General features: G+C 71.0%; 202 protein-coding genes, 3 tRNA genes, 2 pseudogenes and 1 riboswitch (1 of these 208 cut by a window edge). Of the genes and pseudogenes, 93 read left to right on the forward strand and 114 right to left on the reverse strand.

Features of this window, described 5'->3' with window-relative positions; genetic code table 11:
• Nucleotides 1-114 precede the first annotated feature (114 nt).
• From AB1046_RS13400 to AB1046_RS13420, 5 genes are read left to right on the forward strand one after another with little or no spacing between them, the layout of a single operon-like run.
• A complete protein-coding gene (locus tag AB1046_RS13400) occupies nt 115-1287 on the forward strand; it encodes an ABC transporter substrate-binding protein (RefSeq protein ID WP_369369803.1) in 1173 nt (390 codons plus the stop codon).
• A 4-nt stretch (nt 1288-1291) separates the two neighbouring features.
• A complete protein-coding gene (locus AB1046_RS13405) occupies nt 1292-1681 on the forward strand; it encodes a hypothetical protein (RefSeq protein WP_369369804.1) in 390 nt (129 codons plus the stop codon).
• A complete protein-coding gene (locus AB1046_RS13410; protein ID WP_369369805.1) occupies nt 1678-2163 on the forward strand; it encodes a branched-chain amino acid ABC transporter permease in 486 nt (161 codons plus the stop codon). Before AB1046_RS13405 ends, AB1046_RS13410 begins: the two co-directional genes overlap by 4 nt.
• Nucleotides 2163-4097, forward strand: a complete 1935-nt coding sequence (locus tag AB1046_RS13415; protein WP_369369806.1) for an ATP-binding cassette domain-containing protein — start codon at nt 2163-2165, stop codon at nt 4095-4097. The genes AB1046_RS13410 and AB1046_RS13415 overlap by 1 nt, the downstream gene beginning before the upstream one ends.
• Nucleotides 4094-4810, forward strand: a complete 717-nt coding sequence (locus tag AB1046_RS13420; RefSeq protein ID WP_369369807.1) for an ABC transporter ATP-binding protein — start codon at nt 4094-4096, stop codon at nt 4808-4810. The genes AB1046_RS13415 and AB1046_RS13420 overlap by 4 nt, the downstream gene beginning before the upstream one ends.
• 203 nt (nt 4811-5013) lie before the next feature.
• Here AB1046_RS13420 and paaK read toward each other — a convergent pair whose 3' ends face one another.
• From paaK to AB1046_RS13435, 3 genes are all read right to left on the reverse strand, one after another.
• Complete coding sequence (paaK, locus tag AB1046_RS13425) at nt 5014-6315, reverse strand: phenylacetate--CoA ligase PaaK (protein ID WP_369369808.1); 1302 nt, start codon at nt 6313-6315, stop codon at nt 5014-5016.
• Nucleotides 6316-6439: 124 nt separating this feature from the next.
• A complete protein-coding gene (locus AB1046_RS13430; RefSeq protein ID WP_369369809.1) occupies nt 6440-7573 on the reverse strand; it encodes a carboxylesterase family protein in 1134 nt (377 codons plus the stop codon).
• Between the two features lie 4 nt (nt 7574-7577).
• Entirely contained in the window at nt 7578-9074 is a 1497-nt protein-coding gene (locus AB1046_RS13435) for an MFS transporter (RefSeq protein WP_369369810.1), read from the reverse strand.
• 89 nt (nt 9075-9163) lie between these two features.
• On the opposite strand from AB1046_RS13435, the gene AB1046_RS13440 reads away from it, so the two are divergent.
• The 5 genes from AB1046_RS13440 (at nt 9164) to paaZ (ending at nt 14769) form a co-directional block, all read left to right on the forward strand.
• Entirely contained in the window at nt 9164-9754 is a 591-nt protein-coding gene (locus tag AB1046_RS13440; protein WP_369369811.1) for a TetR/AcrR family transcriptional regulator, read from the forward strand.
• A gap of 93 nt (nt 9755-9847) precedes the next feature.
• Nucleotides 9848-11032, forward strand: a complete 1185-nt coding sequence (locus AB1046_RS13445) for an acetyl-CoA C-acyltransferase (RefSeq protein ID WP_369369812.1) — start codon at nt 9848-9850, stop codon at nt 11030-11032.
• Complete coding sequence (locus AB1046_RS13450) at nt 11029-11769, forward strand: enoyl-CoA hydratase/isomerase family protein (protein ID WP_369369813.1); 741 nt, start codon at nt 11029-11031, stop codon at nt 11767-11769. The genes AB1046_RS13445 and AB1046_RS13450 overlap by 4 nt, the downstream gene beginning before the upstream one ends.
• The gene (locus AB1046_RS13455; RefSeq protein ID WP_369369814.1) at nt 11766-12620 is read left to right on the forward strand and encodes a 3-hydroxyacyl-CoA dehydrogenase family protein; all 855 of its coding nucleotides are present in this window, start codon (nt 11766-11768) and stop codon (nt 12618-12620) included. The genes AB1046_RS13450 and AB1046_RS13455 overlap by 4 nt, the downstream gene beginning before the upstream one ends.
• A 79-nt stretch (nt 12621-12699) precedes the next feature.
• The gene (gene paaZ, locus AB1046_RS13460) at nt 12700-14769 is read left to right on the forward strand and encodes a phenylacetic acid degradation bifunctional protein PaaZ (RefSeq protein ID WP_369369815.1); all 2070 of its coding nucleotides are present in this window, start codon (nt 12700-12702) and stop codon (nt 14767-14769) included.
• 35 nt (nt 14770-14804) lie between these two features.
• On the opposite strand, the gene AB1046_RS13465 is transcribed toward paaZ, so the two are convergent.
• Together AB1046_RS13465 and paaI are read right to left on the reverse strand one after the other, a co-directional pair.
• A complete protein-coding gene (locus AB1046_RS13465; RefSeq protein ID WP_369369816.1) occupies nt 14805-15419 on the reverse strand; it encodes a TetR/AcrR family transcriptional regulator in 615 nt (204 codons plus the stop codon).
• 35 nt (nt 15420-15454) lie between these two features.
• Nucleotides 15455-15868 (reverse strand): hydroxyphenylacetyl-CoA thioesterase PaaI, encoded by a 414-nt coding sequence (paaI, locus tag AB1046_RS13470; protein WP_369369817.1) that lies wholly within the window; start codon nt 15866-15868, stop codon nt 15455-15457.
• Between the two features lie 48 nt (nt 15869-15916).
• Between paaI and paaA the strand changes: the two genes are divergently transcribed.
• The 5 genes from paaA (at nt 15917) to paaE (ending at nt 19683) form a co-directional block, all read left to right on the forward strand.
• Nucleotides 15917-16900 (forward strand): 1,2-phenylacetyl-CoA epoxidase subunit PaaA, encoded by a 984-nt coding sequence (gene paaA, locus AB1046_RS13475; RefSeq protein WP_369369818.1) that lies wholly within the window; start codon nt 15917-15919, stop codon nt 16898-16900.
• Nucleotides 16897-17205, forward strand: a complete 309-nt coding sequence (gene paaB / locus AB1046_RS13480) for a 1,2-phenylacetyl-CoA epoxidase subunit PaaB (protein ID WP_369369819.1) — start codon at nt 16897-16899, stop codon at nt 17203-17205. The genes paaA and paaB overlap by 4 nt, the downstream gene beginning before the upstream one ends.
• 110 nt (nt 17206-17315) lie before the next feature.
• Nucleotides 17316-18080 (forward strand): 1,2-phenylacetyl-CoA epoxidase subunit PaaC, encoded by a 765-nt coding sequence (gene paaC, locus AB1046_RS13485; protein ID WP_369375701.1) that lies wholly within the window; start codon nt 17316-17318, stop codon nt 18078-18080.
• A 5-nt stretch (nt 18081-18085) separates the two neighbouring features.
• Nucleotides 18086-18571 carry a 1,2-phenylacetyl-CoA epoxidase subunit PaaD gene (gene paaD, locus AB1046_RS13490; RefSeq protein WP_369369820.1) on the forward strand — a complete coding sequence of 162 codons (486 nt, stop codon included), beginning with the start codon at nt 18086-18088 and terminating at the stop codon, nt 18569-18571.
• Nucleotides 18571-19683, forward strand: coding sequence for a 1,2-phenylacetyl-CoA epoxidase subunit PaaE (paaE, locus tag AB1046_RS13495; RefSeq protein WP_369369821.1), 1113 nt, complete (start codon nt 18571-18573; stop codon nt 19681-19683). The genes paaD and paaE overlap by 1 nt, the downstream gene beginning before the upstream one ends.
• Before the next feature lie 51 nt (nt 19684-19734).
• Here paaE and AB1046_RS13500 read toward each other — a convergent pair whose 3' ends face one another.
• Nucleotides 19735-20820: a lipocalin-like domain-containing protein gene (locus AB1046_RS13500; RefSeq protein ID WP_369369822.1), complete on the reverse strand. Its 1086-nt coding sequence runs from the start codon at nt 20818-20820 to the stop codon at nt 19735-19737.
• 78 nt (nt 20821-20898) lie between these two features.
• Between AB1046_RS13500 and AB1046_RS13505 the strand changes: the two genes are divergently transcribed.
• The 5 genes and pseudogenes from AB1046_RS13505 (at nt 20899) to AB1046_RS13525 (ending at nt 25858) form a co-directional block, all read left to right on the forward strand.
• Nucleotides 20899-21642, forward strand: a complete 744-nt coding sequence (locus tag AB1046_RS13505; RefSeq protein ID WP_369369823.1) for a TetR/AcrR family transcriptional regulator — start codon at nt 20899-20901, stop codon at nt 21640-21642.
• Nucleotides 21643-21681: 39 nt separating this feature from the next.
• A pseudogene (locus tag AB1046_RS13510) lies at nt 21682-23181 on the forward strand (FAD-dependent monooxygenase); the annotation flags it as partial.
• Between the two features lie 3 nt (nt 23182-23184).
• Nucleotides 23185-24093 carry a carotenoid biosynthesis protein gene (locus tag AB1046_RS13515; protein WP_369369824.1) on the forward strand — a complete coding sequence of 303 codons (909 nt, stop codon included), beginning with the start codon at nt 23185-23187 and terminating at the stop codon, nt 24091-24093.
• Between the two features lie 192 nt (nt 24094-24285).
• Nucleotides 24286-24993 carry a TetR/AcrR family transcriptional regulator gene (locus tag AB1046_RS13520; RefSeq protein WP_369369825.1) on the forward strand — a complete coding sequence of 236 codons (708 nt, stop codon included), beginning with the start codon at nt 24286-24288 and terminating at the stop codon, nt 24991-24993.
• A gap of 4 nt (nt 24994-24997) precedes the next feature.
• Nucleotides 24998-25858: a carotenoid biosynthesis protein gene (locus AB1046_RS13525; RefSeq protein ID WP_369369826.1), complete on the forward strand. Its 861-nt coding sequence runs from the start codon at nt 24998-25000 to the stop codon at nt 25856-25858.
• Here AB1046_RS13525 and AB1046_RS13530 read toward each other — a convergent pair.
• A complete protein-coding gene (locus tag AB1046_RS13530) occupies nt 25855-27777 on the reverse strand; it encodes a potassium transporter Kup (RefSeq protein WP_369369827.1) in 1923 nt (640 codons plus the stop codon). The two genes, AB1046_RS13525 and AB1046_RS13530, sit on opposite strands and share 4 nt — an antisense overlap.
• Nucleotides 27778-27877: 100 nt before the next feature.
• Nucleotides 27878-28429 (reverse strand): small multidrug efflux protein, encoded by a 552-nt coding sequence (locus tag AB1046_RS13535; protein ID WP_369369828.1) that lies wholly within the window; start codon nt 28427-28429, stop codon nt 27878-27880.
• Between the two features lie 155 nt (nt 28430-28584).
• Between AB1046_RS13535 and AB1046_RS13540 the strand changes: the two genes are divergently transcribed.
• From AB1046_RS13540 to AB1046_RS13550, 3 genes are all read left to right on the forward strand, one after another.
• Nucleotides 28585-29814 (forward strand): sensor histidine kinase, encoded by a 1230-nt coding sequence (locus AB1046_RS13540; RefSeq protein ID WP_369369829.1) that lies wholly within the window; start codon nt 28585-28587, stop codon nt 29812-29814.
• Nucleotides 29811-30413 carry a response regulator gene (locus AB1046_RS13545; RefSeq protein WP_369369830.1) on the forward strand — a complete coding sequence of 201 codons (603 nt, stop codon included), beginning with the start codon at nt 29811-29813 and terminating at the stop codon, nt 30411-30413. The genes AB1046_RS13540 and AB1046_RS13545 overlap by 4 nt, the downstream gene beginning before the upstream one ends.
• A gap of 105 nt (nt 30414-30518) precedes the next feature.
• Nucleotides 30519-30773 carry a zf-HC2 domain-containing protein gene (locus AB1046_RS13550; protein ID WP_369369831.1) on the forward strand — a complete coding sequence of 85 codons (255 nt, stop codon included), beginning with the start codon at nt 30519-30521 and terminating at the stop codon, nt 30771-30773.
• A 54-nt stretch (nt 30774-30827) separates the two neighbouring features.
• Here the strand turns inward: AB1046_RS13550 and AB1046_RS13555 are convergent, their stop codons facing one another.
• The 3 genes from AB1046_RS13555 to AB1046_RS13565 form a co-directional block, all read right to left on the reverse strand.
• Entirely contained in the window at nt 30828-31511 is a 684-nt protein-coding gene (locus AB1046_RS13555; RefSeq protein ID WP_369369832.1) for a DUF6766 family protein, read from the reverse strand.
• Between the two features lie 185 nt (nt 31512-31696).
• Nucleotides 31697-32395: a PAS and ANTAR domain-containing protein gene (locus tag AB1046_RS13560; protein WP_369369833.1), complete on the reverse strand. Its 699-nt coding sequence runs from the start codon at nt 32393-32395 to the stop codon at nt 31697-31699.
• A 114-nt stretch (nt 32396-32509) separates the two neighbouring features.
• On the reverse strand, nt 32510-33280 hold the full coding sequence (locus AB1046_RS13565; protein ID WP_369369834.1) for a PAS and ANTAR domain-containing protein: 771 nt from the start codon (nt 33278-33280) through the stop codon (nt 32510-32512).
• 206 nt (nt 33281-33486) lie between these two features.
• Between AB1046_RS13565 and AB1046_RS13570 the strand changes: the two genes are divergently transcribed.
• The 7 genes from AB1046_RS13570 (at nt 33487) to AB1046_RS13600 (ending at nt 38868) form a co-directional block, all read left to right on the forward strand.
• Nucleotides 33487-33756, forward strand: a complete 270-nt coding sequence (locus AB1046_RS13570; protein WP_369375703.1) for a Rho termination factor N-terminal domain-containing protein — start codon at nt 33487-33489, stop codon at nt 33754-33756.
• Between the two features lie 48 nt (nt 33757-33804).
• Nucleotides 33805-35454, forward strand: a complete 1650-nt coding sequence (locus tag AB1046_RS13575; protein ID WP_369369835.1) for an NAD-dependent epimerase/dehydratase family protein — start codon at nt 33805-33807, stop codon at nt 35452-35454.
• Nucleotides 35455-35548: 94 nt separating this feature from the next.
• A complete protein-coding gene (locus tag AB1046_RS13580; protein WP_369369836.1) occupies nt 35549-35698 on the forward strand; it encodes a hypothetical protein in 150 nt (49 codons plus the stop codon).
• A gap of 135 nt (nt 35699-35833) precedes the next feature.
• Complete coding sequence (locus AB1046_RS13585) at nt 35834-36238, forward strand: molybdopterin-binding protein (RefSeq protein ID WP_369369837.1); 405 nt, start codon at nt 35834-35836, stop codon at nt 36236-36238.
• The gene (gene modA / locus AB1046_RS13590) at nt 36235-37023 is read left to right on the forward strand and encodes a molybdate ABC transporter substrate-binding protein (protein WP_369369838.1); all 789 of its coding nucleotides are present in this window, start codon (nt 36235-36237) and stop codon (nt 37021-37023) included. The genes AB1046_RS13585 and modA overlap by 4 nt, the downstream gene beginning before the upstream one ends.
• A gap of 1 nt (nt 37024) precedes the next feature.
• Complete coding sequence (locus AB1046_RS13595; protein WP_369369839.1) at nt 37025-37816, forward strand: ABC transporter permease; 792 nt, start codon at nt 37025-37027, stop codon at nt 37814-37816.
• Nucleotides 37813-38868, forward strand: a complete 1056-nt coding sequence (locus AB1046_RS13600) for a sulfate/molybdate ABC transporter ATP-binding protein (RefSeq protein WP_369369840.1) — start codon at nt 37813-37815, stop codon at nt 38866-38868. Before AB1046_RS13595 ends, AB1046_RS13600 begins: the two co-directional genes overlap by 4 nt.
• Before the next feature lie 191 nt (nt 38869-39059).
• Here AB1046_RS13600 and AB1046_RS13605 read toward each other — a convergent pair whose 3' ends face one another.
• The 7 genes from AB1046_RS13605 to AB1046_RS13635 form a co-directional block, all read right to left on the reverse strand.
• A complete protein-coding gene (locus AB1046_RS13605; protein ID WP_369369841.1) occupies nt 39060-39716 on the reverse strand; it encodes a hypothetical protein in 657 nt (218 codons plus the stop codon).
• A gap of 111 nt (nt 39717-39827) precedes the next feature.
• Nucleotides 39828-40370, reverse strand: a complete 543-nt coding sequence (locus AB1046_RS13610; protein WP_369369842.1) for a hypothetical protein — start codon at nt 40368-40370, stop codon at nt 39828-39830.
• Nucleotides 40371-40386: 16 nt separating this feature from the next.
• The gene (locus AB1046_RS13615; protein WP_369369843.1) at nt 40387-47058 is read right to left on the reverse strand and encodes a DNRLRE domain-containing protein; all 6672 of its coding nucleotides are present in this window, start codon (nt 47056-47058) and stop codon (nt 40387-40389) included.
• A 390-nt stretch (nt 47059-47448) separates the two neighbouring features.
• A complete protein-coding gene (locus AB1046_RS13620) occupies nt 47449-48066 on the reverse strand; it encodes a hypothetical protein (protein ID WP_369369844.1) in 618 nt (205 codons plus the stop codon).
• 260 nt (nt 48067-48326) lie between these two features.
• The gene (locus AB1046_RS13625) at nt 48327-49817 is read right to left on the reverse strand and encodes a copper resistance CopC/CopD family protein (protein WP_369369845.1); all 1491 of its coding nucleotides are present in this window, start codon (nt 49815-49817) and stop codon (nt 48327-48329) included.
• Nucleotides 49818-49877: 60 nt separating this feature from the next.
• The gene (locus AB1046_RS13630) at nt 49878-50414 is read right to left on the reverse strand and encodes a DUF305 domain-containing protein (protein WP_369369846.1); all 537 of its coding nucleotides are present in this window, start codon (nt 50412-50414) and stop codon (nt 49878-49880) included.
• Between the two features lie 105 nt (nt 50415-50519).
• The gene (locus tag AB1046_RS13635) at nt 50520-51113 is read right to left on the reverse strand and encodes a hypothetical protein (RefSeq protein ID WP_369369847.1); all 594 of its coding nucleotides are present in this window, start codon (nt 51111-51113) and stop codon (nt 50520-50522) included.
• Nucleotides 51114-51584: 471 nt separating this feature from the next.
• On the opposite strand from AB1046_RS13635, the gene AB1046_RS13640 reads away from it, so the two are divergent.
• A complete protein-coding gene (locus AB1046_RS13640; protein ID WP_369369848.1) occupies nt 51585-51971 on the forward strand; it encodes a hypothetical protein in 387 nt (128 codons plus the stop codon).
• On the opposite strand, the gene AB1046_RS13645 is transcribed toward AB1046_RS13640, so the two are convergent.
• The 5 genes from AB1046_RS13645 to AB1046_RS13665 form a co-directional block, all read right to left on the reverse strand.
• Nucleotides 51890-52711 (reverse strand): helix-turn-helix domain-containing protein, encoded by an 822-nt coding sequence (locus AB1046_RS13645; protein ID WP_369369849.1) that lies wholly within the window; start codon nt 52709-52711, stop codon nt 51890-51892. The two genes, AB1046_RS13640 and AB1046_RS13645, sit on opposite strands and share 82 nt — an antisense overlap.
• A 204-nt stretch (nt 52712-52915) precedes the next feature.
• Complete coding sequence (locus AB1046_RS13650) at nt 52916-53302, reverse strand: hypothetical protein (protein ID WP_369369850.1); 387 nt, start codon at nt 53300-53302, stop codon at nt 52916-52918.
• A gap of 328 nt (nt 53303-53630) precedes the next feature.
• Entirely contained in the window at nt 53631-54467 is an 837-nt protein-coding gene (locus AB1046_RS13655) for a C40 family peptidase (protein WP_369369851.1), read from the reverse strand.
• 108 nt (nt 54468-54575) lie between these two features.
• Nucleotides 54576-55007: a hypothetical protein gene (locus tag AB1046_RS13660; protein ID WP_369369852.1), complete on the reverse strand. Its 432-nt coding sequence runs from the start codon at nt 55005-55007 to the stop codon at nt 54576-54578.
• 67 nt (nt 55008-55074) lie between these two features.
• Nucleotides 55075-55602, reverse strand: coding sequence for a flavodoxin family protein (locus AB1046_RS13665; RefSeq protein ID WP_369369853.1), 528 nt, complete (start codon nt 55600-55602; stop codon nt 55075-55077).
• Between the two features lie 270 nt (nt 55603-55872).
• Here AB1046_RS13665 and AB1046_RS13670 point away from each other — a divergent pair, with 270 nt between their 5' ends.
• The 4 genes from AB1046_RS13670 to AB1046_RS13685 all read left to right on the forward strand — a co-directional run bounded on the left by AB1046_RS13670 (nt 55873) and on the right by AB1046_RS13685 (nt 60988).
• Complete coding sequence (locus AB1046_RS13670) at nt 55873-56814, forward strand: universal stress protein (protein WP_369369854.1); 942 nt, start codon at nt 55873-55875, stop codon at nt 56812-56814.
• A gap of 9 nt (nt 56815-56823) precedes the next feature.
• Nucleotides 56824-57282: an ArsR/SmtB family transcription factor gene (locus AB1046_RS13675; protein ID WP_369369855.1), complete on the forward strand. Its 459-nt coding sequence runs from the start codon at nt 56824-56826 to the stop codon at nt 57280-57282.
• A complete protein-coding gene (locus AB1046_RS13680; RefSeq protein ID WP_369369856.1) occupies nt 57279-58997 on the forward strand; it encodes a SulP family inorganic anion transporter in 1719 nt (572 codons plus the stop codon). The genes AB1046_RS13675 and AB1046_RS13680 overlap by 4 nt, the downstream gene beginning before the upstream one ends.
• A gap of 173 nt (nt 58998-59170) precedes the next feature.
• Complete coding sequence (locus AB1046_RS13685; protein WP_369369857.1) at nt 59171-60988, forward strand: discoidin domain-containing protein; 1818 nt, start codon at nt 59171-59173, stop codon at nt 60986-60988.
• A gap of 103 nt (nt 60989-61091) precedes the next feature.
• On the opposite strand, the gene AB1046_RS13690 is transcribed toward AB1046_RS13685, so the two are convergent.
• From AB1046_RS13690 to AB1046_RS13700, 3 genes are read right to left on the reverse strand one after another with little or no spacing between them, the layout of a single operon-like run.
• Nucleotides 61092-61883: an ABC transporter permease gene (locus AB1046_RS13690; RefSeq protein WP_369369858.1), complete on the reverse strand. Its 792-nt coding sequence runs from the start codon at nt 61881-61883 to the stop codon at nt 61092-61094.
• 50 nt (nt 61884-61933) lie between these two features.
• Entirely contained in the window at nt 61934-62608 is a 675-nt protein-coding gene (locus tag AB1046_RS13695) for an ABC transporter ATP-binding protein (RefSeq protein WP_369369859.1), read from the reverse strand.
• Complete coding sequence (locus tag AB1046_RS13700) at nt 62605-63171, reverse strand: TetR/AcrR family transcriptional regulator (RefSeq protein WP_369369860.1); 567 nt, start codon at nt 63169-63171, stop codon at nt 62605-62607. The genes AB1046_RS13695 and AB1046_RS13700 overlap by 4 nt, the downstream gene beginning before the upstream one ends.
• Nucleotides 63172-63403: 232 nt before the next feature.
• On the opposite strand from AB1046_RS13700, the gene nhaA reads away from it, so the two are divergent.
• Nucleotides 63404-64696 carry a Na+/H+ antiporter NhaA gene (gene nhaA / locus AB1046_RS13705; protein ID WP_369369861.1) on the forward strand — a complete coding sequence of 431 codons (1293 nt, stop codon included), beginning with the start codon at nt 63404-63406 and terminating at the stop codon, nt 64694-64696.
• Nucleotides 64697-64773: 77 nt separating this feature from the next.
• Here the strand turns inward: nhaA and pflA are convergent, their stop codons facing one another.
• The 3 genes from pflA to adhP are packed head-to-tail and all read right to left on the reverse strand — an operon-like array spanning nt 64774 to nt 68926.
• The gene (pflA, locus tag AB1046_RS13710; protein ID WP_369369862.1) at nt 64774-65610 is read right to left on the reverse strand and encodes a pyruvate formate-lyase-activating protein; all 837 of its coding nucleotides are present in this window, start codon (nt 65608-65610) and stop codon (nt 64774-64776) included.
• Nucleotides 65610-67889 (reverse strand): formate C-acetyltransferase, encoded by a 2280-nt coding sequence (pflB, locus tag AB1046_RS13715; protein ID WP_369369863.1) that lies wholly within the window; start codon nt 67887-67889, stop codon nt 65610-65612. Before pflB ends, pflA begins: the two co-directional genes overlap by 1 nt.
• Nucleotides 67890-67915: 26 nt before the next feature.
• Entirely contained in the window at nt 67916-68926 is a 1011-nt protein-coding gene (gene adhP / locus AB1046_RS13720; protein WP_369369864.1) for an alcohol dehydrogenase AdhP, read from the reverse strand.
• Nucleotides 68927-69229: 303 nt separating this feature from the next.
• On the opposite strand from adhP, the gene AB1046_RS13725 reads away from it, so the two are divergent.
• Entirely contained in the window at nt 69230-70114 is an 885-nt protein-coding gene (locus AB1046_RS13725) for a universal stress protein (protein WP_369369865.1), read from the forward strand.
• Nucleotides 70115-70364: 250 nt separating this feature from the next.
• Here AB1046_RS13725 and AB1046_RS13730 read toward each other — a convergent pair whose 3' ends face one another.
• Nucleotides 70365-72305, reverse strand: a complete 1941-nt coding sequence (locus tag AB1046_RS13730; protein WP_369375705.1) for a heavy metal translocating P-type ATPase — start codon at nt 72303-72305, stop codon at nt 70365-70367.
• A 307-nt stretch (nt 72306-72612) separates the two neighbouring features.
• On the opposite strand from AB1046_RS13730, the gene AB1046_RS13735 reads away from it, so the two are divergent.
• Nucleotides 72613-73563 carry a hypothetical protein gene (locus AB1046_RS13735; protein ID WP_369369866.1) on the forward strand — a complete coding sequence of 317 codons (951 nt, stop codon included), beginning with the start codon at nt 72613-72615 and terminating at the stop codon, nt 73561-73563.
• Nucleotides 73564-73569: 6 nt separating this feature from the next.
• Here AB1046_RS13735 and AB1046_RS13740 read toward each other — a convergent pair whose 3' ends face one another.
• Complete coding sequence (locus AB1046_RS13740; protein ID WP_369375707.1) at nt 73570-76353, reverse strand: cation-translocating P-type ATPase; 2784 nt, start codon at nt 76351-76353, stop codon at nt 73570-73572.
• Between the two features lie 343 nt (nt 76354-76696).
• Between AB1046_RS13740 and AB1046_RS13745 the strand changes: the two genes are divergently transcribed.
• The 3 genes from AB1046_RS13745 to AB1046_RS13755 all read left to right on the forward strand — a co-directional run bounded on the left by AB1046_RS13745 (nt 76697) and on the right by AB1046_RS13755 (nt 78913).
• On the forward strand, nt 76697-77467 hold the full coding sequence (locus AB1046_RS13745; RefSeq protein ID WP_369369867.1) for an SDR family oxidoreductase: 771 nt from the start codon (nt 76697-76699) through the stop codon (nt 77465-77467).
• A 154-nt stretch (nt 77468-77621) separates the two neighbouring features.
• Nucleotides 77622-78194 carry a hypothetical protein gene (locus AB1046_RS13750; RefSeq protein WP_369369868.1) on the forward strand — a complete coding sequence of 191 codons (573 nt, stop codon included), beginning with the start codon at nt 77622-77624 and terminating at the stop codon, nt 78192-78194.
• 65 nt (nt 78195-78259) lie between these two features.
• Entirely contained in the window at nt 78260-78913 is a 654-nt protein-coding gene (locus AB1046_RS13755; protein ID WP_369375709.1) for a response regulator, read from the forward strand.
• Between the two features lie 15 nt (nt 78914-78928).
• Here the strand turns inward: AB1046_RS13755 and AB1046_RS13760 are convergent, their stop codons facing one another.
• A complete protein-coding gene (locus AB1046_RS13760) occupies nt 78929-80599 on the reverse strand; it encodes a GAF domain-containing protein (protein WP_369369869.1) in 1671 nt (556 codons plus the stop codon).
• A 131-nt stretch (nt 80600-80730) separates the two neighbouring features.
• On the opposite strand from AB1046_RS13760, the gene AB1046_RS13765 reads away from it, so the two are divergent.
• Genes AB1046_RS13765 through AB1046_RS13775 form a run of 3 tightly spaced genes read left to right on the forward strand, consistent with a single transcriptional unit; the run spans nt 80731 to nt 82083 of the window.
• Nucleotides 80731-80934: a universal stress protein gene (locus AB1046_RS13765; RefSeq protein ID WP_369369870.1), complete on the forward strand. Its 204-nt coding sequence runs from the start codon at nt 80731-80733 to the stop codon at nt 80932-80934.
• Entirely contained in the window at nt 80882-81181 is a 300-nt protein-coding gene (locus AB1046_RS13770) for a universal stress protein (protein ID WP_369369871.1), read from the forward strand. Before AB1046_RS13765 ends, AB1046_RS13770 begins: the two co-directional genes overlap by 53 nt.
• 14 nt (nt 81182-81195) lie before the next feature.
• The gene (locus tag AB1046_RS13775; RefSeq protein ID WP_369369872.1) at nt 81196-82083 is read left to right on the forward strand and encodes a universal stress protein; all 888 of its coding nucleotides are present in this window, start codon (nt 81196-81198) and stop codon (nt 82081-82083) included.
• Nucleotides 82084-82214: 131 nt separating this feature from the next.
• Here AB1046_RS13775 and AB1046_RS13780 read toward each other — a convergent pair.
• From AB1046_RS13780 to AB1046_RS13790, 3 genes are all read right to left on the reverse strand, one after another.
• Nucleotides 82215-82287, reverse strand: a tRNA-Ala gene (locus AB1046_RS13780).
• Between the two features lie 101 nt (nt 82288-82388).
• A complete protein-coding gene (locus AB1046_RS13785) occupies nt 82389-83264 on the reverse strand; it encodes a hypothetical protein (protein ID WP_369369873.1) in 876 nt (291 codons plus the stop codon).
• Between the two features lie 234 nt (nt 83265-83498).
• Nucleotides 83499-84056: a GNAT family N-acetyltransferase gene (locus AB1046_RS13790; RefSeq protein WP_369375711.1), complete on the reverse strand. Its 558-nt coding sequence runs from the start codon at nt 84054-84056 to the stop codon at nt 83499-83501.
• 280 nt (nt 84057-84336) lie between these two features.
• Between AB1046_RS13790 and AB1046_RS13795 the strand changes: the two genes are divergently transcribed.
• Complete coding sequence (locus tag AB1046_RS13795; RefSeq protein ID WP_369369874.1) at nt 84337-84981, forward strand: 5-formyltetrahydrofolate cyclo-ligase; 645 nt, start codon at nt 84337-84339, stop codon at nt 84979-84981.
• A 55-nt stretch (nt 84982-85036) separates the two neighbouring features.
• On the opposite strand, the gene AB1046_RS13800 is transcribed toward AB1046_RS13795, so the two are convergent.
• The gene (locus AB1046_RS13800; RefSeq protein ID WP_369369875.1) at nt 85037-87712 is read right to left on the reverse strand and encodes a penicillin acylase family protein; all 2676 of its coding nucleotides are present in this window, start codon (nt 87710-87712) and stop codon (nt 85037-85039) included.
• Between the two features lie 185 nt (nt 87713-87897).
• Between AB1046_RS13800 and AB1046_RS13805 the strand changes: the two genes are divergently transcribed.
• The 3 genes from AB1046_RS13805 (at nt 87898) to mscL (ending at nt 90066) form a co-directional block, all read left to right on the forward strand.
• Complete coding sequence (locus tag AB1046_RS13805) at nt 87898-88269, forward strand: FmdB family zinc ribbon protein (protein ID WP_369369876.1); 372 nt, start codon at nt 87898-87900, stop codon at nt 88267-88269.
• 595 nt (nt 88270-88864) lie between these two features.
• The gene (locus AB1046_RS13810; RefSeq protein WP_369369877.1) at nt 88865-89494 is read left to right on the forward strand and encodes a Flp pilus assembly protein CpaB; all 630 of its coding nucleotides are present in this window, start codon (nt 88865-88867) and stop codon (nt 89492-89494) included.
• Nucleotides 89495-89652: 158 nt separating this feature from the next.
• Nucleotides 89653-90066 (forward strand): large conductance mechanosensitive channel protein MscL, encoded by a 414-nt coding sequence (mscL, locus tag AB1046_RS13815; RefSeq protein WP_369369878.1) that lies wholly within the window; start codon nt 89653-89655, stop codon nt 90064-90066.
• 171 nt (nt 90067-90237) lie between these two features.
• Here mscL and AB1046_RS13820 read toward each other — a convergent pair whose 3' ends face one another.
• Nucleotides 90238-90495: a hypothetical protein gene (locus tag AB1046_RS13820; RefSeq protein ID WP_369369879.1), complete on the reverse strand. Its 258-nt coding sequence runs from the start codon at nt 90493-90495 to the stop codon at nt 90238-90240.
• A gap of 37 nt (nt 90496-90532) precedes the next feature.
• Nucleotides 90533-94579, reverse strand: coding sequence for a hypothetical protein (locus tag AB1046_RS13825; protein WP_369369880.1), 4047 nt, complete (start codon nt 94577-94579; stop codon nt 90533-90535).
• 497 nt (nt 94580-95076) lie between these two features.
• Between AB1046_RS13825 and AB1046_RS13830 the strand changes: the two are divergent.
• Nucleotides 95077-96317 (forward strand): annotated as a pseudogene (locus AB1046_RS13830) (MFS transporter).
• A 35-nt stretch (nt 96318-96352) separates the two neighbouring features.
• On the opposite strand, the gene AB1046_RS13835 reads toward AB1046_RS13830, so the two are convergent.
• The gene (locus tag AB1046_RS13835; RefSeq protein ID WP_369369881.1) at nt 96353-97693 is read right to left on the reverse strand and encodes a winged helix-turn-helix domain-containing protein; all 1341 of its coding nucleotides are present in this window, start codon (nt 97691-97693) and stop codon (nt 96353-96355) included.
• 121 nt (nt 97694-97814) lie between these two features.
• On the opposite strand from AB1046_RS13835, the gene AB1046_RS13840 reads away from it, so the two are divergent.
• Nucleotides 97815-98699 (forward strand): L,D-transpeptidase, encoded by an 885-nt coding sequence (locus AB1046_RS13840; RefSeq protein WP_369369882.1) that lies wholly within the window; start codon nt 97815-97817, stop codon nt 98697-98699.
• Here the strand turns inward: AB1046_RS13840 and AB1046_RS13845 are convergent.
• The 5 genes from AB1046_RS13845 to AB1046_RS13865 are packed head-to-tail and all read right to left on the reverse strand — an operon-like array spanning nt 98696 to nt 104368.
• A complete protein-coding gene (locus AB1046_RS13845; protein ID WP_369369883.1) occupies nt 98696-99703 on the reverse strand; it encodes an ABC transporter ATP-binding protein in 1008 nt (335 codons plus the stop codon). The genes AB1046_RS13840 and AB1046_RS13845 overlap by 4 nt on opposite strands.
• The gene (locus tag AB1046_RS13850) at nt 99703-100653 is read right to left on the reverse strand and encodes an ABC transporter ATP-binding protein (protein WP_369369884.1); all 951 of its coding nucleotides are present in this window, start codon (nt 100651-100653) and stop codon (nt 99703-99705) included. Before AB1046_RS13850 ends, AB1046_RS13845 begins: the two co-directional genes overlap by 1 nt.
• Complete coding sequence (locus AB1046_RS13855; RefSeq protein ID WP_369369885.1) at nt 100653-101606, reverse strand: ABC transporter permease; 954 nt, start codon at nt 101604-101606, stop codon at nt 100653-100655. Before AB1046_RS13855 ends, AB1046_RS13850 begins: the two co-directional genes overlap by 1 nt.
• Complete coding sequence (locus tag AB1046_RS13860) at nt 101603-102598, reverse strand: ABC transporter permease (RefSeq protein ID WP_369369886.1); 996 nt, start codon at nt 102596-102598, stop codon at nt 101603-101605. The genes AB1046_RS13855 and AB1046_RS13860 overlap by 4 nt, the downstream gene beginning before the upstream one ends.
• Nucleotides 102599-102601: 3 nt before the next feature.
• Nucleotides 102602-104368 (reverse strand): ABC transporter substrate-binding protein, encoded by a 1767-nt coding sequence (locus AB1046_RS13865; protein WP_369369887.1) that lies wholly within the window; start codon nt 104366-104368, stop codon nt 102602-102604.
• Nucleotides 104369-104609: 241 nt separating this feature from the next.
• Here AB1046_RS13865 and AB1046_RS13870 point away from each other — a divergent pair.
• A tRNA-Arg gene (locus AB1046_RS13870) sits at nt 104610-104682 on the forward strand.
• Nucleotide 104683: 1 nt separating this feature from the next.
• On the opposite strand, the gene AB1046_RS13875 is transcribed toward AB1046_RS13870, so the two are convergent.
• Nucleotides 104684-105904: an MFS transporter gene (locus AB1046_RS13875; RefSeq protein ID WP_369369888.1), complete on the reverse strand. Its 1221-nt coding sequence runs from the start codon at nt 105902-105904 to the stop codon at nt 104684-104686.
• Nucleotides 105905-105973: 69 nt separating this feature from the next.
• Nucleotides 105974-106759 (reverse strand): aldo/keto reductase, encoded by a 786-nt coding sequence (locus AB1046_RS13880; protein WP_369375713.1) that lies wholly within the window; start codon nt 106757-106759, stop codon nt 105974-105976.
• Between the two features lie 243 nt (nt 106760-107002).
• Between AB1046_RS13880 and AB1046_RS13885 the strand changes: the two genes are divergently transcribed.
• A complete protein-coding gene (locus tag AB1046_RS13885; protein ID WP_369369889.1) occupies nt 107003-107452 on the forward strand; it encodes a MarR family winged helix-turn-helix transcriptional regulator in 450 nt (149 codons plus the stop codon).
• Between the two features lie 210 nt (nt 107453-107662).
• Here AB1046_RS13885 and AB1046_RS13890 read toward each other — a convergent pair whose 3' ends face one another.
• A complete protein-coding gene (locus AB1046_RS13890; protein ID WP_369369890.1) occupies nt 107663-108883 on the reverse strand; it encodes an ROK family protein in 1221 nt (406 codons plus the stop codon).
• Between the two features lie 90 nt (nt 108884-108973).
• On the opposite strand from AB1046_RS13890, the gene xylA reads away from it, so the two are divergent.
• Together xylA and xylB are read left to right on the forward strand one after the other, a co-directional pair.
• Nucleotides 108974-110128: a xylose isomerase gene (gene xylA, locus AB1046_RS13895; protein ID WP_369369891.1), complete on the forward strand. Its 1155-nt coding sequence runs from the start codon at nt 108974-108976 to the stop codon at nt 110126-110128.
• Nucleotides 110129-110295: 167 nt separating this feature from the next.
• The gene (gene xylB, locus AB1046_RS13900) at nt 110296-111795 is read left to right on the forward strand and encodes a xylulokinase (RefSeq protein ID WP_369369892.1); all 1500 of its coding nucleotides are present in this window, start codon (nt 110296-110298) and stop codon (nt 111793-111795) included.
• 10 nt (nt 111796-111805) lie between these two features.
• Here xylB and AB1046_RS13905 read toward each other — a convergent pair whose 3' ends face one another.
• From AB1046_RS13905 to AB1046_RS13915, 3 genes are read right to left on the reverse strand one after another with little or no spacing between them, the layout of a single operon-like run.
• The gene (locus AB1046_RS13905; RefSeq protein ID WP_369369893.1) at nt 111806-112318 is read right to left on the reverse strand and encodes a dihydrofolate reductase; all 513 of its coding nucleotides are present in this window, start codon (nt 112316-112318) and stop codon (nt 111806-111808) included.
• On the reverse strand, nt 112318-113121 hold the full coding sequence (locus AB1046_RS13910; protein WP_369369894.1) for a thymidylate synthase: 804 nt from the start codon (nt 113119-113121) through the stop codon (nt 112318-112320). The genes AB1046_RS13905 and AB1046_RS13910 overlap by 1 nt, the downstream gene beginning before the upstream one ends.
• Before the next feature lie 45 nt (nt 113122-113166).
• Nucleotides 113167-113757 carry a hypothetical protein gene (locus tag AB1046_RS13915; RefSeq protein WP_369369895.1) on the reverse strand — a complete coding sequence of 197 codons (591 nt, stop codon included), beginning with the start codon at nt 113755-113757 and terminating at the stop codon, nt 113167-113169.
• A gap of 178 nt (nt 113758-113935) precedes the next feature.
• On the opposite strand from AB1046_RS13915, the gene AB1046_RS13920 reads away from it, so the two are divergent.
• From AB1046_RS13920 to AB1046_RS13935, 4 genes are all read left to right on the forward strand, one after another.
• Nucleotides 113936-114418, forward strand: coding sequence for an OsmC family protein (locus tag AB1046_RS13920; RefSeq protein WP_369369896.1), 483 nt, complete (start codon nt 113936-113938; stop codon nt 114416-114418).
• Nucleotide 114419: 1 nt separating this feature from the next.
• Nucleotides 114420-115205, forward strand: coding sequence for a hypothetical protein (locus AB1046_RS13925; RefSeq protein ID WP_369369897.1), 786 nt, complete (start codon nt 114420-114422; stop codon nt 115203-115205).
• A 115-nt stretch (nt 115206-115320) separates the two neighbouring features.
• Nucleotides 115321-116922, forward strand: a complete 1602-nt coding sequence (gene rocD / locus AB1046_RS13930) for an ornithine--oxo-acid transaminase (protein ID WP_369369898.1) — start codon at nt 115321-115323, stop codon at nt 116920-116922.
• A 16-nt stretch (nt 116923-116938) separates the two neighbouring features.
• Entirely contained in the window at nt 116939-118216 is a 1278-nt protein-coding gene (locus AB1046_RS13935) for an aminotransferase class I/II-fold pyridoxal phosphate-dependent enzyme (protein WP_369369899.1), read from the forward strand.
• A 78-nt stretch (nt 118217-118294) separates the two neighbouring features.
• On the opposite strand, the gene AB1046_RS13940 is transcribed toward AB1046_RS13935, so the two are convergent.
• The 3 genes from AB1046_RS13940 to AB1046_RS13950 form a co-directional block, all read right to left on the reverse strand.
• A complete protein-coding gene (locus AB1046_RS13940) occupies nt 118295-119290 on the reverse strand; it encodes a universal stress protein (protein WP_369369901.1) in 996 nt (331 codons plus the stop codon).
• 198 nt (nt 119291-119488) lie between these two features.
• A complete protein-coding gene (locus AB1046_RS13945) occupies nt 119489-120223 on the reverse strand; it encodes a C40 family peptidase (RefSeq protein WP_369369902.1) in 735 nt (244 codons plus the stop codon).
• A 50-nt stretch (nt 120224-120273) separates the two neighbouring features.
• A riboswitch (cyclic di-AMP (ydaO/yuaA leader) is annotated at nt 120274-120467 on the reverse strand.
• Between the two features lie 166 nt (nt 120468-120633).
• Nucleotides 120634-121350, reverse strand: a complete 717-nt coding sequence (locus AB1046_RS13950) for an iron dependent repressor, metal binding and dimerization domain protein (protein ID WP_369369903.1) — start codon at nt 121348-121350, stop codon at nt 120634-120636.
• Between the two features lie 83 nt (nt 121351-121433).
• Here AB1046_RS13950 and serC point away from each other — a divergent pair, with 83 nt between their 5' ends.
• The 4 genes from serC (at nt 121434) to AB1046_RS13970 (ending at nt 125393) form a co-directional block, all read left to right on the forward strand.
• Nucleotides 121434-122543, forward strand: coding sequence for a phosphoserine transaminase (gene serC, locus AB1046_RS13955; protein ID WP_369369905.1), 1110 nt, complete (start codon nt 121434-121436; stop codon nt 122541-122543).
• Nucleotides 122544-122695: 152 nt separating this feature from the next.
• Complete coding sequence (locus AB1046_RS13960; protein ID WP_369369906.1) at nt 122696-123526, forward strand: MHYT domain-containing protein; 831 nt, start codon at nt 122696-122698, stop codon at nt 123524-123526.
• 119 nt (nt 123527-123645) lie between these two features.
• A complete protein-coding gene (locus AB1046_RS13965) occupies nt 123646-124092 on the forward strand; it encodes a MarR family winged helix-turn-helix transcriptional regulator (RefSeq protein ID WP_369369908.1) in 447 nt (148 codons plus the stop codon).
• Nucleotides 124089-125393, forward strand: coding sequence for an MFS transporter (locus AB1046_RS13970; protein WP_369369909.1), 1305 nt, complete (start codon nt 124089-124091; stop codon nt 125391-125393). Before AB1046_RS13965 ends, AB1046_RS13970 begins: the two co-directional genes overlap by 4 nt.
• Nucleotides 125394-125517: 124 nt before the next feature.
• Here AB1046_RS13970 and AB1046_RS13975 read toward each other — a convergent pair whose 3' ends face one another.
• The 3 genes from AB1046_RS13975 to AB1046_RS13985 form a co-directional block, all read right to left on the reverse strand.
• Nucleotides 125518-126981 carry an NCS2 family permease gene (locus tag AB1046_RS13975; RefSeq protein WP_369369910.1) on the reverse strand — a complete coding sequence of 488 codons (1464 nt, stop codon included), beginning with the start codon at nt 126979-126981 and terminating at the stop codon, nt 125518-125520.
• Nucleotides 126982-127000: 19 nt separating this feature from the next.
• Entirely contained in the window at nt 127001-129091 is a 2091-nt protein-coding gene (locus AB1046_RS13980) for an acyltransferase family protein (RefSeq protein WP_369369911.1), read from the reverse strand.
• A 125-nt stretch (nt 129092-129216) separates the two neighbouring features.
• Nucleotides 129217-130029: a CAP domain-containing protein gene (locus tag AB1046_RS13985; RefSeq protein WP_369369912.1), complete on the reverse strand. Its 813-nt coding sequence runs from the start codon at nt 130027-130029 to the stop codon at nt 129217-129219.
• A gap of 447 nt (nt 130030-130476) precedes the next feature.
• Between AB1046_RS13985 and AB1046_RS13990 the strand changes: the two genes are divergently transcribed.
• A complete protein-coding gene (locus AB1046_RS13990) occupies nt 130477-131514 on the forward strand; it encodes a hypothetical protein (protein ID WP_369369913.1) in 1038 nt (345 codons plus the stop codon).
• A gap of 18 nt (nt 131515-131532) precedes the next feature.
• Nucleotides 131533-131769 (forward strand): DUF2530 domain-containing protein, encoded by a 237-nt coding sequence (locus tag AB1046_RS13995; RefSeq protein ID WP_369369915.1) that lies wholly within the window; start codon nt 131533-131535, stop codon nt 131767-131769.
• 36 nt (nt 131770-131805) lie between these two features.
• On the opposite strand, the gene AB1046_RS14000 is transcribed toward AB1046_RS13995, so the two are convergent.
• The 4 genes from AB1046_RS14000 to AB1046_RS14015 form a co-directional block, all read right to left on the reverse strand.
• Nucleotides 131806-135198, reverse strand: coding sequence for a sacsin N-terminal ATP-binding-like domain-containing protein (locus tag AB1046_RS14000; RefSeq protein ID WP_369369916.1), 3393 nt, complete (start codon nt 135196-135198; stop codon nt 131806-131808).
• The gene (locus AB1046_RS14005; RefSeq protein ID WP_369369917.1) at nt 135195-136064 is read right to left on the reverse strand and encodes a DUF3027 domain-containing protein; all 870 of its coding nucleotides are present in this window, start codon (nt 136062-136064) and stop codon (nt 135195-135197) included. Before AB1046_RS14005 ends, AB1046_RS14000 begins: the two co-directional genes overlap by 4 nt.
• 25 nt (nt 136065-136089) lie before the next feature.
• A complete protein-coding gene (locus AB1046_RS14010; protein ID WP_369369918.1) occupies nt 136090-136464 on the reverse strand; it encodes a cold-shock protein in 375 nt (124 codons plus the stop codon).
• 203 nt (nt 136465-136667) lie between these two features.
• Complete coding sequence (locus AB1046_RS14015; protein ID WP_369369919.1) at nt 136668-137405, reverse strand: TetR/AcrR family transcriptional regulator; 738 nt, start codon at nt 137403-137405, stop codon at nt 136668-136670.
• Between the two features lie 124 nt (nt 137406-137529).
• Between AB1046_RS14015 and AB1046_RS14020 the strand changes: the two genes are divergently transcribed.
• The 5 genes from AB1046_RS14020 (at nt 137530) to AB1046_RS14040 (ending at nt 146171) form a co-directional block, all read left to right on the forward strand.
• Nucleotides 137530-138450 (forward strand): NAD-dependent epimerase/dehydratase family protein, encoded by a 921-nt coding sequence (locus AB1046_RS14020; protein WP_369369920.1) that lies wholly within the window; start codon nt 137530-137532, stop codon nt 138448-138450.
• 61 nt (nt 138451-138511) lie between these two features.
• Nucleotides 138512-141190, forward strand: a complete 2679-nt coding sequence (locus AB1046_RS14025) for a helicase-associated domain-containing protein (RefSeq protein ID WP_369369922.1) — start codon at nt 138512-138514, stop codon at nt 141188-141190.
• 42 nt (nt 141191-141232) lie between these two features.
• Nucleotides 141233-142930: a DNA repair helicase XPB gene (locus tag AB1046_RS14030; protein WP_369369923.1), complete on the forward strand. Its 1698-nt coding sequence runs from the start codon at nt 141233-141235 to the stop codon at nt 142928-142930.
• Between the two features lie 196 nt (nt 142931-143126).
• Nucleotides 143127-145241, forward strand: a complete 2115-nt coding sequence (locus tag AB1046_RS14035; RefSeq protein ID WP_369369925.1) for a TPM domain-containing protein — start codon at nt 143127-143129, stop codon at nt 145239-145241.
• A gap of 117 nt (nt 145242-145358) precedes the next feature.
• Nucleotides 145359-146171: a carbonic anhydrase gene (locus AB1046_RS14040; protein ID WP_369369926.1), complete on the forward strand. Its 813-nt coding sequence runs from the start codon at nt 145359-145361 to the stop codon at nt 146169-146171.
• Between the two features lie 95 nt (nt 146172-146266).
• On the opposite strand, the gene AB1046_RS14045 is transcribed toward AB1046_RS14040, so the two are convergent.
• Nucleotides 146267-146860 (reverse strand): NYN domain-containing protein, encoded by a 594-nt coding sequence (locus AB1046_RS14045; RefSeq protein WP_369369928.1) that lies wholly within the window; start codon nt 146858-146860, stop codon nt 146267-146269.
• Between the two features lie 118 nt (nt 146861-146978).
• Between AB1046_RS14045 and AB1046_RS14050 the strand changes: the two genes are divergently transcribed.
• Genes AB1046_RS14050 through AB1046_RS14060 form a run of 3 tightly spaced genes read left to right on the forward strand, consistent with a single transcriptional unit; the run spans nt 146979 to nt 149984 of the window.
• Nucleotides 146979-147704, forward strand: a complete 726-nt coding sequence (locus AB1046_RS14050; RefSeq protein WP_108493300.1) for a response regulator transcription factor — start codon at nt 146979-146981, stop codon at nt 147702-147704.
• Complete coding sequence (locus AB1046_RS14055) at nt 147697-149220, forward strand: sensor histidine kinase (protein ID WP_369369929.1); 1524 nt, start codon at nt 147697-147699, stop codon at nt 149218-149220. Before AB1046_RS14050 ends, AB1046_RS14055 begins: the two co-directional genes overlap by 8 nt.
• A gap of 59 nt (nt 149221-149279) precedes the next feature.
• Nucleotides 149280-149984: a hypothetical protein gene (locus tag AB1046_RS14060; protein ID WP_369369930.1), complete on the forward strand. Its 705-nt coding sequence runs from the start codon at nt 149280-149282 to the stop codon at nt 149982-149984.
• Between the two features lie 127 nt (nt 149985-150111).
• Here the strand turns inward: AB1046_RS14060 and AB1046_RS14065 are convergent, their stop codons facing one another.
• Nucleotides 150112-150258: a hypothetical protein gene (locus tag AB1046_RS14065; protein ID WP_369375841.1), complete on the reverse strand. Its 147-nt coding sequence runs from the start codon at nt 150256-150258 to the stop codon at nt 150112-150114.
• Here AB1046_RS14065 and AB1046_RS14070 point away from each other — a divergent pair.
• Nucleotides 150224-150448: a WXG100 family type VII secretion target gene (locus tag AB1046_RS14070; protein ID WP_369375715.1), complete on the forward strand. Its 225-nt coding sequence runs from the start codon at nt 150224-150226 to the stop codon at nt 150446-150448. The two genes, AB1046_RS14065 and AB1046_RS14070, sit on opposite strands and share 35 nt — an antisense overlap.
• 100 nt (nt 150449-150548) lie before the next feature.
• Here AB1046_RS14070 and groL read toward each other — a convergent pair whose 3' ends face one another.
• The 6 genes from groL to AB1046_RS14100 all read right to left on the reverse strand — a co-directional run bounded on the left by groL (nt 150549) and on the right by AB1046_RS14100 (nt 156586).
• The gene (gene groL / locus AB1046_RS14075) at nt 150549-152177 is read right to left on the reverse strand and encodes a chaperonin GroEL (protein WP_369369931.1); all 1629 of its coding nucleotides are present in this window, start codon (nt 152175-152177) and stop codon (nt 150549-150551) included.
• A gap of 270 nt (nt 152178-152447) precedes the next feature.
• A complete protein-coding gene (locus AB1046_RS14080; RefSeq protein ID WP_369369932.1) occupies nt 152448-153977 on the reverse strand; it encodes a phytoene desaturase family protein in 1530 nt (509 codons plus the stop codon).
• 262 nt (nt 153978-154239) lie between these two features.
• Complete coding sequence (locus AB1046_RS14085; protein ID WP_108493306.1) at nt 154240-154443, reverse strand: cold-shock protein; 204 nt, start codon at nt 154441-154443, stop codon at nt 154240-154242.
• Nucleotides 154444-154854: 411 nt separating this feature from the next.
• Nucleotides 154855-155466, reverse strand: coding sequence for a LytR C-terminal domain-containing protein (locus AB1046_RS14090; RefSeq protein ID WP_369369933.1), 612 nt, complete (start codon nt 155464-155466; stop codon nt 154855-154857).
• Nucleotides 155467-155508: 42 nt separating this feature from the next.
• Nucleotides 155509-155817: a DUF3263 domain-containing protein gene (locus tag AB1046_RS14095; protein WP_369369934.1), complete on the reverse strand. Its 309-nt coding sequence runs from the start codon at nt 155815-155817 to the stop codon at nt 155509-155511.
• Nucleotides 155818-155869: 52 nt separating this feature from the next.
• Nucleotides 155870-156586, reverse strand: coding sequence for a uracil-DNA glycosylase (locus tag AB1046_RS14100; protein WP_369375717.1), 717 nt, complete (start codon nt 156584-156586; stop codon nt 155870-155872).
• Between the two features lie 119 nt (nt 156587-156705).
• Here AB1046_RS14100 and AB1046_RS14105 point away from each other — a divergent pair, with 119 nt between their 5' ends.
• The 3 genes from AB1046_RS14105 to AB1046_RS14115 all read left to right on the forward strand — a co-directional run bounded on the left by AB1046_RS14105 (nt 156706) and on the right by AB1046_RS14115 (nt 159720).
• Complete coding sequence (locus tag AB1046_RS14105; RefSeq protein ID WP_369369935.1) at nt 156706-157557, forward strand: SGNH/GDSL hydrolase family protein; 852 nt, start codon at nt 156706-156708, stop codon at nt 157555-157557.
• Between the two features lie 78 nt (nt 157558-157635).
• On the forward strand, nt 157636-159162 hold the full coding sequence (locus tag AB1046_RS14110) for an MFS transporter (RefSeq protein WP_369375719.1): 1527 nt from the start codon (nt 157636-157638) through the stop codon (nt 159160-159162).
• Nucleotides 159163-159177: 15 nt separating this feature from the next.
• Nucleotides 159178-159720 carry a TetR/AcrR family transcriptional regulator gene (locus AB1046_RS14115; RefSeq protein ID WP_369369936.1) on the forward strand — a complete coding sequence of 181 codons (543 nt, stop codon included), beginning with the start codon at nt 159178-159180 and terminating at the stop codon, nt 159718-159720.
• A gap of 33 nt (nt 159721-159753) precedes the next feature.
• Here the strand turns inward: AB1046_RS14115 and AB1046_RS14120 are convergent.
• The 3 genes from AB1046_RS14120 to AB1046_RS14130 form a co-directional block, all read right to left on the reverse strand.
• Nucleotides 159754-159829, reverse strand: a tRNA-Thr gene (locus tag AB1046_RS14120).
• A gap of 108 nt (nt 159830-159937) precedes the next feature.
• Entirely contained in the window at nt 159938-160792 is an 855-nt protein-coding gene (locus tag AB1046_RS14125) for a DsbA family protein (protein WP_369369937.1), read from the reverse strand.
• A gap of 121 nt (nt 160793-160913) precedes the next feature.
• On the reverse strand, nt 160914-162713 hold the full coding sequence (locus AB1046_RS14130) for a serine/threonine-protein kinase (protein WP_369369938.1): 1800 nt from the start codon (nt 162711-162713) through the stop codon (nt 160914-160916).
• A gap of 187 nt (nt 162714-162900) precedes the next feature.
• Between AB1046_RS14130 and otsB the strand changes: the two genes are divergently transcribed.
• The 3 genes from otsB to AB1046_RS14145 all read left to right on the forward strand — a co-directional run bounded on the left by otsB (nt 162901) and on the right by AB1046_RS14145 (nt 167954).
• The gene (gene otsB / locus AB1046_RS14135; RefSeq protein WP_369369939.1) at nt 162901-165231 is read left to right on the forward strand and encodes a trehalose-phosphatase; all 2331 of its coding nucleotides are present in this window, start codon (nt 162901-162903) and stop codon (nt 165229-165231) included.
• Between the two features lie 161 nt (nt 165232-165392).
• Nucleotides 165393-166511: an ABC transporter ATP-binding protein gene (locus tag AB1046_RS14140; protein WP_369369940.1), complete on the forward strand. Its 1119-nt coding sequence runs from the start codon at nt 165393-165395 to the stop codon at nt 166509-166511.
• A gap of 174 nt (nt 166512-166685) precedes the next feature.
• Complete coding sequence (locus AB1046_RS14145; protein WP_369369941.1) at nt 166686-167954, forward strand: DUF4032 domain-containing protein; 1269 nt, start codon at nt 166686-166688, stop codon at nt 167952-167954.
• Nucleotides 167955-167964: 10 nt separating this feature from the next.
• Here the strand turns inward: AB1046_RS14145 and rlmB are convergent, their stop codons facing one another.
• The 5 genes from rlmB to AB1046_RS14170 all read right to left on the reverse strand — a co-directional run bounded on the left by rlmB (nt 167965) and on the right by AB1046_RS14170 (nt 173509).
• A complete protein-coding gene (gene rlmB, locus AB1046_RS14150; protein WP_369369942.1) occupies nt 167965-168960 on the reverse strand; it encodes a 23S rRNA (guanosine(2251)-2'-O)-methyltransferase RlmB in 996 nt (331 codons plus the stop codon).
• Between the two features lie 93 nt (nt 168961-169053).
• Nucleotides 169054-170481 (reverse strand): cysteine--tRNA ligase, encoded by a 1428-nt coding sequence (gene cysS / locus AB1046_RS14155; RefSeq protein WP_369369944.1) that lies wholly within the window; start codon nt 170479-170481, stop codon nt 169054-169056.
• A gap of 20 nt (nt 170482-170501) precedes the next feature.
• Complete coding sequence (locus AB1046_RS14160) at nt 170502-170960, reverse strand: SRPBCC family protein (protein WP_369369945.1); 459 nt, start codon at nt 170958-170960, stop codon at nt 170502-170504.
• Nucleotides 170961-170998: 38 nt separating this feature from the next.
• Complete coding sequence (locus AB1046_RS14165; protein WP_369369946.1) at nt 170999-172267, reverse strand: low temperature requirement protein A; 1269 nt, start codon at nt 172265-172267, stop codon at nt 170999-171001.
• 33 nt (nt 172268-172300) lie between these two features.
• Entirely contained in the window at nt 172301-173509 is a 1209-nt protein-coding gene (locus tag AB1046_RS14170; protein WP_369369947.1) for an amino acid deaminase/aldolase, read from the reverse strand.
• Between the two features lie 167 nt (nt 173510-173676).
• Here AB1046_RS14170 and AB1046_RS14175 point away from each other — a divergent pair, with 167 nt between their 5' ends.
• Complete coding sequence (locus tag AB1046_RS14175; protein ID WP_369369948.1) at nt 173677-175017, forward strand: D-arabinono-1,4-lactone oxidase; 1341 nt, start codon at nt 173677-173679, stop codon at nt 175015-175017.
• Between the two features lie 24 nt (nt 175018-175041).
• Here AB1046_RS14175 and AB1046_RS14180 read toward each other — a convergent pair whose 3' ends face one another.
• From AB1046_RS14180 to AB1046_RS14195, 4 genes are all read right to left on the reverse strand, one after another.
• A complete protein-coding gene (locus AB1046_RS14180; RefSeq protein ID WP_369369949.1) occupies nt 175042-175641 on the reverse strand; it encodes a TetR/AcrR family transcriptional regulator in 600 nt (199 codons plus the stop codon).
• On the reverse strand, nt 175638-176186 hold the full coding sequence (gene ispF / locus AB1046_RS14185; RefSeq protein WP_369369950.1) for a 2-C-methyl-D-erythritol 2,4-cyclodiphosphate synthase: 549 nt from the start codon (nt 176184-176186) through the stop codon (nt 175638-175640). Before ispF ends, AB1046_RS14180 begins: the two co-directional genes overlap by 4 nt.
• Entirely contained in the window at nt 176183-176899 is a 717-nt protein-coding gene (gene ispD / locus AB1046_RS14190; protein WP_369369952.1) for a 2-C-methyl-D-erythritol 4-phosphate cytidylyltransferase, read from the reverse strand. Before ispD ends, ispF begins: the two co-directional genes overlap by 4 nt.
• 108 nt (nt 176900-177007) lie before the next feature.
• Complete coding sequence (locus tag AB1046_RS14195; RefSeq protein ID WP_116677014.1) at nt 177008-177490, reverse strand: CarD family transcriptional regulator; 483 nt, start codon at nt 177488-177490, stop codon at nt 177008-177010.
• 304 nt (nt 177491-177794) lie between these two features.
• Here AB1046_RS14195 and AB1046_RS14200 point away from each other — a divergent pair, with 304 nt between their 5' ends.
• Nucleotides 177795-178370 (forward strand): hypothetical protein, encoded by a 576-nt coding sequence (locus tag AB1046_RS14200; RefSeq protein ID WP_369369953.1) that lies wholly within the window; start codon nt 177795-177797, stop codon nt 178368-178370.
• Between the two features lie 88 nt (nt 178371-178458).
• On the opposite strand, the gene pstB is transcribed toward AB1046_RS14200, so the two are convergent.
• The 7 genes from pstB to AB1046_RS14235 all read right to left on the reverse strand — a co-directional run bounded on the left by pstB (nt 178459) and on the right by AB1046_RS14235 (nt 185871).
• On the reverse strand, nt 178459-179238 hold the full coding sequence (pstB, locus tag AB1046_RS14205; RefSeq protein ID WP_369369954.1) for a phosphate ABC transporter ATP-binding protein PstB: 780 nt from the start codon (nt 179236-179238) through the stop codon (nt 178459-178461).
• A gap of 45 nt (nt 179239-179283) precedes the next feature.
• Nucleotides 179284-180231 carry a phosphate ABC transporter permease PstA gene (gene pstA / locus AB1046_RS14210; protein ID WP_369369956.1) on the reverse strand — a complete coding sequence of 316 codons (948 nt, stop codon included), beginning with the start codon at nt 180229-180231 and terminating at the stop codon, nt 179284-179286.
• Nucleotides 180231-181235 carry a phosphate ABC transporter permease subunit PstC gene (gene pstC / locus AB1046_RS14215; protein ID WP_369369957.1) on the reverse strand — a complete coding sequence of 335 codons (1005 nt, stop codon included), beginning with the start codon at nt 181233-181235 and terminating at the stop codon, nt 180231-180233. Before pstC ends, pstA begins: the two co-directional genes overlap by 1 nt.
• Before the next feature lie 124 nt (nt 181236-181359).
• Entirely contained in the window at nt 181360-182478 is a 1119-nt protein-coding gene (gene pstS, locus AB1046_RS14220) for a phosphate ABC transporter substrate-binding protein PstS (protein ID WP_369369958.1), read from the reverse strand.
• A gap of 182 nt (nt 182479-182660) precedes the next feature.
• On the reverse strand, nt 182661-183806 hold the full coding sequence (gene pstS, locus AB1046_RS14225; protein ID WP_369369959.1) for a phosphate ABC transporter substrate-binding protein PstS: 1146 nt from the start codon (nt 183804-183806) through the stop codon (nt 182661-182663).
• A gap of 116 nt (nt 183807-183922) precedes the next feature.
• On the reverse strand, nt 183923-184621 hold the full coding sequence (locus AB1046_RS14230) for a response regulator (RefSeq protein WP_369369961.1): 699 nt from the start codon (nt 184619-184621) through the stop codon (nt 183923-183925).
• A complete protein-coding gene (locus AB1046_RS14235) occupies nt 184618-185871 on the reverse strand; it encodes a sensor histidine kinase (RefSeq protein ID WP_369369962.1) in 1254 nt (417 codons plus the stop codon). The genes AB1046_RS14230 and AB1046_RS14235 overlap by 4 nt, the downstream gene beginning before the upstream one ends.
• Nucleotides 185872-186144: 273 nt before the next feature.
• Here AB1046_RS14235 and phoU point away from each other — a divergent pair, with 273 nt between their 5' ends.
• Nucleotides 186145-186792, forward strand: coding sequence for a phosphate signaling complex protein PhoU (phoU, locus tag AB1046_RS14240; protein WP_369369963.1), 648 nt, complete (start codon nt 186145-186147; stop codon nt 186790-186792).
• Between the two features lie 73 nt (nt 186793-186865).
• Here the strand turns inward: phoU and AB1046_RS14245 are convergent, their stop codons facing one another.
• The 9 genes from AB1046_RS14245 to AB1046_RS14285 all read right to left on the reverse strand — a co-directional run bounded on the left by AB1046_RS14245 (nt 186866) and on the right by AB1046_RS14285 (nt 195687).
• A complete protein-coding gene (locus tag AB1046_RS14245; RefSeq protein ID WP_369369964.1) occupies nt 186866-187606 on the reverse strand; it encodes a phosphoglyceromutase in 741 nt (246 codons plus the stop codon).
• Complete coding sequence (gene mshA, locus AB1046_RS14250) at nt 187603-188928, reverse strand: D-inositol-3-phosphate glycosyltransferase (RefSeq protein WP_369369965.1); 1326 nt, start codon at nt 188926-188928, stop codon at nt 187603-187605. The genes AB1046_RS14245 and mshA overlap by 4 nt, the downstream gene beginning before the upstream one ends.
• Nucleotides 188928-190016: a lactonase family protein gene (locus tag AB1046_RS14255; protein WP_369369967.1), complete on the reverse strand. Its 1089-nt coding sequence runs from the start codon at nt 190014-190016 to the stop codon at nt 188928-188930. The genes mshA and AB1046_RS14255 overlap by 1 nt, the downstream gene beginning before the upstream one ends.
• Before the next feature lie 114 nt (nt 190017-190130).
• On the reverse strand, nt 190131-190463 hold the full coding sequence (locus AB1046_RS14260) for an Lsr2 family protein (protein WP_369369968.1): 333 nt from the start codon (nt 190461-190463) through the stop codon (nt 190131-190133).
• A gap of 176 nt (nt 190464-190639) precedes the next feature.
• Nucleotides 190640-190822 (reverse strand): hypothetical protein, encoded by a 183-nt coding sequence (locus AB1046_RS14265; protein ID WP_369369969.1) that lies wholly within the window; start codon nt 190820-190822, stop codon nt 190640-190642.
• Between the two features lie 39 nt (nt 190823-190861).
• The gene (gene lysS / locus AB1046_RS14270) at nt 190862-192391 is read right to left on the reverse strand and encodes a lysine--tRNA ligase (protein WP_369369970.1); all 1530 of its coding nucleotides are present in this window, start codon (nt 192389-192391) and stop codon (nt 190862-190864) included.
• A 31-nt stretch (nt 192392-192422) separates the two neighbouring features.
• Nucleotides 192423-193352 (reverse strand): carboxylating nicotinate-nucleotide diphosphorylase, encoded by a 930-nt coding sequence (gene nadC, locus AB1046_RS14275; protein WP_369369971.1) that lies wholly within the window; start codon nt 193350-193352, stop codon nt 192423-192425.
• A complete protein-coding gene (locus AB1046_RS14280) occupies nt 193349-194065 on the reverse strand; it encodes a GntR family transcriptional regulator (RefSeq protein WP_369369972.1) in 717 nt (238 codons plus the stop codon). Before AB1046_RS14280 ends, nadC begins: the two co-directional genes overlap by 4 nt.
• Before the next feature lie 98 nt (nt 194066-194163).
• On the reverse strand, nt 194164-195687 hold the full coding sequence (locus AB1046_RS14285; protein WP_369369973.1) for a hypothetical protein: 1524 nt from the start codon (nt 195685-195687) through the stop codon (nt 194164-194166).
• 219 nt (nt 195688-195906) lie between these two features.
• Between AB1046_RS14285 and AB1046_RS14290 the strand changes: the two genes are divergently transcribed.
• The 4 genes from AB1046_RS14290 to AB1046_RS14305 are packed head-to-tail and all read left to right on the forward strand — an operon-like array spanning nt 195907 to nt 201600.
• Nucleotides 195907-197184 carry an NRAMP family divalent metal transporter gene (locus AB1046_RS14290; RefSeq protein ID WP_369369974.1) on the forward strand — a complete coding sequence of 426 codons (1278 nt, stop codon included), beginning with the start codon at nt 195907-195909 and terminating at the stop codon, nt 197182-197184.
• Nucleotides 197185-197228: 44 nt separating this feature from the next.
• Entirely contained in the window at nt 197229-198068 is an 840-nt protein-coding gene (locus AB1046_RS14295) for a LamB/YcsF family protein (RefSeq protein ID WP_369369975.1), read from the forward strand.
• Nucleotides 198068-199759 (forward strand): carboxyltransferase domain-containing protein, encoded by a 1692-nt coding sequence (locus AB1046_RS14300; protein WP_369369976.1) that lies wholly within the window; start codon nt 198068-198070, stop codon nt 199757-199759. Before AB1046_RS14295 ends, AB1046_RS14300 begins: the two co-directional genes overlap by 1 nt.
• The gene (locus tag AB1046_RS14305; RefSeq protein WP_369369977.1) at nt 199756-201600 is read left to right on the forward strand and encodes a biotin carboxylase N-terminal domain-containing protein; all 1845 of its coding nucleotides are present in this window, start codon (nt 199756-199758) and stop codon (nt 201598-201600) included. The genes AB1046_RS14300 and AB1046_RS14305 overlap by 4 nt, the downstream gene beginning before the upstream one ends.
• Before the next feature lie 230 nt (nt 201601-201830).
• On the opposite strand, the gene AB1046_RS14310 is transcribed toward AB1046_RS14305, so the two are convergent.
• The 15 genes from AB1046_RS14310 to dacB form a co-directional block, all read right to left on the reverse strand.
• Nucleotides 201831-203519, reverse strand: a complete 1689-nt coding sequence (locus AB1046_RS14310) for an L-aspartate oxidase (RefSeq protein WP_369369978.1) — start codon at nt 203517-203519, stop codon at nt 201831-201833.
• Nucleotides 203516-204019, reverse strand: a complete 504-nt coding sequence (gene panD, locus AB1046_RS14315) for an aspartate 1-decarboxylase (RefSeq protein WP_369369979.1) — start codon at nt 204017-204019, stop codon at nt 203516-203518. Before panD ends, AB1046_RS14310 begins: the two co-directional genes overlap by 4 nt.
• Before the next feature lie 5 nt (nt 204020-204024).
• Complete coding sequence (gene panC / locus AB1046_RS14320; RefSeq protein ID WP_369369980.1) at nt 204025-204978, reverse strand: pantoate--beta-alanine ligase; 954 nt, start codon at nt 204976-204978, stop codon at nt 204025-204027.
• Nucleotides 204975-205949: a Rossmann-like and DUF2520 domain-containing protein gene (locus AB1046_RS14325; protein ID WP_369369981.1), complete on the reverse strand. Its 975-nt coding sequence runs from the start codon at nt 205947-205949 to the stop codon at nt 204975-204977. The genes panC and AB1046_RS14325 overlap by 4 nt, the downstream gene beginning before the upstream one ends.
• 6 nt (nt 205950-205955) lie before the next feature.
• Nucleotides 205956-207602, reverse strand: coding sequence for a PH domain-containing protein (locus AB1046_RS14330; RefSeq protein WP_369369982.1), 1647 nt, complete (start codon nt 207600-207602; stop codon nt 205956-205958).
• Entirely contained in the window at nt 207599-208090 is a 492-nt protein-coding gene (locus AB1046_RS14335; protein WP_369369983.1) for a PH domain-containing protein, read from the reverse strand. Before AB1046_RS14335 ends, AB1046_RS14330 begins: the two co-directional genes overlap by 4 nt.
• A gap of 35 nt (nt 208091-208125) precedes the next feature.
• Complete coding sequence (locus AB1046_RS14340) at nt 208126-208611, reverse strand: DUF3180 domain-containing protein (protein ID WP_369369984.1); 486 nt, start codon at nt 208609-208611, stop codon at nt 208126-208128.
• Nucleotide 208612: 1 nt separating this feature from the next.
• Nucleotides 208613-211252, reverse strand: a complete 2640-nt coding sequence (folK, locus tag AB1046_RS14345; protein ID WP_369369985.1) for a 2-amino-4-hydroxy-6-hydroxymethyldihydropteridine diphosphokinase — start codon at nt 211250-211252, stop codon at nt 208613-208615.
• Complete coding sequence (folP, locus tag AB1046_RS14350) at nt 211249-212208, reverse strand: dihydropteroate synthase (RefSeq protein ID WP_369375721.1); 960 nt, start codon at nt 212206-212208, stop codon at nt 211249-211251. The genes folK and folP overlap by 4 nt, the downstream gene beginning before the upstream one ends.
• A gap of 86 nt (nt 212209-212294) precedes the next feature.
• Complete coding sequence (gene folE / locus AB1046_RS14355) at nt 212295-212918, reverse strand: GTP cyclohydrolase I FolE (RefSeq protein ID WP_369369986.1); 624 nt, start codon at nt 212916-212918, stop codon at nt 212295-212297.
• 26 nt (nt 212919-212944) lie between these two features.
• Entirely contained in the window at nt 212945-214984 is a 2040-nt protein-coding gene (gene ftsH / locus AB1046_RS14360) for an ATP-dependent zinc metalloprotease FtsH (protein WP_369369987.1), read from the reverse strand.
• Between the two features lie 207 nt (nt 214985-215191).
• Nucleotides 215192-215746, reverse strand: coding sequence for a hypoxanthine phosphoribosyltransferase (gene hpt / locus AB1046_RS14365; protein ID WP_369369988.1), 555 nt, complete (start codon nt 215744-215746; stop codon nt 215192-215194).
• Nucleotides 215747-215749: 3 nt separating this feature from the next.
• A complete protein-coding gene (gene tilS / locus AB1046_RS14370) occupies nt 215750-216871 on the reverse strand; it encodes a tRNA lysidine(34) synthetase TilS (RefSeq protein ID WP_369369989.1) in 1122 nt (373 codons plus the stop codon).
• A 34-nt stretch (nt 216872-216905) separates the two neighbouring features.
• Nucleotides 216906-218003, reverse strand: a complete 1098-nt coding sequence (locus AB1046_RS14375) for a zinc-dependent metalloprotease (RefSeq protein WP_369369990.1) — start codon at nt 218001-218003, stop codon at nt 216906-216908.
• Nucleotides 218004-218036: 33 nt separating this feature from the next.
• Nucleotides 218037-219482 (reverse strand): D-alanyl-D-alanine carboxypeptidase/D-alanyl-D-alanine-endopeptidase, encoded by a 1446-nt coding sequence (gene dacB, locus AB1046_RS14380; protein WP_369369991.1) that lies wholly within the window; start codon nt 219480-219482, stop codon nt 218037-218039.
• A gap of 258 nt (nt 219483-219740) precedes the next feature.
• Between dacB and AB1046_RS14385 the strand changes: the two genes are divergently transcribed.
• Complete coding sequence (locus tag AB1046_RS14385; protein WP_253870651.1) at nt 219741-220241, forward strand: inorganic diphosphatase; 501 nt, start codon at nt 219741-219743, stop codon at nt 220239-220241.
• A 15-nt stretch (nt 220242-220256) separates the two neighbouring features.
• Here the strand turns inward: AB1046_RS14385 and AB1046_RS14390 are convergent, their stop codons facing one another.
• Both AB1046_RS14390 and AB1046_RS14395 read right to left on the reverse strand, forming a co-directional pair.
• On the reverse strand, nt 220257-220520 hold the full coding sequence (locus tag AB1046_RS14390; RefSeq protein ID WP_369369992.1) for a C40 family peptidase: 264 nt from the start codon (nt 220518-220520) through the stop codon (nt 220257-220259).
• 2 nt (nt 220521-220522) lie between these two features.
• Complete coding sequence (locus AB1046_RS14395; RefSeq protein WP_369369993.1) at nt 220523-221611, reverse strand: hypothetical protein; 1089 nt, start codon at nt 221609-221611, stop codon at nt 220523-220525.
• Nucleotides 221612-222031: 420 nt separating this feature from the next.
• Here AB1046_RS14395 and AB1046_RS14400 point away from each other — a divergent pair, with 420 nt between their 5' ends.
• The 6 genes from AB1046_RS14400 to AB1046_RS14425 all read left to right on the forward strand — a co-directional run bounded on the left by AB1046_RS14400 (nt 222032) and on the right by AB1046_RS14425 (nt 229233).
• On the forward strand, nt 222032-223369 hold the full coding sequence (locus AB1046_RS14400) for a bifunctional o-acetylhomoserine/o-acetylserine sulfhydrylase (protein ID WP_369369994.1): 1338 nt from the start codon (nt 222032-222034) through the stop codon (nt 223367-223369).
• Nucleotides 223370-223544: 175 nt separating this feature from the next.
• The gene (locus AB1046_RS14405) at nt 223545-224750 is read left to right on the forward strand and encodes a homoserine O-acetyltransferase (RefSeq protein ID WP_369369995.1); all 1206 of its coding nucleotides are present in this window, start codon (nt 223545-223547) and stop codon (nt 224748-224750) included.
• 73 nt (nt 224751-224823) lie between these two features.
• Nucleotides 224824-225291, forward strand: a complete 468-nt coding sequence (locus tag AB1046_RS14410; RefSeq protein ID WP_369369996.1) for a VOC family protein — start codon at nt 224824-224826, stop codon at nt 225289-225291.
• A 9-nt stretch (nt 225292-225300) separates the two neighbouring features.
• The gene (locus AB1046_RS14415) at nt 225301-226260 is read left to right on the forward strand and encodes a zinc-binding dehydrogenase (protein ID WP_369369997.1); all 960 of its coding nucleotides are present in this window, start codon (nt 225301-225303) and stop codon (nt 226258-226260) included.
• A 140-nt stretch (nt 226261-226400) separates the two neighbouring features.
• Nucleotides 226401-228083, forward strand: a complete 1683-nt coding sequence (locus AB1046_RS14420; protein ID WP_369369998.1) for a discoidin domain-containing protein — start codon at nt 226401-226403, stop codon at nt 228081-228083.
• Between the two features lie 151 nt (nt 228084-228234).
• The gene (locus tag AB1046_RS14425; protein WP_369369999.1) at nt 228235-229233 is read left to right on the forward strand and encodes a LacI family DNA-binding transcriptional regulator; all 999 of its coding nucleotides are present in this window, start codon (nt 228235-228237) and stop codon (nt 229231-229233) included.
• Between the two features lie 19 nt (nt 229234-229252).
• Here AB1046_RS14425 and AB1046_RS14430 read toward each other — a convergent pair whose 3' ends face one another.
• On the reverse strand, nt 229253-230078 hold the 3' portion of the coding sequence (locus AB1046_RS14430; protein ID WP_369370000.1) for a hypothetical protein. 1202 nt of this gene lie beyond the right edge of the window; 826 of the gene's 2028 nt are visible here — the last part of the coding sequence; its start codon lies off the right edge, out of view — the gene reads right to left on this strand; its stop codon occupies nt 229253-229255.

Raw genomic sequence — 230078 nt, forward strand, 5'->3', positions numbered from 1 at the left:
CGGGCATTCGGAACAGGTATTCCGGGATACCTTGCGCCGGGACCGGTCCCCGCGCTAGCGTCGTCGAATTAGTGACCGACTGTTCGGTCACTAATTCGAACCCAGGAGATTTCGATGAAGAAACTTCACATCCCCCTTGCGGCCGCAGCGGCCGCCACCCTCGTGCTCGCCGGGTGCTCGTCCCAGAACTTCGGCGGCGAAGACACGCCCAGCGAGACCGGACCCATCGCCATCGGCGCGGTCCTCGACGTCACCGGGCCCGGCGCCAGTCTCGGTGTCCCGCAGCAGAACACCCTCCAGATGCTCGCCGACCAGCTGAACGAGGCCGGCGGCATCGACGGCCGCGAGGTCGAGCTGACCATCGTGGACAACCAGTCCACCGAGGACGCCGCCGCCCGCGCGGTGAGCGACCTCGTCGAGCAGGACGACGTCGACATCATCCTCGGCGCGTCACGGACCGGCCCGAGCCTCGCGATGCGACCGGTCGCGGAGCAGAACGAGATCCCGATGATCTCGCTCGCCGCCAACGCCGCGATCGTCGCCGACTCCGAGTGGGTCTTCAAGACCACGCAGGACGACCGCGTGGTGCTCGAGAAGATCCTCGGCCACGCCAGCGACGCCGGGTACACCCGGGTCGCGCTGCTCCGTGACGCCTCCGGATTCGGCGAGGGCGTCGCCGAGACGATCACCGAGCTCGGCGCCGAGCGCGACATCGAACTCGTGACGACGGAGTCGTTCGAGCCGACCGCTACCGACTTCACCGCGCAGCTCACCAACATCCGGTCGTCGGACGCCGACGCGGCGATCATCTGGGGCATCAACCCGGCGGCGGCCCTCGCCCAGCAGCAGTACGTCCAGCTCGGCGTCGACCTGCCCGTCTACCAGTCGCACGGCGTCGCCAACCAGACGTTCTTCGACCAGGCGGGCGACGCGGCCAACGGCGCGATCGTGCCGATGGGACGCATGCTGGTGGCCGACCAGCTCGCCGACGACGACCCCCAGAAGCCCGTCATCGAGGACTACGTCGCGCAGTACGAGGCGGAGTTCGGCGAGGCACCCAACGCGTTCGGCGGTTACGCCTTCGACGCGTGGAACATCGCGATCGAGGCCATCACGGCGGCCGGGACCGAACCCGAGGCACTCCGCGACGCCATCGCGGCCACCACCGACCACGTCGGCGTCTCGGGTGTCTTCAACTACTCGGACACCCAGCGCTCGGGCCTGACCGCCGACTCCGTGATCATCGCCGAGGCGGAAGACAACGCCTGGGTCCTGATCGGGGAATGATCCTTTGCTCACCGAATTCTTTCAGCTGACGGCGGCAGGGCTGTCACAGGGCTCTGTGTACGCCCTGCTCGCCGTCGGCCTGATCGCGATCTACAGCGTGCGACACATCGTGAACCTCGCCCAGGGCGAGTTCGCGTCGTTCGCCGGCCTCGGCGCCGCGTGGCTCATCGCCGTCGGGGTCCCGGTGGTCCTCGCCATCGTGGCCGCCGTGGTCACCGTGACCGTCACGGCGGTCCTGATCGACCGGCTCGTCATCGCCCGGGTCAAGAAGATGACCACGCTGACGTCGATCATCCTGACGCTCGGCATCGCGACGCTCATGCAGGCGCTCATGCTCCTGGCCTGGGGGCCGACGGCGCGCCGGCTGCCCCCTTCCCCGGCTCCGACGTCATGATCGGCGGGGTCAGCATCCGCTCCCAGGAGTTCTGGATGCTCGGCGCCATCCTGGTGGTCGGCGTCGGGATCATCCTGTTCTCGGAGCGCACGCGGCTCGGCAAGGCTATGCGCGCCGTCGCCGAGCAGCCGATCGCCGCGCGCATCGTGGGGATATCGCCCGCGCTCGCCTCCGCGGTCGCCTTCGGTATCGCGGGCTTCTCCGGCGCCATCGCCGGCGTCGTCTCCTCCCCGCTCTACCTGTCGGCCTGGTCGGTGGGGCTGCTGCTGGCGCTCAAGGGATTTGTGGCCGCCGTGCTCGGCGGGCTCACGTCCTATCGGGCCGCGATCGTCGGGGGCCTGCTCCTCGGCATCCTCGAGTCCTACGTCGCGGGCTACATCGCCTCCGGCTATCGCGACGCGGTCGCCTTCCTGATCCTCATCATCGTCCTCATCGCCCGGCCCGCGGGCCTGGTGCTCCGACCGAACAGGGCCCGAGTCTGATGGCTGCTCAGAAAAACCCGATCCCGCTGCTCGGTCCGGCCAAACGCAGGAACGAGATCGTGGGCCTGGTCGTGCTCGCCCTGGCCATCGTGGTCCTCCCGTTCGTCGCCAGCCCCTCGATGCTCGGCATCGTGGTGTTCGCCATGATCTTCGCCCTGCCCGCGATCGGGCTCAACCTGCTCATGGGGCTCGCGGGCCAGGTGAGCCTCGGTCAGGCCGCCTTCTTCGCGGCGGGCGCGTACACCCACGCGATCCTGCTCACCCGCTACGACGTCCCCGGCCCCCTGGCCGCCGTGGCGGGCGTAGCGGTGGCGATGCTGCTCGCGCTCCTCGTCGGGGTACCGCTCCTGCGGCTGCACGGTCACTACCTCGCGCTCGCGACGCTCGGCCTGGGCTTCATCGTGATGATCCTGGTGCGCGAGAACGACTTCACCGGCCGCAACACCGGTATCCACGGGTTCTCCCGGCCCGAGGTGTTCGGGGTGTCGATCGACAACAACGCGTTCTTCCTGTGGTTCGTCGCGCCGGCCGTCCTGGTCGCGCTGGCGCTGGCGATGAACCTCACGCGCAGCCGCACCGGACGGGCCCTCTCGGCCCTGAACGACTCCGGGATCGCCGCCGAGTCGCTCGGCGTCCCGACGTTCCGGCTCCGGCTGGGCGTCTTCGTCCTCTCCGGAGGGCTGGCCGGGCTCGGCGGCGTCTACTACGCCTACCACGTCTCGCTGGTCAGCCCCGCGGTCGCGGAGCTCCATCTCTCGGTCGAGTTCCTGCTCATGGCGGTGCTCGGCGGGCTGGGCTCCGTCTGGGGTGCGCTCATCGGTGCGGTCATCGTGGAGTGGCTGGGCGAGGGACTGCGGGACCTGATCCCGATCCTGATCCCGGGGGCCAGCGGCGAGGTGCAGCTCGTGGGCTACGGCCTCGCGCTCGTGCTCGTCATCCTCGCGATGCCCGGGGGTGTCCACCAGTTCCTCGACTCCCTCTGGAAGCGCGTGCGGTCCACGGCGAGTCGCGGCAGACCCGCAACGGCTCAGGCTGCACCCGCGGACGACGACCTGGCAGATGTGGAGCTCTCCGTGTCGACGCCGGTCGCCCCCGGCGAGATCGTTCTTGAGGTCCGCGGGCTCACCAAACGCTACGGCGGGGTCGTGGCCGTCGACGACGTCAGCTTCGACGTCCGCGCCGGCCGGATCATCGGGCTCATCGGCCCGAACGGGGCCGGCAAGACGACCTGCTTCAACATGATCAGCGGGGCCCTGACCCCGACGGCAGGTGAGGTCCGGCTCTTCGGGCAGTCGATAGCAGGCAAGCACCCCCACATCGCCGCCCGGCTCGGGCTCACGCGGACCTTCCAGAACCTCCAGGTCTTCACCTCGACCGACGTGCGCGGCAACGTCTACATGGGGCGCTACCTGCGCGGCCGCGCCGGGTTCGTGCGCGGCATCCTGGGCCTCCAGGGCCACGAGCAGCGGCGTCAGCTGGCGGACGCCGACGAGCTCCTGCGTGCCTTCGGCCTCGACGACGTCCCCCAGATGGCCGCGGGCGACCTCCCGTTTGGCCGCCAGCGGATCATGGAGGTTGCCCGGGCGCTGGCGTCCGAACCCGCGGTCCTGCTGCTCGACGAGCCAATGGCCGGGCTCACCGGGGCCGAGCGCGACCGGCTCGCCCGGCTGCTGCGCTCGCTCCGTACCGCCGGCCTGACGACGATCCTCGTGGAGCACGACGTCGGCCAGGTGCTCTCGCTCGCCGACGAGGTCATCGTGCTCGACGACGGGGTGGTCGTCAGCCACGGGACCCCGGAGCACGTACGGCACGATCCGGCCGTGATCGCCGCATACCTCGGCGACACCGCGACCACCGAACCGGCCAGCACCGACACGGTCGCCCCCGAGGCGGCCGCCCCCGAGAAGGTCACCATCAAGAAGGAGGCCCGATGAGCCTCGAGATCACCGACCTGACGGCGGGCTACGGCCAGCTCCGGGTCCTGGAAAAGCTGTCGTGCAACGTCCCGACCGGCTCGATCCTCGCCGTTGTCGGCGCCAACGGTGCCGGGAAGACGACGCTCCTGCGCGCCGTCGACGGGCTCATCCCGGCGTCGTCGGGCAGCGTGACCCTGGACGGCGAGCAGATCCTCGGCCTGGCCACCGAGAAGCTGGCCCGCCGCGGGCTCGCGCACGTGCCCGAGAACCGGCTCGTCTTCCCCGGTCTCTCGGTCCAGGACAACCTCGTCCTCGGCGCGTGGAGCAAGCCCCGCAACGCGCCGTTCGACGAGACCCTCGCACTGTTCCCGCGGCTGGTCCCGCGGCTCGCGCAGGCCGCCGGGTCGCTCTCGGGGGGCGAGCAGCAGATGCTCGCGATCGGCCGGGCGCTCATGTCCCGGCCGAAGGCCCTGCTGCTCGACGAGCCGAGCATCGGGCTTGCGCCCAAGGCCGTCGTCGAGATCATGGACGTCCTCGCCCGGCTCCGGGACTCGGGCGACATGTCGATCCTGCTCGTCGAGCAGAACCTCTCGGCGGCGTTCCGCGTGGCGGACCGCGCGATAGTCGTCGCGCACGGAAGGGTCGCGCTCGAGGGTTCGCCCGACGAGCTGATGAACTCCCCCGAAGTGCGCGACGCATACTTCGGCGGCCTGGACGCCAAGGCGTCATAGACCACCCAACTGACTCGCCCGCCCCAATACGGCGAGTCAGTGGGTTGGTCGGACCACCCAACTGACTCGCCGCACTGGTGCGCCGAGTCAGTTGGGTGGTCCGACCGCGTTGCGCCAAGCCAGTCAGCCAATGCCGTTGGTGTGCCGGCGGGTGTGCGCGCGGCGGGTGGGACAGGTCACCACCCGCCGCGCGGTCCTGGGGTTCAGCGCAGGTCGTACAGCCGCTTCAGCTTGCCCTCGCTGCGCGGGAGCGAACCGGCGGGCTCGACGACGACGCCCACGCTCGACCCGACCCGCTCCTTGACCTGCTTGGCGAGCACCTTGGCGAACGGGCTCGCGGACTCGACCGACTGGCCGGGTGCGTGCTCTACGCGGACGCAGAGGGAGTCCATCCGGCCCTCCCGGGTCAGCTCCAGGATGAAGTGGGGCGACAGCTCGGGAATGCCGAGGACAACCTCCTCGATCTGCGTCGGGAAGAGGTTGACGCCGCGCAGGATGATCATGTCGTCGTTGCGGCCGGTGATCTTCTCGATGCGCCGCATACCAGGCCGCGCGGTGCCGGGCAGCAGCCGGGTCAGGTCCCTGGTCCGGTAGCGCAGGACCGGGAAGGCCTCCTTGGTCAGCGTGGTGAACACCAGCTCGCCGTGCTCGCCGTCGGGCAGCGGCTCCCCCGACTCGGCGTCGATGATCTCGGGGAGGAAGTGGTCCTCCCAGATGTGCGGGCCGTCCTTCGTCTCGACGCACTCGTTGCCGACACCGGGACCCATGACCTCGCTCAGCCCGTAGATGTCGACGGCGTCGATGTCCAGGCGCTCCTCGAGCTCGTGCCGCATCTCGTTGGTCCAGGGCTCGGCGCCCAGCACCGCGACGCGCAGGCTCGTCGACCGCGGGTCGACGCCTGCGGCCTCCATGGCATCAACGATCGTCAGGAGGTACGACGGCGTGCAGAGGATGACCTCGGGCTCGAAGTCGGTGATCAGCTGCACCTGGCGGGTGGTCTGACCGCCCGAGACGGGGATCACCGTGGCGCCGAGCCGCTCGATGCCGGCATGGGCGCCGAGGCCGCCGGTGAAGAGCCCGTAGCCGTACGCGTTGTGCACGCGCATCCCCTGCCGCACCCCGGCGGCCCGGAGGCTGCGAGCCACGAGGTCCGCCCACGTGTCGAGGTCCTTGTGGGTGTACCCGACGACTGTCGGGCGGCCCGTGGTGCCCGAGGACGCGTGCACGCGCGCGACCTGGTCCATGGGCACCGCGAACATGCCGAACGGGTAGTTCTGGCGGAGGTCTTCCTTGGTCGTGAAGGGCAGCAGCCGGACGTCTTCGAGGCTGCGGATGTCCTCCGGGGTCACCCCTGCATAGCCCAGCTTCGCGCGGTAGAACGGCACGTTCTCGTAGGCATGCCGAACGGCCGACTGCAGGCGCACCAGCTGCAGGTCTCTGATCTGTTCGCGCGAGAGCCGTTCGGCCTCGTCGAGCACGGGCTCGTACTGCATGGAGATCGTCATTGGTACTCCTCGAGGATGGTCGCCGGCCCGGACGGGCGGCCCGGACAAATACTAACCGATCGTCCGGTTGGTTAATAGTCGATGATGGGGCCGGGAACGTAAGCTCCCGGCCCCACCTGTTCGGTCAGAGATTCTCGACGAAGAAGTCGACGATCGGGTCCAGCACGGCCTCGGTCGACCAGACCCTGCCGCCCTCGGGGTCGCCGAGGAAGGAGAGGTCCCCGTGACCCGCGCCCTGGACCAGGTACCGCGTGCTCGGCACGCCGGCAGCCAGGAGCGCGTCGTGCGTGAGCAGGGTCTGCGACGGCGAGATGAGGGTGTCGTTCGTGCCGTGGTAGTTGAGGAACGGGGGCTCGGTGCCGTCGATGTACGTGACCGGGTCCGCCGCGGCGGCAGCTACCGGATCGTCGAAGAGCGTCTCGCCGGTACCCGCACCCAGGACGTAGGTGGTGACGAAGTTGTCCGGGGTCTCGCGGTAGTAGTCCTGCGTCTCCTGGTCGAAGTCGGCAGCGATGCGGGTGAGGTCGGACGCGCCGAACTCCTCCACCACCGCGCTCACGTCGCTGGAGACGTCGAGGTTCTCGCCGACGTCGAACGACTCGTCACCCTGCGTGACCCCGGCCATGGAGGCCAGGTACGCCCCGGCGGACTCGCCCCAGAGACCGATCGAGTCGCCGTCCAGGCCGTAGTCGGCAGCGTTGGCCCGCAGGAAGCGCACGGCGGACTTCACGTCGGCCACGCCGTCGCGGTAGGTCCCGCCGTCGCCGATCGTCCGGTACTCGATCGCCGCCACGGCGATCCCGTGCTCCATGAGGTACGAACGGTTCCCGATCGAGCCGCCGCGGTCGGAGACGATGAACCCTCCGCCGGGGATGTACACGACGACGGGAACCGGGCCCGACACGTCCTGCGGCACCGTGATGTCCATCCGGATGAGGTAGGTCGACCCGTCGTCGAGCACGGGCTCCGAGAAGACCACGTTCGAGTACTCCGTGAGCTCCACACCGGTGCACTGGGCCTGCGGGCTGTCGTCGGCGTCGAGCACGATGCTTGTGCTCTGGTCGCTCTCCGCGACCGTGGTCGAGAGCGGGAGCCCGCCTCCGCCTCCGCCGCCCATTGCGGGGGCGGCCGCTGCGGGAACGGTGCAGTCGGCGGACGGGGTTGTCGTGTCCACCGGGACGGCGCACCCGGCGAGGAGCAAGCCGACCGCCACGACCGATGCTGCGATGCCCGCGCTGCGGGCCGATATCTTGCGCACTCTTCTACTCCTCGTTCTCTGGGACGGCGGAAACCTGCTGGGCGGACGTGGCCGGATAGCGAACGAACGCGACGATCGCCACCGCGACGAACGCGGCGGCGGCCAGCCAGAAGACGCCCTGGTACCCGGCGATCACCCCGAGGGCGAGCGTGTGCGTGCTCGGAACGCCGCCGAGGCCGCCGACCTCGACGAGGTGGGTGCCGATGAAGATTCCGTTGGCGATCCCGGACAGGGTGGTCAGCAGCGCCACGCCGACCGAGGTACCGATCTGCTGCGCGGCGTTGAGGACCGCCGAGGCCACGCCCGAGTCCTCCGCCCGGACGCCGAACGTCGCCGCGGACAGCGTGCTGGCAAAGATGACGCCGAGGCCGACCCCCGTCAGCAGCAGCCCGGGCAGGATGCCGGTGGTGTACTCCACGCCGTCGTGGACGAGGGCGAGCAGCACCATGCCGAGCGCGCTGACCAGCGCCGCGACGGGCACCTTGACGCGCAGGGGAACGTTGACCGCCAGGCCCGCCGAGATGCCCTGGGCCCCGATGGCGATCGCAGCGACCATCGGGAGGAACGCGAGCCCGGCGTAGAACGCGGGCATCCCGATGATCTCCTGGAGGTAGCTGGTCGCGAACACGAAGACGGCGACGATCCCGACCGAAGCGATCAGCATGACGAGCGAGGACGTCGAGCGCCGGCGATCCGCCAGGATCGACGGCGGCAGCAACGGGTTGGCCGTGCTGCGCTGCGTGCGCGCAAAGACGACGAGCAGCACGATGCCGACCACCAGCGTGATCCCCGCGACGACCGGCTGCAGCGACGCGGTGGCGACGGCGTACACAACGCCGACCACGCCCACCGAGGCGAGGATCGACCCGCGCACGTCGAACGGCTTGGGCTCGGTCGGCTGCGGACGCGGCAGGGCGAGCAGCGCCCCGACGACGGCGACGACCGCGAACGCCACGTTGATGTACAGGGTCCAGCGCCACGAGAAGTACTCGGTCAGCCAACCACCGAGGATGAGGCCGACGCCGGCGCCCGCCCCGGACACGGCGCCGAAGACGGCGAAGGCCTTCTCACGGCTGGCCGAACCGGCGAACGCGACGGTGAGCAGGCCCAGGGCGGCCGGCGCGAGCAGCGCCGCGAAGACACCCTGCGCGGCCCGGGCGGTGATCAGTACCGCGAGGCTCGGCGCCCAGCCCCCGACCGCCGAGGCCAGCGCGAAGCCGATCGCGCCGATGACAAACGCGCGGTGCTGGCCGATACGGTCACCGATGCGCCCTCCCACGAGCAGGAGGCCACCGAAGGCCAGCGAGTAGGCAGCGACGATCCACTGCCGGCCGCTCGCGTCGAAGCCGAGCTCCGCCGCGGCCGCCGGCAGGGCGATGTTGACGATCGTCGCGTCGAGCACCACGAGGAGCTGCGCGAGCGAGACCACGACGAGTGCGAACCAGCGCCGGGGTGGCGCCGACGAGCCGATCGATGTCGTGGACGGTGTTTGGGTTGACATGCGTCCCCTGCTCTACTGAGTGCGGAATAGCTATTCCGATCACGGTAACACAGAACGGAACAGTTGTTCCGGCGGGCTAGTATCGAGGGGTGTCAGACGAGAACCCAGTAGAGGCGGACGACGCGACCGAGCGCATCCTGAGTGCCGCGCGCGAGGTCTTCGCGACGGACGGTCTCGACGCTAGCCTCGGCGACGTCGCCCGGCACGCCGGGGTCGGCGTCGGCAGCATCTACCGGCGGTTCGGCAACAAGGACGACCTTATCCAGGAGCTCGCCGCCCGACGCTTCGAGGTGATCATCGACCGCGTGTCCTCGGAGCTCGACGCCGACGACGCCTGGGAGGCGTTCGCCACCGAGTTCCGGCAGTCCGTCGCGGAGTACGCGACGGACCGCGGGTTCCGGGAGCTCGTGATCGGCAGCGTGAGCGGAACGCTCGGCTGGGCGCGCGGGAGCGAACCGGACCGCCTGCGGGCAGCGATGGGGCGGTGGGGTGCTCAGATGGAGGCCGCCATCAACAGCCTCATCGAGCGCGCCCAGGAAGAGGGCACGCTCCGGCCGGACGTGAGCGGGTCCGTGATCCTCGAGCTCAGCATCGCGCTGCAGTCGATCGCCGGCCTGGGCAACGACCACAACCACGAGAAGGCGATCCAGATCATCCTGGACGGGCTGCGCGTGACCTGAGCCGGGGCCGCCGCCGTCGGGCCGATTGCGACTCCGCCGCCCCGCCCGATATGCTGACCGAACGTTTGGTCAGTAATAGGAGAGCGAGGCATCATGGGCGATGCGTTTCTGATCGGCGGCGTCCGTACGCCGGTAGGGCGATATGCGGGTGCCTTGGCCGGCGTCCGGCCGGACGATCTCGCCGCACTGGTCGTGGGCGAAGCGGTGCGCCGCGCCGGGATCGATCCAGGCGCCATCGACGAGGTGATCCTCGGGGCCGCCAACCAGGCCGGCGAGGACAACCGCAACGTGGCCCGGATGAGCGTGCTGCTCGCCGGCCTGCCCGACGAGATCCCCGGCATCACGGTCAACCGGCTGTGCGCGTCCGGGATGAGCGCGATCGCACAGGCGTCGCTCGCGATCCGCGCCGGCGACGCAGACCTCGTCGTCGCCGGCGGGGTGGAGTCCATGACCCGCGCACCCTGGGTCCAGGCGAAGCCCGAGAAGGCCTGGAAGGGACCGGGCGCGGCCCACGACACCTCTATCGGCTGGCGGTTCACCAACCCCCGCCTGGCCGCGCGCGACAAGGCCACCTTCTCGATGCCGGAGACCGCCGAGGAGGTCGCGCGTGTCGACGGGATCAGCCGCGAGGACGCCGACACCTTCGCCCTCCGCTCGCACGAGCTCGCCCTCGCGGCGATCAAGGCGGGGCGCTTCGAGGACGAGATCATCCCCGTGCCCACCGCCCGCGGTGACGTGACCATCGACGAAGGTCCGCGCCCGGACAGCAGCCCCGAGGCGCTCGCCAGGCTGCGGCCCGTCGTCAAGGGCGGTTCGGTGGTCACGGCCGGAAACTCCAGCTCGCTCAACGATGGCTCCTCGGCGATCGTCGTCGCGAGCGGCGCCGCCGTCGAGCGCTACGGGCTCACGCCGCGCGCACGCATCGTCTCCTCGGCGGCGGTGGGCCTGGCTCCCGAGATCATGGGCCTCGGCCCCGTCCCCGCTACCCGCAAGGCCCTCGACAAGGCCGGGCTGAGCATCGGGGATCTCGGTGCGGTCGAGCTGAACGAGGCCTTCGCCACTCAGTCCCTCGCGTGCATCCGCCGCCTGGAGCTGGACCCGGCCATCGTCAACGCCGACGGCGGGGCGATCGCGCTCGGGCACCCGCTGGGCTCCAGTGGCTCCCGCCTGCTCGTCACGCTGCTGGGCCGCCTGGAACGCGAGAAGGCCCGGTACGGCCTGGCGACCATGTGCATCGGCGTCGGGCAGGGCCAGGCCATGATCGTGGAGCGCGTATGAGCGAGCTGAGCGTCGACCGGCGCCCCGATCGTCTCGAGGTGACGCTCGACCACCCGTCGACCCGCAACGCCATATCGCGTGCGATGGTCGACGAGCTGCACGCCGTCTGCGCGGAGCTTGAGGCCGAGCCGCGGATCCTCGTGCTCGCCGGCTCCCCCGAGGTCTTCGCGTCGGGGGCCGACATCGCCGAGCTGCGCGAACGCACTGCTGCGGACGCCCTCGCCGGGATCAACTCCCGGATCTTCGACCGGATCGCCCGGCTCCCGATGCCCGTCATCGCGGCGATCGACGGCTGGGCGCTCGGCGGCGGCGCCGAGCTCGCCTACGCCGCCGACATCCGGATCGCCGGCGAGGGCCTGCGGATCGGCAACCCCGAGACCGGCCTCGGCATCATCGCGGCGGCCGGGGCGACCTGGCGGCTGCCCGAGATCGTCGGCGACGCCCTGGCCCGCGAGCTGCTGTTCACCGGACGGACCCTCGACGCCGGCGAGGCGCTGGCGGCGGGACTCGTCTCCCGGGTCGTGCCGTCGACCGAGCTGCTCAAGGCCGCGCACGAGATCGCGGACCGGATCGCGCGCAACGACCCGCTGGCCACACGGTTGACCAAGGCCGTGCTCGCGGCGCCGCGGTCCGCACACCCAGCGATCGACGAGCAGACGCAGGCCCTGCTGTTCGAGTCGCCCGAGAAGCGGCGGCGGATGACTGAGTTCCTGACACGGAAGAAGAAGCCAACATGACCGCAGTCCCCGAACGCGTCGGTGTGCTGGGCGGCGGCCGCATGGGTGGCGGGATCGCCCACGCCTTCCTGCTGGCCGGCGCCGACGTCGTCGTTGTCGACCAGCCGGACGCGCTCGCGCGTGCCGAGGCTGGGATCCGTACCGCCATCGACCGCAGCGTCACCAAGGGGACGACGGCGATCGCGCGCGACGAGCTGATCGCCGCCCTCACCGTCTCCGCCGACCGCCGGGACTTCGCCGACCGCAATCTGGTTGTCGAGGCCGTGCCCGAGGTGCCGGAGCTGAAGCGCGCGGCCCTCTCGGCCGTCGAGGACGTTCTCTCCGCCGGTGCGGTCCTCGCGAGCAACACGTCGTCGCTGTCGATCGACGAGCTCGCGGCCGGCCTCGCCCGGCCCGCGGACTTCATCGGCCTGCACTTCTTCAACCCCGTGCCGGCCTCGGCGCTCGTCGAGGTAGTGACCGGAAAGCTCACCGCGGACGCGGTGGTCGGGCAGGCACAGGGCTGGGTGCGGGCGCTCGGCAAGACCGCGGTGACGGTCAGCGACTCCCCCGGGTTCGCGTCGTCGCGGCTCGGCGTCGCTATCGCGCTGGAGGCGATCCGCATGCTGGAGGAGGGCGTGGCGACCGCTGAGGACATCGACGCCGCGATGGTGCTGGGCTACCGGCACGCGACCGGCCCGCTGCGCACCACCGACGTCGTCGGCCTCGATGTGCGGCTCGGCATCGCCGAGCATCTCCACGAGACCCTGGGCGACCGGTTCGCCCCACCCGCGCTGCTGCGCCGGATGGTGGCCGAGGGGCGGCTCGGCCGGAAGACCGGCTCGGGCTTCTTCGACTGGCCCGAGCAGTGAGCGCCGGTCCTCTGAATGCTGAGCCAATGAACGCCGAACGACAGATCGTCCGCCAGATCAACTTCGAAGGAGCAGCCCGATGACGACCATCCTGCCAAGCTTTGTCCGCGACGAGTGGTGGACGCCGGCGGACGAGTCCGGTGCGACCGAGGTCCGCGATGCGTCGACCGGCGAGCCGGTGGCCCACGTGAGCACGGCGGGGATCGACCTCGCCGGCGCGCTGGACCACGCCCGGACCACCGGGCAGCGATCGCTCGGGGCGCTGACTTTCCACCAGCGCGCCCTCCTCCTCAAGCAGCTCGCCCTGGCGCTCACCGAGCGCAAGGAGGAGCTGTACACCCTGTCCGCACGGACGGGCGCCACCAAGACCGACTCGTGGATCGATATCGACGGCGGCATCGGCGTGCTGTTCAGCTACGGCTCGAAGGGACGCCGGGAGCTGCCCAACTCGTCCGTGTACGTGGACGGGCCGGTGGAGATCCTGTCCAAGGACGGCAGCTTCCTGGGCCGGCACGTCTTCACCCGCCTGCCCGGTGTCGCGGTGGAGATCAATGCCTTCAACTTCCCGGTGTGGGGCTGGCTGGAGAAGTTCGCTCCTGCCTTCCTCGCCGGTATGCCGACGGTGGTCAAGCCCGCGACCCCGACCGGATACCTCGCCGAGGCGGCCGTGCGCATCCTCGTCGAGACGGGCCTCCTGCCCGCCGGGTCGCTCTCGCTCGTCTCCGGGAGCGTCCCGGGACTCATGGACCACCTGCGGCTCGGGGACCTCGTGGGCTTCACGGGATCGGCGTCGACCGCTGACCGGCTGCGGTCGCACGCAGCGGTACAGACCGGCGGGGTCCGGTTCACGAGCGAGACCGACTCGATCAACGCCTCCGTGCTAGGCCCGGACGCCACCGCCGACACTCCGGAGTTCCAGGCCTTCGTGCGTCAGCTCGTCACCGAGATGACTACCAAGGCCGGGCAGAAGTGCACGGCGATCCGGCGCGCGGTAGTGCCGACCACGCTCGCCGACGACGTCGTTGCCGCCGTCGCGGCGCGCATCGCGGACAAGACAGTGCTGGGCGACCCGCGCGCGGACGGCGTCACGATGGGGCCGCTGGCCTCGCTCGACCAGCGCGACGAGGTGCTGCGCCAGGTCGCCCGCCTGGAGGCGGCCGGCGGCAAGATCGTGTACGGGTCGACGGACGCCCCCGAGGTGCTGCGCGCCGACGGATCCCGCGGAGTCGCCGCCGAAGGCGCCTATGTCGCGCCCGTGCTGCTGCGGTTCCCGGCGGACGCGCCCGACGCGGTCCACAACATCGAGGCGTTCGGCCCCGTCTCCTCCCTCATCACGTACGACACGGTCGAGGAGGCCGGCGACCTGGTGGCGCGCGGCGGCGGTTCGCTCGTCACGAGCGTCGCGACGCACGACCCGGGGTTCGCCGTCGAGCTGATCCAGCGGGCCGCTGCCTACAACGGCCGGATCCTCGTGCTGGACCGCGACGACGCGCGCAGCTCGACGGGGCACGGCTCGCCCCTGCCGGGCCTGGTCCACGGCGGCCCGGGGCGCGCCGGCGGCGGCGAGGAGCTGGGCGGGATCCGGGCGGTGCTGCACCACATGCAGCGCACCGCGGTGCAGGGCTCGCCGGACATGCTCACCGCGCTCACCGGCATCTGGCACACGGGCGCGCGCACCGTGGCGGACGACGTACATCCGTTTCGCAAGAGCCTTGCGGAGCTGCGGATCGGCGACCAGGTCGTCTCCGGCAGTCGAGAGGTGACGCTCGACGACATCGAGACGTTCGCGCGGTTCACCGGGGACACGTTCTACGCCCACATGGACGAGGCGGCCGCCGCGGCCAACCCGTTCTTCCCAGGCCGGGTGGCGCACGGCTACCTGTTGGTCTCGTGGGCCGCCGGCCTCTTCGTGGACCCCGCCCCCGGACCCGTCCTGGCGAACTCCGGGCTCGAGAACCTCCGGTTCCTGACCCCGGTCTCGCCGGGCGACAAGATCCGCGTCGAGCTCACCGCCAAGCAGATCACGCCGCGCGAGACCGACGAGTACGGCGAGGTGCGCTGGGACGCGGTGCTCAAGAACCAGGACGACGAGGTCACCGCAACCTACGACGTGCTCACGCTGGTCGCTAAGGAGCTCGCGGCAGCCTGAGCCTGAGCCTGAGGTAGCCGTCTAAAGCGGCTACCTCAGGTAGAGGGCGTCTCGGGGGCGGCCCGGAGGCCGTCGAACGCGACGGTGAGCAGGTCGGTGGCGAGCCGGTCGGCGGCCTCCGCCCCCTCGGGGCTGTACCACTCGGCGATGGAGTTCACCATGCCAAACAGCAGGCGTTCGGCCACACCTGGGGCGATGTCGCTCCGGATCGACCCGTCGCGCTGCGCCTCGACGACCATCTGGGTCACCGCCTTGTCGAACGTACGACGCCGGGCCAGAGCGGCGCGCTCGACCTCGGAGTTTCCCCTCAGCCGCAGCAGGAGGGTCACCGACGGCAGCTCGCGCACCAGCACGTGGACCGCGCCCCTGAGCAGGAACGAGAGCCGCGCGACGGCGTCGCCCTGGTCCCGGGAGTCGTCGAGGACGCTTTCCAGGCTGTCGAGCGCGTGGTCGAGCGCCAGGGCGAGCAGCTGTTCCTTGGAGGAGATGTGGTGGTAGATCGCGGCCTTGGACAGCCCCAGGCGTTCGGCGAGCATCCCCATCGACGTCGCCTCGTAGCCGTGCTCGTTGAAGACCGCGACCGCGACCTCAAGGATTGCCTGCTGGTCGTAGCCCGGTCGACCGCGCCGGGTCTCGGTCTTTTCTGGCATCGGCCTCAGTCTCGCACGGCCGGCGCCCTGACCCGTCAAAGCGGTGACGGCCGGCTGGTCGAGAAGCTCCGCCCGCGGACCTCCGCCACCACGGCTCCCTCGCCGTCCAGGACCTGGATGTCGTACAGGCCGGTCTTCCCGCTGCGGACCCGGCGCACGGCGGTGGCAGTCAGCCGGTCGCCTGGACCGGTCGAGCGGAGGAAGGTCACGTCGGCGCCGGCGGCAACGGTCACCTTCTCGTCCTCGTTGCAGGCGATCGCGAAGGCCGTGTCGGCGAGCGCGAAGACGAGTCCGCCGTGGGTGATGCCGAAGCCGTTGAGCATGTCCTCGCGGACGACCATCTCCACTACGGCTCGTCCGGGTTCATCAGCGAGTACGCGCATCCCCAGGGCGGCCGAGGCGTGGTCCGACTTCAGCATCGGACGCAGGGGTATCGGGCTGTCTTCCATTCAGATATACTAACCGAACGATCGGTAAGTCACACAAGGAGGACGCTGATGCCCACCACCGTTGAGCCGAGCCTTGTCGAGAGTTCCCCCGAGGACGTCGCGGGTCGCGGACGCTTCGACGAGCTGATCGCTGCCGACTCCCGGATCGAGCCGCGGGACTGGATGCCCGCACCGTACCGCAAGACCCTGGTGCGGCAGATCTCGCAGCACGCGCACTCCGAGATCATCGGGATGCAGCCCGAGGCGAACTGGATCTCGCGCGCCCCCAGCCTGAAGCGCAAGGCGATCCTGATGGCCAAGGTCCAGGACGAGGCGGGGCACGGCCTCTACCTCTACTCCGCGGCGCAGACGCTCGGTACCCCCCGCGACGACATGTTCCAGGCGTTGGTCGACGGCAAGGCGAAGTACTCGTCGATCTTCAACTACCCCACGCTCACCTGGGCCGACATGGGTGCGGTCGGCTGGCTCGTCGACGGCGCCGCGATCTGCAACCAGGTGCCGCTGTGCCGCGCGTCGTACGGCCCGTACGGCCGCGCGATGGTGCGGATCTGCAAGGAGGAGTCGTTCCACCAGCGCCAGGGCTTCGAGATCCTCCTGGAGCTCATGAACGGCACCGAGGCACAGCGCGCGATGGCGCAGGACGCGGTGGACCGCTGGTACGCGCCGAGCCTGATGATGTTCGGCCCGCCGGACGCCGACAGCCCCAACTCCCAGCAGTCGATGGCGTGGAACATCAAGCGGTCCAGCAACGACGACCTGCGCCAGCGCTTCGTCGACATGCTCGTGCCCCAGGCCGAGTTCCTGGGCGTGACGCTGCCCGACGCGGACCTGCGGTGGAACGAGGAGCGCGGGCACTACGACTACGGCGAGCTCGACTGGGCAGAGTTCCACGCGGTGGTGGCCGGCCGCGGCCCCTGCAACACCCAGCGCCTGACCCACCGCCGGCAGGCGCACGAGGACGGCGCCTGGGTGCGCGAGGCCGCCGCGGCCTACGCGCGCCGTCAGACGACGCAGCAGGAGGAGGTCGCATGAGCGCGCCCGGCGCCGCCGACGACCGCGAGACCTGGCCGCTGTGGGAGGTGTTCGTCCGCTCGAAGCGCGGCCTCTCCCACGTCCATGCCGGTTCGCTGCACGCACCTGACGCCACGATGGCGATCAAGAACGCGCGCGACCTGTACACCCGCCGCAACGAGGGTGTGTCCATCTGGGTGGTGCCGGCCGAGTTCATCACGACGTCCGACCCGGACGCCAAGGGGATGTACTTCGAGTCGCCCGCCGGAAAGAACTACCGGCACGCCGTCTACTACAAGAAGTCCGAGGGAGTGAAGCACCTGTGAGCGGACCGGCCGACGCGATCGGCGGGGACGGCCACGGGGTCACGCTCGGCATCGGCGAGGACGACCCGCACGGTGACGTCTCCGTCGACCAGACGAGCCTCGCGGACGAGATAGTCATGCGCGAGGGTGCCGTCGCGACCGACGACATCGCGGAGTACGCCCTGTGGCTCGGAGACGATGCCCTGATCCTCGCCCAGCAGCTGGGGTGGTGGGTCTCGCGCGCGCCGGAGCTCGAGGAGGACGTCGCGCTGGCCAACATCGCGCTCGACCTGCTCGGGCACTCCCGGTCGCTCCTGTCCTACGCGGGCACGGCGACCGGCCGCACCGAGGACGACCTCGCGTACTGGCGGGGCGAGCGCGAGTTCCGCTCGAACCAGCTGGTGGAGCAGCCCAACGGCGACTACGCCCACACGCTCGTGCGTCAGCTGGCCGCCGCCGTCTACATGCTCGAGCTCTACACGCGGCTCCAGGCGTCCGGCGACGAGACCCTGGCCGCCATCGCGGCCAAGGCCGTCAAGGAGGTCGAGTACCACCAGGAGCACACGGTCGAGTGGTTCAGGCGCCTCGCGCTCGGCACTACGGAGTCGCGCAGCCGGCTGGAGGCCGCACTGGAGCACGTGTGGCCGTACGTCGGCGAGCTGTTCCGCGACGAACCGCTCATCGACCGGCTCGACGGCATCGCCGTGCGCCCGTCAGAGCTGCGGCCCGCGTTCGACGAGGTAATGGCCGGGCTCACCGCGGAGACCGGCGTGGAGTTCCCGCCGGACGACGTCGCGCGCGGCGGCGGGCGGCGGGGCTGGCACACCGAGCACCTCGCGCTCCTGCTCGCCGAGATGCAGGTGCTCGCCCGCGAGCACCCCGGGGCCACCTGGTGACCGCGATGACCGAGGCCCCGCGCAGGAGTGCCCGAGAGGTCGCCGCCACCGTCGTCGACCCGGAGATCCCCGTGCTCACCATCGAGGACCTCGGCATCCTGCGCGACGTCGCCCAGCGCGGCGACCGGGTCGAGGTGACCATCACGCCGACGTACTCGGGCTGCCCGGCCATGGACGCGATCCGGGACGACGTCGTCCGCGAGCTGCGGCAGGAGGGCTACGACGACGTCGTCGTTCGAATGGTGCTCGCCCCCGCGTGGACCACCGACTGGATGACCGAGGACGGCAAGCGCAAGCTGACGGAGTACGGCATCGCACCGCCGACGGGCAAGCGCGCCGCCGGACCGGTCCGGCTTACGCTCGCGGCACGCTGCCCGCGGTGCGGGTCCGCAGACACCCGCGAGATCTCCCGGTTCGGCTCCACCTCGTGCAAGGCGCTCTACGAGTGCCGCACGTGCGCCGAACCCTTCGACTACTTCAAGGTCCTGTGATGACGACGACGACGGCCCGCAAGAGGGCACGCTTCCACACGCTCACGGTGAGCGCCGTGCGGCGCCTGACGGCCGACAGCATCGAGGTCACCCTCGCCGTGCCCGAGGACCTGCGGGACGACTACGACTACGCGCCGGGCCAGTACGTGGCCCTGCGGACCGACCGCGCCACGCCCGGCTCGGAGCTGCGGCGCAGCTACTCGATCTGCCAGGCTCCGCTGCCCGGCGAGCTGCGTGTCGCGATCAAGCGGGACGTGGGCGGGGTGTTCTCGACCTGGGCGAACGAGCACCTCGAGCCGGGGATGCAGCTCGACGTGATGAGCCCGCAGGGCACCTTCACGACGGACCTCGCCACGGCTGAGGGCAAGCACTTCGCCACGATCGCCGCCGGCTCGGGCATCACCCCGGTGATGGCGCTCGTGCGGACGATCCTCGGCGGCACGAGCCGCGCGACGTTCAGCCTTGTGTACTCGAACCGCACGTCGCTCGACGTGATGTTCCTCGAGGAGCTCGCCGACCTGAAGGACAAGTATCGGCACCGGTTCGCGCTGCACCACGTGCTCTCGCGCGAGGAACGGACCTCGAAGCTGCTCTCGGGCCGGCTCGACGATGACAAGCTGGAGGGCATCCTGACCGACCTCGTGCCGCCGGAGACGGTGGACGAGTGGTTCCTCTGCGGCCCGTTCGACCTCGTGGAGACCTGCCGCAAGCGGCTCGACGTCGCCGGTGTGGACCCGCGTACGGTGCACTTCGAGCTGTTCACGACCGGGCGCCCGGACCTGCCCGCCGGCTCCGCGGCCAGGCCGGTCGAGCGGACCGTGAACGCCAACGCCGCGACCATCGCGTTCACGCTGGACGGCCGGACCTCGAACGTCGTCATGCCCGAACCCGGCGTCGAGTCGATCCTCAACGCCGCGCTCCGGGTGCGGCCCGACGTCCCGTTCGCGTGCGCGGGCGGGGTGTGCGGCACCTGCCGGGCCAAGGTCACGACGGGTTCGGTACGGATGACGGAGAACTACGCCCTGGAGCCCGAGGAGCTCGATGCGGGTTACGTGCTGACCTGCCAGTCGCACCCGACAAGCACCGAAGTTACCGTCGACTACGACACCTGATCCTCGTCGGTCTACCGCCCGCCCGGGCGGGCGGTAGACCCCCTGCGCAGCTCAGGGGCGCGCCTTGCCGAAGTACATGAGCTCCCACAGTGCGTCGTCGGTGTAGCTCTCGGCCAGCTCCCCGTCCTGGTACCGCTCCACGCGCAGCTCGCCGGTGAACCTTAGGTAGGCGCCGTCGAACCCGACGAGCCTGGCAGCCGCCTTCTTGGGCCCCTTGAGGTCGTCGATGAACTTGACCGCCGTGAGGTCCTGGTGCCGCGTGAAGGTGACGACGTAGCGCTCGTCGCCGTCGGTGTAGGTGTAGCGGGTCACGTTGCCCACGGGCTTGCCGGTGCTCTGGTCGGTGTACCGGCCCAGCTCCTCGAAGGTGACCTTGTCACCGTCGTCGCCGATGAGCTCCCCCTCGCGGGCCAGCATGAACACCGGCAGCGTCTCGTATCCGAAGTCCTTCTGCGCGGTGATGTAGGAGGCGATCACCGAGTACGGGCCGGCCGCACCGCGCGCCCAGTACCAGTGGTGGATGAGGTCGAGCATCGAGGCGTTGCCCCAGTTGTGGTCGTGGTAGCCGACGCCGGTGGTGGTGACCGTCTGGCCGCCCGAGCTGTAGGTCACCTCGACGGCGCCCTGCGGCACCGACGGCAGCCAGGCGAACTCCGCGTCGTCCCCGAAGAACCAGTACCCGGTCTCGGGGCGCCAGGCCGGCACCTGCCCGGTCAGGGTGATGTCGACCTCGACGTCGTCCAGCTTGGCGCGGATGGTGTAGCGGTGCAGGTCGCCTGAGAACACGTTGTCGCCGATGCGGACGTCGCAGGTCTCGGTGGACGCGTAGAAGGCATCGGCGTCGAACTCGACGAACTTCTCGATCGTGGTGCCGTCGGGAAGGGTCAGGTCGATGCGGACCACCGGGGTGAGCGGCTTCTTGAGGTCGGTGAACTGCTTGCTGAAGAAGACCACGACGAGCTTGGCGCCGTCGGCCAGGTGGGCGTCGAAGTACCACCACTCGAAGGTGCCAGGGCTGCCGTCGGTGCGCATCCCATCCTCCCTGGGCTCGATGTGGCGGTGCGCGATGCCGAGCCGGGCGTAGTCCTCGGGCGTGCTGCCGAGACGGGCCGGGACAACGGTGCTGGTGACAGACATGTTCGTGCCTCCATGGTGTAGTACTTCGTGGTTAAATATCCATGTGTCTATTATTAGCCTACCGCCAGCATGGCCCACATGACAGATCCAGACAACCGGAGTGACGGGGTGACCCCGAAGACGACGAGGCGCGGACGAGGGCGGCCCAGGGCCGGGCAGGAACCCGACCTGGACCGGCTGCTGCAGGGCGCCCTGGACGCGTTCGCCGAGCAGGGCTATGACGGGACGTCCGTCCGCGGCCTGAGCCGCAGCCTCGGCGTCAGCCACGCCCTGCTGACCGCGCGCTTCGGCTCCAAGGAGGGACTGTGGTTCGCCGCGATGGAACATGCCCTGGCCCAGTCCGCGCAGACCTGGCGGGACATCGACGTCTCGCCCGCGCTCGACGATCTCGAAGCGCTGCGCCAGGCGCTCGTGCAACAGGTGATCATCTCGGCGGCGCACCCTCAGGTGACACGGATCATGAGCCGCGAGGGCGGGATCGACAGCCCGCGTATCCGTTTTGTGGTCGAGCGATTCATCAACCCGCTGCGCCCCGGCGTCGAGCACCTGCTCGCCCGGCTCATCGCGGCCGGACGCATCCGCCCCGTCCCGTACGCAACGCTGCACTATCTGGGCGTCGTGGGTGGCGGCGCGATCTTCGCCAACCCCGTCGAGGCGGCAATGCTCGGCGCCCCGTCGCCGCCCAGCGCCGCCGACGTCCGCGCGCACGCCCACGCCGTGGCGGACATCTGCATCGCCGGGATCACCATCGCACCGTCTGACACAAAGGCAGCAACAATGAAATCACCAGAGGGGGTCAGCGATGATGACCGGGAGAGCTGAGATCGACGTACTCGTTGTCGGGGGCGGCCCGTCGGTTCCGCGCTGGCGGCCGACCTGCTGCGGCGCGGTCTTCGTGTCCGCGTGATCGACAAGGCGCCGCGCGCGTTCGAAGGGTCCCGCGCCAAGGGAGTACAGCCGCGTACCCAGGAGGTCTTCGAGGACCTCGGCGTCCTGGACGACGCGCTGGCGGAGGGCGGCACGTACCCGCCCATGGGGATCCACCTCGGCCCGATCACGGTGCCGTGGCGGATGCAGCGCAGCCGCCGGGCCACCCCGGACGTGCCGTACCCGAACATCCTGCTGCTGCCGCAGGTCCGCACCGACGCCGTCCTGCACCGCCTGATCGGCCGCCTCGGCGGCCGGGTCGAGGGTGGCGTCGCGTTGGACGGGTTCGAACAGGACGACGACGGCGTGACGGCCACGCTCTCATCGGGTGAACGGGTGCGCAGCCGGTACCTGGTCGGGGCCGACGGCGGTGCGAGCGTCGTCCGCAAGGCCGCCGGCCTCCGGTTCGCCGGGAAGACCGACGAGTCCGACCGGATGCTCATCGTCGACGCCGAGATCGACGGGCTGTCCCGCAAGTACTGGCACGTGTGGCCCCGCGCGGGGGGCAGGTTCGTCGGAGCGTGCCCGCTGCCGCACTCCGACCAGTTCCAGCTCATGTTCCGGCTACGACCGGACGAGACGCCGGACCTCGGCGAGGCCGCGCTGGCCGCCCGGTTCCGCGCGCAGACCGGCCTGCGGCTGCACGGCATCACCTGGACGTCGGTGTTCCGGCCAAACATCCGCATCGTCGAGCGCTACCGGGCCGGGCGGGTCTTCGTGGCGGGCGACGCCGCACACGTGCACACCCCGGCGGGCGGACAGGGTCTCAACACGGGCGTGCAGGACGCCTACAACCTCGGCTGGAAGCTCGGCCAGGTCCTCGCCGGCGCACCGGACAGCCTGCTCGACACGTACGACGCCGAACGACGGCCGATCGCCGCGCGGGTCCTCGGGCGGTCCACCGAGCTGTACTCCGGGATGGACCAGAACAGGCTGGCCAGCCTCAAGCGCGGCGACGAGGAACGGCAGATCGGGCTCTCGTATCACGGCGGCCCGCTCGCGCCCTCGGATGCCGCGGCGACCAGGACGCTGCGGGTCGGCGACCGTGCACCGGACGCGCCGTGCGCGGGGACCGGGGTCAAGCGGCTGTTCGACGTCTGCCAGGGACCGCACTTCACCCTGCTGGCGTTCGGTGCCGAAGCCATCGCGTCGCTGCCGGACCTGACCTGGCCCAGCGGCGGAGCCGCGCTACACCACTACGCGATCCGCACCGAGCACGGCGGGGACGACCATCGCCCCGCCGATCTCATCGACCTCACCGGTCAGCTGTCGAGCATCTACGGCATCACCGGCGACACCCTGATCCTCGTCCGACCCGACGGTTATCTCGCCGGCGTCATCACCGCCGACTGGGCAGCTGGTTTCAAAGCAGTGACCAGAGAACTCGCACCCGACGGTCGGGTCAGGCAACTGGCCGACCAGAAACCGGAGTAGGCCATGTCCCTCAACACCCGCCCCTGGCGGACCACCCTGTGGGTGATCACCGTCGTCGTCGCTCTTGGCCTGGTCGTCTCGAGCTTCGCGCACCAGCTCACGATCCCGTTCATCCTGGTGCAGATCGTCTTCCTGCTCCTGCACGGCGCCCGGCGCTACGGCTGGAGCGGCATCGCCGCCTTCGTCGTCGCGGGCCTGCTCATCAGCAACATCCTGGAGAATCTCTCCATCGCCACCGGGTTCCCGTTCGGCAACTACTACTACACCGGCGACGGCAAGATCTTCGAGGTGCCGTGGTTCATCGGGCCGGCCTATCTCGCGACCGGCTACCTCGCCTGGGTCGTGGCCACCGTGCTGCTGGGCGACGTCCGCCGCGGCTCGTCGTGGCTGACCACGATCGGCACCCCCGTCATCGCGGCCTTCACGATGACCCTCTGGGACCTCTCCATGGACCCGACCCTCGCGACGATCGGCCACAACTGGATCTGGGAGGACGGCGGCGGCTACTTCGGCGTACCCCTCGGAAACTTCCTGGGCTGGACCTTCACCGTCTACCTGTTCATGCAGGTCTTCGCGCTCTACGTGCGCAGCCGCGGGCCGCAGCCCGCGGCCGGGCCGGACCTCGCCGGTAGCCGGACCCGTGACCTGGCCAGTGACCTGCAGGGCGTGGTGCTCTACGGGCTGACGGGCGTGGGCTTTGTCGTCGCCTACTTCATCGAAGAGCACACCACGGTCACCGATGCCACCGGCGCCGTCTGGAACACCGCCGACATCTACGAGACCTCGGCCCTGGTCACCGTCTACGGCATGTTCTTCTTTGCCCTGGTGGCGCTGCTGCGAATCGCGCAGCAGCACCTCACCCCGGCGCCGTCCGCGACATCCGACGAACGGACGACCGTGTCCGCGTCATAGGCGCATCTCCGAACGAGGACTGCGGCCCTGACTCGGCGTACCACGTACGCCGAGTCAGGGCCGCAGGCTTGCCCACCTCTTCCGCAGCGCCCCTCCTTCCGGTGACAGATATGGATCCCATCTCCCGGATGTGAAGGAGTCGTGATTAACTAGCCAAGTGTCCAATAATTGCCCACCCACCGCGCGGCTCACATGACAGATCCAGACGATCGCCGTGCTCAGGTAGCTCGTCCGACGACGACGCGCGGACCTGGCCGGCCCCGAGCCGGGGCCGAACCCGACTCGGACCGACTGCTGCAGGGCGCCCTCGACACGTTCGCCGAGAAGGGCTACGACGGGACGTCGGTCCGCGAGCTGAGCCGCCGCCTCGGCATCAGCCACGCCCTGCTGACCGGCCGCTACGGGTCGAAGGAGGGCCTCTGGTTCGCCGCCATGGAGCACGCTCTGGGCCAGGCTGAGCGGACCTGGCGGAGCATCGACCTCAAGCCCGGGCTGGACGACCTCGAAGCACTCCGGCAGGCGCTCGTGCTGCAGGTGGTCCTCTCCGCGGCGCACCCCCAGGTGGTGCGGATCATGAGCCGCGAGGGCTCGATCGACAGCCCGCGCGTGCGTTTTGTGATGGAGCGATTCATCAACCCGCTGCGTCCCGGCGTCGAGCACCTGCTCGCCCGGCTGGTCGCGGCCGGGCGTATCCGTCCCGTTCCCTACGCGACGCTGCACTTCCTGGTGGTCGTCGGCGGCGGCGCGATCTTCGCCAACCCCGTCGAGGCCGCGCTGCTCGGCGCCCCGTCGCCGCCCAGCGCCGCCGACATCCGCGCCCATGCCGAAACCGTGGCGGGCATCTATATCGCCGGGATCGCGACCGCGTCCCCCGACGTCCCCGAGGAGAAACCGGAGTAGCAAAATGTCCCTCAACACCCGACCCTGGCGGACCACCCTGTGGGTGATCACCGCCGTCAGCGCCCTCGGCCTGATCGCATCGGCCTTCGATCCTGACCTCAGGGTCCCGTTCACAGTGGCGCAGATCGCCTTTGTGCTCCTGCACGGGGCCCGTCGTTACGGCTGGAACGGCATCGCCGTCTTCGTCGTGGCGGGCCTGATCATCAGCAACATCATGGAGAACCTCAGCATCGGCACGGGGTTCCCGTTCGGCAACTACCACTACACCGGCGGCGGCAAGATCTTCGAGGTCCCCTGGTTCATCGGGCCCTTCTACCTCGCCACCGGCTACCTCGCCTGGATCGTGGCCACCAGGCTGCTGGGCGACGTCCACCGCGGCTCACCGTGGCTGACCACCATCGGCACCCCGGTCATCGCGGCCTTCACGATGACCGCCTGGGACCTCGCGGTCGATCCGACCGCCGCGACGATCCAGCAGCGCTGGATCTGGGAGGACGGCGGCGGCTACTTCGGCGTGCCCCTGGTCAACTTCCTGGGCTGGACCTTGACCGTCTACCTGTTCGTGCAGGTCTTTGCCCTCTACCTGCGCAGCCGCGGTCCGGAGCCCGTCGCCGGGTCGGGCCTCGCGGGTGACCCGGCCGGCGACCGGACGGGCGACCTGCAGGCCATTGGGCTCTACGGGCTCACGTCGCTCGCATTCTTCGTCGGGTACTTCACCAACGAGCACACCACTGTCACCGATGCCACCGGCGCCGTCTGGAACACGGCCGACATCTACGAGACCTCAGCCCTGGTCGCCGTCTACGGCATGGTCCTCTTCACCCTGCTCGCCCTGCTCCGCATCGCACAGCGGGCCCGTGTCTAGACGTCGACGTGGGACCCGAGCAGCACGGTCCGGTCGCGCGGCAGGTTGAAGTGCTCGGCGGCGTCCGCGGTGATGAACGATGTCGCGATGAACAGGCGCCTGCGCCAGGTCGGCATCCTCGTCTCTGGTTCGTCGCCGAGCCGCAGCTCGATCCGGGACAGGAAGTACGTGGCGTTCTCGAGGTCGAGGTCCCCCTCGGTGTCGTCGGGCCCGAGCTGCGCGAGGGCCGCGGGGACGTCCGGCCGCTCGCCGTACCCGAACCGCACGGTCAGGTGGGTGATGCCGTCCTCGCCCTCTCCGAGGTGCTCGACGGTCACGCGTTCGTCGTCGGCGATGCGCGGGACGACGGCGATCTCCACGGCCACCACCGCCACGTGCTCGTGGCGCACATGGTTGTGCTCGACGTTGGAGCGCAGCGCCAGCGGCGCGGTCTCGCTCCCGCGGTTCAGGAAGATGGCCGTACCGCCGACCACCTGCACGGGCGCGGGCCGGTCCGTGAGGCCGTCCACGAACTCGCGCAGCGAGCCCTCCATGGCCTCTCGCCGAGCCGTGACCACCTGGCGTCCGCGCTGCCACGTCGACATGACCGTGAAGGCGGTGACCGCGATGACCAGCGGGAGCCAGGCACCGTGCACGATCTTGGTCAGGTTGGCGGCGAGGAACAGGCCGTCGACCGCCAGCAGCACCACGGCCAAGGTCGCCAAGAACCACTTGGGCGTGCGCCAGGTGCGCCACGCGACGTAGAAGAACAGGATCGTCGCGATCGTGATGGTGCCTGTGACCGCCATGCCGAAGGCGTAGGCAAGGGAGGCCGAGTTGCGGAACGCGAAGACGAGGGTGAGCACCGAGACCATCAGCAGCCAGTTGATCCACGGGACGTAGATCTGGCCGTGCGAGGAGCGCGACGTGTGCAGGATCCGCAGCCGGGGCAGGTAGCCGAGCTGCGCGGCCTGGGCCGTCACGGAGAACGCGCCGGTGATGACGGCCTGCGATGCGATCACGGTCGCGGCGGTGGCGAGCACGACCATCGGGATCAGTGCCCAGTCCGGCGTCAGCAGGAAGAACGGCGCCGAGATGTTCGACTGGTCCTGGAGGATCAGCGCGCCCTGGCCCAGGTAGCTCAGCGTGCAGGCCGGGAACACGAGGAAGATCCACCCGACGGAGATGGGCCTGCGGCCGAAGTGCCCCATGTCGGCGTACAGGGCCTCCGCGCCGGTGACCGACAGCACGATCGCGGCCAGCGCGAAGAAGGCCAGGTCGAAGTGCCCGGCCAGGAACCCGAGCGCGTACGTGGGCGAGAGCGCCCGCAGGATCCCGGGCTCGCTCGTGATGCCCCACACGCCGAGGGCGGCGATCGCGACGAACCACGTGATCATGACCGGCCCGAACAGGCGCCCGACCGCCGCCGTCCCGAACTTCTGCGCGGCGAACAGGATGACGATGATCACCGCGGTGACCGGGACGATCCAGCCCTCGAACGAGGGGTCGATGATCCGTAGGCCCTCCACCGCGGAGAGCACCGAGATGGCCGGCGTGATCATGCTGTCGCCGAGGAACAGCGCGGCGCCGAACAGCCCGAGGCCCGCCAGCGTCATGGTCACCCGCGTCTTGCCCTTGGCGGCCCACCGGCGCAGCAGGGTGATCAGGGCCATGATCCCGCCCTCGCCGTCGTTGTCCACGCGCATCGCGAGGAGCACGTAGGTGACGGTGACGATGAGCATCACCGACCAGAAGATCAGCGAGACGACGCCGTAGACGTTCTCGGTGGTGGCAGGCACCGGGTGCGGGTCTGCCGGGTTGAAGACCGTCTGGATGGTGTAGATCGGGCTGGTGCCGATGTCGCCGAACACAACACCGAGGGCGCCGACGACGACGGCGAGGCGCAGGACATCCGCCGGCCGGGATACGGGGTTGGTCACCGGGGCACTTTATGGCGGAGGCCGTGCGACTCCGTGGACCTTAACGGTTTCTTAACGCCGCGTCGTCGGGCACCGATCCCGGCCGGACTACCCGTCCACGTCAGCCGACGGCGTTGAAGACGCCGCCGACGATGACCGCCGTGATCGTCGTCCAGCCGACGATCGCGATCAGCTGCCAGAACAGGATGCGGGCCTTGCCGATGCCGGAGGCAGCGAGCATCGTGGCCGTGAAGTGCGTGGGCAGCAGCAGGGGGCCGAGCAGGCTCACGCCCGGCACGCCGTAACGCTCGTACGCGTGCTGGAACTTCGCCCGGCGCGCGGAGCCCCGGGTCTCGGCGGGGGCCTCGACCGGGGCCGCCTCCACGGCAGACCCGCTGCCGACGCCGTCCCGGGCGTATACCTTCGCGCGGTGCCGGGTCACGACGGCGTTGCGCGCACCGGAGCTGAGCAGCACGAGCACGGCCACGCAGAGGAAGTTGCCGGCAATGGCGGCAATGGCGGCGACGACCGGGGGTACGCCGCCGACAATGCCGATCAGCACGCCTCCCTCACCCTCGATGAAGGGGACCGCGCCCGCAGCCGCGACGATGAGCGGCTGGACAAGCTCGGGCACCTGGGCAACGAAGTCCTGGAAGTTGTCGACGAGTGTCATGGTGTGCTCCTGTCTGTGCGGGTCTCGGAGTGGTCCCGCTGTCTGACTCCAGTCCACCGGCTGGGCGCGCGACGCAGAAGTGCCGGGATGTCACTGCCTTCCGGGTGCTTCGCACACCCCATCCATGACATGTGTCATGCCCGTAGCCTGGGCGGATGAGCAGCCAGCCCGGTCCAGCCACCGTGTCCGCGGCGGCGCAGGCGCGCAGCACGCTGCTGCTCACCCGGAGCATCAGCGCGACCTGGTGGTACGTGGCTTCGGCGGTCGTGTTCTTCGAGCTGGCGATCCTCCTGCTCCTGGTGAACACCCTCGGCGAGTCCGGCTCCGGCGGCCTCACCGTCGCCGCCGTCGGCGTCGGCGGGCTGCTGTGGTTCGCGGCGACGCTGGTCCCGCTGTTCGACTACCGGCACCGGACGGACACGACGCCGCTGGTGGTCTGGCGGCGCCACCTCGCGCCGCTGCTGATCGGCGTGGTCTATGGGCTCACGGCCGGGATCACCACCGGGGCCTGGGTGCTGGGCGTGCTGCCCGCGGTCCAGCTGGTCATGCTGCTGAACTGGCCGCCGGGCGTGCGCCTCCGGGTGGTGCTGGCCGCGACCGCGCTGCTCGTCGCGCTGTCGGTGGTCGACCTCCGGCTCACTCTCGGCGAGAGCAGCGCGAGCTGGTATCAGCTCCTCTTCCTCGCCGCTGCCCTTCCGGTCGTCACCGTCAGCTCGCTGTGGTGGTGGGACGTGCTCGTCACGCTCGACCGGGCGCGCGCCTCGGAGGCCAGGCTCGCGGCGACCCAGGAGCGGCTGCGGGTCGCGACGGACGTGCACGACCTGCAGGGGCACCACCTCCAGGTCATCGCCCTCCAGCTGGAGCTCGCCGAACGCGTCATGCCCCAGGATCCGGAGGCCGGCATGGAACAGCTGCGCGCGGCGCGGGCCAGCGTGGACGACGCGCGGCAGGGCACCCGCGACCTGGCCACCCGCTTCCGCTCCGTACCGCTGCGCGACGAGCTCGCCAACGCGGTGGACCTGCTCCGCGCCGGCGGCACGAAGGCCGAGGCGACGGTGGATCCGGACGCGTCGCGGGCGCCGGCGTCGGCCCTCGGCCCGGTCATCCGAGAGACGACGACGAACGTGCTGCGCCACGGCGGCGGCGCGTGGGCACGCCTGTCCCTCACGCACTCGGGCGGGTCGTGGCGCTACGAGATCTCCAACGATGTCGCCGACGACGGCGCCGACGACGCGGGCGCGAGCGCCGGCGGCGCGGGCCTGGAGGGGCTAGCGCGACGGGCGGAAGAGGCAGGCGGGAACCTCGAGGTGCGGCGCGGGGGCGAGACGTTCACCGTGGTCGTCACGGTTCCGGCCGCAGGAGCCACAGGGGAGGACGCCGGATGATCCGGGTGCTGCTCGCCGATGACGAGGGGATGATCCGGTCGGCGCTGGCCGCGCTGCTGCGCCTGGAGCCGGATATCGAGGTGGTGGCGGAGTGCGCCGACGGCGCGGAGGCGGTGGCCGAGGCCGAGCGGCTGAAGCCGGACGTCTGCCTGCTGGACCTCGAGATGCCGCAGCTTGACGGTGTCGAGGTCACCGCACGGCTGAACCGCACGATCGCCACCCGGTGTGTGATCGTCACGCGCCATGCCCGACCGGGTGTCCTGCGGCGAGCGCTGGTCTCGGGGGCCGCCGGGTTCCTGCCCAAGTCCCGCGGCGCCGACGAGGTAGCGGCAGTCATCCGTCGCGTGGCCGCGGGCCGGCGCTACATCGATCCGGAGGTCGCCGCCGACGCGCTGAGCGACGAACGCTCACCGCTGACCGACCGTGAGCTCGACGTGCTGCGCGCCGGCCGACGCGGCGAGACGAACCAGCAGATCGCGCGCACCCTGTCCCTCGCCCCGGGCACGGTGCGCAACCACGTCTCCACGGTGCTGGGCAAGCTCGCGGTAGACACCCGTCAGCAGGCCGTGCTCCTCGCGGAGGAGCGCGGCTGGATCTGACGGAAGATGGGCGTATCACACCCAAATTTCGATGAATCCTCATTCACAGCGAAACTGGTGCACAGCCGGTCAAGACCGGACAGTGTTTGCACAGGGGGCAGGTTCGTGTCGATCACCAGTGACGTGCGATTAGACGACTTGGACGCCGAGCTGAGCGTCCTCGACGTCAGCAAGCCGGAGTGCCGCTCCACCCGCGCCGCGATGCACGCCTATCTCGACAGGCGCCTCCACGATCGCCGCCAGCACCTCCTCGAGGTCCACCTGGACAGCTGCCCCGGGTGCATCCGCGCCTTCATCGACATCCGCCAGGTCTCCTGGACGCGGCGCGCCGTGGCCGGCGTCGTCGGCGTCGCCGAATAGCCGGCGTCGAACCACCGGCGTCGAACAATGAAGTGCGGCGGCCGGCAGGCCGCGTCAGTCAGCCTCGACGCTGGTCGTGTGGTGCGGCGTACCCACCGGCTTGGACTCGCTCGACCCCCGCTGGCGCAGGAAGATCGCGAACGTCACCATCGCGCCGACAGCCAGGAACTCGGACTGCCAGTTCTGCAGTGTGCGGTTCCAGAACTCCGGTGAGACCACGTACTGGGCCCAGGCCTGGGCGGGAGCGCCGTGGAGGGCGGCCTCCTCGTTGGCGACGACGTGCCCGGCGAGCGACTGAGCCAGCCACGACAGCAGAAAAATCCCGCCCATGACGAGCAGGAGAGAGTTGGAGTAGAGCCAGAGCCGGACGCCCCGGACACGTGCCCACGACGGGGAGTCGGGGCGCGCGAACTCCCCGACGAGCTGCTCCGCATCCGAGCCGACGCCCTCGTCCCCCGGTTTCTTCGACTCCGGAGAACCGCGCTGGACCAGCCAGATCGTCGCGAAGATGAACATGAAGAACTGCAGGAACTCCGACTGCCAGTTCTCGGCGACGTCGACGAGGAAGCTGGACGAGCTGATGTAGTCGAGATAACCGACCGGTGCCGCACCGTGCTGTGCGAGCTGCTCGGTCTCGTACGCGTGGCCGGCGATCGACTGCCCGACCAGGGTCAGGAGGAAGAGCCCGAGGAACGCGAGGCTGAGTCCGTTGTCGCGAAGGAAGGTGCGCGCGCTCATCATCCCGTCACCGCCCCGCCAGCGGCAGGACGATCATGACGGCGAGACCGGCGGCGATGATCAGGACCAGGGTCCAGAACATCGCTCGCCCACCGGGCACCGGACCAGTACTCATCCCAGCTCCTTCCGCGCAGCTTCCGGACCTCGACCTTAAACATTGTCAGTGACCGGGGCGGCAGGGAGATCTAGCCGGCCCCCTCGACAGCGTCGCCTCGGACGTCGCTGGGCGGGACCGGTTCGGCCAGGAACGCATCGATCGCCTCAGGCGTCGGGAACGTCGTGACGTCCGGCCCCGCGAACAGGTGCACCAGCGAGTACGCGATGTCGCGAACCGCGATGTTCGCCGCGTTCGAGGCCTGGCGCAGCAGGTCGAACGCAGCCTTCTCCTCGACGCCGTGCACCACCATGAGCACGCCCTTGGCCTGCTCGATCACCGCACTCCGCTCGGCCGACGCACGGATGGAGGCCGTCGCCTCCCGGGCTGCCGCCTCCCGGTGCGATTCCGTGACGTCGATGAAGTAGCCGAACAGCTCGGTGACCCGGCCCGTGCCAGGATCGCGCCGACCCTGCCCGGTGACGGCGAGCGTCCGGATGTTGCCCTTGGCGTCGAGAATGCGGTGCACCGAGCTGAACGTCTGTCCGGTCGCGGCCGCATGCCGCAGCACGCCGTCGACCCGCCCCCGGTCGTCGGGGTGCTTGTGGGACAGCATGAGGGGAGTCGTGGGCACGATCTCGCCGGGCTCGAAGCCGTGCATCACGTACACCTCGTCCGACCACGCCCACTCGCCCGTCGCGAGGTCCAGTCGGTACCGGCCGACCGGCGGGCGACCTCCCCCTTCGAGCAATTGCTCGACCATTCGGTCCAGCGGCGGCCCATCAGGCATCTGCGCAGAGTTCACGGAACACCTTCCAGGGCGAGTTCGGCCAACCAGCGCTGCGAACACTACCGACATTCGCGCTAGATCAGTGCACGGCGCCCGCGACGGGCGGACCCGGTTTCACACCGGGTCGGTGCGCCGCCGCCGGGTAAGCATCGCGTCGTGTGCGCGCGGCCGGCCCATCGGCCGGACGGCGTCGAGCGCTCGGCTCAGCGCAGCCTTCGTGACGCCGGGCCGCTCCTCGGCCCGCAGCGCAGCCATCACCTGGTCGGCCACCGAGCGCAGCGGCACACCGACCGTGCCCGCGACGTCGCGCAGGATCTGCTCGGCGGCGCCTTCGTCCACACCGCGCACCGCGGAAATGACGCCCTTGGCCTGCTCGATTACGGCCTGGCTCACGAACGCCCGGTCCACCAGCCCCTTCGACCGGCGATTCATCGCCTCCTTCTGGGCCGGAGTCACGTCCACCACGTAGCCGGCCACCTCCGGAGACCCGTCGGACACTCCTCGTTGGCCCTGGCCGATGACGACGACCGAACGCGAGCGCCCGGCCTTGTCCACTATGCGGTGCGCGCAGGCAAACGGCCGGCCGGTCCGGAGGGCCTCGCCGGCGGCTCGCAGCACGCGGGCCCGGTCGTCGGGGTGCTTGCGGGAGCGCAGCGCATCCAGGCTCGGCTCCACCTCGTGCCGCTTCCAGCCGTGCATCGTGTAGACCTCGTCGGACCACCACCAGTCTCCCGAGGCGAGGCCGACTCGGTAGCGACCGATCAGCAGACTGGTCCCGAGGCCGAGAGCTGCGGCCAGCTCGATCGCCGAGATCATCGGCTGCGAGGCGGTGTCACCCGCGGACTGCTCGACGAGGGCAAGGTTGGTCTGGTTGTAGGGGGACATGTGGACCTCCCAGATCCGTCCTGGACCTGGAGCCGCTTCATGACCCCGGACCTTGAGTGTAGGGCGGTTCGGAGAAATCGGACAGTCGAGCGGCGGTCGGGAGGCATCCCGACCTGCAGTTCCGCGGGATGCGAGCCGTCCAGGATCGCGCCATGGTGGAGGTGAACGGTCAGCCCGAGCGAACCCCGAGGGGACGGAGCGAAGCCATGCCGAAGCGTCAACCTGGCCCGAGCGTGAAGGACAAGGAGCTCTACGAGAAGCTGCGTGACGAGGGCAGCTCGAAGGAGAAGGCGGCACGCATCGCGAATGCCGCAGCGGCCACGTCGCGCAAGAGCGTGGGCCGCAAGGGCGGCAAGGCCGGGGATTACGACGACTGGTCAGTCGAAAAGCTGCGCAAGCGTGCGGCCGAGATCGGCATCCCCGGGCGCTCCAAGATGCGCAAGGGCGAACTCATCGAGGCGCTGCGGTCCCACTGAGGGAGAACGCCAGATGCGAGTGCCCCGCACCGGTGCAAGCGTGACGTCATGCGCATCGTCATCGTCGGGGCCACGGGAAACGTCGGGACCGCGCTCCTGCGCGCGCTGCACGGGGAGCCAAAGGTCACCTCGGTGCTCGGGATGGCCAGGCGGCTGCCGGACCGATCCGCCGAGCCCTACCGGCATGCCGAGTGGGCGCCGGTCGACATCGCGGCGGAGAACACCGACGAGGCAGTCATCGCGCAGCTCGCGGAGCGGTTCCAAGGTGCCGACGCCGTAGTCCACCTGGCGTGGCTCGTCCAGCCGAACCGCGAGCGCGAGCTGCTGCGCCGAGCCAACGTGGAGGGCACCCGCCGGGTGGCCGAGGCCGTGGTGCGCGCCGGTGTGCCGCACCTGGTCGTCGCCTCGTCGGTGGGTGCGTACTCCCCCGTCGTCGACGACGTGCCCCGGCGTGAGGACTGGACGTGCGAGGGCATCCCGACGTCGCACTACAGCGTGGACAAGGCCGCGCAGGAGCGGGTGCTCGACGAGCTAGAGGCCGCACACCCCGAGGTAGCGGTGGCGCGGGTCCGCCCGGCGCTGATCTTCCAGGCCGACGCCGCGCAGTCCGTCGTGCGGTACTTCCTCGGCCCGCTGGTGCCGGCGCAGCTGCTCAGGACCGGCCGGCTGCCCGCGCTGCCGCTGCCTGAGGGCCTGCGGCTGCAGGCGGTGCACGCCGACGACGTCGCTGACGCCTACCGGCGCGTCGTCGTGGAGCGGGCCGTCGGGGCGTTCAACGTCGCGGCGGACGACGTGCTCCGCGGGTCGGACCTGGCCCGGATCGTCGGCCACGGCCGGCTGATCGAGGTACCGCCGGCCGCGGCCCGTGTCGCGCTCTCTGCCGCTTACGACAGCCGTGTGGTCCGTGCCGATCCCGGCTGGCTCGACATGGCGATGGGCGCTCCCGTGCTCGATACCACCCGGGTCAGGTCCGAGCTCGGGTGGGCGCCGCGCCGTACGGCCGCCGAGGCGATCGAGGAGCTGCTCGCGGGCATCGCCGTCGGGCAGGGCCTGGGGTCCGCTCCCCTGCGACCCGCGTCGCCGCGGCCGGCGGGCAGGTCCGTGCTGCCGCTGCGGCACCACGGGAAGGTGCGGATCCCGGCCTCGATGGACAGCTACCTCTTTGGTCTCTACCTCTCCGACCACTTCACCGGCGCGACCGCCGGCCTGGAGCGGATGGAGCTCATGACCCGCAGCTACCGGGACACGCCCTTCCACGCCGAGCTGGCCGAGAGCACCGAGCAGCTCCGCGGCGAGCGGGAGCTCTACCGCGACCTGCTGGACGCGCTCGGGGTGCCGCGGCGCCGTCATCGGCAGGTGGCGGCATGGGTCGGCGAGAAGGTCGGGCGGCTGAAGCTCAACGGCCGGATCACCCAGCGGTCGCCGATGACGGCGGTCCTCGAGGCGGAGCTCATGCGGTCGGCGGTGCTGGGCAAGATCGGCGGCTGGCAGACGCTGCGCGACCACGCCGCCGAGATCGGCCTGGACCCGACGCAGCTCGACGAGCTCATCAGCCGGGCGCACCAGCAGATCGAGATGCTGGACCGGTTCCACGCCTACGCGCGTCATCGGGCCTTCGAGACGGACCGTGCGCTCGGGTGGGACGACGTGCTTGACGTCCCGGCCGGGGGCCAGCGTAAGACCCAGCCGGGGTTATGACCGCGTTGTCGTTTTCGGGATGCGAGTGAACGCGTCCAGGGGGAATGTCGATGTAGCGCGGCGCACCTCGCGTCGCAAAGAGGAAGGAGATCACGTGCCTAGTTGGCTCATTCTCGTCCTGATCGGTGTGGTCCTCGTCATCCTGGGGGTCGCCACCGAGATCGGTCAGTTCCTCATCTGGATCGGTGTGATCGTCCTCGTGGCCAGCCTCATCATCGGCCTCGTCCGCCGGACCCGGACCTAACGAAGCCCGGTGTCGCCGGCCCTGCGAACGCTTGCAGGGCCGGCGATGCTGTGTTTGGCGGGCGCGGACTGATGTTCCGCAGATCGTAAGATTCTGAGTTCCAGCGACCGATTCCTCGCGGCTAGGATCCGTTGTGTGCCGCAGATGAGGATTCGAGATGCCGCCACCTATCTGGGGGTGAGCGACGACACCGTGCGCCGGTGGATCAGCCGAGGGCTGCTCACCGAGCGCGCCGACGAGTCGGGCCGCAAGGTCGTCGACGGGTACGAGGTCGCTCAGGTCGCGCGGCAGCAGGCCACGTTGCCTGCGCCGCCCAAGGGTGTGGCGAGCTCGGCGCGGAACAGGTTCGTCGGTCTGGTGACGGACATCCAGGTCGATGCGGTGATGGCCCAGGTGGAGCTGCAGTGCGGGCCGTTCCGGGTCGTGTCCCTCATGAGCAGCGAAGCGGTGCGTGACCTGGGCCTGGAGCTGGGTTCGGTCGCCGTGGCCGTCATCAAGTCCACGACGGTGATCGTGGAAACAGCCAAAGGAGAATCATGAGGCGAGAGCTCACGATCACGACGGCGGCGCTGGTCGCCGTGGTCCTTGCCGGCTGCGGGTCGGGAGGTACCGACGGCGCCGACGGCACGCAGGGCAGCGGCACCGAGGAGACCACCCTGACCGTGTACGCGGCCGCGTCGCTGACCGCGACGTTCGAGCAGATCGGGGCTGAGTTCGAGGCGAGCCACGACGGGGTCGAGGTCGAGTTCAACTTCGCCGGCTCTTCGGACCTGGCCGCCCAGATCCAGGAGGGCGCGCCCGCCGACGCCTTCGCCTCGGCCGACGAGGCCAACATGGCGAAGCTGACCGCCGAAAGCCTCGAAGGCGCTGACCCGGTGGCCTTCGCGTCCAACACCCTGGAGATCGCGGTGCCCCCGGGCAACCCGGCCGGCGTGCAGGACTTCGCCGACCTGGCCGGCGAGGGCCTCAACCTGGTGATCTGCGCCCCGGAGGTGCCGTGCGGTGCCGCTACGCAGCGGGTCGCCGAGTCCGCCGACGTGGAGCTCTCGCCGGTGAGCGAGGAGCAGTCGGTCACCGACGTGCTGGCCAAGGTCACCACGGGCGAGGCCGACGCCGGCCTGGTGTACGTGACCGACGTGATCGGCGCAGGTGAGGACGTCGAAGGGATCGAGTTCCCCGAGTCGTCGTCGGCCGTGAACGTCTATCCCATCGCCCCGATCGCGGACAGCCAGAATGCGGACCTGGCTCAGGAGTTCGTCGACCTCGTCCTTGCCGAGGGCGGGCAGTCGATCCTGCAGGACGCCGGATTCCAGCCAGCGTCCTGACATGACCGGTCCGCCCGTCCGGGTCGGTGTGCCGACCTGGATCTTCTTCCCCGCCGTAGTGGGAGCCGCCTTCGTGCTGCTCCCACTGCTGGCGATCGTGCTGCGCACGCCCTGGAGCCGGTTCTTCGACCTGCTCGTATCGCAGGCCTCGCAAGAAGCACTCCTGCTGAGCCTGCGGACTTCCGGCACCAGCACCCTGCTGTGCATCGTGTTCGGAATCCCGATGGCCCTGGTCCTGGCCCGGACGAGCTTCAGGGGCCAGGGGATCCTGCGATCGCTGGTGCTCCTTCCGCTGGTGCTGCCGCCCGTCGTCGGCGGCATCGCTCTGCTGTACACGTTCGGGCGGCGCGGTCTGCTCGGCGAGACGTTCGAGGTGCTCGGCGTCCAGGTCGCGTTCTCCACCACGGCGGTCGTGCTGGCCCAGACCTTCGTGGCCATGCCGTTCCTCGTGGTCAGCCTTGAGGGCGCCCTACGCACCGCCGGCCAGAAGTACGAGGTCGCCGCCGCCACCCTGGGCGCGGGACCCACCACGGTCTTCCGGCGCGTGACGCTGCCGCTCGTGCTGCCCGGCCTGGCCTCGGGCGCCGTGCTCGCCTTCGCCCGGTCGCTGGGCGAGTTCGGCGCCACCATCACCTTCGCGGGCAGCCTCCAGGGCGTGACCCGCACCCTCCCGCTGGAGATCTACCTGCGCCGCGAGACCGACGCCGAGGCGGCCGTGGCCCTCTCCCTGGTCCTCGTGGTGGTGGCCGTCCTGGTGATCGGGTTCGCCCGCCAAGGCAAGGGCAGCCTGTGACGTTCGAGTACCAGGCCACCGTCGTCGACCGGGGAGTCGACCTCGCCTTCGACGTCGCCCCCGGGGAGACCGTCGCGCTGCTGGGCCCGAACGGCGCGGGAAAATCCACGGTCCTGGCAGTCACGGCCGGCCTGCTCCGGCCCGACGCCGGGCGGGTCACCCTGGACGGACGGGCCTTGACCCTCCGGGGTCGCGGAGGCCGCGACGTCCATGTGGCCCCGCACGACCGGCAGGTCGCCCTGCTGGCTCAGGAACCGCTGCTCTTTCCGCACCTGAGTGTGCTGGACAACGTTGCGTTCGGGCCGCGGAGCCGGGGGGTTGGCCGTTCTGCTTCCCGGACTGCGGCCGGGCACTGGCTGAGCGAGGTCGGGATCGAGTCGCTCGCCGGTCGCCGGCCGGGCCAGCTCTCCGGTGGACAGGCCCAACGGGCCGCCGTCGCCCGGGCCCTGGCCGCCGACCCCAAGCTGCTGCTCCTCGACGAACCCATGGCCGCCCTCGACGTCGCCGTGACACCCGCCCTGCGCCAGACCCTGCGCCGGGTACTGGCCGACCGCACGGTTGTGCTCGTCACCCACGACGCCCTCGACGCCCTGCTCCTCGCCGACCGAGTCATCGTGATCGACGACGGAAGGATCGTCGACCAGGGCGACAGCTCAGAGGTGCTGGCCCGGCCCCGCAGCCGTTTCACCGCCCAGATCGCGGGCCTGAACATGGTCACCGGAACGTGGCGTGACCACGCCGTGCTCACGACGACCGGTATGCGGGTCTCGGGACAACCCAGCGACCCGCTGCCGAACGAGGGCGACCCGGTTGTGGCGGTGTTCCCGCCGAGCGCCGTGTCCGTCTTCCTCGACGACCCCGGTGGCAGCCCGCGCAACGCGCTGGAGGTGACGATCACCCACCTCGAACCGTACGGCGGGCAGATCAGGGTCCGGACGGAAGAGCTCAGTGCCGACATCACGGCGCAGGCGGCCGCGGAGCTGAACCTTGCGCCGGGGTCACGGGCGTTCTTCGTGATCAAGGCTGCTGAGATCGCTGTTTACGGGACCTGATCGGGGTCACGCTCCACGCGGGCTGGAATTCCGAACTCGACCAACTCGGCGAGAATCTTCTGCGCCTCGCCCTCTTCCATGCGGATAAATACCGGCGACCCGTCCCCCAAGGCAGCCTCTTCGATGGTTTGACGAGAGGCACCCTTTGTCATGAGGAAGATCTCGGTGGGCGCTTGCAGCTCCCCGGTCGGTTAGGCCTCGAGGTAGATCGCAAACCCTTTGTCCGATCCGCGGTCGATCGGGACGGGCAGATCTTGGTCATCCTCCGGGTAGACGATGGCTGCGGTAAGCCACGCAAGCGATGGAACAACCATGGTGAAGACCACTGTGCTCACCAAGAACGGCCAGTCGGGATCTATTATCAGGTACGCGATAAAGGCGGTTGAGACGAGTGCGAACTTAAGGCCCTTTCGGACGTTGTCGCGTGCCGTTCTCGCATCCACCCCGGCCGCCTGCACGATTGGTTCTGGCGGGTCCTCAGCGAAATAGGGCGGGCGCAGGTCTTGTTCTGTTGTGACCCCATCCCAGGTTTCGAACATCGAAAACAGCTGCCGCGTACCGCTCCTCACGACCGCCCACTCCGGGTTCATCCGGTAGAGCGCCGCCGCCGTGCCCGGCTTCCAGTCCGCACGCCACCGCCACCTGTCAACCCGCCTGAAGCCGCCGGCGCTGGCCATCTCGAAGTCCAACGTCGTGAGTTCCACCATGATGACGGTGGCTCCTTCGTGAGACAACCAGGACACAAGGTCCTGCCACCAGCGATCCCACAGCTGCTCTTGCGCCTCCTCGCTCAGCGCCGTGAACCACGGAGGTTCCTGCGACACTTCCAGCGGCAGTGGCCCCAGCATCTTGGCGAAGTCGACGACTCCCCATGCCGGATGCGAGTACCGCGAGCAATTGTCCGGCCCTCACTTGCCGCGATCTAAGGGACAATAAAGCCTCGCCGAGAAATATCACCTTCAGTCGTCCGACTCGTCGCTGGTCGCGTCAATAACAGCCATGACAGAGGCAGAGAGACCTTCGACCGAATTGTCAGCCAGACCGTAATCGCGGCCCTCATGCCGAACCAGCGCCACCCCCTGCGAGTCGAGCACCTCGAACGTACGGTGCGTCAGATCTTCAACGCGAACCATCGAGTCTTCGATACCAAGTACCTTGACACCTCTCGAACCCAAGGCCATACATGCAGCCATCATGATTTCGATGCTGGGCGCACTAACATGCGGCGCGGTGAACTCAATATCATCACATGCACCCAACCACGAGACAATATACGCAATAGTAGAATCTCGACCGACCGCCTTGATATGGTCGCCATATCCCCCAGGCGGCACAATAGTTCCGGCTACGTCATTCCACTCGCTAGAACCAAAACTCATCACTACCGCGACCGGGTAGGGATGCGTGCCGATTTCATACGTCACAACACCGCCCCGCTCAGGACCACCCTTAACGCCAAGCCCCAGCACTTGCTGCAGGCTCTCGGCAAACTCCGCGTACATTGCACGCTCCATTAGCTCACAGCCTCCTGCCGCGGTAAATGTCGTAGTGCCTTCCCGAGCGTGACTTATATCGGAACTGCTTATAGGCTGGCTTTCCCTTGCCGTATGACTTTACCGACCAACCAAGCGCGGATCTTCCTGAACCCTTTGGTGAATTGTTGAATCTTCCGGGCCTCGGCGCCCCCAACGAGCGGTTGCCAAATGCCCATCCTCGCGAACTAACGCTGCCATAGTATCGCGTCGTCCTTGCAGCGCTAACTGCATAGCGCGCTACGTACCGAGTTGCTACCCGAGCGCCGATTCCCACGGCCGCTCCACATGCTGCAGTGGCAAAGATACACACTGCAGCAATGGCTAGCACCGCTGCACCTAGCAGCACCCACTTTCCGTTTTTCTTCCACCAGCGCTTGGCGCTCTTGCCGTCCAGGTCGCTGCTATTCACGGGATCCTGGGGGTACGTGTAGGCGGTGGTGTTGCCACCTTCGACGGGGTCGACGCTGGTGAAGAGGCCCGTGACCTTGTTGTAGAGGCGAGCCCCCATAAGGGTGAGGCCAGTGCTGTCCTGCGCGCGTTCCTTGGCGCCGAGCCAGCCGTAGCTGATCGCGCCTGTCGTGCCGCCGGTCGTAGTGCCACCAGTGGCGATGGTGTTGCCGTACTCGTCCCAGGTGCCGACCGCGCCGATCTGAAGCGGCTCGGTAACGGCGGGCAGCTCGATGGTTGTTGCGACGGAGCCAATGGGATCGGCCAGGGTCAGGGTGGAGGTTGCCTGGCCGGTGTCGCCGGCCGTGGTGGTCGTGGTGGTCTCGAGCCCGAGGTCACCGCCGATCGATGCCCCGTACCAGGTCGACGTCGAAACGTTGCCGGTGTTCTTGACCGCGTAGCCAGGGTTGTCGCTGCTGTCGGTGTAGTGCCGGGTCAGCGTCGTGCTCTGGTCGCCCGCCGCTGTAGTAGCGACCCCACGACGGCCCGCGGGATCAAGGGAATACGTCGTGGTCGTGCCGTCTTGGGTCAGGGCCCTGACAGCGTCGGTGTCGTAGTACCCGATCTGTATGTCGCCAGCAGACTGGCCCGCAGGGGTGTCTGCAGCCGGCAGGAGAGTCTGCCGACCGAGTGGGTCGTAGACGTATGCCCCGCCTGACGTGCCGTTGAAAGTAGCGGCGTCGCGAACGCGGTCTGTGGTGTCGTACGCCCACGCCTTGTTCACGCTGTCGACGGGCGTGGTGGTGCAGGCGATCTCGCCAGTCTCTGGGTCGGGGATATGAACAGCAGTCGCCTGGGAGAGGCGGTTGCCACGCTGGTCGAACCCGTAGTCGCGAGTGGTGCAGGTTTCGCCGATGGTGTCGGCGACGTCGATCAGACGTTCGGCCTGGTCGTAGGTGTAGTGCTGGGTCCGGGCGATCCCGTCAGCTCCGGTGCCCGCGAGGGAGGTGAGGGTGGTAGTGCGGCCCTGGATGTCAGACTCGATGCTCCAGGCCAGCAGGTCCTGTTCCTCCCCGCCGGGCAGGGGCGCACCGGTGTAGGTCAGACCTGTGAGCTCGCCCGCTCGGTCGTAGGCCAGGTGCTGGGTGACGCGCCCGCCCAGGAGGGACTGGGTGGTCATGGCACCAGTGGCGTCGTAAGTGGCGGTGAATTGCCCCACCCCGGGAATACGGGTCACGGTGGGTAGGCCGCGGTGCTCAGTGGAGGTGTCGTACTCGTACTCGACTGTGCGCTGCGGGTCGGTCACCGAAGCGAGGTTGCCCGCGGCATCGTAGGCACTGGTGGTCACTGCGTCGTCGGTGTCGGTGTAGGTGGTCTCGCGCCCCCACAGGTCGTAGCCGGTGGAGATCCGACCGGTCTCCGCCCCGGAGCTGTTCAGAGCGACGGTGGCGGTCACCACACCGGACGTGGGCGAGTAGACGGTCCGGGTGGCGTCCACTGGAGTTGACCCGGTCAGGCCGCTCACCACGGTCCTGTCCAGGACAGCCCGTCCGGCCAGGTCGTAATCGGTTGTAGTGGTTCGGGTGACACCGCCGAGCGTCTCAGTCTGGGTACGTGCTCCCAGGTAGAGGGAGTAGGTAGTGGTCGAGACGGGCAGCGTCTGAGTCGCCTCGCCTGTGCGTGTCTGGCAGGCCAGGCCCGCCCAGCCCGGCCTGCTGCCGCAGCCGGAGAAGACCCCGGTCTGCGCCGCGGCGGTGTAGTAGCCGGTCAAGGTGGTGGCCGCGTCGGTGCCCGTGCTGCCGGGCTTGCGGGACTCCAGGACGCGTCCGTCAGCGTCGTACCGGGTCCGGGTGACGATGTTCTCCTGCCCTGCTTCCATGACCTGCGTCGTGGTCGTCGCTGCACCCAGCGTCCATCCCGAGGTCGTTCCTGTAGCTGAAGTGCCGTCGATCGGGTCGTACCCGGAAAGTTCCTGGCTCACTACCAACTCGTCCGTAGCGACCGGCACCTCGGCTGCGGCAGAGCCGGTCAACGCGTCCGCCTCGGTCACGGCGACGGTCGTGGCCAGCCGGTAAGGCAGGCCGGTGACAGGGTTCACCCCCGAGTTGGGCGCCCCCTGGTCGTAGTCGGTATGCGTGTGCTCACGCACCAGACCGTGGTCGGTCTCCCGGGCCGGGGCCCAGGTGTCGGTAACCAGGGTGCCAGCTGGGGTCAGGACGGTGCCCGCCGCGATGGTGCCGCCGTTCCAGGTGATGGCCGCAGGCGCCATGATGTCGCTGTTGTACCGGGTGATCGTGGCGTAGGAGTCGACCACGTCCGCCGAGAGCGCACCCTGCTCGGAGTACAGGGCCCGCACCTGAGCGGTCGCCCTCTGGTCCCACTCGTGCGTGACCAATCCACCAGCGTCGTACCTGGTGGCGGTGACCTGCCAGTCCCCTGCCCCGTAGGCGGCCGTGTTTACCACCCGTCCATCGGCATCGGTGTACTGCAGGTCCGCGTACGGCCACTGCTCCGCGGTCACGTTGCCCACCCCGGACCCCGTCACCTGTCCGGCCCTGTCCTGGGAGAACACCGCCGCCCCATACGTCGGAGCAGTCTCCTGGCCCCACGCGGTCGTGGCTGCGGCGGCCATCCCGGGAAGGCCGGACGCGCTCGTAGCAGGGTCGATGCCGTAGACAAATCGCGCGATCGTCACCGGCGACCCGCCAGAGGTCGCGGCACCACGGGAAACCGCCAGCAGGGACATGGAATCCTGCGACCCAGCTCCATAGGTCAAGGTGTCCCCGGCCAGCCCCGGCGGGACGATCTCGGTCAGCAACGGCTGACCCGAGGTCGAGGTCCCGCTGTACGCGTAGGTGGTTGACAGGCCCGACCGAGGGTCGGTCACCTTCGTCAGCTGCCTTGCGCTGTTGTACTCGTACCGGGCCACGACCACGGTGGTCATCCCGGCGCCGCCGGATCGGTCCGGGTCATAAGCGGTGTAGGAGATCTCCCTGACCTGCCCCGCGACGTCCGTCCCCGACGTCGTGGTGCCGTAGGCGACGCTCACGGCCCGACAGCCCGGGTTCAACGCACCGCTGGCCGGGCACGTGACTCCAGGAGGGACCGGAGCCAGGATCCTTGTAACCCTGTTCGAGCTGTCACGAGTGAACGTGGTCGACCCGGCGCTACCGGGTTCAGTGACCGAGACCGGCGCCCAAACCCTGTCTCCGTAGGAGTCGGCAGTCCCGGTGTAAGCGAACTGGGTGACAGTGCCGTCCTCTTCGGTGAACGTCAACCGCGCAGCGGTACCCGACCCGGTCAGGGTCAGCCTCGCCCCGGCTTCGGCGGTGTCATCGTCCACAGCGGTGTACGTGCCAGTCTTCATCAAGGACTTGGTGTTGCCTGGCTGCCGGTAGACCAGCGCCCCACCCTCGTCGTCCACCAGGGCGAACGTGCCGTCGATGTCCGTGCTGTCCACGACCTCGAATCCGGCGATCCCGGTGTCCGTCCCGTCGAAACCGGCCTGCCAACCCGGCCCGAATACCGAATCATCGCCCGGGCCCGCCTGCGAGGAGTACGACCGGGTGACTGACAGGTCTCCCACGTAGCCCGGCACCGAGACGTCAGTGGCCGAGGTGTTGAACTCACCGGTCCACAGCGCGACCTGCCCCGGGCCCGCCTCAGCGGTCGGGTAGTCGTCGCCAAATGCGTGCGGGACCCGCACCACGGTCGAACGCAACGTCTGGTCCTGGTTCCACGTGCACCGCGTCACCGCAGGAGACGAGTACTGGAAGCAGACCTGGACGTCCAGCAGTACTGGCACCCGCGCCTTGCCGAGCGCCTCCGCGGCGGCCGCCGCGGACCACTGCCTGTTCACCGACACCGCGGTGCCCGCTCCGACCGCCGTGAGCGCAGCGCCCTCGGTCCATCCGGTCGTCGACCCGTTCGACGCGTTGTAGTCCGCAGGCTCTGCGGTGCCTGCGGCCCGCCAGAAGATGCGCGGTGTAACCGTGCCCGACGAAGCCGTCGGCGCAGTGGCCTTGACTGTGAACACGTCCGTGGACTTCAGCCCGGACTTCGGTGCGGAGATCGCCGCACCGCCTGCGCCGAAGGTGAACGACCTGTCGGCCGAGGACCGCGCGGCCCTGTCGACGGCGTGAACCCGCAGCGTGTGTGCGCCGTTGGCGGGGTTCCAGGCCAGCGTCGCGGTCTTCGGGCTGGTCCCCGAGGCCGTCACGCTGGTCCAGGCTCCGCCGTCGAGCGAGTACTCGAACTTGACCACGTCCGTGCTGGTGTCGGTGAAGGTGAACGTGTTCGAGCTGGGCCTGGTGTCCCTCCACTGCCCGTCTGTGTATCCAGAAGCCGTCACGGAGGGCGTGGCGGGGTTCGCGGTGTCGACAGTGAACGTCCACAGGTTCTTGCGGGCCGAGGCCAGCAGCCCGTCGAATGCCCGCACGTTCGACGAGTACGTGTGCCCGTTGACCAGGAGTCCCGCCGCGGTCGTGTACTTCGAGGTGCCGCCCGAGGCGACATAGCCGCCGACGCCGTCAGCCAGGACCGTCGTGGCCCCTTCGACCACGGTGATCGAGGACCGAACCCGGTCACCGTCCGGGTCTGATGCCACCGTGCTGAACACCGGCTGGGTCGTCTTGACGTACAGCTCGCGGTTGGTCGCCGTGCTGGACGGGTACCAGTTGTAGCTTCCCGATGCCAACGACGTCGAGCCCGGCGTGGCCGGCGCCGTGTTGACCGTAACCGTGATGGTCGGCTTGCCCGTGGCCGCGTTCGTGCTGTTGAACCGCTTCCACCCGTAGGAGTCCGTCTCGGAGGCCGCTCGCAGCAGCATGCCCCGCTCGGTCGCGGTGTCACTCGCCCACGCACGTGCCAGTGAGGTCATGTCCATCGTGACCCACCCGTCCGCGCACGGAGCCGAGTGCCCCTTGGTCTGGGTGCTGGACCCGTGCTGGCTACCGATCGTGGGCTGCGTTGCCCACGTGATCGGGCCAGGGACGCGGGACGCGTTCCACACCTGCCACTCCGAAGGGGTGCAGGAGTAGGAGTGGTGCTCCCACAGGCTCAGCGTCGCCGACCGGATCGACTTGCCGATGATCTGCGAGGCGTTCACGTTCATGAACGTGCGCGCCCTGGTCGTCCCGCCGTCGAACGTGCCCAACCGCAGCTCGGTCTCCATCGACTGGTCCACCGACGAGTCCGTCTGCACATAGGTGTCCCACGGCAGCGCCAGGGACACACTCGGGTCCACCACCACCGCCCCAGCAGTGGCCGCCTCGGCGAAGTCGTCGCTCAGTCCGAGCGTGATGTCAGCACTCTCGCCGCCGGTAGCGACCTCGACCTGCGTGGTCGCTTCGGCTACCTCGCCCAGGTCCAGCGGTTCCGGCTCACCGTTGACGGCGTCAGCGACCGCCGCACCGACCTGGTCCAGCAGCCCGGGCTCCTCGGCCTCAGGCTCCACATCCGCCGCCTCCAGGTCGCCGAGCGCCCCGGCCCACAACGGAGCCTCGTCCGCCGGGTCATAGTCCGCCAGCACAGGGTGCGCGAGCTGACCGTCGTAGGTCGCGTCCCACACCAGCGGCACACCCACGCGGGCCACTGTCTCGTCACCGTCGGCAGTGACCAGGTCTGCCAGGCCGGCCGCCTCGGTGTCGTCGCTGGTGTCGACGACGGTCGCGCCCTGAGACTGCACACCCACCGGCAGTTCCACCTGGCTCGCATCAGCGGGCACGTCGTGGAGCACGAAGTACTGCTCGATCCCGCCGCCGGTCATGTCGACGACCATGTCGACACCCGGCTCCACGCCCAGGTACCGGACTCGCGGGCCCGTGACCTCGGGTTCTGGCAGGTCACCGGGCCACGTCACCTCGGACGTCACGTCGGTGCTCGGGTCGGTCAGCGACGCCACGACGGACACGCCGTCGCGACCCGCGGCCTGTGCGCCGGAGATCCAGACGCCCGCGGGATGCGCGGCCGGGGCGAAGCCATCGTCGTCCGCTGTGCGGAGGTCGGTGTCCAACGCTGCCCAGTCCTCGACGGCGGTGCCGTCACCGCCGGTGCGGACCCATACCGGCGACATCGCGTAGGTGATGTCCCAGTCGCCGTCCGGCCGCGCGAAGGTGCTGGACGTCTCCGTGCGCTGCGACAGGTCCTCGATGCGGCAACCCGACAACCGCGCGTTCAACGCCGCAGATGCCGTGTCCGACGCCGTGCGCTCCACGGAGCACGAGACCGGCTCCGACTCATCTGCCGAAGCAGCCGGTGCGGTAACCACCCCGACACCCGTCACCCCGACCGCAAGCGCCGCGATAACACCGATACCGGCCGCAGTGCGCTTCCACGATCCAGGCACACCGAACACAGGCACAAGAACAGCCATAAGGCGCGACTCCCACGAGCAGCCCGGCACCAGCCCGAGCGACCAACCTCACCACCGTTGTGGCAAGCCCCAGGCGGGAGCCCGTGAAACACGGATCGCACTGGCAAGGGGGAACCTAATGAAAACGGCAAAACCAGCACAAGCAGCACCCGGGTGAGAAAACGGGTGAGAAAGCGCTCTTTCGGTCGGATACTGGCGCGCTCGTACACAGGGACCGTCTCGACGGGGACCCCGCGGGGGCGCCAGGTGACAGCGCAACTCTCCTGAGAGGCGAGGCCTTGTCTCCTACTCGGTGAGCGACGCCACCTCGACGCTGGTGAACTCCGGGGCGGGCGCGGTCTCGGGGGCAGCAGCAGCGAACACGCCCTCACCCGAGGTGATGTAGGTGCCCGCAGAGCCACCGAGTATGGCGAAGGCGCCGTCAAAGCTGTCGGTGCCGAACAGCAGGTAGTCATCACCGGCGGCAAGCATCACATCGCCCACGACCTGGTAGGTCACTCCATCGACGACTCCACCGGTCTGGACGATGGTGACCTCTTGTCCAGGCTCCACGGCTCCGCGGTGGACCACGTCCACACGAAACGTGACCGCTGTCGCAGGCACGGCGTCGTCGTCCTGCATCGCGGCTTCGACCTCTTCCTCCGACAGCCCCAGCAGCGGGTTCTCCTCGGGGGTGTCGCCCTCGTGTCGCGGGGTGAGGACCGTCGGTTCTGTGGCTACGGCCGTTCCCTCCACGACGAGCACCGATTCAGCGATCAAGCCTGGTGTGTCGTAGGAGGGGTAGTCCGCCTGTAGTTGCACGGTCGACCCCGCGGTGGGTTCGCCCGCGGACGACGAGCACGCACTCAGCGCGAGCACAACGGCTCCCACCAGGAGCGCCAAGGTGCCGAGATGTCCGCGCACGATACTGCTCCGATCAGTAGGACCTGTCCGCTCCGACTATGTCTTGGTGGCGCCATGGCTTGCATCAGCGAGTTCGGTCGGTTGCCGCGTGAGTTTCTTGAGATCGGTCGGTTGCCTCGAGATCGGTCCATTAATGGACCGATCTCGAGGCAACCGACCGAAGTCAAGGATGGGCTGGTGCAATGGACCGAACTCGGCCATCGACCGGCTCGCCGATCGACGCAGCTGGGCGTTCCAGTTCGGCGAGGATGGCTGTCGGCTCAGTCCTGGACCGAAGCCGCGACCAGCCAGGCCGTGAGCAGCACGATCACTACCATCAGCGTGGTCTCGCGGCCCGCGCTGCGCCGCAGCAAACCGGCCGCCCTGTCGGATCGCCCGGCATGCCGCACCACCTCGTGGCGTCGTGCTGTGAGTCTCGGCACGACCAGGAAGTGGTTGTACGCACCAATCACGGCGACCAGCACAACGACGCCGATCTTGGCCAGCAGAAGCAGTCCCCAGGTGCTCTCCCAGAGCTGGGCCGGGCGGTCGAGGATGCCGACCGCCAGCACCACCCCGGCCACACCCACCACCGTCACGGACACGGCGGCGACCACGGAGAAGCGGGCTCCCATCAGCGCGGCGTCGAGGTCACGCCCGTCCCGGCGTCGGGCGCGGAGCAGGAGCCCCATCGCGACGACACCACCCACCCAGGTGGCGGCGGCCGCGAGGTGGGCCACGTCGGCGGTCACGACGAGCCAGCGTGGCTCGACCGTGTTGCTGTGGCCGCCGGCGACCTGCCCGGCGCCCACGAGCACGACGCCGACGATCGCGAGCCACGAGCCCGGCAGAGTGCGCCGGGCGCCGAACGCGAGTGCGACAGCGCCGGCGGCCTGGAGGCCGACGTCCCAGAGTGCCGTGCCGGTGAGCGAGTCGCTGATGGCGGACGGCGAGACGGCCCCCGCGAGATCGCCGTGCGCCACGAGCACCGATCCGGCCAGGACTCGGACGACGACCCCGCCAAGGATCACCACCCCCGCCCACCGGGCGAGGCGCAGCACGACCGGTGCGTCGGCCTCGTCGCGCCCGCGCAGCACGAGGGCTACGAACGCCAGCCCGCCGGCGGCGACCAGAGCGCCCCAGAGCGCGGCTGCGCTGCCCAGCCGCGCGACCGCCCCCGCGGTCCTGGTCGCCGGGGTGTCCATCGAGGAGGCGTCGTGGCCCATGTTGTGGTCCATGCCGCTCATGTCGTGATCCGTGCCGGAGCCCGACCCGGTATCGCCGTCGGTATCGCCGGTGTCAGTCGCTCCCGGGGTCGACGTCGCTCCAGCCGACGGCGTTCCAGCACCCGCGGCGGGCTCGCTCGGAGCCGTGGCGGTCACGATGAAGCCGAAGGTTCCCTCCAGCGGGTGGCCGTCCTGAGCCGCGGCGGTCCAGGTCACCGTGTAGTCGCCGGCACTCAGCGCGTCGGACGGCGTCGCGACCAGGACGAGGCCGTCCTCGTCCGCGGCGACGTCGGCCGCGACTGTGCCGCCCGGTCCGTCGATCACGATCCCGTCGCCGAGCAGGCTCACCGGCAGCGTGAACTGCAGCGTGACCTCGGTGACCGGGGTGTTCGTCGTCGACCCGGCCGCTGGTGCCGACGATTCGAGACGGGTGTGTGCCGCGGCGGACGGCGCGCACCACAGCGCGAGCACGAGCGCCGCGAGCACCCCGACGACCGCGCGGGTCACCACGGCACCCGAGCGCACGCCAGCATGGGTTCGGCGCATGTGCACACTCCTTCCCGCAGGGGTGGTGCGCCGGCCACGGGCCGGCGCACCACCTGTGGATCACATCGAGGTGAGGAGGTCTTCCATCGTCTCGATCTCGGCCTGCTGCGTGTCGACGATCGTCTGCGCCATCTCGACCGCGCCCGCGTCCTGGCCGGACTCGATCTCGGTCTGCGCCATCTCGACCGCGCCCTCGTGGTGCGCGATCATCTGCTCCAGGAACAGCCGGTTCGCCTCGGGGGCGGCAGCGACGGTGAGCGTCTGCATGTCCTCGTCGGACATCATGCCCTCCATCCCGGCGTGACCCGAGTGCTCTGCGGAGGGCTCAGCGCCCCACGCGTCCAGCCACTGGCTGAGCTCCTCGATCTCGGGAGCCTGAGCCGCCTTGACCTCGTTGGCGAGGTTGATGATCTCGGGGTCGACGTCGGGCTTGGCCAGGACGACGTCCGCCATCTCGATCGCCTGCTCGTGGTGCGGGATCATCATCTGCGCGAACATGACGTCCGCGTCGTTGTGCCCCGCCTGCTCGGAACCTGAGCAGCCCGCGAGGGCAAGTGCGCTGGTCAGGGCGATGACAGACATAAGGGTGCGCTTCATGGGGTCTTCTTCCTCTAGCTCGTCTCGGGGTAGCACTCACTGGCGCGACGGCGCTGGGGCACGGTCGCGCGCATAGGTCGGCGCGGGCGCGCGCCGGACCGGGGTCTACGTCCGGGAGATGCAGAGCTCGTGCAAGGAAGGAGCGGCGAGGGCGCCGACGGCGGCCAGCGCTGGCGCCAGGGAGATCGCCAGCTTGAGCGGGGCCCGCCACAGCAGTCGGCCTGCGGGCACGACCAGGGCCAGGATCCCGACGAGGATCATGAGGCACATCGCCGTGGCCAGATCCTGCCCACAACACCCCTCGCAGGCGCCCTCTTCGTCGGCCGAGTGGCCGTCGGGTGTCTCCGCCACGGGCATGACGGCGGGGGCGGCGAACTGGTCCGCCGTCGCAGCGGTGGCGAACTGGTCTGTCGCGACAGACCATGCGGTGACCCGCTCAGTCGCGACCTGCTCGGTGGCAGCCTGTTCGGTGGCAGCCTGTTCGGTGGCAGCCTGTTCGGTGGCAGCCTGTTCGGTGGCAGCCTGCTCGGTGGCGACCGCAGGGGCCTCGTGGGGCACCGCGTGCAGATGCGACGTCGGCGACCCGCTCATCGAGTGCATCGTGACCACACCGAAGATCACCGTCAGGATCGCCAGCGCGCCGATCGGACGTTGCCGGGGACCGGCGACGGCCGAACGAAGGAGCGAGATCACGCGCACGGCACGGAGGCTATCCCACTGCTGGTGTGCATGAAACCGGCGGCGGTCCACAGAACGCGTCAGCCGCGCACCCGTTACGGTGTCTCGGCGAGCGTGCGCTCCAGCAGTGTGCGCAGCGCGCTGCGATCCACCCCGGGTCCACGATGTCGGACGGCGAGAGCGGGCGCCCGTGGTGGGTCGCGGTGGTCCCCAGGAACGCGAGGGCCTGGTCCACGATCCGTCCGGCCATGATCAGGTCGTGGTCGTGCTCCTCGGCGACCCGCTGAACGAGCCGGTGGAACAGGTCAGGATCGACAAGTTCCCTGCCCTCTCGCAGGTCTGGTCGCTGATGCTCGACGGGTCAGCGCGCTGTGTCGCCTGGACCAGAACACGAAAGTCATCGAGCTCCTGCCTTCGCTGCTTCCGGAGGCGCTCGTTGCATTTCACGAGAGCACCGACAGCCAGGAACGCGCTGCTCTCGCTGACGTGCTCATGACGCTGCTGCACGCGGGACGAACCGGTGTCTACAAGTTTGGCTACCTCGATCTGACCGACATCGTCGGGGAACGCATCAACTGGGTCGCGGCCCAGACCGAGGACCCGCTCATGAAGATCCTGCTGCAGCGCAGCGACCAGGCCAAGTTCGCCCAGGGCATGTGGGACCTACCCGTTGGCCAGAGCGAACCCGGCGAACCCGAGAACCGCGAACCACGCAAGCACTCCCAAGTCCGCTGGGTCGACACCGACGCCATCCCTGGCGAGTGCGTCGTGGCGGTCCGGCAGAAAGGCAGCGCCGCTCACAGCGCGGCGTACTCCGCTCTGATCCGCTGCAGATGCGGTCGCGCGTTCTCGCCCCACACGACGTACCGCTCCAGGTGATCCCACTCCCGCGTGACCTGTTGGACGTTCTCGGCGTCGGTCACTAGCGACGTGCCCGGAACCGTTGACACCAGTGCGGCCGCGTCGTCATAGATGGTGAATTGATGCAGAGCGGGCGAGTTGACCTGCGAGGTCCACGGGATGATGCCCAGCCGCAGGTGCGGGCGGTCCAGCTCGACCAGCAGCCGGTCGAGCTGCTCGACCATCACCTTCGGACCGCCCAGGTTCCAGCGCAGCGCACCCTCGGTGTGCACGGCGGCAATCTCACGCTTATCGCTACCGAGGATCAGTTGGCGGCGCATCCGGGACTCGACGAACTTGTCCACCTGCTCGGCCGGCACCTCGTCGCTCCACATCGCTCGGACGTAGGCCGGTGTCTGCATCAGTCCGATCACTCCGGACGGGCAGAAGTACCGGATGGAACTGGCAGAGTCTTCCTGCCGCCCGATGCGGTCCTGCAGCAACCAGCCGCCGCGCTGCAGCACGACCTTCGCCGACCACGCCTGAGCTTTCGCCTGGCGGGACTGCTCGACGAGCTGGGTGCGGACCTTGGCCGGCACGCCGTAGACCTCGGCGAGCCGTTCGGCGTCCTCCGGCGTCGGTGGGGTCTTACCGCGCTCGATGTTGGAGAGCTTGGCCTGACTGATCCCAGCAGCCTTGGCAGCATTGACACCGGTGATCCCGGCGCCGGTGCGAAGTTCGCGCAGCGCCGCGGCGAGTGGGGGCAGGTCGGTGGTCATGAGCGCAGGATCTCAGGCATCTTCGGGTCCCCCTCTGACCGACGACTGATACACGACAACGCTACATCGATCACGTCTCAGATAGAATATTTGCGCCGGGATCGACAGTATCGTCACGCTCCCCGGATACCACAGTTCTGTGGCACTCACGCCTAGAACGCCTGCCTTGCTTGCGATTTACCGGCGGCGCAAGGTGCCAGGCGATCAAGCGTCGGCCGTCCCCATCCGGTTAATGACCAGAGGCTTCAGGTCCGCGGGGATCTCCTCGATTCCCGGGCCGCCGCGCTCGAGCCACCGGCAAAGCCGCGCGCTTGGCTCGTCGCCGGCCAGGCGTTCGAACCACACCGGTTTGCCCACGGCGCTCCGCCCAGCGCTGCTCGGGCGCGCAACCACGACGTCTCCCCGCTCGCACTCGTCCAGGCACTCCGAGAGGGTCAGGTTGGCAATGCCGTCAGCCTCCAGCCGACGCAATCTGGCAAGCTGCCCGCCCGGCTCGGCGTCATTCTTACCCAGCGTCTCCCCCACGCAGAGGCTGCAGGCCGTGACTCCGGGGATCGACGCGGCCGAGCGGTTCGGTGAAGTCTCGAGCACCCCGGGATACTACCCCCTATGGGTATGCGGTCAGTCCGTCGACGGTGGCTGACGGCTCATTCCTAAACCGACGCGACGACCACCACGGACTCTGGCATCCCTCTCGTCACGGTGCCGTGTGAGGGCCGTGACCACGAAGAGGATCACGAGCACCAGGACGACCGCGCCTACGGATACGGCGAGCGGTGTCGGGATCCCGATCACCGTGGTCGCGTGGGTGTGCATGGGGTCTCATCTCAAGAGGTACCAAGGTGTCCGATCGGCAGCAGGGAGCCGACCGGTGGGAGCGTGAGGGGCGGGCGGGCGCCCGCCCCTCACGCGAGCCAGATCAGCCGACGCGGATGAACGTCGGGTTGGACTGCCAGATCTGCGTGTACCGGACCGTCTTGCCCGGGACCGGGGCCTCGATCTGCATGCCGTCGCCGGCGTAGATCGCGATGTGCCCGGGCGACCAGATCAGGTCGCCCGGCTTCGCGTCGGACCAGGCCACTTCCGGTCCGGCGTACCGCTGCTCGGACGAGGTCCGCGGCAGGTTGATGCCGACCTGGGCGTACACGTAGGACGTGAACCCGGAGCAGTCCATCCCTGCGGGAGTAGACCCGCCCCACAGATAGGGCACCCCGAGGTACCGCATCCCGATCGACACCACCGCGGAACCAGCCGCCGAGGCGGGGAGGTCCACGGCGGCAGCGGCCTCGGCCGCCTCCGCGGCGGCTGCTTCGGCCTCCGCCGCCGCTTCGGCCTCTGCCTCGGCGGCGAGCTGCGCCTGGTACTCCTCGTTCTCTGCGGCGGAGACGACCGAGACGGCCACCCTCTCGACCTTGAGCTCGGCGTCGGTGGCGACGGTCACCACGGGTGCGGCGGCGACTGATTCCTTGGCCTGGGTGGTCAGGGCGTTGAGGTCGGCCGAGTTGAGCGCGCCGTTGACCGGCTTGCCGGCCAGCGATGTGCTGGCCAGCTCGCTGGCCGGTGCGGCCTGAGCGGGTGCGGCCACCAGGGAAAGCAGCACGCCGGAACCGGCTGCGGCTACCACAGCGGTACGGCTGGCGAACGTGGTGGCCTGCTCGGTGGCGGCTCGGGCGGCGTCGGCCAGGAAGGGGCGGCGTGCCGCCCGATGACGACCACGACCGCGCACGGTCGGGTTGGGGTTGAAGCTGGGCTCCATGAGAGCTGGGACCTTTCGGATCGGAGTAGAACCACACGCGCGGCCCGGTTCGGGCGCGCGAAAACCGGCCGACACCCATGTGGGGTTGTGTCGACAGGATGTGGTGGTCTACGTCCGGGAGATGCCTAGCGCATGCAGCGACGGCGCGGCCGCAGCGGCCACGCCCGACGGCACCCGCAGGACGTGATGCGCCGTGTCGGGGACCAGCCATTGCAGCGCGAGGCCCGGTGCCTCGGCCAGGTCCGTGGAAGGCGACAGCGTCCGGTCATACCGGGCCGTCAGCGTGCGATCTTCCGAGCAGTCGAACGGGTCCTCGCCGTCGTGGTGACCAGGTGCCACCTCAGCGACCCGGTCTGGTGCGCCCACCGCGGCTACCATCGCGGGCTGCTCGACGTCGCTGTGACCTGCCTCGTCCAGGTGGACGCTGCACAGGACCTGCACGCCGAGGACGGTCAGCACGAGGAACATGACCGTCAGCACACCCGCGAATCCTCGCCGAGGATCGGCGAGCAGGGAACTGATGCGGCGGGTCAGGTTCATGGCGAGCCCAAGAGTAACGGTATGGACACGGTGCCCGGCAAACCTGCGCGGTAATCGCTGCGGAGAATCAGGAGGTCGTGCTGCTGAGCACTCGCGCCGCGACCTCAGCACCGATGGCCATCCCCCATGCCCGGGCGCGGTCGAGCTCGCCGCCGACCAGAGGACCAGTGACACCGGCCACCCGGAAGCTCGTGGGACCGGAGACGAGGGGGTAACCCAAGCGGTCCAGCCGACGGCTCACCGCACGCGCCGCAGAACCGCTGGCCCGCGAGATCGCCCTGGTGTCGAACGCTGCCGCCTCGGTGGTGGTCATCAGGCCAGGTAGGGCCCCGAGCCACTCACGGATACCTCGCTCACGCGAGATGATCGCTGAGGATCGCCCTGCGGCATCACGCCGGGTCGAGGGCCAGGACATGCTGAAGGCGTGGGTCGGCCCACCGACGACCAGCAGGCCGACATCCCGGGGCACCGCGTCCGGCGCCACACCCACCTCGAGGATGTCGGTGTGCATCGCCGTCTTGATCCCCTCCCCGATCGCCTGGGCGATCGCCTGGGTGCTGCCGAACATGGACTCATAGACCACGAGTGCACGCATCGCTGTTACCTCCAGAGGTTTGGTACTCCCACAGTCCTCCTCGGGCGCGCTCTGGCGTCAGGGCCGTGCGCCCCCGGCCTACGGGACCTTCGTCCCCCGCCCGCTGGAGGGGCCACGGTGAGCCGGACGTCCGCCCTGGACGCGGACGCCTGCCGGGCCACAGCGGCATGCGGGACGTTGGTCCCGGCACCCAGGGCCGCCGGACTCTGCCCCACCCACCAGGCGGCTGGTGTTCTGGTGGTACGGGCACGACCACCACAGGGGGATGACATGAACAGCACGTGGTACCGCGGCATCGCCGTCGGGGTCGACGGATCGGAGGAGAGCCTGGCCGCGCTGGACTGGGCGGCACACGCCACCGACCTGCACGGGGCCCGCCTCACGGTCGTGGCAACCTACCCCGTACCAGCCACGCTCGCCCCCTGGGACGGCGACCTCGCCAGCAGTGCGCAAGAAGGAGCGCGTTGCGCCGCCCAGGCGGCGCGTGCCCGGCTCGGCCAGCAACGTCCCGGCGACCGGGACGTCGAGATGATCGTTCAGCCCGGGTCAGCCGCCCACGCGCTCAGCCAGCGGTCCACGACCTGCGACCTGGTAGTGGTCGGACGACGCGGCCTGAGCACGCTCGATCGCGCACTGCTCGGCTCCACCTCGTCCGCGCTGGCCGCGTCCGCCCCTGGGGCGGTAGCCGTGGTCCCAGCCGGCGCGACCACCGGGAACCCCAGCCGGATCCGGGTAAGGGTAGGACGCGATGACGGACCAGACCCGCTGGGTGCCGCGTTCGCCGAGGCGGCAGTACGCGGCTGTCCGCTAGAAGTGCTGCACGTGACGAGCAGCGGCCCGACTTCCTCGGTACTACCCCACATGGACCCGGTCGGGGGCACTTGGCGTGCGGTAGCCGCTGCGGACCTGGCCGACCAGGTGGCCAGGTGGGCGGAACAGTACCCGCAGGTCACCTACACCATGGCCATCCGGCACGGAGACCCTGTCTCCATGGTGCTCCACGAGCTGACCCCGGACGACCTCGTCATCGTCGGCGGACGCCGACACCCGCCGACCCTGGGCCGCGTGCTGCACAGCGTTCCCGACGCGGTCCTCCGGGCCGCACCGTGCCCCGTCGTGATGGTGCACGCACCGGCATCCGGTCACCTGATGACCAGCCGCCGGGCGAGTTTGGCAACTTGGAAGGTCCTCGATGGATTTAGCAAATGCTAAAATCATCTGGTGGACACACAGCCCCTCTATGCGATCAAGGCGAAGCTCTTCAAGAGCCTGGCCCATCCCGTACGGATCCAGGTGCTTGAGGTTCTCGCGGCGGACCCCGGCCTGGCAGCGCCGGTCTCGCGCCTGCTGGAGGTGACCGGCACCGAACCGTCCGCGCTCTCCCAGCATCTCGGGGTCCTCAAGCGTGTGGGAGTCGTCGAGTCCACCCGCTCGGGCAACGCCGTGCAGTACCAGCTGGCTGAGCCACTCGTCGCGGAGCTGCTCGTGGTCGCGCGCGCATTCTTGTTGGGGCACCTGGCCGGCCTCGACGCCGACGACAGCCGGCTCGTGGCCGCACGCCATCTGCCCGCCCTGCCCGGGGCGAGCGCCCGGGCCGTCCTTGAAGCGGCCCTCGCCGAGACGGCGCGGAACGAGACGGCGCCGATCGAGGCCGCTCCGATCGAGCTGGCGGAGCGGTGACCGTCCGCGGCGCGCTTGCCCGGCTGGACGTGCGTGACCTGCTCCCCCGGCGCGATGACTACGATCTGCGGCCTCGAACGATCGGGGCCGACCTGCTCGCAGGGCTGACCGTGGGCGTCGTCGCGCTACCGCTCGCGCTGGCGTTCGGCGTGAGCTCCGGCGTGGGCCCGGCCGCGGGCCTGGTCACCGCTGTCATCGCCGGGGTTGTCGCGGCGGTGTTCGGCGGCTCCCGGTTCCAGGTCTCCGGCCCGACCGGCGCGATGGCCGTCATCCTCGCCCCGATCGTCGCCGACCACGGACTCGCCTCCGTCGCCCTGGTCACCGGGCTCGGCGGGCTGATCGTGCTGATAGCCGGGCTGCTGCGGCTGGGGCGGACGGTCGCGTTCATCCCATGGCCGGTGGTCGAGGGGTTCACCCTCGGGATCGCTGCGATCATCTTCCTCCAGCAGGTCCCTGCCGCCGTCGGCCAGGACGCCGCCGCCGGCGGCAACACACTGCTGACCGCGGTACGCGCGATCGCGGACGCGGCCAGCGCCCTCGACACTCTTGCCCTGGACGCGACCACCCTCTGGTCGCTCGCGATCGTCGCGCTGGTCGCCGCGATCATGCTCGTCCTGCCCCGCCTGCACGCCGCGATACCCGTCTCCCTGGTGGCTGTCGTGGTCGCCACCGCGCTCGCCGAGACCACCGGCGCGCCGGTCACCCGCATCGGGACCCTGCCCGATACCCTCCCCGCCCCGGTCCTGCCCGGCGTCAGTGGCACCGGGCTGGGCGACCTGCTGGGCGCGGCCGTCGCGATCGCGGCCCTGGCCGCGATCGAGTCGCTGCTGTCCGCGCGCGTCGCCGCGTCGATGGCACCAGGGGGCTCGATCTACGAACCCGACCGTGAGCTGGTCGGACAAGGACTCGCCTCGATCGCGTCCGGCCTGTTCGGCGGCATGCCCGCCACCGGAGCGATCGCCCGCACCGCGGTCAACGTACGCTCCGGAGCCCGCACCCGCCTGGCCGCCGTCATACACGCGGTGGTGATCCTCGCCGTGATCTACCTGGCCACCGGACCCGTGGGGCACATCCCGCTGGCCGCACTGGCCGGCGTGCTCATAGTGACCTCGTTCCGCATGATCAGCGCCGGCACCATCCGGTCCGTGCTGCGCTCGACCCGGTCCGATGCCGCCACGTTCCTCGTCACAGCCGTCATCACCGTGGCGTTCGACCTGATCGAAGCCGTGCAGATCGGGCTCGTCGTCGCGGCGTTCTTCGCGCTGCGACGTCTGGCCCGCGCCTCGTCCGTGCACCGCGAGCCGCTGCCCGGCGTAGCGCACCGGGGCGACGAGCACATCGCGCTCTTCCGGCTGGACGGCGCAATGTTCTTCGGAGCCTCCGACCGGATCCTGGGCGAGGTCACCGACGCCTCGGTACGCGAGAACGTCCTGGTCGTCATCCTGCGCCTGTCCCAGCTAGGCATGGTCGACGCCACCGGAGCACGAGCCCTCGCCGAGCTCGTCACCACGCTCGAACAGCGCGGCATCACGGTGCTGGTCAAGGGCGTACAACCTCGGCACCGCAAACTCATGACCACCGTCGGCGTGCTCGACGAGCTACGGCACGAGAACCACCTGTTCAACACTCTCGAGGACGCCGTCACACACGCCCGCTCCCACGTGCAGCGCGCCGCCCAAGGCATCGACATCCCACAGCTCGACGGACGACGCTGACGGGGTGTTGGCGGCAAGGCCACCAACAGCGTCCTCCTGCTGCAGCGCAGCGACCGGGATTAGCTCCGCCCTTGACACGCCATCGGTCGACCAGCATCCTACTTTTGCATGCATAGCGGCAAAAGTCGGATGGTTGTCGCTATAAATCGACAGAGTCGTCAATCGGAGCATCCATGCAGATCTCGCTAAGTTCGGCTCTTGCGCGGCGCCTCGGCGCGGCGTTGACGGGCGGCGCGCTCCTCGCGGGCACGCTCGCCGGAGCCCCGGCCGTCGCCGCTCCTTCCACCCTCGCAGCCCCCACCCTCGCAGCCCCCACACCGACCACCACAGCAGCCGGAGAATGTGGAGAGGACGACGGGCTCCCCGACTCCAAGATCTCCATCCAGCTCTTCACACACGTCGGTGAGCTCGGGTGGGGAACACCGGCCCCCGAGACGATCGACCGCGTGCTCGGCGAGGTGGCCAACGCCGGCTTCACCAACGTCGAGCCGTTCAGCCAGCCCTACTCGATGCCGGTAGACGAGTACAAGGAGATCCTCGACAGGCACGGCCTGGAGGTGTCCTCGAGCCACGGCAGCACGGACTGGGACACGTGGCCCGAGACGGTCGCCTACGCCGTCGCGCTGGGCCAGGACTACATCGGGACCGGCGGCATGGCGGGCAACTACGGCACCTACGAGGAAGCGCTCGCGACCGCGGCGTACGTCAACCAGCTCGGCCAGTACGCGCACGAGAACGGCGCGAACAAGATCGTGCTGCACAACCACCAGAGCGAGTTCACCACGCGGTACCCCCACCCGGAGACGGGTGAGATGGTCAGCGCCTGGCAGGTCATCGAGGCGAACACCGACCCGCGCTACGTCACGTTCCAGCTCGACGTCGGCTGGGCCGCGGACGCCGGCATCGACGTCCCGGCGTGGATCGAGGAGTACGGGGACCGCATCGAACTCCTCCACGTCAAGGACGCCGTGAACGTCAACGCCGAAGGCGACCCGAGGCAGGTCGCCCTCGGCAACGGCGACATCGACCTTCCGGCGATCATCGCCGCAGCCGAGCCGTACGTGGAGTACTACACCTACGAGTGGGACTACGCGCCGTCGTTCGAGTCCTCTGCGGAGTCCTACCAGTACCTGCGCTGCTACTTGTCCGACGGCGGGGGCGGCGACCAGTGCGAGGACGAGGACGAGGAGTCGCTCGCGCTGGGCCGACCGGTGACGACGTCCAGCATCGACGACCCCTCTCGCAGCGGCGACATGGCGGTGGACGGCAACGCCGGCACCCGCTGGGGCAGCCAGTGGAACGAGCCGGAGTGGATCGCGGTGGACCTCGGCGCGAGCTACGACCTCAGCCGCGTCGTCATCGACTGGGAGACCGCGTTCGCGTCGGGGTACGAGATCCAGACCTCGCCGGACGGCGAGACCTGGACCACGGTGCATACCGTCGCCGACGGTGACGGCTTCTTCGACAACATCGCCCTCTCAGGCACGGGCCAGCACGTGCGCCTCTACGCGACCGAGCGTGGGACGCAGTGGGGCTTCTCCATCTATGAGCTGGAGATCTACGGCACGCCGAGCGGCGAGCAGCCCGAGCCGGAGCCCGTGGCTCGCGGCGCCGGGTATTGGACGTCGGAGTACCGGCAGGTCAAGAACCCGGACTACACGACCGACGAGCTGCTGTGCTTCCTCACCATCACGCGCGCGCAGAGCGACGTGTTCGACGAGGAGGTCGACCTGACCACGCTGGACGACGCCCTGCAGGTGCTGTGGGCGCGCAACCACGACGAGTGGGTCGACGTCTTCGACCGGCAGCTGCTCACCTTGTGGCTCAACGTCGCGACGGGCTCGGTCTCCCTGGAGGACCCGCTCGGCGGGGGCCGCACGGTCGGCGACCTGCTGCACGCCATCGAGGCCGCGCGCCTCGACGAGGGCGCGACGCGGACGGACCTCAAGGAGTACCAGAACGCACTGGAGGCAGCGAGCACCCAGCACTGAACGGCGCCTAGCAACGAAGAGACCCCGCTTGACCGGAGCATCTGCCCTGGTCAAGCGGAGTCTCTGCCTGTGGAGCCAGGGAACGGGCTGAAGCAGCGGCACCTCAGACATTGGTGAGCCGCCGCCAGGCCTGCACGACTGCGGCGATGGCCAGCGGGGCGACCGCCGCGGCGAGCAGCAGGTTGGGCAGGCCGACGGCAGCCGCGGCGTCGGCCCCGCCCATGCCTGCCCACAGGGAGGGTGCGGCGTAGGGGAACCACGAGCCGCCGCCGAGCAGCACCACGATCTGGGTGAGCGCGACCACACCGACCAGGGCGCCGACGGTGCCGAGCTGGCTGCGCGTCACCGTCGCGACCCAGGCGAACGGCAGGGCTAGGCCCCCGCCGAGGAGCCCTGCGACGACCGCGTTCCGCGCCCCGGCCCAGGCCGCCAAGGGCTCGCCCGAACCCGCGGCGACGACTGCCGAGGCGGCCGTGGTCACGGCGACGGCCAGCACCACGCATCCCGAGATCCAGGCCAGCGCGATCAGGCACTTGGCCAGGGCGATCGTGCCGCGCGCCACGGCGAGGCCGAACAGTGCGCCCGCCGTCCCGCTCTCCAGCTCGCGCCCGAACGACCACGCGACGAAGAACCCGCCGGCGGCCAGCGCGGCGACGGACAGGACCTGGGCGCACACCAGCAGGTGCGTGGTGGCAAGGTCGCCGGTGGCGTAGTCCGCCAGCTTGGCTGCCGTCGGGCCCACAGCGCGTGGTGACCGGGCCAGCGCCACCATGCCCACGCTACCGAGCGGTACCAGCACGACGAGCAGCAGGGTCGCCAGGCGTGCGACGACCGAGCGGCGCAGCTTGAGCGCCTCGACAGCGAGCGCGGCTCGGAGGGCAGCGACGGCGGTCATGAGCCCGCCGCCGAGCGAATGTCGGCATCAAGCACCATGGCGAAGAACCGCTACTCCAGATCAGTCCCACCGGGTTCCAGACGCCCGACGTCGCGTCCGGCGTGCAGCACGACGATCTCGTCGGAGATGCGCGCGACCTCGTCGAGGTGATGGCTCGAGACGAGGACCGCCGCGCCGTCGTCGGCCAGACCGCGGACCAGCTCACGCACCAGGACGACGCCCTGCGGATCGAGGGCGCCGGTTGGCTCATCGAGGATCAGCGCGGTCGGCCGATGGAGGGTCGCGCAGGCGATCCCCAGGCGCTGACGGTTGCCCATCGAGAGCGTCCTGGCCTGCGCCTCCCGCCACGGGTCCAGGCCCAGGCGCCCGACGGCGGCGGCGACCCCCGGCCTAGCGGCTCGCCCGGGCAGCCCGTGCAGCAGGGCGGCGCAGAACAGATTCTCGGTGACGGTCAGCTCCGGGTAGACCAGCGGGGTCTCCACCGCCTGGCCGAACCGCATCGCGGCATCGGCCGGCAGATCAGCCGGATCGTGGCCAAGGACGCGGGCCGCGCCATGGGTGGGGCGAAGGCGGCCGGCCAGCGCGCGCAGCGCAGTCGTCTTGCCCGCGCCGTTGAGGCCGATCAGGGCCGTGACCCGGCCGGCCCGGACCGTCAGCGAGAGGTGGTCCAGGGCAACCCGGCCACCGAAGGCATGCGAGACGTCGTCGAGCACGAGGGCGGTCACGGGGTGGCTCCTGCCGGAGCGAGCAGCGCCAGGGCACGGCGGACCAGGTCTGCGAGCGTGACGTCGACGGGCGCGGAACCCCAGGCCAGGAGGGCTGCGGTAGTGGCCGCAAGACAGGCGGAGACGGCAATGGCGGCGTCAAGCGGATCGACCCCGTCGGCGACGAGCCGCTCCACGATCGCGTCCTGCGTGGCCCCGGTGCCGACCGATACCGCGGCGCGAAGCGAGGGGTACTGCGCGACCAGGGCCACGCGACGTCTCGCCGTCGCGTCCTCGGTGGGCGTGATGTCGCCGAGCGCGGCCAGCAGGCCGCGGCGGGTGCGCTCCAGCGGGGAGAGGGCGGTCGGCTGAGCGCCGACGGCCTCGGCGATCAGGGGGTCGTAGGGGTCGGTCACGAGTACGGCGTCCTTGGTGGCGAAGTGCCGGAAGAACGTCATGGAGGTGACGCCCGCGGTGTCGGCGATCTGGTTCACCGTGGTGGCGTCGTAGCCCTGGCGCTCGAAGAGGTCGAGCGCCGCATCGAGGATGCGAGCCCGGGTGCGGAGGGTGCGGAGTGTGACCACCCCATAATGTTAGTCACTAACATTATAGTTGGGCAAGGAACGCCCGCCGACTGCCCCGGACCAGCGGGCGGGCGCTGGAAGACGCCTCCGGGTTGGCCTGCACTACCTCCGGGTTGGCCTGGACTACTGGGTGGGCAGGTAAGGTGGACGCAGGTGTGCCGGGAAGTCTGGTCGGCGTGGACCGGCCGTGGGCCGGTCCAGTTGAGACGACCCCACTTCCGAGAGGCCCTTCGTGCCCCGCACCACCTCTGCCCTCCCCTTCACCCAGCGTCTGCGCACCTGGGCGTCCCGCGAGACCACCGGGGGTGCGCTCCTGATCGGAGCGGCGATCCTGGCGCTGCTGTGGGCCAACTCCCCCTGGCGCGAGGCATACGCGGCGCTGTCGGCCACCGTCGCCGGCCCCGCCATGCTCGGCCCGCTGCCCGTCCATCTCGACCTTTCGCTGAGCACCTGGGCCGCTGACGGCCTGCTCGCGATCTTCTTCTTCGTGGTCGGCGTCGAGCTCAAGCACGAGTTCGTGGCCGGGAGCCTGCGCAACCCCAAAGAGGCCGGCGTCCCGATGGTCGCCGCGGTGGGCGGCATGGCCGTACCTGCCCTGGTCTATGTGGGCGTGCTGGTAGCGCTCGGCGACCCGGGCGCCCTGCACGGGTGGGCCATCCCGACGGCTACCGACATCGCGTTCGCCGTCGGTGTCCTGGCGATCTTCGGGCGTGGCCTGCCCATCGCGATCCGCACGTTCCTGCTCACGCTCGCCGTGGTGGACGACCTGCTGGCGATCGTCGTGATCGCGATCTTCTACACCGAGTCCATCCACTGGTGGCCGCTGGCCGGCGCTCTCGTCTGTGTGGCCTTGTTCGCCTGGCACGTCCGGGCGCGCACACCCCGGTGGTTCGTCCTGCTCCCGCTCGCCCTGGTCGCGTGGACGCTGATGCACTCCTCGGGCGTGCACGCCACCATCGCCGGCGTTCTGCTCGGCTTCACCGTCCCCGCGATCGCCCGGCACGGCGAGGCCGACTCCCGCACCCACACGTTCGAGCACGCCATCCGGCCGTTCTCCCAGGGCCTCGCGCTGCCCATTTTCGCGTTCTTCGCCGCCGGCGTCTCCCTGGTCGACGGCGACGGGCCCGGCGCCCTGATCGGCCAGCCGGTGGTGCTCGCAATCACCCTCGCCCTCGTGCTCGGCAAGCTCGTCGGCGTGCTCGGCGCCACCGCCCTGATCACGCGCCTCACCCCGCTGCGCCTGCCCGACGGCATCGGCGTACGCGACCTGCTGCCCGTGGGTTTCCTGGCTGGTATCGGGTTCACCGTGTCGCTGCTGATCAGCGAGCTGTCGTTCGGCGACTCCGAGCACGCCGACGGCGCCAAGATCGCGATCCTCGGCGCCTCGGTGCTCGCCGCGATCCTCGGCGCGATCTCGCTGCGCTGGGACGCGCGCCGCGCACGCACCGCGGACATGAACCTCGACGGCCGACCCGACGAGGTCGCCGGCTACATCGGCGACGCCAAGGACCGAGAGACCCACTGATCTGCTCTCGCCTGCCATCTCGCGCTCGTAGCCAGACGATGCAGCCGAGCCGTCCGATGAAGCGGCATGGCCGGCCGTCAGTACGTCTTCAGACCGTGCGCCCGGAACTGGTCCCGCACGCGCTCGGTCAGCTCGGCCGACGGCGGCTGGGTCGCGTCGAGCGCGTAGGTGCGCCCGAGCGCGGCCCACTTGTAGCGCCCCATCTGGTGAAAGGGCAGCACCTCGACCCGGGTGACGGTGCCAGGCCTGATCTCGTTCAGCTCGGCCACGTAGGCGGCGACCCGTTCGACGTTCTTGACGTCGTCGGTCAGGCCGGGGACCAGGACGAAACGGACCCAGACCTCGGGGGCGCGCCCTCCGGCGTCCCGCAGGCCGGCCCGGGCGAGACGCCGCCCGAACGCCAGCGTCGGCGCCAGCTCACCGCCCGTGACCCGGCGATAGGTGTCGGGGTCACCGGACTTTACGTCGAGCAGGACCAGGTCGGTGTCGGCGAGCATTCGGTCGGTGAGATTCGCGCCGAGGAAGCCGGAGGTGTCCAGCGTGGTGTGCACGCCCATCTCCTTGGCGCCCCGCAGCACCCGCGCCGCGAAGGCCGGCTGCATCAGCACCTCACCGCCGGACAAGGTCAGTCCGCCGCTCGTCGCCCGGAACACCGGAAGGTAGCGGCGCACACGCGCGAGGATCTGCTCGGCCGTGACCGGCTCCCCGTCCTTCATCTCGAGCATGTCCGGGTTGTGGCAGTACAGGCAGCGCAGCGGACAACCCGAAAGGAACACCGTGAGCCGGGTGCCCGGCCCGTCCACGGCGGTCACCAGCTCCCACGAGTGCACCGAGCCCAGCTCGCCGGCCCGCATCGCGGCCAGCCGCTGCGACCGCAGGGAGGGAGTGACGGGAGCCGGCGCCTGGAGGGTCATCACAGCGACCCGTGGAAGGTCCTGCTCAGCACGTCGAGCTGCTGCTCGCGTGTCAGCCGGACGAAGTTCACGGCGTACCCGGAGACCCTGATCGTCAGCTGCGGGTAGTTCTCGGGGTGCTCCATGGCGTCCACGAGGGTCTCCCGGTTCAGCACGTTGACGTTCATGTGGTACCCGTCCAGGCCCACCGACGCGTCCAGCAGGCCCGCCAGGTTGACGACCTGCTCCTCGCGGGTCCGGCCCAGACCGGACGGCACCACCGTGTTGGTCAGCGAGATGCCGTCCTGCGCCTGGTCGTACGGCAGCTTGGCCACCGACAGCGCCGAGGCGAGCATCCCGTGCGTGTCGCGCCCGTTCATCGGGTTGGCACCCGGGGAGAACGGCTCGCCTGCCCGCCGCCCGTCGGGGGTGTTGCCGGTGGCCTTGCCGTAGACGACGTTCGACGTGATGGTCAGGACGGACTGGGTGGGCAGCGCGTCCCGGTACGTCTTGTGGCGGCGGATCTTGTCCATGAAGGACTCGACGAGCTCGACGGCGATGGAGTCGGCCCGGTCGTCGTCGTTCCCGTAGGTCGGGAACGATCCATCGACCTCGTAGTCGACCGCGACGCCGCGCTCGTCGAACACCGGCGTGACGCGGGCGTACCGGATCGCGCTCAGGGAGTCCGCCGTCACCGACAGCCCGGCGATGCCGCAGGCCATCGTGCGCAGCACGTCGCGGTCGTGCAGCGCCATCTCCAGCCGCTCGTACGCGTACTTGTCGTGCATGTAGTGGATGACGTTCAGCGCCTCCACATAGGTCGCCGCGAGCCAGCTCATGGTCGTGTCGAGGCGGCCGCGGACGTCGTCGTACTCAAGAGGGCGGCCTGCAGGGACGGGAGGAAAGGCCGGCGAGACCTGTTCGCCGCTGATCTCGTCGCGTCCGCCGTTGATCGCGTACAGCAGGGCCTTGGCCAGGTTCACGCGCGCGCCGAAGAACTGCATCTGCTTGCCGACCGCCATGGGAGAGACGCAGCAGGCGATCGCGGCGTCGTCGCCCCACGCGGTGCGGATCTGTCGGTCCGACTCGTACTGCAGGGCACTGGTGTCGATGGACACCCGGGCGCAGAAGTCCTTGAACCCGCGCGGCAGGTCCTGGCTCCAGAACACCGTGAGGTTCGGCTCGGGAGCCGGGCCGAGGTTGTACAGGGTCTGCAGGTAGCGGAACGAGGTCCTCGTGACCAGGGTGCGGGCGTCGTCCCCCATACCGCCCACGGTCTCGGTGACCCAGGTCGGGTCGCCCGAGAAAAGCGAGTCGTACTCGGGTGTGCGCAGGAAGCGCACGATCCGCAGCTTGATGACGAAGTCGTCGACGAGCTCTTGCGCCTGCTCCTCCGTGATCAGGCCCGCTGCCAGGTCCCGCTGGAAGTACACGTCCAGGAACGTCGAGGTGCGGCCCAGTGACATCGCGGCGCCGTTCTGCTCCTTGACCGCGCCCAGATACGCGAAGTAGAGCCACTGCACGGCTTCCCGAGCCGTCCTGGCCGGTCCGGAGATGTCACAGCCGTACGAGGCGGCCATCTCCTTGAGCTCGCCCAGCGCTCGGATCTGCTCGGCGTGCTCCTCCCGCTCGCGGACGACGTTCTCGCTGAACGGCTGCGCGTCGAGGCCGAGCTTGTCCGCACTCTTGGCCTCGATCAGGGCGTCGACGCCGTACAGGGCCACCCGGCGGTAGTCGCCGATGATCCGCCCCCGGCCGTAGGCGTCCGGCAGGCCCGTGATGATGTGGCTGCGCCGGCCGGCGCGGACATCGGGCGAGTATGCGTCGAAGACGCCCTCGTTGTGAGTCTTGCGGTACTTGGTAAAGGTCTCCTTGACGGACTCGTCCACGTCATAGCCGTAGGTCTTCAGCGATGTCTCGACCAGGCGCCAGCCACCGTTCGGCATGATCGCGCGCTTCAGGGGCGCGTCGGTCTGCAGACCGACGATCAGCTCGGCGGAGCGGTCGATGTAGCCGGGCGAGTGCGATGTGATGCCCGCCGGGGTGTGCGGGTCGACGTCGTACACACCCTTGGCCCGCTCCTCCGGGAACATGGCGCTCACGGTGTCCCACACGTGCGTGGTGCGGGCGGTCGGCCCGGCGAGGAAGCTCGCGTCGCCTTCGTACGGTGTGTAGTTGCGCTGGATGAAGTCGCGCACGTCCACCTGGTCCTGCCAGGGTCCGCCGGCGAACCCCGCCCATGCGGAGTTCGGTTCGGTACCCGGCACGGGGAGGGCCGGTGCGCCATGGACGGTGGTCATGGTTCGCTCCTGCGTGGTAGTCGGGCTCAGAAGCCGAAGACGATGCGGGCGGGCACCCGGCCGGCCAGCACGTCCGCGAAGGACTCGTTGACCTCGTCGAGCTTGCGCTCCACGGCCACGACCTCGGTGCGGCCGGCCGCGTGCAGCGCGAACACGTCAGCGAGGTCGTTCCGCGTACCGACGATCGACCCGATCACCGAGATGCCCTTGAGCACCGTGTCGAAGATCGGCAGCTGGATCCTGCCCTCGGCGGGCAGCGCCACGCAGACGAGCCGGCCACCCCGGCGCAGCGAGTGGAAGGCCTGGTCGAACGAGGCCGACGACGCGGCCAGCGCCACCGCGACGTCCGCGCCACCGAGCCGCTGGATGGCCTCGACCGGGTCCTCCCGGGCGGCGTTGACCACGTGGTCCGCGCCGAGGCGGGTGGCCAGCTCCAGCTTGTGGTCCTCGACGTCGACCGCGATCACGAACGCGCCGGCGATCCGCGCGTACTGCAGCGCGAGGTGGCCCAGCCCGCCGATACCGAACACGACGACGGTCTCCGCGGGGGCCACGTTCGCCACCTTGATGGCCTTGTAGGTGGTCACTCCCGCGCAGCTCAGCGGAGCGGCGTCGACCGACGACACGCCGTCGGGCACGGGTGTCGCGAACGCTGCGGCCACGACTGCGTACTCGGCGAAGGCCCCGTTGACGGAGTAGCCGGAGTTGGCCTGCTGCTCGCACAGGGTCTCCCAGCCGCTGATGCAGTAGCGGCACTCGCCGCAGGCGCTGCCGAGCCACGCGATGGCGACCCGCTGGCCGAGGGCGCGGGCGGTCACGTCGGGGCCGAGCTTCTCGATGCGGCCGACACCCTCGTGCCCCGGGACGAACGGCGGGGACGGCTTGACCGGCCAGTCGCCGTGGGCGGCGTGGATGTCGGTGTGGCACAGCCCGCTCGCCTCGATCCGGACCAGCACCTCGCCCGGTCCAGGCTCCGGGACGGGGATCTCCTGGATCTCCAGCGGGGCGGTGAAGTCGGTGACGACTGCGGCTCTCATGACGGCTCCGTTCAGACGGTGGTGCTGGACTTGGCAACCGCCGGAGGGGCGGTAGCTCCAACATCTCTCCGCACGGCCTGCGCGTGGCAGGGACGAAGGTCCCCCGTGCGGGAGAGAAGGTCCTGAGGGGCATGTCAGCCCTGCGGCCGCCGGGTGCACGGACGGTCCTGCAAGCTCCGTCCCCTCTCGTCGCGCGGTCAAGCTCACCATCAGGGGACGTTGGTCCCGCTCGCGGGGGCCGCTCGTCTCTGCCGCCAGGAGCGACCAGTTTGGTGCCCTGGTAGTGAGCAAAGGAGGACGATCATGAACAACAACACCTGGTACCGGAGCGTCATCGTCGGAGTCGACGGCTCGGACGAGAGCCTTGCGGCACTGAACTGGGCGACCCTCGCAGCCGATCTGCACGGGGCTCGTCTGGTGGTGGTAGCCGCTCACCCCGTGCCGCCCGAGGCGGGCCCCGAGATGAGCAGTCTCGTCGAGGAAGCGCACGAGGAGGCACGCCACGCGGCCCGTGCCGCGCGGGACCGGCTCGGTGGATGGCGCCCTGGAGGTAGGGACGTCGAGGCACACGTCCTGCCTGGCAACGCCGCCCGTGTCCTTGCCGGGCAGTCGACCAACGACGACCTCGTCGTGGTGGGGCGCCGCGGGCTCGGTGCGTTCGACCGCGCACTGCTCGGGTCCACGTCCTCAGCACTGGCGGCGGCCGCACGGGGCACGGTAGCCGTCATACCGTCTGGCGCTGCAGCCGACGAGCCTCGAAGGATCCGGGTCGGAGTAGGCCCCGTCGACGAGCCCGACGTGCTGGGCACGGCGTTCGCCGAGGCAGACGCGCGGGGGCGCCCGCTCGAGGTGCTGCACGTGACGGGGACCGACCCGATCTCGTCGGCCCTGCTCGACATGGATCCCGTGGCCGCGTCGTGGCACGAGGCCGCCGGCGTCGACCTGGCTGATCGGCTGGCACGGTGGTCGGACAAGTACCCGACGGTCACATACACGGTGGTGATCCGCCGTGGGGACCCGGTTGCCACCCTGCTCCACGGACTGGCCCGGAACGACATCCTGGTCGTCGGCGGACGCAGCCACTCGGCGGTCGCCGGGCGCCTGTTGCGCAGCGTGCCCGACTCCGTGGTCCGTGGCGCGCCGTGCCCGGTCCTGGTCGTGCACGCACACCGGCACCCGGTCGGCTGACCGGAACCGGTTCGAGCGGAAGAACGAGTACGTCCAGCGATTGCACGTCCTGGACACGACGGGGCCCCGGCGGCACGCAGGCTGACTGCCCGGCCGTACCCGGCCGTACCCGGCTGTAGCCGGGCACGGCCGGGTCCTGCAGGTCGGCGACGTCGTGCCCCTCCGAGGGCCAGAGACCACCTGTGCCCCTTGCAGGGTTGACGGTCACGGGTTCACGGGACCGTCGCTCGTGCGGCGGCGCAGTCCGCAGTCAGCTCCTTGGCACTGCGGCAGCACCTCGCCGGCGGAGCGACCGGCCGAGACGGCTACCCGCACGAGACTCGCGACCGTGCCCGGCGGCGGCGAGCCCGCTGGGCGGGCCACCCAGCGCACGGAGCGCGTACAGGATCGTCGCCAGGTCGACGAGCTCCTGCACCAGGGCACCCGCGACCGCGGGGATCGCTCCGGTCATGGCCACGAGCATGAGACCGACGCTCAGCCCGATGCCGATCCAGATCGCGGTGAGCGCGACACGCAGCGTGTGCCGACCGATCGAGACGGCGTCGACGACCTTGGCGAGCGAGTCGACGAGGAGCACCACACCGGCGGCGTCCCCGGCCGCGGTCGCGCCTTTCGCACCCATGGCGACTCCGACGTCGGAGGCCGCCAGCACCGGGGCGTCGTTCACACCGTCGCCGACCATCATCACGGGCCGTGGGCGCAGCTCTGCGGCAAGCCGCACCTTCTCCGGCGGGAGGAGTTCCGCGTGGACGTCGTTGATCCCGACCTGCCGGGCGATCGACTCCGCCGTCGGCCGAGCATCCCCCGTGAGCATCGTGATGTGTTCGATGCCGTTCGCCCGCAACCAGGCGACGACCGCCGGCGACTCGGGGCGCGGGTCGTCCGCGAGGACGATGGCCCCCGCGAACCGCCCGTCGACCGCCACGTAGGCCGCGGCCTCGCCCGGGCCGAGGGCTGCGCGGGTCGTGTCCGGCGCGATGGACGCGACGTAGGCAGGCTTGCCGACGACGACGGTCCGGCCCCCGACGACGGCGGTCACGCCGTTCGTCGCGACCTCGGCGGCGTCGGTGGCGGTCAGCAGGTCGAGGCCGCGCTCCGTGGCGGCACGGCGGATGCTCTCGGCGAACACGTGCGAGGAGTACTGCTCGGCCGAGGCCGCGAGCCGCAGCAGCTCGTGGGCGGCGAACCCGTCAGCCGGCCGGAGGGCGACGAGGTCGGGGCGGCCCCCCGTCAGGGTTCCCGTCTTGTCGAAGGCGGCGGACCGCAGGCGTGCGAGCTGCTCGATGACCGTGCCGCTCTTGATGATCACCCCGCTCTTGGCCGCACGCGAGAGCCCACCGAGAAAGGCGACCGGTGCCGCGATGAGGAGCGGGCACGGGGTCGCCAGCACGAGCACCTCGGCAAATCGGGTCGGGTCCCCGGAGATCGTCCACGCCGCCCCCGCCAGGGCGAGCGAGACGGCAGTGAACGGGACCGCGAAACGATCGGCGAGCCGGACGACCGGCGCACGCGAGTCCTCGGCGGCATGGACGAGCGCGACGATCTGCTGGTACTGGCTGTCCGCGCTGCGGCGTACGGCCCGGATCCGCACCGCTCGTGCCCCGTTCACGGCGCCCGACAGCGCCTCCTCGCCGGCCCCGCGAGTGACGGGCAGGCTCTCCCCGGTCAGTGAGGACTCGTCGAACGTCCCGCTGTCGGTGAGCAGGACGCCGTCGACCGGCACGATCTCCCCGGGGCGCACGAGCAGTACGTCCCCGATGCCCACGTCGTCGACGGCAACGTCCTGCAGCTCTTCGTTCCGGGGCATGTCCGCGTGCCGCAGCACGTGCGCGACCCGGGGCGAGCGGTCGAGCAGGGCCGTCAGATCGCGCTTCGCGCGTCGTGCGGCGAAGTCCTCGAGCGCTCTGCCGCCCGAAAGCATCAGCACGATGATCAGCGCTGCGACGTACTCCCCGACCGCCAGGGTCGCGACCATCGCCACCACCGCGAGGACGTCGAGGCCGACATGTCCGCGAAGCACGTCGCGCACCATCCCGACGAGCGTCCACACGATGAACACGCCGACGTATGCGGTGGCGACCCAGCGCGCGACGCTGCCCTCGCCCGCGGCGTGGAGAAGGAGCACCGCCGCCAGGAGCACGACTGCGACCGTGATCTCTGGATACCGACGCAAGGCCCGCAGGATCTGCATGGTCATGTCCTCTCCGTTCGGTCGCGCGCGTCCGGGACGCTCCAGCGGACCATCCAGGTCTCCCCCGGCGCCAGCACACGCTGAAGGCATGGGTCGGCCCGACGACGACCAACTGTTTGACGTCGGCCGGCATGGCGTTGTTGGGCGCCGCGCCCACCCGTGCAGTCCACCTTCCTCGCCCAGGACCCGGGGCATCAGGGCCGTCCGGCCCGGGCTGGCGGGACGTTCGGCCCTGCCTCGTGCGTACCGCGGGACGAAGACTGGGGACCTGTCCGGACCCGGACGGTCATCTGAAGGGAGAGACACCATGGACGTCGTCGACTCGCGGGTCGAGCGGATCTTGAGGGCTGCGGAAAGTGCCCCGAGTGTCTACAACACCCAGCCGTGGCAGGTGGATGTCACGGGCAGCACCGTGACCCTGCGCGCGGACGCCGCGCGGCAGCTGCGGCACTCCGACCCGCACGGCCGGGAGATGCTGATCAGCTGCGGAGCGTTCCTGTTCAATGCCAGGACGGCCGCTCGGCGGGACTCGCTGACCGCCGTCGTCAAGGTCCTGCCGGACCCGGACGACGAGCTCCTGGTGGCCGAGATCGAGCTCGAACCGGGCCCTGTTCCGAACACGGACGAGCTCGAGCTGTCCGTGGCGATCGCGCGGCGCACGACGTCACGGGTTCCGTTCGATGACCAGCCGCTGTTCACGGACGTGCTGATGTCCATCCAGCAGGCCGCGCAGGACGAGGGCGCGGAACTGCGGCTGATCCAGCCATCGGAGCCCGTACGCGCGGACGTGATCGGGCTGGTCCGCAGGGCAGAGGCGATCGCCGGCGAGGATCCCGCGGCTCGTGCCGAGGAGGCGGCATGGACCGCCACAGATCCTGGACGTGCCGACGGCATCCCGCAGGACCTGCTCGGTCCTGGCGCCAGCGACGACCAGGCTCCGGTGCGACAGTTCCACGCCAGCACCGGCGAGGCTCAGTTCGAGCACCGGACGACGTTGGCCGTCCTCTCGACCGCGGGCGACTCGGCCCGGGACTGGGTGGCGGCGGGCCAGGCGTTGCAGCACGTGCTGCTGGTCGCCACCACCTACTTCGTCCACGCGTCGTTCGCAACCACCGTCCTGGAGAACCCGACGACCCGTCATGGCCTGCGCCGGGTCCTGTCTCTCGACGGGGCACCACAGATGCTCATGCGGCTGGGGTACAGCTCGATGCAGAAGCACACGCCTCGCCGGTCTGTCCCCCTCACGACCTCACCCTGAGTACACCTAGGCATCCGCATCACGGTGCCGCGACCGCCACAGCAGCTTGCGGAGCTCGTCGAACCAGAGCACCGAGGACGCCATGGCGACCGCAACACCCCAGTGCGCGAGGTCAAGGCTCGCGGTGCCGAAGGCGACCTGGAGGAACGGCACCTGCACGACGGCGACCTGAAGGACCACACCCAGGCCGATCGCACCCCAGAGCCACCGGTTGACGAACATCCGGTGGAACGCGCTCCTGGTCTCCGACCGGGAGTTGAGCACGTTGAACAGCTGAGCCAGGACCAGCGTGGTGAACCCGGCCGTGCGAGCCACCGTCAGCGAGTCAGATCCCTCGACCAGGCCGTCCGGCAGGAAGATGTCGATGGTCAGCAGGGTCGCTATGCCCATGACGAGTCCGATGGTCAGCACGCCCGTCCACATGCGCGCGTCGATGATCCGCTCGTTCGGACCCCGCGGGGGCCTGGCCATGACGTCGTCGGTCTCGGGGTCCACACCCATCGCGAGGGCAGGCCCCGAGTCGGTCACGAGGTTGATCCACAGGATCTGCGTGGCCAGCAGCGGCACGACGACCGCCTCGCCGCCCGCCGCTCCCTCCAGACCGATGACGCCGGCCAGCACCACGCCGAGGAGCACGGTGAAGACCTCGCCCATGTTCGAGGAGAGCAGGTAGCGCAGAAACTTCTTGATGTTGTCGAAGATGATCCGGCCCTGGCGCACGGCGGCGACGATGGTGGCGAAGTTGTCGTCGCCCAGGATCATCTTGGCCGACTCCTTGGTCACCTCCGTGCCGGTGATGCCCATGGCCACGCCGATGTCGGCGGTCTTCAGGGCGGGGGCGTCATTCACGCCGTCGCCGGTCATGGCGACGACGTGCCCGTCTGCCTGGAGCGCGTCCACGATCTGCAGCTTGTTCTGCGGGGCGACGCGGGCGTAGACCGACACGGTTCGTGTGGTCTCGCGCAGGTCTGCGGGGTCGAGGCCGTCGAGCTCGGTGCCGCTGACGGCGCGGGCACCCGGCTCCACGATGCCCAAGTCGCTCGCGATCCGCGTGGCTGTGGTCGGGTGGTCGCCGGTGATCATCATGACCCGGATCCCGGCCCGGTGGGCCTCGGCGACCGCCGCCGTCACCTCGGGCCGTGGCGGGTCGATGATGCCGACCACGCCCAGGTAGACCAGGTCCGACTCCTGCTCCTCCAGCCCCTGCGAACCGGTCCCCTCCGCGACCCTCCGGTAGGCGACGCCGAGTGTGCGGTACGCCTGGCTCGACAGGCGCTCGACGGCGTCGAGCGCCGCCGCCCGGCGGTCTTCGTCCAGCGGGACGGTCCGGTCGCCGACCTGCACGTCGGTGCAGCGTCCCAGCAGCACGTCGGGCGCGCCCTTGGTGACCAGCGCCCAGGGACCGTCGCCCGGCGGGTCCACGAGCGCGGACATCAGCTTGCGCTCGGAGGTGAACGGGACCTCTCCACGGCGTTCGAAGGTGGCCACGCGGGCTACCGTGCCGGTGAGCTTGTGCGCCGCCACGAGGAACGCCGCTTCGGTGGGGTCGCCCTGCACGGTCCACTCACCGTCGCGTTCGATGAGCTGGGCATCGTTGGCCAGCGAGCCGCCGCCCAGCAGCATCGCCGCCTCTCGGACGAGCTGCTCGTCGGTCAGCGGCAGCCCGGCATCGTCCGGTCCCGTTCGTGCCTCGCCGTCGGGCCGATATCCCACCCCGGTGAGGGAGACTTCTCCGGAGGCGGTGACGATCCTCTGGATTGTCATCTCGTTCTTGGTCAGCGTCCCGGTCTTGTCCGAGGCGATCACCGAGGCCGAGCCGAGCGTCTCGGCGGAGTGCAGCTTCTTGACCACGGCGTTACGGCGGGCCATGGTCTGCACCCCGACGGCCAGGACCACCGACAGGATGGCGGGCAGCCCTTCGGGCACGGCGGCCACGGCGAGCGAGACGCCGAGCAGCAGGATGGTGACGACGTCGGCCGCGGAACGGACGTCGTTGACCAGTGCCGCCGCGACCATCACGACGACGGCGATACCGACCACCGTCAAGCCGAGCACCTTGCTGATGTGCGAGATCTCCCGCTGCAGCGGGCTGGGTTCCTCCTCGGTGGAATCGAGGAGCTCCGCGATGGCACCCATCGTGGTGTCCATACCGGTGGCTACCACGACGGCTCGGCCCACGCCCTGGGCGACGGCAGTGCCCTTGTAGACCATGTCGAACCGGTCACCCAGCGGTGCCTCGTCCGCCAGGACTGCCGCGTCCTTGAGGACCGCCTCGGACTCTCCGGTCAGCGAGGACTCCTGGACGCGCAGGGCGGTCGCGCTCAGCAGGCGTGCGTCCGCGCCGACGGCGTCGCCCTCCGCGAGCACGAGGACGTCCCCGCGCACGAGGGCGGCCGAGCGCACAGCGACCCGGCGGCCGTCGCGCAGCACGGTGGACGTCGCCTCCGTCATGGACCGCAGTGCCGCGACGGCGTTGGCCGCCTTGCTCTCCTGGACCAGCCCGAGCACCGCGTTGAGCACGACGATGGCGGCGATCACCACCGCGTCCACGGGCACACCCTCGGCGCCCTCGACCCACCAGACGGTCACCGAGATGACCACGGCGACCAGCAGCAAGGCCACCAGCGGGTCACGGAACTGGTCCAGGATCGTGCGCCACAGGGGCACGGGCGGCCTGGACCGCAGCTCGTTCGGTCCGTCCGCCGCCAGACGGCGCGCGGCCTCCGCGTCGCTCAGCCCCGTGGTGGGGTCGACGCCGAGATCGTGCGCGACGTCGCCCGCGGCCCGCACCGATGGATCGGGGGACGCGTCTGCGAACGGCTGGGCGGAGGACGACTGGGCGGAGGACGGCCCGCTGGGCCGGCGCGAATCTGCCACACCACGATCATCCTCCCCCCGGCGGATCTGGCAGCGGCCAAAGGTCCCGTCGATCCGTGACCCTCGCCCCTGCCGTTCTCGCTGTGTCGTTCCCAGCGTGCTTCCAGCGTTCCTCTGGTGCCACCAGCGGCACCAGGGACCAACGACCCGGAGCACGAGGACCGACGGCACAAGGCACGAGTGAACCCGCTGCCTAGCGTGAAGCTGTCCTGGCGCTGTGCCGGGCTCCGCCCACCAAGTTCATGGAGGACCCATCATGCGCACCATCGTCGTCACCGGTTCCGCCTCGGGAATCGGCCTTGCCACCCTGCGGCTCCTCGAACAACGCGGCGATCGCGTCATCGGAGTAGACCTCCACGACGCGGAGATCGTCGCCGACCTCATGACCCCGGCGGGCCGCGCCGAGATGGTCGACGCCGTGCAGGCACGAAGAGAGCACATCGACGGCATCGTGGCCAACGCCGGCCTGGCGCACCAGAACCCTGCGGATGTTGCAGTGAATTTCTTCGGCACGGTGGCCACGCTCGACGGGCTGCGGCCGCTGCTGTCCGGCTCGCGGTCTCCGCGCGCGGTCGCCACAGCGTCCATGGCCAGCCTCATGCCCTCCGACGGCGAGCTCGTAGATCTGTGCCTTGCTGGTGATGAACCGGGTGCGCTGGAACGCGCGGCCAAGCTCGTCGATGCAGAGCAGCGCGGGCTGATCTATGCCAGCACCAAGGTGGCGCTGTGCCGGTGGCTGCGCCATGCCGCGTCGGGGCGCGACTGGGCCGGTGCGGGTATCCCGCTGAACGCCATCGCGCCAGGAGTCGTCGAGACCCCGATGGTCGAGGGCATGATCGGGACGGAGATACAGCGCGCAGCTATGTCCGCGATGGTTCCGATGCCCTTGAACGGCTTCATGCGGCCCGAGGTCCCTGCACACCTTCTTACCTGGCTGGTCGGCGAGAAGAACTCCCATCTGTGCGGTCAGGTCATCTTCATCGACGGCGGATCCGACGCCGTCATCCGGGGCGACTCCACCTGGTGAGCGTGCCGCAACCGTCGGGTGACTGCTCGGTCCGCGCTCAGGGACCAAGGTCCCGACGACAGGAGTCAGGTGGCCCTGCCGCGAGCAGCGCGGTCCGCGGGACCGTGGAGTCAGGCGCAGGAAAAGATCCGGCGCATCACCCAGGAGGAAGACCATGAGCTCTATCAGCCACCACTCCGCACCGTTGGCGCACGGGCCGGTCGCGCGTGAGCGTGCCGCCTCGGCCGCCACGACCGTCACGAGCACCTCCGTCGCCCGGTACAGCCTCGCGGGCGTCCGGCTGCTCCTCGCCGTCGAGTTCCTCTGGGCGTTCGGCGACAAGCTCTTCGGCTGGGGCCTCGCCACGCCCGCCGAGCGCGCCTGGATCAACGGCGGCTCTCCCACCGAGGGCTTCCTCAGCGGCGTCGAGGGTCCGTTCGCCGGATTCTTCGGGGCGCTGGCCGGTAACGCAGTCATCGACTGGCTGTTCATGCTCGGACTGCTCGGCATCGGCCTGGCGCTCGCCCTGGGCATCGGCCTGCGGCTCGCCGCGGGAACCGGCGCACTGCTCATGCTGCTCATGTGGCTCGCGGTGCTGCCGCTCGACAACAATCCCTTCGTCGACTACCACCTGGTCGACGCAGTGCTGCTCGTCGGGCTGGCCGCGTTCCTGGCCGGCGACACGATCGGCTTCGGCAAGTGGTGGGCTGAGCTCCCGCTGGTCAAGCGGTTCCCCGTGCTCCGATGACAGATCACCCTGTGGTGCCCGTCCCGGTCGTGACCGGGACGGGCACCACGGCTACGGTAGGGCGTATGGACGTGCGTGTGTTCCTTGTGGATGACCACGAGGTCGTGCGCCGCGGCGTCGCCGACCTCCTGGAGACTGAGCCTGGGCTGCAGATCGTGGGCGAGGCAAGCACCGCCCGCGAGGCCCTGGCCCGGGTACCCGCGCTCGCTCCCGACGTGGTGGTGCTGGACGTGCGACTGCCCGACGGCGACGGCGTCACCGTCTGCCGCGAGCTACGCTCCCGCTTGCCCGATCTCGCCGTCCTCATGCTCACTTCGTTCTCGGACGACGAGGCGCTCTACGACGCGATCCTCGCCGGCGCCGCCGGCTACGTGCTCAAACAGGTACGCGGGACCGACCTGGTGGAAGCCGTGCGCACCGTGGCATCGGGCGGCTCGATGCTCGACCCCCGGGCCGCGGCCCGCGTGATGGAGCGGATCCGCACCGACGCCCATCACGAACCCGACCCGCTGGCCGACCTGACCGACCAGGAGCGCCGCATCCTGGCGCTCATCGGACACGGCCTGACCAACCGACAGATCGGCGCCGAGCTGTTCCTGGCAGAGAAGACCGTCAAGAACTACGTCTCCCGGATCTTCGCCAAGCTCGGGCTCGAACGGCGGGCCCAGGCTGCCGTCCTAGCCGCCCGCCTCGAGCAGGAAGAACATCCTCGTTCCTGAGTGGCAGCCCCAGGATCAGCCTGACAGGACGGCGTCCGTCGGCAACGGCACCCGCCACACCAGGCGGGTGCCGGTCCGGTCTGCGTCCGGGTCGGCGGGCCCGATCTCTAGGCTGCCGCCCAGCTCGTCCGCCCGCCGGGCAAGATTGCGCAGGCCGCTGTGGATCGCGACCGACGGTATCCCCACGCCGTCGTCTGCAACGGTGAGCACCACATCGTCAGCAACCGCCAGGAGGACTCCCGCGCGAGATGCGGACGCGTGCCGTGCGACGTTGGAGAGCGCCTCGCGCAGCACGGCAACAAGGTGGTCGGCGATCTCCGGCGTGACCAGGGTGTCGATGGGGCCCTCGAACCGGAGCCGAGGGGCGAAGCCGAGGGACACCACCGTGGCGTCGACCTCCGTGATCACCCGCGAACGCAGGCCCACTCTCCGTGGCCCCGTGCCGCCGGCCCGATCGCCCGGCTGCAGCCGGTAGATCGTGGTCCGCACCAGGGAGATCGTCTCGTCCAGGTCGTCGACCGCCGTGGTGAGCTGCTCGGCGACCTGTGGTGGTGCGGTGCGTGCCACACGCTGGAGCGAGAGCCCGGTGGCGTACAGCCGCTGGATGGCCAGGTCGTGCAGGTCGCGTGCGATGCGTTCCCGGTCGCGGAGCAGCGCGACGCGCTCGGCGTTGGCCCGTCCTTCGGCCAGCTCCAGGGCGACGGCGCCCTGGGCGGCGAACGCGCCCAGGGCCTCCACCACGACCGAGGGGAACGGCTGGCGGCCCTGGACGCGCGCCGCAGCCAGGACACCACGGGCACTGCCCGGCTTGCCGAGCGGCCAGACGGCCAACGGGCCGAGCTTGACCGGCAGGTCCAGCGAGAACCCGGCACGCTGGTCGGCCGTCGCGTCGTCAGTGGTCATCGGTATACCGGTGCGGAAGGTGAGTGCGGCGAACGTTCCGTCGGCGGAGAACACCGTTCCGACCTGTTCGTCGGCGCCGAGCCCCGATGCGGTCTGCAGTACCAGGCGCCCAGTGGCCGGGTCGGGCACGGAGATTGCCGTCAGGTCGGCGTCGGCCACCTCTCGTGCCTGGCTACCGATCAATGCCAGTACGTCGTCCGGAGACGAGCCCGCCAGGACCTGGCGGGAGATCTGGTCGTTGGCGCGGGCCCAGCGTTCACGCAGCCTCGTGTCGTCGTACAAGCGGGCGTTCTCCACTGCCACGCTCGCGGCTGCTGCAAGGGCCTCCAGAACCCGCTGGTCGTCGTCGGTGAAGTCGCCACCGCCGCGCTTGTCGGTGAGGTAGAGGTTGCCGAACGGTGAGCCGTGCACGCGCAGAGGCATCCCGACGAAGGTGTGCATCGGCGGGTGGTGTGCGGGGAAGCCCACCGAGGCGTGATGGGCGGACAGATCGTGCAGCCGTAGCGGCACTGGGTGACGGATCAGCTCGCCCAGCACGCCGTGGCCGGTCGGGTACGGGCCGATCGCGGCGATCTGACCGTCGGTCAGGCCGACCGTGAGAAACCGGGCGATCCGGCCGTCGTCACCGAGCACACCGAGCGCGCCGTAGCGGGCGTCGACGAGCTCGATCGCGGTCTCGACGATGTGGTGAAGCACCGTCTCCAGCTCCAGGCCGCGGCTGACCGTGACGACTGCTTCGAGCAGCAGGTCAGTGCGGTCGCGCGGGGTACCCGTCGGATCCATCGACACCTCCCGTGGCCACCGTAGCGCGGTGCCCGGCCACACGGGGACCTTGGTCCTGGCGCCTCGGGCCGCTCGCCCCTGCCTCGGCGCCCCAACCCCTGGTGTCCTGGTGGAGAGCAGAGGAGACGAGCATGAGCATCAACTGGTACCAGGGAGTTGTCGTCGGGGTCGACGGCTCGCACGAGAGCCTCGCGGCGCTGGATTGGGCGACTCACACCGCCGACCTGCATGACGCCCGCTTGACGGTGGTAGCGGCCTATGCCGTGCCTATTCTCCTCAGCGTTGCTCGAGCTCGACCCCGTGGCCGCCTCGTGGTACCAGGACGCGAGGACTGACCTGGCTGACCGGGTCGGTCGATGGTTGGAGAAGTACCCCGGAGTGACCTGCTCGATCGTGCTCCGGCACGGGGACTGCGCCTCCTTGCTGCTGCAGGGCCTGGCTCCTGATGACCTGGTGGTGGTCGGCGGTCGCCGCCACCAGCCGGTCATGGGTCGCCTGCTGCACAGCGTCCCGGACACCGTGCTCCGTTCGGCACCGTGCCCGGTCATGGTGGTACACGCACACCGTCATGCGATCGCCTGAAGTAGGGGATTCAGATGTCAGATACCGCGAAGAGCCCGGTGCTGGTCGGCGTGGACGGGTCCGTCTCGGCCACGCAGGCCGTGCAGTGGGCCGCGCTCGAAGCCAGTCGGCGTGGCACGTCGCTGTCGCTCGTCCACGTGTGGACCCCGGTCCCCGCGGGCGTGCCGCACGCGGCGACGCTCGGCCCCTACGAGGACGGGCTGATCGAGCAGGGCCGCCAGTGGCTCGCAGAAGCCGCGACGGTGGCCCAGGAAGCAGCACCCGGCATCATCACGAGCACCAAGCTGATCAATGGATCGGTGGCCGGACGCCTGATCGGGAGGTCCGCCTCGGCCGACCTGATGGTGCTCGGCTCCCGCGGGCTGGGCGGGTTCACCGGGTTGGTAGTGGGGTCGATCGCAATAGCTGTCGCCACCCACGGGCACTGCCCAGTCGTAGTCGTACGAGGAGCAGATCCACAGAGCGCGCCCCGTCAGGAGGGTCCGGTGGTGGTCGGCGTCGACGGGTCACCGACCAGTCGAGCGGCGATCGAGTTCGCTTTCCAGGCCGCGTCCCTCCGGAAGGCGCCCCTGGTAGCAGTACATGCTTGGAGCGACCTGCCTGTCACGACCGTCTGGGAGATGACGACGAGCTGGCAGTCGATCCAGCAACGCGAGTCGGAGCTGCTGAGCCAGTGGCTGGCCGAGTCCCAGGCACGGTATCCGGGCGTACACGTCGAGCAGGTCGTGGTCCGGGACGGTCCGGCCCATATCCTGCTCGACCACTCCAAGAGCGCACAGCTGGTCGTCGTCGGGTCGCGTGGACGCGGTGGATTCCGTGGACTGCTGCTGGGATCCACCAGCCAAGCTCTGATCCAACACGCTGCTTGCTCAGTGGCCGTTGTCCCGCCATCCGGTCCGTGACCGGACGCGACGACGAACCGGTACAACCCGCGGCGCGCAGGGGTGCGCGAGATGGCCGCAACCACGCCTGAGACGCAAGAAACCCCGCCTGACTCGGAGCGTTTGCCCTGGTCAGACGAGGTTTCTACCGGTGGAGCTAGGGGGATTCGAACCCCCGACCTCTTCATTGCGAACGAAGCGCGCTACCAACTGCGCCATAGCCCCTCGGACTGCAGAAGACTAGCACTTCACCGCAGGTGATCCGCAACTTGATGCGGTGTCGCGCGGGTCACTGACCATGACCCGCGCGACCCCGACCAGCGACGTCATCCGGCCGCCCGGCGTCGCGCCAGGATCTCCTCCAGCGGCTTGGCCAGCGTCTCGGACTTCGTCCGCGGAGGCTCTCCCTGCAGCGACTCGTCGGCAACGGGTTCGCTCCCAGACGGCGCAGAAACCGCCCCGGAACCGCCCGCCGTCGTCGGCCCCTTGATGGACGGCGGAATCGACGGCGGCAGAGCCGCCGGCTGACGCTGCGGAGCAGCGGCCTTGGTCACGTAGGTGGGCAGCGGAACGGGAACCGGGTCCCAGGCGCGCCCGTTCGGGAACTCGTCCTGCTTCGCCGCTTCCTCCTGCTCGACCTGGGGAGCCTCCGCCGGGACCTCGATGACCTTGGGCTTCGACGGCCCGTCGAGAATCTCGTCGAGCACGTCCCTGCCACCGACCCGCGGGATCGCCTGCGTCTGAGTGTTCGAGCCGCGAGTCGCCAGGCCGGTGACCTGCGCCCGGTTGCGCGGCGCGTACGGGCCGCCGTTCGAGAGGGCGCGGGCCTGCGTCGCGCGCTGCCGCGCCGCCCGCACGGTCGCCTGCCACCGGGCATCCGCACGCCGCGCGGCACGGGCCGCGCGCTGCCCCAGGAACAGCACGAACAGCAGCATGCCCGACGACGTAGCGGCGAACCCCCAGTGCAGCTGGCCGAACCCGGCGAACGCCCAGGCGACAACGCTGCCCACCAGCAGCACTATCGACACGATGAACCGACGTCGCGCCCGCGCAGCCCGCCGCGCACGCCGCTCGACGCGGCGGATGCGCTCCGCAGTCAGCGGCCGGCCGCGGACCATGATCTGGAGCGGGTGCCCCTTCGGGGTCGGGTGGGCGACGCGCGGCACACCTTGGCCGGCACCCCGCAGCTTGCGGTCAGTCATCGCCCCTCCCTTCCTACCCGAGCCGCTCATCGCGACGATGCGCAGTCCTGCCGAGAACCGGTCGGTCACTCGCGCGTCGGCAAGCTCTGTCCGACGACGCACCAGGCTCGGCAGCCAGTAGAGCAACCACAGGACAAACAGCGCTACGGCTGTGAGTCCTGCAGTCGATTCCACAACATGACGTTAGGCGAGCATCGCCACGGGCCGCCGCAGGGTGCGCGGCGTGTCCCGCCGTCAGCCCGCTTCCCGGATGCGCTGCCAGCGCGCCAGCAGCCCCCCGGGGACCTCTTCGCGGGTGACAGCAAACGTCCGGTGGTCCCGCCACTGGCCCTGGATGTGCAGGAATCGCTCGCGCACGCCCTCGTCCCGCAGGCCGAGCTTCTCGACGACCCGCAGGCTCGGCTTGTTCTCCGGCCGGATGTTGATCTCGATGCGGTGCAGTCCCAGGAAGAACGCGTAGTCGACGGCCATCGCCACCCCCGTGGGGATCACGCCCCGGCCGGCCACGCTCTGGCTGACCCAGTAGCCGATGCTCGCGGAGCACAGCGATCCCCAGGTGATGGAGGAGACCGTCAGCTGCCCGACGAGCGCGCCGTCGAGCTCCACGCCGAACGGGAGCGACGTCCCGGCGCGTGCCTGTGCGGACAGCGAGCGCACGTACTCGCCGAACGTCGAGGCGATGTACCGGTTCGCACCAGGCGCCGTCGCCTCCCAGCGCTCCAGCCAGGCCGCGTTCTCGGCCCGGAGGCGGGACCAGTCTCCCGCGTCCCGGCGTCGGAGCGGGCGCAGCACTACCGCACCGGCCGACGTGTCGTCACGCAGCGTCACGGGCCATGGCTTGGCCACCGTCCACCCCTTACCAAATCTTCCGGTCGCGCCTTCCGGCGCGTCTGACTTGCTCGACGGCATCATCGTTCGCCCCTTGCCCCGCCCCATGACGAATCCCGGCACTGGAGAGGGTCTACCACGCTCGGTGGTCTCAGACCCGTCGAGCAGCCGCTCGGCCATGTTCCCGCCTTCTTCGTACGCTGTTCGTAACAATCTTGTCTCGGAGTCTTGGCACAATAGCGTCATGAGCGGCATCTCCGTCCCGACGCCACAGCCGTACCCCGTCCATCCCGGGATGGAGACAGGCGACGCCAAGGAAGAGCTCCGCCGTGCGATCCGCGCTCTGCGTGGCCAACGATCGGCCCGCCAGCGGGCCCACGCCGCCGAGGCGCTCGCCGACATCATCGAGTCGATTCCTGAGGTGCGCGACGCCGGGTGCGTCGCAGCGTACGCGGGGCGCAACGCTGAACCGGGCATGCTGCCGCTCCTGGAGCGCCTCTCGGGCCGCGGTGTGCGGGCCCTGCTCCCCGTGCTCGGGGCCGGTCTGGCCCGCGACTGGGCCGACTACACCGGCCCGGACGACCTCCTGGAACGCGCGCCCGGCCGCCCGCCCGAGCCCGGCGGCGCCACGCTGGGTACCGATGCCATCAAGCTGGCCGACGTCGTCCTGGCGCCGGCTCTCGCCGTCGACACCCGTGGGGTGCGGCTCGGCCAGGGCGGAGGCTGGTACGACCGCGCGCTCACCCACCTGCGCCCGGGTGCGAAGGTCGTCGCCGTCGTCTTCCCCGAAGAGGTGTACGACGCCGCAGACCACCCGCTGCCCCGCGAGGAGCACGACATCCTGGTGCACGCCGTCGCGACCACCGCCGAGTGGCGCTGGCTCGGTTAGCGGGTATCGCGCTAGCGGGTATCGCGAACCGAGCCTGCGCCTACCTGGCGAGCGCCTACGGCGTGAGGATGAGCTCGTCCACCTGCGCGGCGTCGACCGCCTCGGGGCTGGACGGCCACGCGAAGGTCTCCCCCGTCGCCCAGGCCTCGAGCTGGTCGTCGTAGTGCTCGGAGGCCGGGTGTCCGGACGCACCGGTCACGACCACCCAGGTGGAGGCGTCGAGGTCAGCGAGGTCGACGACCATGCGCATGGACGGGCCGCCGGTCACGTCGAAGCTGCCGCTGGCCGCGTCCCACGCCGTGGCGTTCACGATCGAGGAGCCACCCCCGACCCTGACCGGCGCCGGGTTCATGTACGCGGCGATCGGGACGGGGATGCCCTGCCCGCCGAGCACCAGGTGCTTCAGCCTGAGCTGGTGCAGCGTGCCCCACTCCCAGTCGCTGGTGTCCTTGCCGAGCTCGACCGTGAGGTCCTGGCGCGCGCTGACCATGGCCTCGGTGAGCACCTGGTCACGGCTCTCCACCACGGCGACCGTGGACGCGTCGTCCCAGTACGGGTCGTTGGGGTTGTCGAGCATGCCCTGGATCACGGCGAGCCAGCGGCTGCTGCCGTCGGGCCACATGGACTCCGGCAGCTCGTCGTTGAAGGTGATCTCCAGCAGGTTGCGCCACACGGCCGCGAAGTAGGCGGCCGCCGCGGAGTCCTCGTCCATGACGTTGTCCCAGTCGTCCAGGAGGACCTGGCCGTCCGAGTCGTAGCCGGCTGGGAGCTCGACCTCGCGTAGCACCGGCACCAGGGTGTCGGCGTACTGGCTCCACTGGTCAAGCTGGATCTCTGACATGTCGTCGGCCGTGAGCACGCGGCCCTCGGCGACGATCTCGGTGAGCAGCGTGCGGATGCGCTCCGACCGGTACCCGTAGTCCCAGTCGCGCGTGAGATAGGGCCCGGTACCCCCGGGCAGCACCGCCTGGTTGGCCGCGACGATGAACCCCTCCTCGGGGTCCACGACGCCCGGCATCTGCTCCGGGGCAACGTAGCCGGTCCAGTCGTAGCGGGCGTCCCAGCCCGGGCGCGGCCACGAGCCGTCGGACTCCACCGCACCGGGCACGATGGCGCGCACCGGCACCTTGCCCGGAGCCTGGTAGCCGATGTGCCCGTCGGTGGTGGCGAACACGATGTTCTGCGCCGGGACCTCGAACCTCGTGGCCGCCGCCTGCATGTCCTCCGGCGTGCTGGCGACGTTCATGTCGAACACGGCGTCGGCGGTGTGGCCGGGCTCGAGCGCGGTCCACTGCAGCGAGATCTCGTACTGGCCCAGCTCGGTGCCGGTCTCCGTGGGCGAGCCGCGCACCGCATCCATCTCGGTCTCGCCCATGACGGACGAGATGATCGGGCCGTGCACGGTTCGCCGCACCTCGAGGTCGACCGGGCTGCCGCCGTCGACCCGGATCACCTCGGTCTCCGTCTCCATGTCGACCCACTCGTCCGCGCCGCGCAGGTAGGTGTCGTTGCGGACGCGCTCGATGAAGAAGTCGGTGACGTCGGCGCCCATGTTGGTCAGGCCCCACGCGATGTCGGCGTTGTGCCCGATGATCACGCCGGGGAACCCGGAGAAGGAGAACCCGGACACGTCGAAGGGGCACTCCGGACCCACCGTGTTGCAGTGCAGGCCCACCTGGGCCCAGATGCCAGGCGCGGCGAGCGAGAGGTGCGGGTCGTTGGCCAGCAGCGGCATACCGGACTCCGTGTACTCGCCCGATACCGCCCACGAGTTCGAGCCCGTGCTCGCGCCGCGCGCGATCTGCACGGGCACGGCGTCGAGCGCCCGCTGCGCGGCCTCGAGGGCCGCCGCGAGGTCCGGGCTCTCGTACACGTCCCCGGTGCCCGACGACGTCTGGGTCGCCGGGCTCTCCGGCGTCACCGGCGGGACGCCGGCCTCGGCGGGATCGAGGATCGTCGCGTTGCCCGTGCCCGAGTACGCGGGGAACAGCTCGGCGACGCGCGACGCGTCGTCGAGGGTGCTGTAGGCCAGGGCGCGGTCGAGCTCTTCGTTGTAGTTGCCGCGCAGGTCCCAGGCCATGGCCTTGAGCCAGGCGAGTGAGTCGATCGGGTCCCACGGCTCCGGCTCGTTCACCTCGACGCTGATGTCGAGCACCGTGTACTCCACGGCCGTCTCGGCGGGGCTGCGGTTCGCGAGGTAGGCGTTCACGCCGTCCGCGTAGGCCTGCAGGTACTGCCGGGTGTCGTCGTCGAGGATGTTGAACTCCTCCTCCGCGACGTGCCGCCAGCCGAACGTGCGGGTGACCATGTCGGCCTGGATCGCCTCGGCGTTGTTGCCCACGAGCTCGGCCAGGCGGCCTGCCGTGACGTGCCGGCGGTAGTCCATCTCGAAGAAGCGGTCCTGCGCGTGCACGTAGCCCTGCGCGCGGAACAGGTCTTCGGCCGAGTCGGCGTAGATCTGCGGCACGCCCTGGGCGTCGCGGCTGACGCGCACGTCCGAGCTGAGTCCCTCGACCTGCACCTCCCCGGAGACCTCCGGGAGCGGACGGCGACCGGTGAACCAGCCGAAGGTCGTCAGCGCTACCAGCGCGAGCACCAGGATGACCGTGGTACCGACGATGAACTGGCGAACGCGGGTGGTTCGAGTGCGACGGCGCTTGGTGGGTCGCGCACCGTCGGAGGTGGCAGTTTCGGCGGGCTCTACGGGCTCGGCGGGAGTGGTCGCGGACACGCAGTGGAGACTACCGCCCGCCCCTGGACATGAGTGAACCCACCTGGGTGAACACACTCAGGAGAAGCTGGGACTATCCCCCGTCGCTCGACCGTTACTATTGGCACTCGGAAACCCCGACTGCCAGAGCCGGTCCCGGTGAGCGCGCGACGCCCCGGCCGACCTGACGTCCAAGAGGAGTGCACGTGCCCACCTACGCGTACCGGTGTGCCGACTGCGGCCACGCATTCGACATCCACCAGGAGTTCAGCGACTCTTCGCTGACCGTCTGCCCCGAGTGCCAGGGCAAGCTGCGGAAGGTCTTCAGTTCCGTCGGCGTCACCTTCAAGGGCTCCGGCTTCTACCGCACGGACTCGCGCAGCACGTCGACGACCAGCACGCTCAAGCCCGGCAAGACTGAGTCCTCGTCGGACTCGTCCTCTTCTTCCTCGGGATCCTCTGGGACTTCGGGCGGGTCGTCCTCGGGCGACTCGGGGTCGTCGTCCTCCGGTTCGACGTCGAGCTCCTCCGGCTCCTCGTCGAGCACGTCGAGCACGTCAAAGGCCGCCTCGGCCTGATCGCCGTCGGGCCGCGTGCCCGGGTCAGCGGTCCCCTTTTCGGTCTGTTGCTGCCGACCGGCGCTGACTTCGGTCCCTTGCTACCGACCAGATCCTCACTTCGGTCGGTTGCTCTGAGATCGGTCCGTTAATTGACCGATCTCAGAGCAACCGACCGAAGTCGCGAACGCGATGAGGCAAGTGACCGAAGTCGCCGATCGCCGGCATCGTCGCGGCGCGTCGGACCGAACTCAACTTCATGGCCGCAGATGCACTGCCCCTGCCGGCCCACCACCCCGCGTCGATCCGAGATTCCCTGGCCGGGTTCAGCGACCCGCTCGACGGGTTCCAGCGGCGCGAGCTTGACCACAGGTGGCGTCTTCCCGTCGTCGTGCACAGGTTGTTCGACGACGGCGCGGCGACCCCACTCCGGCGGCCTAGCGTCGCGGGCATGGGACTTCTCGACACGATCACCAAGCCGGCCGCACCGGGACGGCGGCTCCATCCGGGATTTCCAGGGCCCCTCGATCCAGGAGGACCAGGTCCTGAAGGGTCCAGTCCGGGAGGGCCCGGTCCTGGAGGGCTCCGTTCGCCTCGGCTCCGGCGCGCGCGGCGCATGCTGTGGCGCTGGCGCTTCGCCCTCGCGGCCGCCATGTTCGGGCTCGCGGTCGCCCTGACCTTGCACGTCCTGCGCCCGCCGCCACCCCCGACCGTCGACGTGGCGGTCACGGCCCGCCCCGTCGCGGCGGGCACGGAGCTGACCCGGGACGACGTGCGAGTGCGCGCGATCGCGGCCGACGTCGCACCACCCGGCGCGGTACGCACCGTTCATGAGCTGCTGGGGCGCGCGGCGGTCGTCGGACTCCCGGCGGGTGCGCCGCTGCACGCCTCGCTCGTGTCCGACGACGGCGTATCCGCCGCCGCCCCGCGCGGCACCGTGGTGGTCCCGGTCCGGCTGTCCGACGGCGCGGTCGCCGCCCTCCTGCGCCCCGGCGACCGGGTGGATCTACTGGCAGGGGCGACGCCAGGGATCGAATCGGCCGGGGAGCCCCAGTACCTCGCCAGGAACGCGCTCGTGCTGCCGATCCCGGCCGAGCGCGAGCCGGAAAGTGCGGGCGGACTGCTGGGTCCGGCGTCGGACGGAGACGAGCCGGTCACGCTCGTCGCGGTAACCCCGAGGGACGCGCCGGAGCTGTCGGCAATATCGGGCTGGGGCTCGGTGACCGCGGTGCTGGTACCCCACTAATACAATGGGCAGGACTCGGGCGTATTTGCGGCGCAATGCCGCCAATTTGGCTGAATGTCGCGTCGACGTGCGCTGAACCGGATTTTCCGCCACAATCCCCTTCGAGGTCTCGGCTGACGCCGAACCACACCAAACGTCAAAGAGATCCAGGGGGATCCATGCGCGACCTGCTCACCGGCTTCAAAGACTTCATCGCTCGCGGCAACGTGATCGACCTCGCCGTCGGTATCGCGATCGGCACCGCCTTCACGGCCGTCGTCGCGGGGCTGCTCAACGGCATCATCAACCCGTTGATCGCCGCGATCTTCGGGCAGCCGAACATCTCCGGTGTCGGCCAGTTCACGCTCAACAATGCCGACTTCAGCATCGGCCTGTTCCTCCAGGCGTTGCTCAACTTCCTCATCGTCGCGGCAGCGATCTACTTCCTTGTTGTCATTCCGATCAACAAGCTGCAGTCCCTGCGCAAGCCCGCGGAGGAGGAAGCCGTCGAGGAGGCCCTCGACGAGCAGGTTGTGCTCCTCACCGAGATCCGCGACCTGCTCCGTAGCCAGGCCGGCTCGCAGCCCCGCTGAGCCCAGCCGCCCGGTTCTGCGCGCGACCTCGGAATGTGGGCGCGCCGCGAACTTCAGGAGATCGGTAAAAAGGTCAGGTGACCGGCAACCCGCCGATCACCTGACCTTTTGCCGATCACCCGGTGCCTCACCCAACCGGCCTCACCCAGCCGGGCCTCACCCAGCCGGGCCTCAGCCCCAGTGCGGCGGGACGTCGCGGCGGAGCTGGTCATCGTTGGAGCCGTGACCGGAGTCGGCCGAGGCTCCGCCGTCGGAACCCTCGGTCCAGCCGGCCGGGCGCTCGTCGGCGCTGACGCCCAGCACGGCCTCGCGCTCGGTCCCGCGCCGCACGACACGCCGGGGCCCCCGGCGCCGCGGGGCGGCTGCGCTCAGTGTCGGGGCGTCGTCGCCCGGCGCCGGGTCGGCCGGCTTGTTCTCGGACTCGCTCACCCCACCATTGTGACCCCCACGCGAGCCAGCGCCGGACTCAGCCGTCCAGGACCTCCGGGACGATGAGCTCAGCCGCCGGTGCCACTCCGCCGGCCAGCCCCACCCGGGCGTCCCGCACGGACAGCACCACACGCCGCACCCGCTCGGCCTCGGCGTCCGGGTCCAGGAACGCGGCAGCGGACCACACCTGCGCCACCACCCAGCCGAGGCGTTCGAGCCGCTCGGCGAGCTGCCGGTCGCGCACGCGGATGGAGGGCTCGGCCACGTAGGCGGCGTCGTCGGTCAGGACGGCCACGAGCAGCTCGCCTGGCAGGTCGGGGTGGCCCACCGCGAGCGGGATCCGGTCGCTGCCGGGGAGCCCGTAGTCGGTCTCGACCACGAGGCCCGAACGCCACAGCCGCTCCCCCAGGTCCACGACGAGCCGGTCGACGGACCGCGCCACGTCAACGCCGTTGCCGATCTCCACCTGGTCCGCGAGGCCCGAGCGCTCCTCGGCGAAGGCCAGCACCCGCGCCAGCATCTGGGGCCCTGGCCCGCGCAACCGCTCCGGGTCGAGATCGGCGGCCGGGAAGCAGGACACCACGTGCAGCCGCTTGCGCGCTGCCCCCAGCGAGCCGAGCAGCATCGCGTCGCCGCCGCCCTCGCCGAGCACGCCGAACCGGTGCAGCACGCGGCCGTGCGGCGTCCGCCCGAACCCGAGGGTCAGCACTATCGTGTCGCGCGCCAGCCCGGCCACGCCCGTGACGTCGGCGACCACCACCGGCTCGGGCCGCGACCCCGCGAAGAACGGCGCCAGCGCCGGGTTGCCCCGCACCTCCGCGAGCAGCCGCTCGCGGATGCGGTCGGCGTGCGCGGCGGTGACGGTGACGATGCCGAAGGTCTCCTCCGGCCGGGTCATCGCGTGCTCGATCGCGAGGTCGACAACCCGTTCCACCTCGGCGTTCGTCGACTCGACGGTGCCTGAGACGGGGTCGGGCATGCCGGTCCCGTCCACCAGCGAGAAGTGCACGAGCGCCTCGGTGCGCGGCACCGGCGCCGGCCGCATGATGCCCTCGTAACCGTGCTCGGCCAGCAGTCCGGTCAGCCGCGGGTCGCGCTGCGCGGGCTCCGGCCGCAGCGTGACGTGCGGCAGCAGCCGCGCAAGGTCTCGTACCGCGGTGCCTGACGCCGATCGCGGGTCGCCCACCACCACGATCTGCCGGCCACGGGCCAGCGCGGGCACAACCACCTCGACCGGCACGTGCTGCACGGCGTCGAGGATCACCAGGTCCGCGCTGCGCTCGGCGGGCAGCAGGTGCGGCACCATCGTCGGCGTGGAGACCCAGGTGGGCCGCAGCCGCCGCACGGTCGAGCCGCGCCCGGACACGAGGTCGCGCATCGAGGTCAGCCCGCCCTCCACGAGCGTGGCGTAGAGCGCCTCGGCGTCCTCCCGCTCGTCGCGCATCGCGGCACCGAGGTGCGCGCGCACCGCCGCCCGCACGGGCGCGGACAGCGAGTCGATGTGCCTGCGGTCGAGCTCACGGAACCGCCTGGCGAGAGCGTCCAGCCCGGCGCCGTCCTGCCCGGCAAGGTATGGCTCGGTGGCCAGGATCTGCTCGAACACCGACGACCACCACGACAGCTCCAGCTCGGGCCCCACGAGGTCGGCCTCCACGCGGCGCTCAGCGACGTCGTCGACCAGCTCGTCGAGCCCGGCCGCGCGCAGCCGCCGCAGCACCGCGGTCCGCTCGGGCAGCTGGGCCAGCGCCTCTTCCGTCTCCGCGAGGGAGGCGAGCCGCTGGAGCAGGGCGAACAGGTCAAGGTCGAGCAGCCCGCCGCCCGCTTGCGAGGAGCGCAGCACGGGTTCGAGCGCTTCCAGGTCGATGCGCACGGCCTCGTAGGTCTCCTCGACGCCGGCCAGGCCCTCGGGGAGCGTGGGCCAGCCGCCGCGCGGGCACTGCGTCTGCCACACCTCACGCTGCCGCTGCACCTCGACGAGGGCCGCGTGCATGTCCGGCACGCGGACTCCCGGCCGCACCATCTCGCGGGCGCGCCGCTTGAGCCGACGCCGCTCCAGCCAGCCCATCTCGATGCCCTGGTCGGCGCGCGTCCGGTTCGACGCGGTGGCCTGCACCAGGTCGGCGGCGGTGCGCTCGAAGACCATCGGCTGGAACACGTCGAGCGTGCCCCGCATGCCGCCGAGCATCGCCAGCTGGTCGCCCCACTGGTGCGCCGTCGACGCCTCGACCAGGCCCGTCACCTTCGAGACGTACTCGATCTGCTTGCGCAGCTCCGGCAGGGTCTGCTCGACCAGCCGGGTGACCCGCACGAGGGCGGCGCGCGCGTCGTCGTCGGTCAGGATGTGCGCACCGAACCAGGGGCTCGCCGCCGACCTCAGGGTGAACGCCCCCAGCTCGGCCGCCCGCACGAGGTCGGCGGCGAGCTCAGCGCGCCGCTCGGTGCCCATGGCGAGGACCGCCTCTGGCCCGAGCCGCACCCGGGTCGCCGGGGCCGGCCGCTCGGACGTGAGCCGGGCGAGCGCCTGCAGGGCGTCGTAGGCGGAGACCCGCCACGGGTCGCGCACCCGGTGCAGCGCCTCGATATAACCCGCGAGCTGGGCCCGGGACCCGATCAGGGCGTCCCGGACGCGCGCCACGTCGTCGGCGTTGATCCGCTCCTGCGCGGGCGCCATCGCCTCCAGGAGGCGGCGCGAGGTCGAGGTGCGCCAGGTCGGCACGGGCGCGATGTCGAGCAGCAGCCCGCCCAGGCCGAGCGAGTCCAGCCGCGCGGCGAGCGCGTCGGTGGCCCGGCGGTGCCCCGGCACGTACAGCACGGACCGGCCGCTCGCGTTCGCCTCCGCGACGACGGCGGCCAGCGTGCCCGCGACGTCGGACCCCACCGGGGCGTCAACGAAGAGGTGGCTGCCCGTCGCGAGGGCGTCCACGACGTGCCGCTGGTGCGGGTCCAGGTCGCCGACACCGCGCTCGTGCACCGGGTCGGCGTCACCCACGCGGGGCTGGGGCAGCTCCACCTTCCCCAACCGCGTCACTGACCTCTCCACGCCGCCGAGTGCCGAGACGACCTCGTGCTGGCGCAGGGCAGGGCCGAGCTCGTCGAGGTCGTCGACGAGCACCTGCCCCGGGTGCACAAACGTGCCCACCAGCACGCGCCGGTCCAGGTCGAAGTCGCCCAGCACCGCCGAGCCGAGGCTCGCCACCCGGTCCAGCACGTCCGTCGGGTTGAAACCGGCCAGCGTGAACGTCGCCTTGGCGAGCGCGACGGGGTCGATCAGGGCGCCGTGGGCGCGCAGCGTGCGCGCCACCACCGGGTTGATCTCGGCGGTGGACTCGAGCGTGATGTCGTAGTCGCCCTCGCCGTCGCTGCGCGGCGTGAGCATGACGGGCCGCAGGATGACCGGGGCGCGCACCACCCGCGGCTCGTTGGCATCCTCGTCGTCCGACGACGGCACGGGGCGCCCGGCCGGCATGGCCAGCGTCACGATCGGCACCGAACCGGTGAGGGCGGGGGCGTCGCCGTCGGCCCAGTCCTGCCCGGACACGGGTGCGGGCGCGGCGGGCGCGCTCGCCGGGCCGAGCACCCGGGTGATGGCCTCCATGTCGTTCGCATCGCCGCCGGTGGCCGGCCGCTCGGTCCAGGTCGCGACGCCGATCGCCAGGTAGGTGGGCGACACCCCGTAGCGCTGCGCATGCTCGGCGGAGCGCGCGGCGACCGCCCGGGCCCGACGTCGGGCGGCCGGCAGCGCGCCGGCCTCGCGCACGAGGTTGGACAGGCGGGTGGGCCGGCCGGCGAAGAGCTGGGCGACGCCCGAGGGGTGAGCCGCCGACAGGTCGATGACGGCCTCGCCGAGCAGTCCGACGTCGGCCAGGGACGATCCCCCGGCGAGCTGGACCAGCCCGGCGCGCCAGCGCGCGACCGACTCGGTCATGAGGTCCCGGGTGGTGTCCGGTGTGGACTCCGGTGCCTCCGACGCGGCCAGCTCGTCAGCCGGGTCCTCTGTCTCGTCCTTCAGCGCGGCCGAGAGCTCCTCGGACAGGTTGGCCGAGATCTCGGGGGCGGCTGCGGTCTGGCGGCGTGCAGCGTTCACACCCAGCACGCTAACCGGGCGGTGTCCGCAAGGGCCGGACGCCACGCCGCGCGACACGCCGGGCCCCCAGATCTCCCGGGCGTGTCGGGGTATGCAAAAGCCCCTTCGGCAGGGGGTCCGAAGGGGCTCAGCAGACGGACCTAAGTCCGACGGGGTATGACAGTGCGCACCGCGCAGGGGGCGGGCGATGCGCACCGTCTCGTGAGATTCTGCACCTGTTACCGGCCGACGTCAACACCGAGTCGGACGATTGTCCAAGAGTTGTGCCATCGATCACAAAAACGTTTTCTAGCCTCCGCCCGCACCGGCCCGGGAGCCACTCGATCCCCGAGATTCCGCCGTTCGCGCGGCGCGCGGCCGCCATCTCGCCGACGGCGGACAAATCGCCCTACCAGGCCCCGCGGAGCCCTCGTCGGGCGCCCGCAAGATCACCCTCCCCGGGGCCCGATCCGGTCCTGGAAAAAAGCCTTGGCCGCGCCTCCTAGACTCGATCGTTTGTGAGCACACTCGTTGAGGCCCTCCTCCCCCGACGGCTCGGGCGGCCGTTCCGCTGGCTCGTCTCGGCGTCCTGGACGAGCAACATCGGCGACGGCATCGCGCTGGCCGCCGGCCCCTGCTCGTCGCCTCGCAGACCGACAGCGCGTTCCTCGTCGCGCTCGCCGCGATGCTCCAGCGGCTGCCGTGGCTCCTGTTCGGGCTCTGGTCCGGCGCGCTCGCCGACCGCCTGGACCGCCGTCGGGTAGTCATCCTCGCCAATACGATCCGGGCCCTGGTCATCAGCGTCCTGTGCGTCTTCATCGCGACCGGGACCGTGAGCATCTCCATGGTGCTCACCGCGATGTTCCTCTACGGCGTCGCCGAGGTCTTCGCGGACACCGCGCAGCAGACGTTCCTGCCGACGGTCGTCGCGCCCGCCGACCTGGGCGCCGGCAACCAGCGCATGCAGGCCGGGTTCCTCGCCGCCAACCAGCTTGTGGGCCCGCCGCTGGGTGCCTTCTTCTTCGGCGTGGGCATGGTCTGGCCGTTCGCGGTGCAGGTGCTCTGCGTGGCGCTGGCGATCTTGCTGATCTCCCGCCTCACGGCCCCGCCCGGCACGTCGTTCACCGCGGAGCGCAACGCGGACTCCTACGTCCGCAAGGACATCGCCGAGGGCCTGCGCTGGGTGTGGCGCCACGCCCCCGTGCGGACCCTGTGCATAGTCATCCTGGTCTTCAACATCACGTGGGCCGCGCCGTGGGGCGTGCTGGTCAAGTACTCGCTGGACCACCTGCACATGAGCGAGATCGGCTTCGGCCTGCTCACCACGTCGAGCGCGCTGGGCGGGATCGTCGGCATAGTCGCGTACGGCTGGCTGGAGCGGCACGTGAACCTGGCGACGCTGATGCGCATCTGCCTCTCGCTGGAGGTGCTCACGCACGCCGCGTTCGCGCTGACCACCACGGGCTGGGTGGCGATCGCCATCATGTTCGAGTTCGGCGTCTACGCGTTCGTCTGGGGCACGCTGTCCACCACCATCCGGCAGCGCGCGGTGCCCAAGGCGTTCCAGGGCCGCGTGGCGTCGATCAACATGCTCTGCGTGTTCGGCGGGCTGATCGTCGGCCAGGGCATCGGCGGTGTCATCGCGGAGAACTGGGGCCTGGTGGCCCCGTGGTGGTTCGCCTGCGCGGGAGCCGCCGTCACGCTCCTGCTGGTCTGGAAGTCGCTGGGCAACGTGGCCCACGCCCAGGCGACGGACTAGACCCGCAGGGACCGGCGGCTGAAGGGTAAGCTTCTTCAGCGCGCCCTGACGATCGGGATCGAGCCCGTTTCGGTGAACTCGCGCATGCGCTTGCTCACCGTCGACTGGCTGACGCCGACCTCCTCGGCGATCTCCCGATACGTACGGCCCTTGGTGCGCAGGTCGATCATGCGCTCGGCGTCCTGCGTGCCGAGCTGAGTGTTCCGGCGCGGCGAGCGGCGCGGGGGGATCGCGTCCCGGACGTTCGCCGTGGCGCGGGCCGCCGCCTCGGCCGGGTCCGCGGCCGGCAGATCCGCGTCGGACGCCTGGTCAAAAACCTGCTCCGCCGGATCGGTCTCCGGACCCGGGGCGCGCTCGCTCACTGACTGCCGCGGCATGTCGAGCGCGACGCTGCGCCGCACGGCCCGGCGGTCCGACTCCTCCTTGAGCGCGTTCGCGGCGTCGAGCATGCTCGCGGCGGCGCGGACATCCTCCGCGTCGCGCACGCTCGCAGCGTCGAACTCACCTGCGAACTGAGCGGCGACGACGTCGGCGGCGCGCCTCTCGTACTCCGGCACCCCGACCTCGGGCGCCTCGACCGCACCCCACGCGCCCGACGCCCGCAGGTCTGAAGCCCGCGAGTCCGACGCCCGTGGGTCCAGGAACTCGTCGGTCAGGATCCCGGTCAGCCGCTGCCGGTCGGCGAGGTGCAGACGAGCGACGTCGGCGGTGCCGTCCCCGACGGCCGCGAGCGCCTCGCACCAGGCGGCGACCTGGGCGCGCATGTCAGTGGGCGGCACGGTGCGCAGGGCCACGGAGCGCGCCCGTCGTCGTCCGGCCTCTGCCTTGGCGAGCCGACGGCGGGCGGTGCGTGATCCGTCGTTCAGGCTCTGCGCCCGGAACAGGTCTTCGGTGGTGAGGAAGAGCGCGTGCATGCGCGCGGACTGCCGCATGGCCGACCAGGACGTCCCGGTGGCCAGGTGCCGGTCGCCGATGAGCGCCAGGTGCCACATGAGTGCGGCGAGCAGGGGCACGATGAACCGGAACAGGACGGCGCCGATCGGGTGGCCGATGTACGCCTCGTGCCATGCGGCGAACACGCCGGAGGCCGACGAGAGCACCCAGGTCAGGGCGAGCAGCGTGCCGCCGGGCCGGTTGTCCCGGGCGGCCTCGCGCGCCAGGAGGGCGACTGTGACCAGGGACAGCTCGAAGACGCCGGCTGTCGCGTAGGCCGTGCCCTGGTTCATGGCGAGGACGTCGATGCCGAACTGGACCATCGCCAGGTATGCGGACCCGGTCGAGATGAGGGCGACGGATATCGCGCCGGTGAGGACCAGGTTGCGGGATCGGCGCGTCGGGACGGTCGTGACGGGGAACGTCCGGTCGGCGGGTGCCACGGTGATCTCTCCTTGGTCGAGGACTGTCGGGCGAGAGAATATCGAACAACAGTTCGGATGCCCAGAGGGTGGGCGAAACCGAAGATATCGGACATGTGTGTCGGCCCGGTATCGTCGATGTATGTCGCGCACGCTCTGGGCCTGGGTTGCGGGCGGTGTAGCGGTAGCGCTCCTGGTGACGGCGGGCTGGCTGGTCCTGCGGCCCGACGGCGATACGGCCCCCGGCGTAGCGGCTTCCCCGTCGGCGCGCCCGTCGCCGTCGGACAGCCCAAGTGCCAGTCCCAGCCCGACCGGGCCGGTGCCCGCCACCTACTCCCTGACCACCCTGACCCGGCCGCGTATCGACCAGGTGCTCCCCGGCGCGCTCCCGCTGGCCAAGATCGACACGCTCCGCGGCCTGCCCGGGGTGGTCGCCGTGCCGCGGTCGCCCCGGATCCCCGCCTACGCCGAACCCGACGTGACCGAGGCGCCGGTGCTCGCCCTGGAGTCCGAGTACTACGAGGCCGACGCGCGCTGGCTGGTGGTGGAGCGCCGGCCCGGGTGGGTCCGGGTGCTCGTCCCGTACGGGCGTGGCGCACTGCCGTCCGACGATCCCGGCAGGGTGAACGGCGCTTCCGCCTGGCTCCGGGAGCGCCACGTCCACCTGGAGCACGAGAGCCGGTCGGTGGTGGTCGACCTGTCGGACCGCACGGTAACCCTGACGCGGGCCGACGGCGGCACCGAGCGGCTCGCCGTCGCGATCGGCGCTCCCGAGACGCCGACGCCGCTGGGCCTGACCCAGGTGTTCACCGTCACGGAGGCGGTGAACACCGGGCTGTCCGTGTTCCTGTCGATGCAGAGCGAGTCGCTCGACGGGTTCTACGGCACCGACTACGCAGCCACCGCTCTGCACGTGGGTGTGGGCCAGGGCCAGGCGGTGAGCAACGGCTGCCTCCGGCTCTCGAGCACAGACTTCGAGCACCTCACCGACCTGGACCCGGGCGTCCCGGTACTGATCAAGCCCTAGTGGGCGGTCGGGCAGGGGTCCTCGGCCGCCATGCGGAAGCAGCCCACGAAGTGGCCGGGCGCGTGCTCGACCAGGCCGAGGCCGTTCGGCACCTCGCCCGAGCCTGAGCCCTCCTCCGACGCCGCCTCCCCGCCCAGCGACCGGCCCTGCGCCACCTGCGCCTCGTGGTACAGGCACCGCCCCGCCAGGCGCGCGGTGCGCGACGCCTCCGCCGCCTCGACCTCTTCCCACGTCCGGTCCAGGTGCGGCACCGACGCCAGCAGGTCCCGCGTGTAGGGGTGCAGCGGGTCGTCGAAGACGGCGGTCGTGTCACCCCGCTCCACCACGCGGCCCTTGTAGAGGATGACCACCCGGTCGGAGACGTAGTTGCCGAGCGAGAGGTCGTGCGTGACGAACAGGATGCCCAGGCCGCGCGCCTTGAGCTCGCCCAGCAGGTTGAGCACGTCGATGCGGGTCGAGGCGTCGAGCATGGAGATGATCTCGTCGGCGACCAGCAGCTCGATGTCGAGCAGCAGGGCGCGCGCGATGAGCAGGCGCTGCAGCTGCCCGCCGGAGAGCTGGTGCGGGAACTTGCCCAGGATGTCGTCCGGTTCGAGCGTCACCGCTGCGAGCGCGTCGTCGAGCTTCGACCGCCAGCTCGCGGACGAGACCCGCGGAAAGTAGGAGCGCCGCAGGGTCTCGAACGCCCGGTCCACCTTGTAGATGGGGTTGAACGAGCTGAACGGGTCCTGGAACACACCCTGGACCCTGCGGTAGTAGTTGCGCCGCGCCTTGAACCCGAGCTTGGTGACGTCGCGCCCGTCGAACGTGATGGTGCCGCCCGAGGAGTCGAGCAGGTGGAGCACCATCTTGCCGATGGTCGACTTGCCGCTGCCCGACTCCCCGATGAGCGAAACCACCTCGCCGCGCTGCACGTCGAGGCTGACCTGCCGCACCGCGTGCAGGTCGGAGGTGCCGAAGGTGCCGGTCTTGTAGACCTTGTCGAGCTTGGTGAGCGTCAGCATCAGCTCACCGCCCAGCACGCGACGTGGTGTCCCTCGGCAACTTCCCGGAACGGCGGGGCCTCGGCGCACTTGTCGTGCGCCAGGGGGCAGCGGTCGCGGAACCGGCAGCCTGCTGGCGGGTCCAGGAGTGACGGCGGCCGCCCCTCGATGCCTTCGAGCCGCTGCACCTCGTACCGGTCGCCGACCTTGGGCAGCGCCCCGATGAGCATCTTCGTGTACGGGTGCAGCGGCTCCTCGATGATGGTGTGCGCCGGCGCCTTCTCCGCGAGGTGCCCGGCGTACATGACGAGGATCGTGTCGGCGACCTGGAACAGCACCGAGATGTCGTGCGTGATGACGATCATCGACTTCACGAACCCGTGGTCGCGGAACTCGACCAGCGCCCGAGCGACGGCCTTCTGGGAGGACACGTCGAGGGCGGACGTGACCTCGTCGCCGATCAGCAGCGAGGGGTTCAGGAGCGTCGAGAGCACCAGCACCACCCGCTGCTTCATACCGCCGGACAGCTCGATCGGGTAGCGCCCCAGCACGTCGGCGTCGAGCCCCACGAGCTTGAGGCGCCGTTCGAGCTCGGGCAGCACCTCCGAGTACCGCACGTTGTGCGCCTTCAGGAGGTCGCGGATCATCCGGCCGATCTTGCGGGTCGGGTTCATCGCGGACATCGCGTACTGCGGGATGAGGGACACCTCGCGGTAGCGGTGCCGGCGCATGGCGCCGTCGTCGGACAAAGGCAGCTCGTTCTCGTCCAGGACCACCGTGCCGCCCACGTGCTGCATACGGGTGTCGAGGCGGATCAGGGCCTTGCCGAGCGTTGTCTTGCCGCAGCCGGACTCACCGGCGATGCCCATGATCTCGCCGTCCGCCACCTCGAAGGTGACCCCGTCGAGGGCCTTCACGTCGCCGCGCAGGGTGCGGTACCAGACCCGCAGGTCGGTCACGGAAAGTGCCATCACATCTCCCGCAGCTTGGGGTTGAAGACCTCGTCGAGACCCACGTTCATGATGTACAGCGAGCCCACGATGAGCGTGATCCCCAGCCCCGGCGGGATGAACCACCACCACAGCCCCAGATGGAGCGCGCTCCACTGCACTGCCTGGTTCATCATCAGGCCGAGCGACATCGCGTTGGTGGGCCCGAGCCCGATGAAGTCGAGCGACGCCGCCGTGAGGATCGACCCACCGAACAGCAGCACGAACGTCATGAAGAGGTACGAGTACATGTTGGGCGCGACCTCGCGCCGCAGGATCGTGCCAGTCCCCACCCCCGACAGCCGGGCCAGGTCGATGAAGTCGCGCGAGCGCAGCGACAGGGTCTGCGAGCGCACCGCGCGCGCCACCCACGGCCAGCTGAACACGCCGATGTACAGCGCCTGCATCGGGACGCTCCGCACACCCAGGTAGGCGTTGATGATGATGAGCACCACAAAGCCGGGGATCACGAGCACCACGTTGGTGAGCATGTTCAGCAGCTCGTCGATCAGGCCGCCGCGGTAGCCCGCGACGAACCCGATGGTCATGCCGATCACCGCGGACACGGCGCTACCCAGCACGCCCACCAGGAACGTGGACCGCAGGCCCGCTACGAACTGCGCGAACACGTCCTGGCCGAACGTCGTAGTACCGAACAGGAAGTCCGCCGACGGCGGCGCCATGGGCGGCCCCGCGTAGTCCATCGGCGCGTACCGCAGGAACGCCGGGCCGATCAGACCCAGCAGCAGGAACCCGAGAACGACTACCCCGCCGATCAGGACCTTGGGGTTGCGCAGCGCGAAGTACAGCGTCTCGCGTGCGTCTCCCTGTGGTTTGCGGCCGCCTGCCATCCCGCTGCCCGACGTCGCGCCGGTCACGCCGGGTTGTTCGCTCGCCTCGGTCCCGGGTCCCGCGGTCGGTTGTGTCGCCGTCATGCTGTCGCCCCCGTCAGTCCGGTCCGTGTGCGGGGGTCGACCAGCACGTAGACGATGTCGATCACGAAGTTGGCGACCAGCACGCCGATCACCACGAACAGCAGGGTGCCCTGCAGCAGGAAGAAGTCCTGGTTCTGGATGGCGGACAGCACGAGCCGGCCCAGGCCCGGGTAGGCGAACACGATCTCGGTCACCAGGGCGCCACCCAGGATCGTGCCGAGCTGGAGCGCGAGCCCGGTGATCTGCGGCAGCATCGCGTTGCGGAACGCGTACTTCCGGATGAGCCGCTTCGGGGCGCCGAGCGCGGAGAGGTAGTTCGCGTAGTCCGACTCGAGCTCGTAGATGATCAGGTTCCGCATGCCGATCGCCCAGCCGCCGAGCGAGACGAGGAACAGCGACAGGAACGGCAGCACCCAGTGCTGCAGCAGGTCGCCCACGAACGTCCACGACCACCGCGGCACCATGCCGAAGTCGTAGCCGCCGGCCACCGGGAACCAGCCGAGAACAACGCCGAGGCCCCACGCGAGCAGGATCGCCAGCCACATGTACGGCATGGCCGTGACCAGGTACCCGACCGGCAGGGCGACGTTGTCGAGCCAGCGGCTGCGCGCCGCCATCGCCCCCACGCTGTTGCCGACCACCCAGCTGAGCAGGATGGCCGGGATCATGATGCCCAGCGTGTAGGGCACGGCGTCGAGCACCACCTGGCTCACGGGCGCGGGGAACAACCACACGCTCGTGCCCAGGTCACCGCGGAACAGCGCCGCCCAGTAGTTCAGGTACTGCTGCCAGATCGGCAGGTCGAGGCCGAACGTCCGCTCGTAGTACTCGGTCATGGCCGCGATCGTCTCGGGGTGCTGCACGGCGGCGCGGGCCACCATCCGCTGAACCGGATCCCCCGGCATGAGCCGGGGGATCAGCCAGTTCAGCGTGACCGCGACGACGAAGGTCAGGCCGTAGACCAGGGTCTTGCGGGCGAGGTAACCGCGCATCCGTCAGGAGGCCGGCTCGAGGCCGAGCAGCGTGTTGATGCCGCCCATCTGCGTGTACCCGTTCCACATGATCGGGAAGTACGCGTCCTCACGGCCCTCCTTGGGCCAGTTGGTCCACTGCGACTCGTTGTACTGGGCCCACGCGCCGTTGTACCAGAGCGGGATCGCCGGCAGGTCGGTCAGGAACTTCTCCTGGACCTGGGACAGCGTCTCGGAGAACTCAGGCGTGCCGGTCTCGGTGCGGGACAGCGTCTGCACCAGGTCCCACGCGCCCTCGTCCTCGTAGCGACCGAAGTTGCCCACCAGCATCTGCTCGTGGATGGGCTGGTAGAACGCGTAGTTGTAGTAGGTCCACGGGGTGTTGCTCACGCCCGCGTTGCCGTTGATGACGAGGTCGAAGTCGCCGGTGGCCCGCGCGTCGTCGACGGCGCCCTGGTCGGGGAAGTCGGCGGTGACCCGGATGCCGGCCGCGGAGGCGTCCTCCGCGATGACACGCGCCGCTTCCATCCAGTCGGTCCAGCCGGCCGGGACGATCAGCGTCAGGTCGATCTGTTCGCCGTCCGGCGTCTCGACGAACCCGTCGCCGTCGGTGTCCTCGTAGCCGGCGTCGGCCAGGATCGACCGGGCCTCGTCCGCGTCGAAGGTGAAGCCGTGCTCGGCGACGACGTCCTCGTCGTAGTACTCCTCGAACGCCGGCACCAGGCCCGACGGGTGCGCCTTGGCGACCAGGCCGCCGTACGCGTTCGCAACGATCTTGTCGACGTCGATCGACCGGGCCAGCGCCTGCCGGAAGTCGACGTCGTCCATCGGCGGCCGCGTCTGGTTCGGGATCAGGTTCGCCGACGCCGCCGCCAGCATGTACGGCTCACCCGCGTAGTAGGTGCTGACCTGGCCGGAGTCCACAAGCGTGTTGACGCCGGGCAGGAAGTTGTTGCTCAGGTCGAGGCTGCCGGACAGCATGAGCCCGAGCGCCACCTCGTTGGAGGTGTTCACGACGTCGACGATGTACCTCATCGGCATCTCGTAGCCGAGCTCGCTCCGGGCCCACCAGTCGTCGTTGCGCTCCCAGACCATGCGGTCCTGCCCGACGGCGGAGAACCGGAAGGCGCCCGAGCCGATCGGGTCCTCGTTCGGGTTGGAGAGCAGGTCGTCCTCGGACCAGTCCCCCATGATGTGCTCCGGGACCACCATCGTGGTGTAGAGCCAGTTGTCCCACTCCTGGTAGCGCGGGTCGGAGAACGTGAACTCGACTGTCGTGTCGCCAGTGGCCTCGACGCTGTCCAGCCAGGTCCACAGGTTGGAGTAGGGCACGGCGTCGATCTGGCCGAGCTCGGTGGTGAAGACGACGTCGTCCGCGTTGAGCGTCTCGCCGTCCTGCCAGGTCAGGCCCTCGCGGAGGGTCAGCTCGTAGGTGTCGTCGTCAATCCACTCACCACCCTCGGCGAGCCAGGGCGTCAGCTCGAGCGTGATCGGGTCGAACTGGAACAGCGGCTCATACAGCAGGCCGCGCGTGGCTGTCGCCTCGCCCGAGCTGGGGATCGGGTTCCAGGACGACGGCGGGCCCCACTGTGTACCGCTCGTGAAGAGCGTCTCCTCGCGGGGGTACTCACCCACCAGCTCGTTCGCGGAGTCCATGCCTTCGGCGGACGCATACGGGTTGGAGATCGGCTCGTTGCCGCCGCCGCCGGAGCAGCCGGCGAGCAGCAGGCCCGCCGCCGCAGCCGTCGCCAGGGCCGACGCGCCCCGTGACCTGGTCTGTCGAAGGGACATCAGCGATCCTCTCGTCCACCCGCACGGCCGTCGCGCGGACCGGACGCATCGTCGCGCCGGGTTGTTGAGCATCGTTCTGTGCCGGGGTCGATCGAGTCAAGGTTTGTGACCGATGTTGCTAAATTGACACCTGTGCCGATATCGGCACTTCGCGCACCTGCCCGGACGGACGATAGGCTGTGCGCACTGGCCCGGGCCCTGCCCGACGCCGGGCTCGCCCCTCCCGTCTCGAGAGGGGCGAGCGCCTGTAGCTCAGTGGATAGAGCACCGCTCTCCTAAAGCGGGTGTCGGCAGTTCGAGTCTGCCCAGGCGCACCTAACGCGCGGCGAGCACCGCGGCGGGCCGTTCGGTCCGCGCGGCACGCTCGCCGCCCCGGACCCGCGTGGCCACCACCATGACCACCAGCCCGGCCAGGGTCACGGCGGCGCCCGCCCACAGCGGCGACGTGTAGCCGAGGCCGGCGGCCAGGGTCAGGCCACCCACCCAGGCGCCGAACGCGTTGCCGATGTTGAACGCGGCAATGTTCGCGCCGGAGGCGAGCGTCGGGGCCACGGCGGCGTGCCGCATGACCCGCATCTGCAGACCCGGCCCCACCGCGAACCCGACCGCGCCCATCAGGAACAGGCCGGCCAGCGTCGCGACCTGGCTGTTGGCCGTCAGCGCGAAGCCCGCCAGGACCACGGTGAGCAGCGCCAGCAGGGTGAGCAATGTGGTGCCGAGGTTCCGGTCGGCCGCCTTGCCGCCCACCAGGTTCCCCACAAAGAGGCCCGCGCCGAACAGCATCAGCAGCCACGGCACCGTCGAGCTCGCGAACCCGCTCACCTCGGTGAGGGTGAAGGCGATGTAGGTGAACGCGCCGAACATGCCGCCGAACCCGAACACCGTCACCGCGAGCGAGAGCCAGACCTGCGGCGCCCGGAACACGGCCAGCTCGCCCCGCAGGCCCGGTCCGGCCTGCCCGCTGGCGCCCGCGGCGTCGTCGGGCACACCGATCCGGGCGGGGACCAGGAGCGCGATGCCGACGAACGCGAGCACGCCGATGGCGGTGATCGCCCAGAACGTGGAGCGCCAGCCGGCGGCCTGCCCGAGCAGCGTGCCGAACGGCACCCCGAGCACGTTGGCGACCGTCAGCCCGGTGAACATGATCGAGATGGCGGCAGCACGACGCTCCTTGGCCACCAGGTCAGCGGCGACGACTGCCCCGATGCCGAAGAAGGCACCGTGGCACAGCGCCGCGACGACCCGGCCCAGCATCATCAGCTCGTAGCTCGGGGCGATGGCGGACACCAGGTTGCCCGCGATGAACAGGACCATCAGCCCGAGCAGGGCCTTCCTCCGGTCCATCCGGTTCAGGGCGGCGGTGAGGCCCACCGCGCCCACCGCGACGGACAGGGCATAACCCGAGATGAGGTATCCGGCGACCGTCTCGGTGACACCGAAGTCCGTGGCCACCGCGGGCAGCAGGCCCATGATGACGAACTCGGTGAGGCCGATGCCGAAGCCCCCGATGGCGAGGGCCCACAGGGCAGCAGGCATGGCAGTTCTCCTTGGTCAGGCGGGGGCGTTGGTCAGGCGGGGACGTTGGTCAGGCGGGGACGAGCAGGGTCAGCCGTTGAAGGTGTCGGGGTGCAGACCGGTGCGGCCGTCGCGGTCGAGCGCATCGATCGCGACGACCTCCGCCACGGTCAGCTCGAAGCCGAACAGGTCGAGGTTCGACGCGATGCGCGACGGCGTGACCGACTTGGGGATCACTACGTTCCCGTGCTGCAGGTGCCAGCGCAGCACCACCTGAGCCGGTGTTACGCCGTGCGCCTCGGCGGCGGCGGTCACCGGCGCCGCGCCGAGCACCGCGCCCTGCGCGAGCGGGCTCCACGCCTCGGTGACGATCCCGAGGCCCGCGTGGTGGGCGCGCAGCTCGCGCTGCTGCAGCGCGGGGTGCAGCTCCACCTGGTTGACGACCGGCCGCACCCCGGTCGCCGCGATGATCGCGTCGAGGTGCGCGGGCTGGAAGTTGGAGACGCCGATCTCGCGGACCAGGCCGGCCTCGCGGGCCTCGATGAGCCCCTCCCAGGCCGCGACGTACAGACCGAGGCCCGGCGCAGGCCAGTGGATCAGGTACAGGTCGAGGGCGTCGAGGCCGAGCAGCTCAAGGGTGCGCTCCAGCGCGGGCCGCACGGCGTCACGCGCCATCGAGTCGACCCACAGCTTGCTGGTCACGAACACCTCGTCGCGAGCCAGGCCGGACTCCGCGAGGGCGCGGCCCACGCCTGCCTCGTTGCCGTAGACCGCCGCGGTGTCGACGCTCCGGTAGCCGGCTTCGAGCGCGTGGCTGACGGCGCGGGTCGTCTCGGCGTCGGGCACCTGGAAGACGCCGAACCCGGCCTGCGGCATGGTCGCGCCGGGACGGATGGCGTTCGGGAGGGCGACGGCGGGGGTCGAGACGGCGGGGACGAGGGATGACATGGGGCTCCTTGGCTGTTCTCCGAGCGACGCAGCTCATGCGTGCGCGGCATCCTGGCGTACGCGGTTATTTGCACACGCCTCCTAGATACTTGCACGCGCGCACTAGTTGCACAAGCGCTATAGTTTGGAGACGGACATCACGCCCGACATCACGCCCGACAAGGAGGGCCCATGGGAATCGCCGACGACGCCGTCGAGATCCGCGCCCAGGGCTGGCGAACGCTCGCCGCACTGCACGGTCTGATCGACACCGCGCTCGAACGCGCGCTGCAGGCCGAGCACGGCCTCACCGTCGTGGAGTACACCGTGCTGGACGCCCTGTCCCGGCAGGACGGCTGGCACATGCGCATGCAGCAGCTCGGCCGCGCCACCGCGCTCTCGCCGAGCGCCACGACGCGCCTGGTCAACCGCCTGGAGGACCGCGCGCTGCTGACGCGAGTGCTGTGCCAGGACGACCGCCGCGGGATCTACACCGAGCTCACGAAGGCCGGCGAGAAGCTCCTCCTCGCGGCGCGCCCCACGCACGACCGGGCCCTGCAGGAGGCGCTGCAGGAGGCGGAAGAGGTTCCGGAGCTCGCTTCGCTGGTGGGCGCGCTGGGCACTGTCGGCGCCGCGGTCTGACCGCTCCCCGCGAGTGGGACCGGCCAGCAGCGACGTGCTGACCGGACTGCGCCCCGGAATCGGCGCACCGGGTACGCCGAGTCCGGGGCGCAGTCCGAACCAAGCCACTGACTCGCCATGCCAGCTAAGGCGAGTCAGTGGCTTGGTCCGACCAGCATGCTGACTCGCCGTATCGGGTATGGCGAGTCAGTGGCGGAGGCTGGCTGCGGGTCAGACCCAGGCTGCCGGGTGCGCCAGCACCGCCTGCAGCACCTCGCGTGCGCCACCCGTTAGCGCCGCCTGGGGGCCGGCCTGGGCGGCCCTGACCTGCAGGTCCACGAACGGCGCGGCGAGCACACGGTCGGCGAGCACGGCCTCGACGTCGGCCCGCAGCCAGGGCAGCAGCTCGGTGTACGCGCCGCCCAGCACGATCGTGCCGATGTCGAGCAGGTTCACGAAGTCCGCGAGAGCCGAGCCAAGGGCGCGGCCGGCGGGCAACCCTGCGCCGTCGGCCAGCCCGGAGCCGCCGTCGGACAAAAGGGCGACGAGCGAGCTCAAGGGGGCGGACGGCGGGAGGCCCGCCGCGCGCATCATCGCGTCCTTGCCCGCGTACTGCTCCAGGCAGCCGAACGCGCCGCACGAGCAGCGCGGCCCAGCCGGGTCGACCACCACGTGCCCGATCTCGCCGTTCCACCCGCGCTCACCCAGGAAGAGCTTGCGGTCGACGACTATCGCCCCGCCGATGCCGACGTCGCCCGAGACGAAGATGAAGGAGTCGGGGGCGGCGACGTCCGACCCGCCGGCCAGCTCCGCGAGCGCCGCGAGCTTGGCCTCGTTGGCGATGCGCACCTCGGTGTCGCCGAGCGCGAGCAGCGGGACCGGCGCCAGCGACGACCAGCCCAGGTTGGGCGCCACCTCGAGGAGCCCGGTGCGGGGGTCGACGAGGCCGGGCAGGGCCAGCCGCGCGCCGGCGACCCGCATGCCTGACACCGCGACGTCGTCGGACACCTCACGGGCGAGCTTGCCGAGCCGGCGCAGCACCACTGCGGGGTCGCCGTCGTGGAACTCGCCCGGGACCACGTTGTTCGTCACGACGTCGCCCGTGAGATCGAGTACCCGCACGCCCAGGTAGTCCACGTTCACCTCGAGCCCGAGGCCGACGACGGACCGTGGCGCGGGGACCAGCGGGACGGCTGGCCGCCCGGCGCGCCCGCCGTACACGGCCGGCAGCTCGCGGACGAGCCGGGCGGCCACGAGCTGGTCGACGAGCGTGGAGACCGTGGCGCGGGTGAGGCCGGTCGCGGCGGCCACGCCGGCGCGCGAGAGTGGTTCCGGCACCTCGAACACCGCGCGCGCGACCAGCTCCAGGTTGCGTTCGCGCAGGGTGTGCTGGCGGGCGGCCCCGGGGCCGGTCCGTGCGGTGGTCTCGCGTGCGGTCCCTGCGGTGGTCACGCCTTGACTGTAGCTGAGGCACGGGCAATAGTTCAGTCGTACAACAAATGCGGCGCCGCGCACCGGGGCCGCCTCGATGAGGAGACCCGCGTGAGCGACATCAAGTACTCGTTCGGCCTGTGGACCATCGGCTGGCCCGCCGCCGACCCGTTCGGCACGGCGACCCGCCCCGACCTGGACCCCGCCGAATCCGTCCGCAAGCTCGCCGACCTCGGCGCCTGGGGCTTCACGTTCCACGACAACGACGTCTACCCCTTCGGCTCCGACGAGTCCGAGCGCACCAAGCACATCGACTCCGTCAAGCGGGCCGCCGCGGAGACCGGCATGGTCTGCGAGATGGTGACCACGAACACCTTCACGCACCCCGTGTTCAAGGACGGCGCGTTCACCTCCAACAACCGCGAGGTGCGCCGCTTCGGCCTGCGCAAGGTGCTGCGCAACGTGGACCTGGCCGCCGACATGGGCGCCTCCACGTTTGTCATGTGGGGCGGCCGTGAGGGCACCGAGTACGACAACTCGAAGGACCTCAACGCCGCGCACGCTCGCTACGCCGAGGGCATCGACACCGTCGCCTCCTACATCAAGGAGAAGGGCTACGGCCTGCGCATCGCGCTGGAGCCCAAGCCGAACGAGCCGCGCGGCGACATCTTCCTGCCGACCATCGGCCACGCCATCGCGCTGATCGACTCGCTCGACAACGCCGACATCGTGGGCCTCAACCCGGAGACGGGCCACGAGCAGATGGCCGGCCTCAACTACACGCACGGCCTGGCCCTGGCCCTGCACCTCGGCAAGCTGTTCCACATCGACCTGAACGGCCAGCACGGCCCGCGGTACGACCAGGACCTCGTGTTCGGTCACGGCGACCTGCTGTCCGCGTTCTTCACGGTCGACCTGCTGGAGAACGGCTTCCCGAACGGCGGACCCCGCTACGAGGGACCGCGCCACTTCGACTACAAGCCGTCGCGCACCGAGTACCTCGACGGCGTGTGGGAGTCGGCCAAGGCCAACATGGCGACCTACGACATGCTGGCGGCCAAGGCCGCTCAGTACCGGGCCGACCCCGAGGTCCAGGCCGCGTTCGAGCACGCCGGGATCTTCGAGCTGGGCCAGCCGACCCTGGCCGACGGCGAGTCGTTCGACTCGTTCCTGGCAGAGTCCGACCCGGACATCGAGGCCCTGGCGGAACGTGACTACGGCCTGGTCCGCCTCCACCAGCTCGCCCTGACCCACCTGATCGGCTGACGCGCCGGTCCTCGACCGGCCATCCCCTTCGAGACCTAGGTTTCTCCGCTTTCGACGCGCTCAAAGCGAAGAAACCTAGGTCTCGAAGGGGATTAGGCCGAACTGTGGCGCGGGTAGCGTGGTCAGCCGCGTCCCCCTTCCCTCCTCATCCCGTTTCTGGAGCATCGATGCCCCTCGTCGCCGGCGTGGACACCTCCACGCAGTCCTGCAAGATCGTCGTGCGCGACGCCGAGACCGGCGCGCTCGTCCGGACCGGTTCCGCCAAGCACCCGGACGGCACCGAGGTGGATCCGCGGCACTGGTGGGACGCCTTCCAGGAGGCGGCCGCCGCGGCAGGCGGCTTGGCCGACGTCGCCGCGCTCGCCGTGGGCGGTCAGCAGCACGGTCTGGTGACGCTCGACGCCGAGGGCAACGTGATCCGGCCCGCGCTGCTCTGGAACGACAATCGCTCCGCGCCGTCGGCCGAGGCGCTGATCACCGAGCTGGGCGACGGCGACCGCGCGGCGGGCGCCCAGGCCTGGGCAGACGCCGTCGGCTCGGTGCTCGTGGCCTCCCTCACCGTCACCAAGCTGCGCTGGCTGCACGACAACGAGCCGGAGAACGCGGCGCGCGTCGCCGCGGTGGCGCTCCCCCACGACTGGCTGTCGTGGCGCATCGCGGGCTATGGCCCCGCGGGCGACCCGGCCGCTCCCCTGGGGCCGCAGCTCGACAAGCTGTTCACGGACCGCTCGGATGCCTCCGGCACCGGGTACTACGACGCCGCCACCGGCCAGTACCGGCCTGACCTGCTGGAACGCGCCCTGGGGCGGACCGACGTCGTGCTGCCGCGGGTGGTCGGTGTGACCGAGGCGCGCGGTGTCGCGCACCCGACCGTCGCGGGGTCGACGGTAGAGGGCGGGGCCCTGATCGGTCCCGGCGCCGGCGACAACGCCGGGGCGTCCCTGGGGCTCGGCATGACGCCGGGCGACATCGCCATCTCGATCGGCACGTCGGGCGTGGTCTCCGCCGTCGCGCCCGAGCGCACCGCGGACGGGTCCGGCGCGATCAACGGCTTCGCGGACGCGACCGGCAACGCGCTCATGCTGGCCGTCACGCTCAACGCCGCGCGCGTCCTGGACGCGGCGCGCGAGGTGCTCGACGTCAACTTCGACGAGCTCGCCGAGCTCGCCCTCCAGGCCCCGCCCGGCTCCGACGGCCTGGTGCTCGTGCCCTACCTGGAGGGAGAGCGCACGCCCAACCGGCCCGACGCGACCGGCACCCTGCACGGCATCCGCCTCGTCACCTCGACGCGCGCCCACCTGGCCCGCGCCTACATCGAAGGCATGCTGTGCGGTCTCGCCGACGGCCTCGACGCGCTGCGCGCGCAGGGTGTCGCGGTGGAACGCGTGATGCTGATCGGCGGCGCGGCGCAGTCCCCGGCCGTGCAGCGGATCGCCCCGCAGGTCTTCGGCCTGCCCATCGGCATCCCTGAGCCCGGGGAGTACGTGGCCGACGGCGCAGCACGGCAGGCCGCTTGGGTCCTCGCGTCGGCCGCGTCCGCGTCGAACGGGGGCGGTGCGGCCGGCGTCGTCGCGCCCGCGTGGTCCACGACTATCGCGACCACCCTGGCCGCCGACCCACAGCCGGTGATCCGTGAGCAGTACGCGGCGGTCCGCGACCTGGTCTGAGCCGGCCGGGTCAGGCGCGCGTGTAGCGCAGGTGGCGGTAGCGGAGGCCCGACGTCGACGTCGCCCACTCGGTGGACGAGGTGACCGTCCACTCCGGGCCGATCTCGGGGGCGAACACGTCGCCGTCGAGCTCCGTGTTGATCTCGGAGACCTCGAGCACGTCGGCGATCGGCAGCGCCTCGTTGTAGATCTGGGACCCGCCCATCACCCAGATCTCGTCCCCGCCTGGTGCGTTCGCCGCGATCTCGAGCGCCTCGCCGATCGAGCCGACCGCTACGACGTCGCCCCCCGCGTCCGGTACACCCTCCCGGCCGCGCGACGAGACCACCACGTTGGTCCGGCCGGGCAGGGGCCGCTTCGGCAGCGACTCCCAGGTGAGCCGCCCCATGACGACCGGGTGGCCCGAGGTGGTCCGCTTGAAGTGGGCGAAGTCCTCGGGCACGCGCCACGGGATGTCCCCGCCGGCGCCGATCACCGGCCGGCCACCGGCGTCACGAGCCTGCCCCCAGATGAGTCCGATCATCAGACTGCGATCGGGGCCTTGATGGTCGGGTGGGAGACGTACCCGAGCACCTCGATGTCCTCGAACTGATAGTCGAAGATCGACTCCCGCGGCGCGAGGCGCAACGAGGGGTACGGGTACGGGTCGCGCTCCAGCTGGGTGCGCACCTGCTCCACGTGGTTCTCGTAGATGTGCACGTCACCGCCGGTCCACACGAACTCGCCGACCTCCAGCCCGGTCTGCGCCGCGACCATGTGCGTCAGCAGCGCGTACGAGGCGATGTTGAACGGGACACCGAGGAACAGGTCGGCCGAGCGCTGGTAGAGCTGGCAGCTGAGCTTGCCGTCCGCGACATAGAACTGGAACAGGGCGTGGCACGGCGGCAGCGCCATGTCGTCGACCTCGGCCGGGTTCCACGCACTCACGATGTGCCGGCGCGAGTCCGGGTTGGTCCGGATCTGCTCGACCACCTTCGCGATCTGGTCCACGTGCCCGCCGTCGGGCGTGGGCCAGGAGCGCCACTGGACCCCGTACACGGGGCCGAGCTCGCCCGACTCGTCGGCCCAGTCGTCCCAGATCTTCACGCCGCGCTCCTGCAGCCAGCGCACGTTGGAGTCGCCGCGCAGGAACCACAGCAGCTCGTAGACGACCGACTTGAGGTGCACCCGCTTGGTCGTGATCAGGGGGAACCCCTCGGCGAGGTCGTACCGGATCTGTCGCCCGAAGACACTGCGTGTTCCCGTGCCGGTGCGGTCACCCTTGGGGGTGCCGGCGGCCAGCACGTCGCGGAGCAGGTCCTCGTACGGAGTATCGATCTCGGTCATGCGGCAAGCGTAAGCCTGACCACTGACAGGACGCCGGAGCACGACTCAGCCCTGCTGCGCCCGCAGCTCCTTGAGCCGCGCCCCACGACGGCGGTACAGCACACCCATCACCACGATCACGAGCGCCACCACACCGCCGAGCGCCGCGCCCCACGCGGAACCGCCGCGGAAGGCGGGCCCGTCGACGTCGAGGATCCGCTCGCCCGCGTGCGCCGCCGCCGAGGTCCCCAGCACGATCCCGAGCGTCAGCAGGTTCGGCACCGCGAACAGGACGGCCAGCGCCAGGTATCCGCCGCGCACGCCCCAGGACCGGCGGGTGAGGACTGCCTGCGCCACGAAGAACACGGGGACCATCGTGAACAGCGCGCCGACGACCAGCCCCCACCAGGCCCCGGCCGTGAACGACCCGTCCACGGCGTTGCCGATCACCTGGGCCCACCAGCGCGGCAGGAACGCGGTCAGGAACAGGTACACGAGCCATACGGCCACGATCACGGCGACGACGCCGAGCAGCCGCTGCACGATGTCCCGCCAGTTCGGCCGCCAGCTCGCGCCGCCCGTGGTCGGGCCGGTCGCTGTCGAACCACCCGCCGTCGGGCCGGTCGCCTGGGGCTCGCCGCTCGCGTTCTGCGCCATGACACGATCGTCGCAGCGCCCGGGCCGCCGTGCGCGCCGAACGGGGCCGCTGTGCGCGGAACGGCGGCGAACGGGAACGTCGCGCGCACGTTCCGCGTTGACAACTACGCCGACCGACCGGGACGCGCAGGACCTCAGGCTCGCGACCGTGTCGGTGACCAGTGGAAGGATCATCCTCATGACGGAGCAGACCACCACCTCAGGCGCCGCGAGCAGCGAGGACGCCGTGACCCCATCGCCCACCGACCCGCTGTGGGTGGAGCGCAACGGCACACGCACGTACACGGGCTTCTCGGCCCGGGGCGCGCGCGTCGAGATCGGGCCGGCGGAGGCCGGCGCGGTGTTCACGCCGGGCGAGCTGCTGAAGATCGCGCTCGCAGCGTGCGCCGGGATGAGCAGCGACAAGGCGTTCGCGCGGCGGCTGGGTGACGACTACAAGACCACCATCCGGGTCGAGGACCCGAAGCTCGTCGCCGAGGACCGGTACCCGGTGCTCACGGAGAAGTTCGAGATCGACCTGTCCGCCCTCGACGAGGAGGACAAGGCGAAGCTCATCATCATCGCGCAGCGATCTATCGACAAGGCCTGCACGGTGGGCCGTACGCTCAAGGTGGGCGCCCAGATCCCAGACGCGCAGTTCTACCAGCCGACGGAGGGCTGATATGTCTGACGACAGCAAGCAGAACCTGACCGCACCGGAGGCCAACGGCCGCGCGAGCACTGGAGACGCAGTCGTCAAGGCGGACAGCTCCGTCGAGGTCACACCCGCGGACTGGGTCAACTACAAGCCCGAGGGCCCGCTGGACTACCTGGTCGACCGGGCGGTGACCATCCCGTCGGCGACTATCCACAAGCATGTGAACAAGGTGCGCGCGCGTAACCCCGACGCGAGCCCCGCGGAGATCATCAAGCTCCTGGAGAAGGAGTACCTGCGGGTCATCCAGACCACGGGTGGCGCCGTCGGCGCGGCCGCCGCGATCCCCGCGGTGGGCACGGCGGTCAGCGTGGCGCTGTCCACCAGCGACGTGGCGACGTTCTTCGCCTCCTCGGCCGCGTTCTCCCTCGCTGTGGCGGACGTGCACGGGATCGACGTCCAGGACATCCCGCGGCGTCGGGCGCTGCTGCTCGCTACGGTCCTCGGCGACCAGGGCGCGCAGGACGTCGAGAACGCCATCGGCGGGTCCGGGGTCGCATGGGGCAAGGTGCTGCTCACGACGATGCCGCGCACCACGCTGCACCGCGTGAACAAGGCGCTGACGCACCGGTTCATCCAGAAGCAGATCGCCAAGCAGGGCAGCCTGCTGCTCGGGCGCATCCTGCCGTTCGGTGTCGGCGCCGTCGTGGGCTGGATCGGAGCACGCGCGCTGGGGCACACGGTGATCGCGCAGTCTCGGGTTGCGTTCGGCGCTCCGCCGGAGCGCTTTCCTCGCGTCATCGAGCAGAAGTAGGCCCGATCGGCACGCCGTCCCGAGCCTGGCGAGGGATGCCCTGCTGAGCACGTCACAAGGCAAATATTGTCGACGTGCTCGGCAAGATGCTTGGTCCCGCTCTAGGCTGCTGGGCATGGCGGACACGACGCACAGCGCTCTCGCCCCTACGTACGACCCACTGCCGATCACAATCGCGCGGGCTCACGGTACGCATGTGTGGGACACGGACGGCAACGAGTTCCTCGACTTCCTGTCGGGGTACTCGGCACTGAATTTTGGGCACCTGCACCAAGGCCTGATCGCCGCTGCGATGACGCAGCTGCGCCAGGTCACGCTCACGTCCCGTGCGTTCGACCATGACCGGCTCGAAGAGTTCGCGCAGCGGCTCGTCGATGTAGTGGGGCCGCTGACCACCGGCGGCGAGGACAGCCTCGTCGTGCCCATGAACACCGGCGCGGAAGCCGTGGAGACCGCGATCAAGGCGGTCCGCAAGTGGGGTTATGACGTGCGCGGCGTGCCCGAGGACACGGCGACGATCGTGGTCGCCGAGGGCAACTTCCACGGTCGCACCACCACGCTTGCCGGCCTCTCGGACGACCCGGCGACCCGCGACGGGTTCGGGCCGTTCGCACCCGGCTTCCGGCGCGTCCCGTTCGGTGACCTCGAAGCCGTGGCCGACGCCGTGGACGAGACCACCGTGGCTGTGCTGATGGAGCCGGTGCAGGGCGAGGCCGGCGTGCTGCTGCCGCCCGACGAGTTCTGGCCGGGCCTGCGCGAGCTCACCGCGGAGAAGAACATCGCCCTGGTCGCGGACGAGATCCAGTCCGGGCTGGGCCGCACCGGCAGCACGCTCGCCTGCGAGCTCTGGGACGTGCAGCCGGATCTCGTCTGTCTGGGCAAGGCGCTGGGCGGCGGGATCGTCCCGGTCTCGGCAGTGGTCGGCAAGCCGGAGATCCTCGGCATCCTGACCCCGGGCACACACGGTTCGACGTTCGGCGGCAACCCGCTGGCCTGCGCAGTCGGCATCGCGGCGCTCGACCTGCTCTCGACCGGCCAGTACCAGGCGCGGGCGGCGGAGTCGGGCAAGCTGCTGAGGGCCCGGCTCGACGAGCTGGTGGAGCGGGGCCTGCTGACCAGTGCGCGCACCGTGGGGCTGTGGGCCGGCATCGACATGGACCCGGCGCTCGGCACCGGGCGCGACCTGTGTTTGGCGCTCCTGGAGCGCGGGGTGCTCGCGAAGGACTCGCACGGGGCGACGATCCGGCTGTCCCCGCCCCTGTCGATAGTGCAGCCCGAGCTCGAGATGGCGCTCGACATCGTCGAGGAGTCCCTGGTGGCGCTGCGCGACGGCGACGGCGCGGACGCGGGCGACACAGCCGCGGAGGACGTCGCGGAGGACGTCGCGGACGATGAAGGCAACGCAGCCGCGGAGGACGTCGCGAACGACGACGCCAGCACTGCCGCCGCAGACGACGAGGCGGAACCTGCCGACTCCGAGGAACCAGCGGAGCCCGCGGACCAGACCGCCGACGCAGCCGACGAGGACGCCGCACCGGAGACCCCTGCCGCAGACGAGGCATCGGACGACGCCCCCGCCGTCGACCCCGAGGAAGCACCCGCTGCCGATAAAGCAGACAAGGCCGACGCCACCAGCGACGTCGACGATGACGACAAGAAAGACGACGCCGCCAAGGGCACCGACGACCGCTCAGAACTGTCACCGACGGCCGGCTGAGCGTAGGCTCCCGGGGGTGACCACTACGACGTCGTCCCCCGCTACCACAGCGCTCCCGGCCATCTCCGAGCTCCAGCAGGCCTACGCCGATCTTCAGGCCAAGGGCCTGAAGCTGGACCTCACGCGCGGCAAGCCCTCGGCCGAGCAGCTTGACCTCGCCGAGCCCATGCTGGCCCTGCCCGGAGCAGGCGTGCACGCCGATGACACGGGCACGGATACGCGCAACTACGGCGGGCTGGACGGCGGGCTCGCGATCCGGCGCATCTTCGCCGAGCTTCTCGACCTGCCGGTGGAGCAGCTCCTCGCGGGCGGGAACGCCTCGCTCACGACCATGCACGACGTCGTCGCGTACGCCGAGCTGTTCGGCTTCCCCGAGTCCCCGAAGCCGTGGGCGCGCGAGGACAAGGTGCGCTGGATCTGCCCGGTGCCGGGCTACGACCGCCACTTCACGATCTGCGAGGTCTTCGGCATCGAGATGGTCCCGGTCCCGATGACGCCGGACGGGCCGGACGCCGAGGCCGTGGCCGCACTCGTCGCGGCGGACCCCACCATCAAGGGCATGTGGGTGGTCCCCACCTACTCGAACCCGGACGGCGCGGTCATCACCGAGGACGTCGCCCGCGCGCTGGTCTCGATGCCCACCGCCGCGCCGGACTTCCGGATCCTGTGGGACAACGCGTACGCGGTGCACCACCTGACCGACGACGAGGTGACCAGCCCCAACGCCGTCGCCCTGGCCGCGGAGGCCGGCCACCCGGACCGGGTGATCCTGTTCGCGTCCACGTCCAAGGTCACGTTCGCGGGCTCGGGCGTGGCGTTCCTGGGTAGCTCGGCAGCCAACATCGCCTGGTACAAGAAGCACCTGTCGGCCGCATCCATCGGCCCGGACAAGATCAACCACCTGCGGCACTCGATGTTCTTCGGCTCGGCCGACGGGGTGCGCGAGCACATGCGCAAGCACCGCGAGATCCTGGCGCCCAAGTTCCAGGCGGTGGTGCAGATCCTGGCCGAACGCCTGGGCAGGTACGGCGTCGCCTCCTGGACCGAGCCGAAGGGTGGCTACTTCGTGTCGCTCGATGTCGCTCCCGGCACGGCGTCCCGGGTGGTGCAGCTGGCCAAGGAGGCCGGGATCGCCCTCACGCCGGCGGGCGCCACCTACCCGTACGGCAAGGACCCGGAGAACAAGAACGTGCGCCTCGCGCCGTCGATGCCGCCGCTGGACGAGGTCCGCACGGCGATGGACGGCGTGGCAACCTGCGTCCTCCTAGCCGCGGCCGAAGCCGCCACCGACTAGCCACCCCACTGTTGTGGGCGGGATCGCTGCGCCTGAACCGGACAGATAGTCGCAATGATCCAGCCCACAACAAACGGGCTAGTCCTGGCAGTGCTTGTTGACCACCAGGACCGGGCACGCCGAGTGGTGCAGCACCGCCTGGCTCGTGGAACCCAGCAGCAGCCCGCGGAACCCGCCGCGGCCACGTGAGCCCACCACCACGAGGTCCGACGCCGTGGAGAACTCCGTGAGCAGCTCGGCGCCGGTCCCGTCGAGCACGATCCGCCGGATCCGCAGCCCAGGGTTCTCCGCCTCGTACCGGTCGATCAGGACGTCCATGCCGGCCCCGATGTCGGCAAGCACCTGCTCGCGGTCGATGGTCGACGGCAGCCACGCCAGCATCCCCGAGTTGCCCACGGGCACCCCGGTGACGGCGGTCAGCTCCGCACCCCACGCGTTGGCCTGGAAGATTGCCTGCTGCAGGGCCCGCTCGGCCTGCGGGGACCCGTCCACACCGACGACGATCCGGCGCACCTCCCGGGTCTCGCCCGCCCCGGGAGCCGTGCCGGACGCCGCCGTGCCTGACACGTCAGCGGCGGGTGCCGGCGGGGCGCCGGATCCGGCGCCCGGCACGGTCCACGAGACGCCGCGGTTCGCCTCCGCGCGCAGCGGCACCACCACGACGGGGATCTTCGCGTGCGCGGGCAGTGCGGATGAGACAGTACCGAGCAGCCGCTCCGCGAACCCACCCCGGCCGCGCGTGCCGACGACGGCCAGCCCGTAGTCGGCGGACATCTCCACGAGCACACCCGCCGCGTCTCCGGTGGCGACCTCGGTGGTGGCGCGCACGCCGCTGTCGGCCACCCGAGCCTCGGCCTCGGCGAGGACCGCCTTGGCGCCCTCCTGGATGGTGGTGTCATCGAGTGCGGCGTACCCGCCGTCGAGCGACGCCGCCGTGAACGACGGCAAGGAGTAGCTGCACACGATGTGCAGCGCCCAGCCCACACGATGCGCGTAAGCGGTGGCCCAGTCCAGCGCGTTCAGGCTCGCGGCCGACCCGTCCACCCCGACCAGTACGACCTCGGATCGCGTCATTGCCAGCCCTTTCTTCGCTCAAGCATCTTTGCACGCCAACGCTACCGGCGACGCACTGGTTGTGGGTTACCGGTAGCAAAAAGACTGCAGAAAATGGCAAAGCAAAACGCCTGCCCGGTCTCGACAGGCTCGACCACCGTGGGTCGAGCCTGTCGGGACGGGACAGGCGCTCTGTCTTGCGGTACTGCGCGGCTGCGATCAGCCCAGACGAATGAAGGTGGGGTTCGACTGCCAGATGGTGCGGAAGTCGACCACGGTGCCCGGCTTGGACGCGTCGATCATGGTGTTGCCACCGGCGTAGATCGAGACGTGCCCCGGGGTCCACATCAGGTCGCCCGGCTGGGCCTCAGAGGCCGACACCTGCGTGCCGTAGCCAGACTGCGCCGACGACGAGTGCGGCAGATCGATGCCGAGCTGAGCAAAGACGTACTGGGTGAAGCCCGAGCAGTCCATGCCGCTCGGGCTGGCGCCACCGGAGACGTAGGGAACGCCGATGTAGCGGCTCGCGATGGAGATCACGGAGTTGCCGATCGCCGACGCGGGGACGTCTACGGACGAGGCGGCGGCCTCGGCTGCTTCAGCAGCCTCCGCGGCAGCGGCCTCGGCTGCCTCAGCAGCCTCCTCGGCGGCCAGCTCGGCCTGGTAGTCCTCGTTCTCGTCGGCGGAGACCACGGAGACCGCGGCCTTCTCGACGTTGAGCTCGGCGTCGGGTGCGACGGTCACAACAGGAGCGTTGGTGAGCGATTCGCGAGCCTGCGACGTCAGCGCGTTCAGGTCGACCGAGTTCATCTTGGCCTGGCTGGCCTCGACCGGCGCAGCCTGTGCGGCCATCGCGCCGCCGAAGGTCGAGACGAGAAGCGCTCCACCAGCAGCGGCAACAGCGGTACGGCGACCGACTGCGGCGTTCTGGGCGAACTCGGTGAGCGGAGTCACGGGTCGGCGCGCAGCCCTATGGCGTGCGCGGGTGGTACGTGCAGTCACGTAGTACCTCTCCTTGAACGCCTTCGAGGTCAGCTGTCGGGTTCGGGTGGGAGAAATCACCCGGCCGAGATCTCCCGAAGGAAAACCCGGCTTCACCCCGAGGACGCACCCTGGCGCCCATTGGTGGGTCCCCCGCCTCTGTCATGCGGTCGTCTTGGGGCCTCGAGCCGGTGACAGAGTTCGGCGTCCGTCCGAGGACTCCTACGAAAAACTCCGCGGGAGCGCTCTGAACGTACCGGACCTCTTGGCCGATGTCACGTTCCGGCAACGAATGCCATAGCGTGTCGAAAACAGGGTGACCTCTTTCCGACAAAACGGGCGCGCGATAGCCCCGCTCAGCCCGTCAGAACGGACCCTCAGACTCAGGCCGTCGCCACAAACAGGTGGCGGGCCAGGTCCTCGCTGAGCTCGAGCGCCGTACCGGAGCCGTCCACAGTCACCGTGAAGAGGCCGTCGTGGTGCTCGGCGGTGATGCGGGAACCCGGCACCAGTCCGGCGTCGGACAGCCGCGAGAGGAGCTCGACGTCGGTCTGCAGCGGCTCCGCGATGCGGGTGAGCGACGCCGCGAGCGGCTCGCCCTTGACGCCCTTCTTCGCCGCGGCCTCGAACGCCGCCGGCAGGGAGATCACGCCCGTCAGGAACGGCACGTCGGTATAGGCCTCGCCAAGCTCGGACAGCCCGGGGATCGGGTTGCCGTACGGGTCGTGGTGCGGGTGGTCGAGCAGGCCCACGAGCCGCTTCTCCACGAGGTCGCTCATCACGTGCTCCCAGCGACACGCCTCGACGTGCACGTGCTCCCAGTCCAGCTTGATGACGTCGGTCAGCAGCCGCTCCGCGAGGCGGTGCTTGCGCATCACGCGCATCGCCTTGTCGTGGCCCAGCTCGGTGAGCTCGAGGTGGCGGTCGCCGGTCACGATCACCAGGCCGTCGCGCTCCATGCGCGCGACAGTCTGCGACACCGTCGGCCCGGAGTGCCCGAGGCGTTCCGCGATGCGCGCGCGCAGGGGGGTGATGCCCTCCTCGTCGAGCTCGTAGATCGTCTTGAGGTACATCTCGGTGGTGTCGATCAGATCCGTCACGTCAGCTCCCGTCATGCGCGCAGCCGCCCAGTCGCCCTGGACTCGTGCGGCCCGGGCGTCGGCCCAGGTTCTAGTCTAGTTCTGTGCCACTGACACTCCCGACACATCTGCTGCCAGCCGACGGACGTTTCGGCTCCGGCCCCTCCAAGGTGCGCCCGGCACAGCTCGATCATCTCGTGTCGAACGCCGCTGTGCTCGGCACCTCGCACCGGCGCGCCCCGGTGAAAGACCTGGTGCGCCGCATTCGCGAGGGTGTCACGGAGCTGCTCGGCGCGCCCGACGGGTACGAGGTGGCGCTCGGCAACGGCGGCTCCACCGCCTTCTGGGACGTCGCCACGCTGTGCCTCGTCGAGCGCAGGGCGCAGCACGCGTCGTTCGGCGAGTTCAGCGGCAAGTTCGCGACGGCGACCTCACGCGCCCCGTTCCTCGAGCCGTCCCAGGTGATCTCGGCGGAGCCGGGCACGGTGGCCTACCTCCAGGCGTCCGCCGACGTCGACACCTACGCCACCCCGCACAACGAGACCTCCACGGGGGCCATGGCCCCCGTGCTACGCCCCGCGGGGCCCGACGGCGCCCTCGTGCTCACCGATGCGACGTCCGGCGCCGGCGCGCTGCCCGTCGACCTGAGCCAGACCGACGCCTACTACTTCGCCCCGCAGAAGGCGTTCGCGGCCGACGGGGGCCTCTGGCTCGCCGTCCTCTCCCCCGCCGCGGTGGAGCGCGCCGCCCGGATCGAGAGCTCCGGGCGCTGGGTGCCGGAGTTCCTGTCGCTGACGACGGCGCTCGAGAACTCCCGCCTGGACCAGACCCTCAACACACCCGCCGTCGCCACGCTGCTGCTCCTGGCCGACCAGGTGGAGTGGCTGATCGCCCAGGGCGGCCTCGACTGGTCGACCAAGCGCTGCGCGACATCGGCCCAGATCCTCTACTCCTGGGCCGAGTCCCGTCCGTGGGCGACGCCGTTCGTCGCGCGCCCGGAAGAGCGCTCCACGGTGGTCGGCACCATCGACCTGACCGACGAGATCGACGTCGGACTAGTACTCTCCGAACTGAGCGCCAACGGCATCCAGGACGTGTTCGCGTACCGGAAGCTCGGGCGCAACCAGCTGAGGGTCGGCATGTTCCCCGCGGTCGAGCCGGACGACGTCGCGGCACTCACCGCCTGCGTGGACTACATCGTGGAAAGTCTCTGACCAGCACGATCACGTCCGCAATATCCCTTGAACGGGGAGTTCTGCCTATTGTCCGAGGTACAGGGACTCTGTAACGTTTCCGCAACAGAGGGAACCATTCTGAGGGGCTGTTCAACACCATGCCAGTGATCGACCACTTCACATTCGGGATCGTGACGCCTCTGCTGGCGTACGCCATCTCGTGTACCGGCGCAGCGACGGGCCTCGCGTGCACGTCTCGTGCCCGAGCAGCTTCGGGCGGCACGCGTGCGGCGTGGCTCGTGTTCGGCGCCATCGCCCTCGGCGGCACCGGCATCTGGGTGATGCACTTCGTCGCCATGCTGGGTTTCTCCGCCTCCGGCGTGACCATCAGGTACAACATTCCCGAGACCCTCCTGAGCGCGGCGATCGCCATCGTCGTCGTCGGTGCGGGCCTCTTCATCACCGAGCTGGGCAAGCGCAAGCTGGCGGCGATGATCGTCGGCGGCACTCTGGCGGGCGCGGGTGTCGCGGCCATGCATTACATGGGCATGGAAGCAATGGAGATGTCGGCGGACGTCGTCTACGACCCGACCTACGTCATCGCCTCGATCGTCATCGCGGTCGTCGCGGCGACCGCCGCTCTGTGGTGCACCGTCCACATCCGCGGCACGCTCGCCACGATCGTGGCGACGCTCGTCATGGGGCTTGCCGTGACCGGCATGCACTACACGGGTATGGCCGGCGTCTCGGTCATCAACCCGGTCGACAGCGTCCCGCCCGGCGCGTCCACGATGCAGCTGCTCGTGCCGCTGGTGATGGCTGTCAGCGTCGTGACGTTCCTGCTCATCCTCGGCATCGGCCTGTGGCCCACCGAGGACGAGCTGCGCACCCAGGCCGAGTTCGAGAACCGGCTCAAGGCGCACAGCGAGCAGGGCCAGCGGTTCGCGACCGCGCAGCAGGAGCTCCCGCAGGAACCGCAGCCGGGTCCCGCGCAGTTCGCGCAGACACATCGCTCGCGCTGACCGCTGGCAGCAGCTTTCGAAAGCGCCCGTCCCCTTGCGGGGGCGGGCGCTTCGTCGTCCCCCCGTGGTGTGAGCACACCCACGTACCGTTAGCAAGGGTAATGAACTAGACTACGGCAGTGTCGTCGAGCTCCCGCAGGCCCAGTAACAGCCCGGCCACCGTCGGGGGCGACCTGCGCGTCGCGCTCACCCGGATCTCCCGCCGCCTGCGTGCCGAACGCGGCGAGGCCGACCTCCCCGAGGGGCAGTTCGGGATCCTGACCGTCCTGCACAAGCACGGCGAGATGTCCCCCGGTTCCCTCGCCGAGCACGAGCGGGTCCGACCGCCGTCGATGACCCGGGCCGTGAACACCCTGGCGGAGCTCGGCCTCGTCGAGAAGGTCGAGCACGCCACCGACCGGCGCCAGGTCGTCGTCCGGCTCAGTGCCGCGGGCGTGCGTGAGGTCGCCGAGACCCGGCGTCGGCGCGACGCCTGGCTCACCAAACAGCTGTCCACCCTGACCGTAGAGGAGAGAGAGATCCTTGCAGGAGCCAACGAGCTCCTCATCCGGATCGCCGCTCAATGAGCGCCACTTTTGCCAGCCTGAAATTCCGTAACTATCGCCTCTGGTTCGCCAGCGCTCTCGTCGCCAACATCGGCACCTGGATGCAGCGCGTGGCGCAGGACTGGGTAGTCCTGACCGTCCTGACCAACAACTCCGGCGTGGCCGTGGGTATCGTCACCGCGCTGCAGTTCCTCCCCCACCTGTTCCTGTCCGCGTGGGCCGGGCTGCTCGCCGACCGCGTCGACCGGCGCAAGCTCCTGATGATGACGCAGGCCGGCATGGGCGTACTGGGCCTCGGGCTCGGTGCGCTGGTGCTGTCCGGCGCGGCGGAGCTGTGGCACGTGTACGTGTTCGCCACCCTGCTCGGGGTCGTGAGCGCCATCGACGGGCCCGTGCGCCAGACGTTCGTCGCCCAGCTCGTGCCGCCCACGCGGCTCGCCAACGCCGTCGGCCTCAACTCGTCGAACTTCAACGCCGCGCGGCTCATCGGTCCCGGTGTGGCTGGGCTGCTCATCGCCGCCGTCGGCAGCGGCTGGGTGTTCATCATCAACGGCATCACGTTCGGCGCCGTGATCATCTCGCTCTCCCGGATGGGCGACCTGTACCCCCTGCCCACCGCCTCGCGCGCCAAGGGCCAGATCCGCGAAGGGCTCTCCTATATCCGCGGGCGCAGCGACATCGTGGTGATCATGGTCGTGATGGGCGTGGTCTCCATGTTCGGCCTGAACTTCCAGCTGACATCGGCCATGATGGCGCGCGTCGAGTTCGGCCGGGGAGCGAGCGAGTACGGCATCCTCGGCTCCGTCCTGGCGATCGGCTCGCTCGCCGGCGCGCTGCTGGCGGCACGGCGCGAGCGGCCGCGGGTACGGCTCGTGCTCGGCGCCGCGTTCGCCTTCGCGATCGCCATGGGGATCCAGGCGGTCATGCCGACCTACCTCGGGTACCTGCTGATGTGCATCCCCGTCGGCTTCGCCTCCCTGACCATGCTGACCTCCGCGAACGCGGCGATCCAGCTGTCCGTGGCACCAGAGCTGCGCGGGCGCGTCATGTCGATCTACGTGATGGTCCTGCTCGGCACCACACCGCTCGGCTCGCCTGTGGTCGGCTGGATCGGTGAGACGTTCGGACCGCGGTACGCCGTGCTCCTCGGTGCGATGGCGACGCTGCTCGTCGCGGTGATCGCGACGATCTGGGCGGCCAGAACCTGGCACGTCCGTGTGCACGCCCGCCTGTCCCGGGCACACCGCATCCCCCGCCCGTACCTCCAGGTCGACTACCCGGGCATGTCCCAAACCCCCCAAAAGCAGACTCTGGCGGCCTGACCGCGCTCGATCTAAAGGTCCGCTTCTGCCAAGCGGTTGGGCATGGTCCTGACGCCAGAACCAGGCCCAACCACTTGCTCAGAGCGGACCCCTCCCGACCCGACCCCGACGCCGGCCGGGCAGGTCAGAGGCCTATTGCCGTGCGGATCGGGCCCAGCAGGAAGTAGACGACGAAGAGGACCGCCGCGATCCACAGCAGCGGGTGGACCCGCCCGGCCTTGCCCACGGCGATCTTGAGCAGCACGAACGAGATCACGCCGGCCCCGATGCCGACCGTGATCGAGTACGCGAACGGCATGAGCACCATGGTCAGGAACGCCGGTATGGCGACCTCGAGGTCCTTCCAGTCGATGCCCGTCACCTGCACGACCATCAGGAACCCGACGATCACGAGGGCGGGGGTCGCGGCCTCGTGCGGCACCACCTCGACGAGCGGCGCCAGGAACGTGGTCAGCAGGAACGCCACACCGGTGGTCACCGCGGCGAGCCCGGTGCGGGCGCCGTCGCCCACGCCGGACGCCGACTCGACGTACGCGGTGTTCGAGGACACCGACCCGGCGCCGCCCGCGACGGCGGCCAGCGAGTCGACCACCAGGATCTGGGTCGTCCGGGGAGGATTTCCACGGGAGTCGAGCAGCCCGGCCTCGCCGCCGATGGCGACCATCGTGCCCATCGTGTCGAAGAAGTCGGCGATGAGCAGCGTGAACACCAGCAGGATCACGGCGATGGGGCCGATTGCCTCGATCGACCCGAACAGCGAGAACTGGCCGATGAGCGAGAAGTCGGGTAGCGCCACCACGGAGTCCGGCAGGGCGGGGACGTTGAGCGCCCAGCCGCCCGGGTTGTCGCCGTCGCGCGCGCCGATGCTGCCGACGGCCTCGACGATCAGCGCGAGCACCGTGGCGGCGATGATCGCGATCAGGATGCCGCCGCGCACCTTCCGCACCATCAGGACGGCGGCGAGCAGCAGGCCGAACGCGAACACGAACAGCGGCCAGGTGCCGACCGAGCCGCCCATGCCCAGCTCCGTGGGGGTCGCCAGGGAGGCGGGGATGCGCACGAATCCGGCGTCGAACACCCCGATGAAGGCGATGAACAGACCGATGCCCACGCTGATCGCTACCTTCAGCTCGCGCGGCACCGCCTTGAACACTGCCGCCCGGAAGCCGGTGATCACCAGGAGCAGGATGACGAGGCCCTCGAGCACCACGATGCCCATGGCATCGGCCCAGGTCATGCCCGGCAGGGCGGCCACGGAGTAGGCGACGACGGCGTTCAGGCCGAGGCCTGCCGCGAGCGCCAGCGGGAAGTTCGCGACGACGCCCATGAGGATCGACATGACGCCGGCCACGAGCGCGGTCGCCGCGGCGATCGCCGGCAGGTTGCCGCCCGTTGCGTCGCCGCCGAGGAACTGGCCGGTCCCGTCGGGCACGTTGCCGAGGATGAGCGGGTTGAGCACCACTATGTAGCTCATCGTGAAGAAGGTGACGAGCCCGCCCCGGACCTCCGTCCAGACCGTGGAGCCGCGTTCGCTGATCTTGAAGAACCGGTCGACGGCGCCCCGCGCCTGGGCCTGGTCGTGAGCCATGGTCCGATGTTGCCCTTCGTTACCCGATGTTGCCTGACGACGTGCCGAGGACCGCGGCCTGGAGCATCCGCTCGACGGACGGCACCTGCGTCAGAACGTAGTCGGCGCTGAGGTGGTGGTAGTCCCGGTAGACGGGGTCCTGGATGTCCCCGACGCTGCAGGTCTGCTCGTCGCAGGTCTGGGACCAGACCCCGTCCCAGGTCGTCACACCGTACTTGCTCCATATCTCGGCGCTGATCCGGGGCAGGTCCCCGTTCGACTCCTCGGCCTCGGCCAGCGACATGCTGCAGTCGCCGAGGCCGGACCAGGGTCGGGTGAGGCATTCGAGGGGGTCCATGTCGAGCTGCGGGTTGTCCCGGACAGCTACCACGTTGGGCGTGACGGAGGTGAGGTGCGCGAACAGCTCGTCGTTCGCGCTCGCCCACGTTGCGCGTACCTCTTCGTCGGTCATCCCGGTGCCGTCGGCGTGCTCCATGCGGTCGGAGTAGATCTGGGCCTGGCTGACGACGACGGCGTCGGGCTGCAGCTCTTCGACGACGCTCACCGACTCCGCCTGGAAGTCGCTGCACGACCCGCGTTCCTTGGGCTGGTAGACGTTGACCTCGGCGGCGGGGCAGCCGTGCCGCCAGCGGACGGCGAGGCGGAGGCCGGCGTCGGACGCCGCGGCGTCGAAGGCGGGGATCCACTGCATGGCGTGCGAGTCGCCGAGGAGCAGCACTGTGGTGTCCGCGTCGACGTCGCCGAGCAGGCAGACGTCGCTGCCCGACGGCAGCTGGGTGACCTCGGTGCAGCCGTAGGACTCCGGCTCGGCGCCGATCTTGGCGGCCGTGGCGTAGGGCTCGCGCTCCAGCACGGCGGCGGTCGCTACGCGGACGCCGACCGCGAGGGCGCCGACGGCGAGCCCGATCACCAGGGTGACGGCGGCGGTGCGCCGCCAGGACTTCATGGCGGCGCTGAACCGGATCGGGTTCTCGACCCAGTGATAGGTCGCGAACGCGGCGCCGAGCGCGCCGAGGGAGGCGAGCACCTTGATCCAGATCGCGTCGTCCTGCACCGCGGCGGTGGTGAGCACCACGAACGGCCAGTGCCAGAGGTACCAGGAGTAGGAGACGTCGCCGAGCCGTTGCATCACCGGCAGGTCGAGCACGCGGTCCACCCAGGTGCCTGACGCCGGGATGCTGCCCGCCGTGAGCACCAGAAGCGTGCCGCCCACGGGCAGGAGGGCGACGGTGCCGGGGAACGGATCGGTCTCGAGCACAAAGGCGAAGGAGAGCGCCAGCAGCGCGAACCCGGCGGTCCCGAGCAGGGCCCGGAGCAGGACCGGCCGTAGGCGGGACCGTTCGGCGAGCCGTCCCCACGGCAGCGTTGCGACGAGGGCGGCGCCCGCAAACTCCCAGGCCCGGGTCGGCAGGATGTAGAACGCCCAGTCGGGGGCGGCCGCCGTCAGCCAGACGGAGGCGGCGAGCGAGACGACGAAGGTGCCGGCGAACAGGATCTGCAGCATCCGGCGGGCGGGTACGCGGGTGCGCCGCGCGACGGCCACGGCCAGCAGGATCAGCAGCGGCCAGAAGATGTAGAACTGCTCCTCGATACCGAGCGACCAGGTGTGCAGGTAGGGGCTCGGGATGACGGAGTCGGAGAAGTAGTTCTGCCCCTGGTACGGGAACAGGAGGTTGGAGACGAACAGCATGGCCGACGCGGCGTGCCAGGCGAGGCGGCCCCAGACCAGCGGCGACAGGATCAGCAGGCACGCGACCAGCGTGACCACGACGACCAGCGCGAGCGCCGGCACGAGGCGCCGCATGCGGCGGGTCCAGAACTGGACGAGGTCGACGGTCCCGCTGCGGTCCACCTCGCGCAGCAGCAGGGAGCTGATCAGGTAGCCGGAGATCACGTAGAAGATGTCGACGCCGGTGAACCCGCCGGGGATCGAGATGCCCGCGTGGTAGATGACGACGGCGAGCACGGCGACGGCACGCAGCCCGTTGATGTCGGTGCGGAACGTGTGACCGGCGCTAGGGGTGGCGGCAGCCGGGTCGGTGCTCAGACCGCTGGGCTCTGCGGGCGGTCCGGCGGTTCGCTCGACGGCGGTTGTCGTCGCCTGCGCCATTTTTCTCCTGCTGTCGTTCCGGGCTGGTTCGCGCCTCACACCATAACGGGCGCCAGACATCAGGTTGGCCGCGTACCGGGGAGGGTCTGGGGAGTTCCTCGTCGCGCACGGCCGCGGCCGTGGCCCTAGCCCAGGAAGACGTGGGCGCAGATCATGACCGGAGCGGCGGGGCTTCCGCCGTCCGGCACGCAGGCGACGGCGCCGCGCGTCAGGCTGCCGTTCAGGATGTTGGCACGGTGCCCCTCGGACTCCATCCAGCCCTGCGCGGCCTCCGCCGGGGTCCACGCGCCCTTGGCCAGGTTCTCCGCGACAGTCGTGGTGGGGCAGGCCTCGAAGATCGGCTCGAGCGGCGCGTGCGCCAGCTCCTGGCCGATCAGCGCCTCCGCCCGGTCGAGCGCCACGTCGTACGCGCAGGTGTCGTGGACCAGGGCCGGCAGCCCGTTCGCCGTGCGGTGTCCGTTGACCGCGTCCTCCAGGGCCGCGGCGTACTGCACGGCCTCGGTGAGGTCGGGCTCGGTGGTGTCGCCGCCGCCCGTGCCGCCGCCGGCATCGGCTCCGGTGTCGCCGCCGGAACCATCGCCGCCCGGGTCGGTGCCGTCGCTCGCTCCGGGGCGCGGCTCACGCTCCTCGCTGCGCGACGCCGAATCGCCGGGCGCCGCCTGCACCTCCACCGCCGCGGCCTCCAGGGTGTGCTCCCCGTGGATGGCGCCGACCGAGCTGGGCTGCGGTGACGGGGCCACCTCCGCGGCCACCGCCTGGCTCACGACGCCGGGAGCGATCCCGGGCGCGGGCATCGGCTCGGCGCTCGGGTCGAGGACGCCGGCGCAGGCCGTGAGACACGCGAGGACCACCACCGTCAGGGCAGCACGGGCGAGGGCCCTGCGCGGGGCGTGCACCGGCTGGACCGCGGACGACGTCGTACTGCGTGCTGGAGACACGAGTCCGGACAATACCGGCGATCACGACAGTACGGAATACCCCAGAGCGTCCGATCTGGCGAACGGACGATTCGGGTCGCACGCGGACCATTCATCGCATATTTTTGCAAGGCACCCGCGACCCTTTTTCAGGCCGACCAGCTGAGGTTTCCCAATGTCCGGAACAAGCACGAGCGGCACGTCCTGGAACGACCGATGTCTCGGCCTTCTTGACGGCCTCCGTCGCGGTGGCGCCACGCCGCTCGTCAGCGGCTTCGGCACAGATCCGGGCGTTTCCGGAATGTCTGGAAACGAAACGGCAATCCGCGGTGCCCGTATTCGGAGCATTTATCCGGGTCGGCTGGGTTATGCGGCTAAATGGGAGCCGATTCATCCGAAGACGCGCCTCAGCGAAGTGGTTGCCCCGCAAGTTCTCCGAGCGCCGGCGATCCTGACGGCCGGCCCTCGATGACGGCCCCGACGCGCGTCGTCTACGTCACCGGCCCCGACTGCAGCGGCTCGGGCACGCTCATCGGTGCGCTGCGCGAGTTCGGGCTGCACGTCCCGGGTCCGGAGGTCGCGGCCCCCGGCTCGCGCCCCGATCACACCTCCGAGGCGCGTTCGTCCGAGGCCCGTTCCTCCGAGCCGCAGTGGGTGGTGGACCTGCACACCGCGCTGCTGCGGTCGGCCGGGGTCGAGGCGACGGACGCTCGCCCCATCGCCTGGCACCTCGTCGACCGGGCCGGCGCCGAGGGGAACGCGCTCGCCGAGATTCGGCCGTGGCTCGCCGAGCAGACCGCGGAGCACGAAACCCTCGTCATCAAGGACCCGCGGCTGCTCTGGTTCCTCGAGTACTGGCAGGAGGCGGCCACGGGCGTAGGGGCTGCGGCGTCGTCCATCACCGTGCTGCGCCCGCCGGCCGAGGCGGTAGCCGACCGCGTGGGCGACGGCACGGCCGAAGACCCGGCCGACGGCACGGAGCCGGTGGACCGGGTGGCGGGCTGGATCAACCTGATGCTCGGGACCGAGCTCGCGACCCGGGCAGCGCCGCGGGCCTTCGTGCGCCACCACGACCTGCTCCACGACTGGGAAGGACCGGTGTTCGACGCCGCGGCCGCGCTCGACCTGCCGATGATCGACCCGGACAACCTGGCCGCCGTGGACCGGGTGGACGCGCTGATCGGCTCGGCGCCGCCCGAGGCAGACGTCACCTGGGACGACGTACCCGTTCCCGCCCCGCTGCGTGGGCTGGCCGACGACACCTGGGCAGCCCTCGACTCCCTCCCCGAGCACGACGACGCCGGTACCCGCGCCGAGCTCGACCGGCTCCGGGCGCTCTACCCGTACGTCCACCGCAGGGTCGCGTCCCCCGCCCGGCAGATCGCGCAGCTGCTGCCGGCGGAAGCGGTCCCGCCGGTGGCTCGGCAGCACACCGCCGGGACGCTCTGGCGGTCCTCGCCCGCGGCCCGTTGGCCGGCCCGGCGAGGCAGGCCTCCGGCGAGGTAGGCACCGTAGACTGGCCGGGTGCCAACGATCCGCTCCCTGCTGGCCCACCCTGACAAGCGCCGGCCCAGCCCGCCTGCCCTGCACTCCGACCTCTTCCGCGTCTTCGGCGCGGGCATCGGCCTGTTCGGGGTCGGCCTGATCGCCGCGCTGGTCCTCCTCCTGGTCGGGCGAGGCAGCGTCGGGGCGGTGGCGATCTGCGGCACGGGCATCGTGCTCGGCGGACTCGGCCTGCTCTGGGCGCGCCGCCAGCGCTGACCGCGCGCCCCGCTACCTGTCAGTACCTGATTCCGGTCAGTACCAGGCGCGTTCCGCGGCCAGCTCCTCCGCGCGCTCCGGATCGCGCAGCGCTGCCTCCAGGAGGAGGGCGTCCGCCCCGGTGAGCTCGGCAAGAGCCCGCGCGAGGCCCTCGGGCGAGGCAGCGTGCGGCACACCGGGGCCTCCGGTATCGGCCGACGCCTCCGACACCCACCACGCCACGCGTGCGCCGTCGACCGTCAGCGTGTCGTGGCGACGCCACGCCGCCGGGGCGCCCGGTGCGAGGGCGTGGACCCGCGGGTCGAGCTCGGCAGGCTCCCCCGGCTCGTCGGGGCCGACGTCGCCGCCGCCCTCGTACGGGAGGTCCAGCAGGGCGGCGAGCGCCTCCGCGACGTCGGCCGGGGCAGGGATCACCGGGCCGAGCTGAGCCCATCGAGGCGAGTCGGCGATCGCGAGGTCGTCGGTGCGCTCCACGGTGATGCCCACGGGCCCGGTCGCAGGCAGGCGCGGCGGGGTGAGCGGCCCGCTGTCGTCAGCGCGGGCCAGCGCGGCCAGGCCCGTCCAGACGGCGCGGGCGACGTCTACGGACAGCCGCGCGCCCACCTCGGGCAGCTCGTCCAGGACCGTCTGCCAATCGTGTCTGGGCAGGTCAGCCAGGTTGTGGAGGCCTCCGAGCGCGATCAGGAGGTCCTCACTCAGCCCCGCGGTCTCGGCCGGAGCGGGTGGCAGCAGCGGCGCGTCACCAAGAGCGAACGGCGCGCCGAGCCGACGGCGCAGGAACCACGCCGCGTACGACGCCGCCTCGCGCCCCGGAGCGTCCGGCGAGCGTACGGGGGTCAGCAGCGCCCGGCGCAGTTCGGGGTCGGTGGAGATGCGCCTCAGCGCCGCGGCGAGCGGACCCGGCCGGGCGGCACCTGCCGTGTCCCGGAGCGCGTCGAGGTCCGGCACCGCCTCGACGTCACCGACCCAGGCACCCGGTCCGAGCTCGTCGGCGAGGTGTTCGAGGTACTCGTCCCAGTCGGCGAGCCAGCCGGCGGGGTCGTCCGGCCCGTATTCGACGTCGACGTCGTCGTCCGCTGCTACGACCTCGACGACGCGGTAGACGCCCAGGTCGGCACGGGCCCCTGCGGCGGTCAGGGCGTCATCGCCCCATCGTCCGACGACGGCGGCGTGCACCAGCGGCAGGTCGAGGTGCTGTGCCGCCCAGGTGCCGGGCAGGGCCGCCTCGCGCAGCGGGACGACGTCGCCGTCCGCCACGACCGGCAGCTCACCCAGCCAGAACGGGAGGTCGCGTGGGCCGGACTCGGCGACGGCGAGGTGCACCAGCTCGAGCACGGCGGCTACGGTCTCGGCGGGGTCGACCGGCTCGGCTGGGTCGACCGGCTCCGCGGGGTCGGCAGGGTCTTCCGGTGTCGGGTCCTGGTAGAACGGCTCGGCGCGCGATCCCGACCCCGACGAGGGCCGGGCCGACAGGACCGACCCGAGGTGGGCGGCATCGCGATCATCGAGCAGATCCTCCGCCGCGGCGAGCGCCGTCGACCGGACCGCGGGGTCGGCGAGCAGCCCGCGCGGGGTGGTGGGCGCGGCGCCGGCTCGTTCCAGCACCGGGTGCGCGGCGCCCGGATGGACCACCCGCACGCCGAGCGCGCGGGCGATCCCGGCGAGATGCGGGGCGTCGAGCAGCACGGTCCCGCGGGCGCCGCGGGTCACGCGGCCGTCGGCGAGCGGGAGCGGCGCCCCGGCGATGGCCTCCACCACCGCCGCCTCCCCGGCGTGCGGCGCGAGGGCTTCGAGGGCCGTGCGGATCACGTCGGGTTCGGGCGGGAGAGCCTCGACCAGGTCCGCGAGGTCGACCGGCTCGGCGCCCAGCGAGCGCACCAGGGCCTGGTGCCGCACCGGGACAGCGACCAGGGTGGCGGGGGCGCCCGCGGCCAGCGCCCGGACCAGCCCCGAGTCCTCGCCGAGGAGCCCGGCGAGGAAGGCCGCGTCCTGTGGCGCGACCCGTAGCACCTCGCCCGCTGCGCTCGGCTGCAGGAGCGGTGTGTCCCGCAGCGCGTCGGCGGCGGACTGGCGGATCGCGGCATCGACCTCGCCCGCCGGGAGCCCGGTCGGCACCAGGCCGAGGACGTCGCGGGGCTGGGCGCTGAGGTCGCCCAGCAGCGCGGCGTAGGCGCGGCCGGCCTCTGCGGCCACCCGGTCCGACGTCGGCCCCGGGAGCACGCCCCGCCGTCCGGGGTCGACCGGGAACGATGCGATGAGCAGCGCCGGGAACGTGAGGCGCACGTCGGTGGGCGTCGGGGCGTGCAGCACGGAGGCCCCGGCTCTGGCGCTGCCTGCGGTTGGTAGCGCCCAGAGCACCGACCAGTCCGGGCGTCGTGCCTCGGTCGGCAGCGAGTCGTCCGGCTCCAGCGCCCCGGACGCCCGGCGCACGCGCCACCGCGAGCCGACGTCGCGCAGCACGCGCGAGGTCACGGGCGGCGCTGCGCCATCAGGTTCAGAACCCGGCTGACCTGCGAAGTCGTCCTCGATCACCACTTCGTCGAGGGCCGGGAGAGCCAGCAGGAGGGCGTCGTCGAGAGCGGCGAGCTGGGCGCGCACCGCGACCACGGCATCGGCGTCACGCAGCACAAGCTCGACCACGGTGTCCGGCTCGGCGGGCGAGGTCGCGGGCGCGGGGAACGGCAACCGGAGCACGGGAAGCGCGTCGCCGCGACCCCCGACCGATGCCGCGAGCCGAGCGGCCTGCTCTGAAACCGCGCCGCCGACTTCGGTCGGTTGCCCGCCGGCCGACCCGACTTCGGTCGGTTGCGCCGAGATCGGTCCATCGTCGGACCGATCTCGGAGCAAGGGACCGAAGTCACGGTGAGCCTCCACCAAAGGACCGATCTCGGCGTCACCCGGTCCTAGCCCGAGCTCCGCCCGGGTCGCGGCCAGCGAGAACCGCACTCCACCGTCACGCGAGCGGACCACGATCTCGTCCGACACCGACCGGACGGCGGCGAAGCCGACCCCGAACCGGCCCACCACGTCGGGAGACCCCGGGGACCCGTCGACGCCGCCCACCTCCCCGACCTTGGCAGAGGCCCGCAGCGACGCCAGCGACGCGACGCCGTCGGCGTCGAGCGGTGCGCCGGTGTTGCCGGCAACCAGGCGCCAGCCGACCTCACGGCGAACGTCGACTCCGCCGTCGGACCCCGCCCCGCCCAGCTCCAGCCGTTCCAACCGGAATGTGACCCGCCCCGGAACCCCGGCCCGGGCCGCGGCGTCGGCCGCGTTCTGCGCGAGCTCGACCACTACCCGGTCGCGGTAGTAGCCGCGCGCGTGGTCCTCCTCGGAGTTCGCGTCCTCGCGGAAGCGAGTCGGCGAGGCGAGCCACGCCTCGGTCACCGCGCGCCGCAGCGCGCCCGTGCCGAAGGGGTCGTCGGTCACGCCGAGGTTTCGCCCTCGCGGCCGCCAGACTTGCCGCCGCCAGACTCGCTACCGACAAGCCCACCGTCGGCGTCGAGGAAGGTCTCCACCTCGTGCTCGTCGATCAGCGGCGCCAGCGCCGGCCAGTCGGTCGGGTGCTCCTCGACATCGGTCTCCGAGTGGGCGCCGCAGCCGTGGTCAAGCGAGACCACCTTGCCGTCGTCGGGCGACCACTCGTTGGCGCACACCCCGAAGAGCTGGCCCATCGAGCCGGACAGCGGGATGAGGAACGCGCACGTCATGCACTCAGCGGCGGCCGCGACGGACCCGGTGGTCGTGGGGCCCCCCGATCCGCGGTACCACCGCTCGGCGGCCTCGGCCCGGCCCTGCGGGGACAGGACGCGGGTGCGGGCGAGCGCGAGCTCGTCGATCGCCACCTCGTCGACGTCCAGGTCACCCGTGGCGGTGTAGCCGGGCTCGAGCCGCGGGTCGTCGGCGCGGAACGGCAGCACGTCTCCGACGCCGACGTCGCCCGGGCGCAGCCGCTCGGACCACGGCAGCCAGGCGGGGGCGAGGATCGCCTCGTCGCCCGGCAGCAGCTCGACCTCGCTGATCGTGGCGGTCCGGCCGCGCGGCACGCGCGTCACCGTGACCGTCCAGTGCCAGCCGCGGTAGCCCCGCATGGCCGCGGCGAAGCGGTGCGAGACCACCCGCTCGTCCTCGAAGAGGGTGCCGAGGTGCTCCCCGACGTCTTCCGGTCGCTCGGCCACCTCCTGGGCGGCGGCGCGCGCCAGCTCGGCGGCGCCGTTCAGCACGGCGTCGCGGCTGGAGCGTGCGATGACCCGCCGGATGGACGTTAGGGCGGCGGGCGCGATGGTCGTGACCATGTTCCTCATGACCTCGTGGGGGGATTCAGGCGTCGAAGTCGTCTGCGACCTTGCGCAGCATCTTGGCAAGCATCTCCGTGTTCTTCGGATAACGCTTCTTGCGCAGATCATTTGCCGCGTGCTCCAGCAGCTGCGCGAGATCGCCGACGATCACTGCCATGTCCTCGGCATCCTTGCGCTTCGCCTTGGCGACCGACGGCGCGGCGTCGAGCACCTTGACCGCCAGCGCCTGCGGACCACGGCGGCCGTCGGCCACGCCGAAGTCCACCCGAGCGCCCGGCTTGGGCACTACGCCGTCGGGCAGGGCGGAGGCGTGCAGGAACACTTCGCCTCCGTCCTCGTTGGCGATGAACCCGAAGCCTTTGTCGGTGTCGAACCACTTGACCTTGCCGGTGGGCACTGCGACCTTCTTCTGTGCTTGTCGTTACTGCTCGCGGAAACTGCTCGTGACTGCCCTGGCTGCTGCGAACTGAGCGCGCCACCTGGGCAGGAAGTACCAGGTTACCGGGCGGAAGCCCACCGCGTCGCATGCATTGACACTCTTCGCCCGCGCGCCTTCGCCCGGGGCCGGGCCATCGGGGCTCGATCGCCGGGTTTACCCCGCTATCCCGAGGCCCCGACTATCCCCAGGTCCGCGCCGAGCCGCCGCGCCACGTCGTCGAACCAGGCGTCAGGATCGTCGACGGATCCGACCAGGTGCCCGAACAGCTCGAACGAGATGGTGCCGAAGAGCGTGGTCCAGGCCATCAGGGTGCGCCGGACGGTCTCGGGCAGGGCCTCGTCGGACAGGTCGGACTCCCGCATCAGCCCGTGCTCCTTGATGAACACGAGCGCGGACGCCACGGTCCCGGGCGCGTTCTCGGACGACGGCGCGGCAGCCGGCCGTGCCCCCGCCGCGTACGCGTCACCCACGATCCGCACGATGACACGCACCACCCGGGTCGCGGGCGTGACGGTGTCCCGGGGCGCGGCGTACCCGGGGACCGGCGTGCCGTACAGGAGCCCGAACTCGCCCGGGTGCGCCACGCACCAGGTCCGCGCGGCGCGGAAGGTGGCGAGCCAGCGGGCGGCGTGATCGGTGCGGTCGGCGACGGCGGCCTCCGCGGCCTCCACGGCTGCGCCGAGCTCGTCGTACGCCTCGATCAGCAGGGCGGTGAGCAGGGCATCCCGGCTGGGGAAGTACCGGTAGACCGCCGAGGAGACCATCTCGACGTCGCGCGCGACGGCGCGCAGCGACAGTGCGGCGGCGCCGTCGACGGTCAGCCGGGCGCGGGCCGAGTCGATGATCTCGCGGGTGATGGTCTCCCGGGCCAGGGCGCGGGCGGTGCGGGCCGGACTCATGCTCCTCAGGCTGCCATACCGGATCACCGCACACAAATGAGAGCACCGCTCTTGCATCCGGGCACCGGGATGTGTCACGCTCAGTGCACACAGAGAGCACCGCTCTCGGAATGGAGCATTGATCATGTCGGACAACCACCTCATCGTCGGCGCCGGACCCATCGGCCGCCACGTCGCCGCTCTCCTCGCCGACCGGGGTTCCCAGGTCACCGTCGTGAGCCGCTCGGGCCGCAGCACCGGGATCGACGGCGTCCAGCACCTCGCACTCGACGCCTCCGACGCCGATGCCCTGGCCCGCGCCGCCGACGGCACCGACTACCTCTACAACTGCGCCAACCCGACCGACTACACCCAGTGGGAGCGCGTCTGGCCGCCGCTCGCCGCGTCGCTGCTGTCGGCGGCCGAACGGTCCGGCGCCGTCTACGCGATCACCGGCACCCTGTACCCCTACGGCCCGGTCGACGGCCCCATCTCCGAGGGTCGGCCCGACGCCGCCACGGACCACAAGGGCATCCTGCGCGCCAAGATGTGGGCCGAGGCCCGCGCTGCGCACGACGCCGGGCGCATCCGCGCCGTCGAGATCCGCGGCTCCGACTACATGGGCCTGGGCGTCGGAGGCAACGGGCACATCTCCCGCCTGGTCCCAGCAGCGCTCCAGGGCAAGCGCGTGACGATGATGGGCCGCACGGACCTGCCCCACACCTTCACCGACGTCGCGGACGGCGCCCGCACGCTGGTTGCCGCCGCTGAGGACCCGGGCGCCCACGGCCGGGTCTGGCACGTCCCGAGCAACGCCCCGGTCACGCAGGCGCAGGCCCTGACGGACGTGCTCGCCTCCGTGGGCAGGCCGCCCGTGAGGATCTCCTCCCTGCGTGGCGCCGGGCTGGCGGCAGTCGCCCTGGCTGTCCCCTTCATGCGGGAGATGCGCGAGATCATCTACCAGTGGGAGCGGCCGTACGTCCTGGACGACGCCGCGGCCCGCGCCCGCTTTGGCATCATCCCGACGCCGTGGGAGGAGGTCTGCCGCCGCACCGCGCAGGGCTGACGGCGGCCGCGGCGTGGACCCGCTGATCTCCGGCCCAGGAAACCCGCGTAACATCGTCAGGATGGCCTCCTCGCTCCCCGCAGCGCCGGCGGCGGCCACGCGGCACTTCGCCGACGACCTCCGGCAGCGCTCGGACTCCGCGCTCGCCGCGCTCCTGCGCGCCCGTCCTGATCTAGCCGCCCCCTCTCCCTCGACGCTCCGCTCGCTGGCGGCCCGTGCCTCCAGCCGCACCTCGCTCGAACGCGCCCTGGCGCGCGCAGACGCACTGACCCTGCAGGTCCTGGAGGCGGTGCTCGCCCTTGAGCCGGTCTTCTCCCCGCGGCCCGACGCCGCGGGGTCGCCGCTTCCCGGACCGCTCAGCACCACCGTGGTCACCTGGGCGCTGGGTGGCTCGGCGGAGGACCGGCCCCGGGTCGAGGCCGCAGTGCAGCAGGCAGTCGAGCAGGCGCTGCTCTGGGACGCCGGCACCGCATCCGACGTCGAGGAGGCTGCCCCGCTCGACCCGGGAGCCGCGCCGGCCGCGCCCCTCGACCTGCGCACGGTGCCCGGGCTGGACGAGCTGCTCGGCCCCAACCCCGCGGGGTTGGGGCCGCACGTCGAACCCGTCCCGGCCGGGCTGTCCGACGCGGTCGGGCACACGCTCGGCTCCGGCTCGGAATCCGGCTCCGTCGCGGACCGGTCCGCGACCGTCGCCGCCCTGGACGCGCTCCTCACCGGCGCGCCCCCGGGAGTCCGCGCGATCCTGGACGCGCTCACCTGGGGTCCCCCGGTCGGCGTTGTGCCCGCCGCGGGTACCCGGCCGCGCGACGCCGTGAACTGGCTGGTCACGCAGCATCTGCTGATCCGGTCGGACGCCCGGCACGTGGTGCTGCCGCGGCTGGTCGGGCTGGCCCTCCGCGCCGGGCACACCCACCGCGCGCCCAGCACCCGGCCGCCCCGGCCGCAGGGCACCGCGGTGCAGACCGCTACCGCCGACGCCGAGGCCGCGAGCGCCGCGCTCGAGCTGGTCCGGCGGGTGCGCCTGCTCCGCCAGTCCTGGGACGACAGCCCGCCGTCGGTCCTGCGGGCGGGCGGCCTGGGCGTGCGCGACCTGCGCAGGGTCGCCTCCCAGCTCGAGACCGACGAGCGCGCGGCGGCCTTCGTGATCGAGATCGCCGCGCTGGCGGGTCTGGTGCGGGACGACGGCGACGCGCCGCCGTCGTACGTGCCGACCGTGACCGGCTGGGACGACCTGGACGACGCGACCCGCTGGGCGCGGCTCGTCGAGGCCTGGCTGACCTCCCGCCGCGCGCCGTGGCTCGTGGGCTCGCGCGACGACAAGGGTGCGCTCCGGGCCCCGCTGTCCCCGGACCTGCAGCGGCCGTGGGTGCCGCGCCTGCGCGACGGCGTGCTGGGGGTGCTGACGAGCGAGCCGGCCGGTGACAGCGTGCTGGCGCCGACGCCCGCCGCGCTGGTCGAGGTACTGACCTGGCACACGCCCCGCTCCGTGCCGCCCGCGAGCGCGGTCGAGGGTCTGCTGGCCGAGGCGGAGTGGCTGGGCGTGACCGGCGCCGGGGCACTCTCCACGCCGGGCCGCTACGTGCTGGACTCGTCGCCGGGCATCCGGCTGGCCGAGGCGCTGCGCGCCGTCCTCCCGCACGAGGTGGACGAGATCCTGCTCCAGGGCGACCTCACGGGGATCGTCCCGGGCCGCCCGTCGCGCGAGCTCGCGCGGCTGCTGGAGCGGGTGACGGACATCGAGTCGCGAGGTGCGGCGACGACCGTGCGGTTCAGCCCCGCGTCGGTCACCCGGGCGCTCGACCAGGGCGAGACCGCCGACGGCCTGCTCGACGAGCTGTCCCACCGGTCCCCCGTACCCGTCCCGCAGCCCCTGGAGTACCTGGTCCGGGACACCGCGCGACGGCACGGTGCGGTACGGGTGGGCTCGGCGTCGTCGTACCTGCGTGCCGCCGACGCCACGGTGCTCGCCGGCCTGGAGCACGACCCGACGCTCGTCGGCATGAACCTGGTGCGGCTCGCGCCGACCGTGCTCGCGGCGTCCGTCCCGGCGGCCACCCTGCACGAGGCGCTCCGCAACCGCGGCCTGGTCTCGGCCCTCGAAGGGCCGGACGGCCGGGTGCTCGTCATCCGCCGGGGTGTGACGGGCCGGGCCATGCCCGCCCCCCGCTCGGCGGCGGCCATCCGGATGGGTGCCGGGTCCGACGTCGCCACGCGTGCCCCCGATCCTGAGGCGCTGGTCGCCGACCTGCGTGCCGTCGAGGTCGCGGCCCGCGCGGGTGCTCGCGCCCGCGCGGACGCCGCCGAGGTGGCGCGGTCCGTGACGGCGAGCGACGGCATCCCGCTGCGCGGCTATCGCGTGGTGGGCAGGCAGTCGCCTGCCGAGCCGACGCCGCGGCCGGGCTCTCCGCTGACGGCTCCGCCGGCAGCGCTGACGCCTGCGGCACCGGCTGCTCCGGCCGCACCAACCGCTCCGCCATCGACGAACGGCGCCGCCCCGGACGACGACGCGGGAACACAGCACCCCGCTGACGGGTTGGCACTTCTGCGCGACGCGCTCCGCGACGGCTCCACCGTGATCGTCGAGGTGGCCGGACACACCGGCCGGCTGGAGCGCCGCGAGCTGAAGCCCCTGAACCTCGACGGCGGCAGGCTCCGCGCGCTCGACCCGGACCGAGAGGCCGAGCTGACGATCGCCGTCCACCGCATCGCGTCGGTCCTGCCGACGTCATCCACGAAATAAGCCGCAGCGCAGGACCTAAGAGCAGAACTTGAGGGAGTCTCCATGCCCGACGGCCCGTTAATCGTGCAGAGCGACAAGACGCTCCTGCTGGAGGTTGACCACCCGAGCGCCGAGCTGGCGCGCCGCTCGATCGCGCCGTTCGCCGAGCTGGAGCGTGCGCCCGAGCACGTGCACACCTACCGCCTCACGGCGCTGGGCCTGTGGAACGCGCGCGCGGCCGGCCACGACGCGGAGCAGGTGGTGAGCACGCTGCTGGAGTTCAGCCGCTACCCGGTGCCGCACGCGCTGCTGGTCGACGTCGCCGAGACGATGGCTCGCTACGGGCGCCTCCAGCTTGTACAGGACCCGGCGCACGGCCTCGTGCTGCGCACCACCGACCGGGCGGTCCTTGCGGAGGTGCTGAAGTCGCGGCGCACCGCGGGCCTGGTCGGCGAGCGGCTGGACGAGTCCACGGTCCTGGTGCACCCCTCCGAGCGCGGCCACCTCAAGCAGGTCCTGCTCAAGCTCGGCTGGCCGGCCGAGGACCTCGCAGGCTACGTCGACGGCGAGAAGCACCCGATCGAGCTGAACCACACCACCGAGCCGCGCACCCCGAACGAGCAGGCGGCCACCTGGGAGTTGCGGCCGTACCAGGCGCAGGCCGTGGACGGTTTCTGGCACGGCGGCTCAGGCGTCGTGGTGCTGCCCTGCGGCGCCGGCAAGACGATCGTGGGCGCCGGCGCGATGGCGAAGTCGGGCACGACGACGCTCATCCTGGTCACCAACACCGTCAGCGCGCGCCAGTGGCGCGACGAGCTGGTGCGCCGCACGAGCCTCACCGAGGACGAGATCGGCGAGTACTCCGGCGCCCGCAAGGAGATCAAGCCGGTCACGATCGCGACCTACCAGGTGCTCACCACCAAGCGGAAGGGCGTCTACACGCACCTCGAGCTGCTCGACGCCCGCGACTGGGGCCTCGTCCTGTACGACGAGGTGCACCTGCTCCCGGCCCCGGTCTTCCGGATGACGGCGGACCTCCAGGCCCGACGCCGGCTCGGCCTGACCGCCACGCTGGTGCGGGAGGACGGCCGCGAGGACGAGGTGTTCAGCCTGATCGGGCCCAAGCGGTTCGACGCGCCGTGGAAGGACATCGAGGCGCAGGGCTACATCGCGCCCGCCGACTGCGTCGAGGTCCGGCTCACGCTCCCGGAGAGCGAGCGCATGACGTACGCGACGGCCGAGCTGGAGGACAAGTACCGGCTCGCCGCATCGGCGTCGGGCAAGAAGAAGGTGGTGGAGCAGATAGTGGCGCGCCACCCGGACGACCAGGTGCTCGTCATCGGGCAGTACCTCGACCAGCTCGAGGAGCTGGCCGAGCACCTCGGTGCGCCGATCATCACCGGGGCGACCACGAACAAGGAGCGGCAGCGGCTGTTCGGCGCGTTCCGTGAGGGCGAGATCTCGCGCCTCGTGGTGAGCAAGGTCGCCAACTACTCGGTGGACCTGCCGGAGGCGTCGGTGGCGATCCAGGTGTCGGGGTCCTTCGGGTCGCGGCAGGAGGAGGCGCAGCGCCTCGGCCGCATCATGCGGCCCAAGGCGGACGGCCGCACCGCGCACTTCTACGCGGTGGTCGCGCGGGACACCGTGGACCAGGACTTCGCGGCCCACCGCCAGCGGTTCCTGGCCGAGCAGGGGTACGCGTACCGGATCCTGGACGCCGAGGATCTGGACGGGTCGCCGGCCGATTCCCCGGCCCCCTGACATCGCACCTGGTCAGGGTATGAAAATGTGCTTCACGCCGAGCGCTTTCCTGAGGATTCGTTGCAGGTCCGTGGCGCCACCGTCTCGGATTGCGGTGTCTTGAACCCGGGGTGACGATCAGGGCGTGATCGAGTCCCCAGAAAGACGCGAGCATCCACATCATCCCGCCCCCCGGGCTTCCGGGGGTTGGGTCGTCGTGGCCTTCGCAGGCCTCGTCGGAGTTGTACTCGCGGCCACCTCCCAGGCCGCCAACGCGACGGAGTCGTCCCCGCCGACGGAGCCGATGCCGTCCGTGTCGCCGCGCCTGTCCGCGGCCACGCAGGCAGAGCTCATGTCTGACGTGCTGCCGGCCTCGCCGCCGATCACCCTCACCGACTCCGTGACCGACGGCGCGGGTGTGCTCAGCGACGCCGAGCGCCAGGAGGTGCGGGACGCCGTCGACCGGCTCGCCGACGAGTCGGACCTGCGCATGTTCGTCGTCTACATCGAGAGCTTCGACGGCACCGAACCCGTGGACTGGGCCAACGCGAGCGCCAACCGGTCCGGGCTCGGCACCGACGACCTGCTCCTCGCCGTCGCCACCGTCGACCACGAGTTCGGCCTGTCGGCGGACACCAACGTCCAGCTCACGTCCGGTGATATCGGCCGGATCAACAACGTCGTGGCCTCCGCGGTCGAGGACGAGCAGTGGACCCCCGCCGCGATCGACGCCGCCGACACCGTCCGCCGGGCCACCGCGGGCGCGACCAGCCCGCTGCTGGTGGCAGGCATCATCCTGGCCGCGGTGCTGGTGCTCGGCGCGGTCGGGTATGCCCTGTGGCGCTTCGCCGTCCCGCGCCTGCTGGCGCGCCTGTCGGCGCGCTTCTCGTCACGCGGGCTGCCGCACCTGGGGCGGCACGCGGACAGTCTCCCCGCCTCCGGCGGGGGACAGTCCGACCTGCTCGCCGGCCTGTCTCTCACCGAGCTCGACGAGCGGGCGGCCGCCGCCCTCGTCGGTATCGACGACGCGCTGAAGACCTGCGATCAGGAGCTCGGCTTCGCTCGCGCGGAGCTGGGCGCCGACGCGACCCGGGACTTCGAGCTGATCCTGGCGCACGCCGCCGACGACGTCCGGCAGGCGTTCGCGATCCGGCAGGAGCTGGACACCGAGCCCGAGGACTCCGACCGGCGGGCGCGCCTGGTCCGGGTGGTCGCGCTGTGCGAGAACGCCGCGGACACGCTGGACGCCCGCACCCGTGCCTTCGACGACCTGCGCCGCCTGCAGCAGCGCGCACCCGAGCTGCTGGCCGACGTGCGCACCCGCGGGCCCGAGGTCACCAGCCGGGTGCGCCTCGCCCGCACCACGCTGGGGCAGATCGCGAAGATGTACCCGGCGGACACGCTGGCGATGGTGTCGGGCAACCCGGAGCAGGCCGAGCTGCTGCTCGCCAACGCGAAGGAGGCGGTCGCCGCCGGGCGGTCGGCCCTGGAGGCCGGGCAGAAGGCAGTGGCGGTCGCGCACGCCCGCGGCGCGCAGAACGCCCTCGGGCAGGCGGTCATGCTGCTCGACGCCGTCGACGCCGCCGCCGTCCATTTGGAGGAGGCCACCAGCCGGCTCGACAGGTCGATTGCGTCGCTCACCCAGAACGTGACCTTCGCGCGGGCGGTCGAGGGCGACTTCCGGGTCACCCTCGCGCGGACCGCCGCCCAGGCCTCGCTCAAGCACGTCGAGGTGACGCGCGACGGCGGCGACCCGCTCGCCGGGCTGCAGCGCATCGCCGCGGCAGAGGCCGCGCTCGACGCCGCCCTGGCCGGCACCCGGGACACCACCGAGGTAGCGGCCCGAGCGTCCGCGCTGCTACGCGACACCCTCCGCCGGGTCGACGCGCAGCTGCGCCAGACTGCCGACTTCGTCGCCACGCGCCGCGGGGCAGTGGGCTCGACGGCGCGCACGCGGCTCGCGGAGGCGGTCCGGCTGGCCGACGCCGCCCGCTCGCTCCAGCCGACCAGCCCGGCCGCGGCGCTCGGAGAGGCCCAGCACGCGAGCACGCTCGTGCAGGAGGCCGCGCGGCTCGCCCGCGAGGATGCCGACGCCGTCGTGGCGGCCGGCTCTGCCGAGTCGGAGGCCTCCGACGCGAACGGGCCGATCACCGGCGGCATGATGCTCGGCGGGATCCTGCTCGACCCGCATCTCGTCCGCTCCCGCAACCGGCGCGCCACCTCGGCACGCATCGGCGGCGGGTTCGGCGGGGGCGGGTTCGGCGGCGGACGCCCCGCCGAGCTCAGGAAGCTGGGCACGGTCCGCGCCTGGTGGCCGGCACCGGCGAGATGAGCCGATTCACGTGACCTTTCCCGTGGTCAGCGGAATGTCTGAACAGCGGTAATTTTTGAACCGCCGATCTCCAGATTCTCTGCCGATCACACGGCCAAACCACTCCGGAAGGTCATCGTGAAGAAGCTCGCCCTGCCCGCCGTCCTGCTCCTCGCCCCGTTGCTCGCGTCCTGCGCGTCGGGTACCTCCGCCGACGGCGAGACGTCCGCACCCCCGCCGCCGCCGGCCGGTGAGGTGCACTGGTCCTACGCCGGGGATGCGGGCCCGGACGAGTGGGGCCAGCTCTCCGACGAGTTCGTCGAGTGCTCGGCCGGTACGGCGCAGTCCCCCATCGACCTGCCGGACCACGCCGAGCAGCAGACGACCGAGCCCCCGACGATCACGGCGTGGCCCACCGTCGGCGAGTCGGTGGACACCGGTCACACGATCCAGCTCGTGCCCGACGGCGACGCGTCGGAGGTCGAGTGGAAGGACGAAGAGTTCGAGCTCGCCCAGGTGCACTTCCACATGCCGTCGGAGCACACGGTCGAGGGCGAGGTGCTGGACGCCGAGTTCCACTTCGTCCACACCACCGAGGAGGGACAGGCACTCGTCATCGGGGTCCTCGCCGAGGAGAGCAGCACTGAGAACGAGGCCTGGCAGCCGTTCATCGACGGCGCGGCCGAGCCGGGCACCGAGGACCTGCCGCTAGACGTCGCAGCGATGCTGCCGACCGACCCGACGTTCGAGGAGTACACGGGCAGCCTCACGGCCCCGCCGTGCACCGAGGGCGTCGAGTGGGTCGTCTACCACGAACCCATCGAGCTGTCCGCGGAGCAGATCGCCGTGCTCAAGGACGCGTACGACCACACCGCGCGGCCGACCCAGGCGCAGGGCGACCGCGTCGTGTACGAGGGCACCATCGACGTGGAGCAGGAGCTCGCGCACTGACGCCGAACGCGCACTGACTGCCGAAGTAGAGCGCCTGTCGGGGTCTCCCTCGTGGCATGGAGACCCGGGCAGGCGCTCTACTTCGGCAGTACCGGCTACAGGTACCGCAGCGGGTCGAACTCCTCGATCGGGATGATGCGGACGCGCGGCAGCATCGTGGTGAAGGCGTCGGAGTCGGCCTCCAGGTCGTACATGACCAGGCCGCGCTGCTCCAGGTCCGTGAACCGGGCGTTGACGAACTCGCGGAAGCCCAGCAGCCCCACGCGGCGGTCGTCGTCGTCGAGCAGCGCCTCGATCTGCGGCAGGAAGTCGCCGTCATGGCTCGCGAGCAGCACGTCCCCGGGGCGGTCCAGCAGCGCGTCGAGGGTGCGCTGGATACCGACGTCGACGACCTTCTCCGAGCCCTGCGCCGCCAGGGGGATCGGCTTGTAGCCCATGGCAAGCAGGGCCTGCACGAACGGCATCGGCATCTGGCCGGAGGTCGCGTTCAGGAAGAAGAGCGGTACGACTTCCTGCGACCACACCTTCTGCGCGAACGCCGAGATGCGGTCCCAGCGGGGACGCTCCTCCGGGGCCGGACGGCGGTTCAGCACATTCATACCGAGCGTGGCGTCGATGTTCTCACCGTCGACGATGAGATACGTGCGCCGGGGCGTCTGCCCTGGAACCTGCGGGGACGGTGCTGACATGACTACCAGCGTAGCCGTCGGGCGGGTCCCGGACCGGACTTGTACGCCACCCGTAACCAGGGGCAATTTCTCCGAAAAAACTCAGGCAGCGTCCAGGAATCGGCCGCACACTTAATGCATGGCTACTCCTGAGGCGCGTCTCGTCGTGGTCGACGACGAACCGAACATCCGCGAGCTCCTGTCCACCTCCCTGCGATTCGCGGGTTTCGAGGTACATGCCGCCGCGGACGGCAACGGCGCCCTCCAGCTGGTCCGCGACGTCGAGCCGGACCTCGTTGTGCTCGACGTGATGCTCCCCGACATGGACGGCTTCACCGTGACGCGCCGCATGCGTGCCACCGGCCGGCACACGCCCGTGGTCTTCCTCACCGCGAAGGACGACACCCAGGACAAGGTGCAGGGCCTCACCGTGGGCGGCGACGACTACGTGACCAAGCCGTTCAGCCTCGAAGAGGTGGTGGCGCGGATCCGCGCGGTGCTGCGCCGCACGGGTGTGCCCGCGCCGGAGGAGGAAGCGGTGCTGCACGTCGGCGACCTGGAGATGGACGAGGACTCGCACGAGGTGCGCCGCGCGGGTGTCGAGGTGGACCTGTCCCCCACGGAGTTCAAGCTGCTGCGCTACCTCATGCTCAACTCCGGCCGGGTCCTGTCCAAGGCGCAGATCCTGGACCACGTGTGGCAGTACGACTGGGGCGGCGACGCGAACATCGTGGAGTCCTACATCTCGTACCTGCGGCGCAAGATCGACACGCTGGAGGTCGAGGGTGAGACCCTGCCCCCGCTGATCCACACGAAGCGCGGTGTGGGGTACCTGCTGCGCGCTCCGCAGCCCGCCCGTGCTTAAGGAGCGCCTCTCCGGCATACCGCTGCGCGCCCGGCTCGTCGCGATCATCTGCCTGCTGCTCGCGGCGGGTCTGGGCATCGCGGGGGTCGCGACGACCACCGTGGTGTCTAACTTCCTGGTCCAGCAGGTGGACTACGAGCTGGACACCGCTTCGCCCGAGCTGCGCTCGACCCTCGCTTCCCTCCAGTTCGACGCCACGCAGCTACTGCCTAGCGACTATTACGTCGTGCTCGACCGCGAGGACAGCGAGGACGGCGAGGACAGCGCGCCCATCGTGCTCGGCGACTCGGTGGCCGAGCGGTTCGGCAGGCCCGAACTGCCGGAGGTGACGTACGACGAGGCGGTGGAGAGCGGCGGCAAGCCGTTCACAGTGCCCGCGACAACCGATGCCGCGAGGAGCGACAGCTGGCGCGTCATCACCCTGGCCGCGAAGGACCAGTCGACCGGCGAGCGCGCGGTCATCTACGTGGCGCTCCCTCTTAACGGCATGGACCAGACGGTCTCGCTCCTGACCCGAACCCTGACCCTGTCCGGGCTGGGCATCGTCATATTGGGCGGGCTCCTCGCGTGGGTGCTCGTGGAGCGTTCGCTCCGCTCGCTCCGGTCCGTCGAGCACACCGCCGCCCAGATCGCGGCGGGCGACCTCACCCAGCGTGTGCCCGAGGCGCCACCCAGCACGGAGATGGGCTCGCTCGCGATGTCGCTCAACGCGATGCTGACGCAGATCGAGCGGGCCTTCGCCGCGCAGGAGGCCTCCGAGGTGCGGATGCGCCAGTTCGTCTCGGACGCCTCGCACGAGCTGCGCACACCGGTCGCGACGATCCGCGGTTACGGCGAGCTGTACCGGATGGGCGCCCTGGACACGACCGAGAAGGTCGACGACACGATGTTCCGCATCGAGGACGCCGCACGCCGGATGGGCATGCTCGTCAACGACCTGCTGGTGCTCGCCCGGCTCGACGAGGGTCGGCCCATCGCCCGGGAGGACGTGGACCTGGTCGCCCTGGCCCGCGACTCCGTCCAGGACCTCCATGCTCTGGACCCGACCCGCGAGGTCTCGGTGGTTCCGCTCGATGCCGACGCCGGCGCGGACGACCCCGCGGGCAAGGTCCCAGACAAGCTCGTCGTGGAGGGTGACGGCGACCGCCTGCGCCAGGTCGTCACCAACCTCATCGGCAACGTCGCGCGGCACACGCCCGCCGGCACCCCCGCCGAGATCGCGCTCGGCACGCGGCCGGACGACGGCGTCGCCGTGCTGGAGGTACGGGACCACGGCTCCGGCCTCACCGAGGAGCAGGGCCGCCGGATCTTCGAGCGGTTCTACCGTGCCGACTCGTCGCGGACCCGCGAGTCCGGCGGCTCGGGGCTGGGGATGGCGATCGTCGCGGCGATCGTGGGCACGCACGGCGGTCACGTCGAGGTGCATCCCACCGACGGCGGCGGCCTGACCGTCCGAGTCGCCCTCCCCCTCGACGAACCGGTGACCACCATCCAAGACGGTAGTAGCCGCCGCTGACCGGTTGGGTAATAGGCTGGCCACGGAGTGACCGACCTCAACCGTTAGGCAGAATTCACATGGGCGTGCTGACGTCTGACGCGCCGCAGTGGTTCCTCAAGTCTTTCGTCCGCAGTGCGGTGGGCGCGGGAGCCACGGCGGATACCGAGGCGATCGAGGAGATAGGCCAGTCGCTGCTGAACCGCTGGGCCGACGAGCACCGGCATTTTCACAACCTGCGCCACCTGGCCGCCGTGCTGCACCGCGTGGACCAGCTGGCCGAGGAGACGCACGAGCCCGACCTGGTGCGCCTCGCAGCCTGGTACCACGGCGCGGTGTTCAACGCGGAGCGCAAGGTCGCGGACGCCTCGCACGGCGGTGAGCAGTCCACAGCCTCGGCGATCCTGGCCCACGACGAGCTGACCGGGCTCGGGGTGCCCGCACGGGCCGCCGACCGGGTGGCTGCCCTGGTCAACGCCATAGTGCGGCACGCTCCGGACCCCACTGACTTCGACGCGGCAGTGCTGAACGACGCCGATCTCGCGATGCTCGCCGCCGAGCCGCAGCGCTACAAGGACTACAAGGCGGCGGTGCGCGCCGAGTACGCGCACATCCCGACGGACCTGTACCTCCAGGCACGGATCCGCGTGATCGAGCGGCTGCTCGCCCGCAAGTCGCTGTTCCTCAGCCCGATGGGCGCCGCGTGGGAAGAACCCGCACGGCAGAACCTCGACATGGAGCTGCACCGGCTGCGCAAGGAGCAGGCGAAGCTCGGCTCCGCCTGAGATCGCCTCCACCTGAGACAGCCCCTCCACGCGGCCCCGCAGCGGTTCGAGCGCAACCACACCCCGGGCTTCCGCCCGCCTGTGCACAGCCCGCCGCGACCCCGCCCCGCCGTCGTATCGCGCGTACCTACTGTCGGTGCACGACGCCGGACGGGCCGGCGTGCGGGAGGGAGACGATCATGCGGTTCGAGGTCGACAGCGACCAGGTGGCGCAGGCGAGCGCGGCCGTGGCGGGCTCGGTGGCAACGGTGCGCACGGAGGTGGGTGCGCTCATGCGCAACCTAGACGCGCTGCAGGCGAGCTGGCAGGGCCCGGCCGCCGCGGCGTTCAGCGGCACCGTCGCGCAGTGGCGCGGTGCGCAGGCCCAGGTGGAGGGCGCACTGGACACGATCCAGTCCGCTCTGTCGGCGGCGGCCCGCACCTACGCGGAGGCGGAAGCGGCCACGACCCGCCTCTTCTCCTGAGGCAAATGGCCGACGCCGGCCGGTCGCCCTCCTCGCGGAAGGTGACCGACCGGCGTCGGACAGGTGCCCGGACCGGAGCCCGGACGGGGTCAGGCCGGACTCAGAAGTCCATGCCGCCCATGCCACCGGACGGGTCGCCGGCCGGGGCGCCAGCGGGCTCCGGCTTGTCGGCGACGACGGCCTCGGTGGTGAGGAACAGAGCCGCGATCGAGGCGGCGTTCTGCAGAGCGGAACGCGTCACCTTGACCGGGTCGTTCACGCCGGCGGCGAGCAGGTCCTCGTACACACCGGTCGCGGCGTTCAGGCCGTGACCAGCGGGGAGGTTGCGCACCTTCTCCGCCACGACGCCGCCCTCGAGGCCGGCGTTGATGGCGATCTGCTTGAGCGGGGCGTCGATCGCGGCACGCACGATCTGGGCACCGATCGCCTCGTCACCCTCGAGCTCGAGCTTGGCGAACGCGATGGTGCCGGCCTGGATGAGGGCCACGCCACCACCGGCGACGATGCCCTCCTCGACGGCGGCCTTCGCGTTGCGAACGGCGTCCTCGATGCGGTGCTTGCGCTCCTTGAGCTCCACCTCGGTGGCCGCACCGGCCTTGATGACGGCGACGCCGCCGGCCAGCTTGGCGAGGCGCTCCTGCAGCTTCTCGCGGTCGTAGTCGGAGTCCGACTTCTCGATCTCGCTGCGGATCTGGTTCACGCGACCGGCGATGAGGTCGGACTCGCCGGCGCCCTCGACGATGGTGGTCTCGTCCTTGGTGACGACGACCTTGCGCGCCTGGCCGAGCTCCTCGAGCGTCGCGTTCTCCAGCTTGAGGCCCACCGTCTCGGTGATGACCTGGGCGCCGGTGAGGATCGCGATGTCCTGCAGCATGGCCTTGCGGCGGTCGCCAAAGCCCGGAGCCTTGACGGCGACGGACTTGAAGGTGCCACGGATCTTGTTCAGCACCAGGGTCGCGAGGGCCTCGCCCTCGACGTCCTCGGCGATGATGAGGAGCGACTTGCCCGACTTCATGACCTGGTCGAGCAGCGGCAGCATGTCCTTGACGCTCGAGATCTTCGACTCGACGATCAGGACGTACGGGTCCTCGAGCACGGCTTCCTGGCGCTCGGGGTCCGTCTCGAAGTAACGGGCGAGGAAGCCCTTGTCGAAGCGCATACCCTCGGTGAGCTCAAGCTCGAGGCCGAAGGTGTTCGACTCCTCGACGGTGATGACGCCTTCCTTGCCCACCTTGTCGAGAGCCTCGGCGATGAGCTCGCCGATCGCCGGGTCACCGGCCGAGATCGCGGCCGTGGCGGCGATCTCTTCCTTGGTCTCGATCTCCTTGGCAGCGTTCAGCAGCTGCTCGGTGACGGCCTCGGTGGCCTTCTCGATGCCACGCTTGATGGCGATCGGGTTGGCACCGGCGGCAACAACACGCAGGCCCTCCTTGACGAGCGCCTGCGCGAGCACGGTGGCGGTGGTGGTGCCGTCACCCGCGACGTCGTCCGTCTTCTTGGCGACCTCCTTGACGAGCTCCGCACCGATCCGCTCGTACGGGTCCTCGAGGTCGATCTCCTTGGCGATGGAAACGCCGTCGTTCGTGATCGTGGGGGCGCCCCACTTCTTGTCCAGAACGACGTTGCGGCCCTTGGGGCCGAGCGTGACCTTCACCGTGTCGGCGAGCTGGTTGAGCCCGCGCTCCATGCTCCGACGAGCAACCTCGTCGAAAGCGATGATCTTGGCCATGGGGATGAATCCTCCGCTGGTGGCGATGTCCAGGCCGGCCGGTGCCCGCGACGGACGGCCTGCCGCCCCGGCGATCATGTCTCGCCGGTTCAGGAGGCCTCACCATTCGACCCTGCTGTCACTCTCGAACGGAGAGTGCTAAGACATTATTGGCACTCGGACCATGAGAGTGCAAGCACGGTGCCCCCCGCTTCGCTGTGAGCGCGATCGCAGTGCCGCAACGTCGCAACCGCAGTGCTGCACCGGGCAGAGCGCCGTGGGCGGGCCGGTTCACCGCCCGGGCGACGGCGAGAGATCCGGGGCCGAGCGGATGTCGAACTCCCGCAGCAACGCCCGCCGCGCCGCGTGCCAGCCGCCCATGCCGTGCACCCCGGGGCCAGGCGGAGCGGACGCCGAGCAGAGGTACACACCCTCGGCGATCCGGTACGGGTCGGGCGCGAGCGTGGGCCGCGCGACCATCTGCCACATGGTCGCCGCCCCCGCGGAGATGTCGCCCCCCGGGTAGTTCTGGTTGTGCAGCTCCATCTCAGCGGCCGGGATGCACCGCGATCCGACGACGACGTCGCGGAACCCGGGCGCGAAGCGTTCGATCTGCCGGACGACCACCTCGGTCACGTCCTGCATGGAGCCGGCCGGGACGTGCGCGTACGCCCACAGCGGTCGGGCCGGACCACGCATCCGGCTCGGGTCGGCGACCGTCGGGTCACTGACCAGGACTACCGGCTGACCGGCGTGCACCCCGTTTGCGACGGTGTCCTCGGCGACCACCATCTCGGCACGCGTGCCACCGAGGTGCACCGTCGAGGCGCGGCCGACGTCGGGCACCTGCCAGGGGACCGGACCCGACAGGACGAAGTCGATCTTGGCTGCCGCGTTCCCGTGCCGGAACCGGCCCAGGGCCGCGCGCCGGGTCCGCCGGACCCGGTCACCTGCGATACGCAGCAGGGTGCCGGGCGTGGTGTCGAAGAGGACGGCACGCGCGGGCGGGAGGTCCGACCAGCTCTCGACCCTGCGGCCGGTCTCGACCGTACCGCCATGCGCCTCCAGGTCGCGGACCATGGCCTGGGTGATGGCCTGGGAGCCGCCGACGGGGATGGCCCATCCGCCGTCGGCGTGCGCGAGCGCGGCGAGGAGCAGGGCGGTGCCCGCGCCGGCGAGCGACGGGAGCGGTGTGATGTTGTGGGCGGCGACGCCGGTCAGCAGCGCCTTTGCCTCGTCGGTGAGGAACCGGCGGTCCCAGCGCGGGCCACCCTGTTCGAGGAGCGCGGCGCCGAACCGCAGGCCGGGCCCGATCGCCGAGGCGAGCCCCCAGGCCTGCCGCGTCAGCCCGCCCGGGCTCCCCACCCCCTCCAGCATGCCGCGCACGGTGCGCTTGTCGCCCATGGCCAGCGCGGTGACCTGTCGCCAGCCGGCGGCGAGGGGGCCAAGCAGGTCGCGCCAGGCGTCGCCGTCGGGCCCGAGGCGGTCGGCGGTCCGGGCCAGGTCGCGGTAGGCGAGGCCCGCACGGCCGCCGTCGAGCGGCTGGGCGTAGGCGATGTCCGGAGCGACGAGCTCGACGCCGCGCGCGGGCAGTTCGAAGGCGCGGAAGAACGGCGACGCCCAGGCCATGGGGTGCACGGCGGAGCAGAGGTCGAAGAGCATGTCGCTCTCGAGCTCGGGGATCGGGACGGTGCGCGCGCCGCCCCCGATCGTCGGCTGGGCCTCGAGGACTCGGACGCCCAGCCCCGCACGGGCGAGCGTCACCGCGGCTGCCAGGCCGTTGGGCCCGGAGCCCACCACCACCGCGTCGAGCAGGGTCACTCCCCCATCGAATCACGGCCAGGCGGCGCACGGCAGACAGAGGACGGTTCCGCACGGAATCCGGCCTGTGGGGGAACAGCCGGAGACCAGAACGAGCAGCCGCGGTACGGGGCGGCTGCTCGGTGGCGCCGGGCGTCATCGTCCGGGACTGTGCGGCAGCGGTCGTCGTCGACCATCCAGTTCGGACGCCGGGGTCTGGGTCCCAGCATCCTTGGGGGGCGGCGGGCGACGGGCGGGCCCTTCCCGCCCGTCGTCCCGTCGATCAGAGCGGGCGAACCTGCTCTGCCTGCGGACCCTTCTGTCCCTGCCCCACCTCGAACTCAACTTCCTGTCCCTCGTCGAGGGACCGGTAGCCATCGGACTGGATTGCGCTGTAGTGAACAAAAAGGTCCTGGCCGCCGGCAGTCGGGGTAATAAAGCCATACCCCTTCTCGGCGTTGAACCACTTGACGGTGCCCTGGGCCATGCGTAGTTCTCCTTGTACCTCTGCACGGGACACTCGGTCGACCCGTGGTGGTTCGAGCCTAGTGGTCCGTCTCACACCAGGGAACCCTCTATGCCCGGTATGCGGCATTAAGCGGTTGGCGAACGCGCAGGTCAGAGGGCTACGAAGGCACCTACGCAAGCGAATATCAATCTGGTGGTATGGATTGGTCCGTATTTTCGCCGCACATCCAGCCCGGAACTAGCGCACCTGAAGTTGACCTGAACCCGACGTCAACACTGCCGTCGGCCCGGTCAGCGGGCATGCAAAAGGTTATGCGCCGCCATGCCGTATCGAGTCAGCGGACACGCAAAAGGTTATGCGCCGCTACCGCGCCCTATTGCGGCACGGACTGCATTGCGGCACGGACGGCCCATCAAGCTGCCGGCCGACCTACCTGAGGACGACGATGACCGCGTACGGGGATGCCGTGACTTCGGCCGACTCGATTGCGGTGGTCGCACCGATCGCCTGGGCAACGGCGGCCGCGGTGTCCGCACGGCTAGCGCCGTACAGCACGGTCGTGACCGTGTAGCCCTCGCCGAAGCCGGACTCGTCGTTCTCCGGGACCACTTCGCCGGTAAAGCCCGCCGCCACGATCGTCTCGGCTGCCGTCGCCGCAGCTCCCTGCACGCCGCTGGAGTTCAGCACCTGGACGCCTGCCGTCAGGTCGGCGGCCGCCGGGTCGCCCGTCACACCCGTCGACGCCGATGCCGAGGGGGATGCCGACGGCGACGCGCTGGGCGAAGCGCTCGGAGACACGGGGGCCGTAGCGGAGGTCGACGGCGAGGAGGACGGGTCACCCGACGCATCTGCCGGGTCGTCACCCCCGGAGAGCAGGGTGATGCCGCCCCACGCCACGGCGGCACACACTACGGCGACCAGCAGGAACGGCCAGGCCGAGCTCCAACCGCTGCGCGGCGCACGGTGCACACCCACGGGTGCACCCCCGGGGACGGCGATGTCGAACTCGTCGGGCGGGTAGGGGTAGCCACTCTTCGTCACGGCAGAGAGAGTAGCGGGTCGTTGTGACAGATCGGTGCCCGCTCAGTGGTTCTCATCGGCCAGTCTTCGTGTAGTACGTCCCCGTTGCCGGGCCGAACGGAGCCTGCGCAGGCGTGTGACCAGCATCGGGTCATGCTTGAGAGCGGCTGGAGAATCGATCAGCGTATTCAGAACCTGGTAATACCGCGTGGCCGTCAGATCGAACAGCTCCCGCGCTGCCTCCTCCTTGGCGCCCGCGTACTTCCACCATCGGCGCTCGAACGCGAGGACGTCCCGGTCGCGGTCGGAAAGCTCGCTCTCGACGCCCTCCACCATCGCGGCATCGGCGCCGGAAACTACCGTCTCGCTCATCTCGCCACCGTATGCCCGAAGTATCTGGCCGTCATGCACCATCCCCGCCGCCCTACGGGAGTCGCCAGTCGACCGGCTGCGCGCCCTGTTGTTCGAGCAGCGCATTGGCCCGCGAGAAGGGGCGTGACCCGAAGAAGCCGTTGCGCGCTGACAGCGGCGACGGGTGCGCGCTCTCGACGACCGGGACGTCCCCGAGCCACGCCTTCAGGTTCCGCGCCTTCGCGCCCCACAGGATCGCCACCAGCGGCCCCCCACGCGCCACCAGGGCACGGATCGCCGCCTCGGTGACCTCCTCCCAGCCCTTGCCGGAGTGGGAGTCGGACGCGCCGGGCCGGCAGGTGAGCGTCCGGTTCAGCAGCATGACCCCCTGGTCGGCCCAGGGACGCAGGTCGCCGTTCGACGGCTTCTCGATCCCCAGGTCGTCGTACAGCTCCTGGTAGATGTTGGCCAGCGACCGCGGGACGGGCCGCACGTCCGGCTGGACGGAGAAGGACAGGCCCATGGCGTGACCCGGCGTCGGGTACGGGTCCTGACCCACGATGAGCACCCGGACGTCCGCGAGCGGCCGTTTGAACGCGGCGAGCACGTTCTTCCCCGCGGGCACGTAGGTGCGCCCCTCGGCGACCTCCGCGCGCAGGAAGTCACCCATGGCGTGCACCCGCGGCTCGACGTCGGCCAGAGCCTCGGCCCAGTCCGGTGCGATGACCTGCGACAGCGGGGGCGGCCCGGAGGCGGCAGCGGCGTCGACAGGGGGCGTCGGGTTCACGATGGTCTCCACGTCCAGGAGGTTACCGGCACCCTCCGACAGTGCCAGTTTGTGCCACCCGTCACACCCTGCCCGCACCCCGTCGCAGAGACTGGAGGCAGCACAAGCGAGACAATGGCGCCGTGAGCGCCACGACGAACCCAGACCCGGAAGGCCGCACGACCGACCTCCCCCCGACCACCGCCGCTCCCGTCCGCTGGGCGCGGTACATCGCCATGGGCGACTCCTTCACGGAGGGCCTGTGGGACCCGTATCCCGACGCCCCCGAGGTCCAGCGCGGCTGGGCCGACAACCTGGCCGCCATCCTCGCGGAGCGCCGGATCGCGGCGGGTCAGGAACCCCTCGAGTACGCGAACCTCGCGATCCGCGGCCGCAAGCTGCGCCCGATCGTCGACGAGCAGCTCGACGTCACCGTCGCCGCCCAGCCGGACCTCGTCTCACTGGTCGCGGGCGGCAACGACATCCTGCGCGCCTCGGCGGACCTGGAGATGATCTCCAGCGCGCTGGAGGACGCCGTCGTCGCCCTGCGCGCCTCCGGGGCCGACGTGCTGATGGGCACCGGCTTCAAGGCCGGCGCCGCCCTGAGCTGGACCAACGGCCGCACGGGAATCTTCAACGCGAACGTCTGGTCCATCGCCCAGCGCCACGGCGCGCACGTGCTGGACCTGTGGGGCATGCGGCCGCTGGCCGACCTGCGCCTCTGGTCAGAGGACCGGATCCACCTCACTCCCGAGGGGCACCAGCGGGTCGCGAACGCCGCCCTGGTCGCCCTTGGCCTCGACCCGGACGACGCCAACTACGACACCCCGCTCGACGCAACCCCACCCGCGGCCTTCCGCGAGACGGCGCGCGCCAACGCGGCCTGGATGCGCCAGCACGTGGGGCCGTGGGTCAGGCGCCGCCTGACGGGCACCTCCAGCGGTGACGGGCGCTCCGCGAAGTGGCCGAAGCCGCAGCCCTGGCCGCGGGCGTGACGCGCTAGGGTTCGGGTTCCGGTCCGGTTTGCCACCGGGCAACTAAACAATCTAGATGGTACAGTTACGACCATGACGATGAGCTCTTCGCTCAGCGTGGAAACACCCCGGCTGGGCCCCAGACGGCGCTGGACGCTTCTGGTGACCGTCGGAGCGGGTCTCCTGCTGATCACCCTGGACAACTCGATCCTCTACACGGCGCTGCCCACTCTCACCCGTGAGCTCGATGCGAGCTGGACCGAGAGCCTGTGGATCATCAACGCCTACCCGCTCGTGATGACCGGGCTGCTGCTCGGCTCGGGCACGCTGGGCGACCGGTTCGGGCACCGGCTCATGTTCCTGGCCGGCCTCGTCGTGTTCGGCCTGGCCTCCCTCCTGGCCGCGACCGCTCCCACCCCGGAGGTGCTGATCGCCGCGCGCGGCCTGCTGGCCGTCGGCGCCGCGGCGATGATGCCGGCCACCCTTGCGCTCATCCGCGTGGCCTTCACCAACGAGCGCGAGCGCAACATCGCCATCAGCGTGTGGGGCAGCCTGTCGGTGATCGGCGGCGCGCTCGGGCCCATCGTCGGCGGGGCGCTGCTGGAGCACTTCGACTGGGGCGCGATCTTCCTGATCAACGTGCCGGTGGTCCTCCTGGCCGTGATCGTCGGGGTCGCCGTCGCGCCGCAGGACGACCCGCATCCCGCGACCAAGTGGGACTTCACCTCGTCCGTGCAGGCTTTGGTCACCCTGATCGGTCTGGTGGCCCTGATCAAGGAGGTCGCCAAGCTCGACCGCTCCTGGCCCGTCGTGATCGGCTCGGCGCTTGTCACCGTCGTCGGCTGGTGGGTCTTTGTGCGTCGGCAGCGGCGCCTGCCCTTCCCGCTGCTCGACCTGTCGATCTTCCGCAACGCCGCGTTCGCCTCCGGGGTGCTCGCGGCCGCGTTCGCCATGTTCGCCATGGGCGGCCTCCAGCTCGCCACCACCCAGCGGTTCCAGCTCGTGGCCGGCTTCACGCCGCTCGAGTCGGGGCTGCTGGTGGCCACGATCGCCGCCGGGTCCCTACCGTCGTCGCTGCTGGGCGGGGCGTTCCTCCACGTCGTGGGCCTGCGCGTGCTGATCGGCGGCGGTCTGGGCGTCGGCGCCCTCGGGGTGGCCGGGACCCTGGTCGGCGTCCAGCACGGGATGGGTTGGCTCCTGGCCGGGCTGCTCGTCACGGGCCTCGGGCTGGGGGCGGCGATGTCCGTGGCCTCCACCGCGATCATCGGCAACGTGCCCACGCGCCGGGCCGGCATGGCCTCCTCCGTCGAGGAGGTCTCCTACGAGTTCGGCAGCCTGGCCGCCGTCGCGCTGCTCGGCTCGCTGCTGACCACGGTCTACACCCTGACGATTCGCCTGCCCGACGACGCTCCCGCCGCGGCCGGCCGATCCATGACGGACGCGCTGACCGCCCCCGGCGTCGGCGCCGAGGTGCTCGACGCCGCCTTCCGCGCGTTCGGCAACAGCTACTCCACGGTCATGATCGTCTGCGCCGGCGTCCTGGCGGTCGGCGCGATCGTCACGACGGTGCTGCTGCGCCACTACGGGCCCGGTTCGGCGTCCTCCGCCTACGGCTCCGGCCACTGAGGGGCGGGAGGCAACGTGCGACCGAGCAACCGTGACCGAATTCTCGACGCCGCCGTGCGCGTCATCCAGCGCGACGGCGTCACCGCCGTCACCTTCGACTCCGTGGCCGCCGAGGCGGAGCTGACGCGGGGCGGCATCATGTACCACTTCCGGTCCCGCGAGGACCTGCTGGCGGCGATCCACGAGCACCTGGCGAGCCAGTGGGAGGCCACGCTCCTGGCCGACGCCGGCCGCCCCGCAGACCAGCTCACCGCCGACGAGCGGTTGGCTGCCTACATCCGCGTGAGCACCCAGTCGGCGACCCGCGCCGAGCTGCAGCTCATGCTGGAGGCCGCCACCCGCCCGGAGTGGGCCGCGCCGTGGAGCGCCGTCCTGGAGCGCTGGGCGCCCGTCGCGCCCGACGCCGAGGCCGCCCCCGCGTCCATGAACCGGCTGGTGGCCCGGCTGGCAGCGGACGGCCTGTGGATGTTCGAGTCGCTGACCTACCGCACCATGCCGGAGGCCCAGCGCAGGGCGGTAGCCGAGCACCTGGTGCGCGCGGTCGGAGCCGGAACGTAAAGCAGGCCCGGGATCCTTGGGATCCCGGGCCTCTGGAGCCGCCTGTCGGGTTCGAACCGACGACCTTCCGCTTACAAGGCGGGAGCTCTACCAGCTGAGCTAAGGCGGCAGGCGGAGAACAGCCTAACGGTTCCTGCCGCCGGTCCGCTCCCCGCAAAGCGGCAGGGTCCCGGACCGTAGCCCGGGACCCCGCCGTCGTCACGTCAGAGCAGCCGGGCTACTCGGACGGCTCGGCGGACGGCTCGGTCGACTCCTCAGTCGCCGGCGCCTCACCCGTGATCGCCTCGGTCAGCGCGCCGGGGGTCTGCCACCCCTCGAACCGCTCACCGTTGATCACGACGGTCGGCGTACCGAACCCGCCCTCGGCGTTCAGCAGGGACGCGTCGCTGCCCGCCACCTGGGAGGAGGCCGAGACCCATTCCTCGTAGGTCTCCATGGCCTCGCCGGAGGTGATTCCCGCGGCCACGTCTGCCGGCACCCCGGCACCCTCCGCAACCTGTGCGATCTGCTCGTCAGACAGGCCGGGCGTGTTCTCCTGCGGCTGGTTCGCGAACAGCGCGTCGTGGAAGGCGGAGAACTGCTCGGGTGCCTGGTCGGCGACCCAGGCGGCGGCCGAGGCCGCACGCGTCGAGTACTCGGTGCCCTGCGACACGCGGTCCAGGATGGAGACCGGGTGCACGATGAGGGTGAGGTCCTCGGCCTCGCGCATCTCGGCGATGCTCGCAGCGTTCAGCGACTCGAACTGACCGCAGATGGGGCACATGTAGTCCACGTACACGTCGAGCGTCGGCGCGCCCTCGTTCGTGGTGCCCGCGGCGCCGGTGGCGCCGACCGGGATGCCGGTGTCCTGGACCACGCCGGCGGGGACGTTGTCGACCCGCTCCATGGGCGTCCGCTGACCCTCCTGGAAGATCATCACACTGATCACGATCAGGCCGATGACGATGACCCCGAGCACACCCACCAAGATCAAGCGGCTGCGCTTCTCTGCGGACTTCTGCTTCTTCTGGAGTGCAAGGGCCTCGGCACGAGCTGCGTCTCGGCGCTGTGCCTTGGTCTGGTTCGTCGACATCGAGGTCCTTCGAGATGCGGGCCAATGGGAGGAGGCGCTGAGCGCGCCTACACCCAGACTACTAGCGATCGCTGGGAGACCACTGGACGTTTCGTTACGATCCAGGCACCCGAACGAGCCGTCACCAGGTGACGTCGGGCCGACTGCCCAGGGGCCACCACTGCACGTCCACCGGGCTGCCGAACAGCGGCAGCGCGGCGACGACCGCGAGCGCCAGCACGATCAGGGCGACCACGATCTTGCGCCCCCTGGTGGGGGCGATCTGGCGCAGCGTGGGTCCGGCCCCGACCCGGGTCCCGTACGACGCCGGTCCCCACCACGTCACGACGAGGGTGACCAGCATCGCGACGGCGAGCACGAGGCTGTCGACGATGGGCTGGTTCATACCGCCCACCGACCGCGCCTCGACCGTCAGGATGGGGGCGATGATCAAGTTGCCCGGCGCGAACAGAATCATCCCCAGCAGCCCGACGATCACCCCGGCGCAGATCCCGACGGCTGCGGCGGGCAGCACGCCGAACACGGCGCGGACGAGGTGCCAGGGGGACACGAGGGTCGCGATCAGCACGTCGCTCGGGCTGCGTCCGCGCCGCGCGCGGCGGCTGCGGAGCTCCTCGACGGCGATCCCCGCCAGGCGCGTCAGGATCAGCAGGACCACCATCGTCGCGACGGCGATCCCGGGCCGGGTGGCGGCGAACGCGACGAGCGCGAGGGTGACGGCGGCGAACAGCCCGCGGTAGCCGGTGACGTGGGCGGGGTTCGCCAGGGCGAAGGCCGATGCGGTCGACGACGACGGCCGCGCCGTGCCGACCGCACGTCCGGTCACCGAGCGCCCCTTGGCGGGTGCGGCGGCCAGGTCGGTCACGCCGCCGACGGGCTCCTTGCGCGCGGCTCCGGCGACGGCTGCCGCCCCGGCCGCTGCACCGACGCCCACGCCGCCGGCTGCCGCGGACACCGGCCGCCGGTCCGGCACGAGGCCCTGGGGCATCACGCGCGTCGACCCGAGGTCGGAAGACGCCGCGCCGTCGTCGGACGCCCCGAAGACCTCGGTCTCCGAACCGTCCTGGTCCTCTGCGGCGGCGACGAACGCCGCCGACTCGGCCTTGAGCGCCCGCGCCACCTCGTCCGGGCCCCAGCGTTCGGCGGGCACGGCCCGCAGCGCAGCGCCGAGCGCGCGCCCGGTGCGGGTGGGCAGACCGTCGAGGTCCGCCTCGCCCTGCCGCGAGCGCCGCAGCACCAGCTCGGTGGGCCGTACGCCGAACGGCGCCCGGCCGGTGCCGGAGAACGCGAGGACGGCGGCCCAGGACCACCAGTCGGTGTCGGGGCCGGGCTCCGCGCCGTCGAGCAGCTCGGGGGCGAGGTAGCCGGGGGTGCCCATGACATATCCGGTCCGGGTGGCGCGGGGGTCGCCGGGGCCTTGTGCGAGCCCGAAGTCGATCAGGACCGGCCCGGACCGTGCGATGAGCACGTTGGACGGGGTGAGGTCGCGGTGCACAACCCCGGTGCCGTGCACCGCTTCGAGGGCGTCGGCGAGCTGGTCGGCGAGCTCGAAGAGGTCCCGTGCGTCGAGCGGCCCGCGCTCGTCGATCTCCTCCTCGAGCGTGGGGCCTTCGACGAGCTCGGTGACGATGAAGGCCTCGGGGCCCTCCAGCTCGGCGTCGAGCACGCGGGCCACCGCGGGGTGCCGCAGGCCCTGCAGTGCGGCGGCCTCGCGGCGCAGCCGCTCGCGGGCGGCGGGGTCGTCGAGGTGGCGGTGCAGGATCTTGAGGGCTACGGCGTTCCCGCCGCCGTCCTCGGCGCGGTAGACGGCGCCCATGGCGCCGGACCCGATCTCGCGCACCACGGTGTACCCGCCGAGCTGGGTGCCTGCAGCGGGGCCGGCACCGTTGACGGGGGCGATCGAGGCCTGCACCTCCTTCATGAGGCCCACGGTAGTCGTCGCGGACCGGCGATGCCCGCCAAGTCCAGCCCTCTGACCAGCGGTGTGACCAGCATCGCGGCCACGGCGCAACCACGCGCCGGACGCCTTCGTTACTCTGAGCAGGTACGGGACCTCGGTACTCTTGACGCTGCACAGCGAGACTCATACAAAACTAAGGAGCAGTACATTGCCGGGTAAAGACGGATACGATCTGGTCGTCGTCGCAAACCGGCTCCCGGTGGATTTCACGGTCGGCCCAGAAGGGGACCTCTCCTGGCAGAGGTCACCCGGCGGCCTGGTCACGGCGCTGGAACCGGTGATGCAGGGTGCCGACGGCGCCTGGGTGGGCTGGTCCGGCGCCCCCGACCTCGCCCACGAACCGTTCACGGCCGACGGGATGCTCCTGGTCCCGGTCACGCTGAGCGCCGTCGAGATCGAGCGCTACTACGAGGGCTTCTCCAACGCGACCCTGTGGCCGCTGTACCACGACGTCATCGCTCCGCCCGACTACCACCGGCAGTGGTGGGACGCGTACCGCCGCGTCAACCAGCGCTTCGCCGACGCCGCGGCCGAGCAGGCCGCCGACGGCGCCGTCGTCTGGGTGCACGACTACCAGCTCCAGCTCGTCCCCCGAATGCTGCGCGACCTGCGCCCGGACCTGCGCATCGGGTTCTTCGACCACATCCCGTTCCCACCGGTCGAGCTGTTCGCGCAGCTCCCGTGGCGCCGGCAGATCATCGACGGCCTGCTCGGCGCGGACCTGGTCGGCTTCCAGCGCAACGGTGACGCCGCGAACTTCGTGCGGTCCGCGCGCCGCCTCACCGGATACACGACCCGCGGCCCCATCATCACGATCCCGGACGCCGACGGGCGCCCCGGCCGGCACGTGCGTGCGTCCTCGTTCCCCATCTCCATCGACTCCCACCGGTTCGACACGCTCGCCCGCACCCCCGAGGTGCAGGCCCGCGCCAAGGAGATCAAGGCCGACCTCGGCAACCCCGACACCCTGATGCTCGGCGTCGACCGCCTCGACTACACCAAGGGCATCCGGCACCGCATCAAGGCGTACGGCGAGCTGCTCGACGACGGCCGGCTCGACGTCGAGCACGCCACCCTGGTGCAGGTCGCGAGCCCCAGCCGCGAGAACGTCGGCGCCTACCAGGAGCTGCGTGAGCACGTCGAAGGACTCGTGGGCCGGATCAACGGCGAGTACGGCGAGCTGGGCCACTCCGCCATCCACTACCTGCACCACTCCTACCCGCCCGAGGAGATGGCGGCGCTCTACCTGGCCGCCGACGTCCTGCTGGTGACCTCGCTGCGCGACGGCATGAACCTTGTCGCCAAGGAGTACATCGCCGCCCGCTCCGACGACCGGGGCGCGCTGGTGCTGAGCGAGTTCACCGGCGCGGCCGACGAGCTCTCCCCCGGCCCCCTGCTGGTCAACCCGCACGACATCGACGGCATGAAGGACATCATCGTGGCCGCCGCGACCATGGACCCCCGCGAGCAGCGGCGCCGCATGCGGCGCCTGCGCCGCAAGGTCCTGGCCGACGACGTCGCCAAGTGGTCCGAGACCTTCCTCGGGGTGCTCACCGCCGTGCCGGCCCGGCCGCTCAGCGTGGACCCGCGCTCCGCGGAGCACCGCCACCACAACCTCCAGGACGCCCTGACGGCGTTCACCAGCGTGCCCGACGAGGTCCCCGCGAAGGGCCGGCTCGCCCGCATGGGCAACGGCAACGGCCGGCGCAAGAAGCCGACCACGGGCTGGCTCCTCGCATCCGACTTCGACGGGACGCTCGCCCCGCTCGTGGACGACCCCAAGTCGTCCGCGATGACGCGCGCCGCGCGCGCCGCCGTCGAGCAGCTGCACACGCTCGGGCAGGAGGCGCCCGTGCGCCTCGCCTTCATCTCCGGGCGGGACCTGTCCGACCTCGCCGAGCGGTCGGTGGCCCCCGAGGGCACGTTCCTCGTCGGCAGCCACGGCGCGGAGGCGGGCCGGGCCACCACCACCGGCGTCGAGCAGGTGCCGTTCCAGCTCACCACCACCCAGTCCGGCGAGCTCGACGCGCTCGTCGCGGGCTTCGAGTCCGCCGTCTCCGGCCGCGAGGGGGCGTGGGTGCAGGTCAAGCCCGCCGCCGCCGTCGTGCACACGCGCCTGGCGAGCGTGGACGACGCCGCGGCCATCACAGTGGCCGCCGAGGAGGTGGCCGCCAACCTGGGCCTGCCCGCCATGCACGGCAAGGACGTGGTCGAGGTCTCCGTGGTGACCACCAGCAAGGGCGAGGCGCTGCGCCGCCTGCGCGGCACCGTCGCGGCCGAGCTGGGCGTCGAGAAGGTGCGCGTCCTGTACGCGGGCGACGACACCACCGACGAGCACGCGTTCGGCGTGCTCGAGTCCGGCGACCTGTCGATCAAGGTGGGTACCGGCGACACCCTCGCCTCCTACCGGGTGCCTGACCCCGACGCGCTCGCCGCGGTCCTCGCCGGGCTCGCCGAGACCCTGAGCGACGAGGCCTGAGCGGGATCTGACCCAGTCGTGACCTGGTCGATACCGCGGCCTTGACCAACAGGGGTACGATCGCGCTGCAAGTGTCACCGCCGACACGTGAGTGGAAGCAACGGCACCCGACCACAACGGATCGTCCGGCACGTACCTGCCGGTGGAGGGATGTACTAGTCATGGCTACGGTCACTTTTGATCACGCGACGCGCGTCTACCCGGGCACTGAGCGCCCAGCCGTCGACCAGCTGAACCTGGAGATCGAGGACGGCGAGTTCCTCGTCCTCGTCGGCCCGTCCGGCTGCGGTAAGTCCACGTCCCTGCGCATGCTCGCGGGCCTCGAGGACGTCAACGGCGGGCACATCTTCATCGGTGACCGCGACGTCACCGACGTGCAGCCCAAGGACCGCGACATCGCGATGGTCTTCCAGAACTACGCGCTGTACCCCCACATGTCGGTGGCGGACAACATGGGCTTCGCCCTGAAGATCGCGGGCACGCCCAAGGCGGAGATCCGCCAGCGCGTCGAGGAAGCAGCGAAGATCCTCGACCTCACCGAGTACCTCGACCGCAAGCCGAAGGCCCTCTCGGGTGGCCAGCGTCAGCGTGTCGCCATGGGCCGCGCCATCGTGCGTCAGCCCCAGGTGTTCCTCATGGACGAGCCGCTGTCGAACCTCGACGCCAAGCTCCGCGTCCAGACCCGTACGCAGATCGCGTCGCTCCAGCGCCGCCTGGGCGTCACCACGGTCTACGTCACCCACGACCAGACCGAGGCCCTGACGATGGGCGACCGCATCGCGGTCCTCAACGGCGGCATCCTGCAGCAGGTCGGCACCCCGCGTGAGATGTACGACCGCCCGAACAACGTGTTCGTCGCCGGCTTCATCGGCTCGCCCGCCATGAACATCGGCACGTTCGACGTCAAGGACGGCAGCGTCAAGGTCGGCTCGGCCAGCGTGCCGCTCGAGCGGTCCATCGCGAGCGGGATCCCCGAGTCCGACAACGGCAAGGTGACCCTGGGCTTCCGTCCCGAGGCGCTCGACGTCGTCCCCGTCGGCACCGCCGGCTCGTTCGACGTCGAGGTCAACCTCGTCGAGGAGCTCGGCTCGGACGCGTTCGTCTACGGCTCGCTCAAGGGCGACGCCGCCGACGTCAACCTGACCGCCGGTGAGACCAACCAGCTCATCGTGCGGATCGACCCGCGCAGCGTGCCGGACAAGGGCGACGTCATCGCCGTCTCGATCCAGTCCGGTCACTCGCACGTGTTCTCCGCGACCTCGGGTGAGCGTCTCGGCTGAGCAGGCACAGGTACCGCCTGATTCCTCAGCTCGCTGAGGGAACGGTTACCTCCTCGGGGTGTGTTGCTGTGCATGGACGTCTGTCCCGCACAGCAACACACCCCGTAGGCCTTTTTTCGCTCCGCCCCGGCGGAAGCCCCGGCCTCCCCGGCCGAGTGGCCGGCCCAGCGCAGAATGGTGCCCATGCCCCAGCAGAATCTCCAGATCACCGCGGTCGCACCTGACCCCGCGCTGCTGGACCTCCCGTGGGACGTGCCGCTGGCCGAGTGGCCCGAGGACGTCCTGGCCGCACTGCCCCAGGGAATCTCGCGGCACGTGGTCCGGTTCGTGAACCACTCCGGCCGCGTCATAGCGATCAAGGAGATCGGCGAGACCGTCGCCTACCGCGAGTACGAGCTGCTCCGCCAGCTGCACCGTATCGAGGTGCCCTCGGTAGTGCCCGTGGGCGTCATCACGGGCCGCAGGGCGCCCGATGGCGAACGGCTCGAGGCAGTGCTCGTCACCGAGCACCTGCAGTTCTCCCTGCCCTACCGCGCCCTGTTCAGCCAGGACCTGCGCCCCGACACCGCCACGCGCCTCATCGACGCCCTGGCGGTGCTCCTGGTCCGCCTGCACCTGGTGGGCTTCTACTGGGGCGACGTGTCGCTGTCGAACACCCTCTTCCGGCGCGACGCCGAGACTTTCGCCGCCTACCTGGTCGACGCCGAGACCGGCGACCTGCACCGCACCCTGACGAACGGCCAGCGCAACTACGACGTCGACCTGGCGCGCACCAACATCATCGGCGAGCTCATGGACCTCGCCGCGGGCGAGCTGCTCGACGAGGACGTGGACGAGGTGGCGATCGGCGACGCCCTCGTGGAGCGCTACAACGAGCTGTGGGAGGCCCTCACGGTCTCGGAGGCGTTCGACCGCGGGGACCGCTGGCGCGTGGCCGCCCGCATCGAGCGGCTCAACGACCTCGGCTTCGACGTGGGCGAGCTCGAGATCACCACGGACATCGACGGCACCAAGGTGCGCATCCAGCCCAAGGTGGTTGACGCCGGGCACCACTCCCGTCGGCTGCTGCGCCTCACGGGGCTGGACGTCCAGGAGAACCAGGCGCGCCGCATGCTCAACGACCTGGACAGCTACCAGGCCGCTACCGACCGGCAGAACGACCAGGAGCAGATAGTGGCGCACGCCTGGGTGCGCCAGGTGTTCCGCCCGACAATCGACGCCGTGCCGCGCGAGCTGCGCCGCAAGCTGGAGCCCGCGCAGCTGTTCCACGAGATCCTCGACCACCGCTGGTACATCTCACAGCAGGCACAGCGGGACATCCCGCTGCCCGAGGCCGCCGAGTCCTACGTCGAGAACGTGCTGCGGCACCGCCCCGACGAGGACGCCGTGCTCGGCCTCGCTCCCGGCGAAGCGGAAGAGGAAGAGGCCGAGCTCGAGGCTTAGCTTTCGAGTCCTAGCTCGCCTGGGCGCGCTGCTTCGCCACCTCGTACAGGGTGATCCCGGCGGCCACCGCGGCGTTCAGCGACTCCGTGGTGGCCGCGATCGGGATGGACACCACCGCGTCGCACACCTCGCGCACCAGGCGGGACAGGCCCTTCCCCTCCGAGCCCACGACGAGCACCAGCGGGTCGGTGGCGTAGGCGAGCTCGCCCACCTGCATGTCGCCGCCGGCGTCGAGCCCCACCACGAAGCAGCCGGACTTCTTCAGCTCGCCGAGCTCACGGGCCAGGTTGGTCGCACGCGCCACCGGCACCCGCGCCGCCGCGCCCGCCGACACCTTCCAGGCCGACGCCGTCACGCCGGCCGCGCGCCGCTCCGGCACCAGCACACCGTGCGCGCCGAACGCCCCGGCGGACCGGAGCACCGCCCCGAGGTTGCGCGGGTCGGTCACGCTGTCGAGCGCCACGATCAGCGGCGCCTCGCCGGCCTCGGCCGCGGCGTCGAGCAGGTCCTCGGCGTCCTTGTAGTCGTACGGCGGCACCTTCATCGCGACGCCCTGGTGCACGGCGCCTTCGGTGATCTTGTCCAGGTCGAGGCGCGACGCCTCGAACATGGGGTGGCTGCGCGTGTGCGCGATCTCCAGGATCTCCTGGGTGCGGTCGTCCGCGTCCAGGTGGGTGGCCAGGTAGATGCCCTCGACGGGCATCTCGGCGCGCAGCGCCTCCAGCACCGCGTTGCGCCCGGTGACGACCTCGGTCGCCGATCCGTCCTTGCGGCCCGCGCCACGACCGCCCGGGCCGCCCGGGCGCCGTCCGGCAGCCGCCGCACGCCGCTCCGCCGCGAGCTTGCGCTCGTGCGCGGGGTGATACGTGCGGTCCTCCGCCTTGGGAGTCGGTCCCTTGCCCTGCAGCGCCTTGCGGCTGTGGCCGCCGGTGCCGACCTGGGGGCCCTTCTTCGAGCCGGCCTTGCGCACCGCGCCGGCCCGCCTGTTGTTGTTGCTACCTGCCATCGTCGTCTCGTCTCTCAGCCGGTGGTCGACCTTGTCGAGACCACCCAGTGTTCGGTAGAGGCGGCCGCGACAAGTTCGGCCACCGGAAAAAAGTCAGGAGAGCGCCCAGCGGGCGCCGTCGGCGGAGTCCTGGACCTCGATCCCGGCCGCCGCCAGGCGGTCCCGGATCGCGTCGGACGTGGCCCAGTCCTTCGCGGCCCGCGCGTCCGCGCGGGCCTTGAGCTCGGCCTCGACCAGAGCGTCGAGGGCCGCGGTGTACCGGTCGTCGGTGGACGTCGCCCACTGCGGGTCCGCGGGGTCGAGGCCCAGCACGTCGAGCATGGCACGGAGCGTCACCAGCTCGTCACGCACCACGACGTCCGTCCCGGACGCGAGGGCGGTGTTGCCCGCCCGCAGGTGCTCGTGCACGACGGCGAGCGCCTGCGGCACGTTCAGGTCGTCGTCCATGGCCGCAGCGAACGCCTCGGGGACGTCCGCCTTGGCGACCTCCTCCGCCGGGACGTCGCCCACCCGCTCAGAGGCGCGCGCGACGAAGCCCGAGAGGCGCTCCCACGTGGTGCGGGCCTCGTCGAGGGTGTCGGGCGCCCACTCCAGCATGGAGCGGTACTGCACGGCGGCCAGGGCGTACCGCACTACGGGCGCTGGGGCCTGGCTCAGCAGCTCGCTGACCAGCAGGCCGTTGCCCAGGGACTTCGACATCTTCACGCCGGCCTGCGTGACCCACGCGACGTGCATCCAGCGCTGCGCGAACCCGTAGCCCGCGGCCCGCGACTGGGCCTGCTCGTTCTCGTGGTGCGGGAACCGCAGGTCGAGGCCGCCGCCGTGGATGTCGAAGGTCTCGCCCAGGTAGCGGCGGGCCATCGCCGAGCACTCCAGGTGCCAGCCGGGGCGGCCGGGCCCGTACGGGGTGTCCCAGGACGCCGACTCCGGCTCGCCCGGCTTGTTGGCCTTCCACAGCGCGAAGTCGTGCGGGTTCTTCTTGGCCGCGCTCGCAGAGTCCGCGACGACCTCCGTGCCCTCCTCCGGGCTGAGGTCCTCGACCTTCTGCCGCGTGAGCTCGCCGTAGGCGGGCCAGGAGTGGACGTCGAACCAGACGTTGCCCTCGCCCGTGCTGTAGGCATGCCCCTTCTCGACGAGCCGCTCCATGAGCGCGACCATCTCGGGCACGCTGCCGGTGGCGCGCGGCTCGTAGGTGGGCGGGATCACGCCGAGCGCGTCGTACGCCTGGGTGAACACGCGCTCGTACAGCGCGGCGTGCGCCCACCACTCGCGGCCGGCCGCGGCCGACTTGGCCAGCACCTTGTCGTCGATGTCGGTGACGTTCCTGATCAGGGTGACCTTCAGGCCCCGGCGGGTGAGCCAGCGACGCAGCACGTCGAACGCGATCACCGGGCGGAGGTGGCCTACATGCGGGGGTGCCTGGACGGTAGCGCCACACAGGTAGATGCCGACCTCGCCCGGGGTGATGGGGGTGAAGTCGCGCACCTCGCGCGCAGCGGTGTCAAACAGGCGGATAGTCACCTGTCAAGGGTACCGGCGCTTCAGGTTCCCGCTTCGACAATATCCCTGGCTCGCTCAAGGGTCTGGCGCATCCCGCGCACATTCGCCCGACGACGGTGCCAGCCCGCCACCGCCCAGTACACCCGGGCCACGCCCCGCGGCTCCAGCTCGAACGACTCGGTGACGTCGGTGCCACCGTCCGCCGGCACCAGCTGGTAGCGCCAGTTGTTCAGGCGTTTGCCGCCCATGTACACGGTGAAGCCGAAGTCGCGGTCCGGTTCGCAGTGGGTCACCTTGCACTGCGTCCAGTACACCGGCCCCACTCCGTTGCGCCGCACGTGCCCGCGGAAGAACGCGCCGACGGCGGGCCCCGTCGCACCGTGGGTCCACTCGGCCTCGAACGTCTCGGGGCTCAGCTCACCGACCCGGGTGACGTCGCTGAGCAGGTTCCAGACCGCTGCCGGGTCCGCGTCCATGTGCACCGTCACTGCTGCTCGCATAGGCGCAGGCTACTGCCTCGACGTCAGTAGTCCGCCGCTCAGCGCGCTCCGCCGGACGGGGCGCCCTCGTCGAGCAGGCGCGCCACGTGCTCGTGCCCGCGCACCTCGTAGCCGACGACCGTCACTACCGGGGCGAGCATGACCAGCAGCAGGGACCAGGCCATGGGGGCGCCCGCCGCGGCGACGCCGACGGCCGCGGCGAGGACCACTACGGTGCCGACGACGAGGAACAGGTGCAGCGTGTCGAAGGACCGGGTCAGGACCCAGAACAGCGTGTAGTCGGCCAGCACGAACACGAGCACCGGCACGGCGACGGTCAGCACGGTCCCGACGGCGCTGATGTGGGCGTGTCCCTCCAGGTAGTACGCCGCCACGTGCAGCCCGGCGCCCACGCCGGCGAGGCCGGCGAAGACCAGGATGTTCCCGTAGCCCCAGACATACGACCGCTCCCGGTGCCGGTGCAGCATCTCGGCATCGGGAGTGAGGTAGTACGTCCACCAGAGCCCGAACGTGAGCCCGATGCCCGCCAGCGCCACAAGGGCGGCGTCGAGCGTCCAGTCCGAACCTTGGACGACGGCGGACAGCGACGCCACCGTGCCGATCACGCCCTCGCCGAGCGTGATGATGGCCAGCAGCCCGTACCGCTCCGCCATGTGGTGGGCGTGCCACGGGGTGCTGCGCTGGCCGGGCTGGTCCGCGTGGCCACGCTCGGCCAGCCACGGACCGGCCATCTCGACGCTACCCAGCAGCACGACCACCACAAAGAAGGTCGGGACGTTCACGGGCGCGATCGTGAGGAGCACCCACCCGATCTGCGTGATGACCAGCGACCGCACGTATCCCATGCACGTCGCCCGGTACTCGGGCGCCTGCCGGGCGGCACGCAGCCACTGCACGAGCATGGCCAGCCGCATCACGACGTACCCGGCGACCATCACCCCGTTGTCCACCCGGTCGCCGTCGACCAGCGACTCGAACATGTCCGGCAGGCCGAGCGCCAGCACCACCACGCCGATCATCTGGACCATCGTGGTGACGCGGTAGAACCAGTCGTCGGTGTCGAAGGCGGAGGCGAACCACGTGAAGTTGATCCACGCCCAGCAGATGGCGAACATCGAGAAGGCGAACCCGACCACGCCGGCGGAGGCGTGCCCCTCGGCGACCAGGTGGGCGGCCTGCTCCCCCGCGACGCCGAACCCGACCACAAACGTCAGGTCGAACAGCAGCTCCAGCGGGGTGGCGGTGCGCGCCGGCTCGTGCGGGTCGCGGCCCGTCATCGGCCGGTTGCGGTGGTGCAGAGTGGGCATGTCCTTGTTCTACCGGACGGCGCGCTGGTCGGCCTAGCCGAAGTTCTTGCCTTCACCCCGGTAGGTGGGCACGGTCTCGACGATCCTGGCGCCCTCCACCAGGTGCACCTGGTCGAAGCGCTCCATCATCTCCCCCGCCTTCGCGTGGCGGAGCCAGACGCGGTCCCCGGTGTGCAGGGCGCCGTCGGGCGAAAGAGCGCGCGTCGCGCGCAGCGGGGTCTGGACCTCGCCCGTGCCCTCCGGGCCGCTCAGCGTGTAGCCGGGCGTGAAGAGGCGCGGCAGCCGCGAGGCTCCCGCCGGGCCCGACGCCGCATAACCACCCGCGAACGCGGTAACCCAGCCGGGGGCGGGCTCGCGCACCACGTCGAGCCCGAAGAACGCTGCCGGACGCGCCTCGAAGGAGCGGTACCCGTCGAACAGCCCGGGCGCGTACAGGCCGGAGCCGGAGGTCACCTCGGTGACCCCGGGGGCGGTGCCGCTCACCTCGATCGACCCGGTCCCGCCCGCGTTCACCAGCTCCACGTCCTGCCCGACGGCGTCCCGCACCGCCGCGAGGATCCGCACCCGGCGCGCGTTCACCTCGCGCATCGTGAGGCGCTTGACGAGCCGGACGGCGGGGCTCGTGTCCGGCAGGCCGGCCACCTGAGCCTCGTAGAACATCAGGCCGCGCACTGCCAGACCCTTGGCCTGGGCCACGGTTGCGAGGGCGGCGACGTCGCCGGGCTCGCGCAAGGGTGACCGGCGCACGCCGAGGTGAGCGGTCAGCGGTCCGGCGCCGACCCGCAGCGAGCAGTCGACGTCCAGGCAGACCTTGATCGGGGTGCCGCCATCCGATCCGGTGGCGCGATCCTCCGCGGCCGAGATCAGGCCGACGTGGGCCGCGTCGTCGACCATCAGGGTGATCTCGGCGCGGGCCTTGGGATCGGCGGCCAGGGCGTCCAGCGCCTGGGCGTCCACGGTCGGATAACCGACCAGCACGTCACGCACACCCTCGCCTACCAGCCACAACGCCTCGCGCAGCGAGTACGCCATGACGCCGGCGAACCCGTGCCCGAGCGCGCGCTCGACCAGCGAGCGGACGCGCACCGACTTCGACGCGACCCGGACGGGCACGCCGTCGGCTCGCTTGAGGATGTCGAGCGCGTTGGTGTCGAAGACGTCCAGGTCGACAACGGCGATGGGGGCGGGCAGGCCGCGGGTCGCGGTGGACAGCCGCGCGGCGGTGTCTGCTGCGGAGCTCATGCCCGAACGCTACTCCCTGCGCCGCACCTCCGGCTCAGGCTCTACCCGTTGTCGCCTGAGCGTGCGGTTCCGCTCCGGGCGCGTGCCTCGTTCCTCGGCCCGCACCCTGCACTGCACCTACGGCTCAGGCTCTGGTTCGCGGCGTGAGCACATGGGATAGTGCTCCGATGATCTGGACGAACTGGGCGCGCACCGTGAGCGTGACACCCGTGCGCCAGGAACAGCCGGCCTCCGAGGACGAGCTGTCCGACGCCGTGCGGCGCGCCGTCAAGGGGGGCCACCAAGTCCGCGTGGTCGGCGGCGGGCACTCGTTCTCACCGGCTGCCGCCACCGACGGTGTGCAGCTCAACCTCGATCGGATGAACGCCCTGCACCGCGTCGAGCGCGACCCCGACACCGGGCACGCCCTGGTCACCGTGGGCGCCGGCATGCGGCTCTACCAGCTCAACCGGGTCCTGGCCGAGCGCGGCCTCGCCATGCAGAACCTCGGCGACATCGACCGGCAGTCGATAGCCGGCGCCATCTCCACCGGCACGCACGGCACCGGCGCCCGGTTCGGCGGCCTTTCGACCCGCGTGCGCGGCCTGACGATCGTGGGGCCCGACGGCGACGTCACCCGCGCGACGCCGACCGAGCGGCACGACCTGTTCGAGGCCTCCCGGCTGGGCCTCGGGGCGACGGGCGTGCTGAGCACCGTGACGATCGAGGCGGTCCCCGCCTTCGACCTGCACGCCGTCGAGGACATCTGGCCGCTGGAGCAGGTCTTCGAGGAGCTCGACCACCTGGTCGACGACAACGACCACTTCGAGTTCTTCTGGTTCCCCACCACGCGCCGGGTACAGATCCTGCGCAACACCCGGGTCGAGGCAGGGCCTGGCCCGAGCAGCTCCCCCGGGCTGGGCCACCGGGTGCGGCGGGCCGCCGCCCGCGCCCGCAGCTTCCTCGACGACGAGGTGCTGGCGAACGCGGCGCTCGAGGGGGCGAACCGCCTGGCCACCACGTTCCCGGCCACGACGCCCAGGCTCAACGCGGTGGCGGCCCGCGCCCTGCGCCCGCGCGACTACCGTGCGCCGTCGCACGAGGTGCTCTGCACCAACCGGCGCGTGCGGTTCCGGGAGATGGAGTACGCGATACCCCGCGCTCTTGTGGTCGACGTGCTGAAGGAGATCGACGACTGGCTGTCCAGCAGCCGCGAGAACGTCCCCTTCCCGATGGAGATCCGCTTCGCACCCGCCGACGACGTCTGGCTCTCCACTGCGCACGGCCGCGAGACCGCGTACGTGGCGGTGCAGCAGTACTGGCGCCTGCCGCACGCGCGGTACTTCGAGGCCGCCGAACAGATCTTCACGGCAGCGGGCGGGCGCCCGCACTGGGGCAAGATCCACACCCGCGACGCCGAGTACCTCGCCGACCAGTACCGCCACTTCCCGGACTTCCTTCGGGTGCGCGAGAGCGCCGACCCCGAGGGCGTGTTCACCAACCCCTACACCCGCGGGGTCTTCGGCTGATCAGGAGGCGCAGCGCCTGAGCCCTCAGGGCTGCATGTCGTCGAACACGTCGTGGGCCAGGTCCGCGAACCCCTGGCGCGCCGCGTCGTCGTCCTGGTCGACCATCCAGGCCAGCTCGATGCCGTCGATGCGGAGCGCCGTCGTCCGCGCGAGCGCGCCGATCTCGGTCCGGAACTTGACGCCGGCGACGTCGGCCAGCCGCTGCAGGTACTCGCGCGTCATCGCGATGCTCTGCTTGAGGTGTGCCTGCGCGACCTCGCGCAGCACGGGCGTCCGGGCGCCCGAGACGGCGAACTCGAAGGTCAGCAGCCGCATGTGCTGGTGCTGCTTGAGGCCCACGAGCAGCGCGTCGACGGTGGCCACCTCGAGCTTGTCCCGGTCCGGCCCCACCTCGAGCGCGGAGAGCACCGGCTCCGAGGCCCGCATGGCGATGCTGCGGCCCATGGCCCGCAGCATCGCGTCCTTGTCGTCGAAGCAGTAGTGCACGGTGCCCAGCGAGATCCCGGCCTCCTGGGCCACCCGGCGCACGGTGACGGACTCGACGCCCTCCCGCATCGCCACGTTCAGGCCGGCCTCGACGATCTCGGCCCGCCGCTCGTCGAGCGGCTTGCGCTTGTTGTTCATGCCTCGCCCCCGCCGTCAGGCACCACGAGCGCCGTCGCGATCGCCGCGACACCCTCGCCGCGCCCGGTCAGACCGAGGGCATCCGTAGTGGTCGCAGTGAGGGAGACGGGCGCGCCAGCAGCGGCGGAGAGGGCCGCCTGTGCCTCGTCGCGCCGCGTGCCGACCCGCGGTTGGTTTCCGATCACCTGGACTGCCACATTACCGATCATGTACCCAGCAGCCCGGACGCGCCTCGCGGCTTCCGCCAGCAGCGTGGTCCCGGACGCCCCCGCCCACTCGGGACGGCCGGTCCCGAAGTGCGAACCGAGGTCGCCCAGGCCCGACGCCGAGAACAGTGCATCCGCCGCCGCGTGCGCCGCGACATCAGCGTCGGAGTGCCCGGCCAGGCCGCGCTCCCCCGGCCAGTGCAGGCCCCCGAGCCACATCTCCCGGTCCGAGCCGTCGGGCGCGAACGCGTGCACGTCGACCCCGATACCGGTGCGCGGCAGCGGGTACGCGGCCGGTGCGGGCCGTGCGGGGTCGGGGGTGCTCGACGGGTCGGTCATGCGTTGGTCTCCTGCAGCACGAGTGACGCGAGCAACAGGTCGCGTTCGGTGGTGATCTTGAAGGCCGACGCGTCCCCGGCGACGATGTGCACCGGCTCGCCGAGGGCCTCGACGAGGCCGGCGTCGTCGGTGGCCGCCAGGTGCTCGGCCGCGGCCCGAGCCGCGCCGATCCGGTGCGCGCGGACCAGTAGGTCCCGGGCGAACCCCTGGGGCGTCTGGACGGCTCGCAGCATCGAGCGGTCGGGGGTGCCGGTGACGAGCTCGGCGTCGCCGTCCGGCCGCACCTGTTTGACCGTGTCGGTGACGGGCAGACCGGGTATGACGGCGCCGTGGCCGCTGCGGACGGCGCCCACCACCCGCTTGACGAGGTCCGGCGGGACGAGGGGGCGCGCCGCGTCGTGCACCAGGACGACGTCGTCGCCGGGCCGGGCGAGCGCCAGGCCGGCGGCTACCGACGCCTGCCTCGTAGGGCCGCCGTCGGTCACCTCGACGGGGATCCGCACGTGCGGATCATCGGCAAGCAGGTCGGTCATCACGGCAACCAGGCCATCGGGTGCGGTAACGACCAGAGCGTCCACGACGCCCGACGCCGCGAGGCGTCGCGCGGCGTGCAGCACGAGTGGAAAGCCGTCCAGCTCCACCAGAGCCTTGGGCAGGTCGCGCCCTAGTCGGGATCCCGAACCGGCAGCCGTAAGGATTGCAAGGGTCGTCATCTCGTCGCAGGTCCCCACAGGATCATGATTGAAGCGAAGGATCCCGTGGGGCGCGAGCACCGGGTCCTTCATTGGTGCATCAGAAGTGCGAGGGATCCTGTGGGTGGGTCAGGAAGCGAGCACCTCGTCGAGGATCGCTTCCGCCTTCTCCTCTTCGGTGTGCTCAGCCAGTGCGAGCTCGGACACGAGAATCTGCCGTGCCTTGGCAAGCATTCGCTTCTCACCTGCGGAAAGACCGCGGTCGGCGTCTCGGCGGGACAGGTCGCGAACGACCTCGGCCACCTTGATGACATCGCCGGACGCAAGCTTCTCCAGGTTCGCCTTGTACCGGCGCGACCAGTTGGTGGGCTCTTCGGTGTACGGCGCACGCAGGACCTCGAACACGCGGTCGAGACCTTCCTGGCCGACGACGTCGCGCACACCCACGAGGTCGACATTCTCTGCCGGAACCTCGATGGTGAGGTCGCCCTGGGCGACCTTGAGCTTGAGGTACATCTTCTCTTCGCCGCGGATCTTGCGGACCTTGATCTCTTCGATCAGCGCCGCGCCGTGGTGCGGGTAGACAACCGTCTCGCCTACTGTGAACGTCATCTGCAGATGTCCCCTTTCCCTGAAACCAGGTTACCACGGCGTGATCAGCAGAACTTGCGCCCTTGGCATTGCCTGATAGCCGTTCGAGCGAGCGTTTCCGCAGGTCAGGGCCCTGCAACGGGGGCGATGGGAGGCAGTCTTCGCCCCTAGGACCTCGGTCTGATCGTTCCGGAGCCGTGACCGTAGCCACGCTCTGACCGGGCAAATCGCCTCCGTTCGCGATGCGCGGGCATACCGCTGGGGCCACTAGGATTGGGCGGGGATCCGCCCCACCCGAACCAGCCGAACTTTCAGGGAGTCAACCGTGTCCCGTCGCGCCACCGCCGCCCGAGGCGCCCGCACCATCGCCGTCGCGGCGGTCTCTGCCGCAGGGGCCCTCCTCCTGGCGGCCTGCGCCCCGACCACGACGACGCTGACCTACGACCCGTCCGACGGCGTCGGCGTCTCCGTGCTGGGCGAGGAGCAGACGGATCTGCGCGGGATCAACCTCATGGTCATCTCGGCTGCCGAGGGCGAGGCCGGCAACGTCCTGGGCGCACTCGCCAACGAGACGGCGGACGACGTCTCGTTCACGCTGGAGGCCCCTGGCGCCTCGCCCGTCACGGTCGCGGTCCCCGCAGGCGGCACGGTCTACCTGGGCACCGAGACCGGGCAGGCCGTCCAGCTCGACACCGTGGACGCGGCCCCAGGCGAGTACGTCACCGCGACGCTCACCGTCGGCGCCGACTCTCGGGACTTCGAGCTGCCGGTGCTCGACGGCACCCTGCCGGAGTACGCGGACTACCTGCCGGTTGCAGTGCTGCCGTCGCCGGTCGTCTCGCCGTCCCCTGCTGTGTCGCCGTCGCCGTCCGGCTCGCCGTCGCCGTCCGCCACGGAGTGACCCGACCGAAGTAATAAGAACGACCCCAACACCATGCACGCGACGCCGTGCAGAGTGTTGGGGTCGTTCTTGCTGACCCGGTCCTAGATCACCCGAAGCGGCCCGAGACGTAGTCCTCGGTGGCCTTCTCGGCGGGCGACGCGAAGATCGTCGCGGTGTCGTTCATCTCGATCAGCTTGCCGGGCTTGCCGGTGCCCGCGATGTTGAAGAACGCCGTCCGGTCGCTCACGCGAGCAGCCTGCTGCATGTTGTGCGTCACGATGACGATCGTGTAGTCCTTCTTGAGCTCCTGGATCAGGTCCTCGATCGCCAGGGTGGAGATCGGGTCCAGGGCCGAGCACGGCTCGTCCATCAGCACCACCTGCGGCTTCACGGCGATGGCGCGTGCGATGCAGAGGCGCTGCTGCTGGCCGCCCGACAGGCCGGAGCCCGGCCGCTCCAGGCGGTCCTTGACCTCGTTCCAGAGGTTGGCCCCACGCAGGGACGACTCGACCAGGTCGTCCGCGTCGGACTTCGAGATCCGCTTGTTGTTGAGCTTCACGCCAGCCAGCACGTTGTCCCGGATCGACATGGTGGGGAACGGGTTGGGGCGCTGGAACACCATGCCGACGGTGCGGCGCACGGCCACCGGGTCGACGTCGGCGCCGTACAGGTTGACCCCCTCGAGCTCGACGGAGCCCTCCACGCGGGCACCCGGCGCGACCTCGTGCATGCGGTTCAGGGTGCGCAAGAACGTCGTCTTGCCGCATCCGGACGGGCCGATGAAGGCCGTGACGGACTTGGGGTCGATCGTCATGGAGACACCCTCTACGGCGAGAAAGTCGCCGTAGTAGATGTCGAGGTCCTTCACGTCGATGCGCTGTGCCATCGGATCATTCCTTCGTGTGAGCGGCGGCTGAGGCTGGTCTGCGCGTCAGCGCAGCTTCGGGGAGAACCACCGGGTCACGAGGCGCCCGATGAGGTTGAGGAGCATGACGATGATGATCAGGAGGAGGGCGGCGGCCCAGGCCCGATCGAAGTTGATGTTCACCAGGCAGTCCAGCACACCCTCGCGGCAGGGCACAGGGCCCTGTCGGTACTGGCTGAAGATGTACACCGGCAGGGTCATCATGCGGCCCTCGAACGGGTTGAAGTTGATCGAGTCCGACACACCGGCGGTGATCAGGATCGGCGCCGTCTCGCCGATCACCCGGGCGATCGCGAGCAGCACGCCCGTGGTGAGCCCGGCGACGGAGGTGCGGAGCACCACCCGGACGATGGTGAGCCACTTCGGCACACCCAGCGCATAGGACGCCTCCCGCAGCTCGTTCGGGACCAGCTTGAGCATCTCCTCGCAGGAGCGCACGACCACGGGGATCATCAGCACGCTCAGCGCGACCGCGGCGATGATGCCGAGCTTTGCTCCCGGGCCGAGGAAGATCGAGAACAGCGCGAACGCGAACAGGCCCGCGACGATCGACGGGATGCCGGTCATGACGTCCACGAAGAACGTCGTGACCCGAGCCAGCGCACCGCGCCCGTACTCGACCAGGTAGATGGCCACGAGCAGGCCGATCGGCACCGAGATGACGGTGGCGCACAGCGTGATCATCAGCGTGCCGACGGCGGCGTGATAGGCGCCGCCCATGTCCATGCCGCCGAACACGCCGCGCATCGAGGTGAAGAGGAACTGGCCGTCGAACCGTTCGGCGCCGCGCAGCACGACGGTCCACAGGAGGGACACCAGCGGGATCAGGGCCAGCCCGAAGGCGCCGTAGATCAGCACCGTCATGGTCCGGTCGGCGCGCCTGCGCCCGCCGTCGGCGGTGGTCAGCAGTGCTCGTGTTTCGGCGGAGCCGGGGGTCTCAGTCGTGGCGCTCATCAGTTGGCTCCCGAGAAGTCCTTGCGGCGCGCGACAATCGCGCGCGCGGCCATGTTGACCACCATCGTGATGACGAAGAGCGCGAGGCCGGTGGCGATGAGCACGTTCACGGCGAGCCCGCTGGCCTCGGCGAACCGCGACGCGATGAACGCGGCGATGGTCTGCTGCTGGCCCGAGTCGAAGATCTGGAACGAGTAGAGGATCCCGGGCGACAGGATCATGAGCACGGCCATGGTCTCGCCGAGCGCGCGCCCGAGGCCGAGCATCGCCGCGGAGATGACGCCGGAGCGGCCGAAGGGCAGCACCGCCGTGCGGATCATCTCCCACCGGGTGGCGCCCAGGGCGAGCGCCGCCTCCTCGTGCAGCTTGGGGGTCTGCAGGAAGACCTCGCGGGAGACCGCGGTGATGATCGGCAGGACCATCACCGCGAGGACGACGGACACCGTCGCCAGCGACCGGCCGGTGTTCGTCACGTTCACCGTCCAGAACGGCAGGAAGTCCAGCACCCCGCCGATCCACACCCAGACGTCGTTGATGACCGGTGCCAGCGTGCGCCCGCCCCACAGGCCGAACACGACGGACGGGATCGCGGCGAGCAGGTCGATCACGTAGCCGATCGCCGCGGCGGCGCGGCGCGGGGCGTAGTGCGAGATGAACAGGGCGATGCCGATGGCGACCGGCGTCGCGAGCAGCAGCGCCATGGCCGCGGCGAGGAGGGTACCGAAGACGAGCGGGCCGACCAGGTCCCACAGCGAGTCCATCCCCGTCGGCAAGCCACCCTGGTCGGCGAGCTCCTCCGGCGAGGCGGTCAGTGCGGGCAGGCCACGCGCGATGAGGAACACCGCGACGGCCGCGAGAACCAGCAGCAGGAAGGCCCCGGCCCCGGTGGTGATCCAGCGGAACACCCGGCTGAAGCCACGTTCGGTATCGCCGCTCCCGCGCCGTCGGGCCGGCGGCTTCAGCCGGCCGGGCTGGGCGTCCGGCGGACTGTCGGTTGTGGTCACAAGAGCTCCTCGATGCTCGTCGCTCGGTGTGGGGTCGGTTGTGGCTGACATGGCTGTGCCGGTGGCCGGACCGGCGGCGCCAGCGGCGCCGGTCGGCCCGGCCACCGGCCGGTGATCAGTTGCGTCAGCCGACCGTGATCGACTCGATGGCGGCGGCGACCTGCTCAGCGGTGTTCGCCGAGATGGGCGCGTTGCCCGCGGCCGCGGCCGCGGCCTGCTGGCCCTCGTCGGAGGCCACGTAGGCCAGGAACGCCTTGACGAAGTTGCCGTTCGTCTCGTCCGCGTAGTTGGTGCAGGCGATGGCGTAGGAGACCAGCACGAGCGGGTACGTGGCCGGGTCGGTCAGCGTGCGGTCGACCTCGATCGCGAAGTCGTGCTCGGCGCGACCCTCGACGCGCGGCGAGGCGTCCACCGTGGCGGCGGCACCCTCGGGCGAGAACGCCACCCACTCTTCGCCGACCTGGATCGAAGCGCTGCCCAGGTCGACGACCCGGGAAGCGTCCGCGTAGGTCACAGCACCCTCGGTGTCGGTCACGACGCCGACGACACCGGACGTGCCCTCGGCGGAGTCGCCACCCTCAAGCGGCCAGACGCCGTCCGGCTCGTCCGTCCAGACGTCCGGAGCGGTCGCGAACAGGTACTCGGTGAAGTTCTCGGTGGTACCCGAGTCGTCGAGGCGGTGCACCGGCGTGATGTCCAGGTCCGGGAGCTCGGCGTCGGGGTTGTCGGCGGCGATCGCGTCGTCGTTCCAGTTCGTGATCTCGCCGTTGAAGATGTTGGCGATGACCTCGGAGGAGAGGTTCAGCGAGTCGATGCCGGGCAGGTTGAAGGCGACGGCGATCGGGCTCACGTAGATCGGCAGGTCGATCGCACCGTCGGCGCCGCACACCTCGGTCGAGGTGGCGAGCTCTTCGTCGTCGAGCGCGGAGTCGGAGCCGGCCCACTGCACGCCACCCGCGAGGAACTGCTCGCGGCCCGCGCCGGAACCGGCCGGGTCGTAGTTGATCGTGGAGTCGGGGTTCGCGCCCTGGAAGCCGGCAACCCAGGCCTCCATCGCGGACTCCTGGGACGATGCGCCCGCACCGGCAAAGTCACCGGCGATGGGCTCGGCACCCTCGGTCTCCGTGGGCTCTTCACCGGTCGTCGGGTCTGATCCGCAGGCTGCGAGGCTCAGCGCGAGCGCGCCCACCATGACAGCGGAGCCAACGCGGGGGAATCGGCTGATCTTCACGTGTCGTTCCATCCTGTTCAAGTTCGTACGCGCGGCGAGCGCCGCGGCGTCAGTCGGGACGCTAGGGAGCGGGAGTGACCTGATCCCCAGATATGGGTAAACGGAAGGTGAACAAGCCATCACGGAGGGGGTGATTCGCAACACCCTCACCTTGGCACGCCCTGGCGCTGTCCACATTTCGCTGCATCTGCGGGTCATCCGTCCGTCTGGTCGTCCGGACGTTCCTGGGTCAGGTAGATGGCTTCGGCGGCTTCCGTGATCCAGGCCTGCACGTCGCTGGAGATGACCGCGCTGCCCGCCGCGCCGGCTGCGCGCTCCTGGCCTTCGGTGGAGGCAACGTACTCGACGAACTCCTTGACGAAGGTCCCCTCGGCCCGGTCCGCGTACCGCGAGCACACGACCAGGTAGGAGACAAGCACCAGCGGGTAGGCGAAGGGCTGGTCGATCGTCCGGTCGAGGACGAACGCGAGATCGTGCTCGTACCGGTTCTCGACCCGCGGCGATACGTCGACGACGGCGGCCGCGGCGTCGGCGCTGTAGGGCACGAACTCGTCACCCACCCTGATGGCGACGCGCCCGAGGTCGGCGGTCGCCGAGGCGTCCGCGTAGGTGATGCCGCCGGGCGTGGAGCGGACCGTCTCGGTCACGCCGCCCGTCCCGTCGGCGGCGAACCCCTGCGGGAGCGGCCACAGCCCGTCCGGCTCGTACGGCCACGACTGCGGTGTGGTCGCGTGGAGGTAGTCGGTGAAGTTCGCGGTGGTACCCGAGTCGTCGGAGCGGTGCACCGGCGTGATACCCAGCGCGGGCAGCTGCGCCTCGGGGTTTACCTCGACGATCGCCGGGTCGTTCCACTGGGTGATCTGCCCCGTGAAGATCCGCGCGATCAGGTCCGAGGACAGGTTCAGCTGGTCGACACCCTCGACGTTGAAGGCCACCGAGATCGGGCTGATGTAGACGGGGAGGTCGATGGCGTTGCCGCCGTCGCACGCCGGGCCGGAGGCGGCCATCTCCTCGTCGTCGAGCGCGACGTCCGAGGCGCCGAAGGCCGTGCTGCCCGCGAGGAACGCCTCCCGGCCGTCACCCGAGCCGGCGGGGTCGTAGTTGATCGCCGCGTCGGGGTGCCGCTCCTGAAACCCGCTGATCCAGGCCTCCATCGCAGATTCCTGCGAGGAGGCGCCGACGCCGTGAAACTCACCGGCGACGACGGGCTCCGGGTCGGCGCTGGGTTCGTCGTCCGCCCCGAGACCCGGGAACCCCATCGTGCCGCAGCCCGCGAGCGCCAGGACCACGGCGCCCGCGGTGGCAGCGGAGACGAGACGGGTGTAGAGGGAGGTGCTCACGGTTCGCGAACGTACTCACCGGCACCGTCTCGTGAGCAAACACCAGGTGAACGGAAGGTGACCAGCGCTGCGGTCGTCCCGTGACGTGTGCCACCAGACGGTGGCACACGCGGGGCTCACGCCTCGTCGTCGGCCAGCTTGTAGCCCAGGCCACGCACCGTCAGGAGGTACTTGGGCGAACCCGGGTCCGGCTCGATCTTGGAGCGGATGCGCTTCACGTGGACGTCGAGCGTCTTGGTGTCGCCCACGTAGTCGGCGCCCCAGACCCGGTCGATGAGCTGCCCCCGGGTCAGGACCCGGCCCGCGTTCCGCATGAGCAGCTCGAGCAGGTCGAACTCCTTGAGCGGCAGCGCGACGCTCTCCCCGGCCACCGCCACGGTGTGCCGCTCCACGTCCATGCGGACCGGCCCGACCTCGAGCACGCCGTCCTCGTCGTGCTCCGCCGAGTCGCTGGGCTGACGGCGCCGGAGCACCGCCCGAACGCGGGCGAGCAGCTCACGGTACGAGTAGGGCTTGGTCACGTAGTCGTCGGCGCCGAGCTCCAGGCCCACCACCTTGTCGATCTCGGAGTCCTTGGCGGTCAGCATGATGACCGGGACGTCGCCGCGGGCCCGCAGCTCCCGGCACACCTCCGTGCCCGACAGGCCCGGCAGCATCAGGTCGAGCAGCACCAGGTCCGCCCCCTCCGCGTCGTACGCGGCGAGCGCCGAGTTGCCGTCGGCGGCCTCGACCACCTCGAAGCCCTCACGGGTCAGCTGGTACGTCAGCGGATCCCGGTACGACTCTTCGTCCTCGACAACCAGGATGCGCGTCACGCACCTACCTCCTCGTTCTTGGCGGCCCCGTGGTCGGTGGCCTTGTGCTGAACCTGCTGGTCCTGTTGGTCCTGCAGCTCTGCTTCCGCTGCCCGATCGGGCAGGGGTCCGGCGCCCGGCCGGTCCGCGGACGGGATCCGGAGGGTGAAGGTCGAGCCCCGGCCGGGCTCGGACCACATGGTCACGTCCCCACCGTGGTCGGCGGCGACATGCTTGACGATGCTCAGGCCCAGGCCTGTACCCCCAGTGTCGCGCGAGCGCGCGGGATCCACCCGGTAGAAACGCTCGAAGACGCGGTCCTGAGCGTCCTCCGCGATCCCGACCCCCTGGTCCACGACCGCGATCTCGACCAGGCCGGCCCGCTCGTTGACCCCGACCCCCACGCGGCTGGCGGGTCCGGAGTAGGCGACGGCGTTGTCGACCAGGTTGCGGACCGCGGTGACCAGGAGGTTGTGGTCGCCGTAGACCTCGGTGTCCAGGTCGCCGCCCATCGTGATCGCGATGTTCTTGGACTGCGCGGTGGTGCGCGCCCGGTCCACCGCCTCCTCCACGACCTCACGGATCGGGACCGGGGTCAGCTTCGGCATCGAGCCGGCGCCCTGCAGACGCGACAGCTCGATGATCTCCTGCACCAGGGCGGACAGCCGGACGGCCTCGCGCTGCATCCGTTCGGTGAACCGGCGCACGGCCACCGGGTCGTCCGCGGCGTCGGCCACGGTCTCTGCCAGCAGCGCCAGCGCGCCCACCGGCGTCTTCAGCTCGTGGGACACGTTGACGACGAAGTCCCGGCGGATCGCCTCGACCCGGCGCGCCTCGGTGCGGTCCTCCGCGAGCACCAGCACCCGCTCCAGGCCCAGGGGCGCCACACGCACCTGCAGCAGCACGGTGCCCTGGCCCACCGGGCCGCGTGGCAGCTCCAGCTCCTGCTCCCGGATCACGCCGTCGCGCCGCACCAGGGCCACCAGGTCCGTGATCGCCGGGTGCACGAGCGCGTCGTTGCGCACCACCCCCAGCGCGTAGGCCGGCGGGGAGGCGCGGATCACCTCGTCCTCGCCGTCGAGCACAACTGCGGCGGAGCGCAGCACCGAGAGCACACGGACGAGACCCGCGTCGAGCTCGTCGGGTTCGGCCTGGGTAAGGGCATGCTGCTGCCGCTCGGAGACGCGGAAGGCCAGGGTGGCCACCACGCCGACGATCACGCCGAAGATTCCGGCGGCCAGCACCGGTACCCCGGAGATGATTCCGTCCACACCCCCAGGGTAGGTCGACGTTTCAACCGCGGGACGACGTCGGCGGGTGCTCCGAGGATCGCGTCGCTTACTGTTCATGTCGGGGAGGAAGCGCGTTAACCTCCCGGTACATCGCACCGTCGAACCTTGGCGGGTGCGGGCGGTTGCTGTGCCGTGCGCCGTTCCGGGACGTGTCCGGGCGGTCGGCCCGGCCGTGCGTCGGCCCCGCCCGCCCTCCGGCGGCGCGACAGCGGACGCGAATCGTTCGCGCGCCCCGAGTGCGAGAGGAAACCGATGCGAGAGATCTTCGAGGCCGAGCTGCAGCAGGTCGGCGACGACCTGACCGAGATGAGCAGGCTCGTGGAGTCCGCCATCACCCGAGCCGGCACGGCACTGCTTGAGGCGGACCTCCAGCTGGCGCAGGAGGTGATCGCCTCCGACAAGACCATCGACGCGATCGAGGACTCGCTCGACGAGCGGTGCATCCACCTGCTCGCCCAGCAGGCGCCGGTCGCCACCGACCTGCGCGTGGTCGTCAGCGCGCTGCGGATGAGCGCCTCCCTGGAGCGGATGGGCGACCTGGCCCGGCACGTCGCGCAGGTGGCGCGTGGGCGCTACCCGGCGCAGGCGATAGTGCCCGAGGCCAGGGACACGTTCGTGAACATGCACGACGCCGCGGTCCGCGTGGCGCAGCGCACCACCAAGCTGCTCGCCACGCGCGACCTCACGCTGGCCGAGGCCCTGGAGCGCGACGACGACATCATCGACGCGCTGCACCAGGAGACGTTCAACAAGCTCCTGGCGCCCGAGTGGCACGCCACAGTGCAGGAGTCCGTCGACGTGACGCTCGTCGCTCGCTACTACGAGCGGTTCGGCGACCACGGCGTCTCGATCGCCCGCCGCGTGACGTTCCTGGTAACGGGAGACTTCCCGGAGGCGTGACCCTGGTACGAGCAAGGCGCTCAGGTCACCTGGTGACCTGAGCGCCTTGCTCGTTCCGGATCAGCGGCCTGATTCAGCGGCCCTGGTTCGCCACGGCCGCGATCGCGTCCTGCGCGGCCGCCGGGTCGAGGTAGGTGCCGCCCGGCTTCACCGGCTCCAGGGTCTCCTCGTCGAGCTCGTAGACCAGCGGGATGCCCGTCGGGATGTTCAGCCCGGCGATGGCCTCGTCGGAGACGCCGTCGAGGTGCTTCACCAGGGCCCGCAGCGAGTTGCCGTGGGCGGCGACCAGCACGGTCTTGCCGGCCTTGAGGTCCGGCACGATCTCGCTCTCCCAGTACGGCAGGGCGCGCTCCAGCACGAGCTTGAGGGCCTCCGTGCGCACCACCGGGGCGTCCGCGTACCGCGGGTCGGCGTCCTGGCTGAACTCGGAGCCCAGCTCGATCTCCGGCGGCGGCACGTCGTACGAGCGGCGCCAGAGCATGAACTGCTCCTCGCCGAACTCCGCGAGCGTCTGCTTCTTGTCCTTGCCCTGCAGCGCGCCGTAGTGGCGCTCGTTGAGGCGCCAGCTGCGCTTGACCGGGATCCAGTGTCGGTCGGCGACGTCGAGCGCCAGGTTCGCCGTCATGATCGCGCGGCGCAGCAGCGACGTGTGCAGGACGTCCGGGTTCACACCGGCCTCCTTGAGGAGCGCGCCACCGCGCTTGGCCTCCTCGACGCCCTTCTCGGAGAGCGCCACGTCCACCCAGCCGGTGAACAGGTTCTTCGCGTTCCACTCGCTCTCGCCGTGGCGGAGCAGCACGAGGGTGTAGGTCATGGCTCCATCCTGCCGCACTTTGCGTGGTGCTTTCTCGCCTGCTCGTAGACGGCCAGCATCTCGTCGGCAGCGCGGTCCCAGCCGAACCTGGTCGCCGAGGCACGGGCGCCTACGGCCAGGCGCGCGCGGCGCTCGTCGTCGTCCAGGAGGCACTTGAGGACCAAGGCCCAGGTCTCGGGCTCGTGGTCGGGCACCAGCACGCCGGAGACGTCGTCCTCGACCACCGTGCGCAACCCGCCCACCGCCGCGGCGACCACCGGGGTGCCCGCCGCCTGCGCCTCCGCCGCGACCAGGCCGAACGACTCGCTGTGCGACGGCACAGCCACCAGGTCGGCCGCCTGGAAGTAGCGGGCCAGCGTCCGCTGGGGCACCGGGGGTCGCACCAGCACGTGGTCGGCCACACCCTCCTGGTAGGCGAGCGCCTCAAGCTCCCGGACGGCGGTCGGCCGCCCGGAGGCGCCGCCGAGCACCACGAGCAGGGGCGGTGTGCCGCCGTCCTGCGACCAGACCCGCTCCCCCAGCGCCCGTACCAGCACGTCCGGTCCCTTGAGCAGCTGGACCCGCCCCGCGAACAGCACGATCTTGCGGTCGACCGGCAGGTCGAGCTGCTCCCGCAGCTCGGCCGCCTGCCTGCCCGGGTCCGCGGTGTCGGGCAGCGGGGCGAACACGCCGAGGTCCACCCCCGGCTGCACCACGTGCACCCGGTCCGGGTCGGCGTGGTAGTCGCGCACCAGCTCGCCGGCCTCCTGGTCCGTGTTCGCGACGAGGGCGTCGGCCTCAGCGACCACCTGCTCCTCGCCGATGATCCGGCCCTGTGGCTCGGGTACGTCTCCCGGCGCGAGTGACGCGTTCTTCACGCGCGCCATGGTGTGCATCGTGTGCACGAGCGGGACGTCCCAGCGCTCCGCGGCGAGCCAGCCCACCTGGCCCGACAGCCAGTAGTGCGTGTGCAGCACGTCGTACCAGCCCTCGGGGCGGTGCGCCTCGGCGCGCAGCAGGCCCGCGGCGAACGCGCACAGCTGGCCGGGCAGGTCGTTCTTGTCCAGACCCTCGTACGGTCCCGCGGGCACGTGGATGACGCAGATGCCGGGCTCGGCGCTGGTCACCCTGGGCTGGGCCGACGACGTCGCCCGCGTGTAGATCTCCACCTGCGCGCCACGCCGGGCGAGCGCCCGGGACAGCTCCAGCACGTAGACGTTCATGCCGCCGGCGTCACCCGTGCCGGGCTGCTCCAGCGGCGAGGTGTGCACGGAGACCATCGCTATCCGGAAGGGGCGGGCCGCGTCCGGCTCGACGAGGTCGGGCGGCAGGCTGTCGCGCATCACGCCTCCAGGACGCACGCGGGCACGGGCAGCTCCAGCCGGTCCGTGATCTCGCCCTGGCCGGTCGTGGGGTCGAGCCGGACGGCGATCAGCGCGTCGGCGTTCTGCGCGGCCACGACCACTACCCCTCCGTCGGCCAGAAGCGCGTGGTGGCGCGGCCAGGCGCCGGCCCCGAGGTCGACGTCGGAGACGTTGTTGATGGTCAGGTGCCCGGCCGTTACGGCGTCGTCCGTGCCGGCTGCGGCCGGGCGTACCCGGAGCACCGACAGGACGTCCGGCCCGCGCACACCCACGTGCACCAGGTCGCCGGCGACGGTGATGTGCGAGGGGTACCCGGCGGCGCCGTCGGGCATGGTGCGGCCGGTGATCGCGACCGAACCGACGTGCTCCAGGCGGCCCGGTCCCGCAGGGACCAGGACGTGCAGGCGGCAGTCGAGCTCGCCCACCAGCAGGATGGTGCCGTCGGGCAGCTCGACCAGGTGGCGCGGGCCGGTGCCGGGCGGCAGGACGGCGGCGACCTCGCCGCCCGACGTGGCGGCGTCGTCGAGCAGAAGAGCGCCGTCGAGCGGGTAGGAGCGCAGCTCGTCGGTGCCGAGGTCGGCCACCAGGACCCGGTCCCCCCAGACGTGCGCGAAGTGGGCGTGCGAGCCTTCCTGCCGGCCGGCGACCGGACCCGATCCCGTGTGCCGGTGGGTCCGCGGCTCCCCGAGTGCCCCGGTCGTGCTGAGCGCAACCGCGGCGACTACGCCGTCGCCGTAGTTCGTCACCCAGGCGGCGGTGTCCGTCGCGACCACGTGGCAGGGGCTCGAACCACCTGTGGCGGCCGCTCCTGCGGGGGCGAGCGCGCCGTCGTCCGGCACCCGGAACGAAGAGATACCGCCGGAGTCGACCTCGGACACCGCAAGCAGCGTGCGCCCCGACGGGTCCAGCGCCAGGTAGGACGGAGAGGCGACCGGGGCGACGAGCTCGGCGCCCGCGAACTTTCCGTGTCCGCCGATAGCAACCCGCCAGATGCCCTCACCAGTTCCCGGCGCCTGCCCGGCCGTCGGATACGTGCCGATCCACAGGGCGGCGCTAGGGATGCTCATGCAGTCAGCCTAATGACGTCCGGGCAGTGCTCTTTGCCGGAATGTACGACGCCCCGGCCGCCCCCTCGTAGAAGGGGCGCCGGGGCGTTATCCGCTGTCGGGAAAGCGACGGCGTCAGCCGTTCGCCTTCGCGTAGGCGTCCTGAACCTCTGCCGCGATACGGCCACGGTCGCTGACCGTGTAGCCGTTGGCCTTGGCCCATTCGCGGACCGCAGCAGTGTCGCTCCCCGAACGGGACCGGCGAGTGGTGGCAGTGCGCGCGACCGGCGACGACTTCACCTTGCGTGCGTGGCCGACCCACGAAGCGAGAGCCTCACGGAGCTGAGCCGAGTGCTCGGCATTGAGGTCGATCTCGTAGGAGACGCCGTCAAGGCCGAAGTTCACGGTCTCGTCGGCGGCACCGCCATCGATGTCATCTTCGAGAACAAGCTGAACCTTCTGAACCATACGGGTACTTCCCTTCAGCGCCACTAATTCCGGGGTTGTTCGCGAGCATGCCGCACTCAATATTGACATGTCAATTAAGGGTGTGTGACACCGATCACGAAAAATTCACCCGGCGGAAGTGAAGTAGGAGGCTTTGATCCCGCAGGTCGGCGCGGATAACCACACGCGGCGCAGGATCAGCGCGGCGCGGAATTCTCGGTGTTTTCCGCCGCTGCCGCGATCGCCTCACGGTCCATTCGGTCCAGAGCCTGGCGCTCGTCCCGGTCGGCGCGGACGATCTTGCGCATCGCAAACCAGAACAACAGGCCGACGCCGACCGAGGGAGTAAGCCCGGCGAGCACCGCGAGCGTCGTATCCATCACAAGATCCTCACAAACTCATCTTCACGATTGGAAATCTCAGGCCTGCGGCTTCACGAGCGGAAAAAGGATGGTCTCGCGGATGCCCTGGCCGGTCAGTGCCATCAGCAGGCGGTCGATGCCCATGCCCATTCCGCCCGAAGGGGGCATCGCGAATTCCATCGCGGTCAGGAAGTCCTCGTCCAGCAGCATGGCCTCGTCGTCGCCGGCCGCAGCCATCCTGGCCTGCGCCTCGAAGCGCTGGCGCTGCACCACGGGGTCGACGAGCTCGGAATAGCCGGTGGCCAGCTCGAAGCCGCGCACATACAGGTCCCACTTCTCGACCTGGCCCTTTTCCGTGCGGTGGTCACGCGTGAGCGGCGACGTCTCCACGGGGAAGTCGCGTACGAACGTCGGCGCCGACAGGTGGTCGCCCACCCGGTGCTCCCAGAGGGACTCGACCAGCTTTCCGTGATTCACGATCTTCTTGTTGCCGACCTCGACATCGAGCCGCTCGGCGATCTTCTCGAGTTCCTCCACCGACGTGTCGGTGGTGATCTCCTCACCCAGGCTTTCCGAGAGCGAGTCGTACATCCGCAGGTTTGCCCATTGTCCTCCCAGCTCGTACTCGGAACCGTCTGGAAGAGTCACGAGCGTGGTGCCGAGAACGTCGCGGGCCGCCGTCTGCACCAGATCCTGGGTGATGGCGCCGATGGTGTTGTAATCCCCGTAGGCCTCGTACGCCTCAAGCATCGCGAACTCCGGCGAGTGCGACGAGTCGGCGCCCTCGTTGCGGAAGTTCCGGTTGATCTCGAAGACCTTCTCGACGCCGCCGACGACCGCCTTCTTGAGGAAGATCTCGGGCGCGATGCGCAGGAAGAGGTCCAGGTCGTACGCATTCATGTGCGTCGAGAAAGGGCGTGCGGACGCGCCGGACGCAATGGTCTGCAGCATCGGCGTCTCGACCTCGAGAAAGCTGCGTCGGTAGAAGTTCTCGCGCAGAGAGCGCACCACGCCGGAGCGCAGGCGCACCATGTCGCGCGCTGCGGGGCGCGCGATGAGGTCCACGTAACGCTGCCGGACGCGCGCCTCCTCCGAGAGGTCCTTGTGCAGCACCGGGAGCGGGCGCAGTGCCTTGGCCGCCATCTGCCAGTTGTCGGCGAAGATGCTCAGCTCGCCGCGCCGCGACGCGCCGACGCGACCGTGCAGGAAGAGGTGATCACCCAGGTCGACGTCGGTCTTGAAGGCCGCGAGCGCCTCCTCGCCGAGCACGGCGAGGCTCAGCAAACCCTGGAGGCGGTTGCCCTCGCCGTCCTGCAGCGTGACGAAGCACAGCTTGCCGCCGATGCGGATGAAGACGACGCGGCCGGCGACGCCGACGACGTCGTCCGTCTCCTGGCCGGCCTCGAGGTGCTCGTATGCGCCGCGCACCTCGGCGATGGTGTGCGTGACCGGGACGGTGACCGGGTAGGCCTCGATGCCGCGCGCCAGGAGACGCTCGCGCTTCTCGCGCCGGACCCGCAGCTGCTCGGGCAGGTCGTCGGTCGGCGGGGTCGCGGCGCTCTCGGCACCAGAGTTCTCGGTCGTCACGGGTGCGATTCTATCGGTGGCGCTAGCTCAATTAGCCCCGGAGGTCCAGGGCCAGGTCCAGGATCGGAGCGCTGTGGGTCAGGGCGCCTACCGAGAGGTAGTCCACGCCCGTGGCCGCGACCTTGCTTGCCGTCTCCAGGGTCAGGTTTCCGGTCGCCTCGAGCTCGACGTGCGCCGGGACGCCGTCGCGACCTTCCCGCGCGCGGACGGCGGCGACGGTCTCGGCAAGCAGCCCGGGCTCCATGTTGTCCAGCAGCAGGAAGTCGGCGCCCGAGGCCAGGGCCTCCAGGGCCTGGGCGGTCGTGTCGGCCTCGACCTGGATCTGGACGTCGGGGAAGTTCTCGCGCACGGCGCGGATCGCGGCGGCGACCGATCCGGCGGCGACCACGTGGTTGTCCTTGACCATGGCGACGTCGTACAGGCCCATGCGCTTGTTCGTGCCACCGCCGGCGCGCACGGCGTACTTCTGCAGGGCGCGCAGGCCCGGCGTGGTCTTGCGGGTGTCGAGCACCTGCGCGCCCGTCCCCGCCAGCTCGCGGGCGAACGCCCGGGTCGCCGTCGCCACGCCGGAGGCACGGCTCGCCAGGTTGAGCAGGGTGCGTTCGGCCACGAGCAGCACCTGGGTGCGGCCCGCGAGGCTCGCCAGGACCTGGCCCGCGGTCACGGCGGCGCCGTCCTGCACGTGGAAGGTGGCCTCCGGGGCCGGCAGGCCCAGCCGGGCCGCGACCTGGCCCAGCACCTCGGGCACCACCAAGAGGCCCGCGACCACACCGTCCTCGCGCGCCACGAGCTCCGCCACTCCGGTGGCCGACGGCGGGATGGTCGCCTGCGAGGTCACGTCCCGCCCGGGGGCGGGCCCCAGGTCCTCGTCGAGGGCTACCTCGACGATGCGGGCGACCCAGGCGGCGTCGAGCCCGGGGGTGACCGTGGAGGGGGTGGCGAAGACGGGGAGGGTGCTCACGGGCTCACCGTATCCGCAGCGTCGGCGGCACCATCGGGAGCCGTGTCCGTGGCACCGTCACCCGCTGGACCGCCGCCGGCGGCGCCGTCCACCATGGCCTGGAGCGTCCGCTCCGAGTCCGTGAGGTAGCGGTTCAGGTCGGCCGCGGCGCCGTCGGCGTCACCGGCCGTGAACCGGCGCAGCAGGCCGGCGTTGCGGTCGACAAAACCGTCGAAGAACGCTCCGTTGTCGCCGAGCAGGCCGAACGACAGGCGCAGCTCGGCGGAGAGGTTCGCGTGCACGCGGTCGAGGCGCGGGCTGCCCGCGAGCGCCACTATCCCGGCGTGGAAGCGCATGTTCGCGGCGGCGATGTCGCGCCAGTCGCCGCCGAGCCGGGCGGCGAGGGCCGCGTCGACGGCGTCCCGCATGATCCGGGCTCCCGGGTGGGCCGGGTCGCCGGCGGCGAGCACCGGGACCTCGATGAGCCGCCGGAGCCGGTAGATGTCCACGATGTCGGCCAGGGCGGGCCGCGCCACGGCGACGCCGGCATTGGGCCGCCGCACCAGGAGGCCCTCGTGGACCAGGATCCGGAAGGCCTCGCGCAGGGTGTTGCGGGACACGTCGAGCGACTCGCTCACCGCCTGCTCCGAGAGCCGCTGCCCGGGGGTCAGGCGTCCGGAGACGATGAGCTCGCGGATTGCGTCTGCGCTGCGTTCGGCGCGATCGGGCTGCACGCCCTGATCCTACGGACCTGCGATCCAGACCTTGGTTGTGGGCGCGATGGTTGCGACTACGCGTCCGGTTGAGGCGCAACGATCGCGCCCACAACCAATCAGTCGGTCGTGTCGATTACCGCGTGGATCAGGTTGGTGGCCTGGGCCGCGATGGAGGTGCGCCAGGCGTCGAACGTGGGGTCGCTCACGCCGAAGGTGGTCTCGTAGTGCTGCATGTCCGGGGTGTGGATGTGCCCGGCCGGGATGTCGAGCCCCGCGCGGTCGCGCAGCAGCGTGTTCCGGTAGGCGCTCTCGTTGGACAGGTAGTTGCCGCCACCGCCGCTGTAGGAGCAGGAACCTGCGGCCGGCGGCACCGGCGGCATGGCCGGCGGGTAGGTGACGGACGGCGGGCTGTTGACCGTCTGGAGCGTGGGCGAGGTGCAGTCGGGGAACTGCGTGTAGCTGGTGTTCCAGACGACGCCGAAGGCCACCGCCGGGTCGGGCCACGTGTCGCCCGGAGGACGCGGGACGTCGGCCCCGGTGTCGGCGGCGATCATCTCGGCGATCGGCAGGCTCGCCGTCGTCCACTGCGGCGGGTTGGTGAGCCCGTCCCCGCCGCCCCATCGGTCGACGACCTGGCTGTTGCAGCCGGCGTTGTTGATCGCGAGCTGCGGCACGCCGCCGATCCGGGGGCACGGTGCGAGGCGGTCGTTGCCCAGCGAGACGCCGTGGTAGCGGGCGTTCCACTGCTCCAGGTTGAACTGCGAGCCGCCGGCCTGGCTCACGGTGATCGACGCGTCGACCTGACGCGGGCCGGGCTCCATGAACGGGCCGACGGTGTCCTCGAGGTAGCCCTCCCCGAACTCGCGGTAGCTCACGGGCAACGTGTACGCCTCGACGTAGGCGAGCTTGCCGTCGTCGGTGCGGTATCTGGTGCCGTCCAGCGAGAGCGCGGTGGCGCCCGACGGGTTGCCGTGCCGGATGTTGTTGCCGACCGTGCCCGGCGCGGGCCCGGTGGTGCCGCCGTCGAGCGTGTAGACGTCGAACCCGCTGACGATCACCCGCAGGACGTCGTCGCCGCGCGGGAGGTTGATGTCGAACATCCCGCGCGCGGCCTTGTCGAACGTCTCGACCAGCTCGGCCCGCTCAGCGGGCGTGAGGCCGCCCGTCGGGTCCCACTGGCGCAGCACCGCCATGGCCTCGATCCGGGTCCAGTACAACGGGCGGTCGTCGCTCGCGGGCAGGTCACCGCGGACGGCGCCGTCGTCGGCCTGGGCCCGGCGGACGGCGGCGTCCCACAGGGCCTCACCCTTGCGCTCGGCGAGCGCCGTCGCGCCGTCGAGCGTGCGGGTGCGGCACAAGGCCGCCGTGAAGGCGGCCGTGTACCCGCCGAACCCGCCGCCCTCGATGATGGTGCGGGCGTAGGTGTCGTCGGCGGGGACCGTCGGGTCGGCCGCGCTGGGCAGGTAGGCGGTCAGGCGGCTTTCCTCGACCGAGAGCGGGATGCTCGGGTCGAGGCAGCTGGATCCGGGCTGAGCGGCGACTGGTGCCGCCACGGCCGGGGCCGCCAGGGCGGTCGTGGCGCAGAGCGCGAGGGCGACGGCGCCCGCTCGCACCCTGACAGCGGTACGTGATCTCGACATGGTGGTCTCTACTTCCCCTCGGGTCGGGTAGTCACCGACCGTAGGGTTCGTTGAACAATCCAACAAGGGCGGGCGCGTAAACATCTGGTGTCCCAGGCTATGCGCGGCCAGTTGGGCCGTGTCATGATCGACCTGGTCCCGCAATGCGGATGAAACAATCGGACGAGACGATCCTGACTGTTGAACAATCCGGCTCACCACGACGACCAGGAGGACACCATGTCCGACCCGAGCCACGAGCCCGCGACCACATCGGCCGAGACCCCGCAGACCGGCCCGCCCCCCAGCGTCAGGAGGTACGCGGCGGAGCGACGACGCTCCCTGCTGGGTGCCCTCTTCCTCATGGCGACGTCCGCCATCGGCCCCGGATTCATCACCCAGACGGCCACGTTCACCCAGCAGCTCGGCGCCGCGTTCGCGTTCGGCATCCTGGCCTCGATCCTGCTGGACCTGGCCGTGCAGATGAACGTGTGGCGCATGATCACGCTGACCGGCAAGCGCGCGAGCGTGCTGGCCAACGACGCCCTGCCGGGCAGCGGCTACGTGCTGGCCGTGCTCATCGTCTTCGGCGGCCTCATCTTCAACATCGGCAACACCGCCGGCGCGGGCCTCGGCCTGAACGCCCTGTTCGGCCTCGACCCCCGGCTGGGCGGGGCGATCAGCGCCGTCATCGCCATCGCCATCTTCCTCGCCAAGCGCGCCGGGGCCGTCGTCGACCGGGTGGTGATCGTCGCCGGCGTGGTGATGATCCTGCTGACCGTGTTCGTCGCGGTCCTGTCCGACCCGCCCGTGGGCGAGGCGCTGCGGCAGACGGTGCTGCCCGACACGATCAACTTCGCCACGATCACGACGATCGTCGGCGGCACCGTGGGCGGCTACATCACGTACGCCGGCGCGCACAAGCTCCTCGACTCCGGCACCGCGGGACCGGAGCACATCCGCGAGGTCAACCGGGCCGCCGTCAACGGCATCCTCGTCACCGGGATCATGCGGTACGTGCTGTTCCTGGCGATCCTCGGCGTCGTCGCCTCCGGCGTGGTGCTGGACGTCGCCGGCAACCCGGCGGGAGACGCGTTCTCCGCCGCCGCCGGCGAGACGGGCCTGCGCATCTTCGGCGCCGTGTTCTGGATCGCCGCGATCACGAGCGTCATCGGGGCCGCCTACACGTCCGTCTCGTTCCTGCCGGTGTTCTCCGCCAGGATCACCGGCCGGACCGCCGACCTGTGGACGGTCGGCTTCATCGTCGTCTCGCTGGCGGTCTACCTGGCGATCGGCACCGCGCCGGCCACCCTGCTCGTGTTCGTGGGCGGCGTGAACGGGCTCATCCTGCCCATCGGCCTGACCCTGTTCATGTACATCGGCTGGTTCCGCGGATCGCTCCTGGGCAAGGCGAGGTACCCGCGCTGGCTCCTGGTGGTCGGCACGCTGGCCACCGTGGTCACCTGGTACATGGCGGTCAACGCGGTGGGCCCGATCTTCGACCTGCTGTCCGCCTGAGCTCCAGCCCACCGGAAGACCGCGACATCGAAAGGACCCGCACCATGAGCGCCGTCGACCTGAACAGCGACCTCGGCGAGGGATTCGGCCGCTGGAGCCTCGGCGACGACGAGCAGATGCTCGGCATCGTCTCCAGCGCCAACGTCGCCTGCGGCTTCCACGCCGGGGACCCCGCGTCCATCCGCCGCACCGTGCGGTCCGCCGTGGCGCACGGCGTCACCATCGGTGCGCACGTCGGCTACCGGGACCTCGCCGGGTTCGGCCGCCGCAACATGGATGTGCCCGACGACGAGCTCCAGGCCGACGTCGCCTACCAGATCGGCGCACTCCGCGGTCTGGCCGACGCCGAGGGTGGCGTCGTCACCTACGTCAAGCCGCACGGCGCCCTGTACAACACGGCGGCGGTCGACGAGCGAGTAGCCCGGGCCGTGGCAGAGGCCGTAGCCGCGGTCGACCCCCGGCTCGTGCTGCTGGGGCTGCCCGGGAGCGTGGCTCTCGCCGCGGCGTCGGCCGCCGGGCTCACGACCGCCACCGAGGCGTTCGCGGACCGGGCGTACACACCCGAGGGTCGCCTGGTCTCGCGGCGCGAGCCGGGTTCGGTGCTGCACGACGCCGACGACGTCGCCCGCCGCATGCTCCGCCTGGTGACCGAGGGCGTGGTGACCGCGGTGGACGGGTCCGACGTCGCCGTGCGCGCCGACTCCGTGTGCGTGCACGGCGACTCCCCCGGCGCCGTCGCCATGGCGCGGCGGATCCGCGAGGTGTTCGACGCCGAGGGGATCACGCTCGCGGCGTTCGCGCCGGCGGGAGGCGGGGCTGGCGGCGGCCCGACAGCGGGTACGGCTGGCGGCGGCCCGACGGCGAGCGGCGGCCCCGTAGCGTGATGCGGGTACTGACCGCCCGCGACGACGCCCTCCTGGTCGAGCTCGACGACCTGGACCAGGCGGTCGCACTGTACGAGTCCCTGCTGGCGGAGCCCGTACGCGGCGTCGGCGTACCCGTGCCCGGCGCACGGACGCTGCTTGTGCCATTCCGGCCCTCGGCGATCTCGGCGCACGACCTGGCCGCCGAGCTCCGGACGCGGCCGCTGGAGCGCCGCGCCACCTCCGCCGCGCGTACGGTCCAGATCCCCGTGCTGTACGACGGCGCGGACCTCGACGAGGCGGCCGAGCTGCTCGGCTGGAGCACCGAGGAGCTGGTCCGGCGGCACACCGCCGCGGCGTGGACCGTCGGGTTCGTCGGGTTCGCGCCCGGGTTCGCGTACCTGACCAGCGACGACGCCGAGCTGGTGGTCCCCCGGCGCGCGAGCCCGCGCACCCGGGTGCCGGCCGGGTCGGTGGCGCTCGCCGGGCCGTACAGCGGGGTCTACCCGCGGGAGAGCCCCGGCGGCTGGCAGCTCCTGGGCCGCACGGACGCACCGGTCTGGGACGTGACGCGGGAGCGGCCGGCGCTGATGTTGCCCGGGGACCGGGTCCGCTTCGTCGCGGTGCGCGACCTGCCGGCCCCGCCCAGGCCGGCCGCTTCGGCCACCTCGGCCGTTGAGCACAGCAGTTCCTGCCAGGATCGGGGGCGGCCTGGCAGCAACTGCTGTGGTCAAGGCCCTGGTCCCGGCATTGAGGTGGTCAGCCCCGGGGTGCAGGCGCTCGTCCAGGATCTTGGGCGGCCCGGGTCCGAAGGGGCCGGGGTCTCGGCGTCCGGGGCGCTGGACCGGCCGAGCCTGCGCGCGGCGAACCGCGCCGTCGGCAATCCGTCAGACGCCGCGGCCATCGAGTCGGTGGGCGGCGTGCGGCTGCGCGCCCGCGGACCACAGGTGCTCGCCGTGACCGGGGCGGTGGGCGACATCGTGGTGCGACCCGGTGCCGCAGCCCAACGAGGCCGGCCTGCGGACCCCCAACCGCCGCGCCCCGACCGCCATCCGCGGCCCGGCGAGCCGTTCGCCCTGGACGACGGCGACGAGCTGCGCCTCGCTGCCCCCGCCCGCGGTGTGCGCGCCTACGTGGCGGTACGCGGCGGGATCGACGTGCCGCCCGTGCTGGGCAGCCGGGCCACCGACGTGCTGGCCGGGCTCGGCCCCGACCCGCTGGCGTCGGGCGACCTGCTGCCGGTCGGCGCACCGGACCGGGGTCTCCCGGCGGCAGCCCCGCCGGCGCCAGCTCCGCCGTCGGGCAGGCTGCCCGCGGCCGGTGAGGTGACCAAGCTGCCGATCGTGCTGGGGCCGCGCGACGACTGGTTCGACGCGGCGGCGATCGCCAGGCTCACCGGGCAGGACTGGCTGGTGACACCGCGCTCCAACCGGATCGGGCTGCGGCTGGACGGGGAGCCCATCACGCGGACCCCGGAGCGGGGCGGTGCGGAGCTGCCGAGCGAGGGCTGCGTCACGGGCGCGATCCAGGTGCCGCCCGACGGGCTGCCGGTGCTCTTCCTGGCCGACCATCCCCTGACCGGCGGGTATCCCGTGGTCGGGGCGGTCACCCCCGACCACGTGCCGCTCGCCGGGCAGCTGCCCGCGGGCGCGCGCGTCCGCTTCGTCATCCGAGACCACATAGCCCAGAACCACCCAGGAGGCACCCCATGATCCGCAGCGTGCTCGTCGCCAACCGAGGCGAGATCGCGGTCCGCGTGGTCCGCGCGTGTGCTGACCTGGGGATCCGTTCCATCGCCGTGTACGCCGACGGCGACGCGGACGCCCCCCACGTCCGGCTCGCCGACGAGGCCTGGGGCCTGGACGGGCGCACGGCCGCGGAGACCTACCTGTCGGTGGAGAAGCTGCTCGACGTCGCGCGCAGGTCCGGGGCGGAAGCGATCCACCCCGGGTACGGCTTCCTGTCCGAGAGTGCGGCCGCCGCCCGCGCCGTCGAGGAGGCGGGCCTGGTGTGGGTGGGGCCGACGTCGGCCACGATCGAGCTGCTCGGCGACAAGATCGCCGCCCGGGACCTGGCGCGGAAGGTCGGCGCACCCCTGGTGCCCGGCTCCGACGGCCCGGTGCCCGACGCCGCGGCCGCGCTCGCCTTCGCCGAGGAGCACGGCCTGCCGCTGGCCATCAAGGCGGCGCACGGCGGCGGCGGGCGCGGCATGCGCGTGGCCCGGACCCTCGAGGAGGTGCCCGAGCTGTTCGAGGCGGCCCGCCGCGAGGCGGAGGCCGCGTTCGGTCGGGGCGAGTGCTTCGTCGAACGGTTCCTGGAGCGGCCCCGGCACGTGGAGGCGCAGGTCATCGCCGACGACCACGGCCACGTGGTGGTCGCGGGCACCCGCGACTGCTCCCTGCAGCGGCGCAACCAGAAGCTGGTCGAGGAGGCGCCCGCACCGTTCCTCGACGACGTCGTGCGCGCGCGGGTGCACGAGTCGGCGCGCGCGCTGTGCGCCGCCGCGGGATACCGGAGCGCCGGGACCGTGGAGTTCCTCCTCGGGACGGACGGCACCCTGTCGTTCCTGGAGGTCAACACGCGGCTCCAGGTGGAGCACCCGGTCACGGAGGAGACCACCGGTCTCGACCTTGTGGTCGAACAGCTCCGCGTCGCGAGCGGCCTGCCGCTGTCCGTGACCGAGGACCCCGCCCCGCGCGGGCACGCGATCGAGCTGCGGCTCAACGCCGAGGACCCGGCGCGCGGGTTCCTGCCCGGGCCCGGCCGTATCGACCGGTTCGTCGCCCCCGCGGGCCCGGGCGTGCGGGTGGACGCCGGGGTCGATTCCGGTTCGCTGATCCCCGGTGAGTTCGACTCGCTGTTCGCCAAGGTTGTCGTCTGGGGGCCGACCCGTCAGGCGGCGCTCGCACGGGCCCGGCGAGCCGCGGCCGAGACCGTGGTCGAGGGCGTGCCCACGGTGCTGCCGTTCCACCGCGCGGTGCTGGCGGATCCGGCGTTCACGGCGGCGGACAGCGGAGCGGCGGACGCCGGGTCGACTGCCGCGGGAGCGGCGGGCGGGTCCGGCTTCGCTGTCCACACCCAGTGGATAGAGACGGAGTTCCTCGCCTCGATCGACCCGCAGACGCTCGCGGCGCCCGTCGCCGAGCCCGGGGTCGTGGAGACCTGGGTCGAGATCGACGGGCAACGGCACCGGGTACGCACCCCGGGTGGGGTCGGGTTCGCAGGGTTCGGCCCGACGGCGGTCGGCGGTCCCAGCAGTGCGGCAACCGGCGCCGGCACCGGCGGAACCCCGACGGTTGAGGGCACGCCCCCGCCGTCGGGCAGCGGAACCGACGACGGGCGTGTGCCGCTCCTCGCGGCGATGCCCGGCACCCTGGTGCGCTGGCTGGTGCCCGACGGCGCGACCGTGGCCGACGGCCAGCCAGTCGCCCTTGTCGAGGCGATGAAGATGGAGACCCAGCTGGTGACGGAGGCGGCAGGAACGCTGGAGCACACCGCCGCCGAGGGCACCCAGATCACACCGGGCGACCCGATCGGCCACATCGCGCGATAGCGCCACACATCCGGCGACGCGCTCCGCGCTCAGCTCCGGCCTGTGCCGCCGAGTTCGGTCACTTGCTGAGCCTGGCCACTGAGATCGGTCACTTGCCTCGAGATCGGTCCATTAATTGACCGATCTCGAGGCAACCGACCGAACTCGACGCGCAAGCCGTGCAACCGACCGAACTCAGCGCGCGAGCCATGCACCCGACCGATCTCGCGGCGGCAGCTAGCACCACCGGCTCAGCGCGCCTGCAGCACCCCGGCGTCGTCCAGCCAGACCCGGACGCGGCGCTTCCACGCGTCCTCCGGCCGAGGGAAGTCGGTGCGGTAGTGCCCGCCGCGGGTCTCCTCGCGCAGCCAGGCCGCGCGCGTCAGGGCCCGCGCGACCATGTGCACGTTCGTGGTCTCCCACTCGGCCGCCTGGGGCTCCGCGACGACCTCCGCCGCCAGGTGCGCATCGGCCCGCACGGCGCGGAGCCGCTCGTCGACGTCGGCCAGCGACCGCGCCGACCGGATCACGCCCGACCCGGCGGAGGTCACCTTCTGGATCCGCGACCGGGCGGCGGCCGCGACCAGGGCGGACCCGCCGGGGCGCTCGGCGGGCTCCCCCGGCTTCAGCTCGCCGTCGGCGAACCGCGCCGCGACGTCGCGCGCCGCGCGGGAGGCGAACACGATGCCCTCGAGCAGCGAGTTCGACGCGAGCCGGTTCGCGCCGTGCACGCCAGTGCACGCGACCTCACCCACGGCGTACAGCCCGTCCACCGAGGTGCGCCCGTCGAGGTCGGTGACCACACCACCCGAGTGGTAGTGCTGGGCCGGGGCCACGGGCACGGGCTCCTCGGACCAGTCGATGCCGGCCTCCAGCAACCGGGCGTTGATCGTGGGGAACCGCGTGCGCAGAAAGTCCCGACCGAGGTGCCGGGTGTCCAGCAGCACGTTGTCGGCCCCGGTGGCGGCCATCTGCCGCACAATCGCGTGCGCGACGATGTCCCGCGGCGCCAGCTCAGCCATCTCGTGCACACCCGGCATGAACCGGTGCCCGTCGACGTCGAGCAGCAGCGCGCCCTCGCCGCGCACGGCCTCCGAGATCAGCGGCAGCTGGCCCTTCGCGCCCGAGCCGAGCCACAGGACCGTCGGGTGGAACTGCACGAACTCCAGGTCGCCCAGCACCGCGCCCGCCCGGAGCGCGGCGGCGATGCCGTCGCCGGTGGCGCCGGCCGGGTTGGTCGAGGACCGGAACACCTGCCCGATCCCGCCGGTGGCCAGGATCACGGCGGGGGCCAGGACGGCGCCCACGCCGTCCCGCGAGCCCTCGCCCCGCACGTGCAGGGTGATTCCGCAGGCACGCCGCGCGCCGTCGGCCGCGGGAGCCGTCGTGAGCACGTCGAGCACCAGGGCGTTCTCCACGACCTCGATACCCGGGTCGTGCCGCACCGCCTCGATCTGCGCGACCAGCGCCCGGGAGATCTCCGCGCCCGTGGCGTCGCCCCCGGCGTGCGCGATCCGGTCGGCGTGGTGGCCGCCCTCGCGGGTGAGCGCGATGTCGCCGTCGGCCGCCCGGTCGAAGACCGCACCGCGGGCCATCAGCTCGCGCACGCGCGCGGGACCCTCGGTGACCAGTACCTGCACCGCGTCGGGGTCGGACAGGCCGCCGCCGGCGGTCAGCGTGTCCGCGAGGTGCGCCCCGGGCGAGTCGGACGGGTCCAGCGCGGCGGCGATGCCGCCCTGCGCCCACACCGTCGACCCGGACTGGAGCCGGCCCTTGGTCACGAGCAGCACCCGTGGCACGTGCGTGCGGAGCTCGAGCGCCGCCGTCAGCCCGGCGATCCCGGAGCCGATGACTATCGCGTCGGCCTCTGCGGTCCAACCGGGCGCGGGGGCCGCGAGGGAGCGCGCCAGCCGGGGTCCCGGTCCTGGCGTGGGGCTCACGCGCGGCCCGACGCGGTGCGCACCAGGCCGGCCGTCTGGAACGGCTCGATCGGCAGGCCGCTCTCCGCCAGGCCGTAGCCGTCCGGCACGTGCCCGGGCTCGTCACTGAGCTCGACGATGCGGTTCTGCTCGTCGACGAACACGACGTTCGGCAGGAAGGTCCGCGCGTCCTGGTCCGAGAGCAGGCCGTAGGCGATGAGGATGACGACGTCGCCCGGGCTCACCAGGTGGGCGGCCGCGCCGTTGATGCAGATCTGGCCGGAGTCCGGTTCCCCCGGGATCACGTAGGTGGTCAGCCGCGCGCCGTTGGTCACGTCGACGACGTCGACCTGCTGGCCGGGCACGAGGTCGGCGGCCGCCAGCAGGTCGGCGTCCACGGTGATGGACCCGACGTAGTGCAGGTCCGCCTGCGTGACGGTGGCGCGGTGGATCTTGGCGATCATCATGGGCCGCTGCAACGACGCAGGGCGGCCGACGGGACGGTGCTCGGTGGTGCTCATGGTTCTTACCTCTGGACCTCTGGCGAGACCTCGATGGCCTGGTTGTCGATCAGCCGGGTGGTACCCACCCGTGCGGCCACGAGCAGCAGCGCGCGGCCGGAGAAGTCGTCGGCGACCGTCTGCACGGTCACCGGGTCGACGAGAGCGAGATAGTCGACCACGACGCCGTCGGCCCCGTCCAGCACCTGCTGCGCGGCGTTGATCACACCTGCTGCGCCGCGGTCCGCGGCGGCCGCCCCCGCCCGCAGCGCGCGGGACAGGGCCAGCGCCCGCTCGCGCTCGTCCGCGGACAGGTAGGCGTTGCGCGAGGACAGAGCGAGGCCGTCGGGCTCGCGCACCGTGGCCACCCCCACCACCTCGACCGGCACCTCCAGGTCGCGCACCATGCGCCGCACCGCAAGCAGCTGCTGGGCGTCCTTCTCGCCGAACAGCGCGACGTCGGGCCGCACCAGGTGCATCAGCTTGAGCACCACGGTGAGCACCCCGTCCAGGTGCCCGGGGCGGCTCTCGCCCTCCAGCACCTCGCCGATGTGTCCGGCGGACACCCGCACCACGGGGTCGCCGTCCGGGTAGACGACGTCGAGCGTGGGCGCGAAGACGACGTCCGCCCCGACGCCGGCCAGCTTGGCGACGTCGCCGTCCAGGTCACGCGGGTACGTGGCGAGGTCTTCACCCGCCCCGAACTGCAGCGGGTTCACGAAGATCGTGACCAGCACCTGGCCGCTCGGGCCGGCCTCCGCGCGCGCCCGGCGCACCAGCTCCAGGTGCCCGTCGTGCAGCGCGCCCATCGTCATGACGACGGCGCGCTGCCCCGGGCCGGCGTCGGGGTCGGCGTGCTCCAGGGGGCCCGTGAGGGCCCAGCGCAGCTGCGCGTCACGCAGCTCGGAGCGGGTGCGGACCACGAGCGGGGTGCGCTGCGTGGGTTCCGCATCGGGCGGGGTCTGGGTCCGGGTGCTCACGGCGTGTTCCTTTCTGCACGCGACTCTCCGGTCGCGTTGTCCAGCGCGTCGAGCAGCGCCTGAGCCGCCGCGTCGTCGATCCGGTGGCTGGCCAGCGCGCGGCGGGTAGCCCCGCGGGCGAGCTCGGTGTAGCTGTCGGGTATGTCGGTGGCGCCGCTGGCCGCGGCCAGCGCGCTGAGCTCGGTCAGGTGGCGGCGCACGGTGCCGACGTCGCCCCGGGAGACCGGCCCGGTGAGGGCGGCGATCGCACCCGGCCCGACGCCGTCGCGCGCGTCCGCCGAGCGGGTCGCCGACTCGAGCGCGGCCGACAACAACGGCGCGAGCACCCGGCCGGGCGCCTCGATCCCGGCCGCCTCCAGCGCCTGCGCGGCCTGCGCGACGAGCACCACGAGGTGGTTCGCGCCGTGCGCGAGGGCCGCGTGGTAGATGCCGCGGGCCTCCTCGTCCACGATCACCGGCTCGCCGCCGATCTCGACCACGAGGGCCTGCCCGATCGGCAGCACGGGCGCCGGTCCGGTCACGGCGAACGTGCAGCCCTCCAGGCGCGCCAGGTCGAGGGATGTGCCCGTGAACGTCATGGCGGGGTGCACCGCGAGCGGGATGGCGCCGCCCAGCCGCGCTGGCTCCAGGACGGTGGTCCCGTAACGGCCGGAGGTGTGGACCGCGAGCTGGCCCTGCTGCCAGGCCCCGGTCTCGGCGAGGCCGGCGACCAGCGGGCCCAGCGCGTCGTCCGGCACCGCGAGCAGCACCAGCTCGGCCCGCTCGACGACGTCGGGCACCTCGAGGTTGGGGACGCCCGGCAGGAGCATCTCGATCCGCTCCCGGGAATCCTCCGAGATGCCGCTCGCGCCCACGACTGCGTGGCCGGCGGCGCGCAGCGCGTTGCCGAGCACCGCGCCGACGCGCCCGGCGCCGATCACGCCCACACCCAGCCGGCCGGGCCGACGACGCGGCTCGTCGGGCTCACTCACCGGTCATCACCGGTCACTCACCCTGTCTTCCATCCATCGTTCGGAACCGGCCGACGCACGGGCGGTACGGGCACGCGTGGCCTGCTCCGCCATGAGCCGCGCGGCGTCGGCGGCGTCGAGGTGCGCCACCTCAGGGTGCACCGGGCCTGCCGTGGAGTGCACCTGGAACGAGGCCACGCCCAGCCGGCGCTGCCACGGGCCCTGGCTCAGGGCCAGCGACTGCGTCCGCTCGTGCGGCACGACGTCCAGGACCCGCACCACGCGACCCCGGCGCAGCAGCAGCGCGCGGCCGGTCACGGTGTACCCGTTGCGGCGCCACGCCACCGGATCGAGGATGCGGGTCCGCCGGGGCGCGGTGACGAAGGCGCTCTCCGCGCGGGAGTCGCCGGCCAGGCCGTCGTCGAGGATGCGGCGCGGCTCGGCGACGCCGAGGTCCGGCAGCACGAGCGACAGCACGGTCAGCGCCTCCTCGCGGGTGCCGACGGGCAGCAGCACGCTGTTCTTGTCCTCGTTCTCGCCGCCGTAGCCGGCGACGTTCACCTGCACCCGCCACCAGTCGAAGCGGCGCCACAGGGCGCTCTGGATGAGCCGGACGGCCTGCACCCGGCCGGGCGGGATGGTCTGGGACCGGGTCTCCAGCATGCCGTGCCGCAGGCGGACGCCGTCGGGCGAGATGGCCACCCGGAAGTCGAACTCGCCGGTCAGGCGGCTGAACAGGTACCCGCCGGCGCCCAGCACCGCGGGCAACGAGGCGGACATGACGGCGAACTCGCCCGTGAGGATCATGATCACGATCACCGCGACGGCCCAGACGACGAGCGTGATCATCGCGCCGGAGAGCACCGCCGAGCCGATCAGGCGGCCCAGGGGCACGGTGAGGACGGGCACCTGGGGCGCCTCGAGCGCGGGCGACGCCGCGATGGTTGACGCCGGGGCGTTCGGCGCGGCAGTCCCGACGGCGTCCTGGAGCCCGGGGCCCTGAGTCCCGCCTGCCTGGTCCGGGGACCCGCCGTCCGGGCCGGGGCCGACAGGGGCGGTAACAGCGCCGGCGGCCGGAGACCCTGCCGCCACGGCCGGGTTCGCCCTGGCAACCTTGATCCCCGCCGCGCGGGCGAGGAGCTCGGCGCGCAGCTCGTCGGCGTCGGACCCCTTCAGGAAGCCGATGGCGACGCCGGAGTCGGTACCGCCCGCGGTCTCCAGCGTCAGCTCGCACAGGCCGAAGAACCGGGCCACGAGCGGCTGCCGGATGTCTACCGACTGCAGCCGGTCCAGGCGCGCGTGCCGCTGCTGCCGGAACAGGATGCCGCGCCGCAGGTGCACGGTCTCCGCGCCGATGGCGTAGGTAGTCATGCGCCAGGCCAGCGTCGAGTAGCCCCAGCCCACGAGGGCGATGGCGGCGAGCGCGGCGAGCAGCGTCCACCAGTACTCGCTGGTGACCAGAGCGATGAGGCCGCCGCGAGGACCGCCGTCGAGGGACTGCTGGCCCAGGATCACGACTGCCGCACCGACCACCGCCCAGCCCCGGACCAGGGGCGTGATCGGGTGGACGCGGCGCCACACGAGCTCCTCGGCCTCCGGCTGGTCCGGCTCGCTCGGCGGGTTGGGCGCACCCTGCTGGTCGAGCCTGTCGAGACCGTGCTCCGGTGTGCTCACAGCCCCGCCAGACGAGCCTCACCGCGGGACGCAAGGCGGTCGCGCAGGCGCGCGGCCTCGTCCGGGGGCAGGCCAGGGATCTGGGCGTCCGTGCCGACGGACGCCGTGTGGAGCTGCACCTTCGCCAGACCCAGCTTGCGGTCCAGGGGGCCGGCCTCGACGTCCACGTACTGCATACGCCCGTAGGGGACCACTACCAGCGACTTGAACATGACTCCCTTGCGGATGAGGAGATCGTCGTCGCGCTCGGCGTAGCCGATCGCCCTGACCTGGCGCGGGATCAGGATGATCGACCACAGCAGGAAGACCGCGGGGAAACCGGCGAGCAGCCAGAACCACGGGCTGACGGTCACGGCAAGAACAACACCGACGATCAGCGGTATGCCCAGGCTGATGCTGGCCGGTACCACCATGGCCGTCACGAGGCGCGGGGATACGCGGTTCCAGGTGACGTCGTGCGGTTCGAAGGGGCTGGTCATGCTGCCCATTGTTCCGCAGAGGACAAGTGCTGGGTAGCGAGGTCTCAGGCCGGGGCCGGAGACTCGCCCTCGTCGGCGCCGGCGCGGTCCTTGTCGGACGGCGGCAGCTCGCAGAACTTCTCCACGACCATGCCCACCACGGCAAGAACTATCGAGCACAGCACGGCGATCCCGGCCGCTACGGCACGGTCGCGCCGCGGCTCGATCGCGAGGTCGCCCAGCACCACCAGCACCTGAGCCAGGTACCAGCCGCCGAGCAGTGCGCCCGTCAGGGCGGCGGCCTTCGCGAGGACGAGGGTCCGGGCGGCCCGGAGCCCGTCGAGGGACGGCCGCTTGCCCTTCTGGTACGACCGCACGCCCCACCCTGACCAGAACACGGCTCCGGCCAGCGCCAGGATCGCGACGTCGACCAGCCACGGCACCACCGGCAGGTACACGCTCCGCGACTCGAGGGAACGCAGCACGAGCCAGCCGATGATCGCGACCGCGACGAGGACCGCGACGAGGGAACCAACAGGGGTTCTCCGCATGTCAGGTGTCGCGCCCCCGCTCGTCCCGGACCGGCACCCAGGACGGGACCGAGTCGATCGGACCGTCCGGCAGCGGCTGCGGCTGGTGCTGCGGCTGGTGCTGCGGCTGGTGCTGCTCGGTGGCGTAGCTCGGGACCCGGATCACGGTGTGGTCGTTGTCGTAGGCCTCACGCTGTCCGTTGGAGTGCTGTCCGCCCAGCTGACCGTTGGAGTGATGGCCGTTGGAGTGATGGCCGTTGGAGTGGCCGTTGGCGTGCCCGTTCGGCTGGCTGTCGTGTGCCGAACCGGGCGCACCGTTTGTCGGCGTGCCGACCGGGGAGAACAGCGGTGCTGCCGGCTCCGCCGCGGCGCCACCGTTCACCGGCGGGAACACGCTCCCCGCCGGCCGCGACGGGTTGACCGGCGCGAACACCGGCATGGCCGGCGCGGCCGCCGAGGGCAGCGGGGTGTGCTCCGGCGCCTCGCGCGCCGTGTCCCGGACCGCGCGGGGCGCGATGGGCGCGGGTACGAGCGCCTCCTCCGGCGGCGGGACCACTGGCCCGTTCCCCGGCATCCCCACCGGCGGGGCACCGCGCGGCGGCACGGGCGCCGCCTGCGACACCTGCTGCGGGATCGGCACCGAGCCACCCGGGCCCGGCACGGGCCCGCTGGAGTAGGCCTGCGGGTGCAGGCCACCCGGGTAGACCTCCTGCTGCGCGGCCGGGGTCTGGGGCTCCGGGTCCACCTGGCCGTTGAGGTACCCCTGCGGAGCACCGCCGCCGGGCACCTCGACCACGGGACCGCCGGACGAGGCCTGCGGACGGCCGCTCGGCGGGAGCGACGGGGGCAGGGCCGGGGGCATCTGCGCCTCCGGTGCCGGGTTGCCGCCGTCGGGCGTCGCCGGGTGGTCGGACGCGGTGGTGCCGCCGTCCTGCTCAGGTTCCGGGTCGGTCAGCCAGTCGAGCGCGAGCCAGCGGATGCCGGCCCGGTCGGGCGCCGTGGCCGCGAGCTGGGCCACCGGGCCACCGCCCAGGCCGGGCAGTACCGCGTCCGGCGCGATCTGGGACCAGGGCTCCAGCACGAAGGCCCGCTCGTGCGCACGGGGGTGCGGCACCTCGAGGTCCGCGGCGGCGTCGGTCAGGTTGCCGTACGTGATCAGGTCGACGTCCAGGGTGCGTGCGCCCCAGCGCTCCTCACGGACGCGGCCGTGCGCGTTCTCGACCTCCTGGCAGGCCTGCAACAGCCCGCGCGCGGAGAGCGTCGTGCGCGCCAGCAGCACGGCGTTGAGGTAGTCCGGCTGGTCCTCGGGGCCGCCGACGGCGGCCGTGCGCGCCAGCGGCGACACGTCCACGATCTGCAGCCCGGGCACCCGGTCCAGCTCGGCGACGGCCGAGCGCATGGTTGCCTGGGGGTCGCCCAGGTTGGCACCGATCGCGACGACCACGTCCACGTACCCGGCGGGAATCTCGTCGAACCGGTCGCGCGGCTCGGCCGGGAACTGCTCGGCCTGGAACTGCTCCGACTGGAACTGGTCCGACGCGTACTGCTCCGGCTGCCCGACGGCGGAGTCCGGCACCGCGGCCGACACCAGCGTCTTGTCCATGGCGTCCTGGTCGTACTGCTGGTCGAACAGCTGGCCGTAGTGGTTCTGCTCCGGGTCCGGCTGCCGCTGCTGCTCAAACTGCTGAGGCTGCTCAAACTGCTGGGGCTGGTCGAACTGCGGGGACTGGTCGTAACCCTGCTGCTCGAACTGCTGGACCGGCTGGACCGGTTCGAACTGCTGGACCGGCTCGAACGGCTGGCCCTGGTCGGCACCGAGGCGCTGGTCGAGGCCCTGGAGCGACTCGTACTGCTGGACCGGCTCGAAGACCGGCTCCGAGCTGAACTGCTCCTGCGGCTGCTGGAACAGCGGCCCGCGGTCGAGCTGGTCCCGCTGCTCGGGCTGCGCGGGTACGTCGGCCTGCAGCTCCCACGACGCGGGGATCACCTGCAGCGGCTGGGGCGCGATGAGCTCGGGCACCGGGGTCGGCTCCGGCGCCTCGACAACAGGCTCCACGGGGGCCGCGACCCGCTCGACGAGCGGCTCCGGCTCGGCGGGGATCACACGGGCCACGGGCTCGAAGTCCTGCGGCTCGGGCTCGGCGGCGAACGACACGCTCTCGGAACCGCTGCGCGCGGGCTCCCCGGCGTCGTTCCAGGAACCGTTGAGCGCGGTGGAGTCGGCCAGCGAGACCGGGGCCGCGACGACGGGCAGGTGCACGCGGTCGCGGCGGATCGTCACCTGGACGTCGTCGAACCGCACCGGGATGGGCGCGTGCGGCTTGTGCACGCGTACGTCCACCGCCTCGACCTGCGGCCGGGCCAGCACCGCGGCGGCGATGCGCTCGGCGACCGTCTCGACGAGGTCGGCCGGGGTGCCCGTCAGGATGTCGTGGACGTCGCTCGCGACGTCGGCATAGCTCACCGTCTGGGTCAGGTCGTCGCCCGCCGCAGCGGCACGCGTGTCCAGGTACAGCAGGACGTCGGCCCGGAACTCCTGGCCGGTCTGTCGTTCCGAAGGCAGCACACCGTGGTACCCCCGCGCGCTGACGCCGCTCAGCTGGATCTGATCCAGCGACCGGCCGTCCGAGCCAGTAACGCCCGTTCCGAACGCTGTGGTCACCGTGGTCTCCTCCCGTCGTCCTTGCGTGCACCGGAATCCTGCCAGGTCGGCACGCCCTGATCCCCGGCCGTCCACGATTCTGTGGTCAAGGCCACGGTAGAAGTCAATGCCCCCTGCGCGGATCGGGGAGAGGTACCCGGTGACCCTACCCGGGGCTCGTCGCCCGCGGCAGTCCACGCGGCCGCCACCCGGACGGCGTCGGCACTCGCCCGGACAGTATGCACACGCACGCACCAGGCGCCGGCGGCCGCCGACAGGGCCGAGATCGCGGCCGTCGCGTCGTCCCGGGCCCGCGGCAGCGCCGTGTGCCCCGACGAGTCGGCCAGCAGGTGGCCCAGGAACCGCTTGCGGGAGGCGCCCACGAGCACGGGGCGGCCCAGCTCGTGCAGCACGTCGAGGTGCGCCAGCAGCGGCCAGTTGAGCACCCCGGCCTTGGCGAAGCCGAGCCCTGGATCAAGGATCACCTGGTCGTGCCGCACCCCGGCGTCGTGCAGCGCGGCCATCCGGGCGGCCAGCTCGTCGCGCACGTCCGCCACGACGTCGTTGTACTCCTGGAGGTCGTCCATGACGTCCGCGTGCCCGCGCCAGTGCATCGCCACGTACGCGGCGCCGGTCTCGGCGACGGCACGGCCCATCTCCGGGTCGGCGAGCCCGCCGGAGACGTCGTTCACGATGCGTGCGCCTGCGGCCACCGCCCGCTCGGCGACTGCCGCACGGGTGGTGTCCACGCTCACGACCGCGCCGTGCGCGGTGAGCCGCTCGATGACGGGCAGCACGCGCGCCAGCTCCTGCTCCTGCGGCACGCGCACCGACCCGGGCCGGGTGGATTCCCCGCCCACGTCCAGGATGTCCGCGCCCTCGCCGAGCAGCTCCAGCCCGTGCGCGACGGCGGCCGACGGCTCGAACCACTCGCCCCCGTCCGAGAACGAGTCCGGGGTGACGTTGACCACGCCCATGACGAGCGTGCGGCCCACTCCCGAGAGCTCCGGCAGGCCGCGCACGGGAACGTCCCGGGCCGGACGGCGCCCGGTGGAAGACATGGTCACTTCCCGAGGATGAGGCTCATCGCCTCGGCTCGGGTGGCGCCGTCACGCATGACCCCGCGCACCGCGGAGGTGATGGTGCGCGAACCGGCCTTGCGGACACCGCGCATGGACATGCACAGGTGCTCGCACTGGACCACCACGAGCACACCGCGCGGCTCGAGGATCCGCACCAGGGAGTCGGCGATCTGCGTGGTCATCCGCTCCTGGACCTGGGGACGCCGGGCGAAGACCTCCACCAGGCGGGCCAGCTTGCTCAGCCCGGTGATGCGGCCGTCGACGTTCGGGATGTACCCCACGTGCGCCACGCCGTGGAACGGCACCAGGTGGTGCTCGCAGGTGGAGTAGACCTCGATGTCCTTGACCAGCACCATCTCCTCGTGCCCGAGGTCGAAGGTGGTGGTCAGCACGTCCTCGGGCTCCTGCCGCAGGCCGGCGAAGATCTCCCGGTACGCCCGGGCAACCCGGGCCGGGGTCTCCCGCAGGCCCTCCCGCGCCGGGTCCTCGCCGACGGCGATGAGAAGCTCGCGCACCGCCGCCTCGGCCCGCGCGGCGTCGTACGGCGGAATGTCCGCCGCACGCCGCGCGGGCGCCGAAAGGCGGGTGGCTGCCCCGTCGGTCATCGTGGTACTCCGGTCTTCGTCACTGCTCAGTTCGGCGAGTCGGTCGGAGCGACGTCCGACGGCGTCGCCACGTCCAGCACCGCCTCGTCCTGCGGCACGGTGGAGTGCCCGTTCTGGGCCGCCAGCTCCTTGGGCGTGAGCACCGGGCCGCGGGTGTGCACGGTGCGCTGCTCGCTGGACAGCCAGACGTCACGCGCGGGTCGCTTCTCGACGTTCCGGAAGACCTCCGCGAGCTCCTTCTGGTTCAGCGTCTCCTTCTCGAGCAGACCCAGCACCAGCTCGTCGAGCACGTCGCGGTACTGGCTCAGCACCTCCCACGCCTCGTCGTGCGCGGCCTCGACCAGCTTGCGCACCTCGGCGTCGATGGTGCTCGCGACGGACTCAGAGTAGTCCCGCTCGTGCCCGTAGTCCCGGCCCAGGAACGGCTCGCCGGCGCTCGTGCCGAGCTTGATGGCACCGACGGCGTCACTCATGCCGTACTCCGTGACCATCTTGCGGGCAATGGCCGAGGCCTTCTCGATGTCGTTCGAGGCGCCCGTCGTGGGGTCGTGGAACACGAGCTCCTCGGCCACCCGGCCGCCCATCGCGTACGCGAGCTGGTCGAGCAGCTCGTTGCGCGTGGTCGAGTACTTGTCCTCGAGCGGCATGACCATGGTGTAGCCCAGCGCCCGGCCACGCGGCAGGATCGTGACCTTGGTCACGGGGTCCGTGTAGCGCATCGCCGCGGCGACGAGGGCGTGCCCGCCCTCGTGGTACGCCGTGATCTTCTGCTCCTTGACGTTCATGACCCGCGTGCGCTTCTGCGGGCCGGCGATCACGCGGTCGATAGCCTCGTCCAGGGCGCGGTCGTCGATGAGCTGCGCGCCGCTACGTGCGGTGAGCAGCGCGCCCTCGTTGAGCACGTTCGCCAGGTCCGCACCCGTGAAGCCGGGCGTGCGGCGGGCCACGGCCTCGAGGTCGACCTCGGGGACCATCGGCTTGCCCTGCGAGTGCACGTGGAGGATCGCCTCGCGGCCCTTGAGGTCGGGGGCCTCGACGGCGACCTGGCGGTCGAAGCGGCCCGGGCGCAGCAGCGCCGGGTCGAGGATGTCGGGACGGTTGGTCGCGGCGATGAGGATGACGTTCGTCTTGACGTCGAAGCCGTCCATCTCGACGAGCATCTGGTTCAGCGTCTGCTCGCGCTCGTCGTGCCCGCCGCCCATGCCGGCACCGCGGTGGCGGCCGACGGCGTCGATCTCGTCCACGAAGATGATCGCCGGCGAGTTCTGCTTGGCCTGCTCGAACAGGTCGCGGACACGGCTGGCGCCGACACCGACGAACATCTCGACGAAGTCCGAGCCGGAGATCGAGTAGAACGGCACACCGGCCTCACCGGCGACGGCGCGCGCGATCAGCGTCTTACCCGTACCGGGCGGGCCGTAGAGCAGCACGCCCTTGGGGATCTTGGCGCCGACGGCCTGGAACTTGGCCGGCTCGGCGAGGAACTCCTTGATCTCCTGAAGCTCCTCCACCGCCTCGTCCGCGCCGGCGACGTCGGCGAAGGTCACCTGCGGGGTGTCCTTGCTGGCCAGCTTGGCCTTGGACTTGCCGAAGCCCATGACCCCCCGGCTGCCGCCGCCCTGGGCCCGCGAGAGCAGGAACCAGAACACGACGCCGATCAGCAGGAACGGGATCAGGACGGACAGCATGGAGGACCAGAAGCTGGGCTGCGGCACCTCCGAGTCGAACCCGTTCGCCGGGTCCGACGCCACTATCGCGTCCTCGATCCGTTGCCCCTGGGGCAGGGTGTAGAAGAACTCCACGGTCGTGCCGTGGTCGACCTCCTCGGCGGCGTCGCCCTCACCCTCGGTCGACGAGTACGCGTCGGAGAGCTCAAGCTCGACCCGCTGCTCACCGTCGACCATGAGGGCGTGCTCGACTGTGCTGCCGTTCAGCAGCTCGATTCCCTGTGATGTCTCGATTCGCGAGACATTGGGCTGGTTCAGTGCCGAGATGGCCAGCGTCACCACGACCAAGGCGACCAGGATCCAGATGACGGGCCCACTCAGAAGCTTCTTGATGTTCATCGGCGACGGGGACCGAGCCCCGTTTCCCTCCGCTCGCGCAGTATGTTTCCGTCGAAACTACATGGTCTCCCTGACAGGAGCCCCGGGTGTTCGCCCAGAGCATGTGATGCCTGGACCACATGCCTAAAGCACACCTGGCCCGGATGTGACGAACCGCCCGGGACGGGCACCGCGGTGTCGAGCAGCGTAGAGGAACTTAAGTCTTCGTCAGCCGCCGTAGACGTGCGGTGCCAGGGTGGCAACGAACGGCAGGTTCCGATAGTTCTCCGCGTAGTCCAGGCCGTAGCCCACGACGAACTCGTTGGGGATGTCGAAGCCCAGGTACTTCACGTCCACGTCCGCCTGCGCCGCGTCCGGCTTGCGCAGCATCGAGGCGATCTCGACGGACTCCGGTCCGCGCGAGCGCAGGTTCGACACCAGCCAGGACAGCGTGAGGCCCGAGTCGATGACGTCCTCGACGATCAGCACATTACGACCGGTCAGGTCCGAGTCGAGGTCCTTGAGGATGCGGACCACGCCGGAGGACTTGGTGCCCGAGCCGTACGAGGACACCGCCATCCAGTCCATCTGCGCCTTGTGGTGCAGACGGCGGGACAGGTCGGCCATGACCATCACCGCGCCCTTGAGCACGCCGACCAGGAGCAGGTCCTTGCCCGCGTAGTCCGCGTCGATCTGGGCAGCCATCTCGTCGAGCTTCTTGGTGAGCTGTTCCTCGGAGAGCAGGATCTCTGCGAGATCGGGGCCGACGTCGGACTGGTCCACAAGTCACTCCTGGGTTGCGCTGGGGGGCAGGACGCCGGTCTTGCCGTCCGGGATCCCCGGCGGCGCGGCGCGCAGGAAAAGCCTGCCATACGCGCGACGGGCCTGTGCGCCGTTCGGGAGGTGGACGGGTCCTTGGCCGGCCCACGACACGACGAGCGCGTCCAGCGCGTCGACGTGCCGCGCGGTGGTGTCGGTCGGTGGACACCCCGCGCCGAGCGCGGCCATCCGCAGCGCCCGCCGCCGAACCGCCGCCGGCGCCCCCTCAAGCACAGCGACATCAATGACCGTCTCTCCAGGGCGGTCGGGAACCTGCGCCTCTTCCAGGAGGTCGGCCGCTAGGGCTTCCAGGGCGTCCGCGTCGTCGCGGAGCTGGTCTGCGGTGCGGCCCAGGGCCTCGACGACGCCCGGGCCCAGCGTCTCCTCCAGCACGGGCAGCAGCCGCCCCCGCACCTGCGAGCGCAGCGGCGTGAACGGCGCCCCGCCCCGACCCTGCGGTCGCGGGGACCGGGCGTCGTCCGGCAGCAGGTTGGTCGGGTCCGTCCAGAACTCCAGGCCCGACGCCGCGCACACCGCCTCGGTCTGCGCCCGCCGCAGGCCCAGGAACGGCCGGCGGAAGATTCCCCGCGCGCGCGGCATCCCCGCCAGCGAGCGCGCCCCGGCGCCCCGGGCGAGCCCGAGCAGCACCTGTTCCGCCTGGTCGTCGAGGGTGTGCCCGAGCAGCACCAGGGCCGCGCCGGTCTCCCCTGCGGCCGCCGCCAGCGCGGTGTACCGGGCGCCCCGGGCGGCCGCCTCCGGCCCGCCGTCGTCGAGCATGGGCCCGGTCCGGCGGATCAGGACCGGGTCCAGCCCGAGCGACCGGCACTGCTCGGCGGCCCGCTCGGCGACGTCGGCGGACCCGGCCTGCAGGCCGTGGTCCACGACCACTGCGCCCGCCCGGACGGTGTGCCCGCGCGACCGCACCGAGCGACCGACCCGCCGGGCCTCGAACGCGAGCACCGCGGCGAGCGCGAGGCTGTCCGCACCGCCGGAGCAGGCGACCAGCACCACGCCGTCCGGGCCGAGCCCGGCCAGCTCCGCCCGGACCGCGTTCCGGGCGGCGGCGACGGCGGGGTCGACCCGGGCCACAGTCAGTTGCCCCGGCTCATCCGTGCACCCTGTGTCATCCGTGCACCCTCCGCACCCAGGCCCGGGCGTCGGCGATCTCGCGGGCGGTCGGCAGGTTCTCGGGGGCGGCCCACACGGCGTTGAGCCCGTCGCGGCCTACCGACCGCTCCACGGCGCGCACGAACACGGCACCGTCGCGGTACTGCGCGAGCTTCGCGTCCATCCCGAGCAGCTTCTGCACCACCACGTCGAAGGTGGTGCGCCCCTCGCCGTCGCGACGCCGCTCGAACCGCGCGCGGATGCGGCGCACGGACGGCACCACCCGCGGCCCGACGGCGTCCATCATCACGTCCGCGTGCCCCTCCAGGAGCGCCATGACGGCGGTGATGTCGGCGAGCTCCTCCTTCTGCTCGTGGTCAAGCATGCCGTCCAGCAGGGTCCCGTTCTCACCCCGCAGGGTGGCGAGCACGTTCCGCCCGATGGCGACGATCTTCTTGTCGAACCGGGCCTTGGCCAGCTCCGCCGAGGTCCGGGCCATGCCCGCAACCAGGCCCCGCGTGCGGTCGCCGAGGTGTTCCGCGAGCCAGGGCGCCGCGGCGAACTGCAGGGCGTGCGTCTGCTCGTGCAGACACACCCACAGGCGGAAGTCGCGCACCGGGACACGCAGCGCCTGCTCCGCCTGGAACACGTTGGGCGCCACGAGCAGGAGCCGGCCAGACCCGGTGTAGGGGTCGAACTGACCCAGCACCCGCCCGCTGAGCAGCGCGAGGACGGCCCCGATCTCGGCGGCGCCGGCGATCTGGGCGCCGGGCGAGGTGGCCCCCTTGGACACCTCGGCGACGACCGCGCGGATCCCGTCGGTCATGACCGCCATCGACTGCGTGTTGGCCCGGGCCCAGGTCGCCCGGTCCACCACCGCGACCGGGCTCAGCGTCGTGCCGCCGCCTGCACCCGGATCACCCGGCGCGGCCGGCGTCATGCCGGTGGTCTCCAGCACGGGCCCGACGGCGTCCCCCGCCGCCTCGCGCAGACCACCCACCAGGGCGGCCAGCTCGTCCCGGGGGGCTTGCGGCCCGGGGGCGGCGAGCCGCCCGGCGATCTGTGCTGCCGCCGACCAGTCGACTACCTGCGGGGCTGTGGAGGCCTGGGTCACCGGACCACGGTAACTGTCGCCGACGGCGGCACGTCAGCCCTGGACCGAGTACGCCGCGAGGTCACCGACGAAGCCGTCGTAGATCGACGTGGCGCCCACTGACTGGTTGGCCGGGATCGCGTCGGCGAGGATCGAGAAGACGAGGAGCCGGTTGTCGGCCGTGACGACCGTCCCGGCGAGCGCACGCACTCTGGGGAGGCTGCCGGTCTTGGCGCGGGCCAGGCCCCGGGCGGGGTTCGTGCCCGTGAACCTGCTGGCGAGCGTCCCGGTCAGGCCGGCGATCGGCATGCCGGCGGCGTCGCTGCGCAGCTCCGGTTGCTCGGGGTCGACCATCACCTCGAGCAGGTCCACCAGCTGCTGTGCGCCCAGGTACGAGCCGTCCCCGAGACCGGAGCAGTCCCGCAGCCGGGCGCCCGTCATGTCGATGCCGAGCCGCTGCGCGCTCGCGATCACGGCCTGCGTAGCGCCGTCGTTGGAGCCGGGCAGGCCGGCGTCCACGGCGACGAGGCGCCCCAGGACCTCGGTGATCGTGTTGTCGGAGTACTGCATGGCGAACCCGACGACCTCGGCGAGCGGGGCGGAGCTGACCTCGCCGAGCAGGAGCGCGTCGTCCGGGGCGTTCGCGTCGACCACGGCGCCGACGGTCGTGAGCCCCTGCTCCTCGAGGGCCGCGGAGAAGGCTTCGGCGGCGTAGCTGCCTGGGTTGGACGCGCGGGGGCCGTTGTCGGTGTACTCGTCGGAGAGCAGGCCGACGTTGATCCCGACGGACGAGACCGGCGCGATGTAGCCCGCCGCGATGTCGGGGGTCGCGACGGTCGGCGCGACGTCGTCGCCGGTGAAGAGCGTGTCGTCGAGCGCGACCCGCACCTCGGTGGTGCCCGTGACCAGCACCTTGGCGGCGACCTGTTGTGCGAGGTCGGCCAGGCCGGCCCGGCCGTTGACCGCGTCCGGGTCGCCCGCGCCCTCTGAGAGCATCATGTCGCCGCCGCCGACCAGCACCACCGTGTTGTCGTCCACGAGGACGGCCCTGGTGTCCAGGGTCGAGCTCGCCAGGGACGACGACGAGAGCGCTGCGACGCCGGTGAACAGCTTCTGCGTGGACGCGGGGGTCATGAGCTGGTCCGGGCTGGACGAGCCGAGCACCTCGCCCGAGCTCCCGTCGGCGACCACCACGCCGATGCGTGAGCCGAGCCGGTCGTCGTTGGCCAGGCTGGTCACCAGGCGCTGCATCTCGATGCTGTCCGGGATCGGCGCGTCGTCCGGGAGCTCGGTGAGGAGCGCGGCGGGATCAGGTCCCTCGACGGCGCCGGGCGCGGACGGGAAGGGGCTGGGCTGGGGCCACGGGGCGGCTGTGGTGAGCATGCCGGGAACGACGTCGTACGAGTCGGCGACCAGGTAGCCGCCGAACACTGCGACGACCGCGGCGATGGCAGCGCCGGAGCGCAACCCCCACTCCATGGGCATCCTCTCGATCGTCATGTAAGAGCCATAACCAACTCTAGTGGCGGCAAACCACGCGACGGGTGCGGCAGCGGAAACTCGCGGGAAATTTCACCCGCTCGCGCACGGGATCCCCCCACGCTCGGCGCCTGCTGCGAATTATGCCGAACCAGGAGAGTGGCGCTGACCACAGCCAACGGTCCGGGAACACGACACATGGCACACTGGACGGGCGCAAGGCCGCCGCCGAGGTCAAGACACTTCGGCGACCATCTTCGAGAACTGGAGCACATCGGCGTGGAGTTCGACGTCACGATCGAGATCCCCAAGGGTCAGCGGAACAAGTACGAGGTGGATCACGAGACCGGACGCATCCGCCTCGACCGCATGCTCTTCACCTCGACGCGCTACCCGGACGACTACGGCTTCATCGAGGGCACCCTCGGTGAGGACGGCGACCCCCTGGACGCGCTCGTCCTGCTGGAGGAGCCCACGTTCCCCGGCTGCCTGATCAAGTGCCGCGCGCTCGGCATGTTCCGCATGCGCGACGAGGCCGGCGGCGACGACAAGGTGCTCTGCGTACCGACCGGTGACCAGCGCGCCGCGTGGCGCCAGGACATCGACGACGTCTCGGACTTCCACCGCCTGGAGATCCAGCACTTCTTCGAGGTCTACAAGGACCTCGAGCCGGGCAAGTCCGTCGAAGGTGCCCACTGGGTGGGCCGCTCCGACGCCGAGGCCGAGATCGTTCGCTCGATCCAGCGCGCCGAGGACACCGGCTACTACGCCAAGCACTGATCCTGTGCGGGCCGCCTACGGGCGGCCCGCGTAGGGCATCGCGCCCGCCAGGCGCAGCGGGTTCTCGGAGAGCGGGTACCCCGGCAGCGTCGCCTCGATCATCATGCCGTCGCCCGTGTACATGGCCACGTGATAGATCGACGACGGGTCGCTCGGGTCCGAACCGTAGAAGATCAGGTCCCCGGGCCGCAGCGACCCGTAGTCCACCTTGCCGACCGCCAGGTACTGCGACCGCGAAGTCCGCGTGATGCTCACCCCCTGGCTCGCCCACGACATCATCGTCAGACCCGAGCAGTCGTACGACGTCGGGCCTGCCGCGCCGAGCAGATAGGGCGCGCCGATCCTGGCGCGGGCCCAGGCCACCGCACCCAGCCCCCGGCCGTTCGACCCGACGGACACACCCGAGGTCGGCGGTCCGACGGGCTCAGGTGCAGGTACGGGCACCGGCGCGGAGCCGGCCCGCCGCTCGCCCCCCGCGCGACGTACCCCCCGGCACCCTGGGCCTGGGCCTGGGCCTCGGCCGCCGCCTCGTCCCGGGCCCGCTGCCGGTCGAGCTCCGCCTGCGCGGCGGCCTCCCGGGCTGCCGCCGCGGCGGCAGCCCGGGCCGCCTCCCGCTCCCGCTCGATCGCAACGCTGGTCTGCCGCAGGTGCGCGAGCCGCTCGACCAGGGCCGTCCGCTCGACCTCGGCGGCCTGCGTGCGCGCCGTGAGGTCGGCGGCCGCCGCCTGGGCGGTATCAAAGGCCGCCTCGGCCTGCTCGGCCGCCGCGTCGAGCTCCGCCTTCGCGGCCGTCCACCGGGCGTCGGCGGACTCCGAGGAGGCGCGCGCGTCCTGGTATGCGGCGAGGGCGCCGCCGAGCTTGCGCTGCACTGCACGTTCCGCCGAGCTGCGGCCCACCAGGTCGGGGATGGAGTCGGCCTCGAGGGCGACGCCCAGGGAACCCATGTCTGCGTCGCGCGCCGAGGCCCGGTACACCTCGGCCAGGCCGGCCCGCGCCACCGACTCGCCCTTGCTGGCCTTCTCGGCCGCGCTGCGGGCGGCGGCCACCCTCCGCTCGGCCCGCCCGACGGACTCCTGCGCCTCGGCGTAGTCGGCCGCCGCGACCTGCACGCGCACCTGCGCGGCGTCGAGCTGCGACCGGAGCGTGTCGAGCGCGGACTGGGCCTGCCGCACGTCGAGCGTCCCGGCGGCCACGGCGTCCCGGGCCGTCTGGGCCTCCTGCGCACTGGGCGGATCGGCGGGCGGCTCCGCCTCGGCTACCGGACCCCACGGGATCACCAGGCCGAGCGCGAGCAGCCCCGCTCCGACCACACGGATCGCCAGCACCCCGGCGTGACCGCCCGAACCGTCCAGACCTCGGATGCGTCCCATGATCCTCTTTCCGATCCGCATCGTTCCGGCGTGTCGCCTTGCACAGATCTTGTGAATCACTCCCGTGTCACCGTCCAATGTGGCCCAGACGGCCGATCCGCGCTACCTGTGGGTCTGCGGTCTGCCGAGGGCGAACGCCCACCCGGCTCGAATTCCGTCTCATTTTCGCATCTCACGATATAAGACACGCCTTTCGGAGGCGCTGAAGGCCGTCTACGGTCACCACATGACTCGTCGAATGTGTTGTTGCTGAGCTAGCGCACGTTCGCCTGCCCTTCGGCCGCTCGGCCGAACCACCGCGTGCGCGCTAACCCGCCGCGGACCCACCTCCTGATGTGCAGGCCCCTGGGGGCCGTGCCGCGGCACGTCTCGGTCAGTTCCGCCAGATAGACGCCACCATCAACAGGAAGCAGGAGAGCCATGACTCAGCCCCAGTGGTCGTTCGAGACCCGCCAGATCCACGCCGGCCAGCAGCCGGATCCCACCACGGGCGCACGTGCGCTGCCGATCTACCAGACCACGTCGTTCGTGTTCCCCGACGCCGGGGTCGCGGCGGACCGGTTCGCCCTGAAGGACCTCGGCCCCATCTACACCCGCATCGGCAACCCCACGCAGCAGGTGGTGGAGGACCGCATCGCGAGCCTGGAGGGCGGCGTCGGCGCGCTCCTGGTGGCCTCGGGCCAGGCCGCCGAGTCCCTCGCGATCCTCAACATCGCCGAGGCGGGCGACCACGTCGTCGCCTCCGCGAGCCTGTACGGGGGCACGTACAACCTGCTGCACCACACGCTCCCCAAGTTCGGCATCGAGACCACGTTCGTGGACGACCCGCACGACCTCGACGCCTGGCGCGCCGCCGTCCGCCCGAACACCAAGCTGTTCTTCGGCGAGACCATCCCGAACCCGCGCTCCGACGTGCTCAACATCGAGGGTGTCGCCGCGGTGGCGCACGAGTCGGGCGTCCCGCTGGTCGTCGACAACACGGTGGCCACGCCGTACCTCATCCGCCCGTTCGAGTTCGGCGCCGACATCGTGGTGCACTCGGCCACGAAGTACCTGGGCGGCCACGGCAGCGCGATCGGCGGCGTGATCGTCGACGCCGGCACGTTCGACTACGCGACCGACCCGGAGCGCTTCCCAGGGTTCAACACGCCCGACCCGAGCTACAACGGCCTGGTCTTCGCGCGGGACCTCGGCGTCGGCTCGGCACTGGGCGCCAACCTGGCGTTCATCCTCAAGGCCCGGGTCCAGCTCCTGCGCGACCTCGGCGCCGCGATCTCGCCGTTCAACGCCTTCCTGCTGGCCCAGGGCATCGAGACGTTGTCGCTACGCATCGAGCGGCACGTCGCCAACGCCCAGCACGTCGCGGAATGGCTGGAGGCCCGGGACGACGTGGGCTCGGTCCACTACGCGGGCCTGCCGAGCTCGCCCTGGTACCAGAACGCGCAGAAGTACACCCCCAAGGGCGCGGGCGCGGTGCTCGCCTTCGAGCTCGACGGCGGGGCCGACGCCGGCCAGGCCTTCGTCTCGGCGCTGGAGCTGCACTCCAACGTGGCGAACATCGGCGACGTCCGATCGCTCGTGATCCACCCCGCGTCCACCACGCACTCGCAGCTCACCCCGGACGAGCAGGCCCTGTCGGGCGTCACGCCCGGCCTGGTCCGCCTCGCGGTGGGCCTGGAGAACGTGGAGGACATCCTGGCCGACCTGGAGCTCGGCTTCACCGCCGCCAAGAACCTTCTGGGCGACGAGACAAGCTGACCCGACCTGACCCGACCTGGCGCGGGCGCGGGAGACTTGTCCCGTGCCCGCGCCTCGCCGGGCCAAAACATCGCCCGCCCACCAGCATCGCCCGACCACAAGCCTCGACCGCCCACCAGGCAGCGAGCCCGAGCTCACCACCCTGAGCTCAGCACCCCGATCCGCAGGAGGAGCCATGGCCATCACCACCCCGAGGGCCGCTCACGGATCCCCGGACCCTCGGGTCGAGGCTTCCCGCTCCCGGAGCAAGCCGCCGGTCCCCGCGAGCGGCGCCTGGCGGGAGGGCGACGACCCCGGTCACCGGCAGTTCGCCGACGTCGGCGAGCTCGCCCTGGAGGCCGGCGGGCGGCTGCCCGCCGTGCGTGTGGCCTACGAGACGTGGGGCACACTGAACGCCGACGGCTCCAACGCCGTGCTGGTGCTGCACGCCCTTACTGGCGACTCGCACGTGACCGGCGACGCCGGACCGGGACACGTGACCGACGGGTGGTGGGCCCAGATGGTCGGCCCGGGCCGGCCCATCGACACCGACCGGTACTTCGTGGTGGCGCCCAACGTGCTGGGCGGCTGTCAGGGCACCACTGGCCCGTCGTCGACGGCGCAGGACGGGCTGCCGTGGGGCGGCCGGTTCCCCTACGTCACGACGCGCGACCAGGTGCTCGTGGAGATCGCGCTGACCCGTGCGCTCGGCATCCGGTCGTGGGAGCTCGTGATCGGCGCCTCGATGGGCGGCCTGCGGGTGCTCGAGTGGGCGCTGCTGGGGCCGGAGGCCGGGATCGAGGTGCGGAACGTCGCCGCCATCGCCACCACCGCCCAGACCAGCGGGGACCAGATCGCGTGGGCGCACCCGCAGCTCGCTGCGATCCGCGTGGACCCCCGCTTCCGCGGCGGCGACTACTACGACGCGGCCGACGGCGACGGCCCGCACACCGGACTCGGCATCGCGCGGCAGATCGCGCACACGACCTACCGGTCCAGCCGCGAGCTGGACCAGCGCTTCGGGCGCCTGCCGCAGGGCGGCGAGGACCCGTTCGCGGGCGGCCGGTTCGCCGTGCAGTCCTACCTGGACCACCACGGCGACAAGCTCGCGCGCCGGTTCGACGCCAACTCCTACCTGGTGCTCACCGAGTCGATGCTGTCGCACGACCTGGGCCGCGACCGCGGCGGTGTCGAGGCGGCGCTCAGCCAGGTCACCGCCCGGGCGCTCGTGGTGGCGGTGGACAGCGACCGCCTGTTCCCGCCCACGCAGTCCGCGCGGCTCGCGCAGTGGATCCCGCGAGCGGAGACGCTGCGGATCGTCACCAGCGACGTGGGCCACGACGGGTTCCTGGTCGAGGCGGACCAGATCGGCCCGATGGTGGGTGAGTTCCTGGCCGGGTAGGCCTCCTGCGGTTGTCGCAGGTGCGTGCGGGTGTTGACTTGGGTCAAGAACCCGACACGCAAGGAGGCTTGTCATGGTCAAGCTCAACCCGTACCTCAGCTTCGTGGACAGTGCCAAGGACGCCCTGAACTTCTACCAGAGCGTGCTCGGCGGAGACCTCAACATCAGCACGTTCGGCGAGATGCCGTCCGAGGAGATGCCCCTGCCGCCCGAGGTGAACGACCTCGTCATGCACGGCTCGCTCGAGACCCCGAACGGCCTGACCATCATGGCCGCCGACACCCCGCCCGGCATGGAGTACGCCGCCGCGACGAGCGGCGTCACGGTAGCCCTCACGGGCTCCTCCGCCGACACGGACTACGTCGCCGCCGCCTTCGAGAAGTTGTCGGACGGCGCCTCGAACGTCATGCCGTTCGAGGTCGCGCCGTGGGGCGACCGCTACGGGGCGCTCACCGACAAGTTCGGCATCTCCTGGATGTTCGACGTGGGCACACCCGAGTCCGAGGCCCGGTGGGCGGAGCAGGGCGGGACCCCCGGGTAGGGTCGCCGCATGCTCGCCGCCTACGTGACTCGCTTCTCGTCCGACAGCCCGCTCGACGGCCTGGAGGTCGGTGACCGCCCCGAACCCGAGGCCGCACAGCACTGGACCACCGTGGACGTCCGGGCCGCGAGCCTGAACCACCACGACCTGTGGTCGCTGCGCGGCGTCGGCTTGCGCGAGCAGCAGCTGCCGATGATCCTCGGTACCGACGCCGCAGGGGTGGCCCCGGACGGGTCCGAGGTGATCGTGCACGGCGTCATCGGGGGCGACGGCCACGGCGTCGGGCCGGAGGAACCGCGTTCGCTCCTCTCGGAGCGTTACCCCGGGACGCTGGCCGAGCGGGTGGCGGTGCCGACGGCGAACCTGGTGCCGAAGCCCGCCGAGCTCTCCTTCGAGGAGGCCGCGTGCCTGCCCACGGCGTGGCTCACCGCGTACAACATGCTGTTCACGGCCGGCGGCCTCACCCCGGGTGACCGCGTGCTGGTGCAGGGCGCGGGCGGCGGGCTCGCGACGGCGGCGGTCACGCTGGGTGCGGCGGCCGGCCTGGAGGTCTGGGTGACGTCGCGGTCCGCCGAGAAGCGGGAGCGGGCCGTCGCGCTGGGCGCGGCGGGCGCCGTGGAGACCGGTGCGCGCCTGCCCGCGCGGGTCGACGCGGTGCTGGAGTCGGTGGGCCAGGCGACATGGTCCCACTCGATCCGCTCGGTCCGCCCCGGCGGCTCGGTGCTGGTCTGCGGCGCGACGTCGGGTGATGCTTCCCCGGCCGAGCTGACCCGCATCTTCTTTCAGGAGATCCGCGTGCAGGGCGTCACGATGGGCTCGCGCGAGGACCTCGGCGCGCTCGCGCGGTTCTGCGCCCGGACCGGTGTGCGCCCCGCGATCGACGCCGAGGTGTCGCTCGCCCGGGCCGCCGACGGTATGGCCCGGCTGAACGAGGGCAGCCAGTTCGGCAAGGTAGTCGTCCGGCCCTGAGCCGCCCGTTCACTTACAGGCCAGTCAGCAAGTTCCGCCGAAACCCTTGACCTGGCTCACCGGGTCCGCGACTCTGGCTCCAGAGAGCGCTCTCTCGCCCTCGCCCATGTGCACTACCGACGTTCGAAGGAGCACGTCCGATGCGCAGACACCTACGCCTGCTCGCGGCGGCCGCCACCGCCGCATCCCTCCTCACCCTGGGTGTGCTCACCCAGGTCACCACCGCAGCAGCCGCCGACGCGCCGCTCTCCCAGGGCCGGACGGTCACCACGTCCAGCACCGAGTTCGACTGGAGCACGGGTGCCAACGCCGTCGACGGCGACCCGGGCACCCGCTGGTCCAGCACCGCCGCCGACAACCAGTGGATCCGCGTCGACCTGGGTTCCGTCCAGGCGATCGACCGGGTGGTCCTCGACTGGGAGGCCGCGTACGCGTCCGGCTTCCGGATCGAGACGTCGGCCGACGGCGCCGCCTGGTCCACCATCTACTCCACCACCACCGGCACGGGCGGGGACCAGAACCTCGACGTCGACGGCAGCGGCCGCTACCTGCGCCTCTGGGTCACCCAGCGGGCCACCCAGTGGGGCGTCTCCCTGTGGGAGCTGCAGGCCTTCGGCCCGGGCGACGTGCTGCCCGGCGACACCTCCCTCCTGTCGTACAACAAGGCCGGCAGCGCCTCCAGCTCGCAGCACGACGGCACGTGCTGGCTCTGCGCCGCCGACAAGGCGCTCGACCTCGACCCGGCCAGCCGCTGGGCCGTCAGCCCCGACACGGGCTGGGTGGACGAGGGCTGGATCGCCGTCGACCTCGGTGCGGCCGCGCACATCAGCAGCGTGGTGCTGCAGTGGGACCCGGCGTTCGCCACCGCGTTCGACATCGAGGTGTCCGACGACGGCACCACCTGGCGCACCGTGCACACCACCACGGGCGGTACCGGCTTCAAGCAGACCATCCCGCTCGACGCCGACGGCCGGCACGTGCGGGTGCACATGCGCGACCGGAGCGGCCCCTACGGCTACTCGCTGTGGGAGTTCCAGGTCTACGGCACCGGTGGCGCACCCAACACGCCGCCGGCCGAGCCCGCCGACCCGGACTTCGACAACCTCGAGCTGGTGTGGAGCGACGAGTTCAACGCCGCCGCCGGCACCCCCGCGAACGCGAGCAAGTGGACCATCGACCCCGGCCTGCCGGCCAACAACGAGCTGGAGGTCTACACCCCGAGCGGCAACGGGTTCCACGACGGCCAGGGCAACTTTGTGCTGGAGGCCCGCCGCGAGGACAACCAGGGCCGGCAGTACACGTCGCACCGCATGAACACCTCGGGCACGTTCAACACCCAGTACGGCCGGTTCGAGGCCCGGGTGGAGCTTCCCGAGGGCCGGGGCCTGTGGCCGGCGTTCTGGATGATGGGCTCCGACTTCCTGGACGGCCGTCCGTGGCCGTACAACGGGGAGATCGACATCATGGAGTTCATCGGCCAGGACCCGATCAACGCCCACTCCACCCTGCACGCTCCGGCGTACAACGGCGGCAACGGCTACGGCGGGGCGTACACCCTGCCCGACGGCTCGAAGATCTCGGAAGGCTTCCACACCTGGGCAGCCGAGTGGGACAGCGAAGGCATCCAGTTCTCGCTCGACGGCCGTGACGTCTTCTACGCGGACCGGGACACCGTGGAGTCCACCCGAGGCCCGTGGGTCTACGACCACGACTTCTACATGATCCTCAACCTCGCGGTCGGCGGTGACTGGCCCGGCCCGCCGGACGCCACCACCCCCTTCCCGTCCCGCCTCCTGGTGGACTACGTCCGCGTCTATCAATAACCAATAGCCCCTCCCTTTGTTGTGGGCGCGATCGTTGCGGTCAGAACGGGCACTTTCTCGCAACGATCGCGCCCACGACAAAGCACCTGGGTGAGGGGGTATAACTGGGTCGGTGCATCCTGAGCGTTCTGGACGGCCCACGCTGGAGGTTGTGGCCTCCGTTGCCGGGGTCTCGCGCGCGACCGTGTCGCGGGTGATCAACGGAGTGCCCACCGTGGACCCCGAGATCGTCGAGATAGTGAGCCGGGCGATCGACGAGACCGGCTACGTGCCGAACCTCGCGGCCCGGTCGCTGGTGACCCGCCGCACCGGTTCGGTGGCCCTCGTGGTGTCGGAGCCGCCCGAGCAGCGCTCGCCGCTGCCGTTCCTCGAACGCCTCTTCACCGACCCCTACGTGGGCCGGGTGACCGCGGGCGCGCAGACGGTGCTGCGGCCCCGCGACATCCACCTCGCGATCATCCCCGCCGACCCGCCCGCCCACGACCAGGTGGTGCGGTACGTGCGGCAGGGGCACGTGGACGGGGTGCTGCTCATCACGTCCAGCTCGGCCGACCCGCTGCCCGCCCGGCTGGCGGCGCTCTCCGTGCCGCTGGTGCTCTCCACCCACACCACCCTGCCAGGGGTCGCCTGGGTCGACCTGGACCAGGCCGCCGGGGGGCGGCTCGCCGCCGAGCACCTCGCCGGGTCCGGCCGTACGCGGCTCGCGATGGTCGCGGGGCCGGACGACGCGCCCTTCGGGCACGCGCGGCTCCAGGGGTTCCTGGCGGGTGTGCGCGCCGTCGGGCTGGAGCGGCCCGAGGTGGTCACCGCGGACTTCACGCGCCCCGGCGGCGAGGCCGCCGCCCGGGCGCTGCTGGCCGCCCGGCCCGACGTCGACGGCGTCTTCGCGGCGAACGACCTCATGGCCGACGGCGTGTCGACCGCCCTGAGGGCCGCCGGCCGGGACGTGCCCCGCGACGTCGCGGTGGTGGGGTTCGACGACTCCAGCGTCGCCGCCCAGGCCCACCCGCCGCTCACGACGGTGCGGCAGCCCGTCGAGGACATGGCGGCGGCCATGGCGCGCCTGCTGCTCGATGCTCTCCGACAGGCCGAGGAGCCGGGCGGGTCCGAGACGTTTGTGCCCGAGCTCGTGGTGCGCGCGTCGGGCTGACGCCCGCCCCCTTAACCGGTCAGGAGAACCGGCGCGAGAACTCCTCCACCAGCGTGGGCCCGGTGTCGCCGATGCGCCACACGCTCCAGCCGTCAGCCGTGTACGAGCCCGACGCCGCAGTAGCGGCCGAGTCCGGGTGTCGGTAGCGGATGCCGTTGGCCAGCTCGATGGAGCCGTCCGGCAGGAGCACCGCCTCGAAGTGCTGGTTGCGCCGCGGCCGCGACCACACGATCCGGGTGGGTGTGCCCAGACTGCGCGCGAGCGCCTCGAGGTCCGGGTCGTCCTCCTCCTCGAACAGCATCGGGGTGCTGGCCCGGATGCTCTCGCCCGGCGGCACGGGACGGGCCGGTGCCTCGGGCGCGCTCGACGGGTAGGGGTCGCCTGTGAAAGCGGGCTGCCCGTAACCGTCGTCGGGGCCGGTCATGTATCCGCCGGACTCCCAGGGGCTCTGCTGCGTGGCGACCGGCGCGGCCGTGTCCGCGTAGGACGACTCGTACCCGGGCTGCTCGGCATAGCCGTAACCGCCCTGGTCGCTGTAGCCGCCGCCCGCCTCCGAGGAGTACCCGTACCCCTGCACGGCGGGTGCGAAGGTCGACTCGGTGCTGTACGCGGGTGCCGGGTTGTACCGGGGCTGGGTCTCGTCGAAGTCGATCGGGTCGTTCGCCGGCTGCTCGGCGTACGCGGGCGAGTCGTCGTAAGACGGCGGCTGCCACAGGTTCTCCTCCGCCTCCGGCTGCGGCGCGGGCGCCGGCGGGTACACCGGTCCCGCGGCCGGGGTCGGCTCCGAGGGTGCGTAGGCCGACGCCGGCTCGTCCGGCTGGGCGGACGCCGAGAACCGGTCGGTG

The sequence above is a fragment of the Promicromonospora sp. Populi genome (genome assembly GCF_041081105.1).
GTDB lineage: Bacteria > Actinomycetota > Actinomycetes > Actinomycetales > Cellulomonadaceae > Promicromonospora.

Bases quoted from the DNA above. Each gene is read 5' to 3' on its own strand.
- AB1046_RS14060 (WP_369369930.1), top strand. From the start codon at position 149,280: ATGGGCGTGCTGACGTCTGACGCGCCGCAGTGGTTCCTCAAGTCTTTC.
- AB1046_RS14015 (WP_369369919.1), bottom strand. From the start codon at position 137,405: ATGAGTCCGGCCCGCACCGCCCGCGCCCTGGCCCGGGAGACCATCACC.
- folP (WP_369375721.1), bottom strand. From the start codon at position 212,208: ATGGGCGTGGTCAACGTCACCCCGGACTCGTTCTCGGACGGGGGCGAG.
- AB1046_RS14025 (WP_369369922.1), top strand. From the start codon at position 138,512: ATGGCCTCCTCGCTCCCCGCAGCGCCGGCGGCGGCCACGCGGCACTTC.
- AB1046_RS14145 (WP_369369941.1), top strand. From the start codon at position 166,686: ATGGTGCCCATGCCCCAGCAGAATCTCCAGATCACCGCGGTCGCACCT.
- paaB (WP_369369819.1), top strand. From the start codon at position 16,897: ATGAGCGCGCCCGGCGCCGCCGACGACCGCGAGACCTGGCCGCTGTGG.
- AB1046_RS13850 (WP_369369884.1), bottom strand. From the start codon at position 100,653: ATGGCACTTTCCGTGACCGACCTGCGGGTCTGGTACCGCACCCTGCGC.
- pstA (WP_369369956.1), bottom strand. From the start codon at position 180,231: ATGAGCGCCACGACTGAGACCCCCGGCTCCGCCGAAACACGAGCACTG.
- paaD (WP_369369820.1), top strand. From the start codon at position 18,086: ATGACCGAGGCCCCGCGCAGGAGTGCCCGAGAGGTCGCCGCCACCGTC.
- AB1046_RS13685 (WP_369369857.1), top strand. From the start codon at position 59,171: ATGCAGATCTCGCTAAGTTCGGCTCTTGCGCGGCGCCTCGGCGCGGCG.
- AB1046_RS13730 (WP_369375705.1), bottom strand. From the start codon at position 72,305: ATGCAGATCCTGCGGGCCTTGCGTCGGTATCCAGAGATCACGGTCGCA.
- AB1046_RS13760 (WP_369369869.1), bottom strand. From the start codon at position 80,599: ATGGATCCGACGGGTACCCCGCGCGACCGCACTGACCTGCTGCTCGAA.
- AB1046_RS13640 (WP_369369848.1), top strand. From the start codon at position 51,585: ATGACGCTGCTGCACGCGGGACGAACCGGTGTCTACAAGTTTGGCTAC.
- AB1046_RS13990 (WP_369369913.1), top strand. From the start codon at position 130,477: ATGACGGCCCCGACGCGCGTCGTCTACGTCACCGGCCCCGACTGCAGC.
- AB1046_RS14020 (WP_369369920.1), top strand. From the start codon at position 137,530: ATGTCGGACAACCACCTCATCGTCGGCGCCGGACCCATCGGCCGCCAC.
- AB1046_RS14335 (WP_369369983.1), bottom strand. From the start codon at position 208,090: ATGGGCAGCATGACCAGCCCCTTCGAACCGCACGACGTCACCTGGAAC.
- AB1046_RS14170 (WP_369369947.1), bottom strand. From the start codon at position 173,509: ATGAGCTCCGCAGCAGACACCGCCGCGCGGCTGTCCACCGCGACCCGC.
- AB1046_RS13655 (WP_369369851.1), bottom strand. From the start codon at position 54,467: ATGGAGCCCAGCTTCAACCCCAACCCGACCGTGCGCGGTCGTGGTCGT.
- pstB (WP_369369954.1), bottom strand. From the start codon at position 179,238: ATGGCACAGCGCATCGACGTGAAGGACCTCGACATCTACTACGGCGAC.
- AB1046_RS13785 (WP_369369873.1), bottom strand. From the start codon at position 83,264: ATGACTGACCGCAAGCTGCGGGGTGCCGGCCAAGGTGTGCCGCGCGTC.
- mscL (WP_369369878.1), top strand. From the start codon at position 89,653: ATGCGCGACCTGCTCACCGGCTTCAAAGACTTCATCGCTCGCGGCAAC.
- AB1046_RS13865 (WP_369369887.1), bottom strand. From the start codon at position 104,368: ATGTCCCTTCGACAGACCAGGTCACGGGGCGCGTCGGCCCTGGCGACG.
- AB1046_RS13670 (WP_369369854.1), top strand. From the start codon at position 55,873: ATGAACAGCACGTGGTACCGCGGCATCGCCGTCGGGGTCGACGGATCG.
- paaI (WP_369369817.1), bottom strand. From the start codon at position 15,868: ATGGAAGACAGCCCGATACCCCTGCGTCCGATGCTGAAGTCGGACCAC.
- xylB (WP_369369892.1), top strand. From the start codon at position 110,296: ATGCCCCTCGTCGCCGGCGTGGACACCTCCACGCAGTCCTGCAAGATC.
- AB1046_RS13645 (WP_369369849.1), bottom strand. From the start codon at position 52,711: ATGACCACCGACCTGCCCCCACTCGCCGCGGCGCTGCGCGAACTTCGC.
- AB1046_RS13420 (WP_369369807.1), top strand. From the start codon at position 4,094: ATGAGCCTCGAGATCACCGACCTGACGGCGGGCTACGGCCAGCTCCGG.
- AB1046_RS14140 (WP_369369940.1), top strand. From the start codon at position 165,393: ATGGCTACGGTCACTTTTGATCACGCGACGCGCGTCTACCCGGGCACT.
- AB1046_RS13410 (WP_369369805.1), top strand. From the start codon at position 1,678: ATGATCGGCGGGGTCAGCATCCGCTCCCAGGAGTTCTGGATGCTCGGC.
- AB1046_RS13540 (WP_369369829.1), top strand. From the start codon at position 28,585: ATGAGCAGCCAGCCCGGTCCAGCCACCGTGTCCGCGGCGGCGCAGGCG.
- rlmB (WP_369369942.1), bottom strand. From the start codon at position 168,960: ATGGCAGGTAGCAACAACAACAGGCGGGCCGGCGCGGTGCGCAAGGCC.
- AB1046_RS14195 (WP_116677014.1), bottom strand. From the start codon at position 177,490: ATGACGTTCACAGTAGGCGAGACGGTTGTCTACCCGCACCACGGCGCG.
- AB1046_RS13980 (WP_369369911.1), bottom strand. From the start codon at position 129,091: ATGGCGCAGGCGACGACAACCGCCGTCGAGCGAACCGCCGGACCGCCC.
- ispF (WP_369369950.1), bottom strand. From the start codon at position 176,186: ATGACCGACCCGTCGAGCACCCCCGACCCCGCACGGCCCGCACCGGCC.
- AB1046_RS13795 (WP_369369874.1), top strand. From the start codon at position 84,337: ATGAGCGGCATCTCCGTCCCGACGCCACAGCCGTACCCCGTCCATCCC.
- AB1046_RS14085 (WP_108493306.1), bottom strand. From the start codon at position 154,443: ATGGCCCAGGGCACCGTCAAGTGGTTCAACGCCGAGAAGGGGTATGGC.
- AB1046_RS13920 (WP_369369896.1), top strand. From the start codon at position 113,936: ATGACGGAGCAGACCACCACCTCAGGCGCCGCGAGCAGCGAGGACGCC.
- AB1046_RS13525 (WP_369369826.1), top strand. From the start codon at position 24,998: ATGTCCCTCAACACCCGACCCTGGCGGACCACCCTGTGGGTGATCACC.
- AB1046_RS13750 (WP_369369868.1), top strand. From the start codon at position 77,622: ATGAGCTCTATCAGCCACCACTCCGCACCGTTGGCGCACGGGCCGGTC.
- AB1046_RS14245 (WP_369369964.1), bottom strand. From the start codon at position 187,606: ATGACCTACACCCTCGTGCTGCTCCGCCACGGCGAGAGCGAGTGGAAC.
- AB1046_RS13625 (WP_369369845.1), bottom strand. From the start codon at position 49,817: ATGCGCCGAACCCATGCTGGCGTGCGCTCGGGTGCCGTGGTGACCCGC.
- AB1046_RS14390 (WP_369369992.1), bottom strand. From the start codon at position 220,520: ATGATGTCGTGGGCGAGCCAGGGGGTGAGCATCACGCGGACTTCGCGG.
- AB1046_RS13665 (WP_369369853.1), bottom strand. From the start codon at position 55,602: ATGCGTGCACTCGTGGTCTATGAGTCCATGTTCGGCAGCACCCAGGCG.
- paaA (WP_369369818.1), top strand. From the start codon at position 15,917: ATGCCCACCACCGTTGAGCCGAGCCTTGTCGAGAGTTCCCCCGAGGAC.
- ftsH (WP_369369987.1), bottom strand. From the start codon at position 214,984: ATGAACATCAAGAAGCTTCTGAGTGGGCCCGTCATCTGGATCCTGGTC.
- pflA (WP_369369862.1), bottom strand. From the start codon at position 65,610: ATGACCCTCCAGGCGCCGGCTCCCGTCACTCCCTCCCTGCGGTCGCAG.
- AB1046_RS13690 (WP_369369858.1), bottom strand. From the start codon at position 61,883: ATGACCGCCGTCGCTGCCCTCCGAGCCGCGCTCGCTGTCGAGGCGCTC.
- dacB (WP_369369991.1), bottom strand. From the start codon at position 219,482: ATGACGATCGAGAGGATGCCCATGGAGTGGGGGTTGCGCTCCGGCGCT.
- rocD (WP_369369898.1), top strand. From the start codon at position 115,321: ATGGCGGACACGACGCACAGCGCTCTCGCCCCTACGTACGACCCACTG.
- AB1046_RS14095 (WP_369369934.1), bottom strand. From the start codon at position 155,817: ATGAGCGAGACGGTAGTTTCCGGCGCCGATGCCGCGATGGTGGAGGGC.
- AB1046_RS13660 (WP_369369852.1), bottom strand. From the start codon at position 55,007: ATGAACCTGACCCGCCGCATCAGTTCCCTGCTCGCCGATCCTCGGCGA.
- mshA (WP_369369965.1), bottom strand. From the start codon at position 188,928: ATGCGCGACAGCCTGCCGCCCGACCTCGTCGAGCCGGACGCGGCCCGC.
- AB1046_RS14160 (WP_369369945.1), bottom strand. From the start codon at position 170,960: ATGCGAGCAGCAGTGACGGTGCACATGGACGCGGACCCGGCAGCGGTC.
- AB1046_RS14255 (WP_369369967.1), bottom strand. From the start codon at position 190,016: ATGAGCATCCCTAGCGCCGCCCTGTGGATCGGCACGTATCCGACGGCC.
- AB1046_RS13560 (WP_369369833.1), bottom strand. From the start codon at position 32,395: ATGCCTGATGGGCCGCCGCTGGACCGAATGGTCGAGCAATTGCTCGAA.
- AB1046_RS14265 (WP_369369969.1), bottom strand. From the start codon at position 190,822: ATGGATACGACGCTCGCGGTGCTCGCCGGGCTTACTCCCTCGGTCGGC.
- AB1046_RS14065 (WP_369375841.1), bottom strand. From the start codon at position 150,258: ATGAGCGCACCCACCTCCGTGCGCACCGTTGCCACCGAGCCCGCCACG.
- AB1046_RS13910 (WP_369369894.1), bottom strand. From the start codon at position 113,121: ATGACCGAGATCGATACTCCGTACGAGGACCTGCTCCGCGACGTGCTG.
- AB1046_RS13520 (WP_369369825.1), top strand. From the start codon at position 24,286: ATGACAGATCCAGACGATCGCCGTGCTCAGGTAGCTCGTCCGACGACG.
- AB1046_RS14125 (WP_369369937.1), bottom strand. From the start codon at position 160,792: ATGTCGACGAACCAGACCAAGGCACAGCGCCGAGACGCAGCTCGTGCC.
- AB1046_RS13515 (WP_369369824.1), top strand. From the start codon at position 23,185: ATGTCCCTCAACACCCGCCCCTGGCGGACCACCCTGTGGGTGATCACC.
- AB1046_RS13605 (WP_369369841.1), bottom strand. From the start codon at position 39,716: ATGCTGGGGCCACTGCCGCTGGAAGTGTCGCAGGAACCTCCGTGGTTC.
- modA (WP_369369838.1), top strand. From the start codon at position 36,235: ATGAGGCGAGAGCTCACGATCACGACGGCGGCGCTGGTCGCCGTGGTC.
- groL (WP_369369931.1), bottom strand. From the start codon at position 152,177: ATGGCCAAGATCATCGCTTTCGACGAGGTTGCTCGTCGGAGCATGGAG.
- AB1046_RS14410 (WP_369369996.1), top strand. From the start codon at position 224,824: ATGGTCAAGCTCAACCCGTACCTCAGCTTCGTGGACAGTGCCAAGGAC.
- AB1046_RS14175 (WP_369369948.1), top strand. From the start codon at position 173,677: ATGATCTGGACGAACTGGGCGCGCACCGTGAGCGTGACACCCGTGCGC.
- AB1046_RS13840 (WP_369369882.1), top strand. From the start codon at position 97,815: ATGTCGCGCACGCTCTGGGCCTGGGTTGCGGGCGGTGTAGCGGTAGCG.
- AB1046_RS13505 (WP_369369823.1), top strand. From the start codon at position 20,899: ATGACAGATCCAGACAACCGGAGTGACGGGGTGACCCCGAAGACGACG.
- ispD (WP_369369952.1), bottom strand. From the start codon at position 176,899: ATGACGACCCTTGCAATCCTTACGGCTGCCGGTTCGGGATCCCGACTA.
- AB1046_RS13535 (WP_369369828.1), bottom strand. From the start codon at position 28,429: ATGACACTCGTCGACAACTTCCAGGACTTCGTTGCCCAGGTGCCCGAG.
- AB1046_RS13810 (WP_369369877.1), top strand. From the start codon at position 88,865: ATGCTGTGGCGCTGGCGCTTCGCCCTCGCGGCCGCCATGTTCGGGCTC.
- AB1046_RS13725 (WP_369369865.1), top strand. From the start codon at position 69,230: ATGAACAACAACACCTGGTACCGGAGCGTCATCGTCGGAGTCGACGGC.
- AB1046_RS13500 (WP_369369822.1), bottom strand. From the start codon at position 20,820: ATGTCTGTCACCAGCACCGTTGTCCCGGCCCGTCTCGGCAGCACGCCC.
- AB1046_RS13880 (WP_369375713.1), bottom strand. From the start codon at position 106,759: ATGCCGCAGGCCGGGTTCGGCGTCTTCCAGGTGCCCGACGCCGAGACG.
- AB1046_RS13775 (WP_369369872.1), top strand. From the start codon at position 81,196: ATGTCAGATACCGCGAAGAGCCCGGTGCTGGTCGGCGTGGACGGGTCC.
- AB1046_RS14030 (WP_369369923.1), top strand. From the start codon at position 141,233: ATGCCCGACGGCCCGTTAATCGTGCAGAGCGACAAGACGCTCCTGCTG.
- AB1046_RS13735 (WP_369369866.1), top strand. From the start codon at position 72,613: ATGGACGTCGTCGACTCGCGGGTCGAGCGGATCTTGAGGGCTGCGGAA.
- AB1046_RS14290 (WP_369369974.1), top strand. From the start codon at position 195,907: ATGTCCGACCCGAGCCACGAGCCCGCGACCACATCGGCCGAGACCCCG.
- AB1046_RS13400 (WP_369369803.1), top strand. From the start codon at position 115: ATGAAGAAACTTCACATCCCCCTTGCGGCCGCAGCGGCCGCCACCCTC.
- AB1046_RS13575 (WP_369369835.1), top strand. From the start codon at position 33,805: ATGCGCATCGTCATCGTCGGGGCCACGGGAAACGTCGGGACCGCGCTC.
- AB1046_RS14285 (WP_369369973.1), bottom strand. From the start codon at position 195,687: ATGTCGAGATCACGTACCGCTGTCAGGGTGCGAGCGGGCGCCGTCGCC.
- AB1046_RS14005 (WP_369369917.1), bottom strand. From the start codon at position 136,064: ATGGTCACGACCATCGCGCCCGCCGCCCTAACGTCCATCCGGCGGGTC.
- AB1046_RS14395 (WP_369369993.1), bottom strand. From the start codon at position 221,611: ATGGGACGCATCCGAGGTCTGGACGGTTCGGGCGGTCACGCCGGGGTG.
- paaZ (WP_369369815.1), top strand. From the start codon at position 12,700: ATGACGACCATCCTGCCAAGCTTTGTCCGCGACGAGTGGTGGACGCCG.
- AB1046_RS14045 (WP_369369928.1), bottom strand. From the start codon at position 146,860: ATGTCAGCACCGTCCCCGCAGGTTCCAGGGCAGACGCCCCGGCGCACG.
- AB1046_RS14305 (WP_369369977.1), top strand. From the start codon at position 199,756: ATGATCCGCAGCGTGCTCGTCGCCAACCGAGGCGAGATCGCGGTCCGC.
- AB1046_RS13875 (WP_369369888.1), bottom strand. From the start codon at position 105,904: ATGCCTGCTGCCCTGTGGGCCCTCGCCATCGGGGGCTTCGGCATCGGC.
- AB1046_RS13745 (WP_369369867.1), top strand. From the start codon at position 76,697: ATGCGCACCATCGTCGTCACCGGTTCCGCCTCGGGAATCGGCCTTGCC.
- AB1046_RS14415 (WP_369369997.1), top strand. From the start codon at position 225,301: ATGCTCGCCGCCTACGTGACTCGCTTCTCGTCCGACAGCCCGCTCGAC.
- AB1046_RS13415 (WP_369369806.1), top strand. From the start codon at position 2,163: ATGGCTGCTCAGAAAAACCCGATCCCGCTGCTCGGTCCGGCCAAACGC.
- AB1046_RS13905 (WP_369369893.1), bottom strand. From the start codon at position 112,318: ATGATCGGACTCATCTGGGGGCAGGCTCGTGACGCCGGTGGCCGGCCG.
- AB1046_RS13570 (WP_369375703.1), top strand. From the start codon at position 33,487: ATGCCGAAGCGTCAACCTGGCCCGAGCGTGAAGGACAAGGAGCTCTAC.
- AB1046_RS14400 (WP_369369994.1), top strand. From the start codon at position 222,032: ATGACTCAGCCCCAGTGGTCGTTCGAGACCCGCCAGATCCACGCCGGC.
- pflB (WP_369369863.1), bottom strand. From the start codon at position 67,889: ATGACCACCGTCCATGGCGCACCGGCCCTCCCCGTGCCGGGTACCGAA.
- AB1046_RS14260 (WP_369369968.1), bottom strand. From the start codon at position 190,463: ATGGTTCAGAAGGTTCAGCTTGTTCTCGAAGATGACATCGATGGCGGT.
- AB1046_RS13860 (WP_369369886.1), bottom strand. From the start codon at position 102,598: ATGCGCGGTTACCTCGCCCGCAAGACCCTGGTCTACGGCCTGACCTTC.
- AB1046_RS13915 (WP_369369895.1), bottom strand. From the start codon at position 113,757: ATGGCGCAGAACGCGAGCGGCGAGCCCCAGGCGACCGGCCCGACGGCG.
- AB1046_RS14130 (WP_369369938.1), bottom strand. From the start codon at position 162,713: ATGAAGGAGGTGCAGGCCTCGATCGCCCCCGTCAACGGTGCCGGCCCC.
- AB1046_RS14110 (WP_369375719.1), top strand. From the start codon at position 157,636: ATGAGCTCTTCGCTCAGCGTGGAAACACCCCGGCTGGGCCCCAGACGG.
- AB1046_RS13565 (WP_369369834.1), bottom strand. From the start codon at position 33,280: ATGTCCCCCTACAACCAGACCAACCTTGCCCTCGTCGAGCAGTCCGCG.
- AB1046_RS13755 (WP_369375709.1), top strand. From the start codon at position 78,260: ATGGACGTGCGTGTGTTCCTTGTGGATGACCACGAGGTCGTGCGCCGC.
- pstS (WP_369369958.1), bottom strand. From the start codon at position 182,478: ATGGAACGACACGTGAAGATCAGCCGATTCCCCCGCGTTGGCTCCGCT.
- AB1046_RS13455 (WP_369369814.1), top strand. From the start codon at position 11,766: ATGACCGCAGTCCCCGAACGCGTCGGTGTGCTGGGCGGCGGCCGCATG.
- panD (WP_369369979.1), bottom strand. From the start codon at position 204,019: ATGAGCACCACCGAGCACCGTCCCGTCGGCCGCCCTGCGTCGTTGCAG.
- AB1046_RS14165 (WP_369369946.1), bottom strand. From the start codon at position 172,267: ATGCCCACTCTGCACCACCGCAACCGGCCGATGACGGGCCGCGACCCG.
- AB1046_RS13545 (WP_369369830.1), top strand. From the start codon at position 29,811: ATGATCCGGGTGCTGCTCGCCGATGACGAGGGGATGATCCGGTCGGCG.
- AB1046_RS14180 (WP_369369949.1), bottom strand. From the start codon at position 175,641: ATGAACAACAAGCGCAAGCCGCTCGACGAGCGGCGGGCCGAGATCGTC.
- AB1046_RS14405 (WP_369369995.1), top strand. From the start codon at position 223,545: ATGGCCATCACCACCCCGAGGGCCGCTCACGGATCCCCGGACCCTCGG.
- phoU (WP_369369963.1), top strand. From the start codon at position 186,145: ATGCGAGAGATCTTCGAGGCCGAGCTGCAGCAGGTCGGCGACGACCTG.
- AB1046_RS13975 (WP_369369910.1), bottom strand. From the start codon at position 126,981: ATGGCTCACGACCAGGCCCAGGCGCGGGGCGCCGTCGACCGGTTCTTC.
- AB1046_RS14420 (WP_369369998.1), top strand. From the start codon at position 226,401: ATGCGCAGACACCTACGCCTGCTCGCGGCGGCCGCCACCGCCGCATCC.
- AB1046_RS13450 (WP_369369813.1), top strand. From the start codon at position 11,029: ATGAGCGAGCTGAGCGTCGACCGGCGCCCCGATCGTCTCGAGGTGACG.
- AB1046_RS14300 (WP_369369976.1), top strand. From the start codon at position 198,068: ATGCGGGTACTGACCGCCCGCGACGACGCCCTCCTGGTCGAGCTCGAC.
- paaE (WP_369369821.1), top strand. From the start codon at position 18,571: ATGACGACGACGACGGCCCGCAAGAGGGCACGCTTCCACACGCTCACG.
- AB1046_RS14340 (WP_369369984.1), bottom strand. From the start codon at position 208,611: ATGCGGAGAACCCCTGTTGGTTCCCTCGTCGCGGTCCTCGTCGCGGTC.
- folE (WP_369369986.1), bottom strand. From the start codon at position 212,918: ATGACCGACGGGGCAGCCACCCGCCTTTCGGCGCCCGCGCGGCGTGCG.
- AB1046_RS13465 (WP_369369816.1), bottom strand. From the start codon at position 15,419: ATGCCAGAAAAGACCGAGACCCGGCGCGGTCGACCGGGCTACGACCAG.
- AB1046_RS13595 (WP_369369839.1), top strand. From the start codon at position 37,025: ATGACCGGTCCGCCCGTCCGGGTCGGTGTGCCGACCTGGATCTTCTTC.
- AB1046_RS13845 (WP_369369883.1), bottom strand. From the start codon at position 99,703: ATGCTGACGCTCACCAAGCTCGACAAGGTCTACAAGACCGGCACCTTC.
- AB1046_RS13925 (WP_369369897.1), top strand. From the start codon at position 114,420: ATGTCTGACGACAGCAAGCAGAACCTGACCGCACCGGAGGCCAACGGC.
- AB1046_RS13435 (WP_369369810.1), bottom strand. From the start codon at position 9,074: ATGTCAACCCAAACACCGTCCACGACATCGATCGGCTCGTCGGCGCCA.
- AB1046_RS13970 (WP_369369909.1), top strand. From the start codon at position 124,089: ATGAGCGCCACTTTTGCCAGCCTGAAATTCCGTAACTATCGCCTCTGG.
- AB1046_RS13855 (WP_369369885.1), bottom strand. From the start codon at position 101,606: ATGACGGCGACACAACCGACCGCGGGACCCGGGACCGAGGCGAGCGAA.
- AB1046_RS14295 (WP_369369975.1), top strand. From the start codon at position 197,229: ATGAGCGCCGTCGACCTGAACAGCGACCTCGGCGAGGGATTCGGCCGC.
- paaK (WP_369369808.1), bottom strand. From the start codon at position 6,315: ATGACGATCTCCATGCAGTACGAGCCCGTGCTCGACGAGGCCGAACGG.
- AB1046_RS13610 (WP_369369842.1), bottom strand. From the start codon at position 40,370: ATGTACGCGGAGTTTGCCGAGAGCCTGCAGCAAGTGCTGGGGCTTGGC.
- AB1046_RS13630 (WP_369369846.1), bottom strand. From the start codon at position 50,414: ATGAAGCGCACCCTTATGTCTGTCATCGCCCTGACCAGCGCACTTGCC.
- AB1046_RS13765 (WP_369369870.1), top strand. From the start codon at position 80,731: ATGAGCATCAACTGGTACCAGGGAGTTGTCGTCGGGGTCGACGGCTCG.
- AB1046_RS13885 (WP_369369889.1), top strand. From the start codon at position 107,003: ATGGGAATCGCCGACGACGCCGTCGAGATCCGCGCCCAGGGCTGGCGA.
- AB1046_RS14050 (WP_108493300.1), top strand. From the start codon at position 146,979: ATGGCTACTCCTGAGGCGCGTCTCGTCGTGGTCGACGACGAACCGAAC.
- adhP (WP_369369864.1), bottom strand. From the start codon at position 68,926: ATGAGAGCCGCAGTCGTCACCGACTTCACCGCCCCGCTGGAGATCCAG.
- AB1046_RS13445 (WP_369369812.1), top strand. From the start codon at position 9,848: ATGGGCGATGCGTTTCTGATCGGCGGCGTCCGTACGCCGGTAGGGCGA.
- AB1046_RS13940 (WP_369369901.1), bottom strand. From the start codon at position 119,290: ATGACGCGATCCGAGGTCGTACTGGTCGGGGTGGACGGGTCGGCCGCG.
- AB1046_RS13555 (WP_369369832.1), bottom strand. From the start codon at position 31,511: ATGAGCGCGCGCACCTTCCTTCGCGACAACGGACTCAGCCTCGCGTTC.